The sequence below is a fragment of the Paenibacillus sp. FSL K6-4396 genome, assembly GCF_038002525.1.
Taxonomy (GTDB): domain Bacteria; phylum Bacillota; class Bacilli; order Paenibacillales; family Paenibacillaceae; genus Paenibacillus; species Paenibacillus amylolyticus_B.
On sequence record NZ_JBBOCR010000001.1, the window covers coordinates 5,075,098 to 5,305,783 of the forward strand.

190 protein-coding genes and 1 other annotated feature (2 of these 191 running past the window's edge) are annotated in these 230,686 nt (G+C 46.1%); of the genes, 65 read left to right on the top strand and 125 right to left on the bottom strand.

The window, feature by feature from the left end; all coding sequences use genetic code 11:
* Positions 1 to 405 carry the 5' portion of an RNA polymerase sigma factor gene (locus MHB85_RS22360; RefSeq protein ID WP_017687205.1) on the bottom strand. It extends 144 nt beyond the left edge of the window, so the window shows 405 of its 549 coding nt (coding positions 1–405); it begins with the start codon at positions 403 to 405; its stop codon lies beyond the left edge, outside the window.
* Between the two features lie 351 nt (positions 406 to 756).
* Here MHB85_RS22360 and MHB85_RS22365 point away from each other — a divergent pair, with 351 nt between their 5' ends.
* Complete coding sequence (locus MHB85_RS22365; RefSeq protein WP_062835531.1) at positions 757 to 1,059, top strand: hypothetical protein; 303 nt, start codon at positions 757 to 759, stop codon at positions 1,057 to 1,059.
* A 136-nt stretch (positions 1,060 to 1,195) separates the two neighbouring features.
* On the opposite strand, the gene MHB85_RS22370 is transcribed toward MHB85_RS22365, so the two are convergent.
* The 4 genes from MHB85_RS22370 to MHB85_RS22385 all read right to left on the bottom strand — a co-directional run bounded on the left by MHB85_RS22370 (position 1,196) and on the right by MHB85_RS22385 (position 8,642).
* Entirely contained in the window at positions 1,196 to 3,031 is a 1,836-nt protein-coding gene (locus MHB85_RS22370) for a copper amine oxidase N-terminal domain-containing protein (protein ID WP_341073709.1), read from the bottom strand.
* A gap of 1,440 nt (positions 3,032 to 4,471) precedes the next feature.
* On the bottom strand, positions 4,472 to 7,342 hold the full coding sequence (locus tag MHB85_RS22375) for a ComEC/Rec2 family competence protein (protein ID WP_341073710.1): 2,871 nt from the start codon (positions 7,340 to 7,342) through the stop codon (positions 4,472 to 4,474).
* Positions 7,343 to 7,444: 102 nt separating this feature from the next.
* Positions 7,445 to 7,963, bottom strand: a complete 519-nt coding sequence (locus MHB85_RS22380) for a deoxycytidylate deaminase (protein WP_017687196.1) — start codon at positions 7,961 to 7,963, stop codon at positions 7,445 to 7,447.
* A gap of 40 nt (positions 7,964 to 8,003) precedes the next feature.
* Positions 8,004 to 8,642 (bottom strand): ComEA family DNA-binding protein, encoded by a 639-nt coding sequence (locus MHB85_RS22385; RefSeq protein ID WP_341073711.1) that lies wholly within the window; start codon positions 8,640 to 8,642, stop codon positions 8,004 to 8,006.
* 185 nt (positions 8,643 to 8,827) lie between these two features.
* Between MHB85_RS22385 and comER the strand changes: the two genes are divergently transcribed.
* The gene (gene comER, locus MHB85_RS22390) at positions 8,828 to 9,673 is read left to right on the top strand and encodes a late competence protein ComER (RefSeq protein ID WP_036615122.1); all 846 of its coding nucleotides are present in this window, start codon (positions 8,828 to 8,830) and stop codon (positions 9,671 to 9,673) included.
* Here comER and leuS read toward each other — a convergent pair.
* From leuS to spoVAC, 17 genes are all read right to left on the bottom strand, one after another.
* On the bottom strand, positions 9,654 to 12,098 hold the full coding sequence (leuS, locus tag MHB85_RS22395) for a leucine--tRNA ligase (protein WP_074095915.1): 2,445 nt from the start codon (positions 12,096 to 12,098) through the stop codon (positions 9,654 to 9,656). The genes comER and leuS overlap by 20 nt on opposite strands.
* Before the next feature lie 78 nt (positions 12,099 to 12,176).
* Positions 12,177 to 12,446, bottom strand: a binding site (T-box leader).
* Between the two features lie 111 nt (positions 12,447 to 12,557).
* Entirely contained in the window at positions 12,558 to 13,514 is a 957-nt protein-coding gene (locus MHB85_RS22400) for a phosphotransferase family protein (RefSeq protein WP_105599768.1), read from the bottom strand.
* 226 nt (positions 13,515 to 13,740) lie between these two features.
* Positions 13,741 to 14,511: a class I SAM-dependent DNA methyltransferase gene (locus MHB85_RS22405; RefSeq protein ID WP_091014390.1), complete on the bottom strand. Its 771-nt coding sequence runs from the start codon at positions 14,509 to 14,511 to the stop codon at positions 13,741 to 13,743.
* A gap of 128 nt (positions 14,512 to 14,639) precedes the next feature.
* A complete protein-coding gene (locus MHB85_RS22410) occupies positions 14,640 to 15,545 on the bottom strand; it encodes a CvfB family protein (protein ID WP_341073712.1) in 906 nt (301 codons plus the stop codon).
* Complete coding sequence (rsfS, locus tag MHB85_RS22415; RefSeq protein WP_036615136.1) at positions 15,542 to 15,889, bottom strand: ribosome silencing factor; 348 nt, start codon at positions 15,887 to 15,889, stop codon at positions 15,542 to 15,544. The genes MHB85_RS22410 and rsfS overlap by 4 nt, the downstream gene beginning before the upstream one ends.
* Positions 15,890 to 15,964: 75 nt before the next feature.
* Entirely contained in the window at positions 15,965 to 16,531 is a 567-nt protein-coding gene (gene yqeK / locus MHB85_RS22420) for a bis(5'-nucleosyl)-tetraphosphatase (symmetrical) YqeK (protein WP_091013921.1), read from the bottom strand.
* Complete coding sequence (locus MHB85_RS22425; RefSeq protein ID WP_105599771.1) at positions 16,515 to 17,105, bottom strand: nicotinate-nucleotide adenylyltransferase; 591 nt, start codon at positions 17,103 to 17,105, stop codon at positions 16,515 to 16,517. Before MHB85_RS22425 ends, yqeK begins: the two co-directional genes overlap by 17 nt.
* Positions 17,106 to 17,120: 15 nt before the next feature.
* Positions 17,121 to 17,414, bottom strand: a complete 294-nt coding sequence (gene yhbY / locus MHB85_RS22430; protein WP_017687186.1) for a ribosome assembly RNA-binding protein YhbY — start codon at positions 17,412 to 17,414, stop codon at positions 17,121 to 17,123.
* Between the two features lie 269 nt (positions 17,415 to 17,683).
* Positions 17,684 to 18,553 carry a shikimate dehydrogenase gene (aroE, locus tag MHB85_RS22435; RefSeq protein WP_091013919.1) on the bottom strand — a complete coding sequence of 290 codons (870 nt, stop codon included), beginning with the start codon at positions 18,551 to 18,553 and terminating at the stop codon, positions 17,684 to 17,686.
* A 44-nt stretch (positions 18,554 to 18,597) separates the two neighbouring features.
* A complete protein-coding gene (yqeH, locus tag MHB85_RS22440) occupies positions 18,598 to 19,725 on the bottom strand; it encodes a ribosome biogenesis GTPase YqeH (RefSeq protein ID WP_017687184.1) in 1,128 nt (375 codons plus the stop codon).
* Positions 19,722 to 20,249, bottom strand: a complete 528-nt coding sequence (locus tag MHB85_RS22445) for a YqeG family HAD IIIA-type phosphatase (RefSeq protein ID WP_036615148.1) — start codon at positions 20,247 to 20,249, stop codon at positions 19,722 to 19,724. Before MHB85_RS22445 ends, yqeH begins: the two co-directional genes overlap by 4 nt.
* 110 nt (positions 20,250 to 20,359) lie before the next feature.
* On the bottom strand, positions 20,360 to 22,573 hold the full coding sequence (locus tag MHB85_RS22450) for a DUF4129 domain-containing transglutaminase family protein (protein WP_105599773.1): 2,214 nt from the start codon (positions 22,571 to 22,573) through the stop codon (positions 20,360 to 20,362).
* Entirely contained in the window at positions 22,570 to 23,817 is a 1,248-nt protein-coding gene (locus tag MHB85_RS22455; protein ID WP_179086484.1) for a DUF58 domain-containing protein, read from the bottom strand. Before MHB85_RS22455 ends, MHB85_RS22450 begins: the two co-directional genes overlap by 4 nt.
* A gap of 3 nt (positions 23,818 to 23,820) precedes the next feature.
* Positions 23,821 to 24,777 (bottom strand): AAA family ATPase, encoded by a 957-nt coding sequence (locus MHB85_RS22460; RefSeq protein ID WP_062835567.1) that lies wholly within the window; start codon positions 24,775 to 24,777, stop codon positions 23,821 to 23,823.
* A gap of 208 nt (positions 24,778 to 24,985) precedes the next feature.
* The gene (gene spoVAE / locus MHB85_RS22465; protein ID WP_047843814.1) at positions 24,986 to 25,336 is read right to left on the bottom strand and encodes a stage V sporulation protein AE; all 351 of its coding nucleotides are present in this window, start codon (positions 25,334 to 25,336) and stop codon (positions 24,986 to 24,988) included.
* Between the two features lie 5 nt (positions 25,337 to 25,341).
* Positions 25,342 to 26,358 (bottom strand): stage V sporulation protein AD, encoded by a 1,017-nt coding sequence (spoVAD, locus tag MHB85_RS22470; protein ID WP_105599774.1) that lies wholly within the window; start codon positions 26,356 to 26,358, stop codon positions 25,342 to 25,344.
* On the bottom strand, positions 26,355 to 26,858 hold the full coding sequence (gene spoVAC, locus MHB85_RS22475) for a stage V sporulation protein AC (RefSeq protein ID WP_036615164.1): 504 nt from the start codon (positions 26,856 to 26,858) through the stop codon (positions 26,355 to 26,357). Before spoVAC ends, spoVAD begins: the two co-directional genes overlap by 4 nt.
* 649 nt (positions 26,859 to 27,507) lie before the next feature.
* Between spoVAC and MHB85_RS22480 the strand changes: the two genes are divergently transcribed.
* Together MHB85_RS22480 and MHB85_RS22485 are read left to right on the top strand one after the other, a co-directional pair.
* Complete coding sequence (locus tag MHB85_RS22480) at positions 27,508 to 28,581, top strand: M42 family metallopeptidase (RefSeq protein WP_091013913.1); 1,074 nt, start codon at positions 27,508 to 27,510, stop codon at positions 28,579 to 28,581.
* Positions 28,582 to 28,762: 181 nt separating this feature from the next.
* Positions 28,763 to 29,083: a hypothetical protein gene (locus MHB85_RS22485; RefSeq protein WP_091013910.1), complete on the top strand. Its 321-nt coding sequence runs from the start codon at positions 28,763 to 28,765 to the stop codon at positions 29,081 to 29,083.
* A 219-nt stretch (positions 29,084 to 29,302) separates the two neighbouring features.
* Here the strand turns inward: MHB85_RS22485 and MHB85_RS22490 are convergent, their stop codons facing one another.
* Entirely contained in the window at positions 29,303 to 30,010 is a 708-nt protein-coding gene (locus MHB85_RS22490) for a metal-dependent hydrolase (protein ID WP_036615169.1), read from the bottom strand.
* A 275-nt stretch (positions 30,011 to 30,285) separates the two neighbouring features.
* On the opposite strand from MHB85_RS22490, the gene nirB reads away from it, so the two are divergent.
* The 4 genes from nirB (at position 30,286) to MHB85_RS22510 (ending at position 34,849) form a co-directional block, all read left to right on the top strand.
* Positions 30,286 to 32,715: a nitrite reductase large subunit NirB gene (gene nirB / locus MHB85_RS22495; protein WP_091013907.1), complete on the top strand. Its 2,430-nt coding sequence runs from the start codon at positions 30,286 to 30,288 to the stop codon at positions 32,713 to 32,715.
* Positions 32,716 to 32,773: 58 nt separating this feature from the next.
* Positions 32,774 to 33,100 carry a nitrite reductase small subunit NirD gene (gene nirD, locus MHB85_RS22500; RefSeq protein WP_091013905.1) on the top strand — a complete coding sequence of 109 codons (327 nt, stop codon included), beginning with the start codon at positions 32,774 to 32,776 and terminating at the stop codon, positions 33,098 to 33,100.
* A gap of 49 nt (positions 33,101 to 33,149) precedes the next feature.
* A complete protein-coding gene (locus tag MHB85_RS22505; RefSeq protein ID WP_091013903.1) occupies positions 33,150 to 33,932 on the top strand; it encodes a formate/nitrite transporter family protein in 783 nt (260 codons plus the stop codon).
* A gap of 287 nt (positions 33,933 to 34,219) precedes the next feature.
* Positions 34,220 to 34,849: a YfbR-like 5'-deoxynucleotidase gene (locus tag MHB85_RS22510; RefSeq protein WP_091013902.1), complete on the top strand. Its 630-nt coding sequence runs from the start codon at positions 34,220 to 34,222 to the stop codon at positions 34,847 to 34,849.
* Here the strand turns inward: MHB85_RS22510 and MHB85_RS22515 are convergent, their stop codons facing one another.
* Positions 34,850 to 35,659 carry a response regulator transcription factor gene (locus tag MHB85_RS22515; protein ID WP_091013900.1) on the bottom strand — a complete coding sequence of 270 codons (810 nt, stop codon included), beginning with the start codon at positions 35,657 to 35,659 and terminating at the stop codon, positions 34,850 to 34,852.
* 4 nt (positions 35,660 to 35,663) lie between these two features.
* Positions 35,664 to 37,541, bottom strand: a complete 1,878-nt coding sequence (locus tag MHB85_RS22520; RefSeq protein WP_105599776.1) for a cache domain-containing sensor histidine kinase — start codon at positions 37,539 to 37,541, stop codon at positions 35,664 to 35,666.
* A gap of 180 nt (positions 37,542 to 37,721) precedes the next feature.
* On the opposite strand from MHB85_RS22520, the gene MHB85_RS22525 reads away from it, so the two are divergent.
* The 3 genes from MHB85_RS22525 (at position 37,722) to MHB85_RS22535 (ending at position 40,822) form a co-directional block, all read left to right on the top strand.
* On the top strand, positions 37,722 to 39,023 hold the full coding sequence (locus tag MHB85_RS22525) for an ABC transporter substrate-binding protein (RefSeq protein WP_091013895.1): 1,302 nt from the start codon (positions 37,722 to 37,724) through the stop codon (positions 39,021 to 39,023).
* Between the two features lie 100 nt (positions 39,024 to 39,123).
* Positions 39,124 to 39,996, top strand: coding sequence for a carbohydrate ABC transporter permease (locus MHB85_RS22530; protein WP_105599777.1), 873 nt, complete (start codon positions 39,124 to 39,126; stop codon positions 39,994 to 39,996).
* A gap of 1 nt (position 39,997) precedes the next feature.
* Positions 39,998 to 40,822, top strand: a complete 825-nt coding sequence (locus MHB85_RS22535) for a carbohydrate ABC transporter permease (RefSeq protein ID WP_091013890.1) — start codon at positions 39,998 to 40,000, stop codon at positions 40,820 to 40,822.
* A 159-nt stretch (positions 40,823 to 40,981) separates the two neighbouring features.
* Here the strand turns inward: MHB85_RS22535 and MHB85_RS22540 are convergent, their stop codons facing one another.
* The 16 genes from MHB85_RS22540 to MHB85_RS22615 form a co-directional block, all read right to left on the bottom strand.
* Positions 40,982 to 42,310: an MFS transporter gene (locus MHB85_RS22540; protein WP_076214246.1), complete on the bottom strand. Its 1,329-nt coding sequence runs from the start codon at positions 42,308 to 42,310 to the stop codon at positions 40,982 to 40,984.
* A gap of 20 nt (positions 42,311 to 42,330) precedes the next feature.
* Positions 42,331 to 42,966 carry a TetR/AcrR family transcriptional regulator gene (locus MHB85_RS22545; RefSeq protein ID WP_091013887.1) on the bottom strand — a complete coding sequence of 212 codons (636 nt, stop codon included), beginning with the start codon at positions 42,964 to 42,966 and terminating at the stop codon, positions 42,331 to 42,333.
* Positions 42,967 to 43,026: 60 nt separating this feature from the next.
* Positions 43,027 to 43,794, bottom strand: a complete 768-nt coding sequence (locus tag MHB85_RS22550) for an ABC transporter ATP-binding protein (RefSeq protein ID WP_047843824.1) — start codon at positions 43,792 to 43,794, stop codon at positions 43,027 to 43,029.
* 12 nt (positions 43,795 to 43,806) lie between these two features.
* Complete coding sequence (locus tag MHB85_RS22555; protein ID WP_091013886.1) at positions 43,807 to 46,140, bottom strand: ABC transporter permease; 2,334 nt, start codon at positions 46,138 to 46,140, stop codon at positions 43,807 to 43,809.
* A 35-nt stretch (positions 46,141 to 46,175) separates the two neighbouring features.
* Positions 46,176 to 46,916: a thioesterase II family protein gene (locus tag MHB85_RS22560; protein ID WP_105599779.1), complete on the bottom strand. Its 741-nt coding sequence runs from the start codon at positions 46,914 to 46,916 to the stop codon at positions 46,176 to 46,178.
* A 25-nt stretch (positions 46,917 to 46,941) separates the two neighbouring features.
* Positions 46,942 to 47,826, bottom strand: coding sequence for a hypothetical protein (locus MHB85_RS22565; protein ID WP_179086485.1), 885 nt, complete (start codon positions 47,824 to 47,826; stop codon positions 46,942 to 46,944).
* Positions 47,823 to 48,086, bottom strand: coding sequence for an acyl carrier protein (locus MHB85_RS22570; RefSeq protein ID WP_091013881.1), 264 nt, complete (start codon positions 48,084 to 48,086; stop codon positions 47,823 to 47,825). Before MHB85_RS22570 ends, MHB85_RS22565 begins: the two co-directional genes overlap by 4 nt.
* Positions 48,087 to 48,101: 15 nt before the next feature.
* The gene (locus MHB85_RS22575; RefSeq protein ID WP_374954407.1) at positions 48,102 to 49,181 is read right to left on the bottom strand and encodes an HAD-IIIC family phosphatase; all 1,080 of its coding nucleotides are present in this window, start codon (positions 49,179 to 49,181) and stop codon (positions 48,102 to 48,104) included.
* Entirely contained in the window at positions 49,171 to 50,022 is an 852-nt protein-coding gene (locus MHB85_RS22580; RefSeq protein ID WP_091013879.1) for a 3-hydroxyacyl-CoA dehydrogenase family protein, read from the bottom strand. Before MHB85_RS22580 ends, MHB85_RS22575 begins: the two co-directional genes overlap by 11 nt.
* A gap of 28 nt (positions 50,023 to 50,050) precedes the next feature.
* Positions 50,051 to 51,370 (bottom strand): aspartate aminotransferase family protein, encoded by a 1,320-nt coding sequence (locus MHB85_RS22585; RefSeq protein WP_105599780.1) that lies wholly within the window; start codon positions 51,368 to 51,370, stop codon positions 50,051 to 50,053.
* A complete protein-coding gene (locus MHB85_RS22590) occupies positions 51,367 to 52,347 on the bottom strand; it encodes an ACP S-malonyltransferase (RefSeq protein WP_105599782.1) in 981 nt (326 codons plus the stop codon). Before MHB85_RS22590 ends, MHB85_RS22585 begins: the two co-directional genes overlap by 4 nt.
* The gene (locus MHB85_RS22595) at positions 52,344 to 53,495 is read right to left on the bottom strand and encodes an acyl-CoA dehydrogenase family protein (protein WP_091013872.1); all 1,152 of its coding nucleotides are present in this window, start codon (positions 53,493 to 53,495) and stop codon (positions 52,344 to 52,346) included. The genes MHB85_RS22590 and MHB85_RS22595 overlap by 4 nt, the downstream gene beginning before the upstream one ends.
* On the bottom strand, positions 53,492 to 53,749 hold the full coding sequence (locus tag MHB85_RS22600; protein ID WP_105599784.1) for an acyl carrier protein: 258 nt from the start codon (positions 53,747 to 53,749) through the stop codon (positions 53,492 to 53,494). Before MHB85_RS22600 ends, MHB85_RS22595 begins: the two co-directional genes overlap by 4 nt.
* Positions 53,746 to 57,945, bottom strand: a complete 4,200-nt coding sequence (locus tag MHB85_RS22605; RefSeq protein WP_341073714.1) for a beta-ketoacyl synthase N-terminal-like domain-containing protein — start codon at positions 57,943 to 57,945, stop codon at positions 53,746 to 53,748. The genes MHB85_RS22600 and MHB85_RS22605 overlap by 4 nt, the downstream gene beginning before the upstream one ends.
* Positions 57,935 to 74,713 carry a non-ribosomal peptide synthetase/type I polyketide synthase gene (locus MHB85_RS22610; protein WP_341074266.1) on the bottom strand — a complete coding sequence of 5,593 codons (16,779 nt, stop codon included), beginning with the start codon at positions 74,711 to 74,713 and terminating at the stop codon, positions 57,935 to 57,937. The genes MHB85_RS22605 and MHB85_RS22610 overlap by 11 nt, the downstream gene beginning before the upstream one ends.
* Positions 74,714 to 74,776: 63 nt before the next feature.
* A complete protein-coding gene (locus MHB85_RS22615) occupies positions 74,777 to 75,253 on the bottom strand; it encodes a DUF6790 family protein (protein ID WP_026080959.1) in 477 nt (158 codons plus the stop codon).
* Positions 75,254 to 75,676: 423 nt separating this feature from the next.
* Between MHB85_RS22615 and MHB85_RS22620 the strand changes: the two genes are divergently transcribed.
* Together MHB85_RS22620 and MHB85_RS22625 are read left to right on the top strand one after the other, a co-directional pair.
* The gene (locus MHB85_RS22620; RefSeq protein WP_091013862.1) at positions 75,677 to 76,102 is read left to right on the top strand and encodes an Rrf2 family transcriptional regulator; all 426 of its coding nucleotides are present in this window, start codon (positions 75,677 to 75,679) and stop codon (positions 76,100 to 76,102) included.
* Between the two features lie 110 nt (positions 76,103 to 76,212).
* A complete protein-coding gene (locus MHB85_RS22625; protein WP_341073715.1) occupies positions 76,213 to 77,070 on the top strand; it encodes an SDR family oxidoreductase in 858 nt (285 codons plus the stop codon).
* Between the two features lie 180 nt (positions 77,071 to 77,250).
* Here the strand turns inward: MHB85_RS22625 and MHB85_RS22630 are convergent, their stop codons facing one another.
* The 5 genes from MHB85_RS22630 to rnhA all read right to left on the bottom strand — a co-directional run bounded on the left by MHB85_RS22630 (position 77,251) and on the right by rnhA (position 81,523).
* A complete protein-coding gene (locus tag MHB85_RS22630) occupies positions 77,251 to 77,790 on the bottom strand; it encodes an RNA 2'-phosphotransferase (RefSeq protein ID WP_091014382.1) in 540 nt (179 codons plus the stop codon).
* 31 nt (positions 77,791 to 77,821) lie between these two features.
* Positions 77,822 to 78,277 (bottom strand): Imm48 family immunity protein, encoded by a 456-nt coding sequence (imm48, locus tag MHB85_RS22635; RefSeq protein ID WP_341073716.1) that lies wholly within the window; start codon positions 78,275 to 78,277, stop codon positions 77,822 to 77,824.
* Positions 78,278 to 78,500: 223 nt separating this feature from the next.
* Positions 78,501 to 79,490: a serine/threonine protein kinase gene (locus tag MHB85_RS22640; RefSeq protein ID WP_091013782.1), complete on the bottom strand. Its 990-nt coding sequence runs from the start codon at positions 79,488 to 79,490 to the stop codon at positions 78,501 to 78,503.
* Between the two features lie 299 nt (positions 79,491 to 79,789).
* Complete coding sequence (locus MHB85_RS22645; protein WP_105599791.1) at positions 79,790 to 80,659, bottom strand: alpha/beta fold hydrolase; 870 nt, start codon at positions 80,657 to 80,659, stop codon at positions 79,790 to 79,792.
* 210 nt (positions 80,660 to 80,869) lie between these two features.
* Complete coding sequence (gene rnhA, locus MHB85_RS22650) at positions 80,870 to 81,523, bottom strand: ribonuclease H (RefSeq protein ID WP_105599793.1); 654 nt, start codon at positions 81,521 to 81,523, stop codon at positions 80,870 to 80,872.
* A 154-nt stretch (positions 81,524 to 81,677) separates the two neighbouring features.
* Here rnhA and MHB85_RS22655 point away from each other — a divergent pair, with 154 nt between their 5' ends.
* Positions 81,678 to 82,310, top strand: a complete 633-nt coding sequence (locus tag MHB85_RS22655) for a DUF421 domain-containing protein (protein WP_179198423.1) — start codon at positions 81,678 to 81,680, stop codon at positions 82,308 to 82,310.
* Positions 82,311 to 82,453: 143 nt separating this feature from the next.
* Here the strand turns inward: MHB85_RS22655 and MHB85_RS22660 are convergent, their stop codons facing one another.
* Together MHB85_RS22660 and MHB85_RS22665 are read right to left on the bottom strand one after the other, a co-directional pair.
* Positions 82,454 to 83,221 carry an ABC transporter ATP-binding protein gene (locus MHB85_RS22660; protein WP_105599795.1) on the bottom strand — a complete coding sequence of 256 codons (768 nt, stop codon included), beginning with the start codon at positions 83,219 to 83,221 and terminating at the stop codon, positions 82,454 to 82,456.
* Between the two features lie 2 nt (positions 83,222 to 83,223).
* Positions 83,224 to 84,300: a FecCD family ABC transporter permease gene (locus MHB85_RS22665; RefSeq protein WP_218780896.1), complete on the bottom strand. Its 1,077-nt coding sequence runs from the start codon at positions 84,298 to 84,300 to the stop codon at positions 83,224 to 83,226.
* 166 nt (positions 84,301 to 84,466) lie between these two features.
* On the opposite strand from MHB85_RS22665, the gene MHB85_RS22670 reads away from it, so the two are divergent.
* The 5 genes from MHB85_RS22670 to MHB85_RS22690 all read left to right on the top strand — a co-directional run bounded on the left by MHB85_RS22670 (position 84,467) and on the right by MHB85_RS22690 (position 88,322).
* Positions 84,467 to 84,877 carry a hypothetical protein gene (locus MHB85_RS22670; protein ID WP_341073717.1) on the top strand — a complete coding sequence of 137 codons (411 nt, stop codon included), beginning with the start codon at positions 84,467 to 84,469 and terminating at the stop codon, positions 84,875 to 84,877.
* Positions 84,831 to 85,532, top strand: a complete 702-nt coding sequence (locus tag MHB85_RS22675) for an ABC transporter substrate-binding protein (protein ID WP_341073718.1) — start codon at positions 84,831 to 84,833, stop codon at positions 85,530 to 85,532. Before MHB85_RS22670 ends, MHB85_RS22675 begins: the two co-directional genes overlap by 47 nt.
* A 116-nt stretch (positions 85,533 to 85,648) precedes the next feature.
* A complete protein-coding gene (locus MHB85_RS22680) occupies positions 85,649 to 86,071 on the top strand; it encodes a MarR family transcriptional regulator (RefSeq protein WP_091014373.1) in 423 nt (140 codons plus the stop codon).
* Positions 86,072 to 86,127: 56 nt separating this feature from the next.
* On the top strand, positions 86,128 to 86,991 hold the full coding sequence (locus MHB85_RS22685) for an alpha/beta fold hydrolase (protein WP_341073719.1): 864 nt from the start codon (positions 86,128 to 86,130) through the stop codon (positions 86,989 to 86,991).
* Between the two features lie 125 nt (positions 86,992 to 87,116).
* Positions 87,117 to 88,322 carry an MFS transporter gene (locus tag MHB85_RS22690; protein WP_341073720.1) on the top strand — a complete coding sequence of 402 codons (1,206 nt, stop codon included), beginning with the start codon at positions 87,117 to 87,119 and terminating at the stop codon, positions 88,320 to 88,322.
* Positions 88,323 to 88,434: 112 nt separating this feature from the next.
* On the opposite strand, the gene MHB85_RS22695 is transcribed toward MHB85_RS22690, so the two are convergent.
* Positions 88,435 to 88,887: an Lrp/AsnC family transcriptional regulator gene (locus MHB85_RS22695; protein ID WP_210108969.1), complete on the bottom strand. Its 453-nt coding sequence runs from the start codon at positions 88,885 to 88,887 to the stop codon at positions 88,435 to 88,437.
* Positions 88,888 to 89,056: 169 nt separating this feature from the next.
* Here MHB85_RS22695 and MHB85_RS22700 point away from each other — a divergent pair, with 169 nt between their 5' ends.
* Positions 89,057 to 90,241, top strand: coding sequence for a serine hydrolase domain-containing protein (locus MHB85_RS22700; protein WP_192133573.1), 1,185 nt, complete (start codon positions 89,057 to 89,059; stop codon positions 90,239 to 90,241).
* Between the two features lie 56 nt (positions 90,242 to 90,297).
* On the opposite strand, the gene MHB85_RS22705 is transcribed toward MHB85_RS22700, so the two are convergent.
* The 4 genes from MHB85_RS22705 to MHB85_RS22720 form a co-directional block, all read right to left on the bottom strand.
* A complete protein-coding gene (locus MHB85_RS22705; RefSeq protein ID WP_192133571.1) occupies positions 90,298 to 91,659 on the bottom strand; it encodes an amino acid permease in 1,362 nt (453 codons plus the stop codon).
* A gap of 681 nt (positions 91,660 to 92,340) precedes the next feature.
* Positions 92,341 to 93,039 carry an RNA polymerase sporulation sigma factor SigK gene (sigK, locus tag MHB85_RS22710; RefSeq protein WP_017687130.1) on the bottom strand — a complete coding sequence of 233 codons (699 nt, stop codon included), beginning with the start codon at positions 93,037 to 93,039 and terminating at the stop codon, positions 92,341 to 92,343.
* A gap of 130 nt (positions 93,040 to 93,169) precedes the next feature.
* Positions 93,170 to 93,349 (bottom strand): hypothetical protein, encoded by a 180-nt coding sequence (locus tag MHB85_RS22715; RefSeq protein ID WP_192133570.1) that lies wholly within the window; start codon positions 93,347 to 93,349, stop codon positions 93,170 to 93,172.
* A gap of 219 nt (positions 93,350 to 93,568) precedes the next feature.
* Complete coding sequence (locus MHB85_RS22720; RefSeq protein WP_105599809.1) at positions 93,569 to 94,501, bottom strand: alpha/beta hydrolase; 933 nt, start codon at positions 94,499 to 94,501, stop codon at positions 93,569 to 93,571.
* A gap of 530 nt (positions 94,502 to 95,031) precedes the next feature.
* On the opposite strand from MHB85_RS22720, the gene MHB85_RS22725 reads away from it, so the two are divergent.
* On the top strand, positions 95,032 to 97,437 hold the full coding sequence (locus tag MHB85_RS22725) for a galactose-binding domain-containing protein (RefSeq protein ID WP_341073722.1): 2,406 nt from the start codon (positions 95,032 to 95,034) through the stop codon (positions 97,435 to 97,437).
* A 66-nt stretch (positions 97,438 to 97,503) separates the two neighbouring features.
* On the opposite strand, the gene MHB85_RS22730 is transcribed toward MHB85_RS22725, so the two are convergent.
* Positions 97,504 to 98,763, bottom strand: a complete 1,260-nt coding sequence (locus MHB85_RS22730) for an MFS transporter (RefSeq protein WP_244660996.1) — start codon at positions 98,761 to 98,763, stop codon at positions 97,504 to 97,506.
* 26 nt (positions 98,764 to 98,789) lie between these two features.
* Positions 98,790 to 99,716 carry an ADP-ribosylglycohydrolase family protein gene (locus MHB85_RS22735; protein ID WP_192133566.1) on the bottom strand — a complete coding sequence of 309 codons (927 nt, stop codon included), beginning with the start codon at positions 99,714 to 99,716 and terminating at the stop codon, positions 98,790 to 98,792.
* 501 nt (positions 99,717 to 100,217) lie between these two features.
* Here MHB85_RS22735 and MHB85_RS22740 point away from each other — a divergent pair.
* Positions 100,218 to 100,886 (top strand): HAD family hydrolase, encoded by a 669-nt coding sequence (locus tag MHB85_RS22740; RefSeq protein ID WP_091013734.1) that lies wholly within the window; start codon positions 100,218 to 100,220, stop codon positions 100,884 to 100,886.
* A 45-nt stretch (positions 100,887 to 100,931) separates the two neighbouring features.
* A complete protein-coding gene (locus MHB85_RS22745; protein WP_341073724.1) occupies positions 100,932 to 102,104 on the top strand; it encodes a mannitol-1-phosphate 5-dehydrogenase in 1,173 nt (390 codons plus the stop codon).
* 259 nt (positions 102,105 to 102,363) lie between these two features.
* Here MHB85_RS22745 and MHB85_RS22750 read toward each other — a convergent pair whose 3' ends face one another.
* From MHB85_RS22750 to MHB85_RS22760, 3 genes are all read right to left on the bottom strand, one after another.
* Positions 102,364 to 103,254: a hypothetical protein gene (locus tag MHB85_RS22750; protein WP_341073725.1), complete on the bottom strand. Its 891-nt coding sequence runs from the start codon at positions 103,252 to 103,254 to the stop codon at positions 102,364 to 102,366.
* Between the two features lie 142 nt (positions 103,255 to 103,396).
* Positions 103,397 to 104,050, bottom strand: a complete 654-nt coding sequence (locus MHB85_RS22755) for a YkyA family protein (RefSeq protein WP_341073727.1) — start codon at positions 104,048 to 104,050, stop codon at positions 103,397 to 103,399.
* A 37-nt stretch (positions 104,051 to 104,087) separates the two neighbouring features.
* Entirely contained in the window at positions 104,088 to 104,996 is a 909-nt protein-coding gene (locus tag MHB85_RS22760; protein ID WP_341073729.1) for a polysaccharide deacetylase family protein, read from the bottom strand.
* 222 nt (positions 104,997 to 105,218) lie between these two features.
* Between MHB85_RS22760 and MHB85_RS22765 the strand changes: the two genes are divergently transcribed.
* Positions 105,219 to 106,163: a DMT family transporter gene (locus MHB85_RS22765; RefSeq protein WP_341073730.1), complete on the top strand. Its 945-nt coding sequence runs from the start codon at positions 105,219 to 105,221 to the stop codon at positions 106,161 to 106,163.
* A gap of 63 nt (positions 106,164 to 106,226) precedes the next feature.
* Complete coding sequence (locus MHB85_RS22770; protein ID WP_341073732.1) at positions 106,227 to 107,081, top strand: sulfurtransferase; 855 nt, start codon at positions 106,227 to 106,229, stop codon at positions 107,079 to 107,081.
* A gap of 131 nt (positions 107,082 to 107,212) precedes the next feature.
* On the opposite strand, the gene MHB85_RS22775 is transcribed toward MHB85_RS22770, so the two are convergent.
* A complete protein-coding gene (locus MHB85_RS22775; protein ID WP_341073734.1) occupies positions 107,213 to 108,772 on the bottom strand; it encodes an acetamidase/formamidase family protein in 1,560 nt (519 codons plus the stop codon).
* 142 nt (positions 108,773 to 108,914) lie between these two features.
* On the opposite strand from MHB85_RS22775, the gene MHB85_RS22780 reads away from it, so the two are divergent.
* On the top strand, positions 108,915 to 109,163 hold the full coding sequence (locus MHB85_RS22780; RefSeq protein WP_341074296.1) for a hypothetical protein: 249 nt from the start codon (positions 108,915 to 108,917) through the stop codon (positions 109,161 to 109,163).
* Between the two features lie 21 nt (positions 109,164 to 109,184).
* Here the strand turns inward: MHB85_RS22780 and MHB85_RS22785 are convergent, their stop codons facing one another.
* A complete protein-coding gene (locus MHB85_RS22785) occupies positions 109,185 to 110,087 on the bottom strand; it encodes a CPBP family intramembrane glutamic endopeptidase (RefSeq protein ID WP_341073735.1) in 903 nt (300 codons plus the stop codon).
* Positions 110,088 to 110,234: 147 nt separating this feature from the next.
* Between MHB85_RS22785 and MHB85_RS22790 the strand changes: the two genes are divergently transcribed.
* Positions 110,235 to 110,801 (top strand): TetR/AcrR family transcriptional regulator, encoded by a 567-nt coding sequence (locus MHB85_RS22790; RefSeq protein WP_341073736.1) that lies wholly within the window; start codon positions 110,235 to 110,237, stop codon positions 110,799 to 110,801.
* Between the two features lie 188 nt (positions 110,802 to 110,989).
* On the opposite strand, the gene MHB85_RS22795 is transcribed toward MHB85_RS22790, so the two are convergent.
* Positions 110,990 to 111,577 (bottom strand): imm11 family protein, encoded by a 588-nt coding sequence (locus tag MHB85_RS22795; RefSeq protein WP_341073737.1) that lies wholly within the window; start codon positions 111,575 to 111,577, stop codon positions 110,990 to 110,992.
* A 242-nt stretch (positions 111,578 to 111,819) separates the two neighbouring features.
* On the opposite strand from MHB85_RS22795, the gene MHB85_RS22800 reads away from it, so the two are divergent.
* On the top strand, positions 111,820 to 112,800 hold the full coding sequence (locus MHB85_RS22800) for a phosphotransferase (protein ID WP_341073739.1): 981 nt from the start codon (positions 111,820 to 111,822) through the stop codon (positions 112,798 to 112,800).
* Positions 112,801 to 112,873: 73 nt separating this feature from the next.
* The gene (locus tag MHB85_RS22805; protein WP_192133556.1) at positions 112,874 to 113,668 is read left to right on the top strand and encodes an ankyrin repeat domain-containing protein; all 795 of its coding nucleotides are present in this window, start codon (positions 112,874 to 112,876) and stop codon (positions 113,666 to 113,668) included.
* Between the two features lie 158 nt (positions 113,669 to 113,826).
* Here the strand turns inward: MHB85_RS22805 and MHB85_RS22810 are convergent, their stop codons facing one another.
* Complete coding sequence (locus MHB85_RS22810) at positions 113,827 to 114,864, bottom strand: NAD(P)/FAD-dependent oxidoreductase (RefSeq protein ID WP_105599829.1); 1,038 nt, start codon at positions 114,862 to 114,864, stop codon at positions 113,827 to 113,829.
* 24 nt (positions 114,865 to 114,888) lie between these two features.
* Complete coding sequence (locus MHB85_RS22815; protein WP_105599832.1) at positions 114,889 to 115,272, bottom strand: winged helix-turn-helix transcriptional regulator; 384 nt, start codon at positions 115,270 to 115,272, stop codon at positions 114,889 to 114,891.
* A 140-nt stretch (positions 115,273 to 115,412) separates the two neighbouring features.
* On the opposite strand from MHB85_RS22815, the gene MHB85_RS22820 reads away from it, so the two are divergent.
* Positions 115,413 to 115,766, top strand: a complete 354-nt coding sequence (locus tag MHB85_RS22820) for a DoxX family protein (RefSeq protein WP_105600022.1) — start codon at positions 115,413 to 115,415, stop codon at positions 115,764 to 115,766.
* A 510-nt stretch (positions 115,767 to 116,276) separates the two neighbouring features.
* Here the strand turns inward: MHB85_RS22820 and MHB85_RS22825 are convergent.
* Both MHB85_RS22825 and MHB85_RS22830 read right to left on the bottom strand, forming a co-directional pair.
* Complete coding sequence (locus tag MHB85_RS22825) at positions 116,277 to 117,968, bottom strand: exosporium glycoprotein BclB-related protein (protein WP_341073740.1); 1,692 nt, start codon at positions 117,966 to 117,968, stop codon at positions 116,277 to 116,279.
* Positions 117,969 to 118,002: 34 nt separating this feature from the next.
* On the bottom strand, positions 118,003 to 118,362 hold the full coding sequence (locus MHB85_RS22830; protein ID WP_341073741.1) for a hypothetical protein: 360 nt from the start codon (positions 118,360 to 118,362) through the stop codon (positions 118,003 to 118,005).
* A 900-nt stretch (positions 118,363 to 119,262) separates the two neighbouring features.
* On the opposite strand from MHB85_RS22830, the gene MHB85_RS22835 reads away from it, so the two are divergent.
* Together MHB85_RS22835 and MHB85_RS22840 are read left to right on the top strand one after the other, a co-directional pair.
* Entirely contained in the window at positions 119,263 to 121,191 is a 1,929-nt protein-coding gene (locus tag MHB85_RS22835) for a carbohydrate-binding protein (RefSeq protein WP_105599835.1), read from the top strand.
* 34 nt (positions 121,192 to 121,225) lie between these two features.
* On the top strand, positions 121,226 to 123,289 hold the full coding sequence (locus MHB85_RS22840) for a beta-xylosidase family glycoside hydrolase (protein WP_192133551.1): 2,064 nt from the start codon (positions 121,226 to 121,228) through the stop codon (positions 123,287 to 123,289).
* Between the two features lie 116 nt (positions 123,290 to 123,405).
* Here the strand turns inward: MHB85_RS22840 and MHB85_RS22845 are convergent, their stop codons facing one another.
* A complete protein-coding gene (locus MHB85_RS22845; protein WP_192133672.1) occupies positions 123,406 to 123,942 on the bottom strand; it encodes an NAD(P)H-dependent oxidoreductase in 537 nt (178 codons plus the stop codon).
* 206 nt (positions 123,943 to 124,148) lie between these two features.
* Between MHB85_RS22845 and MHB85_RS22850 the strand changes: the two genes are divergently transcribed.
* From MHB85_RS22850 to MHB85_RS22860, 3 genes are all read left to right on the top strand, one after another.
* A complete protein-coding gene (locus MHB85_RS22850; protein WP_192133549.1) occupies positions 124,149 to 124,511 on the top strand; it encodes a winged helix-turn-helix transcriptional regulator in 363 nt (120 codons plus the stop codon).
* A gap of 260 nt (positions 124,512 to 124,771) precedes the next feature.
* Positions 124,772 to 129,742: a discoidin domain-containing protein gene (locus tag MHB85_RS22855; RefSeq protein WP_341073743.1), complete on the top strand. Its 4,971-nt coding sequence runs from the start codon at positions 124,772 to 124,774 to the stop codon at positions 129,740 to 129,742.
* A 174-nt stretch (positions 129,743 to 129,916) separates the two neighbouring features.
* Complete coding sequence (locus tag MHB85_RS22860; RefSeq protein WP_341073745.1) at positions 129,917 to 130,636, top strand: SDR family NAD(P)-dependent oxidoreductase; 720 nt, start codon at positions 129,917 to 129,919, stop codon at positions 130,634 to 130,636.
* A 79-nt stretch (positions 130,637 to 130,715) separates the two neighbouring features.
* Here the strand turns inward: MHB85_RS22860 and MHB85_RS22865 are convergent, their stop codons facing one another.
* The gene (locus MHB85_RS22865; protein WP_341073747.1) at positions 130,716 to 131,744 is read right to left on the bottom strand and encodes a hypothetical protein; all 1,029 of its coding nucleotides are present in this window, start codon (positions 131,742 to 131,744) and stop codon (positions 130,716 to 130,718) included.
* Positions 131,745 to 132,002: 258 nt separating this feature from the next.
* On the opposite strand from MHB85_RS22865, the gene MHB85_RS22870 reads away from it, so the two are divergent.
* Together MHB85_RS22870 and MHB85_RS22875 are read left to right on the top strand one after the other, a co-directional pair.
* Positions 132,003 to 134,078 (top strand): methyl-accepting chemotaxis protein, encoded by a 2,076-nt coding sequence (locus MHB85_RS22870; RefSeq protein ID WP_179198420.1) that lies wholly within the window; start codon positions 132,003 to 132,005, stop codon positions 134,076 to 134,078.
* Positions 134,079 to 134,172: 94 nt separating this feature from the next.
* Positions 134,173 to 135,345, top strand: coding sequence for an aminotransferase class I/II-fold pyridoxal phosphate-dependent enzyme (locus tag MHB85_RS22875; RefSeq protein WP_105599843.1), 1,173 nt, complete (start codon positions 134,173 to 134,175; stop codon positions 135,343 to 135,345).
* Between the two features lie 285 nt (positions 135,346 to 135,630).
* Here the strand turns inward: MHB85_RS22875 and MHB85_RS22880 are convergent, their stop codons facing one another.
* From MHB85_RS22880 to hcp, 9 genes are all read right to left on the bottom strand, one after another.
* Positions 135,631 to 137,679, bottom strand: coding sequence for an iron ABC transporter permease (locus MHB85_RS22880; protein ID WP_341073748.1), 2,049 nt, complete (start codon positions 137,677 to 137,679; stop codon positions 135,631 to 135,633).
* Positions 137,676 to 138,677: an ABC transporter substrate-binding protein gene (locus MHB85_RS22885; protein WP_091013657.1), complete on the bottom strand. Its 1,002-nt coding sequence runs from the start codon at positions 138,675 to 138,677 to the stop codon at positions 137,676 to 137,678. Before MHB85_RS22885 ends, MHB85_RS22880 begins: the two co-directional genes overlap by 4 nt.
* A gap of 181 nt (positions 138,678 to 138,858) precedes the next feature.
* Positions 138,859 to 139,401, bottom strand: coding sequence for a CueP family metal-binding protein (locus MHB85_RS22890; RefSeq protein ID WP_341073750.1), 543 nt, complete (start codon positions 139,399 to 139,401; stop codon positions 138,859 to 138,861).
* Between the two features lie 313 nt (positions 139,402 to 139,714).
* Positions 139,715 to 140,386, bottom strand: a complete 672-nt coding sequence (locus MHB85_RS22895; RefSeq protein ID WP_341073751.1) for a collagen-like protein — start codon at positions 140,384 to 140,386, stop codon at positions 139,715 to 139,717.
* 351 nt (positions 140,387 to 140,737) lie between these two features.
* Entirely contained in the window at positions 140,738 to 141,757 is a 1,020-nt protein-coding gene (locus MHB85_RS22900; RefSeq protein ID WP_341074267.1) for an NAD(P)/FAD-dependent oxidoreductase, read from the bottom strand.
* 6 nt (positions 141,758 to 141,763) lie between these two features.
* Positions 141,764 to 142,780 (bottom strand): ABC transporter substrate-binding protein, encoded by a 1,017-nt coding sequence (locus MHB85_RS22905; RefSeq protein ID WP_341073753.1) that lies wholly within the window; start codon positions 142,778 to 142,780, stop codon positions 141,764 to 141,766.
* A 102-nt stretch (positions 142,781 to 142,882) separates the two neighbouring features.
* Positions 142,883 to 144,508 (bottom strand): helix-turn-helix domain-containing protein, encoded by a 1,626-nt coding sequence (locus tag MHB85_RS22910; RefSeq protein WP_341073754.1) that lies wholly within the window; start codon positions 144,506 to 144,508, stop codon positions 142,883 to 142,885.
* A gap of 228 nt (positions 144,509 to 144,736) precedes the next feature.
* Complete coding sequence (locus MHB85_RS22915) at positions 144,737 to 146,146, bottom strand: PTS transporter subunit EIIC (RefSeq protein ID WP_341073755.1); 1,410 nt, start codon at positions 146,144 to 146,146, stop codon at positions 144,737 to 144,739.
* 257 nt (positions 146,147 to 146,403) lie between these two features.
* Entirely contained in the window at positions 146,404 to 147,696 is a 1,293-nt protein-coding gene (gene hcp / locus MHB85_RS22920; RefSeq protein ID WP_076328178.1) for a hydroxylamine reductase, read from the bottom strand.
* Between the two features lie 311 nt (positions 147,697 to 148,007).
* On the opposite strand from hcp, the gene MHB85_RS22925 reads away from it, so the two are divergent.
* The gene (locus MHB85_RS22925; RefSeq protein ID WP_341073756.1) at positions 148,008 to 150,659 is read left to right on the top strand and encodes a cation-translocating P-type ATPase; all 2,652 of its coding nucleotides are present in this window, start codon (positions 148,008 to 148,010) and stop codon (positions 150,657 to 150,659) included.
* A 68-nt stretch (positions 150,660 to 150,727) separates the two neighbouring features.
* Here the strand turns inward: MHB85_RS22925 and MHB85_RS22930 are convergent, their stop codons facing one another.
* Positions 150,728 to 151,111 (bottom strand): VOC family protein, encoded by a 384-nt coding sequence (locus tag MHB85_RS22930; protein WP_179198419.1) that lies wholly within the window; start codon positions 151,109 to 151,111, stop codon positions 150,728 to 150,730.
* A gap of 285 nt (positions 151,112 to 151,396) precedes the next feature.
* Between MHB85_RS22930 and MHB85_RS22935 the strand changes: the two genes are divergently transcribed.
* Positions 151,397 to 152,737 (top strand): MFS transporter, encoded by a 1,341-nt coding sequence (locus MHB85_RS22935; RefSeq protein WP_341073757.1) that lies wholly within the window; start codon positions 151,397 to 151,399, stop codon positions 152,735 to 152,737.
* A 155-nt stretch (positions 152,738 to 152,892) separates the two neighbouring features.
* On the opposite strand, the gene MHB85_RS22940 is transcribed toward MHB85_RS22935, so the two are convergent.
* On the bottom strand, positions 152,893 to 153,549 hold the full coding sequence (locus tag MHB85_RS22940) for a DUF2625 family protein (RefSeq protein WP_307533983.1): 657 nt from the start codon (positions 153,547 to 153,549) through the stop codon (positions 152,893 to 152,895).
* Positions 153,550 to 153,834: 285 nt separating this feature from the next.
* Here MHB85_RS22940 and MHB85_RS22945 point away from each other — a divergent pair, with 285 nt between their 5' ends.
* Positions 153,835 to 155,301, top strand: a complete 1,467-nt coding sequence (locus tag MHB85_RS22945; protein ID WP_341073758.1) for a DUF5123 domain-containing protein — start codon at positions 153,835 to 153,837, stop codon at positions 155,299 to 155,301.
* Between the two features lie 128 nt (positions 155,302 to 155,429).
* On the opposite strand, the gene MHB85_RS22950 is transcribed toward MHB85_RS22945, so the two are convergent.
* Entirely contained in the window at positions 155,430 to 156,413 is a 984-nt protein-coding gene (locus MHB85_RS22950; RefSeq protein WP_341073761.1) for a sensor domain-containing diguanylate cyclase, read from the bottom strand.
* Positions 156,414 to 156,438: 25 nt separating this feature from the next.
* A complete protein-coding gene (locus MHB85_RS22955) occupies positions 156,439 to 157,245 on the bottom strand; it encodes an alpha/beta fold hydrolase (RefSeq protein ID WP_105599867.1) in 807 nt (268 codons plus the stop codon).
* A gap of 218 nt (positions 157,246 to 157,463) precedes the next feature.
* On the opposite strand from MHB85_RS22955, the gene MHB85_RS22960 reads away from it, so the two are divergent.
* From MHB85_RS22960 to MHB85_RS22980, 5 genes are read left to right on the top strand one after another with little or no spacing between them, the layout of a single operon-like run.
* Complete coding sequence (locus MHB85_RS22960) at positions 157,464 to 158,678, top strand: MFS transporter (protein ID WP_091013631.1); 1,215 nt, start codon at positions 157,464 to 157,466, stop codon at positions 158,676 to 158,678.
* Entirely contained in the window at positions 158,671 to 159,240 is a 570-nt protein-coding gene (locus MHB85_RS22965; protein WP_341073762.1) for a TetR/AcrR family transcriptional regulator, read from the top strand. Before MHB85_RS22960 ends, MHB85_RS22965 begins: the two co-directional genes overlap by 8 nt.
* Before the next feature lie 46 nt (positions 159,241 to 159,286).
* Positions 159,287 to 159,937, top strand: coding sequence for a hypothetical protein (locus MHB85_RS22970; RefSeq protein ID WP_341073763.1), 651 nt, complete (start codon positions 159,287 to 159,289; stop codon positions 159,935 to 159,937).
* 34 nt (positions 159,938 to 159,971) lie between these two features.
* Complete coding sequence (locus tag MHB85_RS22975; protein ID WP_105599872.1) at positions 159,972 to 160,529, top strand: DUF1697 domain-containing protein; 558 nt, start codon at positions 159,972 to 159,974, stop codon at positions 160,527 to 160,529.
* Positions 160,530 to 160,582: 53 nt separating this feature from the next.
* Positions 160,583 to 161,230 carry an Imm50 family immunity protein gene (locus MHB85_RS22980; protein ID WP_341073764.1) on the top strand — a complete coding sequence of 216 codons (648 nt, stop codon included), beginning with the start codon at positions 160,583 to 160,585 and terminating at the stop codon, positions 161,228 to 161,230.
* Between the two features lie 80 nt (positions 161,231 to 161,310).
* Here the strand turns inward: MHB85_RS22980 and MHB85_RS22985 are convergent, their stop codons facing one another.
* The 3 genes from MHB85_RS22985 to MHB85_RS22995 all read right to left on the bottom strand — a co-directional run bounded on the left by MHB85_RS22985 (position 161,311) and on the right by MHB85_RS22995 (position 164,219).
* Positions 161,311 to 161,754 (bottom strand): Hsp20/alpha crystallin family protein, encoded by a 444-nt coding sequence (locus MHB85_RS22985; RefSeq protein WP_105599880.1) that lies wholly within the window; start codon positions 161,752 to 161,754, stop codon positions 161,311 to 161,313.
* 191 nt (positions 161,755 to 161,945) lie between these two features.
* The gene (locus MHB85_RS22990; protein ID WP_341073765.1) at positions 161,946 to 163,148 is read right to left on the bottom strand and encodes an MFS transporter; all 1,203 of its coding nucleotides are present in this window, start codon (positions 163,146 to 163,148) and stop codon (positions 161,946 to 161,948) included.
* Between the two features lie 111 nt (positions 163,149 to 163,259).
* A complete protein-coding gene (locus MHB85_RS22995) occupies positions 163,260 to 164,219 on the bottom strand; it encodes a helix-turn-helix transcriptional regulator (RefSeq protein WP_341074268.1) in 960 nt (319 codons plus the stop codon).
* A gap of 243 nt (positions 164,220 to 164,462) precedes the next feature.
* Between MHB85_RS22995 and MHB85_RS23000 the strand changes: the two genes are divergently transcribed.
* Positions 164,463 to 166,049, top strand: coding sequence for a choice-of-anchor I domain-containing protein (locus tag MHB85_RS23000; RefSeq protein ID WP_341073766.1), 1,587 nt, complete (start codon positions 164,463 to 164,465; stop codon positions 166,047 to 166,049).
* Between the two features lie 495 nt (positions 166,050 to 166,544).
* Here the strand turns inward: MHB85_RS23000 and MHB85_RS23005 are convergent, their stop codons facing one another.
* Positions 166,545 to 168,788, bottom strand: a complete 2,244-nt coding sequence (locus MHB85_RS23005) for a carboxylesterase/lipase family protein (RefSeq protein ID WP_341073767.1) — start codon at positions 168,786 to 168,788, stop codon at positions 166,545 to 166,547.
* Positions 168,789 to 169,430: 642 nt separating this feature from the next.
* Here MHB85_RS23005 and MHB85_RS23010 point away from each other — a divergent pair.
* Together MHB85_RS23010 and MHB85_RS23015 are read left to right on the top strand one after the other, a co-directional pair.
* Complete coding sequence (locus MHB85_RS23010) at positions 169,431 to 171,083, top strand: alkaline phosphatase (RefSeq protein ID WP_223199747.1); 1,653 nt, start codon at positions 169,431 to 169,433, stop codon at positions 171,081 to 171,083.
* 164 nt (positions 171,084 to 171,247) lie between these two features.
* Positions 171,248 to 171,613 carry a VOC family protein gene (locus MHB85_RS23015; protein ID WP_105599888.1) on the top strand — a complete coding sequence of 122 codons (366 nt, stop codon included), beginning with the start codon at positions 171,248 to 171,250 and terminating at the stop codon, positions 171,611 to 171,613.
* Positions 171,614 to 171,729: 116 nt separating this feature from the next.
* Here MHB85_RS23015 and MHB85_RS23020 read toward each other — a convergent pair whose 3' ends face one another.
* The 4 genes from MHB85_RS23020 to MHB85_RS23035 form a co-directional block, all read right to left on the bottom strand.
* Positions 171,730 to 172,953 carry a GNAT family N-acetyltransferase gene (locus MHB85_RS23020; RefSeq protein ID WP_341073769.1) on the bottom strand — a complete coding sequence of 408 codons (1,224 nt, stop codon included), beginning with the start codon at positions 172,951 to 172,953 and terminating at the stop codon, positions 171,730 to 171,732.
* Positions 172,954 to 173,145: 192 nt separating this feature from the next.
* Complete coding sequence (locus MHB85_RS23025) at positions 173,146 to 174,624, bottom strand: methyl-accepting chemotaxis protein (RefSeq protein WP_091013599.1); 1,479 nt, start codon at positions 174,622 to 174,624, stop codon at positions 173,146 to 173,148.
* 300 nt (positions 174,625 to 174,924) lie between these two features.
* Positions 174,925 to 175,968, bottom strand: a complete 1,044-nt coding sequence (locus MHB85_RS23030; protein WP_091013596.1) for a pectate lyase family protein — start codon at positions 175,966 to 175,968, stop codon at positions 174,925 to 174,927.
* Between the two features lie 289 nt (positions 175,969 to 176,257).
* Complete coding sequence (locus MHB85_RS23035; RefSeq protein ID WP_341073770.1) at positions 176,258 to 177,100, bottom strand: AraC family transcriptional regulator; 843 nt, start codon at positions 177,098 to 177,100, stop codon at positions 176,258 to 176,260.
* 114 nt (positions 177,101 to 177,214) lie between these two features.
* On the opposite strand from MHB85_RS23035, the gene MHB85_RS23040 reads away from it, so the two are divergent.
* Positions 177,215 to 179,200: a beta-galactosidase gene (locus MHB85_RS23040; protein ID WP_341073771.1), complete on the top strand. Its 1,986-nt coding sequence runs from the start codon at positions 177,215 to 177,217 to the stop codon at positions 179,198 to 179,200.
* A gap of 131 nt (positions 179,201 to 179,331) precedes the next feature.
* Here the strand turns inward: MHB85_RS23040 and MHB85_RS23045 are convergent, their stop codons facing one another.
* The 8 genes from MHB85_RS23045 to MHB85_RS23080 form a co-directional block, all read right to left on the bottom strand.
* On the bottom strand, positions 179,332 to 180,474 hold the full coding sequence (locus MHB85_RS23045; protein WP_192133488.1) for a DUF4179 domain-containing protein: 1,143 nt from the start codon (positions 180,472 to 180,474) through the stop codon (positions 179,332 to 179,334).
* Positions 180,464 to 180,688, bottom strand: a complete 225-nt coding sequence (locus MHB85_RS23050) for an RNA polymerase sigma factor (RefSeq protein ID WP_341073772.1) — start codon at positions 180,686 to 180,688, stop codon at positions 180,464 to 180,466. Before MHB85_RS23050 ends, MHB85_RS23045 begins: the two co-directional genes overlap by 11 nt.
* Positions 180,689 to 181,012, bottom strand: coding sequence for a sigma-70 family RNA polymerase sigma factor (locus MHB85_RS23055; protein WP_341073774.1), 324 nt, complete (start codon positions 181,010 to 181,012; stop codon positions 180,689 to 180,691).
* 173 nt (positions 181,013 to 181,185) lie between these two features.
* Positions 181,186 to 181,587, bottom strand: coding sequence for a hypothetical protein (locus MHB85_RS23060; RefSeq protein WP_192133486.1), 402 nt, complete (start codon positions 181,585 to 181,587; stop codon positions 181,186 to 181,188).
* 36 nt (positions 181,588 to 181,623) lie between these two features.
* Entirely contained in the window at positions 181,624 to 181,950 is a 327-nt protein-coding gene (locus MHB85_RS23065) for a hypothetical protein (protein ID WP_192133483.1), read from the bottom strand.
* 13 nt (positions 181,951 to 181,963) lie between these two features.
* Complete coding sequence (locus tag MHB85_RS23070) at positions 181,964 to 182,680, bottom strand: SMI1/KNR4 family protein (protein ID WP_244660991.1); 717 nt, start codon at positions 182,678 to 182,680, stop codon at positions 181,964 to 181,966.
* A complete protein-coding gene (locus MHB85_RS23075) occupies positions 182,640 to 183,320 on the bottom strand; it encodes a hypothetical protein (RefSeq protein ID WP_192133481.1) in 681 nt (226 codons plus the stop codon). Before MHB85_RS23075 ends, MHB85_RS23070 begins: the two co-directional genes overlap by 41 nt.
* A 28-nt stretch (positions 183,321 to 183,348) precedes the next feature.
* Positions 183,349 to 183,798 (bottom strand): DUF6386 family protein, encoded by a 450-nt coding sequence (locus MHB85_RS23080; protein WP_445739041.1) that lies wholly within the window; start codon positions 183,796 to 183,798, stop codon positions 183,349 to 183,351.
* 206 nt (positions 183,799 to 184,004) lie between these two features.
* On the opposite strand from MHB85_RS23080, the gene MHB85_RS23085 reads away from it, so the two are divergent.
* Positions 184,005 to 184,382, top strand: coding sequence for a PilZ domain-containing protein (locus MHB85_RS23085; protein WP_091013573.1), 378 nt, complete (start codon positions 184,005 to 184,007; stop codon positions 184,380 to 184,382).
* Between the two features lie 83 nt (positions 184,383 to 184,465).
* Here the strand turns inward: MHB85_RS23085 and MHB85_RS23090 are convergent, their stop codons facing one another.
* Positions 184,466 to 185,809: a uracil/xanthine transporter gene (locus tag MHB85_RS23090; protein ID WP_223199750.1), complete on the bottom strand. Its 1,344-nt coding sequence runs from the start codon at positions 185,807 to 185,809 to the stop codon at positions 184,466 to 184,468.
* A 50-nt stretch (positions 185,810 to 185,859) separates the two neighbouring features.
* A complete protein-coding gene (locus tag MHB85_RS23095) occupies positions 185,860 to 186,447 on the bottom strand; it encodes an ankyrin repeat domain-containing protein (RefSeq protein ID WP_192133477.1) in 588 nt (195 codons plus the stop codon).
* Between the two features lie 184 nt (positions 186,448 to 186,631).
* Between MHB85_RS23095 and MHB85_RS23100 the strand changes: the two genes are divergently transcribed.
* Positions 186,632 to 187,534: a LysR family transcriptional regulator gene (locus MHB85_RS23100; RefSeq protein WP_341073776.1), complete on the top strand. Its 903-nt coding sequence runs from the start codon at positions 186,632 to 186,634 to the stop codon at positions 187,532 to 187,534.
* A gap of 71 nt (positions 187,535 to 187,605) precedes the next feature.
* On the opposite strand, the gene MHB85_RS23105 is transcribed toward MHB85_RS23100, so the two are convergent.
* From MHB85_RS23105 to MHB85_RS23130, 6 genes are all read right to left on the bottom strand, one after another.
* Positions 187,606 to 189,510, bottom strand: coding sequence for a beta-glucoside-specific PTS transporter subunit IIABC (locus MHB85_RS23105; RefSeq protein ID WP_192133473.1), 1,905 nt, complete (start codon positions 189,508 to 189,510; stop codon positions 187,606 to 187,608).
* 128 nt (positions 189,511 to 189,638) lie between these two features.
* Positions 189,639 to 190,490 carry a BglG family transcription antiterminator LicT gene (gene licT, locus MHB85_RS23110; protein WP_036668684.1) on the bottom strand — a complete coding sequence of 284 codons (852 nt, stop codon included), beginning with the start codon at positions 190,488 to 190,490 and terminating at the stop codon, positions 189,639 to 189,641.
* Positions 190,491 to 190,723: 233 nt separating this feature from the next.
* Positions 190,724 to 192,148, bottom strand: coding sequence for a glycoside hydrolase family 1 protein (locus MHB85_RS23115; RefSeq protein ID WP_091014346.1), 1,425 nt, complete (start codon positions 192,146 to 192,148; stop codon positions 190,724 to 190,726).
* A 21-nt stretch (positions 192,149 to 192,169) separates the two neighbouring features.
* Positions 192,170 to 193,858, bottom strand: a complete 1,689-nt coding sequence (locus MHB85_RS23120; protein ID WP_341073777.1) for an S-layer homology domain-containing protein — start codon at positions 193,856 to 193,858, stop codon at positions 192,170 to 192,172.
* 154 nt (positions 193,859 to 194,012) lie between these two features.
* Positions 194,013 to 195,470: a glycoside hydrolase family 1 protein gene (locus MHB85_RS23125; protein ID WP_091013560.1), complete on the bottom strand. Its 1,458-nt coding sequence runs from the start codon at positions 195,468 to 195,470 to the stop codon at positions 194,013 to 194,015.
* A gap of 290 nt (positions 195,471 to 195,760) precedes the next feature.
* Positions 195,761 to 196,054: an antitoxin Xre/MbcA/ParS toxin-binding domain-containing protein gene (locus MHB85_RS23130; RefSeq protein ID WP_105599910.1), complete on the bottom strand. Its 294-nt coding sequence runs from the start codon at positions 196,052 to 196,054 to the stop codon at positions 195,761 to 195,763.
* A 148-nt stretch (positions 196,055 to 196,202) separates the two neighbouring features.
* On the opposite strand from MHB85_RS23130, the gene MHB85_RS23135 reads away from it, so the two are divergent.
* The 3 genes from MHB85_RS23135 to MHB85_RS23145 all read left to right on the top strand — a co-directional run bounded on the left by MHB85_RS23135 (position 196,203) and on the right by MHB85_RS23145 (position 198,982).
* Positions 196,203 to 197,267, top strand: a complete 1,065-nt coding sequence (locus tag MHB85_RS23135) for a suppressor of fused domain protein (RefSeq protein ID WP_341073778.1) — start codon at positions 196,203 to 196,205, stop codon at positions 197,265 to 197,267.
* A 63-nt stretch (positions 197,268 to 197,330) separates the two neighbouring features.
* Positions 197,331 to 198,092 carry a LuxR C-terminal-related transcriptional regulator gene (locus tag MHB85_RS23140; protein WP_210109011.1) on the top strand — a complete coding sequence of 254 codons (762 nt, stop codon included), beginning with the start codon at positions 197,331 to 197,333 and terminating at the stop codon, positions 198,090 to 198,092.
* Positions 198,093 to 198,202: 110 nt separating this feature from the next.
* Positions 198,203 to 198,982: a hypothetical protein gene (locus tag MHB85_RS23145; protein WP_091013550.1), complete on the top strand. Its 780-nt coding sequence runs from the start codon at positions 198,203 to 198,205 to the stop codon at positions 198,980 to 198,982.
* A gap of 114 nt (positions 198,983 to 199,096) precedes the next feature.
* Here the strand turns inward: MHB85_RS23145 and MHB85_RS23150 are convergent, their stop codons facing one another.
* Positions 199,097 to 200,848: an ABC transporter ATP-binding protein gene (locus tag MHB85_RS23150; RefSeq protein ID WP_105600034.1), complete on the bottom strand. Its 1,752-nt coding sequence runs from the start codon at positions 200,846 to 200,848 to the stop codon at positions 199,097 to 199,099.
* Between the two features lie 143 nt (positions 200,849 to 200,991).
* Between MHB85_RS23150 and MHB85_RS23155 the strand changes: the two genes are divergently transcribed.
* The 3 genes from MHB85_RS23155 (at position 200,992) to MHB85_RS23165 (ending at position 205,876) form a co-directional block, all read left to right on the top strand.
* Positions 200,992 to 202,434 (top strand): ABC transporter permease, encoded by a 1,443-nt coding sequence (locus MHB85_RS23155; RefSeq protein ID WP_341073779.1) that lies wholly within the window; start codon positions 200,992 to 200,994, stop codon positions 202,432 to 202,434.
* A gap of 36 nt (positions 202,435 to 202,470) precedes the next feature.
* The gene (locus MHB85_RS23160) at positions 202,471 to 203,982 is read left to right on the top strand and encodes an ABC transporter permease (RefSeq protein WP_341073780.1); all 1,512 of its coding nucleotides are present in this window, start codon (positions 202,471 to 202,473) and stop codon (positions 203,980 to 203,982) included.
* A gap of 73 nt (positions 203,983 to 204,055) precedes the next feature.
* Positions 204,056 to 205,876, top strand: a complete 1,821-nt coding sequence (locus MHB85_RS23165; RefSeq protein WP_076252809.1) for an ABC transporter substrate-binding protein — start codon at positions 204,056 to 204,058, stop codon at positions 205,874 to 205,876.
* Positions 205,877 to 205,938: 62 nt separating this feature from the next.
* Here the strand turns inward: MHB85_RS23165 and MHB85_RS23170 are convergent, their stop codons facing one another.
* The 3 genes from MHB85_RS23170 to MHB85_RS23180 all read right to left on the bottom strand — a co-directional run bounded on the left by MHB85_RS23170 (position 205,939) and on the right by MHB85_RS23180 (position 208,589).
* Positions 205,939 to 206,577 (bottom strand): sugar O-acetyltransferase, encoded by a 639-nt coding sequence (locus MHB85_RS23170; RefSeq protein WP_341073781.1) that lies wholly within the window; start codon positions 206,575 to 206,577, stop codon positions 205,939 to 205,941.
* A gap of 62 nt (positions 206,578 to 206,639) precedes the next feature.
* On the bottom strand, positions 206,640 to 207,626 hold the full coding sequence (locus MHB85_RS23175; RefSeq protein ID WP_341073783.1) for an ROK family protein: 987 nt from the start codon (positions 207,624 to 207,626) through the stop codon (positions 206,640 to 206,642).
* A 513-nt stretch (positions 207,627 to 208,139) separates the two neighbouring features.
* Positions 208,140 to 208,589, bottom strand: a complete 450-nt coding sequence (locus MHB85_RS23180) for a hypothetical protein (protein ID WP_197997798.1) — start codon at positions 208,587 to 208,589, stop codon at positions 208,140 to 208,142.
* A gap of 211 nt (positions 208,590 to 208,800) precedes the next feature.
* Between MHB85_RS23180 and MHB85_RS23185 the strand changes: the two genes are divergently transcribed.
* Both MHB85_RS23185 and MHB85_RS23190 read left to right on the top strand, forming a co-directional pair.
* Positions 208,801 to 209,001: a hypothetical protein gene (locus tag MHB85_RS23185; protein WP_026080945.1), complete on the top strand. Its 201-nt coding sequence runs from the start codon at positions 208,801 to 208,803 to the stop codon at positions 208,999 to 209,001.
* A gap of 182 nt (positions 209,002 to 209,183) precedes the next feature.
* Complete coding sequence (locus tag MHB85_RS23190) at positions 209,184 to 209,684, top strand: AAA family ATPase (RefSeq protein ID WP_197997797.1); 501 nt, start codon at positions 209,184 to 209,186, stop codon at positions 209,682 to 209,684.
* A gap of 135 nt (positions 209,685 to 209,819) precedes the next feature.
* On the opposite strand, the gene MHB85_RS23195 is transcribed toward MHB85_RS23190, so the two are convergent.
* The 3 genes from MHB85_RS23195 to MHB85_RS23205 form a co-directional block, all read right to left on the bottom strand.
* Entirely contained in the window at positions 209,820 to 210,023 is a 204-nt protein-coding gene (locus tag MHB85_RS23195) for a hypothetical protein (RefSeq protein WP_047843932.1), read from the bottom strand.
* A gap of 73 nt (positions 210,024 to 210,096) precedes the next feature.
* Positions 210,097 to 210,618, bottom strand: a complete 522-nt coding sequence (locus tag MHB85_RS23200) for a hypothetical protein (RefSeq protein WP_143786462.1) — start codon at positions 210,616 to 210,618, stop codon at positions 210,097 to 210,099.
* 191 nt (positions 210,619 to 210,809) lie between these two features.
* Positions 210,810 to 211,547: a cyclase family protein gene (locus tag MHB85_RS23205; RefSeq protein WP_192133451.1), complete on the bottom strand. Its 738-nt coding sequence runs from the start codon at positions 211,545 to 211,547 to the stop codon at positions 210,810 to 210,812.
* A gap of 200 nt (positions 211,548 to 211,747) precedes the next feature.
* Between MHB85_RS23205 and MHB85_RS23210 the strand changes: the two genes are divergently transcribed.
* The gene (locus MHB85_RS23210; RefSeq protein WP_192133449.1) at positions 211,748 to 212,383 is read left to right on the top strand and encodes a type 1 glutamine amidotransferase family protein; all 636 of its coding nucleotides are present in this window, start codon (positions 211,748 to 211,750) and stop codon (positions 212,381 to 212,383) included.
* Here the strand turns inward: MHB85_RS23210 and MHB85_RS23215 are convergent.
* The gene (locus MHB85_RS23215) at positions 212,367 to 213,314 is read right to left on the bottom strand and encodes an NADP-dependent oxidoreductase (protein WP_341073785.1); all 948 of its coding nucleotides are present in this window, start codon (positions 213,312 to 213,314) and stop codon (positions 212,367 to 212,369) included. The genes MHB85_RS23210 and MHB85_RS23215 overlap by 17 nt on opposite strands.
* Before the next feature lie 176 nt (positions 213,315 to 213,490).
* Between MHB85_RS23215 and MHB85_RS23220 the strand changes: the two genes are divergently transcribed.
* The gene (locus MHB85_RS23220; RefSeq protein WP_341073786.1) at positions 213,491 to 213,661 is read left to right on the top strand and encodes a PhzF family phenazine biosynthesis protein; all 171 of its coding nucleotides are present in this window, start codon (positions 213,491 to 213,493) and stop codon (positions 213,659 to 213,661) included.
* A complete protein-coding gene (locus MHB85_RS23225) occupies positions 213,642 to 214,370 on the top strand; it encodes a PhzF family phenazine biosynthesis protein (RefSeq protein ID WP_341073787.1) in 729 nt (242 codons plus the stop codon). The genes MHB85_RS23220 and MHB85_RS23225 overlap by 20 nt, the downstream gene beginning before the upstream one ends.
* A gap of 74 nt (positions 214,371 to 214,444) precedes the next feature.
* Here MHB85_RS23225 and MHB85_RS23230 read toward each other — a convergent pair whose 3' ends face one another.
* From MHB85_RS23230 to MHB85_RS23250, 5 genes are all read right to left on the bottom strand, one after another.
* Positions 214,445 to 215,392, bottom strand: coding sequence for an alpha/beta hydrolase (locus MHB85_RS23230; protein WP_091013519.1), 948 nt, complete (start codon positions 215,390 to 215,392; stop codon positions 214,445 to 214,447).
* A gap of 109 nt (positions 215,393 to 215,501) precedes the next feature.
* Positions 215,502 to 216,218, bottom strand: a complete 717-nt coding sequence (locus MHB85_RS23235; RefSeq protein ID WP_192133445.1) for an expansin EXLX1 family cellulose-binding protein — start codon at positions 216,216 to 216,218, stop codon at positions 215,502 to 215,504.
* Between the two features lie 338 nt (positions 216,219 to 216,556).
* Complete coding sequence (locus tag MHB85_RS23240) at positions 216,557 to 217,762, bottom strand: cation:proton antiporter (protein ID WP_076216431.1); 1,206 nt, start codon at positions 217,760 to 217,762, stop codon at positions 216,557 to 216,559.
* A gap of 3 nt (positions 217,763 to 217,765) precedes the next feature.
* Complete coding sequence (locus MHB85_RS23245) at positions 217,766 to 218,272, bottom strand: cation:proton antiporter regulatory subunit (protein ID WP_036617317.1); 507 nt, start codon at positions 218,270 to 218,272, stop codon at positions 217,766 to 217,768.
* A complete protein-coding gene (locus MHB85_RS23250; RefSeq protein WP_091013515.1) occupies positions 218,262 to 218,735 on the bottom strand; it encodes a GreA/GreB family elongation factor in 474 nt (157 codons plus the stop codon). Before MHB85_RS23250 ends, MHB85_RS23245 begins: the two co-directional genes overlap by 11 nt.
* 387 nt (positions 218,736 to 219,122) lie before the next feature.
* Between MHB85_RS23250 and gdhA the strand changes: the two genes are divergently transcribed.
* Together gdhA and MHB85_RS23260 are read left to right on the top strand one after the other, a co-directional pair.
* Entirely contained in the window at positions 219,123 to 220,508 is a 1,386-nt protein-coding gene (gdhA, locus tag MHB85_RS23255) for an NADP-specific glutamate dehydrogenase (RefSeq protein ID WP_179198416.1), read from the top strand.
* A gap of 155 nt (positions 220,509 to 220,663) precedes the next feature.
* On the top strand, positions 220,664 to 221,518 hold the full coding sequence (locus MHB85_RS23260) for a pentapeptide repeat-containing protein (RefSeq protein ID WP_210109022.1): 855 nt from the start codon (positions 220,664 to 220,666) through the stop codon (positions 221,516 to 221,518).
* 78 nt (positions 221,519 to 221,596) lie between these two features.
* Here MHB85_RS23260 and MHB85_RS23265 read toward each other — a convergent pair whose 3' ends face one another.
* The 6 genes from MHB85_RS23265 to MHB85_RS23290 form a co-directional block, all read right to left on the bottom strand.
* Positions 221,597 to 222,574: a diaminopimelate dehydrogenase gene (locus MHB85_RS23265; RefSeq protein WP_372238418.1), complete on the bottom strand. Its 978-nt coding sequence runs from the start codon at positions 222,572 to 222,574 to the stop codon at positions 221,597 to 221,599.
* 171 nt (positions 222,575 to 222,745) lie between these two features.
* Complete coding sequence (locus tag MHB85_RS23270; RefSeq protein WP_210109023.1) at positions 222,746 to 223,324, bottom strand: hypothetical protein; 579 nt, start codon at positions 223,322 to 223,324, stop codon at positions 222,746 to 222,748.
* A gap of 32 nt (positions 223,325 to 223,356) precedes the next feature.
* A complete protein-coding gene (locus tag MHB85_RS23275) occupies positions 223,357 to 223,503 on the bottom strand; it encodes a hypothetical protein (protein ID WP_165980244.1) in 147 nt (48 codons plus the stop codon).
* Between the two features lie 50 nt (positions 223,504 to 223,553).
* The gene (locus tag MHB85_RS23280; RefSeq protein WP_341073788.1) at positions 223,554 to 224,537 is read right to left on the bottom strand and encodes an alpha/beta hydrolase; all 984 of its coding nucleotides are present in this window, start codon (positions 224,535 to 224,537) and stop codon (positions 223,554 to 223,556) included.
* A 235-nt stretch (positions 224,538 to 224,772) separates the two neighbouring features.
* Complete coding sequence (locus MHB85_RS23285; protein WP_341073790.1) at positions 224,773 to 225,528, bottom strand: exodeoxyribonuclease III; 756 nt, start codon at positions 225,526 to 225,528, stop codon at positions 224,773 to 224,775.
* Between the two features lie 110 nt (positions 225,529 to 225,638).
* The gene (locus MHB85_RS23290; RefSeq protein ID WP_341073791.1) at positions 225,639 to 226,196 is read right to left on the bottom strand and encodes a GNAT family N-acetyltransferase; all 558 of its coding nucleotides are present in this window, start codon (positions 226,194 to 226,196) and stop codon (positions 225,639 to 225,641) included.
* 131 nt (positions 226,197 to 226,327) lie between these two features.
* Here MHB85_RS23290 and solA point away from each other — a divergent pair, with 131 nt between their 5' ends.
* Positions 226,328 to 227,461 carry an N-methyl-L-tryptophan oxidase gene (gene solA / locus MHB85_RS23295; RefSeq protein ID WP_091013501.1) on the top strand — a complete coding sequence of 378 codons (1,134 nt, stop codon included), beginning with the start codon at positions 226,328 to 226,330 and terminating at the stop codon, positions 227,459 to 227,461.
* A 131-nt stretch (positions 227,462 to 227,592) separates the two neighbouring features.
* Here the strand turns inward: solA and MHB85_RS23300 are convergent, their stop codons facing one another.
* Both MHB85_RS23300 and MHB85_RS23305 read right to left on the bottom strand, forming a co-directional pair.
* Entirely contained in the window at positions 227,593 to 229,437 is a 1,845-nt protein-coding gene (locus MHB85_RS23300) for an RICIN domain-containing protein (protein ID WP_341073793.1), read from the bottom strand.
* Positions 229,438 to 229,477: 40 nt separating this feature from the next.
* Positions 229,478 to 230,686, bottom strand: the 3' portion of a protein-coding gene (locus MHB85_RS23305; RefSeq protein ID WP_341073794.1) for a glycoside hydrolase family 43 protein. The gene runs 138 nt beyond the window's last position; only the last 1,209 of its 1,347 coding nucleotides appear in the window; its start codon lies beyond the right edge, outside the window — the gene reads right to left on this strand; the stop codon is at positions 229,478 to 229,480.

Sequence of the window (230,686 nt, forward strand, 5' to 3'; positions counted from 1 at the left end):
TAGAACAATAACGGTACGATGGTGCTCGGGAAGCTTGTTGATCGCATCCTGAATGTCCTGGGCCACATATGTAGACATGACCTCGTACTCCACATCCTGATTATCCTGAAAAACCATGTCATGTTCGTCAATGGAGACGGACGGCTTGGTTCTTCTGAATTTATCAATACAGATGTTCGTGACGATGCGTTGTACCCATGTTTTGAATTGGGCCTTTTCTTCGTATGAATTGATTTTGGTGTAAATTCGGATCAACGCTTCCTGAGCAGCATCCAAAGCGTCCTGTTCATTATTTAAAATGTAATATGCGGTCCGATAGACATGTTGTTCAATCTCCCGCAATAGGGTAATTAGAGCGTCGCGATCGCCCGATTGAGCGGCTCTGATGAGTTCCGGCTCTACCACAAAGGATCCCCCTCTCCCTGCAACCTTACAGACGTGATCATCAATAAAATTGTTGCAAAGTTAAGTATTTTTTTAATTTGCCATAACAAAATAACGGCGTATGTATTAGGGCCGCTGAAATCTTCTCTTAGAATAACAGAAATTGCATAACGAGTCACCAAACGTATCCAAAAACGATTCCATTACTTACACGACTCAATTCAAATGCAATGGCATACATTATAGATAAGCACTTTTTTGGTTCCTAAAATAAAAAAAGTCGAAATTTGTCCAAATTTAAGCTGATTTTAATGCAATTTTCATGAAAATAGTGTATTGTAAATTTACATTCATAAACACGAGGTGATGAGCATGCCAGCTCTTGCGAAAATTCAAGCTTTAAAAGAACAAATGCCCAAAGAATACCAAAGTATTTCCCACTTTGTGGAACATGCATTGGAGTCCATTGATACTCTGGTCGAGGAACATCGGAAGTACGTAGCTGCACAGGCATTATACGGCGATAAAATCGTTGGATCGGAAGAACGCTTGTACAGAGAAACCGTACTTGATGTCAGAGCACAGCTGTTGATGACTCTTGAGAAAACGGTAGAAGATCTGTTGCACAAGGGAGATAAACACTGGAACAAACACTTTAAGGACGGCGTTGAATAGTTCTTATATCTCTTCTACAATTTGAAAAAATGGCCCGTTTTCCGATATTCTCCCTCGTGGAGTGTAACGGAAAGCGGGCTTTTTTTGTGCTGTGCTGTAACCTGCAATCAAATGAAGTGATGAATTGGTATATTCATCAGTAAATCGCCATCAGTTTGCCATTGAGAAACCCTAAAGCTCTTATGCCTGCTGAGCTGCCATACACCCAAACTTCGATTTTGCCTTTTGAACTCGTTTCATACGTAATGTTCGATGGATCTCCCCATGCAAGGCGCACCTGAGTTATGTTCATTCCTAGAGCTACCTCTCCAGCAATGATTTTATTCCAAGTGGACTTGGACCAATTGTATTTCTTATACGGATCAGAAGAGAAGAATTGGTTGGAATCGGCAAGCATCTCCGTCACACTGGAAGGTGTACCTCCTGCGTAAGCGGAAACGGTTTTCCCTTTTGCATTACGGAAGACAATAGAGTAACTTCGATCAGCGTATTTAATCTTCTCAATTTTGATATCTGATACGGTCACTTTACTGAAACGTTGCCCTAAACTCGTATCACTGTTGATCCAGTAAGACTTGCCAATGAAGCGAGCAAGATTCCCCAACTCTTTTTTCTTAATCAGTGCAAGTGTATCCTTCGATTCCACCAGGATAGAAGAATTCCCAACCAGCACCTTGGCCTGCTTTAGCTCAGCATCCCATCGAACCTGAATACCCGCAGCCTGTCTTAACAAGTCCGCAGGAAATACAGTTTGTCCTCCAATGGTTTGTACTTTCCCTTTCAACTTCAGCTCTTTGTTGTTTAATCGCGCAACAGCACTTCCCTTTTGCAAAGTAATACTGTCATCTCCAAATTGAATTTCAAAAGATGAGCCCTTCACATCAATTGTGGCTCCCAATGTTTTGAACACCGACTGTACTGGCAAGTATACATTTCCATCCAGCAATGTGGCGCCTGATAACTTTTGCTCTGAATCAACGTTCAGTTGAAGACTTGAAGCCAAATCTCCTATCTTCAAAGTCACTTTGGTTGTTCCCATGCCCGTAACCTTCAGTTTGGCTCCTGCCTGAATCTGTGCAACTTGGGGCTGCTCCACTATAATTTCTTCAGGCAATGGCGCACGTTTGTTTTTGAATCCATTACTATAATTCTCCTGAACGGTAAGGGTAATCGTATCCCCAATATTAGCGTCCTTGGAAGATGCCGCAAGTGTCACTTGATTTAACGCAGGAGCTGATAGAGGAGCTAACTTTCCATTATCATATGTAGCCCATGATCCATCCTGTAACTGTGCATATAGTTCATCCAGATTAGGCGCATACACCATCCGCGATACGTTACTTAAACCCGGCAGTTGCTCACCCTTATATTTGGCAGTTCGATCGTAGCTCCAGACGGTTCCATCCTGTTTCACCGTGAGCAGTTTATGCGTACTCCCCCACCAAATCAAAGATTGCACATTATTTGCAACCGTGATGTAGTCATCCTCATATAGCATACTTACGATCACTACCGAGCCATCATTTTTTAGCACTGCTGCGTAAACACCATTTGTTGCAATTGCTTTACCATCAGGTACATTTCCAGCTTTACGTATTTTGTTGTATTTGTCATAATATATATCTCCTGATGAAGATAATGCAGTATAAGAAGAATCTCTCCCAGAACTATCCCGATAAGAATCCGCATCGATAATCGATTCCAAAACCTTAGCCTGATCATCAAAATTATAAAGGTTTCCATCCTGAAGCTGAACCCATCCATGGCCATATACCTTAATCACACCATTGAATTGTTTCGTTACTGGTTTATGCGCATTGTCCTTATCCCACCGAATCACTTGGCCATCGGCAGTCCACCCAAAGATGAAATGGTTGTCAGATTTTGAAATACCATGGATTGGATTTTTAGTTATCGGTTTGATCGCAGGACAGTCCTCCGCTTTGGCATCATCTGGATCGGGTAACTCCATCACTTCAGTTCTTGACCGGAATGACTATTTGCTGGACGATGGTACACTTTGGTCTAAAGGGATCATAAGTGGAGTATGGACACAAAATAGAAAACTGATTGGGCTATCGCTTTTCTAATCCATTTCACTCTAAACTTCTGAGTTGCATTACAGTTCCTTTTACTTTGTGTCATTTCTACAAGTTCCATTTTCTTGATCCCCTCATTATTATGTATAGTGCTAGTGCTACGATCACTAAGTATCTCTATCCCTACTCGAAGGTGGGCCTAACTATTATTCGGTAAAAATAACCATAATCCTGCAACAAAAATTACTGAACACTAATAACAAACACAACTAATGCCATATTTTTACATAAATCCAACAAACCAAATACAAATGATTGCATTTAATAATCTAAAATAGAAAATATATTACAAACTAAATAGAGCGTGCAACCGTAACAAAACTATAAATGGATATGCGGGAGATTAAATGAATCTAATCATATTTTTCAAATACTTCTTGGGATTCTTTCTACTCAGTAGTGTGTTATTGATTGCATTTAATATGATAATCTGGCATAAAAGTTGGGATCAAATTGATCATATACTAAACTTATTCAGTGCAACTATAATTAGCTTGCCGATTAGTATCTCAAAAGCAAGAGAGTGAGAGTAGTTCCTCCCTAGTCAACTATACTAACTGACAGCCAAACTATCCTCATAACGCATAAAGATTGAAATGTGTTATTATCATGAAATTCAGAAAGAAGTCGTTCGCAACGGAACGACTTCTTTCTGTTATTGATTAACCAAGTACTACTTTCTCAATATCCCTCACTCATTCTTTCTCAGCCTGTGTATGCTAAAATATAGTAAGTCCCTAAGTCTATCAGTTGTTGAATATAGTTATTCAAGATGGAGGTCAATATACGAATGACAAAAACCCATAGAATCAATAGGCCGCGCGGAAAAATACTTGCAGCTGTACTAACTGCAGTGTTCATTTCACTTGCAATGGGGATATATCACTATGTCCCTATAGATGAAAGATTAGAGAATACTTACTATTATTCATTCGGGTATCAATTTGCGGTTGGATTATTGATTAACCTCGCTATTTTACTTTTCTTACTTACGCCACTTTCTATATTGGTGGATGGATTACGTTTATACAGAAAAAAAGATAATACGTATATGAGATTGCTTGTTGCAATCGTTGCATATGGTCTATTAGGCTTCATAGGTGGGATCATCTACTCGATATTTACACTTAACTTCAATACTTTTTCTGCTCAAACTATCCACATTGTTCTATGTTCTCTTGTCTTTTTAACCTTCCAGTTGGTATTAAATCGGAGTTTTCTTCACTCATCTTCACACCGATAAATAGATCGCGTGCCGTCATAACCGTTTTATAAACACTTCAACCTGGTTATTATGCAGCCTTGTAAAATCGTCACTCAACCCCGACCAACTTGTACCGGATAGCAATCTCCCCATCTTTCACCCTCATCTGAACCTCGCCCATCTGATCTGTCCGATAAATATCTGACCCGGCAGCTTCCAGACGTTCCATCACTCCCGGATTGGGATGCCCATATGTATTGTTAACTCCTGCAGATATCACGGCGGTTCTGGCATTCCAGTATTGGAGCCAGGCTTCGGTTGACGACGTTTTACTCCCATGATGAGCGACCTTTAGAACGTCAATGGATACAGATGCTGAAGCATCATTTAAATTACCTTGCAACGGGCGTGTAAGTACCCTTTGTACAACCCCCTCTGTAACTCCAATATCTGCACCTTTCTGTTCAAACTGGGCAGCCAACGAGCCATCCTGAATCATATAGAGCAGGTCCTGTTCGGCTGCTGCATCCATATCCCCAGTGAACAACATGGAAGTGCCAGCCATGTCCAGCAAAAAAACAACGGAATCATGATTCTGGTGTTCAGACACAGGCAAACTGCCCGATACATTTACATCCATATGTGCCAGATCTGGAGCTATAAAATGTAAACTTGTCTCCTTATCAACCTTATAGGACATGCCCTGCCGAATGGCGTACAGAGGAATCTTCCGTTCCATGGCTGTATTCAGCAGCTTATCAAAGTTATCCTTACCGCTGGTCGTGCCATTAAACATGAAACGTTTAACTGGAATCTGTTCCAGCACAGCCTGTAGTCCTCCGGCATGATCTTGGTCAGCATGCGTGACAATGACAGCATCCAGTTGATGGATGCCTCTTTTTTTCAATAGAGGAACAACCACCTTAGCCCCCACCTCATACGGATCACGTCTTGTTTTCCATGATTGTTCGGTGTTCCCAAAACTAACCGTTCCCCCGCCATCCACCAGAATGTGTTTGCCTTCCGGGGTTGTAATCAATGTGCTGTCTCCTTGTCCAATATCCAAAAACTGCACGATGCCGGTTCCGGCAGGCTTGGGAGTCTGATATGCCCACCACAATCCAGCAATAAAGCTGATTGCGAGCAACCCGCACAACCATTGCTGAGCTTTACTCATTCGTTCACTTGAATAATAACCCGCACCTCGTGCGGTAAATGCACTTGTATATTCCGGCCAGGCAATACTGGCTCCTAATGTCGTTAATGAAGATTCTTTTCCATCTACACGGTTCTTACCTTGATCCTGTGCCACCACCGTAGACACTGAAGAGCGAATGCCCATATTCGTCATTGAAACTGAAGGTTGTCCCCTCACAAGAGGAGCCGTCTCTTCCTCAACAAACGCTGTTTCTTGCTGCTCACCATTGCCACGATGCAACAGGTAGAGTAAGGTATACAACACAGCATAATATGCGGCAATCCATAACAAGGGCGGTGTTGCCCAGATCAACACAAAACCTGGCAGACTGTTCATCCACTCCACGCTTACAAATGTCAGTTGATTCAATTGCATCGCAATCCATGCGAGAGGTTTCGCCAAGGGGACCCATATGAATGACAATAACATGGCGACCGTCCCCAGAGGTAATACAATAGCACTGATCAAAGAAACCAACAGAAAGTTAGCTACAAATGAAAGTAGTGAGAACTGGTTGAAATACAAAATGGTTACTGGGAACGAAATCAGCTGAGCGGTCACGGTAACGGATGCCGTTGCAGCCAGAGACTTCGGCCAGCTGCTGAACAGCCGGTTAATCAATGGCATGTATATCATCAGACCTGCGGTAACGAGAAAGGATAACTGGAAGCTCACACTTAGCAAAAAGTACGGGTCCCACCACATCATCAGCAATGCTGCTGCACTGATCATCTGAAGACCGTCTCTGGCGAGGCCACGGCGTGCCATGTACAACCCAATCATGGACATAATTCCTGCCCGAATCACCGAAGGTGAACCTCCGGATAACAGTACATAAGCTGGCACCAGGATCAGAACAATCGTGAGTGCCGTCTCTCTGGTAAGCCTTAGCCAAGATAGAATGAGAAGCAACGAAGCAACATATACAGCGACATGGGTTCCGGAGATTGCCAGGATATGCGTTAGACCGAGTTGTGAAAACTGACCATAGGTACCTGGATCGATATCAGTAGCCATCCCGATAATCAGGCCCTTCATATATCCAGCATGAGGCTCTGGAAATAACAGCTCAACCGCCGAGCCCAACTTATGCCTAGTCCAATCCGTCCACCGTAGTACGTTATATTGTCCAAGTCCCTCAGGAGCAACTACTGTGACCGAACTGGCTCCCTTCACTTTGAACAACCAGTGGATATGCAGGGTGCGCAAGTAACTGCGATAATCAAACCCGCCAAAGTTCCTGGCTTCACCAGGAAGGACAAAAGAACCATGAAGCGTGATTGCATCGCCCCTCTTCCAACCTGCTGCTACCTGTTGTTCTTCTTCCTCCAACAGTCTGACTTGTACCATCAATTGTTCATCTATGTTGAATGCAGATGCTGCTGCCAGATCTGTATCTGCTGATGAATCCGATAAGGGCAATATTGCAGACATCTGAATCTTAAAGTCAGCCCGATCTCCATCAATGCGTACATCTGACACCAGCTCACCCTGAATTTCAGCTGACCATCCGTCCAACTCATAAGCTGCGATATGCAGGGTCTCCGGCAGACTGCTATGATTGCGTGAGTCATTCCACTCCCAATGTGCAGCGCCTCCAATAAAGGCAGCGAGTAAAAATAAAACAGACCATCCACGCACATCTATAAAACGAAGTAAAAGTGGCAGACATGCCAGAGCTCCAATTAACCCCCAGATTAATGTCCAGCCTGTTAACGCGCATGCTATTACGCTCCCGCACATCCAACAAATCGTAAAACTTAATAACGGTCTGCCTTTCATTTCTACCCCTCCTTCATTTCACCCGTTAAACGCAGAAAAACCCCCGGGAAGCCGATTCAGGCTTACCGGAGGTTCTCCCTCACGTATTCGATCATTTTTACATTAATTGCTCACGGTCATCATCGTTTCCCGCGGGGGCTGGTAATTCTCCAGCCTGCGAAACGTTATTCCCTTCTGTTCCATCATATTTGTAACCTTGCCGGTATCTTTAGGATAAGAACGATGAAACACGATTTCTGTAATCCCACTATTCGCCAACATATTGGCACATGTCCAGCACGGTTCGTCAGTCACATACACAGACGAGCCTTCGCGGTCGATTCGATCTGTGAATAAAAGCAAATTTTGCTCCGCATGAATTGTGCGAATGCATCGTTGTTTTTTCACCATTTCTTCTTGCCCATCGGTCACGACCAACTCATACTCTTCCGATATCATGCAACCTGCTTCAGAACAATCCGGGACGCCGGTGGGTGCACCATTATAGGCTGTTCCCAGCAGTTTCTTTCCCTGAACAAGAACGGCACCCACATGACGACGCGAACAGCGGGAACGGGTGGAAACCATATACGCGATGTCCATAAAATACGTATCCCAGTCCTTGCGTACCTCTGTACTCATGCTGCTTTCCTCCCGCTTAATACAATTTATATTTTATATTTTACCGGATCTGCACATACGGCGCCATCTTCTCCAGCATCTTCATCCCGATTCCTTTGACCTTTGTCAGATCACTGACTTTTACAAAAGGACCATGTGTATTCCGATAGTCCACAATAGCTTGAGCTTTCTTCTCCCCAATTCCGGGAAGCTCAATAAGCTTGGAGACAGGAGCGGTATTCACATCAATCTTGCCATTGTCGCCAGCTTCCTCACGAACTACAGGTGGATTACTGCTTGATGCCGTCTCCGAAGTAACCGAAGGATCAGAATTCGTACCCTGTGTAACTGGTTCAATCGAATTCGAGGTGTCCGGTGGATTATCATTCGTCTGACTTGTAGTTTGAACAACTGAATCACCTTCAACCCCAACGCTCGCAAGCTCTTTAGACTCATCTGCCTTTGCATCATTTCCAGTCTGCAGCCCACTTGCCTCGGTTCCCGAAGAAGATGCTCCTGTATTGCCCTGAACCGAATTAGCCGACAGTACAGCAGGGAGTTCCTGCTCTATCGTCGGCTTCTCGGTGCCGAGCTGCAAGGGTTCCCAGCCACTAGGTGGTTGTTCACTTTTGCCCGACCATAATATTAGTATACTTCCAACCACCGCAGCAGCAATGGTCATCCCTTTGTTCCATCTCATTCTTCCACACCTCTCCCTGAATTCAAAATCATTCATTTCGAACACGGGCGGTGCTTCCGAACCGTTGTACTTTCCTGATGAAACAAGTTGTGCATTTTTCATGTCATGTGAAACAGGTCCTCACGCATAGAATAGAGGGAATGAACTGCGCCAGTACCGTAAAGCATGAAAGGAGGCCTGAAACAATGAAGGTTGGATTTATCGGAACCGGCAGCATGGGCAGCCTGCTAATCTATGCCCTGATCCAATCGGGTGCACTTGAGCCCCGGCAGATCGCCGCCAGCAATCGAACCCCGTCCAAAGTACGTCAGTTATCCCTCCGTTACCCCGGTCTGCATGAATCCCAGAGCAATCGGGAAACGGTGATCCGAAGCAACATCATCTTCCTGTGCGTGAAGCCGCTTGAATTCAAACATGTTATTGACGACATCCTGCCTGTCGTGAATCCCAATCATATAATTGTCTCGATCACCAGTCCCGTGCAGCTGCGACATCTGGAATCTTCACTTCCTTGCAAAGTCTCCAAGGTAATTCCCAGTGTCACACACCAAGTCGGCAGTGGAGCGTCACTCTGCATACACGGCGAACGAATGACCAGTGAAGACCGCGCTGTGTTAGAAAGTCTGCTTAGTCATATAGGCAGGCCGTACCAGGTGGATGAAGCCTGTACACGAATTACATCCGACTTCTCCAGCTGCGGACCTGCATTCATATCGTTCTTTTTGGAACAGTGGATCGAAAGTGCCGTGAAGCTGACAGGCATCAAAAGGGCAGATGCCTGCGCTCTGGCTGGCGAAATGCTCCTGGGAACAGGCAAGCTGCTCACCGAAGGAGGATACACCCCGCAAGAGCTTCAGGCTCGTGTCGCTGTACCTGGCGGTATTACCGCTCAGGCACTTGCACTGCTGAAGGTAAGTCTCGACGGTGTTTTCGACAGCCTGATCCACACGACACATGACAAATATGATGAAGATTTGTTAAAGCTGGATGAACTATTCCGAGCCGGTGAGATTAACCGGCAACAATATTAACGAGTTTGCCTGGAACGGCAATGACCTTGCGAATGGTCTTGCCTTCCAGTGCCTGCTTAACAGGTGCCAGCTCCATCGTGAAGTCCTGCATACCCTGTGCATCCAGATCCTTCGCGATCGTAGCACGAGTTACGATTTTACCGTTTACCTGAACAACGATTTCTACTTCAGCATCCACTGTCATGGACTCATCATATTCAGGCCAAGCCACGTAAGAGATTCCACCTTCATGACCCAAACGGCTCCACAGTTCCTCTGCCATATGCGGTGCCAGTGGTGACAACAGCTGCACAAATTTCTCCATCGCTTCACGAGGCAGTGTGTCCGCTTTGTATGCATCGTTGATGAAAATCATCAGCTGGCTGATGGATGTGTTGAAGCGCAGATGTTCCAGATCTTCCGTAACTTTTTTGATCGTTTTGTGAGCAGTCCGTTTGAACTCATCCGTTCCACCGTCCACTGTAATCTTGTCATTGATGGCTCCTGTGTCTTCGTTAATGAAGAGACGCCATACACGTGACAGGAAGCGGTGCATGCCTTCAACCCCGTTTGCATTCCACGGTTTGGTCGCTTCCAATGGTCCCATGAACATCTCGTACAGACGCAATGTATCTGCACCGAATTCATTCACGATTTCATCCGGGTTAATGACATTACCACGGGATTTACTCATTTTCTCATTATTAGTACCCAGGATCATACCTTGGTTCACCAGTTTGTGGAAAGGTTCTTTGGTCTCCACAACACCCAGATCATACAGCACTTTGTGCCAGAAACGAGCGTACAGCAAGTGAAGTACCGCGTGCTCTGCTCCGCCAATGTACAGGTCAACTGGCAGCCACTGCTGCTGTTTCTCCTTGGAGATCAGTTCCTTGTCATTGTGCGGATCGATAAAGCGCAGGTAATACCAGCAGCTACCCGCCCATTGTGGCATGGTGTTGGTCTCACGACGTGCCTTCATTCCCGTTTCCGGATCTACCGTATTCACCCACTCCGTAACATTCGCCAGTGGTGATTCTCCTGTACCCGAAGGTTTGATCTGATCGATATCAGGCAGCAGCAGTGGAAGTTGATCCTCCGGTACGGTCTTCATCGTTCCGTCTTCCAGATGCAGAATCGGGATTGGCTCACCCCAGTAACGCTGACGGCTGAACAGCCAATCACGCAGACGATAGGTTACTTTCCCTTGTCCTTTACCGTTCTCTTCCAACCAAGCAATCATCTTGGCAACCGCTTCTTCATTATTCAGTCCGTTCAAGAAATCGGAATTCACATGCGCGCCATCACCGGAATAAGCCTCTTGTGTAACATCTCCACCTTGAATAACTTCGATGATATCCAGACCAAACTGCTTCGCAAATTCCCAGTCACGTGCATCATGACCCGGAACAGCCATAACCGCACCTGTACCGTAACCTGCAAGAACGTAATCAGCAATCCAGATCGGCAGTTTTGCACCATTAACGGGATTGATTGCATAAGCGCCAGTGAAAACACCTGTTTTGTCTTTCGCCAAATCTGTACGTTCCAGATCACTTTTACGAGAAGCCTGCTCCTGATAAGCCTGAATCGCTTCACGTTGGTCATCGGTTGTAATTGCTTCTACCAGTTCATGTTCAGGAGCAAGTACTGCAAAGCTCGCACCGAACAATGTGTCCGCACGGGTAGTGAACACCTTGATGACTTCCTCGCGACCCTCAATGGCAAATACAACTTCCGCACCTGTCGATTTACCGATCCAGTTGCGCTGCATATCCTTGATGCTTTCAGACCAATCCAGCTCTTCCAGGTCTTCCAGCAGACGCTCTGCATACTCGGTAATTCTCAGAACCCATTGACGCATCGGTTTGCGTACAACTGGATGTCCACCACGTTCACTCTTGCCATCAATAACTTCTTCATTAGCAAGTACCGTTCCAAGGGCTTCACACCAGTTAACTGCAACTTCATCCACATAAGCCAGGCCTTTATTGTACAGCTGGATAAAGATCCATTGTGTCCATTTATAATATTCAGGGTCCGTTGTGCTGATCTCACGATCCCAGTCATAGGAGAAACCAAGCGATTTGATCTGGCGACGGAAATTGTCAATATTACGGAATGTAATATCTCGTGGATGTTCACCTGTATCCAGTGCATGCTGCTCAGCAGGCAGACCGAAAGCGTCCCAACCCATTGGGTGCAATACATTGTAACCGCGCATACGTTTGTAACGGGAAACGATATCCGTTGCCGTATATCCTTCCGGGTGGCCTACGTGCAGACCTGAACCGGATGGATAAGGGAACATATCCAGTGCATAAAATTTCGGTTTAGCAGGGTCCTCACCCGTTTTAAACGTTTTATTTGCATCCCAGTATTGCTGCCAACTTTTTTCCATAACTTGTGGCTGATAGCCGTGTTTCGGCTGGTTATTCTCACTCATCTATTGTTCCTCCTTCAGGTTATTCGCTTTAGCTTTAATTGCAACAAAAAAACCTCAGCATCCCGTAGCGTTTGCAGCGCTAGGGACGAGAGGTTGAATTCCCGTGGTACCACCCTAGTTAGCGGACGAACGTGCTTCGTCATCCACTCCCTTTGGACCTGTAACGGCGGTTAACCGATGCGGATTTCCATTCCTGAACCCAAGCTTTATACAAGCAGGTTAAACAGAATGGTGTAATCACCGCATTTCTCCAAGGCGAGTTCGCAAATCACTGTCAACCGGCTTGCACCAACCGCCGGCTCTCTGTTATGTACAGGAATTACTACTGATCCTTATCATCGAAATATGTATACAATATCGGGACCATTATATAAAAAAGCAAGCCCAAAGTCAATATTACACGTTATAATCGCCATCTTGAAGTCTACGGTTCGTACCGTTCATAACGCTGGTTGCTGTTCAGGATGACCGAAAACGCTCAATGCCTTCCTCCAGATTATGAATGGTCCAATTCACATGTTCCTGATTATCATATTGACGATAAGCGCACTCAATGCGTAGCACCAGATCAAAGTACAAGTCATAGAGGCTTCTTCTTTTCAGCTCACTTTCAGTCGTAATCGCATGCCCATACCCTTTCACAAAACCAGGCGTATAGTTAAAATGACTGAAATAATGCTCCATCAGAGGATCTGCCCATAGTGAACGTTCAAAATCAATAATCGCTGTGATACGACCTGCGTCTACTAGAACATTGCCATCCCACAGATCCCAACTCACAAGCACAGGTTCTTTGACATCATCCAGCACATTTGATTTTTCTTCAATCAAGCGTCTCAATTCAGGGTAATCGATCGAAAATGTAATTCCGGCTTCTTCACCATCGGTAAGAATGTCATCCATCAAATTCATAAATGCTTCTTTCCATGTGGAATAACGCTGTTTTTGCTCCGAGAAATATCCAAACTTCTCACCCTTGATTTCATTAATTCGACGATTGTACCAACCGAGTTGTTGTTCAATGGTCTCCTGCTCTTCCGCAGAATACTGATCCTTGACCTGATTATAGGGTGTTCCAGACATGTACTCCATGATAAAATAACGCGCTGAAGCCTTGGTTAACGAATCATCATAAGCCAGCACTTGGGGTACGGGAACATCCTGTAGCTCCGTAATGAGGCGTAGTGCCTCAACCTCGGCAATCATGAGATCCTGCTCACAGCGCATCAGATTTGTCGAAGCCGATGGAGCAATCTTGAGTACCACTCGCTGTGCGTCACTCAGTGTAATGAGATATGCATGATTGGCCCAGCCATCCACCATTTCCTTGTAGTCCTGTATACCTGCAGAGAAATGCTGCTCTATTATGGCATTCAACTGTTCTGACGTAAGTCTTGTTTTATATGTACTTTCCATTTTCACACCTCACATTGACAATTGATTTATTTTCTCAGAAAACGCTTTCTATCCGACTATTATCGCCTCCTTTACTTTAACTGGCAATACTTTTTGTCACGTCGTTATGTCTTTTCTTGTACTCCTTTACCCTATTTAAGAATATTGCTATTCACTCTCCATGGAAAATCAAACAAAAAAACTGCCCTTATGCACCATACATAAGGACAGTTGTCATCTTTCGTTCTTACTTCACAGCAACGTAGAACAAGCGCTGAGCGCTGTCTTTGGCCTCTTTCCATTCAAAATCCGCATATACCTTCACGTCTCTAAAACCTGCCTTGGATAACTCCAGCTTCATCCAGTCCGGATTATATGCACGCTGGACATGAACTTCTTCAAACCGTTGATACATATCCTTGCTACCATCATCCACACGCGAAAAAATACTGAGATGATGTTCGATCTCACAGCGATCCTGATCCAGATCACAAGTCCAAATATACGACACGGAGCGCTCATCCAGTACAAAAGGCTGCTCCTCATCATAACGAATAAGGGTATTGGGATGATGGACATCAAACAGGAACGTTCCATCAGGCTTCAGCATCTCATATGTGCGCTGGAATGTACGAATGACATCTTCTTGTTCAAGCAAATAATTGACACAATCACAGAAAGATATCACCGAATCCACAGGTTCCGGAACTCGCCATTCCCGCATATCCTGCTGCACCCACCGGACACTGCCTTCCCGATACAAACGATGACCTTGAGGCGTAGCCTCCATCTTGCTGCGTGCAACCGACAGCATATCTGCTGAGAGATCAATGCCTGTAACTTCGAAACCGGAGTTCACGAGCGGGATCGTAATGGAGCCCGTTCCACAGCCAAGTTCAGCGACACTTTTGGGCATTCCATGCTTTTCCCATGCTGTTCTTGCAAACCTTATCCAGTCCGGATAAGGCATATCTTCCATTAATTCATCATACACATAGGCAAATTTCCGGTAAGACATGTCAGGCACCGCACTTTCAATTTCATTTTCCAATCCTGTTAACAAAAGAAAAGACAGGGCATCCGGTGTTTACCCAGCCTATCCCTGCCTTATCCGAGTTCCATATTACAACTATTTAATCAGGAAGATTATTTGTTTTCACTTTGATCCGCAGGAGCAGATTCGGACAGATACGTCCAGCTTTCCTTTTGGACCACCAGTCCGTCCTTCATCAATTTGCCCAAGGCACGCTTGAAAGCAGATTTACTGATGCCAAAGCGCTGCTTGATGATATCCGGCGGAGTTGCATCCGAGTATGGCATGCCACCCATAGGGCGTTCTTTCATGAAAGCGAGCAGCTTGTCTGCATCTTCGTTACGTCCAACTTGTTTGAGTTGAGTCATGGCCAGATTCACACGTCCGTCTTCACGTACCAGTGTCACTCGACATTTCACTTTTTCACCAAGGCGCAGCATATGACTGCGTTCGGATGAATGAATCATACCAATCGCGCCAAAGCCCAGTACACCGCCCTCTACAAGTACAAAAGTACCCATCTGCAGTGGTTTGTATACCGTCGCTTCAACCCACTCGTTTAACCATGAAGTTGGCGCATGGAAAGCCAATGGTGAAAGTTCACGTTCCCCGGCCAATTTGGCACGCAGACGTCCTTGCTTATCATGTTCCATGATTACAAAGACTTCACCCCCCACTTTAGGACGCAGTTCCTCCAGTTCAGGCAATTCACGAATAGGAAGCAGCAATTGCCGTCCAAGTCCCATTTCCAGGAAACAACCCAGTCTTGGGTGAACATCAGCCACAACCAGTCGTGCCATTTCGCCGAGCATGAGATAAGGCTTTTTCATCGTTACGGCCAGACGATCTTCCGTATCAAAGAATACAAATACTTCAAGCGTCTCGCCAATCTTAATATCCCGCGTTAACTCGGTGTAGTGAAGCAGTACATCTTCCGATCCTGTCGTCAAAAAGAAGCCAAACGGAGACACTTCACGTGAAACCGGCAAAGAGACGACTGTTCCAGCAATCAAACTCATACAGTTTCCACCACTTTGGCATCAGACCATAGACGCTCAATATTGTAGTATTCACGCTCGTCGCGGTGGAAGATATGAACAACAACGTCGCCCATGTCCATCAGTACCCAACGTGCGGAATCCATACCTTCGATACCTTTGATCGTCGCTCCGGCTGCATGAGCCTGTTTGCGAATCTCAGTGGCAATGGCTTGTACCTGTGTATCGGAATTCCCGTGACAAATAACAAAATAATCCGCCACCAGAGAAACATTAATCAGATCCAACGCTACAATGTTGGATGCCTTTTTGTCGTCAGCGGCAGCAACCGCCATATTCATAAGTTCTTTCGATGATACTGTCATGAACCAACCTCCATAATCTATAATTGTGTGTTTAAAAAGATCCTTCGTAATCAAAAGTGGACTTTTTGAACAACTCTATAATTGTGCAATTAAGTCATTCCGCGACAGCATGGTCAAAGGATAAATGACACGTCTTTGCGAGATCAGCAAGCTGATCGTCGAATCGAATCCGGCAATTAAACCTTCCTCCAGACTACGTTCAGCCTGTTCGCGAATGTGATCCACTCCCGGGAAATCTCGTCCCGGTTCAATGTAATCGGCAAGACATACCACTTTGTCCAGCAGGCTCATGCCTACCCGACCCGAGGTATGCCACCGGATGGCATTAATAACTTCGGAATCCTCTACACCGTAATCACGCTCGGCTACAAAAGCACCGACTTCGGAATGCCAGAGCTGTTTGTCATGCTGCAGAAGTTCCTGGTTTAATCCGTTATCACGGATGACCGCTTCCATCTCCGCTACGGGCCAGTACTTCGCCACATCATGCAATATCGCTGCCAGATCTGCTTTCACAGGATCAGCACCGTATTTTTCAGCCAACATCACTGACGATTCCATTACACCCAGTGTATGCTTCCAGCGTTTTTCCGGCATTTGTCCGGATACGGCTTGAATCAGTTCATCACGGCTTAGTGCCATATAAACCGCTCCTTACAATGTATTGGTGCACTTCATCTGGAATCATGAAGCGTACCGAATGTCCTTTGGCCAGACGTCTGCGTACGGCTGTCGATGAAATATCGACCAAGGGCATCTCGGCCAGCAGGACCCGATCCTGTAACTCGTCTGGTAAATCATCCAGATGTAACTGGAAGCCCGGCCGACCAACTCCGATAAAGGTTAAGCGTTCTGCAAGCTCTTCAATCTGCTCCCATTTGGGAAGATAGTTCACCATATCCGCCCCGATAATGAAATAAAATTCATGTTCAGGATGGCGACGCCACAGTTCCTTCATCGTATCGATGGTATAAGACACTCCGCCCAATTCCATCTCGATACCCAGCACCTCATATTGCTGCACACCCTTCACAGCCGCTTCCGTCATATCGAGACGTTGCTGTCCCGAAGCTCCGGCTCCGCGTTTGTGAGGTGGAACATGGGAAGGCATGAACCAGATCTCATCCAGTGCATGTGAGTCCCTTGCCGATTCAGCTGCCAGGAGGTGTCCCATGTGGATCGGATCAAACGTACCACCCATGATACCGATCTTCACCCGCGTCACGCTCCCTTATCTAGGTAGTTCGATTTGTTTATTATCGCGAGATTCTTTGTACAGGATGATTGTGTTACCGATGAGTTGTACAAGCTCACTTCCCGTTTCACGGGCAACTTCTTCTGCCATCTCTTTTCTGTCCTCGTCATTGTTGTTCAACACTTGCACTTTCATCAATTCGCGCTTCTCAATCGCATCTTCAATGTGACGGAACAGGTGCTCGTTTGTTCCACCTTTACCAATCTGAAATACAGGGGTCAGGTGATGTGCCTGTGACCGCAAAAAGCGCTTTTGTTTACCGTTTAACATGAATACTCCATACTCCTTATGTTGAGCAGGCCCTGATCGACAGCGCAAAACTGTCCGGACCTGACCATTCAATTATTATTTTTCATTGGTGAAAATGATCACTGAGTCCACAAGGTGACTCCGATTGCAGTACCATCTTCCGATCGCTGTTATCCCCAGATTTTTCTGATCCCTTTTCAGAAAGGGAAAATCCGGTGATAAATGCGACCACTCCGTTTCCTCAGATTGGTTCTGCACTCGTTGTCTTGCACGTACTCTTAATATCATTTTCACACTTCAAAGCTGTTTAGTACCGCTCGTCTCATCGTCTCCACAGGAGCCGGGATGCCAAGCCAATGTTCAAAGGCCACTGCGCCCTGGTATACAAACATACCCAGACCCCCGTGCACTGTGCATCCACGTAACCGAGACTCTCGAAGCAGACGGGTCTCCAGCGGATTGTAGATCAGATCACTCACCGCTGCTCCTTCACGGATCAGTTCAGGATCAACCGGAACGTCATCAACATGAGGATGCATACCGGCAGCCGTTGTGTTAATCACGATATCAGCCGTAGCCAGTACCGTTGCAGCGTCTTCCATGCCACTGCCCGAGATTTCTCCCAAGCCATGGCCACGTAAATCCGAAGCAAGTGCAACAGCCCTGTCCGCTGTACGATTCAGAATGTGGATCTGCTCAGGCTTCTCCAATGCAAGTGCGTATATAACGCCTCTTGCCGCTCCACCTGCTCCCAATACAGCGATACGTTTGCCCGCAAGCTCAGGCACAGCTTCTTCCTTCAGCGATCGGACATAACCAATACCATCGGTATTGTACCCTGTCAGTGTTCCACCTTCATTAACGATGGTATTCACCGCACCAATCAGGCGAGCACTTTCATCGATCACATCCAGATACTGCATCACCTGCTCTTTGTGCGGGATGGTGACATTAACACCACGATAGCCCAGTGCCACAATTCCCCGAACGGCCGCTTCCAGTTGATCCGGATGAACATGCAGTGGCATATACATTCCATTCACTTCTGCAGCCTGCAGAGCCGCATTGTGCATTGCCGGAGACTTAGAGTGAGCAATAGGATCACCCATAACACCAAGCAACACGGGAAGTGAAGAGTTGAACTTTTTCTGCTCAGACATAGTGTTCCGCCTCCGATCCATCTGATGTACAGCTTCTGAGATTACTAGATCAAGGATGGGCGGATCTGTACACGAATGCCTTTTGGAGCATGAACAGCAACAAGCGCTCCAATATCGCCATTAACCTTAATCCAACCCAGACCCGAGATGAATACATCCGATTGACTGCCGCGTTTGATGCGGAATTCATGTCTGGTCCATTCAGCCATCTCTGCTGCATCCTCACGGGTTGGCGGAGACAACAATTCTCCCAGATGGTCGCGGTACAGGTCATCTGCACGCTCCAGCTTCGTCCGGTGAATATCAAGCGCAGTGCTGATAAAACAAGTGAACGACTGGCGATCACCTTCCACAAAGTCAAATCGAGCCATGCCGCCGAAGAACAGCGTCTGACCGGAATTTAACTGATACACAGCCGGTTTAAGCGGCTTTTCAGGCATGATGGCGGCGAGATCCTTACGTGAAACAATCTCGCTGAAACGCCATGGATACACGATTCCAGGCGTATCAATAATATATTTTCCATCATCCAGCGGAATGTTCACCATATCCAGCGTTGTTCCCGGATAACGGGACGTGGTCAGCTCCTGCTCCAGATCGCTGTAATCACGGATCAGACGGTTAATCAGTGTGGATTTACCCACATTGGTACCGCCAACCACGTAGACGTCACGATCTTCGCGATAGGTTCCAACAAGCTCAAGCAGACGGTCAAAGCCCTGATTTTGCTTCGCACTGCACAAGACGACATCCACGGTACGCAAACCCTGTTCTTTGGCTTGCTTCTGTACCCAGTTGCGAACCTTGTTCCAGTTGGTTACTTTTGGAAGCAAGTCCGTTTTGTTCACAGCAAGCAATACCGGATTGTTGCCTACAAAACGTTGCAGACCGGAGATAATACTGCCATCAAAGTCAAACAAATCAACGATATGGATGACAAGTGCATCCTTATCCCCGATTTTGCTAAGCAGCGCCAGGAATTCGTCCTGATCCACCGTAACGGATGATGACTCATTGTAGTTTTTGATGCGGAAACAGCGCTGGCATATAACCGGTTCACGATCCAATGCCTTCTCAGGGATAAACCCTGGTAATTCCGAATTTTCTGTTTGCAGATGCACGCCGCATCCGCTGCACCTTACGGCAAGATTGCCGTTATGCGGTTCTGTCATTTCTTCTTTTCCTCCTCAAGCCATAAGCCTTTCCTGCGTAAACTCGTTAGAGCAATCCGTTCCACGCGTCGATTGAAGCGGGTCATAAAACCTTCGTCCCCAATGGAGATTGGCAGTACCAGAACGGTATATAACCCCATTCGGTTCCCTCCATAAACGTCCGTAAGCATCTGATCGCCTACTACAATCGTGTTTTCAGGAGATAACTCCATCATTTTCATTGCTCTACGAAACGGTACATTCGATGGTTTGCGTGCACTATGCACAAACTGGATATCCAGCGGGGTCGCAAACAGGGATACACGATTCAAATTGTTATTGGACACAATCATCAGCTTGAAACCGGCCTCTTTCACACGTGCAAACCATTCAATCAGTTCGGGCGTAGCGTCAGGGGCTTTGGCTCCAACGAGTGTGTTATCCAGATCAGTTATAATTCCACGGTAGCCTTGAGCGTACAGCTCTTCCAGATTAATGTCAAAAACCGTGTCTACACGCAGCTTGGGCATTAACATTTTAAACAAAGAAGTCACCTCAGTTTCATACGACACACTATATCACAAATCCGTCTTTCCTGAAAATGCATACAGCGCCTGATGGCATAGGAAAAAAGGAAAAACGGGACGGGCAACAACTATGCCCGTTCCGCTTTCAGTTCCTTCCGCAGCTTCAAGGCGGTCTGATAGACGCCCTTCCAGTCGTCGGCAGTTACGGACGCCGGACTGTAACGAGTCTGTTCAAACTTCGTGAGAAGCTCATACAATGTTGCTTCTGCAGCAGGTTTTGCCTGGCTCCAGCGGGCTACCGATTCACGAAGTGTCTCGTCTCCGCTCCGGGTTAACCCTTTGCGTTTCACATACTGAATCCAACGCTCGGTTTCTGCCACTACCTTCTGTTCAGGGGTGAGCGGTCCACCTGTCCGTAGACGAAGCAGGAAGAATCGCATGGAGAAACGATTACGCCAGAACATGTATGCTACCCACATTACAATAATGGCTCCTGCAGCCCAGATAACAAAAGTCGGGATGGCAGACGATGTCTGCTCAGGTGCAGGTGTCTGCTCCTCCTCTTGTACCGGCTCCTCTTCTGGCTCTTCTTCTGGCTCATCTACAGGCTGTACATCAGGTTGTTCCGTCAGCAACGGCATATCAAAGCCCGGCGTTGCCTCAACAGGAATCCATCCATATTCACCAAAGTAAACCTCTGCCCAGGAGTGTGCATCTGCATTGGTAACGGTGTAGGTCGTCTCAATCTCCGCGCCAGGTTGACGTGGAGCCTGCATGTCCGAATTCAGGGACAATTGTCCAGGCGCATAACCTTTAACCCATCTTGCAGGAATGCCCTCCGAGCGCGCCATCATCACCAGCGCAGTGGAGAAGTAATCACAGTAGCCTTCCATAATATCGAACAGGAAACCTTCCACAAAGTCGCTGCTTACTTTTCGAGATAAATCCGGATTGTTCGTGTATTCAAAATTAGTTTGTAAATAGTTTTGCAGTAATGCCACTTTTTCATACGGAGTATTCGCAGATGCCGTTATCTCGGCTGCCAGATCCGAAACCCGGTCAGGGAAACGGGATGGTAACTGCAAGTACATATCATCTGCCGGATTACTGTTATACAGATCTTCAAATGACTTCGTACGAAGCTCATCTTCCACAATCACAGGGGCTTCCGATACGATAGTATACGTCTTGGGATACTGCGGTTGCTGACGGTCTGTCACCACATGCAGTTCAGCCTGTTCAGCATTCCACAACATCCGTTCCGTTCTGTCCTCACCATTAATGGAGCTCACTTCCGAGATCGAATAAGCACCAAAGAGAATCGGATAGACATTATCATTCAGCATCGTTACGTTCTGAGTTACTTGCTTGGTATTCACATTACCGGATTCTTGGTTCTCCAGAGGCTGTCCGGCTTCAACATTCTCTGTCGCACCCCGTCCACGGTCATCCCAGCCTGTACCTGTATACTCTGCACGTGTCTCACCGCGCCAGTAACTACGCTCATTGGTGGTGACAGACATGACAGGGGTATAGTCGAAGTTGAACCCTCCACCAAGCTGATTGTCTTCCCTGCTGTATCCCGATTCGGTAGCCGCGGGAATATCAAGGTTTCCGTTACCAGCCTGACTTGTGGAAGTTCCTGTATAGTTACGCCACGCCGTATATGGGTCCGTCAAGGTGGGTGGAATCTCCGGCATATTAACGCTGGCTACAATAATTAAAGAAAAGATAATGGCAATATTGGCCAGGACTTTATAAGGATACCGGATGATTCGTTTCCAACCTTGTGGATACTGTAGCTGATAGTTACGGAAATGCTGACATACGAGCCATCCCATCCCCGCAAACATCACCCACGCGATTTCAATCCAGAGTGGAATCTGGGTGAAAGAATCGAGAATCCCCATCGAAATGATGTTAACACCCAGAAAAACAAGAATGCGACGTGTTGTGGTCACGAGTCGAAGCGCAGCTTCAAGCATCACCCATGCACACAGGGAGAACCAGATGTACGGCGTCATGTGTAATATGAATTGCTCCGCTCGGTCCGTTAAAGAGCCATAAGGGATGTACACCGTATAATCAATCAGCGTTTTATGCAAAATGTAACCAACAACGACCGCCTTGATGATCGCCCGATACATCGTTTTGAAGGGCAGAATGACCTCCAGCACACTGACCGCTGCAAGTGTCCATAACACCAGAGAAGTTGTCTCCGTGTACCACGATTCCTGCGTAAATGAAATCCACTGCATGCCAATCAGGAAAATCCAGAGCAATGACGCTGCATGATACCAGGATCGTTTGCCTGCAATACTTTCATTTCCTTTTGTACTCATACAGAACCTCCCCCCATCACCGTTGGAAGCTCCTGCAGGTGAGAAACAGTGAATGACCTTGTGCCTCTTCCACGCAGCATTGCATTCCACTCGGCACTCCGGCGGGATTCACTGGTATCGATCAGAATATGACATGGAGTCATGCCCCTCGTATCGGCCCAGCGCAACAGTTCCATTATTTTTTCATCCTTCTGGGGAGAAATCACGACAAAGTAAGCTCCCTGAGGCAGTTGACGTGCGATTCTTTCCACGCCGGGCAACAGATGGGTATCCTGACCGTTATATTGAATATCCACCAGATGATGCATCATCTTCTGTCGTTCCATCAGACTTTCACTGGGGGCCATGAAGGATGTCTGGTCTGACAACGTCAACAATCCCATCCCCATTCGTTCCCTGACACCATATTCCAGCAGAGAGGCAGCCGTGGAAACGGCAATTTCAAATGCATCCCCATGTTCATAACTTGATGCCAGCGCATCCAGAACCAGAACGGTTTTGGGCACAGACTCATGTTCAAACTCCTTGGACTTCCAGTTCCCTGTCTTTGCCGTTGCATTCCAGTGAATGCGGGAAAGTCGATCTCCGTATACGTAGTCACGTACACCATTGATCTGAGTAGTCTCTCTCCGTGAGCGGGTTAACGCCGTCTGAGGACCGGATAACCGTGATTTGCGGTCGTAGAGCTGCCAATATGGAATAAATACCGTTCTTGGCAGTACGCGAAACTCACCTTTGGCCTTAAACTTTCCTCGATGTTCAATCAGTCCAAATATGTCCTCGCTGGCACATTCCGTTTCTGAAAAAACATACTTCCCCCGCTCAAGTGGCGGTGTCTGAAAAGACAACTCGCCATTACCACGCATATTGGGAATCAAACTTTCCTTGAACGACCACGATTCTCCGTTATGCCGATGCAGCATTTCACGTACAACAACATAGGGAAGCGGAAGGAATCCCGGAATCGTCAGACTCAGCTGTACTTGAACCTGGTCACCCGCATGCAGCAATTCTTCGTGGTCTGGACCAGAAGATAACCTACGAACTCCTTGAGCACGTCTTACCCCGCTAAATCCAGCAATGGCAAGGTACACACAGAGCAGGGTCACCATCGACAGCAACATAAGGGATGTCTTCCCGCCCTGAAACAAAACATAAGCCAGACAGCACATCCACACCATTGCGATGCTCCATACGCGTGGGTGGCGTAACCCTCTATTGACTGTTCTCAAAAGCGGCTTCATGAACTATTGCCCCATGGAGACGGGCACGCGTACTTGCTGGAGTACGGCATTCAAAACGGCCTCGGAACTCATACTGTCCAGTCTCGATTCAGGACGAAGCACAATACGATGAGAGATCACATAAGGGGCCATCGTTTTCACATCATCCGGAAGCACATAATCACGTTCCTGCAAGAAAGCAAAGGCTTTTACGGCCATCATGAACGATATGGCTGCACGTGGGCTGGCACCCAGCAATACAGATGGGTGGGAGCGGGTTTGACGAACAACATCCAGCAGATAGTCCATGACCGGATCACCAATAAAGACTTCTTTGATCTCCTGTTGAATTGCCGAGATCTGATCCATATGGGTCACGGATTCAAGCCGATCTACAGGCTGGCCCAACTGATGTGTCTTGAGCAGTGTTTTCTCAATTTCTTTATCGGGATAACCTAGACTTATTTTCAACATAAACCGGTCGAGTTGTGCTTCCGGCAAAGTATACGTACCTTCAAAATCAATCGGATTCTGAGTTGCACAGAGCATGAATGGATGTGGCAGATCATACGTATCGCCATCAACGGTTACGCTGCGCTCCTCCATAACTTCGAGCAGAGCCGATTGGGTTTTTGTTGTGGCCCGGTTAATCTCATCAGCTAGCAAGATGTTGGTCATCACAGGACCTGGCCGGAAATAAAAACGCTCATCCTTCGGATGGAACACAGATACGCCCGTAATATCACTAGGTAAAATATCAGGATTACATTGAATACGCCGGTACTCACCACGCATGGATTTCGATAATGCCTTGATTAATTGCGTTTTGCCAGTTCCCGGTACGTCTTCAATCAGAACGTGCCCACCTGCAAGCAAAGCTGTAAGTAAAAGTTGAATTTCAAAGGATTTCCCCATAATACAGGATTCCAGATTTGAACGAACTGCGGATATGATTTGGATCGACTCTTTGCGCACAGGCATGTGGTCTAACCTCCTAAAAAAGCATACAGATTTCCTTTTATTGTACATGATCCAGAGTCACGAGTACACTCGAAGGAACTCACAATTTGTTTCCAGCCCGTCAGATTCACCGCAGTTCTCGCATGAATACGACAAAAAAGCCCCGGATAGAAGTCATCCGGAGCCTCTGCTGAATCGCAATATGTTCAAGGAGATTTCTCATTCTATGTTAGCCTTTTGGTCTAACGACCAATGCCGCGAGAAAAGAAAAGATGATCGCTGACGAAATCCCCGCCGCAGTCAGATCGAAAATCCCTGTAATCACACCCAGCCATCCCTCTTTTTCCAGCTCCGTCAATGCCCCGTGCACCAAGGAATTACCGAAACTTGTGATGGGGATGGTAGCACCCGCACCTGCAAATTTAACCAAGGGGTCATACACGCCAAATGCATCCGCAAGCGCACCTGTCACAACAAGTGTACTCATGGTATGAGCTGGCGTCAGTTTAACCCCATCCATTAGAAGCTGTCCAACAACACAGATTAAACCGCCAACGATAAATGCCCACAAGAACTGCATTACCTTTATCCCTCCTTTTCAATAGCTACGGCATGTGCAATACAAGGAATACTTTCACCCTGCTGGTACGAAATCGGAGATAACAACGCACCCGTAGCAACGACGAGCACCCGTTTAAGATCACCCTTCTGCATCCGGTTCAAAATGTGACCATAGGTGACGGTGGCAGAACATCCGCAGCCACTTCCCCCGGCAACAACATAAGGCTGCTTCTCCCGATCATAGATCATCAGGCCGCAGTCATTAAAAACCGTCTGTTCCATGGGAATGCCTTCTTTTTGCAAAAGCTCTTTCGTAATTGGCAGACCGACGGAGGCCAGATCCCCAGTCACAATGAGATCATAATAGCCGGGTTCCAATCCGGTATCCCTGAAATGAGAGATTATAGTGTCGGCTGCTGCTGGCGCCATGGCTGAACCCATATTAAAAGGATCTTTGATGCCCAAATCCATAATGCGTCCAATAGTGGCTTTGGTAACTACAGGACCATCACCGGTACGTGAGACCACGCCACACCCTGCACCTGTTACGGTATATTGCGCATAAGGCGGCTTCTGGGAGCCATATTCGGTCGGATATCGAAATTGTTTCTCAACCGTGCAGTTATGGCTAACCGTTCCTGCAAGGACATAATCGCCAGCTCCGGAGTCAACAATCATGGACGCTAACGCTAAGGTTTCCATTGATGTGGAACAGGCACCAAAGACGCCCAGGTAAGGCACACCCAGTTTTCGCGCTGAAAAGGAACTGCTGATAATCTGATTCATCAAGTCTCCACCCACAAAAAATTGAAGCTCTTCCTTGGTGATATTTGAATTAACCAAAGCCAGTTGGGAGGCCTGTTCGAGCAGTTTTCGTTCTCCCTTTTCCCACGTCTTTTCGCCGATCTCGAGGTTGTCATAAACATAATCGAAATCAGATGACAATGGACCCTCGCCTTCTTCTGGTCCTACAACTGTAGCTTTACCGATAATTCGCGGACGATTTTCAAACTGCCACGTTTGACGACCCAATCGCTTCATAGGTGCCCACCTCCAAATCCCAAAAAGGCGTAAACGATCCCTACGACAAATGCTGCCACGACACCAAACACAATAACGGAACCAGCAAGTTTAAACATGTTGGCTCCTACACCGAGCACCAGTCCTTCAGCACGATGTTCCAGTGCAGCAGAACACATGGAATTGGCAAATCCGGTAACCGGTACAGCCGTTCCCGCTCCTGCCCATTGAGCCATTTTATCGTAAACACCGAGACACGTTAGAATAACCGATATGAGAATCATGACCGCCACCGTAGGACTGGAAGCTTCCTTCGATGTCATGTCGAAACCGGCCATAAAAGCTTCTTGAATAGCCTGTCCAATCAAACAGACGGTACCCCCAACCAGAAATGCTTTGAGGCAATTTTTCAGGATTGGACGAGGCGGTTCATGTTTTTTTGCGACCTTTTTGTACTCCTTTTCATCCATGGACAGGGACGACGATTTTTTTTCGCTTCCGGATGCAGATTGAGCTGGCAAGATACAAGACCTCCTCTATGTGAAAATGGTTCAAAGCTACGGCTGAATGCCAATGTGTGTAATCCTATATTCATTGTTTGTTAATCATCGGAAGGTTATGTATCCGGCGACAGACAGCATATGTTTCCAACAAGATCATGTTGTGAAAGCAAGATGGGAATACGCCGGATCTGAGCACTTTTAGATACGCTCTATAAATAAAGAAGAACAATCACGAGCAAGATAAAAAGAACGATAAACAGTACTTTTTCCGTGCCCTCTTCTGGAGGCTTCATTGTATATTTAGCTCCTTCCTGTAAACAGACAAACAAATATTGAATAAAAAGAACATCGAAAATGATGACATCTCCTCCATATATTCATATTCATTGAAGTGGCATCAGGACTACGACTATAGCGGATAGAGTCATGAAACTTGGACACGGTAAGCGCCCAAAATATGCCTTAAATACGTGACATAAACATGGACAATCACTTGCGCAAGGTTCATACTGTAATGTGACCAGTGGTTAAATAACAAGTCCTCAGCATATTAGTATGCATGTTCAAAAAGATAAAAGACTTTTTGAACTACATCTTAAAAGGACAACAGGCGGGTAGCCGTTCTACTGTGACCTGAAATACATACCAACAGAGGAGTTGTTGACACATGAATGAAAAAACGATGGATATGTTTCGTACGTTGACGGAATTTCCTTCCGCATCCGGTTTTGAACGTGAGCTTCGCGGCTGGATGAAAGATAAGCTTTCCGCTTATACCGATGAGTTCGTCCAGGATCGCCTGGGGAGTCTATTTGGTGTATTACGCGGGGAGGAATCCGGTCCTAAAGTTATGGTAGCCGGACACTTTGACGAAGTTGGTTTCATGACTACAGGCATTACGGAAACGGGTATGGTCAAATTCCGTCCACTGGGTGGATGGTGGAGTCAGGCTGTACTGTCTCAGCGACTGGAAATCATCACACCTGATCGTCGGATTACCGGAGTTGTAGGTTCTACTCCTACACACTTGCTGGACGAGTCCCAGCGGAGCAAGCCTGTTGACCTGAACACCATGTATCTCGATATTGGAGCAGACGACCGTGCGGAAGCAGAATCTTGGGGCATCCACCCAGGTATGCAGATCGTACCGATCTGTGAATTCACGCCGATGGCGAACCCGAAGAAAATTATGGCTAAAGCGTGGGATAATCGTTACGGCGTTGGACTTGCACTTGAACTGGTTGAAGCGCTGCACAAGGAAAAACTGCCTAACACGCTTTACGCTGGTGCAACGGTTCAGGAAGAACTGGGGCTTCGCGGTGCACGTACGGCGGCCAATCTGATCCAGCCTGATATCTTCTTTGCACTTGACTGTAGCGCGGCGAATGATATGACAGGTGATAAACAGTCATTTGGACATATCGGAGAAGGCGCATTGCTTCGTATTTTTGACCCGGGTATGTTCACCCATCGCGGAATGGTGGAATATGTTCAAGATACGGCTTCATCCAATCAGATCAATATGCAGTATTTCATCTCACCAGGTGGTACCGATGCAGGTCAAGTACACCTGAGTGGAATTGGTGTACCATCAACAGTTATTGGTATCTGCGCACGTTATATCCACACCTCTTCTTCCATCATTCATACGGATGACTACGATGCGGCCAAAGAACTGATCGTGAAGCTGGTCAAAGGTCTGGATCGGACAACGATGAATACCATAATTAATAACGCGTAGTTTGGTTAAACGGAACGTCCTTAAATATGATGTACCTGAAAGAGATGTCCCGTCAGACCGGGATGTCTCTTTTTTGGGTTTAATCAACTAGATTAATAGGTCGAACATTATGGAGAATGCCACATAAGATATACGATAATGGAAGATCAATAACCAAACACCAACCAGTGGGGGACCTGTTATGGCAGTGAGAAGGAATGGAAAATCGAATAAAGGTTCCAAAAAAACAAATGCCGCAAACACCCTTCTCAATGGCAACCTTAAAGGAAGAAATCTGGAACTAATTGTAGCGGCGTTATTGGTGAGCGGAAAGTTGAGAGTGGATGCAGTCACGTTGTTTCGTGAGGCTACATTGGTTGTAGAATTGGTTGGTCAATATAAAACACTTCAAAAGGTCACACCCTCCAATTCAGACAAACTGGTACAATTCCTGGATGAAACTGGCGGGGATATGACGCTTAATGATGTTATACAGGCATTTCAGCAGAGAATCAATTCTTAATAAAGAAATGAGGTGGGCAACATGTCCGAGTTTGACGGAACCGGGTTCGCCGAACTGTTAATTGTGCTTATTCTTGTTGTTTTATTTGTATTTGGCTCCTCCGATATTGAAAGTCTATCCAGCACTCCAACAGCAACTTGATCCCATTACCCTCTCATGGCTTACAGGTAAATAACAAAAAAGAAATACCAGCCCTTATGCAGGACTGGTATTTGGTCATTACAGAAATAGCGGTGAGAATGCAATCCAGGCCAAAATAAGAGTAAGCACAATGCAGACATTCTCTACAACGGCCCCACGTTTGGTCCCTGTACTCATCAGATTCACCCGTATGCGCCACTTGAGCGGTGGTAACGGACGAATCCCCCGATTGGTTAGTGAATCGGCCAACAAGTGCATGGCATATGCTGTACCTCCTGCTACCCAGATCTCCGGTCCCTGCTGCTGGGTCGTGCTGTAAAGCAAGCCGGCCCAAATGGCTGTTCCATATAGGGTATGCGTTAGTCCCCTGTGAGTTAGCGTTGTACACAGCATAAGTAGGCTGCCTGCAATCAAGTTCCACGGTGCAAACGCATGACCATAGAAGACAAGCCCTAGTCCAATCGCAAACATCAACACTTTGCGAAGCGAACGCGAAGGCAGGAATGACACAAGCGCAATGAGGATCGCAAGCAACAGGTTCCATGGTTTGGCATGAACATAGAAGTACACAAATACAGCTGTGGGCAACAGAATCGTCTGTAACAACCTGATCAGACTGTTAGGCAGGGCTCTGGATACCAGCAGCGAATTTGGCTCATCAATGTCAGGCAATAACGAACCAATCAGAGCAACCGTAACTGCCGGCGCAGTCACCGGCATGCCGGCCAACTGCAGAACAGAAAGCGACACACCTGTCCCGATAATAAGGTGGGATCTTCCCATCATGATGCAAAAACGTCCTTTCGAAGAAATCGGGAACAATACGGCCCAATTCCGATTTTACAACGAAAACAAAATAAGAACAATAGTTCGCATTTCTTATTTGTATGAAAATTAATATAACTTTCTGTGATGGGGCTCACATTATTATATTTATGACTCTTTTATCTTTATTAGTGAATTAAATCACATAAATTGTCGTCAACTACTTGTATAATTTCAAATATAAACCACTAAAATTTTGAGTAATGTACAGCGTCTATTCAAGGAGGCATACACACATGAACGGAAAAAAAGAGAACCTCATTATCATTGGTAACGGTATGGCAGGAATCAGTACCGTTGAGCAAATTTTGAAATTAACTACGCGATTTGATATTACTGTTTTTGGCACAGAGCCCTATCCTAACTACAACCGCATTATGTTGTCTTATGTACTGGAAGGAAGCAAAACACTGGACGATATCGTGCTGAACGACCTTCACTGGTATGAAGATTACGGCATTACGCTGCACACAGGCACAACGGTTACACGAATCGATGCCGAGACACACGAAGTTGTGACTGAAGATGGAACTCGCGTTCCTTATGACAAAATTATCATTGCAACAGGCTCCAACTCCTTCATTCTCCCCGTACCGGGACATGACAAAGAAGGTGTTGTCGGTTTCCGCGATATCGCCGATTGCAATGTCATGCTGGAAGCTGCTAAGCAGTATAAACGAGCGGCCGTTATCGGGGGCGGACTGCTAGGCCTTGAAGCTGCCAAAGGGTTGGTACAACTTGGCATGGAAGTTACCGTAGTGCATCTGATGGAAGATCTGATGGAGCGTCAGCTTGATCCACAAGCTTCAGCCATGTTGAAGGCAGAACTCGAACGTCAGGGTATCCGGTTCAAGATGGGTGCGCAGACTTCCGAACTGCTGGGCGGCGAACGCGTTGAAGGGATACGTTTTGCAGATGATACGGTTCTGAATGTTGATTTTGTGGTCATGGCTGTAGGCATTAAACCCAATACGACTGTAGCCCGCGAAAGCGGTATGGAAGTGAACCGGGGTATTGTCGTGAATGACTATATGCAGACTTCACTTGAGAATGTGTATTCGGTCGGGGAATGTACAGAGCACCGCGGGGTATGTTACGGCCTCGTTGCCCCCTTGTTCGAACAAGGCATGATTCTCGCGAAACATATCTGCGGTGTAGAGACCGCTCCATATGAAGGTTCTGTAGTATCTACGAAATTGAAAATTTCGGGTGTAGACGTGTTTTCAACGGGTGAATTCATCGACAGCCCAGAGCACACGGTCATTTCGCACAAAGATGACTGGAAACGAACCTACAAAAAAATTCTGCTTCGTGATAATAAAATGGTCGGCGCTGTTCTCTTCGGTGACATTACGGATTCTGCCGAATTGCAGAAACTGATTAAAAATCAAACCGAAATGACCGAGGAATTGTACGGTTCACTCATGGGTACAGGCTGCGGTGGTCATAAGAAAGCAACCTCTGTTGAAACGATGCCCGAGGACGAGATCGTCTGTGGATGTAACGGGGTAACTAAAGGCACGATTGTCGATGTAATTACAAACCAGGGCCTTACCACTGTAGATGAAATCAAAGCCTGTACCGGTGCAACACGCTCATGCGGTGGATGTAAACCGGTTGTGGAACAGATTCTGCAATATGTGCTGGGAGACGGCTTCAGCAGTGGAGCCAAACAGGGAATATGCGGATGTACTTCCATGGGACGGGATGAGATTGTAGCTGAGATTCGTGCAAAAGGATTACAAACGACCAAAGAGGTCATGAATGTACTGGGTTGGAGTCAGCCTGAGGGTTGTTCGAAATGTCGCCCTGCAATCAACTATTACCTTGGCATGATTGCACCAGACACACACGAAGATGAGAAGGAATCCCGTTTTGTTAACGAACGCATGAATGCAAATATTCAAAAAGATGGAACGTATACGGTCGTACCTCGGATGTATGGCGGAGTGACTACACCAGCGGATCTCAAACGCATCGCTGATGTTTCAGTCAAATATGATGTGAAAGCAGTCAAAGTTACCGGCGGTCAGCGCCTCGACTTGATTGGTGTCAAAAAAGAAGATCTGACTAAAGTCTGGGCTGAACTGGATATGCCTTCAGGTTATGCATACGCCAAATCGCTGCGCACGGTCAAAACATGTGTCGGCTCCCAATTCTGCCGATTCGGTACACAGGATTCCATGGCTATGGGTGCTCGGATTGAACGGAAATTCGAACGTCTGGATCTGCCTGCCAAGTTCAAATACGCTGTCAATGGCTGTCCACGGAACTGTGCAGAGGCATGTACAAAAGATATCGGTATCGTTGGTAACGACGGCGGCTGGGAAATCTTTATCGGTGGTAACGGCGGTATTAAAGCAAGACTTGCTGATTCCCTATGCAAAGTGAAAACAGATGAAGAGTTGATTGAATTGTGCGGAGCCATCATGCAATATTACCGCGAGACAGGTAACTATCTGGAGCGGACTTCCGAGTGGGTGGAACGTATGGGTCTGGAGCATATTCGTTCGGTTGTCGTGGATAATCTTGAGGAACGCAAAGCGTTGATGCAACGGATTGAATTCGCACTTGAGCATGTGGAAGAACCTTGGCAAAAAGCGATTCGTAATGAGGAAGGCCAAAGCAAAATGTTCCACGGCATCGAAGTATCGGCTCGTCCATAAGTAAGCTCGCAAGATTAATACTACCGGAATGTTAAATATAGATAAGGAGTGGTTTTAGATGACGACAAAACAATCAGGCACCTACTTCCCTGCCGGAGTAGTTGAAGAATTCCTGCCACGAATCGGAAGAGTAGTTGAGATTAAGGACCATCAGCTTGCTGTCTTTCGTGCATCGGATGGCACCATCTTCGCTGCGGATAATCACAACCCCCACCCCAAGGGTGGGCCGCTGGCAGAAGGCATCGTGTCCGGACATTATCTGTACGATCCACTGTATGATTGGAAAATCGATCTGACGACCGGTCTTGTGCAAGCACCGGATAATGGTCAAGTCCAGATGTATCCAGTCAAGGTAGAGAACGGCCAGGTCTGGATTGCTGTATAGCTCCATTGAAACGTTCAAAGATTGATGCAAAATAATGGGGGAAACCGTGATGTATACACCAAGTGTTGAGGGAATTATTGAAGCTGCAGTTAAAAAACGGGATCAGATGAACTCCAATCTTTCACGCTACATGGTTGCCGCCTTAATGGCGGGTGCCTATGTAGGACTTGGCATCGTGCTGATCTTCAGTATCGGTGCTCCGCTCCTTGCGGCACAGTCACCACTGCAAACCATGTTGATGGGCATGTCCTTCGGACTCGCGCTCACGCTGGTCATCTTTGCCGGATCGGAACTGTTCACAGGTAACAATATGTTCTTTACCATGAGTACACTGGCAGGCCGGACCACAGTTAAAGATACACTGAAAAACTGGGGGCTCGTCTTCCTCGGCAACTTGTTAGGTGCGATCCTGCTCAGCCTGCTTATTGTAGGCAGTGGCCTGTTCAAAACGGCTGCGCCTGAACATCTGTTATTCGTCGCTTCAGCCAAAAAGATGGCTGCTCCCGTATCGGAGTTGTTCTTCCGCGGCATTCTCTGTAACTGGCTCGTCTGTCTGGCGATCTGGATGGCTGCTCGCACAAAAGAGGATATCGCCAAAATTGCTCTTATCTGGTGGTGTCTGTACGCCTTTATTGCAAGTGGGTATGAGCACAGTGTTGCCAATATGACTTTGCTGTCCTTGTCCTGGCTGTTGCCTAACCACCCGGATACCATTACTCTGGCAGGCTGGTTTCATAACATGATCCCGGTGACACTTGGTAATATCATCGGCGGTGCCCTATTTGTCGGAATGGCTTACTGGTATACTTCACCGGTACGTAAAAGATCATAATTCTTTATTCAACAGCAATTATGTAGCGCCAGGTAACACAACATCTACACACTGAAGCCACGATGGATGCCGAACTTACGTTCAGTCACACATCGTGGCTTTTTATGGTTTGTCGATAAGCATCGTACTCTCTCGCATGGTTCCCCTTTCATCCTCTCGTCCTTCTATAAAGAATTAAAATTCATTTTACCTTCGTCGCTATCCGCCTTAATCCACAGTTGACATAACTGGTGTATAGTCGATGGATACTCACATTTATACTCAATCAGCAAAGGATGATCGCTTATATGGGAATCCATACATACTTCAGGTCACTGAATGATCTTGAACGTATTATTCGTACACCTGGCAAATTCAAATTCGAAGAACACAGCGTCTCCGCTCATTCCTGGAAAGTGGTACAGTACGCCAAAACACTCGCAGATATTGAGGAACAGCATGGAGTCATCGTGGATTGGAAGAAGTTATACGAAATTACGAGCAGTCATGATTATGGTGAAATCTTCATTGGTGATATCAAAACACCAGTCAAACATTATTCACTGGAGCTGCGTTCGATGCTGCAGAAGGTGGAAGAAGGCATGGTTGAACATTTTATTAATGAAAATATTCCTGAAGAGTTCCAGCCTATATTCCGCAGACAGCTGCGTGAGGGCAAAGACCAATCGGTTGAAGGACTGATTCTCGAAGTCGCAGACAAGATGGATCAGGTATATGAAGCCTTTGCTGAGCTCCAACGTGGCAATACGGAGAAAGAGTTTATCGTTATGTACCGTTATGCCTTGGTCAAAATCAAAAATATCGACCTCCACTGTGTGCAGTATTTCCTGGAACAGATTCTACCCGACATGATTGAAGAAGGTATTCGCTCCCCGTTTGATATTCGCAAAATAACCGAAGAAGCTCTGGCCCAGTAATCAGCTCAGGTCAACATGGTTCTCCTCATCCATGGACAGGGCTTTTTTTCGTTCCTGCAATTGCAGTCGGTATTCGCTAGGGTACAAGCCCGTTTTGTTTTTGAAGATCCGGCTGAAATAGTGGGAATCACTATACCCTACCGCTCCACCAATCGTCTTGATATCCATATTCTCATGGGTGACAAGCATACGTTTTGCTTCATTGATCCGCAGACCTGTCATATATTTCAGCGGAGTCTCCCCCGTTACTTTCTTAAAACACTTTCCTAGATAGTCCACAGTAAAATGCATCTGTCCCGCCATGTCCTGGAGTGTAATCTCATGCATGTAATTCTGCTTCAAATACAACTTAATGGCCTCTGCGATATCCTCCGGCTTCACCTGCTCGTCCAGCACGGCACTGACGTGGGCAAGTGAATCCACAGCGCTCCCAAGCTTCAATTCCATCGCATCCAGCAGTGTCCGAAGCTGTTCTTCCGATAATGGTTTGAGCAGATAATCCTCCACCTTGTAACTGATTGCCTGCCGTGCATATTCGAATTCATGGTAACCACTCAGAATGACAATCTTTACATGCGGATAGGCAAAATACAGATGTTTGGCGAGCTCCAATCCATTCATTACCGGCATCTGTATATCAGTTACAACCAGATCAGGTACGGAATGTTCGATCAGCTGTAACGCTTCCTGACCGTTCCGCGCTTCACCGATCACCTCGAACCGGGTGTCCAGCTCTCTGAATTTGCGCGAGACATTCCGGCGAATCAGGGCTTCATCTTCCACAATAATCGTTCTGTATTTGATTGTCATGGGTTCAGTCATGCTCCTTTCGAATGGAACCGCCTATGGTAATCTGGACACCGCCGGAAGGCTTGTTCGTGATCTGCATGTGGGCTGCCGTGCCATACCATAATTTCAATCGGACCCATATATTTTTGAGTCCCATGCCGTTAATTTCGAGATCAGGCATACGCTCCCACTCCTGTGATTGTTCGATGTAATGCATGATCTTGGCAAGTGCCTCCGGTTCCATGCCAGGCCCGTTGTCTTCCACGTGGATCTGCCAGGTCTGCTGTACCGCATCCATATCTCCAGTAATATTCAGTCTCCATGGAGGGGAATCACCCAGTCCATATTTCATGGCATTTTCGAGTAGTGGTTGTACCATCAGCATCGGAACCTGGATATACTTCATCTCTTCTGGAATATGAAACTCATAGTGTAGATCATCCTCGAACCTAATCTTCATACACTCCAGATATCGCTCACAATAATCCAGTTCTTGGGACAGGGGAACCCCATTCTTTCCCGGAGTAGAAATATAACGCAGCATAGACGCAATATTGGTGCAGAACGCGACAATCTGCTCATTCATGCCTTCTTCCGCCATGATGCTAATATTTGTGATGTTGTTATAGAGAAAATGCGGGTTCATCTGGGATTGCAGCGCCAGTAATCTCGCTTCTGTCTCCTGAGATTTCATCGCCAGCCTGTCCTGAAACGATTGCAAAAGCTGTTGATTCAGCCGGATAAACGTATCATTCAGCTCATCCATCTCCCGGATGGAACCGGGATGCTCCAGCTTGAACAATTGACCAGAATCCTGACCGGATAGCAGATCATTCTCACCCGTTTTTTGAATAATGCGCTGCAAACGATGCAGCGGCAAAGTAACCCGTTTGGAGATGAGATACGAGAGAACCAGAATCAGCATGAGAGTAGCTAACGTGGCACCGATAAACATCACAGCCATCCGGTTGAGACTCGCGAAAAGGGAGTGTTTGGACTGCATGACAATAACGGTCCATCTCGTCTCCTGTGACGTCATGTACGTCATCATTTGCTTGGACTGACTTAAAGGATCGGTGATCTCCTGCATCGTATCAGGAGGAAATGAAAGATTTTGAATCAAGTCCACATCATCGAAATATCCTGCTTGAGAAGCATCGGCATCCGAAGAAAGTGGGTACAACCGTGTATTTTGTTCATCCACTACATAGATCCGGAGATCGTTGTTATTCGCCTGCAATTCATTCAAATGCTGAAACAGGGTTCCCGCATCCTGCAAAATCTCAACGACGCCTTGGCTGACATAATTTCCATCTTTGTATACACGGGTAAGCGAAATGTAAGGTTGATCTGATTTTCCCTCGCCGGTCGGAATGGGCAAGGCTCCGCCCTCTAACAATTGGATCACTCGCCAGCCACTCCGCTCCCAGGTTTCCTTGTACCACGGTCGCTGAGTCAGGTCTACCGACAATTGACCGTTGAATGCACCCGCTCCCAACATCTTGCCGTTCACGTCATAGATATTGGCCTGCTTGGCTGTATTGGAGCTGCTGATGATCGCGAGAATGACGTCAATTAGTGTGGTTGTATCCTTATACAATGCTGGATCACTCGTCATTGTCTGCTCACTGCCTTCTGCTGGTGCCAAGTAGTGACTGAAGTGTTCTTTGACCAGATTGGAGTACACAATATTCATGGAGAAGTTGTTCATTTTCACCACTTCCTGATCCAGATTACTGACGATTGATACCCCCAGTTGTCTCTGTTGTTCTTCACTTCGCTGACGAATGTCACTTGCGAGAAAAACATACAGAAGCCCCGCCACAATCAGCGAAAAGATAATAAATACCGCAGAGTAATAGGCAAACAGACTTTGCTGAAGCGTTCCAAATCGATATCGCAATCCCCTCACACCTCGTCCTATGATGATCTCTGTCACACCATTCGAAAATGTCCACCCAACAGAACGCTTTTGTCTATTGAGCACATCCCTTGTTCACAGTAAAGTTATCCACATAAGAATACGCTTACATTAAGCGTTTCGGCAAGTGACAATTTTCTTTATATTTCGGGAGGTTCAATGATGAGAAAACGATTTCTATTTTCACTTGCAAGTGTGCTCCTGCTCTCCACCCTGCTGCTTGCCGGGTGCAACTCAGGTAAAAGTACGGAAGGTTCGGGTAAGGTGACACTCACGTTTGGAACAAGCCAATCCGGTATTCCGCGTACAGGCATCATGCAGACGATGGCCAAGGAATATGAGCAGGAGACCGGTATCAAAATTGACTTCCAAGTTGTCCCTGACGCACAGTGGCGTGACCTGATCAAGGTGAAGCTGGCCTCTGGTGAAGCACCTGACATTTTCAATGTCGATGTGGACCCACTGAGCATGCCGGCTAACGTAAGACCGGAGGAAAATGCCATTGACCTGACCAATGAGGAATTCACAGGTCGGATGTCTGAAGAGATTTTGCCAACCGTCAGTCACAATGACAAGGTGTACGGGGTTTCTTTTGCGCCAACGAAAATCTGGTATGTGTACTATAACAAACGTATCTTCCAGGAGCTCGGCATAGAGCCTCCTACATCCTATGCCGAATTCAAGGCAATCAGCCAGAAAATTAAGGATAAAGACATTATTCCGTTCTATCAAGCACCTGCCAGCGGGTGGTATCAGGTTCTGCCTTTGTTCGAAACGGGACCTAACTATGAGCAAACAACAGCGGGAACGTACGAGAAACTGAATAATAATGAGATGAAAGTCGCAGATATGACGCAACTCAAGACGGTCATTGAACAGTTGAAAGAATTTGCGGATCTAGGTTATTTTGGAAAAGACTTCTTGTCCAATACGGTAGAAGCGGGAATTGAAGCGTTTGGTCAGGAGAAAGCAGCGATGTTGCTGCGGGTTCCAGGGACCGAAAAGGAAGTCTCCGAAGCGTATCCGGCAATGAAAGATAATATGGGGTTCTTCGTCATGCCGTGGGGAGATAATCAGACGATTGGTGTGAATCCGGGCGGTTCAGCTGCGATGTTTGGTAACAAAAACAGTAAACATCCCGAAGAAGTGCTGAAATTCTTCCGCTGGATTACCGAGCATGATCATCTGCAACGTGTGTTTGATGAAGGTGAAGGTAACTTGACCATTTGCTGGCCGGAAATCGAACCAAAGCTGACACAGGATTATATTGATTATGAGAAAAATCATGAAAAAGGAACGGTCATGCAGGCCGCTGTGAAATATATTGATCCACAATGGATGGATATTGGCAAAGACTTGTCGGGCATGTTCGCCGGAGCCATGACACCGGATCAGATTCTGCAAAACATTGATAAACGCCGTGCTGAACAAGCCAAAGTGCTGAAAGATGAGAAGTGGCAGTAATAGCGCATATTGCAGATAAACATAAACGCTGAACAACGTTACATGCAGCGGGCGTTTGCCCGCTCATGTATTTTGGCAGGAAGGAAAGGTGTTACCGGTTATGAATGCAAACAAAATCTATCCCTGGTATTTCTCATCTGGAGCGATTGTATTATATCTGCTATTTATCGTCGCTCCCGCCCTGCTGGGCATCTATTATTCCTTCACCGACTGGAACAGCTATAGTTCGGAGAAGAACTTCATCGGTCTGGAGCATTTCCGCACCATTCTGGCGGGTGATCCGACTTATCTGCTTTTTATCAAAAACACAGTCCTGTTTACCCTCGTTACGTCCATCGCCAAGACTGTTCTGGGATTGTTCCTGGCTCTGCTCCTGGTCAGCGGTGTAAAGGCCGCAAATGTGCATCGGATGATCATTTTCTCCCCGCAGGTGCTGTCGTTTCTCATTGTTGGGCTTGTGTTCAAAAGTCTGCTTGATCCCAACAACGGGTTCGTGAATGTGACCCTGCGTTCCATGGGACTGGACGTTCTGACCCAGAACTGGCTGGGCTCCTTGACCTGGGCCATGCCATCCATCATGGCAGTGGATACGTGGAAAGGCATGGGGTACATCATGGTGCTCTTCATCGCCGGACTGCTCGCCATTCCACGGGATTACTACGAAGCAGCATCCATTGATGGCGCCGGCTTCGGGCAGAAGTTGTTCCGGATCACCATTCCGATGCTTATGCCTACCATTACAATCGCAACGGTACTTAATATTACGTATGGGTTACGGGTATTCGATGCCGTATACGTGCTAACCAACGGTGGCCCCGGTAACGCAACAGATGTCATTAATACGGCGGTCTATTCCTCTTTTGCCAAAGGGTATTGGGGGCTCGGAAGTGCGCTATCTACCATTCTGTTTGTCATCATGGCGATCATCTCCTTTTTCATCATTCGTTTGATGAACCGAAAGGTGGAATACTAACATGCGATTGAGAAAAAGATTGGCTTCCATCGGGTTAAATGCACTCGCCTGGCTGCTCAGCCTGGTGGTCCTGATTCCTTTTGTCGTCATTGTACTGAATTCATTCAAGTCGGACGCCGAGGCCAAAGTGCTGAAGCTGACGCTGCCCGAGAAGTTTATCTTCGAAAATTACAAAATTGTCTATGAACAGGGACATTTGGGCGGTTCCTTTTTCAACAGTCTGCTGCATTCCGGAGCCTCTTCCCTGCTGCTGGTGTTTGTTGTAGCCTTCTCGGCCTTCACGTTATCCCGCAATTATTCGAGGCTCAGCAAGTTCCTGTATTTCTTCCTGATTCTTGGTATCACACTTCCGCTCAACTACATTCCGCTGATGGAAGTCATGAAGTCGATGAGCATGATCAATTCACATCTCGGCATGATTCTGCTCTACACCGCCATGGGGATTCCAATCTCGCTGTTCATTACGTATGCGTTTGTGTCTAACATCCCGAAGGAGCTGGATGAAGCTGCGATCATGGACGGATGTAACGGTATCAAGCTGTTCCTGAGAATTATTGTACCTCTGCTCACGTCCGTTTTGGTGACGGTATTTGTTCTTAATTTTCTGAGTGTCTGGAACGAGTTCACCGCCCCACTCTATATGCTGAATACGGTCGAGATGTGGCCGATGACGCTTGCTGTATATAACTTCTTCGGACAATTCAGTGCCCAGTGGAATCTGGTCAGTGCCGATATCGTGCTCACGTCATTGCCTGTGTTGATTGTGTTCCTCATTGGGCAAAAGTATATTGTAGGAGGACTAACTTCAGGGGCAGTTAAAGGGTAAACTCCACCGACAATCCAAATACACAAACACTCTTGTCTGAGTACATCTTCTGACTCCCCGGCACAAAAAAGCCCTTGTCTGCTCATCGTGTGATACTTCTTCGTACAGAAGATGTATCACACGATGCTGCGGACAAGGACTTACGCTGTTGGATTCGAATTAATCGTGCGCCAACCCGCCAACATCGGATGGAGCTGTTATATCTGGGCTCTGCTCCAGAGATTTGATCATTTTCAAACGGGATGTGATTATTGCGATCAGAATAACAAACAGACCCGCGATGATAAACAGAAAGGCAATACCTCTGCCTGGCCCAGTTCCAATAATTTGACCAACAGACGAAGCCAGTGCTCCCCCTTCCATCAACAGCGGATTAAACACATGGTCGGCCAGAAATCCAGCCAAACTGTATGCAATAATAAACCCGAGTTGTGACAGAATACCAATGATTCCCCATACCCTGCCCTGCTTTTCGTTGGCGATATTGTTTCGCACCAGCACATCTGCGCTCATATTGACAAACGGCAGCGATGACAAGAACAGAAAACCTGCGAAGATAATAAAATAAATATTGGTAGATATCCCCAGAAGCGAAAAGGACAAACCGCACAAAATCAGACCCATCACAAGCACACTAGCGTATCTCTTTGTTATTGTAAATATGCCGATGCACAAGCTGCTAATGAGCATGCCGATGGCACTTACAGACTGAAACGTTCCAAGTGTCTTTGCATCCGTGAATGACAGAAGCATCGGACCAATGAGTGTCTCCAGGAATCCCAGATAAAAGGTGACAAGTGAAATAATCACCACCAGCAACAGTACTCCCTTGTTGGTTACAACTTCTCTCCAGCCCTCTTGAATATCGGTGATCCAGTTTTTTCCTTCTCGATCCTCTCGCTCCACTTTCATGCTCTTCCGAATAACCAGCACAGCCAGAATGGCAACCAGGAATGTCAGAATATTAATGACCAGAATGACTTCAATGGTTGTTATACTAAGCAGAATGCCCGCAATGATGGGTGAAAACAGAAACTTCGAGGATTCAGCCAGTTGTACAAGACCGCTTCCTTTTGAGAATTGATCCTTATCCAGCAGGTCCGTAGCAGAGGCCTTGTATGCCGGGCTCTGCAACGCGGAAAACACCGAACTAAAGGCCACTCCCACATAGATATGCCATAATTGGATATCACCTGTGAGCATAATGGACAGAATGAAAATCAAACCGGCTGCCGACCCCAGGTCGCCGATAATCATCATCGTTCGACGGTCGAATCGGTCTGCCAATACCCCTCCAATAGGTCGAAGCAGGATATTCGGCAGAAACGTGAATAAGGTAATCAATGCAACACTTGTTGCCGTATTCGTTTTTTCGAAAGCATACACCCCCAGGGAGAAGGCTGTAAGTCCAATCCCAATCATGGAGATGAGCTGACCGAACCATACTACCAGAAACTTTTTAAATGATTTTTGAACGGTATGTTCCATGGATGATACTCCTTTCTCGGCTAACCTTGATTCGGAAAATAGAGACGAGTGACGTAGGCGAAGCTTCCTTTTTCTGCTCCCAGCACACGTTCCATAATCTGTGTGAATGCTTCAACCTTTTTTTCGAGTTCTTCCTCCTCCCATTGAAAGATGCCTCGATCCAGCAAAAATTGTGACGATACGAGCAGGAATTCGATGGATTCCTTTGGGTTAGGTGTATGAAATACCCCCTCCTGAATGCCCTGCTCTACCACCTCGGCCAAGATGGGACTTAATCGAATTACCGTCTCTACAAGACTCTTTTGGTGCATCTCCACATTATGAACACTGTGCAATTGCTCGATGAGATCATGTTTTCTGCCGTCAGGCTGATTCTGCGCCATCATGATGCGAAAAATTTTGTCATGGGCATTCAGTTTGGGGTCGGACACCACGTGCCTGGCCGATGCCTCCCCGCTCAGAATAAAACGCATGACGATGGCGTTCATGACCTCTTCCTTGGACTGAAAATAATAATAAAATGTACCCTTGGCAATGTTGCACGCCTGAAGGATATCCATGACCGTAGCTTTGGTGTACCCCTTTGTTATGAACAGAATCTCGGCGGCATCCAAAATCTCGTTCCTTCGTTCTTCCGGATTTTTTATCAATCTCATATCCTGGCCTCCGATACGTTCGACCGACTGTCGGTCTATTGTAGTCATGGAGTTCTTTTTTTAGAACCCCATTTCAGTCAACCATTGCGCCAAATGGCTTTCCCTTGTTTTTAGATCCTGACGCTCTCTTGCATATTTTCCAATATTTCTGTCTGCAACAAGCTTACCGTCCATCATAAACAGTACACGTTCCGATCTGGCAGCGACTTTCACATCATGGGTCACCAGCAGAATGGTTGTACCTGTTGCATTAATATCGCCCAGAATATCCATGATTTCATACGTTGATTTGGAATTCAGCGCCCCCGTTGGTTCATCGCCGAATAAAATATCTGGATTATTGATCAGCGCACGGCAGATGGCAATCCGTTGAAGCTGTCCACCTGAGGCTTGGGTGATGTTATGCCCAGCAAGCTCATCAATCCCCATTTTTTTCATTAATGACATTGCCCGTGTATTAATCGTTTCTCTGCTGCTATTCTTGGCCAGATACGCGGAAAGTACGATATTGTCTAATAGATTCAGATTCTTGAGCAGATGAATATTTTGAAAGATGAATCCCATCTTGGTCAAACGTAGACTTGCCAGATCCCTCTCCTCAAATGCCGATATTTTTTTGCCATTAAAATAGACACTTCCAGCACTAATCTGATCCATACCACTTATGTTGTACAGTAAGGTAGACTTGCCTGAGCCAGATGGCCCCATGATGGAAACAAATTCTCCCTTTTTTAATTGAAGGTTGATATCTTTCAAGATGTTATGTTCTTCATTCTCGCCGATCGCTACGGATTTATTCACGTCTTTAGCCTCAAGTATAGTTGTCATCGTTGATCCTCCCTATTCGACAATCATTTTGGAGATGCTCGTTTCTTTGATCGATTGGATGCTTATCCATGCTGTTAGTACAATCGTGCCTGCAAGTAACAATGGACACAAAACATATGCCTGTAACGGGTTAACAACAAAAACAATATTGGAAGCACCAAACGTCGACATAATGGCACTAACCAACAACGGACCCAACGTATTGGACAATATCGTTCCAGTAACAACCCCTAAGATTAATATGACAAGTGACATCACGACATACTTGAACTTGATTTTAGACAAGGCAAACCCAAGACTTCTTAGTACAGCAATGTCGTTGTTGTCCTTGGCTACTAACATCTGAAGGAACAGTGCTGTAATTAAAATAGATATGAAGACACCGATGACCAAGGCCAGCATCGTCACCAATTTCAATTGTTGGATGGTTCCGCCTAACGTCTGATCCAGATAACCTTGAAGATCGGTTACTTTGGCCGGCGAGAAAGCCGCCTCATATTCAGCAATTTTGGTAGCCATGTCCCCGCGATTATTCAGATCCAAACTGACCACATACCACAACACACTATCCTTGTTGTAGGGCAATAAGGCCTTCGCCGTTTTCCCACCATTCGTAACGTCCTGGTATATCCCGCTGACTGTCATCATCTGGTCCTTGCCATTAACCAGCAAGGTAAGTTGCTCACCAGTCTTCAGGCGCAGCTCGCTACTGTTGGCATCAGATAACGCAATTTCATTCTCAGTTGTTGGCGCATTACCGCTAACATAAGACAATGGGAAAATACTGAAATCCCCAGTTTCTACACTCAGATTGTCGTAACTTCCTTCCGCATTTTTAATCTTGAACTGGCTTGTTACCAATGGGGAATATGTTTTGATGTCTTTATCATTTTGGATCTGGGCAACCAGATTGTCATAACGCTGCTCCACATCATCTGTGTGCCTCAAGTCAATGCGAATATCACTTTGTCCAACACCCATATAAGAAATAAAACTTGGCGCCTGCAAAGTGTTCAGGAAGTTGACCGGCACAATCATGATAAATGAACTGACTACAAAGACGAATAACAATAATCGGAACATCTTGATTCGCTGTATGACTTCCTTCAGACCAAGAAAGACAGGTACAGAAGACCAGCGATTGCGGGACAAACTAAGCCGGTTTCGAATGATCTGTGTATCTCCCAGGCTCCCGGTACGGAGAGCATCCACTGCGGAGATGGAACGAAAACGTCGCAGTACCGTTCGACAGAACAGAACAACCATGGCAAATATGATTCCAGCGGCTAATAACGGAATCGCGAAATGCAACAGGGTTGCAGGTGCTTTTCCCATATACAACATGATGTTGGAAACAAATAATCTGTTAACGCCAAGTGATGCAATGTAACCAAGTACGGATGCAAATCCGGCCATAAATACATACTTCATCAGATACAGTCTCTTAATATCCTTCTCTGCGATCCCAATCGCTTTCATGACACTAATCTCACGATAATCCTCTTCGATGGTCGCAAGCATCGTGAATCGGATGCAAAGCATCGCGATCAGAATCAGCACAAGACTGACCAAAATAATAACGGCTGCAATAACTCCGTCGGTCATGGCATTCAATACCTGGAACAGCCCATAGGTTACGACTGGACCCGCATTGGGAAGCCCTGCATTTTGGTAAGCCTGGGTAAATTCACTCGTCAGTCCGGGATCCGTCAACCGGAATTCAATGAGATACTCCATCTCTCCGATGCTCTGCTTCAGTTCCTGCAAATTCCCTGCACTCACGATAAAACGTTTGGAGTGCACAACCGATGGATTCATCTGAGCATCACGGACAAAATCAACGATGGTATAAGAACGCTCAAATTGACCATTATCGATCCGAACCTGGTCGCCCACGCTCAATTTTTTTTGCTGCATGTAATATACCGGAACCGCGATCTCGCCATCGTTAACCTGAATAATCTCACTGTCCAGATTCAACAAATAGTCGAAACCCTGATTCTGTGTAACAAAGTCAATGTCCATAACGCTGTTCTTTTCGGACTCTGCTCCGAGAAACAGATTAGAGCCGTCAATGTTGACCATTTCCACAATCTGATGCTGCTGGACCATGGCATTTTCTTCAGCCCATGTGTTCACTTTGGCCTGATCGAGTTCTCCGGCATGCATTTGCACAAAGTGTGGTGTTTTGGATTCAGAAAATAGATATTGGATGGAACTCGTCAGTTCCATAATCATTCGTGACCCCGAAGATACCAGCAAGGCGGCCAGCAGTACAAAAATAAATAACGCAGCCGTAATCCCTTTTTTTCTCGTTATATCGTTTCTCAGCATTCGTAGCAGCATAAACGAACATGGCTCCTCTCATCTACAAGTTGTTCCTATTTATCTGGAGTCATAAAGCTTGTCAGACAATGCGCCACCATTGAAGGTTGATGCATCATGAACATGTGAGCACCCTCTTTGATGGTTTGAAGCTTCATGGATGTGCGAAAATATCGGCCCCATCTCAACGCTGATTGAAGGGTAACCGTACGATCCAGTTCTCCCCACAGATACAATACCGGCAATGAGAGCGGCTCATATTCAAGCGTTGCTGCAGATTCCAGCATCCTGAAATCCGCACGGATGACGGGCAGAAAATAATTCAATAATTCTTTTTCATGTATCAGTTCTTGCGGAAGAGCTTCATAGGAAAACAGATGATCAATCAGATTTTCGTCTGACATCCGATCATAATTCTGCATCCCGCATTCGTCAGGCGTGTTGCAGGCAGATAACACAAGCCGTAGCGTTTTAGCTACATCTGGACGTTCCTGACATAAGCGCTGCGCAACGAAGTAGGCTGTAATCCCTCCCAGACTATGTCCAAATAACAGACTGCCAGGTTGTATAACATCCAGCAACTTGCTGGTATACAGTTCTACGAGTTGCTGCATATGCTCCAGGGGTGTTTCGGTGTTCAGACCATGACCCGGGGGCGTAAACGCCCAAATTTCCGTGTCAGGAAGGTACGGCACTAGGGGCTGAAAACTGTTGGAGTTGCCACCGAGATAAGGAAAACAGACCATTTGTCTGTCTCCCTTCCCCTTTTGTAGCTGCTCCAAATAGATCGGTTCCATCACTTATCCACCACCATAACCAGGCTTACTTTCTTTCCAGAACATATGCAGGGAATGTCTGAAGTGAAGTATCCACATTTTTACGCTTGAAGATGACATGAATGACAATAGCCGATATTGCAAAAAAGAAAAATTGCATAATTTGAACTTGCGGATTAAAGTAGTACAAATCAATTTGACTTCCTGTGGCTACAAGCCAGAATGCAAGCAGATAAAACAGAAGTGTACCTTTGGTTGCATTGAAGATATAACTTTGGAACACGATAAATGCCATAAGCTGAACAACGTAGTATATGTAAGTGGTTGAGGTGCCAAAAGAGGAAATCAAGTATCCCGGAAGCACCCATAATCCGAACAACAGGCCGGTAATCAGACCACTTGTTATATTATTTTTTAACTTCCCTTGCAAGAATGGAAGCAAAAATCCGATCCAGCCAAACAGCCCACCAATCAGCCCCGTCTCCTTGATCAGATTCACAATCCCCAACCAGATCATTTCAGGTACACTATATGTCAACTCAGGAACCGGTATGCCGAATAACAAGGAACCAAAGTGCATTGTTGATGCAAAGATGATGGAAATTCCGATAATTAGCGGTATCCAGAACAGGTCCTGTCTGCGCGGAACCAGCTTCATAAACATTCCTTTTAATGCTTCCGTTCCGCCCATCACATAACATGTAATTAATCCGGCAATGGAAGGTGAATACAGAGCAACGATCGCAAGTGGATGCATCAAGGTTAACTCACCTGTTATGGGTACAATAAAATCCGCAAAGAACATGAACAAACTTGCGATTCCATAACATGTGCCAAAGGAAATTCCCAAAAACAAATACATATATTTGTTGGACGGGCTGGTTGCCGGACTTGTGACTGGACGAATGGATGCCTGATTAGCTGTAATCATAGTGCCGCCTCCTTCTCAGTCAACTTTCTCTCAATAAGATCATGCAAACGGTTAATCGTGCAGAAATTAGCCAAATCCAGATCTTCATTTGCGATCTCAATCTGGAATTTACGCTCTACAAAGTCCACCAAACGCATCGCAAAGAGCGAATTGACGAACCGCTGCTCAAAATAATTGTCATTATCATTAATTTGAGTGTCCTCATGATCCATGGTGAGGTTGTTCCCGATAAACTCCCGAATTTCCTGACGATAATCCACTGCCCTTCCCCCTTGTTATTGATGTTGCCCCTCGGGCACTAAAACCTCAATGTAATCTGGAAACTCTACAGCCTGCTGCAAATCATGATAAAACAGTACTCTTCCTTCCTGATCTGCAGATTGCTGCTTGAAACCGGCAAAGCGATAGCTGATATTCATCATTCGGTTCCTTCCGGTATCCCTAAAGTCCGCAAGCATCTGTTTGCCCTGCTTCTGAGCTTCACGCATGATATACGTTAGCAGCACACTCCCTGCTCCCCTGGACATTACTCTGCAAGACATCAGAAGCATGTTTAGCCGCCATACTTTCTGCTGCATGTGAATTAGTGCAAGTCCAATTTTGCCATACGTTCCGTATTTGTCTTCGAGTTCACACACCAATAACATATGGTCCTGCGAGGTCATCAGTTGATGCAGCTCCTCGTAACTGTAGGTAATTCCCGTTGCATTTAGCTGATTGGTACGGACAGTAAGTTCCTCTGCACGTTGAAGATCATCCTCAGTAGCCTCGTAGATGGAAAATTTCATGCCGAGCGTAGCCAGAAATTGTTCTGAAGGTCCTTCATACTGTTCCTCAGCCTGTTTACGGAGCGTATCCGCCTGATACATCTGCCTTCTGCACGCAGAGTCGGCTGTAATGAATCGGGGCATCAGCCTTGGGTCATCAAGCATGGCTTCATATTGATCCGCATGAAGTACCTGGATATCAGCATGTACACTTTGCACTTCTTCCAGTTCAAAAGGTTGATCATCCACAAACAGAATGGCATCCATGCCGATATTAATGTTCTGCTGAATCCGCTGAACAGAGACGGACTTCGCATCCCAATGGATTTCGGGATACAGAAAATATTCGGCGATGCCCAGTTCGTTTAGTTTCGCCCAAGCCAGCTCTGCATCATTTTTACTGGCAACAGAATGCAAAATACCTCGCTGGTCCAGTTTTTCAATCACCTCCTTTAAGCCCGGCTTCAGTTGCACATCTGCAGATTCAAGCAAAACTCCATCCCATATGGTGTGGTCCAGATCCCAAACGATGCATTTGATATCCTTGAGCTTTTCCATGGTCATGCCACCCTTCATCTTAGTAGGCATAGAATCCTTGACCCGTCTTACGCCCCCACTGTCCTGCATCAACCATTTTCTGCAACATCGGACAGCATCGGAATTTAGGGTCCTGATAGCTGTCGTACAATACTTTCAATGAATGCACGACCGTATCCAGACCAATCAGATCCGCCGTCTCCAGCGGCCCCATCTGATAATTGAAGCCCTTCTTCATAATGGCGTCTACCTGCTCGGGTGTAGCGATCCCATCCTGCACAATGTACGCCGCTTCATTCATTAACAAGTGCGAGAGGCGATTAGAGACAAACCCAGGCAAATCCTCTATGACAACTGGACTTTTATCAAGAGTTTCCAAAAACGCTACCATCTCATGTTCCGTACCCTGCGTTGTATGATGTCCTTTGATCACCTCCACCATGGATTTAACAGGAACCGGATTCATCAGATGCACCCCAATGACTCGACCTGGGTCAGGCAAAAATGAAGCGAGCTTTGTCACGGAAATACAACTTGTATTTAGCGCAAATAAAGCATCCGGACGAGCCGTGTGGTATAGTCGTGCGTAAACTTCCTTTTTCAACTCCAGATTCTCAGTTACATTTTCAATAATGATACTTGCCTCTTCCACACCTTCATCTTGTGTCTGGAACGAAATTCGTTCCATGATCTGATCCAAGGGCACCTGACCGTACCCTTGCTTCAGGAAGCAAGCTGAACGATATTCACGACGTATAACATCAGGAGCGTGTTCGATGACCGATGCCGAAATATCCTGCAAAATCACACGATAACCAGCCCTCGCGACATCCAGTGCTGTGGCGCATCCCATCACCCCTGCGCCAATGATTGCAATGAGTCGATTATGCATACCTAATCACCTCCTTATTGAGCTACCATCAGATCAGCTCGTCGTAGAGCTCTTTCATTTCTGCAAGTGCTGCTGGGACACGCTCACTAAACCAGGCAACATCCTGCATATCAAGCAGGATATTCGGATACATTCGCGAGAGCGTAGATACCAGAACACCGTGCTCAGCAAGCTTGCTATTTAACAAAATATCAAAAGACATCAATTCAAACGTATAATCAGCCGTATCCGTAAGCGGCTCCGTGCAACAGTGATAAGAAGCACAGCCAGACGGACCCTGAACAATTAAAGGCAGACCTACCTTCACTGCTTCCTGGCAGAGTATGTCATGCATCATCTCAGCGTGGCGGTTCATGCTGTTCATCGCCTGTCCTCCATTGCGGCCCAACATTTCCAGCGTAGTTTTTACAGCAGCTGTACCTAATGGATAGCCATTAAACGTACCCGCATGAATTACTTTTTTGTCTACAAGCAACTTCATGATATCCGCTCGGCCAACCAGGGCTGACACCGGAACTCCGCCACCGGCGATTGCCTTCCCAAGTGTAGTCAGATCGGGTGTTACACCGAATAACTGTTGGGCACCACCGAGTCCCATACGGAATCCTGTTATAATCTCATCAAAAATGAGCACGACCTGGTACTGGTCACATAACTGTCTGACTTTTTGCAGATAACCCGGAGCAGGCATGACTCCGCCTCCATTTACACAAACCGGCTCCATGATTACTGCTGCAATGTCGTCTCCATGCTCGCGAAATAGTTCCTCCAGACGGACTGCGTCATTCCATGGCAGGAGGTAGGATTGAGATTCCATGGCATCCCTTGCCCTCCCCTTTGTTCCTTTCATGTCACCAGGATAGTCTGAAGGTACAGGCAAACCTGTACGTGCAGTCTTGCCACCCATAATATTGTCCGCATTGCCATGATAATGGCCTTCAAAACGTACAAAGCGATTTTTACCTGTCCACGCCCGGGCAAGACGAAGTGCATTCTGGACAATCTCCGTGCCTGATAACCCAAAACGAATCATCTCTGCTGAAGGTACATATTGATGGATCAGTTCCAGAGCCTCTGCATCCAGATCGCAATGACTTACGGAAAGAACACGGTCAATGGTATCCTTCAGACACTCGTTATACTCCTCGTTGCCGTGGCCAACAATGAGGGCACCAAAGCGGGCATATAGATCCAAATACTCGTTGCCGTTCATGTCCGTCACTCTGCTTCGGGAAGCATGCTTGAAATGGAGCGGCGTCTCTTCCCAAGGAAGGTGAAAATTATAGTGGACACCGCCAGGCAGCCATTGTTTCACCCGCTGATTGTACTGCATCATCTCCGTGATCATCCCTTATCGCCTCCCCCACTTGTCTGGTTTACTGCTTCATATCGCTCCAATAACCTGAACCGATCTTGCGGATCATCCAGCGAATAGGCTGCAGGCAAAGTCTTATTCTCAGCCATCATATTTCTTACGCTCTGGCCTGGACCGATATCGATCCATACCGTCGCTCCCAGATTTTGAACGCGTGCCAATGCCTGATTCCAGCGAATAGGTTGCAAAAGCTGGCTGCTCAGCAGCTGAGGAATGTCCTCGGCTCCACTAATGAACTCACCATGTACTGTAGAGCATATGGGAAACACCGGTGCAGAGAAGGAAACCCCTGCAAGCATCTCTTCAAGCTCAGGCTGAATGAACTGCATCAACTCGCTATGATAAGGTGCATCTGCCTTCATTGGCATCATACGAAAAGGAATGAATTCCCCACCGAAGCCATCCACCTGATCATCCAGCAGTTGAAGACCCTTCACAGTACCTGCGACGACAAACTGTCCCGGTGAATTATAACCGGAGATCGTCACATACTCGTTCTGACGAATATTCTCGACTAATTCTTCAAGCGCTTCTTGGGTTACATCAACAACAATACCCGCTCTTCCTTTTTGCTCCTGAATGGAGCGATGCATCAACGCACCACGCTGAGCTGTAAAACGGATTCCATCAGCAAATCGCAATGCACCCGCCGCTACTAAAGCCGAAATCTCCCCCAAACTGTGACCTACTGCATAATCTGGAGTCATTCCAGTCCGGCGAACAAATGAGTCAAATAGAACGTAGCTTGCCGTCAGTACAGCAGGCTGAGCATATTCAGAGACCGTCAATTGATCCAGGGTCCCTTCCATAACCAGTGCCTTCAAATCAAATCCAATCACCTCGCTTGCTTCCGCAAAGATCTGATTCGCCTCCGGCTCACTGTCCAACAACTCGCTGCACATTCCGATATACTGGCTTCCCTGGCCAGGAAATAGCGCACAAAACGTCATACGCCACCGCCACGCTTGTAATAGGCTTTTAATCCGTAATGCGAGATCATCTCCTGCTGCATCTGAGAAGAACCTTCAATAATCTCCAGAATTTTGGCTTCCTTATACAGCCTGGCAACAGGATATTGGTTACTAATTCCGTTCGCACCATGCACCTGTAACGCATCGCTTGCAACTTCAACAGCAACTTTGGACGTAAAATATTTGGCGATTGTTGTCTCCATGGCAGCCTGCGGGTCCCTGGCTTCTCTCAGCTCGGCTGCCCGTAAACATAATGCTCGTGCTGCATGGACTTTTGTCACCGCATCTCCAATCATGCCGCGAATCAGCTGAAAATGACTCAGCTTCTGATCAAATTGCTTCCGCTTCCTTGAGTAAGTCACCATGGCATCCAGCGCTTCCTGCGCAATCGCCAGCCCTGCCCAGGCTATGCTATATCTGCCCTGATCCAGCGCCCCGGTTACGATGTACTCAAAACCTTCATTTAGACGTCCAATAATGTAATTCTTTGGTACACGCACCTCATGGAGATCAATCTCAGCTATACCTGTCTCTCCCGCAACCATGACACCTTCAATAGGTTTGGTCTGTACACCCTCAAACTGGCGTTCTACCCAAAAAGCAGTGCTTCGTCCCTGATTCGAGGCAATAATGATAAATACATCTGCCAAATGTCCAAACGTGATCCACTTCTTTTTTCCATTCAAAACATAACAGTCCGATTCTTCTCTCCACTCGGTCTTTACACTTTTGGCATCCGAACCAACTTCCGGTTCAGTCAGGCCAAAGGCAGCAATCCATTCTCCCTTCACCAACTTGGGCAGCCAGGACGATTTTTGCTCAGGCGTTCCGAAACGTACCAAAGTTTCACTTACAAGTGAAGTATGTACCGTTAACAAGCTGCGAACGGCTGGAAGAGCCTTGCCAAATACTTCAGTCAACAGCCCGTACGCCCTGGGGCCGAGACCCATGCCGCCATATTCAGCGGGGATCGAGGCAGCCAAGTAACCTTTTTCAGCCATGGCACGGATCAATGTTCTGGGAATGGCTTGCTGCTCTTGAATCTGTTGAGCATACGGACGAATTTCACGGGCAGCAAACAATTCAGCTTCATGAATGATCTCTTGCTCTATATCCGCTTCAATCATTCGACAACCCCCTCTTGAAGAAGAGATTCATTGAGATAAGCGGCGAACTCGGCAATTGTTTTGTATTCAAACAACGCAACCGGACTGATGTCAACTTGAAGATGCTTGCGCGCACGGTTAATGATCTTGAGCGCCTGCACAGATGAGACACCAATTTTCAAAAAATTCATCTCTTCATCAATGTCCTCTGGCTCCTGATTCAACGCTGCTGCAATCTCGCTTTTGATAAAAAGCTCAATTTCTTCTTTTGTCATATCATGACCTCCGTTCCCTGATTCACATCTATCCAATGTACATACGGCTCGAATGGATGTGCTGGCAGATGTACAATCTGGCCAGAGCCATTCGGATGTAACTGTTCCCAATCCAGCGCAGCACCACGTACATAAAGCTGTCCCAGTAATAAAGCAAGCTGATCCTCCATGGTAAGCGTCGACTTGGCAGACAGGCGAATGAAGCTCTCCTTGCCACTGTATTCAAGCTGCTGCACTGTCTGATCTGCAGCAATCATAATTACAATGTCGGCGCTTGCCATCTTGCCAGGTGTGTCTTGCAGACTGTCTAACGTCACTCTGTTGTTCACTGGAATGGATTGGCTTGCATGAGCGCTGTGATGTTCCTCGCCATCCAGATGTAAACTGGATACAAGCTCCTCTCCTGCAGCTATTCCTCGAATCTCCTGAATGGAAGGGACCAGACGTACAAGTGTCTCAAGCAAGGTCACCCAGTAGTTCAAGGTGGATACCGTATCTTCATTAGAATCGTCTGGCCTGATTACCTTACGAGCTTGAGCCTCATCTTCTCCGCAAATCTCATGCCCCCCAACCACAATATTGACACGAGCAGCTCGGTTTCTAGGCTTGAAGCCAAATTCCATCTCTTCGATGCTCCACTCTCCGGTTGAGCTGACAGTTACTGCTGCACGATGCCGATAATGTTTTCTATATCTGTTTCGGGTAAAACAAAGATCCTCTGGTGCCAGGTCCACATGTTTCTTCACATACTGCTCCGTGTTATCAATCAGCTTTTTTAAAGCATGCTCTGATTTGGCAGAGAACGTTAACAACTGGCCTCGTGCCGGGGCAACTGCACGGACAGGGGCTTTCCATTCCTCCAGCACAATGTGGGCATTCGTACCTCCCAGTCCAAATGAACTGATGCCTGCCTTCCGTGTTTTTCCTTCAGGTACATCCCACGTTTTATGCTCGCTAACAATATGGAACGGCGATTGGTCCAGTCGTAGGGCCGGATTCGGATTATCCATATGCAGACTTGGTGCCAGTTCACCATGCTGCATACTGAGCAGAACCTTGGCAAGACTGGCTCCACTGGAGGCTGCAAATAAATGACCAATATTGGTTTTGACTGAACCTAATCCAATCGAATTGTCGCTTGTGCATCCCTTTTCCCGGAACAGTCGGAGCAAGGCATTCACCTCAATTGGATCTCCAATCCTTGTCCCCGATCCATGTGCTTCAATATAAGAAATCTCGCTCGGATTTAGGTTGGCATCGCGATAAGCGGCACGGAGCACCTCATATTGTCCCTGAGGGTTGGGTGCCATAATGCCCAGGGAATATCCGTCGTTATTCACCGCTGTCCCGCGAATCACACCATAAACATGCTTATTGTTGCGAACTGCCTCTGTTAGCGGCTCCAGATATACAACAACAGCACCTTCTCCCAAGACTGAACCATCTGCTTCCCGGTCAAATACCTTCGTATGTTGAGTGGAAGAACAGATTCCAGCATTGCGTGATAGTTGATGAACATGCGGTGTAGCCAAAATGTTCGCTCCACCTACAACTGCTCCAGAGATACGCTTGTCCTGAATGGCCGCCACAGCTTGTGTCAGTGCTACCAGAAAAGAAGAACATGCTGTATCTATCGACAGTGCCGGCCCTGTAAAATTGTACATGTGTGAAATGGAGGCCGCTGCAATATTGGACATATTGCCTACCATAGCGTGAGAATGAACAGCCTTTCCAAGACTCCGGTTCATATAATCAACAACCAGATCGAAGTATGTGCTTGGGTTAATCCCTACATACACACCCACATCACGCTTCTCCTCATGATCCACGAGCATACCTGCATCCTCCAGCGCCTCATGAGCAACTTCCAGCAACTTCCGATGTTGCGGATCCATAAATGCAGCTTGTTCAGACGGGATTTCAAAGAAGTCGTGATCAAACGTATCCGGTTGCTTCAGTTCCCCAATCCAGTCATCCCAACCGGGTTGCTTGGAACGTGTTGCACGCTCTAAGCTAACCCGGTCAACACTATCTAACCCGTTAACCAGATTGCTCCAGAACTGCTCTTGGGTGTCGGCATCAGGCAGACGCAGAGACAGCCCGGTAATAGCAATAGCACGATGTACATTCAGGTGATTATCTGTTGTTTCAGCTTGTTCAAAGTCCTTCTTTTCTGCTGGAAGTTCCTGCAGATATTCCACCATCTCACGTACTGTACTGCAAAAAACAAGTAGTTCTTGTCCTAATTCACGCCCCATATGTGCAGACAGCTTGTCAAGTAATTGATAGGAGAGAATGGAATTGCCTCCAAGTGCGAGAAAAGAAGTATCCATCTCAATCTTTCCTGCGGGTAATTGAAGAATTTCGGCCCAGGCTTTACGTACGGTATATTCCAAAGACGATGTGGAAACCGTCTCGTGTTGTTGCTGTTGTGTGTTTTGGCGAATCAGCTCTTCAATGGCCTCGATGTCCTTGGTAAATACTCCACGCTCATATTCGTTTCTCAGCATGAAGCGCTGGACCTTGCCACTCGTCGTTTTGGGAATAACCTTGATTGGGAGAACATGGGTGATCTCAATACCCAATCCAGCCCTCATACGTTGGATCAGATCCTGGCGTACATCCAGAAACTGTGGAGTGCCCGATTTGTATTTAACAAATACAAGCAGCTCTTCTACTTGTTTGAGGCTGTTAAAGTGCCCGACTACCGTCAGATTCCCTCTAGGAATGCTGCTATTCTGGTACAAAATTTCTTCAAGATCATGCGCATAATGGTTCTGTCCCCGAATAAACACAATGTCCTTGATTCGTCCGCTTACAACCAGGGAGCCATCAGCCATATAACCCAAGTCTCCAGTGCGAAGCCACCCATCCATATACATTTCACGATTGATCTCCGGGAGACTGTAATATCCGGAGGTTACCGATTCCCCACGGATCTGGATTTCGCCAACAACCCGCTCATCCAGCACTTCACCCTGTTCATCCGCAATCCGGATTTGAATCCCTGTCATGGGATATCCTTCATGAACAAATTCGATCACATCCGAAGTATGCCTATCACTGCTAGGCAGCTGGACTGGCACAGCCAGTCCATCCTGCACCAGCCGCGAACGTGAAATACGTTCAATTCGCGGCTCTTCCCCCAGTCTGGAGGTACATACACCTACTGTCGCTTCGGCCATGCCATACGCAGGAAACATCATATTGGGACGATAGCCACAAGAGCTGAATTTTTTGACAAATCGCTCAATAACAGACGTTGATATAGGCTCTGCACCATTCAAGGTCATACGCAGTGAAGACAGATCAAGCGTTGAGAGCTTGGAATCCGGGATCTTCTGAACCATCCATTCGAAACCGAAATTGGTACAGCAAAACCATTTTCCCTGATGCTCCGTAATCTTGCGCAAGAACAGATAAGGCGACCGTACGAAGGTATAAGGTGACATCACCATGATGTTGGCTCCACTCAGGACGGGTGTCAGATGCTGTCCAAATATCCCCATATCATGCGTATGCGGCAACCAGGTAAACACATTATCTCCTTCTTCAGATCCAAGAAATGTCTTGCATGCAATACTGTTAGCGATAATATTGTGATTTGTTAACTGCACACCTTTGGGAATTCCCGTGCTTCCTGATGAGAATTGCAGGAACACAATGTCATCAGGAGAGGTTGGGCATAGATCAGCCATCTGCTGGCCTGCTTGAAGCTGATTCACGCTAATCAACATAAGATCTTTGAATACCGAACTTTCCGCAAGCTGCTTATACTTGGGCATGTAGGCTTCCTCGACGATCACAACCGGACGCCCGAGTACCTCCCACACTTTCGTGAATTTCTCCAGACCAGCTGAGCCTGGTTCCCAGGCGGCTGGAGGACTAACAGGGGCGACAATAATGCCCCCCAGCATACAAGCCCAAAATGTACGGTAAAATTCCTGTGACTGGTCAATTTCCAAAATAACGACCTGTCCTTGTTGAATGCCTTGCTCCTGAAGAGACTGCAGGTACTTGCGCGCCTGCATCAGTAATTCAGGATATGATTCAAACTGTTCGTCACCTGAAGAGCTGATATAGGTCATTCCCTTTTCCGGATGAGTATCTGCAATGTAGATTAACATCTCAGCCACTGTTGAATAATGCTCTGGCACAATCAGCTCGGGTCCTCGCTGTATGGATTTACTGGACATGTTGCACCTCCATTGCCTCATTGTGAACTACCACTTTCACATCGCTACCAAGCTTGTCATCAATCAGCTGTTTCATACGTTTGATGTCCAGACCAGCCTGACAGGCCAGATGTACGTACAGACACTCTTCGTCGTAGCGAATTACCCATTCGAATTGGGAGAGTCCCGAATTCGAATCTTGGTCATCCGACGACTGAGACGACATTGGGATCGCTTCGCTGCTGGAGATGAAGCCTTGATAATTAAACAGAATCATCTGACGCGGCTCCTGTTCTGCTTGCCTGTAGGCAGTTCCCAATTGTTCCCGTATGCCATCATATTGTGCCGAGAGGGAAGAATCATGTGTAAGTGCCATAAAGTTAATGCTGTGTCGTTTCGTAAATTCCAGACGTTCCAACAGATCTTCCTGTGTGAATTCACTGTCTACCAGCACTGGAATCAGATCAAGGAATTCTCCCACATAATCGTAGTAGGATTCTTCGCCATACTCCCTTCCGTAATACACCAGGGCTATTGGCAATTGGCTTATGTTCAGATAAGCCGCAATGATGTTGGCAAAAGTTTCAAAGCATGTCCACCAAACATCTGCAGGCTCTTTCCCTGCAAGGGACAACTCGACAGTCATCGCTGAAGACGACAATGTTTCTGTTTCCTTCAACTTGTTCATGACGATGGTGTTACATCTATGCCATGCCTGAAGCGAAAATTGTTTCTTCATTTCATCTTCTGATACCCCTATGGGGCCTTGAGACAGAAAATTTACATAATCCTCATAATTTCGATCACTCTCGAGCTCTACACCTTGCGGTCTATATAATGCCTTCGACTCAAGTTGTTGTTTGATGATTTGGGCACTCATACCATCAAACGCAAGGTGATCAAAACTCCAAATCAGCTTATGCTCTGTGGCTCCTGTACGCAAAATACATAGACGCCATGGTAGTTCCTTCAACGTATACGTTTTGTGTAACAGAGACTGAACCAGTCTGTACTCCAGCTGCTCCATTGTAGCCGAAGCATAATGACGAATATCAAGATACGGGATAAGCTGTTGCAGCATGTCCGCCGCTAATGACATATCACATGGATGCCAATACAATTGTTCTTCCTCATATATTATGCTGTGCAGTAACTGATGCCGGGATATAACCCCAAGTATCAGGTGTTTTACAGCTTGTTCATTCAATTCGCCTTCCAGCGTTGTTGTAAATCCGCTTGCTCGTGAAGTCGTAGAAGCATGTGCTTGTTGAATTGGAGATAGTGGGAATTGACCCATAGGGGTCATGCCAGCCATAAAAGATGAAACCTGATTGCAGCTGTTTAAGACATGCAGGACCAGGCTGTCCAGTTGTTTCTCATGAAGTGTTATGTCCTGTGGTATGACTATCGGGGACTGAATATGCAGGCTATCTTCGGACCAAACTGACGCCGGAGGATTAATATCTACCAATTTGGCAAGTCCTCTAACTGTCGGATATTGGAATAATTCGTTCACATTGATGGCAATTCCTTCTTTTGCCAAAATTTGAGTGACTGCAATCGCTTTAAGCGAATGCCCCCCATTTTGAAAGAAGTGATCTTCCACACCAATACCTGGATTACCCAGGATCTGTTGCATAGCGGCAAGAATGACACGCTCTGTTTTTGTCTGAGGTGAACTCACTTCCATAGACCTCTGCTGCTCTTCAACCAAATGCTCGGACAATGCTCTTCGGTCCACTTTGCCATTGGCATTAATCGGAAGATGATCCATTCGAATAATTCGTGCAGGCACCATGTACTCTGGCAGTTGCTGGTGAAGTTCTCTTCGAATATACTCAACATCTGCCCCAGTGTCGCTTGTATAAAAAGCGGCAATGTAAAGACTTCCTGATGGTTCTGTAACTGTCATGACAAAGGCATCACGAACTCCCGAAAGACGCTCCATGCAATTGCCTATCTCCGATAACTCAATGCGAAAACCTCTAATTTTGACCTGGAAATCCGAACGTTCAATAAAAATCAGACTGCCGTCAGCCAGACGTTTGACGATGTCACCTGTCCGATACATTCGTTCTCCCTTGCGGAAGGGATCATCAAGAAAGTGTTTTCGGGTAAGATCCTCACGGTTAAGATATCCAATACCCACCGCATCCCCACTGATATACAGTTCACCTGGAACGTTGGGTGGCACAGGCTTCAGCTCATCATCCAGAACATACAAAGCTGTGTTAGACAGAGGGTAACCAATGGGCAGTGAGCCAGTATAAGGCTCTGTTTGCTGTAATAAGTGGTAGGAGGCAAAAAAGGTTGCTTCCGTTGGCCCATATCCATTTAACAGTCTGCCAGGTCCCACACATGCAAGAGCTTTGTTGGCATGGCTCATCGATGCAGCTTCACCACCAAACATCACTCTACGCACATTCTTCAAGCATTCAGCATCCCAATCCACCAGCATATTAAACAAGGATGTCGGAATATAAAATACTGAAATCCGTTGCTGTCGGATGACATCCGCCAAACGAGCCATATCCAAAGTGGTCTCTTTTGAGATTAATACAAGAGTAGCGCCATTTATTAATGAAGCAAAAATATCGAAAATGGAACCGTCAAACGCATAGTTAGAAATTTGCAGGATACGATCCTCTGGCACGACGGTGACAAAATTGCTATTTTTCATGACTTTGGTGACATTGCGATGACTCATCACAGTCCCTTTCGGGGTTCCTGTAGACCCTGATGTATAAATGATATAAGCCGGGTCAAGAGCGGTCGTGTTCATATCTTCAACGGGCTCCTGCATGTCTCCTGAATCAAATGCTACCAGTTCATCTGCCGGCACGATACAAGGAACTACAGATTGCCATGTGGAGGCATAAGCCGTTTCAGTCAATAACACAGCCGCATCGCAATCTTGCACAATAAATTCAATTCTCGATGGCGGCGAAGCGGGGTCGATCGGAACATAACTGCAACCGAGTTTGAGTGTAGCAAGAATACTGATCATCTGGATCGGTCCACGGTCCAAAATGAGAGCAATACTGGAGCCTGATTTTATCCCTTGTCCAAGCAACCTGAACGCCAGCCACTGAACACGTTCATTCAGATCCGCATAGCTCCATTCACCGTCTTCCCAGACCAATGCTGTCTTCTGTGCATGCACATGAACTTGTTCCTCGAATAATTGGGAAATGGTCGCATCTCGCGGATACTGAGCGGCATTATCGTTGACTCCGTACAGCAGCCATTCCTCTTCCTCCGGTGTAGTGAGCTTAATCTGACCAATTCGTTCATTATGCCCTGTTGTGATCTGAGACAGGATATACCGGAATTTATCCAGCATCAGTTCCATGGACTCCGCTTTAAACAAATCCGAGCGATAGTCAAGTTCAACCGTGTACCATTGCTTGTGCTCGACCAGTGTCCAAGTCAGATCAAATTTGGCATCCACCTTACCTTCAACCCATGGTTCAAGCATTAGTTCCCCGGCTTCAGGATCATCGGTTCCCATATTAATGTAATTTAACACCACATCAAATAGGGGGTTGCGGCTTAAATCACCGAATAGACCAAGTTGTTCCACCAGTGCTTCATAAGGATAATGTTGATGCTCATAACAGGATAACAGCTTGCCACGCATCTCATTCAAATACGTCTCTGTGGACCATTCTCTGTCCATGCTGGTGCGAATGGCAAGCATGTTCACGAACATACCCATAACGTTGTTGAGTTCTGGCTTCTCACGCCCCGCAACCGCTGTACCAACGACCAAGTCGTCTTGACCCGTATACTTCCAGATTAATAGATTCAAAGTTGCCATAAACAACATATAAGGTGTAAGCCCTTGTTGAGTACAGAAGTCATTGACCTGTGTGCTTAACGACTCACCAAGTTCAATGGAACGTCTGTCTCCGCTGTAAGATGACGCGCCATGTCTTGGGAAGTCTGTAAGCAATTCAACCGGTGCAGGCTTGTCCTCAAATTCCCGTATCCAAAACTTGGCGTCTTCAACAGATTGTGCGTGTGACGCAGCTTCATCACGCCATTCCGCATAATCCTTATACTGAATGTCAAGAGATTGTAATGTTTCTCCTCTGTACATGCGAGCAAAATCCTGCATCAGGATCGCAATGGAACTCTGATCCGAAATGATATGATGCATGTCGATGAATAAGATGTGTTCCTCTTGAGAAAGGCGAATGAGCTTAACACGAACCAATGGTGCGCTGGTCAGATCAAAAGGCTTTATCCATTCCATGACCTGTTCTAACCCTGCTGTTTCTAATTCCAGCAACTCCACCACGCTTGGAACCTGCTCCTCGACAATTTGGAAAAGCTCACCGTTAATCATTTCAAACCTGGTACGGAATGCTTCATGTCTCTCTACCAGTGCATCCATTATTACTCTGAATTGGGCAGGGTCAAGTTTTCCTCTTACCATATAAGAGCTGGCGAGATTGTACGCCGTACTCTCACCTTTCATCCACTCATGTACCACATACATTCTTCGCTGTGCAGAAGTGGTCTTGTATTTCTCTTTCTTAGTAACTGGCAAGATTGGGTCCACTGAATTGGAGTCACTTGTGGCCTGGTGTTCAGCAATCCATTGAACCATGTGTTCAAACACAGAATGATCAAAAACCTCTTCCAGCCCCAAATTTAGTCCAAACGTTTCTTTAATCCTCGACGCCAAGGAAATCGCTTTTAATGAATGACCCCCGAGCTCAAAGAAATCATCTTCAAGGCCGACTTCTCCATTACCAAGCAACTCCTGCCACAATTGCGACAATACATGCCTTATCTCATCATCAGTCCGTTGAACCGTGACTTTCCCAGATGGAGATTGGTCTAATGCTGCGATAGAACCCGCTGCAACCTGCGACATACCTGCAAGCTGATACAACGCAACATCATGTTGATGAACAATGGGATCAAAGGAATACGTCGGCAGGGAGATTTTTTGCCTACGCCCCGTTCCGTTTAACTGTTCCCAATCCAACTCCATGCCAGAGCACCAGCAAAAAGCAAGTACTTTCATTAAATACACGTCTGCCTCAAGCAAGCTCTGACGATCTCCAGTAAGAGCAATGATGTTTGGCTCTGATAATGAATCCGGGGCTATTTGTTCTGTATCCTGCAGCTGATTCGAAACGATCCACAGCGTATGCCCAGCAGATTCAGAAAGCGTCTTGCGATTTAGCAGCGTGAACAGGAAATTTGGAGATAACAGTGGTGCAATACTCGACGCAAGGTCTGTTACATTTGCATCTGTCATCCTTCCTGTCAAAGCATCTGACAATGCTCCTTCTTGTAGTGACCAATGCTCCAGATTGTATAGAAGCCCAACGGCATGTACTGGATCAAGTGCATCACTAATAACCAATCCCACCAGTTCGCCAACGTCTTGTCCACAGACAGCATCCGGCTTGATACCAAGCTGCATCACGGTTTTATAAAGAGCATATTGCACAACAAAGCACTGCATGCGCTCAAGCCTTGAATCGGCTAACGATCGCCCTATACCCTGGCGAATGGCATACTGTTCCTTGGACTCAAAGAGATTCAGTATCTCTTCAAAGTGCTGCTTGAATATCTCTGAGACCTGGCTGCGATACACAGAAGCATATAGTTCCCGAATCTTGCGCGCTTCCCAACTTGCATTTCCGCTGAGATAAAACATGACTTTAGGCTTTCCATTCATCACACTTGCCTGTGTCTCAAACTCTACAGACTGCTCGCTTGGCGGAATATAACCGTCTACAACGATTAGTGCTTTACGATGAATGAATCTGCTTCTTCCCTTCTGTAGCGTCCATGCAGCATTGGGCAACTGCTCCGGCAATGCATGGATCGCCTGTAGAACCGAATCGTACGTGCGTTCCAGCGCAGATTCACTTTTGGCCGAGAAGGGCAGCAGAAGCAATGATTCATAATTGGCTTGGCTCTCTTGGACGGGCGGTTGCTCCAGAATGACGTGAGCATTAGTACCCCCGATCCCAAACGAACTGACACCTGCTCGCAGGACATGCTTCGCGTCTTCTAATGACTGTGGCTCCTTGTTGATATAGAAGGGACTATGCTCCAGTTCCAACATCGGATTCGTCCGATTCATATGAATCTGTGGCGGAACCACCCGGTGATAAAGCGTCAGTACGGTTTTAATAAAACCGGCGACACCTGCTGCCGCATCAAGATGCCCAATATTGGCTTTCACAGAACCTAGAGCACAATAATTTCTACGATCTGTTCCCCATGACTGCCTGAGTGCTTCGATTTCAATCGGGTCCCCCAGTTTGGTTCCTGTTCCATGCGCCTCCAGATAGGATATCTCTTTTGGAGACACTCCCGAACGATGAAGGGCTGATTGAATAACCTTGACCTGCCCGGCCACACTCGGTGCCGTATATCCAATCTTGTCCATGCCATCATTATTAATCGCTGAACCTTTAATGACTGCATAGATATGATCTCCATCTCTCTGCGCGTCGCGGAGTGACTTGAGCACAACCATTCCACATCCATTACCAGACACAGTACCAGATGCCTGCTCATCAAACGGTCTGCAATGACCATCCTTTGAATAAATCATGCCTTCATGCCAGCGATAACCTTCTTTGAGCGGATAGGAGATAGAGACACCTCCCGCAAGTGCCACATCACACTCCCCACGAATCAGCGATTCAGCAGCTTGGTGGATAGCAACCAAAGAAGTTGAACATGCGGTCTGTACGGCCATACTCGGCCCTCTCAGATTTAATTTGTGAGATACTCGGGTTGTAATATAGTCCTTTTCATTTAAAGTCATGGCTTCAAAAGCCTGTAGCAAATTACCGGAACGACCTAGAAATTGCACCATCCATGGTAAGCTCAGTCCACTTCCGGCAAACAATCCTATAGATCCATCATAACTGTAAGGATCACACCCGGCATGCTCAAGCGCCTCCCATGAGCACTGATGCAGCAGCCGTATTTGCGGATCCATCATGTTGGATTCCTGATGCGGATATTCGAAAAATCCGGAGTCAAAATACTCAGTATCTTGCAGTACACCTTTGGCCCGTACATAATCAGGATGTTTGAAGTCTTGCGGTCGTACACCCGCAGCGTTTAGATCCTCCTCATTCAGACGGGTGATACCGTCCTTACCTGCCATTAGATTATCCCAGAACTCCTCAATATTTCTTGAGCCGGGAAAATGCCCTGCCATGCCAATGACTGCGATATCCGACGACGAAGAATCTCTGCTACTGTGGTCTGAAGCAAACGAGATACTCTGTTTTGGTCTGCTCTGTGCCAGTCTGCTCTGCTCCACTTTGCTGTGTTCAACTGTGCTCATCACATCATCTTTGGGAGCTGTTGTCGGGTCTGGGTTCGTAACAGGATATCCAGCCGTAGCGATATGCCCGCTCTCCTCTCGCACCTGTTGTGTAACTGTCGGCAGCATCTGCTCAGCCACCAGATGATTGACCAGTGATGCAATAGAGGAATGCTCAAACAATTGCACCAGCGGAACGCTTTGATCCAGATAGGCATTCAGCCGATTATTAATCAGAATAAGCCCCAGCGAGTTGCCTCCGATGTCAAAAAAGTGATCATGGATATTAACCGTATCCAGATTCAATATTTCCTTCCACGCTGCAATAAGCATCTGCTCCAGATCAACTTTTGCCTGCTCCATTCCTTGAATCGATGAGCCATAAACCAGAGCCGGATTAGCCTTCTCTCCCGTTTCAAAATCAGCCAGACGAAGGGCATTGCGATTCAGTTTGCCATTAGGCAGCACAGGCAGATTTTCCAGACAAATCAAGCGAGAAGGCATCATGTACTGTGGAAGCCGCTGCTTTAACCAGGTCCGAAGCTGTACGTCTTCATCTTCCATAACGGAAGGCCCAATCCCAGGCTTAAGACTGTAGAAAAGGATTAATTGTAATGAATGTTGCTCGGCCCCTTCTACCTTAACGACAGCTTCTCTTACACGTTCATAATTCATCGCTGCCTGCTCAATCTCGTTCAGTTCAATCCGGTAGCCACGAATCTTCACCTGCTGATCCAACCGTCCCATTAACTCAACATCCCCATCCGGCAGTATACGGGCCAGATCGCCAGTTCGGTACAAACGGCCTCCCAACACATTGGGGTTTGCAATGAATCGGGCATCGGTCTCAGCTGCATTGTGCATATAACCGCGGGATAATCCTTTTCCTGCAATGCACAGCTCTCCATAACTTCCAGGTGGCAGTATTTCACCTTCATCATTCAGAATATAAATCTCTGTATTGGTAATGGGCTTGCCAATGGTAATCGCGGCTGTGTCATTCAATTCTTTGGTCGTTGACCAGATCGTAGTTTCCGTTGGTCCATACATGTTAAAGACTCGAGCGGGCGTAAGCCGCTTCAGATCGGTGAGGAGTCCCACAGGGACATTTTCCCCTCCGGTAAGAACACACCGCAGATTGCCCAGCGCCTGAGCGAATTCCGGATTTTCGACAAATGCCTTAATGCGTGAGACCGTGCTAAGAATGTGCGTAACACCATGTTCACGTATTCGACGTGAAGCAAGAGCCGGGTCAAGCTGTTCCTGCTCATTGGCCAGATACAGCGAATATCCGGTGCATAATGGTGCCCACACTTCAAATCCGAAAATATCAAAAGATATGGTCGTTACACTGATGATGCGATCTGTCTCATGTGCAAAAATATGTCGGTGCCTGATGTCCTCAACAAAATTGACCATCGCCTCATGAGTAATCATGACCCCTTTGGGACGACCCGTCGATCCTGAGGTGAAAATCACACAGGACAGGTCCGAAGACAGGAAGTTTACGTCCGGGTTAACGGATGAGCGCACATCCTGGGCAGTTGGATCATACACGAATCGCTCTCCGCTAAAAGTCACTGTGCCTTCTTCATCAGGCGTACACAGTAATACGTTCATTCTGCTATCTTCGATCATATTCAGGATACGCTGCGGCGGAAAAGCAGGGTCCAGAGGCACATAAGCCGCCCCAGCTTTCAGCACTGCCAATAGCATAATGATCAACGATTCATCACGTCTGGATAATATGCCCACAGGTTCATCCCGGCGTACACCTTGATCAATAAGCTTCCAAGCCAGCGTATTAGCTTTTTCATTAAGCTCCCTGTAGGTAAAAGCGGCTCCGGATGATACAAGGAGAGCTTTCTTGTCTGGTGTGTGTTCTGCCTGCAGCTCGAACAGCCGATGCAGACCCACCGAAGGAGTGTAATCCAGACGTGGACCAGCAAGCAGATGGACTGGGTGCTCATGAGAACCAATGTTTCTCTCAAGCAGTTCGCTCAGAGACAGATTGGGCTGTTGTACAACCTCTTGGCAGAGTCCGATAAACTCCTGCATCATACCTTCAACTGTGTCCCGGCGGAACAGATCCATCGAGTATTCGATATATCCTTCAATCACCTGCTTCTCCCTGTTTTCTTGACAGGTCATTAACAGATCATAAGTGGACGTACCCGTCTCCACCGGAAAAGAACTGAATTGCAAACCATGAAGTTCAAGTCCATGCAAATCCATGTTCTGATAATCGAAACAAACATCAAATACCGGATTTCGATTCAACTCACGTGTCACGCCCAGTTGTGCCACAAGCTCATTAAACGGATACTCCTGATACGCAAAAGCATCCAGTGTATGTTGTTTAAGTTCGCGTAAAAAATCAGTGTACGTACGATCAAACGTTGGAAAATTCCGCATCGCAATCATATTGACAAACATGCCTACCGTCTCTTTCCACTCCTCTTGTATCCTTCCTGCAACAGGCGTTCCTACCACAATGTCCTGCTGACCTGAGCGGTGTGCAAGAAGAAGATTCCACACACTTAGCATTACCATATACATGGATGCTTCCGATGAGGAAGCCAGCTCGTGCAAGTTTTGTGTTAACGAACGATTCAACGTGAAATGGAGACGTCCCCCTTGCATGGATCGCTGTGATGGACGCTCATGGTCAAGTGGAAGCTCCAGCACAGGTAAAGAAGGGCCAAGATGGTCCAGCCAGTATGTTTGATGTGAATTGTATTCATTTGAAGCGAGACGCTGCTGCTGCCATACCGCGTAATCTTTGTACTGTAATCGGACTGCATGCTCTTTGCCAAAATATAAATCATTGAAGTCACGAGTAATGATTTCGACAGATGTACCATCCGCGATAATATGGTGAATATCAAAGAATAGCAGGTGCTTGCGCTCGCCTATCTTAATCAGTTCAACCCGCATAAGCGGAGCACTCCCCAGATCAAAAGGACGAATCAATGTCTCGATCATCGCAGGCAACTCTTGGTCATCTGCCACATGCTGCTCTGCATAGCCCATACTTAAGCGAACCGAAGGTTGGATGATCTGAACGATCTCAACGCCCCGTATCTCAAACGATGTTCTGAGCGCCTCATGATGCTGCATCAACTTCTGCAAAGCAGCCTCAACTCTTATACGGTCCAATTCACCTTCAATAATGGTTGCAGACGGTAGGTTGTATGCCGTATTACCTGGATCAAGCATCGCTTGTGTGAACATACGCATCTGTGCAGAAGAGATTGGATACGCATCCATAGTGGGTGCAGATTGAATTGTCTGTTGGTCCACTTTTGGTTTCGCAATGTCATAGAGATGCTCCGCCAGTTGAATAGGCGTTGAATGATTGAAAATATCTGCTACCTCAGGCTGAATTCCTAAATGAGACCGGATCCATGCAGACAAGCTGACTGCTTTGAGAGAATCTCCTCCAACCGCAAAGAAATTAACCTCTTCATCTAGATCATCGATGCCAAAAATCGTTCGATATGCGTCCAGGACAATCTGTTTCAGTTGGTCTGAACCACCAGTATAAACTGTCCCTTTTACTAGAGAAGAGCCACTTCCCTTACCCTGGTCTGCATGCTGCCTATCATCCCCGGTACCCATTCCTTCCGCTGCTGATGAGCCAGAAAGAGAAACACTGACAGGATAGGATTGTTTGTTGAAAACATAAGTAGGCAGAGAGCATTTGCGTCGTACCGTCTGCCCTTTGAGCACCTTCCAGTCCGGTTCAATGCCTTCGCACCATAACTCCGCAAGTCTGCGGTTCACATAGATACTATCCTGCTCTGTTTCCCTTACGTGACGTAGCATATTTAGTACCGTCTGGGAATCTCTTGATTGACTGTGCTGTCTGGCAAAGGAGCTTAGCGTTCGTCCTGCACCGACTTCAATTAATACAGCCCGCTCATCCTTCAACACTTCAGCCAGGTTTGATTCAAACAACACCGGCTGTAAAATATGACGGGACCAATAGTCAGGTTGTGTGATTTCATTTCCAAGCGCCCATGTTCCACTGGTGTTGGACAGTAATGGGATCTGTGGCGTATGAAGTGAATGCTCTGCTAGATAACGTCTAAATTCCTCGGCAGCCTGATTCATCATTGGCGTATGGAATGCATGGGAAGTCTTCACACGAATGCACTTCCAGCCCAGTCCTTCAGCCTTGGCTTCCATCCGTGAAATGGCTTCAGCTGTCCCACCAATCACACTGGAACCTGTAGTATTCACCAGGGCAAGCCACATGTCTTCCTCCAGTTGTGACTTCACCTGCTGTGCATCCGCCATAATGGCAAGCATGACCCCGGGTTGTTGTTGCTGCATCAGACGTCCGCGAAGCCGAACTAACTTGACAGCATCTCCGAGTTCGAACACACCCGCTACCGCAGCGGCAGCCAATTCACCAATGCTGTGTCCGATCATGCCATCTGGCTTGATGCCCAGATCCAGCAGCGACTTGGCCAGCGCATAACTGGTCATGAACAGTGCGAATTGGCTGTACTCCGTCTGGTTTATTCGCTCAGGCTGCTGATCCCCGTATACAACGGACAGCATATCTTCTCGTTCTTCCGCAGGCAGAAGGTCCAATATTTCCTGAATATAACTTCTGAAGATTGGAGCCAGGCCTGCTTGCTCTGTAGATCTGTATAGTTCTGCACCCATTCCCTGATACTGACTGCCCTGTCCGGGGAACATAAAGTATACGGGACGGGTGTCTTGAGCTGAATGGTATACGCGTGCTTTCCCCAGCTGCTGTATCAGCTTGTCCGGATTATCCTTCCATGTCTTATCCAGAATGAGTGCCTTACGATACGCAAAAACAGATCTACCTGACTGCAAGGTCCACGCTGCGTTGGACACAGATTGATCTGGATGTTGAGTCAGCTGTTCCATAATCCGTTCAGCGGTGCGGTTCAGCGAGTACTCTGTTTTGGCGGAAAAAAGCAATATATTTACGTCATCATCCGGACTGCACTTCTCCATCTCGGGAGCCTCCTCCAATACCATGTGAGCATTCGTGCCCCCCACACCAAATGAATTGATTCCTGCGCGCATGACTCCAACATTGCCCTGTTTCCAGTCCACCCCTTGTGCATTAACTTTAAAAGGCGTATTCAAAAAATCAATCTTGGGATTAGGCTGCTCATAATTCGCTGTTCCAGGGATATAACCTTGTCCAAGACTGAGCGCTACCTTGATTAAACCAACCACACCTGCGGCTGTATCCATATGTCCCACATTGCCCTTGACCGAACCCAGATAACAAAATTGCTTTTGGTCGGAAGCAAAGGCCCGAGTTAACGAGTTTACTTCAATTGGATCACCAAGCAACGTTCCCGTACCATGTGCTTCGATATAACTCACCGTTTCCGGGTCTACTCCGGCGACCTTATAAGCATCCTGAATGACTTCAGCCTGTCCGTTTACGCTTGGAGCAAGAAAACTAAGTTTCTCTTGTCCGTCATTGTTAATTGCTGAGCCTTTGATGACCCCGTAGATATGATCTCCGTCCCGCAGAGCATCGGTTACCCGCTTCAGCACCACAATTCCCATACCATTGGAGAAGACGGTTCCACTGGCTGCCGCATCAAATGGACGACAGTGTCCATCTGTGGAGAACATCATGCCATCCTCAAATATGTAACCCCCTTCATTGGGCAACTCCACGGTGATCCCACCAGCCACGGCCACATCACATTCTCCAACGATCAAAGATTGACATGCCAGATGAGGTGTAACCAATGAAGTAGAACATCCCGTCAGAGCGGTATAGGCCGGCCCTTTTAAGTTAAGCTTATAAGCCATTCGGGTAGCGAGAAAATGATTGGTGCTGAGGGTAAATGCTTCGTATTTACTGCTATAGTTAGCATCGTTAAAAAGCACTTGACGGTACCATTCGAAGTCATCGGACCCGCCAAGGAACACACCCACCTTACCCGCCTCATCCGGTCTGCAGCCTGCATCCTCCAGCGCTTCCCATATTCCCTGATACAAAAGTCTGAATTGGGGAGACATCATTTTGGCTTCACCGGGAGTATAGGCAAAGAACCCTGCGTCAAACTCATCGATGCCGTTGGCACGTCCTTTTGCCTTGACGTAACGAGGTGAACGCAGCAGCGCTTCCTCCACACCAAGCTCCCTCAATTCATCATCACTATAAAAGTGAATGCTTTCCCGCCGTTCAACCAGGTTACTCCAGAACTCCCTTATATCCTCAGCGCCCGGCACATTCACCGCCATGCCCACAATTGCAATGTCCTCACGCATAATGCCGTCTTTTCGTTGAAACAATTGTTCCCTTTCAGTCGGTACCCGAACTGCCTCATCCTTCGGACCCAGCGCGGCAAATTGACGCAATGTCGGGCATTCAAAAAAACGAGGAACAGGGAACTCCACATCGGTATAATGTTTTAGTTTATTGTGAGCCTGAATGACAGAAAATGAATTTCCGCCTAATTCAAAGAAATGGTCATCGCGCCCTACTCTCTCAACACCGAGCACTTCGGCCCACACTTCGGCTATAACCTTCTCAAGTTCGGAAGACGGGGCGGTATAGAACGTACTGGAAGTGTGAGCATGCGTAATATCTGCCATGAGTGCCTTCCGGTCAATCTTCCCACTGCTATTCAATGGAAATTCGGATTTATGTACAAAAACGGATGGTATCATGTATGCCGGTAACGAACGAGACAGGTGCTCTCTCAATCCGACAGAAGGCAGCTCCTGCTCTGACAGATAGTAGGCATACAGCAAGCCGGACCTACCTTCAAATGATTTCATGACTACCACGGTCTGGATGACACCCGGATAGGATGACAGCGTATTCTCAATTTCGCCTGTCTCCAGTCTGGCTCCCTGAATTTTAACTTGGAAATCAATGCGTCCCAGATATTCGATCGTACCGCTTGGGAGTGAACGTACCAGATCCCCTGTGCGGTACATGTACCTGAAATGCGCTGCGTCCTGTCCTTCTTGAAAGAAAGGATTAGGGACAAATTTTTCTCGGGTCATCTGTTCCAGATTCAGATATCCACGTGCAAGCCCAACACCGCTAAGACAAAGCTCCCCTGGAATACCTAACGGCTGAAGCTCATCATGATTTCCGACGACATACCATCTGGACTCATTGAGCGGGTAGCCAATCGGTACATTGCCCAAGCCTTCGTAATGGCTTAACGGATAATGAGAAACCCATATGGTGCATTCGGTTGGACCATATACATTTTCAAGACTTGCTCTAATGCCTAACCTGTTAAACTTCTCAATGATGTCAGGCGTAACTGCCTCTCCGCCAACAAACATCCATTTCAGCGTTTCCAATGCTGACAGATCGGAGCGGAGTTCCATCGTTTCCAGAAAAAGACGGAATAACGTTGGAACAAAGTTGATGTGGGTCACCTTATGTGATGCCACCGTAGACAAAATACGAGAAGGGTCTTTTTCTGCTCCAGGCTCAAGAATACTTAGTGCGCCTTCACCCATGAACCAGCCGAAAAGTTCCGTGGCCGACACATCAAAGGTATATGCTGTTTTCAGCAAGTAAACATCCTGCGCCTGCATTGGAAAACGACGCTCCAGATCAAGCAGTGTATTGACTACGCTATGATTTTCAACCATGACTCCTTTTGGCTTGCCTGTTGATCCGGATGTGTACATGATATAGGCAAGGCTATGCGGATTCAGCGCCTCTTCGAGATTTGAGGCATCTCCTGTATAGGCCTGATCTCCCTCAACGTAGATGTACTGGACATCCAGAGTCTCGTCATCTTTTTCGGGCTGCATAGCCAGCACTATGGATATGTCTGCATCCGATATAATATAGGCCTTTCTGGACAAAGGATAGGAAGGGTCTACAGGCACAAAAGCACATCCAGCTTTTAATACAGCCAATAGGGCTATGACCATATCCGAGGAACGCGGCATCTGCACGCCAACTGCCGCGTTATCACTTTTTTTACTCGCAACGATCTGCCTAGCCAATTGATTCGCTTTTGCGTTGACCTGCGCGTAGGTCTGATGCTGCTTCCCTTCCATTAGAGCTACCCGCTCCGGGAAACGTGCTACTTTATCGTGAAAAATATCCATAATATGTTGTGGAGTGTAGGGAAAATAAGAAGTTTGATTGAATCGGTACAGTAAGTCTTCTTTCTCATCCTGCGTTAGGAGGCTAAACTCACTGATTTTTTGATCAGAATTGGTTACTAGTTGATTCAGCAAGTATAGAAATCGTTGGCCCATTCGCTCCATTGAATCTTCACGGAACAAGCTCGGTTTGTATTGCAGCTTCAATTGAGCACCTTGCGGTAAACGGCTCAACACCACCATTAGATCTCCTGGAAACGTAACCTTATCCTGATCCAGAATACGAGTTCCGAGCATATCTTCCTCATAGGAATCATAAACAAAGGAGATATCAAACAACGATGGTGATCCGGGTTGAGCCTGTAACATGCTGTCTCTGACAATGAGGTTATTGGGATATCCGATGTTCCTGTACGTATCCATCCAGGTTGTGGCTACTTGTTGCAGCAGAGGTTTTAGAGTTGATTCGAGGTCAATATGGAATCGCATGGGCAACATATGGACAAAACATCCAATCGTTTCTTCCAAGTCCATACCGGGACGATGAGAATATGGGGAGGCAAAGGTGATATCGTCTGTACCGACATATTTACTCATAAGAATGCCAAAGGCACCCATAAAGAACATAAAAACGGTTACTTCATTATCTTTGGACATCTGTGTAATATCAGCCATTAACGATTCCGAAATATCAAATCGCAGTTCATGACCAATTCCTTCTTGTAAAGAACCTGCTGGAAAGTCGTGCTTTAGAGAAAGAGGTTCCGCTCCCTTCATTTTGTTTAACCAGTATTCCCGCTCTTTGGAGTACTTGTTTTCGTGCAGTTTCTTGTTCTCTGCCTCAACATAAGAGATGAATCCTTCATCCAGCTTGACATCCACAGGCTGATCTTCAAGAAGACACGTATATGACTGAATAAGTTTGTTTTTCATCAGTTCAAGCGACATGCCATCACATATTAAATGATGAATACATAAGGTCAGAATATATCGGCTTTTATCCATCTGAACAATCATTATACGGAACAGAGGACCTTTCTCCAGATCAAAAGGTGTCCCGATGCATTCATCCACCAGTGCTTCTAACTGTTGTTCCTTTGGATTCTCCTGATTCTCGCTACTTAGGTCCCACAAGGTAAGTGAATAATCCATATCTTCAAGAACGGATAACACGGGTACATCATTTTGAATCTCAATCCGAGTACGTAGCACCACTTGCTCATACATAAGCAATTCGATGGCCCGGCGAAATATCTCCATTTGAAGATGATCAAATTGAATTGAAGCTGAGATGTTATACGAAGTGGGATCATTCACCTGACAATCAAAATAGATTCCCTTTTGTGTTTCGGAAAGTTCAACGTTTTTTTGTACCATCACGACCACACCTCATCGTTTAATTGAGATTCAAGCTGTGTAAGGCAAAAAATCAATTACAGCTTAGTGCATTACCCAGATTCCACCAGCCAATACGGAGAGAACCGTGATAAACGTTTGATACACCACATCCATAATGAGATTCCCGATACTGTCTCCATCTGCCTTGCGATTTTTAATCATGACATAAGTATGTGACCAAAGACCACTTAATCCGTATATGTACATCGTTACCAATACACCAACCCAAAAGTTCCCCTGGAACCATATGGCCATAATCCCCATAACTCCAAGCCCTACCTGGGAAAAACCGTATTTAACCTGAAATGGTCCACCAGGCCATCCTAACATTTTGGCTGTCTGATCCGCTCTGGCAATGTTGACAACATAACCAATCACTCCAACCAATCCAAACGTAACCACAAACTGATGAAGCAGCAATACTCTGCTAATCTCGCTCATTTCCCCGGGAAAACCTAACACATATAAGTGTACTCCCCCTGAAATTAGACCTAACAACCATAGAACCAAAAACCACATGCCTGTCCCACTCCCGCCGTTTGTTATTTGGAATCATTTGTAACTAAATGTACAATCTTGTAGATACACACATTATATAATCGCTTTTACATTTGTCAATTAATACATAATTTTCTATTTTGTCGAAGCTTTTGTCATTTTTCTTCCACTGTACGCAAACAAGAAAACCATATAGTTCCATTTAACTTGAAAATAATAGGAATTTAGCCCTATTATTACATTGAAAGGTTTGAAACCTGCTTCTTTTTTAACGCTTCAAAAGAACCACAACTCATTTATTTGACATAGGTGATAATTCAATTATCATCTGTTTAGTCAGATACGATTACAGGATAACAGCAACTATCAATTAACATATAATATAAAAGAATTGACAACCAATCACTTTGTAACTATTATAGTTACAACGGTGGTGATTATCCCATGAGACAAATCAGCAGTCGCTTTTCCATTGCGGTTCATACCCTGTCCCTGATCGCTGTTATGCCCAATGAATGCACCGGAGATATGATCGCGCAGAGTGTGAATACCAATCCCGTGATTATTCGGCGGATTATGTCCAAGCTGAAACAGGCTGGTCTAATTGACGTCAGACCCGGTGTGGGCGGTGCTTCCTTGTTGAAAGATCCGGCCGACATTACCCTTCTCGATGTATATCGAGCGCTAGAGGTCGTGGAGGATGGGGAATTGTTTAACTTTCATAAACATCCTAATCCGAAATGTCCGGTCGGCAACATGATTGAACACACCTTGCGTGCCGAACTCATTGAGGCTCAGACAGCCATGGAACAGCGCTTGAATCGTGTAACCATACAGCAGATGATGGATCAGATTCATGTCTCTGAATAAAAAAGCTCATAATGAGCTTTTTTTAACCCTTTCGTTGTAATCACACCTGTTATAACATTTTTGATTACAACCATATGCAAACAAAACACATATCCTAGGAGGAAAAGAAGATGAAAATTTTGGTCACTGGCGCAACAGGTCAATTGGGTTCACTGGTTGTAGAGGCATTGTTAAAAACGGATTCTGCCAAAGATGTGGCAGTAAGTGTACGTAATCCGGAGAAAGCGGAAGCACTCCGCACTCAAGGCGTTGACGTGCGTCACGGTGATTTCGATCAACCGGAGACGTTGGAGAAAGCTTTTGCCGGTGTAGACCGTCTGTTGCTCATCTCGACTGATGGTGACAATGAAACGCGTATTCGCCAACATCAGGCTGCCATTGACGCTGCCAAGAACGCAGGCGTTGGTTTCATCGCTTATACAAGCGTTGTGAATGCAGAGAAAAACACCCTTTCCCTGGCGGAAGTTCACCGCGCTACAGAAAAAGCGGTTCGTGAATCCGGCATTCCTTATTCCTTCCTGCGCAACAACTGGTACCTGGAAAATGAAGCAGGCAGTGTGCAAGCAGCTACCCAAGGTGCACCTTGGGTTCATGCCACCAACAACAGCCAAGTAGGCTGGGCTACCCGCAGTGACTACGCCCATGCTGCAGCAGCTGTACTCGCAGGAGAAGGACATGAGAATACCGTGTATGAATTGTCTGGCAAACTACGCACGCAAGCTGAACTGGCTGCCATTGTTGGTGAAGTTCTTGGGCAGGAAATCAACGTGCAAAACGTGGACGATGCCGCTTACGCTGACATCATGAAAGGCGCAGGTCTACCGGACTTTGTCGTATCGATGCTTGTTGATATGCAAAGTGCTATTCGTGAAGGTGCATTGGCTGTCGAGAGTGATACATTAGAGAAATTGCTTGGCCGTCCGGCTCAGCCACTTAGCGAAGGTATTAAAGCAATTGTAGGCAAGTAAGTTTTGGATATGAGAAAGGGACACACCAACCAATGTTGGATGTGTCCCTTTTTGGTGTAGCTATCGATCCATACAAAGATATCCCCGTTGAACGGATGACTGTACACTCACCCGTTGATTGCGACTGCTGCAATTCGAGATAGATACTTATGATTTCCACAACAGTTCATCACTCATTGGTCACTGCTCAAGAATATAACGTGCGGGAATGTGATCGGCCAGCCAGATATTTTCGTTTCCATGATAAAAGAGAATTCCATCTGTGGCCGCTTGAGCAGCATTGATTTTCAAAATGACAGGCAGATCATCCCGTCTTCGTCCCACCTGATTGGCCGTATCGATATCTGCGGACAGATGTACATATTGCCTTTGCCGCGGCTGTAAGCCATGTTCCATAATAGAATGCACTGCGCGTGCCGGCGTCCCATGGTACAGGGTTTCCGGTGGCTTAGCAGGTATCTTCGATATCTTATGAGGTGTCGAATGTCCATACAATGCCCGGATGCGGCCAGAACGGATTTCATGTCTTTTTTTCTCCGAGGCTTGAATCATCTGCTCCAGATCGGCTTGCGTGACTTCCTTCCACTGCGGACTTTCATGTAAAGCCACCAGCAATTGTGAGATTTCCACCCAACCCTCTTCGTCCAGTTCCAGCTCATACTCCCATGGTGCATGTCGCAGAGCGTATGAGAGTTCCTTGCTTAATTTCATCAGATCCAATGCAATCATCTCCCACATCTTATAAAACCGTCTAATTTTGCGATTGAACTGCGGTTAAAATCTCCTGAATGTTACGTTCCAATCCTTCGTCGTCTTCCTGATTGAATTGGCGGTGTCCATCAATCCCACGTTGGATAATCGTATTCATCACCGGATGAACCTCACGATCAGAAGCCACCCGAATCAGATCATCGGCAAAATCAACCGCCTGCTGCTCACTGTAATTAAACGGTTTAATCAGCATCCGAATGCTCAAGGCATGGGCCTGCGGCTCCGCCAGCTGATCCCGATGAGTGATGCCATACACCGCGCCAAAACCAAAAGCAGCCATTACCTGACGCTCCAGTTCTGTCGTCTGTTCCAATGGCGTACCAATCAGCTCACACATTTTGTCCACCATCTGCTCCAGCTCGTTTGCTGCCGCACCCAGAATTACGTCATTAATATCGTCAGCGTTGATAAATTCAGTCATATTGGTTTTCTCCATTTCTGCACCGTATTTGATCCATTCTCTCAGACTCTATGAGAACATTGTATCGGAGGTGGGGTATTTATTTCAAATTATCCTTAGATCCTTAGGAAGAGGTACAATTCCGTATAACATAATAAAAAATAAAAAAACCAATCTCCTCTTTTACAAGTCGGCTTGGTTTAATTTATTGTACGAATATGCTTATCTAACATACATTCTACAAAAGAGGTGTTATAATTCAAGCCATCTCATGTTGCTTTTTCGGCTCCACTTCATAGACCTGTGTATGTTCATTCTCGGCTAAAGACCATTCCACTGTACCTGGCTTGCGCACTTTCCATACCCAGGCTTGAACTCGCAGCGAGCTTCTGACCCAAACTAAGGAAGCACAGCGTTTCTCAGAACGAACCGTCAACCCCCAATGAATAACACGAGCGAGCCAAGGATTCACATACTCATTATGTGAGCGAACAGATGGCAATTCATCCTGGAACAACCGCTGTTTCACGTCCATAGGGGGTTGCCCGCATGTCCAATAATGGAGCAGAGCAGCCAAACTATAGATGTCCGACATCGGTCCCTGACTGGATTTCTCTGAATAGAACTCCAGCGGAGAATAACCTGTCGATGTAAATATCACCTGTTTCTCTCCGGATTGCATAGGCCAACGTGTAGCTGAGCCAAAGTCCAGAAGTTTGGGTGTACCATCTTCCATAACCATAATGTTGGAAGGTTTCACATCCCTGTGAAGAATGCCTTGCTTATGTATGTAATCCAATGTATCCACCAGTGGAAGCAGCGTCTCCGTTATGAAGGCAGCATCAAGAGCATGATTATGTTCATTCAGATACTCGGTCAATGTGATTCCCGTGCAGTATTCCATAACGAGATACCCCGTATCATTCGCTTCAAAATGATCCAAATACGAAACAATATGAGGATGATCCAGTTTCGATAACAATTCACCTTCGAGCAGAAATGCTGCCAGTAACTCCTGATATTGTCCACCATATCCTCGCGAAGAACAGAACACTCTCCGTTTGTCTACCTGACGTTCAGCCAGTCTCTGTGGGAAGAATTCCTTAATGGCTACCTTGGCACCCGTGTTACGATCTCGCCCTGCATATACAATAGCCAACTCACTGCTGGCTAATACCTGTCTTACCTGATATGTATCATTTATAATTACATTGCGCTGCAATGCCATTTTGCAATTGTCTTTTCTCATAACAGACCTCTTTTCAACCTTGTCGATCGGAAGACTTTCCGCGTAAATGCATCATTTGGTTCAACCAATCAGCAATTCATCGCCAACTATACATATAAACCAAATGATGCAATTCGAAACACCTTAACGCGAAATATTTAAATATTAATGAGTTCAAGCCTTCTACGATCTACTGCTAATCCCTATCCACACTATTCTATAGAAGAAAAGCATTCTCCTATATAGAGTATCGACAGATGGATGTAATTACTTTATTAAACTGGAGAAAAACATTTTCAATCCTTCATTTGCAGCTTTTATTAATAATTATTCTGTAAAAAACGTCCTATTTCCTCGTTCATCTGAACCAATACGTCCTGTGAAGGAAAATGCCCTGTATCATACTTGATGGCTTGAACATTTTGAATAATCTTTTGAGCCCGTTCAATACACTTATCCGCAGGGAAAAAGACATCCTTCTCCCCTACCAATAACAAGGTTGGTGACGTATAATTCACCAGTTCTTCTCGCTCCGTTAGCTTGGGCAAATCCTGATCTATGCTGACGTATTTAAAAAGTTTGCCGATAATGTTTTTATCCATTTCTTTCATGCAGTTGCACGACATGTTGTCCGTAATTTTTTGCAAAGAAGATGGTGAAGACGTCATCCGATACTTGACGAGCGGCAGCGTGATATCCTGAGCTGTTTTAATTTTGGAATTGACCGCAAGACCCGCAGGAGCAACCAATACGGCACACGAGATACGTTCCGGAATATAGGTAGCCAGTCTGAGGATAATGCCTCCTCCAAACGATGGACCGATAAATGCACTTTTCTCAATATCATAGTGATCTAACAGATCGGATACCCATAATGCCAAACTATCAAACCGTGTGGAGATACTCGCTTCCTCACTATAACCAGGATGACCAATCGTATCAGGAGCAATAATCCGGTATTCTTTAAATAAAGAAGAGAACCATGATAATGTCATCGGATTCACACAATTACCGCCCTGGAGAATAAATAACGGCTTGCCATCTAGAGGACCTGTCAGTAAAACATGCGTCTTGCCAAAACGCGTCTCTACATACTCCCGAGTAAATTTCTCACCCAACTCGTTCAAATAAATCTCATACTCTTCAAGTATGCTGCTCTTGCCTTCTTCACTTCTATAAATGGAACTCATGTCTGCCTCCTGCAATATATACTCAAATACCCCATTCTATTGAATGGACTTGCTAATCAATGGACCAAAAAGATAAAGAGGGCCCGCAGATGACAGGCTCCTCCATATGTTTAACTAATCATATTCAGATGATTATAGAGCGGAAACTGGAAATTGTAAATAACGATTCTAATAGACCAGAAATAAAGGGCTCATCTTATAGAGAAATACTTATTTCCGGCCGTAATCTGCCTTGATTTCGCCCCACTGTTTGGTCTGCCATTTGAGCACTTTATTGCTGTACGTATTCGTCTGGAGCCACTGCTCCGCACGGTCAATCATCAACCAGATCTCTTCCGTGGAGTTGTCTCTTGGCAAGGTCGTGGCTACTTTTTTCTGCTTTAGCCATTTCATGGCATTGACCGAGTCCGTATACACCGTTTTGCTGCTGCCTTCTTTTTTCAGATGTGCGAGGGCATGTACAATGGCCAAAAATTCGCCCAGATTGTTCGTGCCTTTGGAGATCGGTCCAACGGAGAAAATAATCTCACCGGTGCGGGTGTCTACCCCTTTGTATTCTACAGGTCCGGGGTTACCACGTGTGCCCACATCAACAGAGATGCTGTCGTAATCCACTTCCTCTGACGTTTCCATGCCAGCACTTCTTCCGCTACCAGCCGACTTTGTCTTCGACGCTCCGCCTGCACTTGAACCCCAGTTCCCTTTCCATCCAGCACGATACGCTTCTTCTGCGGCTGCTTTGGACTCATAGGATTTATATTTTGCTCCAGTATAATGATCCGTCTGCGCTTTGCAATCTGCCCATGTGTTATACACACCAGGCTTCTTGCCTTCCCAGACAACATAGTATTTCTGTTTTGCCACTGTGACCCGCTCCTTTGTTCACTTCATCAATACCCTATTGTATACGATCCGGTGGGCGGAATGAAAGCTATCGATTTAGCCATCTGCATAATTCCTCCAACTCCAGAACAGCCTAAGAAGCAAAGCGAATACTGGAATAGAAAGGAATATACGTATGGACTGGATATGGAAATCTGTTTTACTTGTACTTATCGGCATGATTCTCCTGCGAATTGCAGGACGTAAGTCGATCTCACAGATGAGTGTTGCCACAACGGTCATCATGATCTCCATCGGAACAACGATTGTACAGCCCATCGCGAATCATGAGCTTGGCAAAGCGATTGGATCAGCATCGGTATTCATTTTGACGTTACTTGTGGTGGAACAACTGCAATTGAAATTTAATATTTTTGAACGGTTAATGAGTGGCAGTTCCAAAATTGTGGTAGAGGACGGGAAGGTCATTATACCCAATCTGAAACGTATGCGTTATACGATGGATCAGCTTGAGATGCATATGCGGCAGAACGGAATTACAAGTGTAGATGATCTGGAGACGGCAACCGTGGAACCCAATGGTCAACTTGGTTATGTCCTGAAACGACATGCTCGTCCCGTGACGATTGGAGATCTGGAAGAGATCCTACGAAGTTATGCGATTACAGGTAGTAATCCAGCAACGGGAGAACACCCCCAACAAGACAACAGCAGCAAGCCTTCAACGCATAGCGATAACTCCACAGATATTTTCCAAGAAGTTAGCAAAGGTGCTCATGCTCATCCCGTTGATCCTAAGCTTCAATAGTTGATCCCGACCCCCACCTCAAAACAAAAGACCGGCCCTGTGAGCACTTAACAACATTGCTCCATCAGGTACGGTCTATGTTCACTTCAATTGATTATTTCGAAAGATTGCTCCACGTCATCCAAACGAAGATATAGTCCCAATCACCGTGTACTCAGGTAAGCAATACCCAGGCCACCCGTAACCGGATTCTTATAGATTTCACAGTCTACATCGAACACCTCACCAATCATCTCGCGAGTCAGAATATCAGCGGGTTTGCCATGGACCACAATCTGGCCCTTTTTCACCACATAGAGATAATCGCAATATTCTGCGGCGAGTTCAAGATCATGCAACGCTGCCAATATGCCAATGCCGAGTCCACGGACAATATTCAGAATTTGAAGTTGGTATTTGATGTCCAGATGGTTCGTCGGCTCGTCCAGGATCAGGAATTGAGGTTGCTGTGCCAGGACACGCGCCAATACGACACGCTGTTTCTCTCCACCCGACAGAGACACGTAATTGCGGTCTGCATGTCCAGTCAGATGTACTTTTTCCAAAGCCTGTTCCACAATTTCGTGGTCCCGTTCATTATCCGTCTCCAGCATTTTTTTGTGCGGGGTACGCCCCATCATGACCATCTCGCGCACCGTAAAATCAAAACTCAATTCATTAAACTGGCCAACAACGCCCATATGTCTGGATACAACCTTTGGGCTGGATTTGAGAATATCGGTATGGTCCAGAAAAACCTTGCCTTGCTGAGGTTTGATCACTTTATAGATGCTCTTGAGTAGCGTTGACTTCCCACAACCATTCGGTCCGATCAGTCCAACGAACTGTTTGCCGTCCACCTGTAAAGATATGTCCTTGATGATGTCCGTGTTCAGCACAGAGATGGATACATTTTCTACGTTCAGCTTCATGTTTAATTTCCTCCAAAACCGTAGCCTTTTTTGACCAGCATATACATAAACATGGGTGCACCAATCATGGCTGTAATAATACCGATTGGCAACTCCACGCTGGATATCAGGGATCTTGCGATCACATCCGTCCAAATCAGGAAAATGGCTCCAAACAGCACGGATACAGGCATCACTTTACGATGGTCGGAACCCACCAGACCTCTGACGATATGCGGAATAATGAGTCCCACAAAACCAATCATGCCACAGCTCGCCACCATGACACCTGTCACCAAAGCGGTTAACAGCATGTACACCCTGCGGTACACACTCAGATTAATGCCCAGTGTGACAGCTGCTTCATCCCCCAATAACATCGTATTGAGAACTCTGGACTGTAAAAGGAAGAATAGAATCGCCACCAGCACGACGATACCTACGAGTGGAAGCTTGTTCCATCCAGAAGACGCCAGACTGCCCATGGTCCAGAATGTCACCGTTTTGATGCCTTCAGCATTGTTGGCAAAATAAATAATAAAGTTCGAAAATGCGCTGCACAGCGCGTTAATCACCATTCCGGCAAGCACCAGCTTGACCGATGTCATTTTCCCCCGAATCCCTGCCAAAGTCAGGACCAGTAAGGATGCACCCATCGCTCCGGCAAAGGCCCAGAAAGCAACCCCGGTCTGACCAAGCCACCCAATTGCACCGAATCCAATGAGAATCGCAAAGGTTGCTCCAAGTGAAGCACCTGAGGATATACCCAGTATGTATGGATCAGCCAGTGGATTCTGCACAGCAGCCTGCATAACAGCACCGCACAAGGCCAAGCCTGCACCGATAAACATCGCCATCAGCACACGCGGGAAACGAATCTGCCAGATGATATCGGTAAAGGAACCTGCCTCAATGGGTGTTGTTCCCCACTGGAATCCCGTTAATTTGTACAAAAGAATACGATATGATTCCGCCAGCGGAATACGAACCTGTCCAATGGAAACCGCGATTCCTACAGAAATAAGCGTAATCATGATTAAAGCTGCAATCAGTAAAGCAAAACCGGATTTACTATGAATCAGAGACTCTCTTTTCCCCATACGCTGCGTCTGAACCTGAACCGTCTGTGCCATCTCTTCCCCCATCAATTCATGTAAAATGTAGAACATATTCAATTTAGCTATTTACAAAGCATTTTCTCGGATTATAATTGAGAATGATTATCTTTGTCAATTTAAAACACATCGAAAAGGGGTTCACCATTTCATGAAATTTACAACCAGAACCATTAGCTTCGCTGCTCTAAGTCTCCTGTTACTGCTGCTTGCAGCCTGTTCGAATGCTTCAACTTCTTCCCCTGCCGAAGGAACAACTTCAACAACTAACACGACAGAAAACTCAACTCTTGCTGAGAATATAAATAAAACGACGTACCCACTCACCATTGAGAATTTCACAATCTCGGGTGAGGGCGGCGAATGGAAACCGAAAGTGCAAGTATTCGATAAAGCGCCTGAACGTGTGGTTGCGAATACCCAATCTGCGGCAGAGATGCTCATCAAGTTGGGTCTGACCGATAAAATGGTCGGTGTTGCTGCTCTATACGGTTCCGTTACACCTGATGTGGCTGATGATTTCGCCAAAATTCCGGTATTGTCCAAGGATTACGATAGGTAAAGAGCTGGTTGTAGGTGCAAGCCCGGATCTGGTACTCGGACGGGGTGACCTGTTCGCTGATGCAGACTGGGGTGTGGGTACCGTCGATGGATTGAATGACATGAATATCCGCACATTCCTGCAAACGACGAATCACAAAGGCACACTCGATAGCCTGTATAGCGATATCGCACAACTTGGTCAGATCTTCGACGTTCAAGAAAATGCTGCAACATTCACAGAAAGTCTGAAGACTCGTGTTGTAGCCATTAAGGCAAGTGTAGCCGATCAGCCTGAGCATTCTTTTGCCTACATCGTACCTGCTACGGAAGACACTATTACGGTAAGCAGCATGCAGAACGATACGTATCAGCTTGATGCACTGGGACTGTTGAAGCTGAAAAATACGTTTGATGGTGTGCAAGGTGAGGTAAGTGTTGAACAACTGATCACAGCGAACCCGGACTATCTGCTCTTGTCTGCGTACGCCGGTTCACCGGATATCGACAAGCTGATTCAAAATCTGTATGCCAATCCCGCCCTGCAAAGTATGAACGCAATCAAGAACAAACAGATCTATGTCACAGATTTCAGCCAGTTCTGGGGTTATGGATATCAAATTCTGGATGGTATTGAGAAAATGGGACAGGAAATGAAAGCTAATCCAATCAAGTAATAACTGGAGCAAAGGAGCAGGAGAAGAAATTCTTACTGCTCTTTTACTATACTGCGCATGTAATAGATTATGGATCAAAGCTTGACATTAGTTTGATAACAAACTATATTACACTTATGAAAACAAGAGACGCTATTTCACTCATATCCAAAATTAAAGAGAAGGTCAACCGCTTCATCCTGGCCGAGATGGCTGAGCAAGGAATTCAGGATCTCGCCACGTCCCATGGAGATATTATCTATGCCCTGTATAACAATCACAGGATGACCATGGCTGAAATCGCCAAAAAAATTGGCAAGGATAAATCCACGGTGACTGCACTTGTGGACAAATTGGTGCGGACAGGATACGTCGTCAAAGAGCGTGATGCAGCAGATTCACGCGTTGTTCATGTCGCTTTGACTGCAAAAGGCGAAGAATTAAAGCCGGTCTTTGAAGAGATATCGCAGCGCATGCTGGACGCGTTCTATGCGGACGTTACGGAAGCGGAGAAAAAGGAACTGCTTCGAATTTTAATGAAAATTCATGGTAACTTCTAATTTTTTTTGGAGAAATAGTTTGATATCAAACCAATATCTTGGAGGAGGTTTTTAGTATGACAGATTACACAAAATTATTACCGATTCATGAGGTCAAGAAGATCGGAGAACATGATTTGCACTTGGAGATTTTCGAAGGAACCCTGCCTCATGATGCCGAAACAGTGACCAAGAAGCCCCCACTGCTATTCCTTCACGGTGCCTATACAGGCAGCTGGATGTGGAGCAAATACATCCCCCACTTTGTCCAGCAGGGTTGGACCTGTTATGTCATGAACTTGAGAAGTCATTACATGAGTCGGGTCATGGACATGACAAAGATTACGTTTGACGATTATTTGGAAGATATTCGTGAAGTGTTAGCCGGGATCAACGAACCTCCCGTTCTTATTGGCTTCAGCATGGGTGGGATTCTCAGTCAAAAGATTGCCGAAACCGTTACTCTCGCAGGCCTGGTTGTCATTGATGCCAGTATAAGCAAAGAGGTCCACGACGCCGTGCCTTATCCTGAAAAAGATCGTGAAACCGTATCGGACATCATCATGCCTGCACCTGTTCGGCAGGAACTTGCAAGCATCGATGAGACGCCGGAAGACATTGCTTTTCAGCGTAAGTATCTGCAAACGGAGTCTGCGAAGGCATTTGCTACCTTTTCAGTCCTGCGAGGAGCCGATGGCGTATCTATTAATGGCGATCTGATCCATTGTCCCAGCTTGGTGATCAAAGCTGTTTCCTGTGAAGACGAAGATCAGAGAGGCCAATTAACTGCCAAGCAACTGGGCGCTGCATATGCCGGACTTTGGGATACAACCCATACGGGTTTACTGGTAGGCCAACGGTACTTGGAACCTGTCAAACTCATTCTTGAATGGTTGAACAGACAGCACCCTTTTGAATTAACGGAAAAACTCACAAAATAAAATAAATACCATGTTAAGACCTCCTTCTTACCTTTAATCCTGTATGCAAAAGTTTGTTTTTTTTAGATAAGCTTATATGCATAGTTCTGGATAGGATTAAACAATAAGAAAAGAGGTTTTAGTTCATGGCCATTAACACATCCCTCCCCAAGCAAAGGGAGCTGCCTTCCATATCTTCAGAACGCCTTCCGTGGGCGGGACTACTTGCTTTAGCCATGGCTGGCTTCATTTGCATCCTCACTGAAAGCCTGCCTGCGGGACTGCTGCCGCAAATTGCAAAAGACTTGGGGGTCACCGAATCCCTCACTGGACAGTTGGTGACTCTTTATGCCATTGGATCACTTGTTGCTGCCATTCCCTTGACTGCTGCTACACGTGGATGGAGACGCCGACCTCTTCTGCTGGTATGCATCGGTGGCTTTCTTGTCTTTAACACCGTTACCGCAATATCCTCAGATTATATCCTGACACTTGCTGCTCGTTTCATGGCCGGTGTCTCTGCCGGTGTGTTATGGGGAATGACAGCAGGTTATGCTCGTCGGATGGTCCCGGATTCGTTAAAAGGCAAGGCCATGGCCGTGGCTATGGTCGGCACACCGGTGGCGTTAGCCCTGGGTGTCCCAATTGGCAGTTTTCTCAGTTCTTATATCGGCTGGCGCCTCATCTTCGGGATTGTATCTCTTCTGACCGCAGCTTTAATCGTATGGGTTCTCTGGAAAATGCCGGATTTTGCAGGAGAACCGGCTGGGGAACGTCTTCCACTGCATAAGGTGTTTTTAATTCCCGGAGTTAGGCCCATTCTGTTTGTTGTTCTGGCCTGGATGCTTGCCCATAATATCCTTTACACCTATATTTCTCCCTACCTTGCCCAGACCGTATTTGCTAACAGAGTAGACTTGATTTTGCTCATTTTCGGTATCACTTCCATTGTGGGAATTTGGTTAACCGGAATGCTCATTGACCGATTTTTGAGGAGATTAGTAATCATCAGTCTGGCAGCATTCGCTCTCGCGTCTGTCGTGATGGGAATCGGTACTCATCAACCTGTGATGATTATCTTTGGCATCATGATCTGGGGAATTACGTTTGGCGGGGCCGCGACACTGTTACAGACTGCCATCGCTCAAGCCGGAGGCAAAAGCACAGATGTCGCCCAATCGATGCTGGTTACAGCATGGAATCTGGCGATTGGCGGAGGAGGCATCATCGGGGGCATCCTTCTTGAAGTGTTTGGAGCAGGATACCTTTCTGGGGCGCTGTTTATCTTGCTCATTCCTGCGTTGCTTGTAGTTATGCGTGCTTATAAATATGGATTCCCCAAAGCAAATTAACAGGAAGGCATTTTGCATCAGACACCATGAGTGACACAAAGGACAAAAGAGGAGTTCACTTGATGTGAACTCCTCTTTTGCATTTCATTTTAAAGTTATATAGACTGCGGTCTTATTCTGCCTGTGCCAGCAAATTCGGTCCTTGCATCAGATTTTTATGTGCAATCGGAGAAGACATCGTAATCAAGGTCATGTAAGTCCCGTAGGGGTCACACTTGTTCTGGAACTCTTCAAGTCCCTGGATCGTGTCTGTGAGGATTTTCAGCAAGTAGTTATACTCCCCGCTAATCCGATAACATTCCACGACTTCAGGTGACGCACGGCAGAAATCCAGGAAGGGATAACAATCCCGTGTACGAAAGAGAACATATGCTGTGCTCTGCTTGCCCAATTTGGATGGTGAGATTACGGTTCGATATTCCTCGATAACCCCCTTTTCTTCCATTCGTTTGACTCGCTCAGTAACAGCTGGTTGAGATAATCCGACTAATTTTCCTAACTCGGTCATGGATAATCTCGCCTGATTCTCCAAGTGAAACAGAATATGCTGATCTATTTCGTCCATGTAATGCACCCCTTTGAACTATAAGATATGATTAAATATTACCTTAAATATATTCGCTAATTAACCATAATACCTTTAACACCTTATGTGATACAAGATAAATCATTTATATAATATACACAGTCACAATCATTAATCAAGCATATCACCTGAAGAGAGGAAGATTGGAATGGAAAAAGAAAATAAGACAACATTGCATACTTATGTGGATGAAGCCATGGACCGCGCGATAAGCGAAAAAAGAATCGTAGGAACGGTTGTACAGGTTGCATTAGGAGGGGAACTGATATACAGCCGGGCAGCTGGTTTCGCAGACAGGGAGCAAAAACGTACCATGGCAGAAAACGCTCTGTTTCGACTGGCTTCCGTAACTAAACCCATTGTGTCCACAGCAGCTCTGGCTTTGGTCTCACAAGGAAAGCTGAATCTGCATGATCCGGTGACTCGCTGGCTACCTGCATTCCGGCCCAAGCTTGCCAATGGTCAGGACACCCAAATAACAATTCAGCAATTGATGACACACACCGCTGGCTTGACCTATCGGTTTTTCCAAGAAGAGCAAGGAACCTATGAACGTGCAGGTATCTCGGATGGAATGGATTTATCTGAATTAAGTCTGGAGGAGAATCTCCAAAGGCTTGCTTCTGTTCCTCTTATATATGAGCCAGGAGACATGTGGAGGTATTCCATCGCGACAGATGTACTCGGAGCCGTTATTGAAAAGGTAACCGGAATGTCGTTAAGAGAAGCTGTTCAACTGCTGGTTACTCGTCCACTTCACATGACAGACACTGACTTTGTTGCAGTCGATTCGGATCGATTGACCGCTGCATATGCTGATGGATCTGAAGAACCGCGTCTTCTCCATAATCAATTGGAGCAGGTTCCTTTTATTGAAGGGACTGCCGGTTTCCGGCTTGCCCCCAATCGTGCGAATCAACCTTCGGCTTATCCATCAGGCGGAGCCGGTATGGTTGGAAGTACCGGAGATTTTCTTACTTTACTTGAAGCATTGCGACAAGGGGGACAGCCTATCCTTACAGAAGCCGTTGCGGCTGAGATGTCTACCAATCAAATCGGTGATCTCGTGATGCCATACTGGCCAGGCAGAGGGTTTGGCCTTGGTTTTACCGTACTTAAAGATCCTGCGGCAGCTGGTACACCGGAATCAGCGGGTACGTGGCGAATGGGTGGAACTTACGGCCATTCCTGGTTTGTTGATCCAAAAGAAGAACTTAGTGTTGCCGCATTCACCAACACGGCACTTGAAGGGATGTCGGGCCAGTATACCACCGCTATTTGTGATGCCATCTACGCAGGCATTCGTGAAAGCAAAGGGGCTGCAAGAATTTAAATACGAATAACCGCCCAATATCATTGGGCGGCTTTATTTGGCGACAATGGTAACACCTACTGTCTGTTACTACTCAAATTTTTCTTTTTAAAAAGGTAAATCCCCGCAACAAGAATAAACCACACCGGCGTGACAAACAGTGCCACACGCGTATCCTCGGCCAATGCCAGTACCACCAGTACAAATGCCAAAAACGCTAGGATCAAGTAGTTCGAGAACGGATAAAGTGGCAGTTTGAAGCGGCTGCGACTCGCCAGTTCCGGCTGAGTACGACGATACCGGAGATGACAGATCACCATGATGCCCCAGACAAAGATAAAACACACGGTTGACACGCTCGTGATCAGCGTAAACACGCCCTCTGGCATGATATAGTTCAGCACAATCGCGATCAGAATAACAATCGTGGAGAAAAACAGCGCATTGGAAGGGACTTTCCTCTTGTTCAGTCTTGCAAATGATTCAGGCGCGTTGTGATCCTTTGCCATGGAGAACACCATACGGCTTGTACTGAAAATGGCACTGTTACACGCTGACGCTGCGGAAGTCAGTACCACAAAATTTACAATGCCGGCTGCGGCTGCAATACCCACAGCGGCAAACACTTGTACAAACGGACTTTCAGTAGCCACAATGGCGTTCCACGGGTAAATACTCATAATAATCAGCAGTGCGCCAACATAGAAGAGCAGTACCCGGATCGGAATCTGGTTAATGGCTCTCGGAATAACCTTCTCCGGGTTCTCCGTTTCCCCCGCTGTGAGTCCCACCAGTTCCATGCCTACAAAGGCGAACACCACCATCTGAAAAGATATGATGAACCCATGCAGTCCATTCGGGAACCATCCCCCATGACTCCACAGATTGGTGAAGCTTGCTGGACCCTGATCCGTGGTAAAACCTTTGAATATCATATATAAACCAACAATAATGAGTGCCAGAATAGCCACGACTTTAATCAGGGCAAACCAGAATTCCATCTCCCCAAACAACTTGACCGTTGCCAAGTTCATGATTAGCAAAAGGACTAACGCAATTAGCCCTGGCATCCACTGAGGTACATTTGGAAACCAGAACTGCGTATACAATCCAACTGCCGTAATATCAGCCATGGCAATGGAGATCCAGCAGAACCAGTAGGTCCAGCCTGTAATAAATGCCGCCATATTTCCCAGGTAATCACGCACAAAATCGACAAAGGAATGATACTGCAAGTTGCTTAACAGCAGCTCCCCCAATGCACGCATGATCAGGAACAACACAACACCCGTAATAATGTAGGCCAGCAAGATGGATGGCCCTGTTAGCTGGATCGTTTTGCCTGCTCCGAGAAACAGACCTGTACCGATCGCACCTCCGATCGCCATCAACTGCACGTGCCTGTTCTTTAATCCCCTTGTTAACGTTTCTTGCTGCATGATCAACCACCACTCTCTTTCTGCACATGCTCTCTACGATGAAAAATAATATTAATCATCATATAATAATCTGCCCAGAATACATATCCCTCTTTATATATTTTTTTTTGCACAGCAAAGAGGCCACCTTTGTAAGAGATGACCACTTCATATGCTCCTATTTCATACCCTTGGCTTTTATAATCTTAAGTTGCATCCGATCCATACTATCATCAGCCTATATGTACATTCTTTTGTTATTCTCATGCCACGTTATGCTGATAATACATATCTATAGAAGTATTTTAAAATATAAGCCAAGCATATAGCGGCAACGACTAAAAAGGTAATCGCTAACGAACGTTCGGTTTTCCAAATTCGAATAGCATTAGCAACACTAATCATGATTAACGCAATATAGTTAAGAACACTTGAATACGATTGGAACATGTTATAAACGATCATAATCATCCCCATGATACAGATTAACAAATACCACAGTGGAATCTTCTGAAAAAGCTGCTTCATTATGATTTACTCCTTATATATTAAATTGGTATGTGTATAAGATATTCTTCAACAGGAATGAAAATTCCTTTATTTAGGTTATGCTCCAAATAATTAATACTATTTATATCCAATTTAAGTATCTTCACAGTAAAAAGGGCTCCCGATAAAGGCGCCCTCTGGTCTGTTCAGCAACTATTTTTGCTTATAAAACTCATGATACAGCTTCATTAACGCCCGCTTCTCAATCCGTGATACATAAGAACGTGAGATGCCCAGTTCCTTCGCAATTTCGCGTTGAGTTCGTTCTTCCCCGCCCGCTTCCAGGCCAAATCGACCGATTACAACTTCCTTCTCCCTATCATCCAGGATGTCGAGATTGCGATAAATTTTGCTTTTTTCAATCTTGAGCTGTACCCGATCTACAACATCATCAGCTTCTGTGCCAAGGATATCGATTAATGTAATTTCATTGCCTTCTTTGTCCGTACCAATGGGGTCGTGCAGGGATACATCTTTGCGTGTTTTCTTCAGGGAACGCAGATGCATAAGTATCTCGTTTTCAATACATCTCGCCGCAAATGTGGCAAGCTTCGTACCTTTGCCTTGTTGAAAACTTTCGATGGCTTTGATCAAACCAATGGTTCCGATGGAAATCAGGTCTTCCTGATCTTCACCCGTATTGTCGAACTTCTTGACGATATGCGCGACGAGGCGCAGATTGTGTTCAATGAGCAAATTGCGAGAGTGGGCATTGCCTTCAGCCATTAGGCGTAAATGTTTGGCTTCATCACCCTCAGCCAGTGGCTGGGGGAACGCATTATTTTTGACATACGAGACGAGTAACGTTAACTCTTTAATGAATAGAGCAATTGCGGTAAACAATCCGGGCACAGATGACACCTCCTGCAGTTTTACAACGATCTGGCCTGAGCACATGTGGGAACAGGGTCGATCTATTGTATGTAGGCAGAGGCCCAGAAGTGCACGTACACTTGAAAAAGGTGAAGCTTCTGTAGTTATTTCACACGCTCACAGAGACAATAGAGCCTACCCGCTGAAGCAGAAGAAATTCTTTCTCCACACTTTGGATAAAATATGTTTTCTCCCCAAATATAACGACATCGTTCTCCGTTAACGGGACATCGCTTTTGAAATAAATCACATTGTCCGTTTCCCGGAATGCACCTTTGTAATAGAACATCCTATTTCGCTCCTTCATGTATCTACCTATGTAATTAACTACCCGCTTCATGTGGATCTGCTTCCTTCATGCTAACATATTCTCTCTCATTCATCATGTCATATTCGCACACTAACCAACATAAAGCCCCAGCCCTGTGCAGAACAGAACTGAGGCTGCATATCGATATGAATTCCTGTTTCTCCTGTCGATTGCTTCAAGAAACTAATTCAAATTAAATCATTTGAAGATTCGTTGAGAGAACTGATACAGTCCACTGTTCCAGACAGATGGTTCGTGTCCACCTACATCCAGATAAAACGTATGCGGAATATTCATGCTACTCAAGCCGTTTTTGAAGTTCTGGCTGACCCATAACAGACCATCACTTGATCCGCAGGAGATCCACAACAATTTGAGTTGGCTAGCGACTTGTCCCGGGTTGGAAACCAGCTGTGATACAGATTGCGTATTCGGTGCAGCCGAGAAGGCTCCTACCCAAGCGAAGGTATTCAGATTTTTCAACCCGAAGTTAAGCGACTGCCCACCACCCATGGACAGACCGGCCAACGCACGACTATTGCGGTCCTTGTACACCGGATAATTGGCTTCGATATGAGGAATCAGATCCTTGAGCAGATCTTGCTCAAACCGTTCAAACGCAGCCACTTTGTCCGGAGCAAAAATGTCACCGACTGGACGGTCGTCCTTCATGGCACGGCCATTCGGCATGACAACGATCATCTGAGACAACTTACCTTCCGAATACAGGTTGTCCAGAATGTTCTTGGGTTTCATTGCGTTAACCCACTCATACTCATCTCCGCCGATGCCATGCAGAAGATACAGGACGTTATACTTTTTATTCGGAGAATATCCTGGCGGTGTATACACGGTCGCTTTGCGTGTATTGCCCACCGTTGTGGAATAATAGGATATCAGATTGGTATTTCCATGCGGAATATTGTTTCGATAGCCATCAAAACCCGATGGTGCCGGCACCACCGGAGTGTTAGCCAGAGCATTGTTTGCGTCATTGCTGGATACATTCATAGATTCATACGCTGTGTTCTGAGCACCAACCTCGCTGGAATCCGTAGCAAAAGCCATTGTTGGGGCAATCATGGCAACGACTATCGAAAGACTTAAAAGGATTGAAATACGTTTTTTCATCTCAATTTCTCCTCTCAATTTTGTCAAACTTAAGTATGCGTTTCTCGAAGTTTCACTGGAGTACGCTTGATGCTGAAGTTCAACTTTTTATAAAGCGGTGAAGCAAGCTTCCTCTCAACCCAAAATTGAAAGCCCTTACAATAAACAGGTTAGATCACCTCCCTTCCCTTCAGAAAAACACTAAAACATGTAGATTTCACTCTGTTTTCCCGACATAGAATTACTTATATAGTATATTTAAACTTATTTATCCATTTTTTGCAACAATATTTTCATTTCTATGGATTCAATTCAATGAATCTTAGAGCATCAGAGTTTTTCTTCTTTATCCTCGAATCATAATTAAAAATGTAAAATACTGTTGTTAAATTGAATATTTTACCTTATTATAGCTTCCATAGGGGGGTGTCTATGAACAATTTCAATTGATTCATAATATTTTTCTTCTGAGATATGCTTACGCAAAAGTTTCAACGTTTCGGCCGCCAATATCTTTTGCAACTACTTTATTTTCTGGGAGGAAAATGATGATGTTCAATGTACGCTTGTCGATCAAAAAAGCGTGGGCTTCATTCCTGGTTATTACATTATTGCTGCCTTTACTTGTGGGGTTATGGCCATCCAATGTCTATGCTGCATCTAACAATGAAGGAAAAATATCCATAACCGCAGATGATGAGTTCACACTTTTTATAAACGGAAGACAGACGGGAAAAGGCACCGACTGGGCCAAAGCCTATACGTTCCCTGTGCCGATTCAATCTGGCATCAATGTGATTGCGGTTCAAGCGAAGGATATAGGCCTCTATGCGGGACTGCTGGCAGACCTTAGCTACGGAGATGAGAATCTGGTTACGGATTTCAACTGGAAAGTATCTGAACGATATGTCGAAGGGTGGGAGCAACCCAAATTCGATGATTCGTCATGGTCACGTGCTACTGACTTCGGTCGGTATGGCAGTGATCCTTGGAAACAGATTAGCGGCATGCCTGAGGAGACCAGTGCACGCTGGATCTGGGCAGGCAAGACCAATGTGGATGCTCCAGTTTCAGAAGCATATTTTCGAATCTCGTTTAACGTATCCGAAGACGGACTGGCTATTAGCAATCCCATTTCTTCTTCTGGTCAATTCGAGCAAGTCGATTATCAGTTAAAACCGACCCAACCCATGCCTGCTTCCATGGTGAAGAGACTTCCCGTGGTAAATGCCGTCTTTGAAACGGTGGAAGAGAAAGGTTCTATAGAACTTAGCACCCAAGAAGCTGCCCAAATCGGTAATAACCTAGCTCCTGGTCAGATCTTTCTCGATCAGTCCTCTGCCCGGGCTATCAAAGTTACAAGCGTCAATAGAAGCTCTGGTGGTATGCGGGTAGATTACACCACTCCGGGTGTGGAGGAATTGTTCGATTACTATGATATTCCCGAGCAGGAGGTCTCGTTCGAAGAGCGTAACATCGTCATGCCTGATCCTGAGATGGTATTGGATAGCAAGGAATGGCTTGTTCAGGAAACCCCATCCTTGTTAGAGACCGATATAACTGACGATGCTGAAATGCGACAGTTCAACATCGACAACACGATTCAAAATGATTTAGATGCAAATATGGATATGCTTGCGGATGCAGAAACAATGGATATCGCTTCCACGGATATCGCACCCATGGATCTGAATGATGTGAATTCTATGGACATGAATGATACAAACGATATGGATCTGAATGAAATAAACTCCACGGAATTAACTGATATTAATTCAACGGATCTGAATGATGTGATTCGTGCTGCTGGAGCAGGTGATTTTGCCAATTGCAAAAAATCCGGCAATGAGTTTGTCTGTGATTTCAAGAAGGTACTTGTAAATCAACAAAATGCAAACGGTAACAAAGTGTTCGTTGAAGCAGGTGGCAAGCTCACCTTGATTGCACCCAAAGTTACGGGGAAATACGGATTTTGGGGGAAATATGATCTGAAATTTACTGCTGGTGAGAAAGCCAACATCTATATCAAAGGTGATGCCAAGTTCAAAAAAGAAGTTAAAGTTCCAATCATGGGCTTAAACATTGGTGCTGGCAACCTCGGAGCCGTATCTGTCGGCGTTTTTCTGGTCATTGGTATTGACGGCAACGTCACCTTTGAATTTCAGGTCGATCAGGGATACACGGTTACCGCGGGAGTCAAAGGGAAAACACGTGTCTTTATTCCCGTGAAGATCCAGCCTTACAGCAGTGTGAACAGATATCTTACGGTAACCCATAAAATTGAAGGACAGATCACTGCTTGGGCAGGAGCCAAAGCGGAAGTCGGTCTGAAAATTGCCGGCAAAAAAATACTTGAGGTAAGTGTTTTTGCCGGCATTGAAGGCACAGGGAAATGGACAAGCAGCAATAATGTGCCCAGTACCATGTCTCTAAAGATTGATGCTCTCGTCAAAGGAGAAGGAGCTGTATTTAATAAGTCCTTCAAACTCTTCGAGCTGCGCTGGAATTTGGTGAATCTGGTGAAAACCCCTACCAATCCGGGAACCGGACAGAACCTGGCACGAAATGCTGCCATAACGGTAACTTCCACCTATCCCGGGTATTCAGCAGCCCGAATTAATGACGGGGATCGTAACACGGCCTTGGGGGAAAATTATAGCTGGGCCAATAACCGTAATTCCTCACTTCCCCAATATGTCGTCATTGATTTGCCGGCATCGAGTTCAATCCAGCGAATGGATCTGTATACCACCCAGGGATACCCGCTTGCCAATTATGATCTGCAATACTGGAATGGCTCAAATTGGGTGAATCTTGTACAGATTACAGGCAATCAAGAGTTAATGCGTTCACACACATTTTCAGCAGTCAGTACCTCCAAGATCCGTGTCGTAGCGAGTAAAGGTCCTTCCCATCAGTCAACCTATGTGCGAATCAATGAGCTTGAAATCTATTAAAACAACATACCCAAAAAGCCTCAGCTCCTGGTTACACAGGATGGCTGAGGCTTTCTTGACATCTGTTTAGTGTACGGATACTGGATTGACTGCCTCTGCACCCTCGGGTGAAGCCAGTCTGTCTTTCATCAACAGACTGATGAACAAGCCCAGCAAACCCAGTGCAGCAATTACTGCGGCATACAAAGGCACTGAGATAAGTCCCGTATGCGTAATTGCATACCCACCCATATAGGCACCGGCGGCATTTCCCAGGTTAAATGCCGAATGACTTGAGGTTGTCGCAAGCAGCGGTGCTTCACGAGTCATATTCATAATCCGAATCTGAAGTCCCGGCATAATACCAAAAGCAGCTACACCCCAGAAGAATATGGTGATTACCGCGAGATAAGGATTCTCTAGTGTAATCGTAAGTGCAGCCAAAAGAACCGCCAGTATCCCAAAGTTGACGATCAACGAAGGCATCAGCTTCCAGTCTGCCAGACGGCCGCCAACCAAATTGCCCAAGGTTACACCGAAGCCAAACAACACCAGAATCCAAGTCACACTTTGCTCCGCAAAACCACTAATATCCACAAGCATCGGCGTAATATAGGTGAAGACTGTAAACAAACTTCCGCACCCCAACGCCCCAATAAGCAGAACCAGCAACACTTGTGGACGTACCAGATTTCGGAATTGCTGACCGAGGTTTGCAGGCGGTCCTTGCGCAATAACCGGAATAAAACGAATAATTCCCATTAATGAGATAATGCCAAGAATTGTAATGGCTCCGAAGGATGATCTCCACCCAAGCTGTTGCCCGATAAATGTACCAAACGGAACGCCAATGATGTTGGCAATCGTTAGCCCCGCGAGAACAACCGATACCGCTCCCGCCCTTCTCTCTGGCGCAACAAGCCGTGTTGCCATGATTGAACCTACACCAAGGAACGTACCATGGGCAAATGCCGTTAAGATCCGTGCCGAGATTAACAACCCATAGGTGGGAGCAATAACGGACAATGCGTTCCCGATAATGAAAATGCACATGAGCAGCACCAGTAGTTTTTTCTGTGGAATCTTGTGCGTAAACACGGTTAAAATCGGCGCACCTACCGCTACACCAAGCGCATATCCCGTAATGAGTTGTCCTGCCTGCGGAATGCTTACATTCAAGTCTGTTGCCACATTGGGCAGCAGGCCCATAATGATAAATTCAGTCATACCAATCGCAAAAGCGCCAATCGTCAGGCATAACAGGGACAATGGAAACGCCCCACGTTTACCCGGCTGCGAAGCCTCTAGTTCTGTTTTGTATCCTGTATTGTGTCCAGTCGTGCTCATAGATGTTCTCTTCTCCAGTCTCTTAATCAACGATTTTCTGTCGCCTTCAACCACAAGGCTTCTGTTAGTTGTTCGAACGTTTCACGCATAGCCAGCTTGTCCCGCCAGTGTGCCGGAATACCACTCAGTCCATAATAAGCACCTGCAATCTGCCCATACACCGCACCCGTGGTATCCGCATCATCACCCAGATTAACAGCTAGCAACGCACCTTCTTCAAAGTTCGCCGATTTATGGAACGCCCAAAGTGCTGCCTCAAGTGAACGAACCACGTAACCACTGCCCTTAATTTCCGGCGGTTCTTTGCTCTGATAGGAACCCATAACAACCTCTTCAATAGCGGGCGAAAAGGCAGGTTCTTCCCTCCACTGTCTGCATGTCTCCGGCATCAGCATGACGCTCTTGTCCGCTCCGCGCAGACCGGCAACAATTATGGCGGCTAGCACTTCACAGGCTTCCACACTTTCCGCTGCGGCATGTGTTGTACGAGAACTCAACCCGGCATAGCGGACCATTTCGTTTGGTTGATTGGCATAAGCCATCGCGACAGGAGCAAGCCTCATGATAGAGCCATTGCCTGCCGTCATCGGGTCAGTTGATCCGCTGTAAGCTTCCCCGGTTATCTCAAATCTCTCCAAGGCACTTCGCGTTGCCCCGCCGATATCAAAGCAATCGCCTGTGCTGCTCATATACCCGACCCTGTACCAATTGGTATATCTGCGCATCTGATCCGCAGGATCAAAGTTTGCCTTGCGTACCAGACTTTCTGCCAAACATAGAGCCATGGATGTATCATCTGTCCACTGTCCAGGTTCCAACCCGAATACGCCGCCTCCCACGATATCCGTTACAGGTTCAAACGTACCCGGACTGCTGAATTCCACGGTAGTTCCGAGCGCATCACCCACTGCAAGCCCGATGAAGCAGCCATTGAAACGGTCTCTTAGCAGCATGCTTGTCTTCCTCCCTTACTCCATATACTTTCAGAATCTTTCTTCTATTTTCCCACAGTGTTTAATCTGGCGTAAAGCTAATATTCCTGATAACAGGAACACGATTTCTTCTATTATAAAAGTGTCGAAAGCTGTTGAACGATCAGAAAAACCAATTTTCATAAAAATTCTTTTATTTTATTATGCTGAAAAAACAGTTTATTCAGTACACCGCTTACATGTAAAGGGCTTAACGGTTTGCAAGGTTCATTACTTTCTGAAAACACGTCATACATACGAAAACTTTCAATGTAAACATTCATAACACACTTGACCCCCAAGTTTGTCCTATGTTACGGTTTTATTAGCTTTTAACGCATATTTTTTCCCAAATTAATATTCATTAACGATAAACTGCGTCAGATAACATTCCGCGGGTTAATGAATATACGGAAATGAATTTGCAGAAAATTTTCATTTTATTTTATCCCAAACTAATTCTGAAACAGGAGGAACAAATTTATGATTAAGGCACTGGTATTTGATTTCGACGGAACGATTATTGATACAGAGACAGCATGGTATATTGCTTTTCGTGATGCTTACAAGGAACATGGCGTAGATCTAACCCTGGAGATGTACTCACAATGCATCGGGACCAGTCTGAAAACATTTAATCCGTATGAGTACCTCATCACAGATTTGAATCTTCCGATCGATCGGGAAGCGTTCAGGGAGTCCGTTCAGTTGCAGCACGCTGCATTGATGAACAAAGAGAAGGTGCGTCCTGGTATTCAGGAATATCTCGAACAAGCACGTGAAGCCGGATTGAAACTCGCTGTAGCCTCCAGCTCCAAACGGGAGTGGGTTGAACAGCATCTGGAACAACTGAAACTGAAAGATTATTTTGAAGTCATTCGTACGGCAGATGATGTAGCGAATGTAAAGCCTGACCCGGAACTCTACACTCAAGCGCTTGAAGCCCTTGGAGTAACTGCAGACGAAGCCGTAGCGATTGAGGATTCACCTAACGGCGCGCGTGCAGCTGCTGCGGCTGGTATGCACTGCGTAGTCATCTCGAATACCATCACAGGAACACTGGAATTCGATATGCCTCACCAACGGCTGTCTTGCTTGACTGACCTTGCATTTAACGATTTGATTTCGAAGCCACTCGTCACTACCGTCTAAGGTTTGCACGAATTTCGCGATTTAATCCTTAAAGGGGGAGTTCACATGAAAGCTGTACATTTTGGTGCGGGCAATATAGGCCGCGGTTTTATCGGTCATATGTTGTCCGCTTCCGACTACGAAGTCTGCTTTGTCGCACGTAACCCGAAGAAAATCTCCATGCTTCAAGAGAGACAGGAATATCCGATTACACTTGCCAATAACGATCAGGACACTACGATTGTCAACAACGTGACGGCGATCAATGTGAGTGAGCAGAATCTGGTTGCGGAAGAGATCGCTTCAGCCGATCTGATCACAACCGCGGTGGGGGTATCTGCACTCGGAGATATCGCCGAACCGATCGCCAAAGGCATTCAACTTCGCATGAAAAACAATAATCAGGCTCCACTGCATATTATCGCTTGCGAGAATGCCATCGGTGGTAGCACCAGGCTGAAGAAACGCATCTATCCATTTCTGGATGAACAAACTCGCAAAAAAGCCGAACGTTATATTTCTTTCCCCAATGCAGCTGTGGACCGGATTGTTCCGGCTCAAAACCACAAAGACCCGCTGCAGGTCACTGTTGAACCTTTTTACGAATGGGTCGTTCATCGTCCAGCACTTCTGGATGGATTCAAGAAAATAAACGGCGTCCACTATGTGGATTCGCTTGAACCTTATATCGAGCGTAAAATGTTTACGGTCAATACAGGCCACTGTGTCGCTGCATACTTCGGCTATCTCGAAGGATTCAAGACGATCCGCCAGGTGATGAGTAACTCCACCCTTCGGGCCAAGGTACGCCATGTTATGGAAGAGACGGGTCAGATGCTTATCCAGAAGCATGGATTCAACGCACAGAAGCATAACAAATATATCGACACCATACTGGAACGCTTCGCCAATCCCAACCTGACGGATCAGGTCACCCGGGTCGGACGTTCCCCCCTTCGCAAGCTTTCGCCTCATGATCGGCTTGTTCGCCCAGCGCTGCAGGCCATTGAATTCGGAATTGACATTCCTCATTTAACTTCTGCTATGGCGGCCGCAATGTTGTTTAATGACAAGCGCGACGAGGAAGCCATGAAGCTACAACACATGATTCGCGAAGATGGCGTCTCCGCCTTCATCCGTGAACGCATGGGAATTCCCGACGAACATCCCGTTCATCAGAATGTAATCGCCCGTTATCAAGAACTTAGAGGGCGCAAGGAATCGACTATACTAACCTGAGTAACGGATCAGGGCATGGGTTCGATCCTGCAAACTGAATAGAAACACGGCCAAGAAGCCGGGAGGAACCTTTGCAGCAGCATCGCTCCTTCCGGCTCTTTGTCTATGCACGGCGTGGCATGGCACGGTACATTCTATCTACATTGTAGTAACGTTAATAAAACAGCGCACCTCCTCTCTCAAGGAAATACGCTGTTTAGGGAATCTTTTTTTTAAATTTACTACATCGTTTGGCTCAGCCTTGGGCCTCAACCCTTTTCTACTCATTCATGATGGAATTAAGGGATGCATATGCCATGGGCAGGAAACCTTCCGAAGGTTCACCAATAGGTGCTTGGATGTGGAAAATGTAACCATTCCCGTTCAGTTCTTTGACAATAAAGTACTCTGTTTTCTTATCATTCTGGGACATCATGTACAATTTTGCATCCTTCATCGGGCCGTTGCTGAGTTGTTCAGCCGTTAACTGCTTCACTTCTCCGGTCTCGGACAACTCTTCCTTGGCATCCATCTTCAGCGCATCCAGATTGTAATTCACCGGCAACTTCTCAATCTCTACCTCATAATCGGGATCAATCTTCATTGTTAATTCATGGTCTTCGGCGTCAAAAGCCATCGGTTCAAACACATAAAGTGAATAACCTTTCGCTTGTGCCAGTGTGACTGGACGTTTCTCGGTCATTCCTTCTACCGTCACTTCCAACTCTGATGTCTTCGGACGATCGGAAGTTACTGTACCGCCTGTATTGGAACCGTTATTGTCATCACTCGATTCAATCTTTGCAATCTCTGTAAGTACCAACTGTTTTGTTGTTGCATCAATCGTTTTCTCTACATATTTGAAACGAACGGAATCTTCGTCATCGATATCATCCAGAGACTTCTGCAGATCTTCGCTCACCTGGAATGACATCGGCTTCTCATTCACTCGAATCTCAACGGTATGCGGATCAGCCCACCCAGTCAGAATACCTTCTGCTTCTATTACAGCACTTTCATTCGGTTGTTGCTCCGGTGCTGGTGACTGTTCTTCCGTATTATTCACTGGCGGCTGTGCAGCAGGATTACTGTTCCCACAGGCCACAAGCGAGAATCCCATAAGTAAAACCAGGAGTGATGCACTGACTTTCATTGTATTTCCTTTTCGCATATGAACACCTCCGTTAGCTTATACGCAATGATGCTTGTCCATGTTGCTTCTCATCCATTGGCTTGGCTGTATACTAGTACTTACACGGGAGACAGGCAGCTCAATCATGCAAAATGTCTGAACGATTTTTGTAGTCCTCTACCTAACTGGCCTGATCCATCTGTACCAGTTTGGCATTGGCTACGTTAAATGCTTTGGTCTGGAGGTTAAATTGCTTGCGGAATTCAGCAAGCTTCGCATATTCGCTATTTCGTAACCGAATGGCTCGCTTGATCTTAACCAGATTAGGTTCTGCACTTTCTCTCATCAGATCATACAACTGCTCATCGCCACTCAGACTCAGCTGATACGAGGCAATAAAATTTTCCAATGCACGCGCTCTTGCTTCATATTGATCCAGCACCTTCTCAGCCTGTGCCAACGTTTCTTTGTTTTCAAATGATAGTTCTTTCAATGAACTGCGCAGGTCTACCGCCTTCTCGTTGGTCTGTTTCATGGCCTCTTCCGCCTCTTTCAACAACGTGCTTCGTTCATCAATATGATCTGCTGCCTGATCCAGAAGTGCTTCGAGATCACTGTTTTTGTTCTTGCTTTTGTCTAAAATGGACTTGTATAACTTCATATCTTCCTGCTCATGACTGGTCAGATTGTTCAAACTCTGATCAATCTTCTGACCACTGAGCACCAATTGGTTTACCTGATTTGCCGCAGGCTCCTGCGGATCTCCACAACCACTCGCCAGCAAAACTAGCAATACACTAACTGCTGCAAGCGCCACTTTTTTACTCGTTAGCACCAAAGTCCTTCCTCTCTTGCATCATCTTGTTGTTATATTACAAGCGTGTATCTCCGCTAAAATTGGCTACCCAGTGTGCATCCGGATCGTATACTTCGAACTCGTAACCCCGATCTTCGAGTAACTTCAGAATACGTGGTAAAGCCTGAACCGTCTGCTCGCGCTCATGCATCAGAATCACTTCCTTATCCCGATGTACACTTTTGCTCACCCGGGCCACAATCTTGTCTGGCTGACCGGGAAGATTCCAATCGAGTGAATCTGTCGTCCAGTCCCACATTTTGAACCCGGCCGCAGCAATATCACCTCTGAACGTCTCACCGATCTGTGGACTGCTGCCATAAGGTGCACGAATCAGATGAGGTGTAAAACCAATCAGGTCTTGCACCATCTTCTGCTCTTTTTTGAACTCTTTCACAAAGTTTGCAGAACTGCCGCTCTTATACAGCTTTTTGTAGTTATGCGTCATGCTATGAAGTCCAGGATAACTGCCTTCCTTCAACAGCCGTTTCACTGCATCTGGATGCTGATTCAGCTGTCGTCCGATCATGAAAAAGGTAGCCTTCGCTTCGTGTTGCTTCAAAATATCCAGCAATTGTTCCGTATACTCCGTTGGGCCATCATCAAACGTTATGTATGCCAATTTGCGAACCTGGCCCTGGAACCGTGCCGGCTCCTCCTTCGCATCCGGAGTAACTTGTATCATGCCGAGCTTGGCCGGCTGTTCGATTACAGTCATCGGAGGCGGCGCCACAACGCTTTTGATCCAATGCGTCATGCCAAGGAATATATAGGTTACACCGGTAACGAACAATACCAGAAGCATTAGAGCTATGCTAATCCTTCCATACCGGATTTTTCTTCGTTTATGTGTTTTCTTGCGACTTGTGCTAGGCGGAATACTTCCACGTTCTCCCGCTCTCTCTTGCTGGACTCTCACTGCCATGCCACTTCCTTACTTTCATTTATTCCCGATTATTGGTATATTATCTCGTTTCATGTCTCTATATAGAAGATTAATAGAAAAATGGATCGGGAGAATGACAGAATAGTTACAAGCCCGGTTACAATCTACTTATCTCTTCGCTCTATATATCTTTCCTGCGGTTACCTTCTCCTGTATAATGAAGTGATTTACGCCATCAGACTTCAAGAAGGAGCTACACCCATGACAAGTTTGAACCGTGCCGGCAGATCCATCTATCTGTTATTCTTTGTCGGCATTATCGCGATTTCTTTCTCTTCGATCTTTGTACGCTGGTCTACCGCAGATGTTGCGGTCATTGCCATGTACCGTCTATTTCTGACCAATCTGTTGATGCTCCCTTTTGTCTGGAAATATAGACACGAGATGATGCGTCTGAATGCACGACAGTGGGGATTGCTGCTTGCATCCGGTGTGATGTTGGCCCTTCATTTCCTGCTCTGGATGGGTTCGCTTCGGCTCACCAGTGTTGCCAGTTCCACCGTTATTCTTGCGCTGGAGCCTATACTGATTCTTGCAGGTTCGGTATGGCTGTTCAAAGCCAAAATTAACCGGATGATGATCATCGGCATGGGCATCGCCCTGCTTGGCTCGATTGTCATTGGTGCAGGAGATTTCCAGTTGGCAGGTACTGCCCTGCAAGGGGATATCCTGTCTTTACTTGGCACAATTGCCGTCGCTGTCCATATGCTGCTGGGTCAATTTTTACGAGCGGGACTTAGTGCATTTACGTATAACTTCTGGGTATTTCTTGTCGCTGCTTGTACGTTGGCGGTATATAATCTGATTATGGGCCACCCATTCGGGGGTTACGCTGCGTCAGAGTGGGGAATCTTCCTGCTGCTTGCCATTGTACCAACGATCTTCGGACATTATCTCTTCAACTGGTTGCTTCAATATATGAATGCCACGACGGTATCCATGGGTGTACTTGGGGAACCCGTATTCTCTTCATTACTGGCTTGGATGCTGCTCGGCGAATCGCTCAGTGCAATACAGATGTCTGCCGGGGGCGTCATTATATTCGGGGTATGGATCTTCATTCGATATGGCAAAACCAAACCTCAGATTGCTTCAACAGAAGCCTCTGTTGCGGGAAAAGGGTCTATTGAACCTACAACGGTATAACGTATTTTTTCGTAAATCATAGTTATAAAAGACTCTACCACTCTCATAAGGCGGTGTATTTTGATGAAAAATATTGTATCCATGCGCTGGCTGCTGGCCAGAATGTATGAACCGGATGTCGTCATAGCAGATTGCCGATTCTTGCTCGGTCAGCCGGAGGCTGGAAGACAAGCCTATGAAGCTGGACATATTCCAGGGGCTGTCTATCTCGATTTGGAAAAAGATCTGTCTTCTCCTGTATCTGCGCACGGAGGACGTCACCCTCTTCCTGATCCGGCTGTTCTCGCAAGTCGACTCTCCAAAGCTGGCATCGGCTCCAATAGTCGTATTGTTGCTTATGACGATCAAGGCGGGATGAATGCATCTCGGCTATGGTGGCTGCTTCGCTATATCGGTCATGAGCAGGTGTATATCATGGACGAAGGTTTCTCCGCTTGGCAAAATGCCAAGTTCCCGGTGACTCAGGATGTGCCCGTTCAGATCCCGTCTTCCTTTGAGGTGAACCTACAGCCGCAGATGCTGGCGAGTATACAGGATGTACAACAAGTCTCGGTAACTGGCAGCGCTGTGTTGATCGATTCTCGCGATGCCCGCCGGTATGCGGGGCTGGAGGAACCGATTGATGCCAAGGCCGGACATATTCCGGGTGCAGTGAATTATTTTTGGAAAGATGTGTTGGATTGGGATGGACGTTGGACAGATACTGGGGTGTTAGAAGAGCGCTTTAGTAAGCTGGACAAGGATGGTGCGATTATCGTGTATTGCGGCTCTGGTGTCTCTGCCTGCCCGAATGTGATTGCGCTGGAAGAAGCAGGGTTCTCGAATGTAAGATTGTATTCCGGAAGCTGGAGCGACTGGATCAGTTATGAGGAGAATCCGGTGGCTATAGGTGATACGGAAGCGGATAAAGACGTATAGCAGTGTATCGATGTTGAATACATCGCCAGGTGGCTTATCTTCCCCGGCGATGTATTTTTCTTTGTTTGGATTCATGATAATAGAAAAACCGTGATGGATATCTGTCCACCACGGTTGAATCATGAAATCTATTATTGCTTTTTACTTAAAGATACATTTGCTGTTAACGTCTTGTCGATCGTCGTCCAGTTGACATAAGCACCGAGTATTTCATTAATAACAGAAACTGGAATGACAGTTTCACCATTTAAAAGCTTTGGTACGTTACTATTGAATACTAGTTTATCGTTAATTGAATACACATCTGAACCAATTTGAGCACTTATATTTTTCGTACCTAATTTGATTTGCGTGGTACGCGTCTTATGATCCCATTTTACTGTGCTGCCCAATAGCTCCGAAATGGTTCGAATCGGTACGTAGAACTCATCATTATGAACAACCGGTTTGATTGTCGTACCACCTACATTCATAGCAACATCAACATATTCAAGGAAATCAGTCTTTCGAATGAGTCCATGAACCCCTTTGGTTCGGTCTACAACCTGAGATACTTCATAATCCGTTGCGGCCGATAGGTACGCATAAGCTACACTTCTATCCATATCAAGCTTATCGGATAAGAATTGAATCGATTCACGTACTGATTCTTTCATAGCTTCATCCAAATCAGGGTCCAGTCCAATCGGAATCCAATAATCCTCTGTTTCAGCAAAGGGTTGCGTGAATTCTCCACTGTGTGGCAGTGATGGATCACCTTTCTTTAACACCGTCAACCGAACTGTCCCCCTTAAGGAAGCTTCCAATGCAGTTAACGCCACTTCTCCATCTCCTTGAGCAAAGTGTGGATCTCCAGTATAGAATAGACCGCCTTTAACTTGAATCGGATAATAAATAGTTGCACCAACACCCAACTCATTAATATCCATATTCCCTCCTGTTTCAATAGGTGGAATCGAACTCACAACTTCACTGGTATTTGGTGCAACCCCCATAACACCTAGAAACGGGTTAATGGGGAAACGTACATTTTTGCCAGCTTTTGTTGGTAATACCCCATACCAGTTGCCGTTGATTTCTTCAATAGGCGTAAATATAGATACATTATTATATAATTCCGGTTTTGTTGCGCTAGCTCCCTCTTGTGGGCCTGTATTTTCTGGAAATTCGTTAGGAAGGGCACCTTTACCATGGCGGTTAGAAATGACACCATATGGAACTCGCGTTTGCAATGAAAGGACTTCTACTTTAAGAACATCACCCGGCTCTGCCCCCTCAACCGCTACTGGCCCAGTGATAATATGAGGTCCGTCTTTTACAAAATCATGCTTAATCTCAGAAGCTGCAATTGCCTTCGCATCATCCAACACGCCATCGGATGAGATACCAAATTTGCCGAAGTACTCGCCTGGATTTCTCCCTTGATCCTCCATCAGTCCCTCATGCGATACCGTGTCAAATGTTACAGCACTTCCTGATGGTACAGTAAGAATCGGAGAGCTGTCTCGATTAGGCAGTGATCCCCAGCGAATGTTCTCAATCGCAGACGTTACATAATAATCACCTTCAACCTTTGCAAGGGTTGTTGGTTGCAGTGGCATACTAAAGCCCACTGAAGGTAGAGCAAATGTAAACATACTTATAATCCCTACTGAAACCCCAAATTTCCTAATCGTTCGGTTAATAAACATAACGCTCCCCCTCTGTACTATGTAATATTACCTAACACAAATAAACACTAACATATAAATACATTTACAACAATATTTTTTTGTTAAAAAACATAACATTAGGTGGCTACTATTTAAGAATGAACTTATAAAAATAAATGATATGTCATTATACTTACCATATGAAAGACAACTCACGAATGTGGAGTTGTATTCCGGAAGGTGGATTGACTGGATTAGTTATGAAGAAAATCCGGTGGCTACCGGCGAAGAGATAGATACGGAGCACAAGTCTACAGGATCTCACAGCAAATACACCGCCATGCAGGCTGATGCCTGGGGCGGTGTATTTGCCGGGCCTCAGCGTCACCCGGGAATACGGGAGAGAGGCATCGTTGCACGGGAAGACTGATCCAACCAGATCCTTTCCCGCTTAATGAAACAAAATCTGTAAAAGAAAATGAGGAGAAGCATTCATGAGTCCATGAATCAGAATAATCACCCATATTTTACGATAACGGGCCCACATATAACCAAGAAACAGACCCGCAACCCCATGATTTGCAATCACTGTTGCCACATCTATATCCCACTGACCATTTCCTTGAATGGCGATATGCCAAATGGACCATAGTATTGAAACTAGTAGTATGGCTGGCCATCTTCCAAGCAACGCCTCCAATCGGGTTTGCATCCATACTCGATAAAAAACTTCCTCCAATACGCTATTGATCACAAAACCAATCAACACCAAGAGAAGTAATTCAGTCGTATCGGTTCCTACAATTGCTCCTTCTGGTTGTGCAATTGGGGAATAGAACTTTAGATAACACCACACCACAATAACGATTAGTGGTGCGATGACGTGTCTGTGGGTGCGAGGCTTTGCAGAGATATTATCTTGCTGCCCACCAGTCATTTTTCGATAAATCAGCAATAAAATCAATGGGATGAACAATAATGTCGTCAACTTGAACGTCAAATAATATAGCTGGAAATGTAATCCTTGCGGGTCTATCGTTATCAGAGAAACCGTAAATAAAATGCCTGACAGCAATAATACAATGGATTGAACGACCAAGTGCTTTTTCTCCATTTGCTTGAAATAAAAGAGATCTTGACTTTTATAAGGAATCATACGGATTAGAACAATGCCAAGGAATGCCGGCAACATACTATGCCATATTGGAATCACTTCCTCACGATCAGCCGTGTACCTTATATTCAAGTTTCCTGTCCACACTAACCACAATACAGCAGCAAATATCATGATCATGCATAATAAGCCGATTGCCTTTCCCCATGCTGGAAACATTACTTTGAATTGCTGATTCATTCCAATTCCCCTCCTTGAGTGCTATGTCGCCTTTGCTTCTTTTTTTAATTCAATTGAGTTAAATAAACTCTAGCACATCTCATCTTCATCGTCTATTTATTTCAGTTGAGTTAAATAATATGATATTCTGTGTGTATGCCAAAAATCGTGGACCATGAGAAGATGAAGAATATTATTGCTGAAGCAACTTGGAAAATCATTAGTGAGCAAGGCATTCATCATGCAACGTCAAGAACAATTGCGAAGGAAGCCGGATTATCACAAGGAGCCTTAAGACATTATTTTTCCAAACAAGAGAGCCTGCTAGCATTTGCAATGGAGTTAGTTAAAGAAAAGGTACTTACTCGTCTAAGGAATCTGAATGCAAAAGGACTGGCGCCTCAAGAAAGAATTGTTGAATACTTGCTCGAGCTAGTTCCTACGGATGAACAAACATTATTGGAAATGGAGGTTTGGTTTGCATTTGTAACCTATGGAAAGACGCAAAAAGGGTTCGATGCCAATTATGAGGACCTGCAGAGTGCAATCAGGAACTGCATTATGTACTTAAAAAATGAAGGTCTTCTGCGCACTACCGATGAAGAGAAGGAACACGAAAAGCTGTATGCCTTTATGAATGGGATGGCTCTCAATTTGTATCTAGAGCCGCATAAGATAAATCGAACACGAAGCAAAGAAATGATACAAGACTATATCCATTGGATTATACGTTGAAGGAAAGCATGACACACAGATCGGGGAGTTAAGTTAGCGTGCCAAAGCGTAGCAGAATCCCATCTGCAGCAGGAGCGACTGAATAAGTTATGAGGAAAATCCGGTGGTTATCGGGGAAAAATAAAGATTAAGAACCCGCGTCTGACGCGGGCTTCTTTGTGCTTTCTATACATCCATATCCATGCATTTCAGGAGCTTACCTCTCCGACTTCTGTAACGTTTAGATTCAGCTTATGTTTTTCGCATACTTCGTAAAAATCTTTCGAAACAATGGGTTTGAAGATATTGATATAATCCAGCATAAAAAATTCATGCTCGCCAATTCGCTCTTTATGAAGGCAGATTCGAGATACAACTTTGACGTTCTTACGTGGAGGCTGTTCTACAGATGCAGCAATGACTGCTTTGCGCCCATATTCGGAACGTTCATAATCAAAAACATCCAAACGATCAAGGTGATGTGCAATCCAATAGGTTTGATCAACCGAACGACCGTCATGGTAACATACCGTTGTCGGAATAAACTGTGTGTTTGTCTTCGTTTCCTCCAGCAGCTTTTTAAAACGATCTGATACGTGTCTTGTGCCTGTGATCGTCTCAAAATAATCTACATTCAGGTTGCGCACCGAGGACAGTAACTCAACCTCTGCGGTTGTCCCCTCTGGCAACCGATTCTCTACCGCCAGATAATTCACCTCTAATTGGGGAGTGAAAATCGTTCCACCACTAATAAACCCTCTACGTGGATATTGAGATTCCAGAAAATAATAGTCCAAAGAATGATGTCTCCTTTCCAATTGAAGTGCTTTTCATCCATTTTACATCTTTGCATGCAAAATAGGGGCCGGGTTACTCATGAACATGAGTGCCCTGCCCCTTGCTTTAATATACATATGAATATACAGACCTTAAGCAACACTATAACAGATCGAAAAGAAACAGTCTATATTTTTGGGGAAATGTTCTATATATTTAGGTTGCTGGCCGGCAAAATACAGATGAAACGGAGCATAAATCAATGAATTCCAACAACCATCTTACTCGTGAAGAATTACAGGATTATCTGTACAATGTATTTGGTGCCGGTTACCACATAACGCAGAGCGCAAGAATTCATGGAGGCGCACAAAAAGTCATTTACAAAATTGATTGCACGAATGGTTTCACTTGTATGTTTTACGTTTGGGATATTTCCAGCAACTATTTTCAGGAAGAGATCTTGAATGACTCCACTTTCCACAGTTCCTATGGCAGCGAACTTTTCTCTTTGAATACTCGCTTTCTCGCTCAACATGGAATTCGAACACCAATCTTGTATGATCTAAATAACGATAGAGACCGACACTCTTATGATTTTGCTCTTGTTGAGTATGTGGATGGACAAAAAGCCGAAGCCTATTTCCAGCATAAAAACCACAAAGATCGGGATGTGTTGTTTCAACGGATCAGGGATATGTTGTCTAATATGCATAACATCCAAAGAAACGTTTATGGAAACGCCAACAATAACAACAAAAAGGCTGGGCCTTGCTACCAAGTTCAGCGCTTAGATGCCGAAGCAGCCTTATCCTATGCATCCAAGCACATGACAGATATAAGGAATAATGACGAAAGGCTGCTTGAGAAACTTTACGAATTGGAAGCAGCCATTCAACCCAGAGATCTCTATAGTTTCATTCATGGAGAGTTAGGTCCGGATCATATATGGATAGATCATGCTATGCAACCATGCCTTATTGATATTGAGGGCGCAGGATTTTTCGATCTCGAACATGAGCATAGCTTTCTGGAGTTTCGATTTGGAGACTTTTATCACTACTTAAAAAATAATGATCTCGACCCGGAGCGGATGACATTTTATCGATTTTGCCATCATTTGTCCTTGATATCAGGAGGATTGAAACTGCTTCACAGACAATTCCCCGATCAGCAATTCGCAAGAGGCCTCGCGGAGTATCATGCCAGATGTGCAATTCAGATGCTTAGCCAAAAAGTTTAATTATCCCGCTTAATCAAACTGTGATAACACTATAAACATGAATATGGATATAAGCCTGAAAGGAGGTTTGAACATGGAATTTATTTACGAAGATGAAAAACTTGCAGTGAGCTTTATTCAAGCCATTCACACTGGAGATATTCCATCGTTACAGCAACTGCTGGCAGAGAATCCCGGGTTGGCAAAGATAAGAATATTGGAAAGAAAGCCTGACAACGTAGATTCAGATTCCAGAATCTCTCGAACGCTGCTGCACGTGGTAACGGATTGGCCGGGGCACTTCCCTAATGGAGCGGATACCGTGCGAGTGTTGACCAAGTTCGGTGCGGAAGTGAACGCTCCTTTTGTCGGTCCAAACATCGAGACACCTTTGCATTGGGCTGCAAGCTCCAATGATGTTCAAGTGCTCGATGCCCTTCTTGATGCTGGCGCAGATATTGAAGCCCCTGGCGCAGTCATCGCCGGAGGCACACCGCTGGACGATGCTATTGCTTTCGCACAATGGAATGCAGCACGGCGCTTGGTTGAGCGCGGCGCGATCTTTGCCCTTTGGCATGCGGCCGCCCTAGGAGATATTCACGCCATACAAGAACACTTTAAAGGAGCTAAACTCCCAGAACGTTATCCTTGGGGAACAAGCACCTCCCCTTCTCCTCCCGATGCAGTAACCGTTGCTTTCTGGTGTGCTTGCCATGGAGGACAAAGAGAATCAGCCGAGTACCTACTTGACCAAGGTGCCGAATTGAATTGGATAGCCAGCTGGGATGGATTGACTCCACTGGACACAGCAAAACGTAATTTTTCAGCTGAACTGATCCCGTGGCTTGAAAGTCAAGGTGCCAAATCCGCTAGCGAGATTCACAGGTAGATGAATGGCTAGCATAGAATTGCCAATTGCCAGTGGCTGCGAATACAGTTATAAAGAGAATCCAGTGGCTACTGGGGATGTGTAGAAGACTCCAACAAATATACACAACGAAAAGTACATCACCACTTGAGCGATGTACTTTTCGTTGTGTGGTGATTCTAAAAACGTGAGAGGCGACAAGGGTCTAATTCATTTCTTGATTTTCCATCAATAATTTCACTTGCAGCCAGATTCGCAATCAGCGGCGCCAGCGTAATTGCAGAATGCATTACCGTCAGATAAAGTCCATTCATGTGATCATGGAAGCCCACAATCGGATAACCGTCTTCAGGCATAGGTCTCCATCCAACCTTTATGCTCTCCAGTTCCAGTTGATTTCCGTGCTTGAGACTGCGACGCAATGTGTCGTAAGCTCGCTTACCGACCGCCTGTGGTCCGTTTTCCTCCGACTCGTCGATATAGTCTTCCGCAGCCAGCAGCGTATAATCTGTCAGTTGACGCGCTTCAAATTGCGCATTGGAGATTAATGTGTGTATCCGTTTATTAGCAGTTTTTATCCGAATCAGAATCGAAGGTGACAAAGTTACTGGCACGTGACAACCTAACGGGTTACAAAGTTCGGGTGTACCTGTTCCTGCGGCCAATACCACAATATCTGACTCCACAAAACCCCTGGATGTATGAACACCAACCAGACGGGAACCCTCTTGCTTCAGTTGTGTAACATTGGTGTCGAACTGAATCTTTGCTCCGTACTCTTGCGCTTTGCTCAACAACAGCTCCGTTACCACTATAGGGTCCACCGCACCTTCTTTGCTGACAAACATGGCTTCATCCGGATATTCCTTCAGATTGGGCTCCAATGCCTCAAGCTGCTCCCGGTTTAATTTTTGAAATTGTTGCTCCCTTAGAGGCGGAATGTCCCAAGTTAGCGCGCCATGCCAATGAATTTTCAGTTCGGACAACTCTTGCTGAAGTGTGTGATATTCTTCCACAGCTGCATCGTACAAATGCCAGTATTCAGGAGCCACTCTATGCGTCGTATGTATCCAGGCAAATGATTTTTCTGTGACTTCACGCGCCGCGGCTGAGTGCCGTTCAATAACAGTTACATCTTGATTTCGTTTGGCTAGATGATAGGCCATACACGCCCCAACAATCCCTGCACCAATAATCACAATTTTTTGTTTATTCAAAACTAACTCTCCCTTGTCACCCTATCACCCCAAGGGATCGATTTTCCGAGGTTCGGATGGGTGTGCTCCTTTTTCGTCTTCTTCGCCGTACAGCTTCTCCATATGCTGCACATGGCCGGCTCCCCAGTCGCTCATTGTCTGGAGCACAGGTTTCATGAGCTGTCCGTACTCCGTAATCGAGTATTCGACCTTAGGCGGAATTTGGGCATATACTTCTCGATGCACAATATCGTGATACTCCAGTTCTTTTAACTGCTGGGTCAGCATCTTTTTTGAAATATCCGGAATGGCTTTTTGTAATTCGCTGAACCGCATTGTACCGTTGCTCAGCAGTCGTAGAAGGATCAAAGATTTCCATTTACCCGTGAGGATATCCAAGGCCGTTCCGAATTTGCAATATACCGTCATTCTTATTCCTCACTTTCTGACCATATCCGGGTATACTTTTGGTTACCTCGTTAGGTTTAAGTGCCTACTTCCAGATTGGGCCTTCTCACTTTAGTATAGAGGCAGATATTAAAATCGAGCAAGTGAAGGGATACGAAAAGATGAATGTAACGTTATGGATCGTACAAATCATATTGGCGCTAGGTTTTGTATATTCAGGATGGATGAAAACCATTCGTATCGAGTCGTCAAAAAAGACCTGGGCCTGGGTCAATAATGTGCCAAAAAGTCTAGTTATTTTGATCGGAATCGCGGAGCTACTAGGAGCGCTTGGCCTTGTTTTTCCTTGGGCGCTGAACATCACTCCGGTGCTTACGCCCATCGCCGCAATCGCTTTGGCTACGGTCACCCTGTTCGGGATGCTGTTTCATGTTTGGCGTAAAGAGTACCGGGAGCTAGGCGTGAATATCTTTTTTATAGTTCTTGCGTTGATCGTGGCTTTTAAAAGACTATAAGGAAACGGTGAAGTACAAATCCAAAAAAAACTCAAAAGTGGATGGACAGGTGATGAGAGTGAGGATTCCGTTTTTGAAGGTCTTATCTGGGATAACCTCCCTGCTGTCCAGAATAATCACGTTTATCGTGAGGAAAGCCGTGGCTTCGTGTTTAGTGACCTGATTTCGTTGCAAGCCCAACTTAAATTTGTCGTAGACAGCCTAACCCAAACAGAGTGAAATGGAGTAGACCACGGTATGTACGAGGCAAGGAGCAATCCTCGTCTTTTTATGTTTTTGCATAGTCCTTATCTTTCATTAAAAGAGAGTTTGAAAACAAAAACGCGACTTATATATAACATTGCCACATTTGAAAAAGCCTGGACAGAATACACACCTATTTACCGACGAAGCCTGCGATCTGTTCCAATAGTGTTATGCTATCGTAGTTGTGCACACAAATAAACAGGGACCTCTCACCATGTTGGCAAGGGTCCCTGTCTTTAAACTTGTTATATAGCCCATTTTCCGTTACGTGATGGTAAGCCCACCGCTTGCATAACCGGCCACGGTTGTAGCCACATCAATTCCGGCTGTTACGGATGCTGAGAAGACCATCAGCAGGCGGTCACCTGCCGATACCGGAATACTCAGTCCCGTAGTTAACCCGCTGGATATTGTCCCCAGTGCCAAAACCCCGGTAAGTGCAGGAGCCAAAGTTACCAATGCACCCGGTACAGCTGTAAAGGAGTTATTAGGTGTAGTGGAACGGAATAATTGTGCAGTTATCGTTACTGTAGATCCAACCAAACTAAGTCCGGCAGTCGTACTGAAATAAGCGGCTAGTGAAGTAATCGTTCCTGAACGTGATGCCGAGAAAGCAAAGTTAAGCAAGGTACCCGCAGCGCCAGTGAGATCAATAATTCCTCCGGTAACACTTACTCCTGTAGCATTGTTACCAAAACCAACTAAACTGGAAGTATTCAAAAGTCCACCCAATACCGTAGTCAACGCAACCGGAAGTCCTGATGCATACGGAATAATTGCTCCAGAACCTGTCGCACCCGTAGCCCCGGTTGTACCTGCTGTACCTGTGGCTCCCGTTGCTCCTGTTACACCTGCTGTGCCCGTTGCTCCCGTTGCTCCGGTTGTACCTGCTGTGCCTGTCGCTCCGGTTACTCCGGTTGCCCCGGTTGTACCCGCTGTGCCTGTGGCTCCAGTTGCCCCTGTCACACCTGCTGTACCCGTTACTCCGGTTGTACCGGTTGTACCTGCTGCGCCTGTCGCTCCAGTTGCCCCTGTCACACCTGCTGTGCCCGTTGCTCCCGTTACTCCTGTTGTACCTGCTGCGCCTGTCGCTCCCGTTACTCCGGTTGTACCCGCTGTGCCTGTGGCTCCAGTTACTCCGGTTGCCCCGGTTGTACCCGCTGCGCCTGTGGCTCCAGTTACTCCGGTTGTACCTGCTGTGCCTGTCGCTCCCGTTACTCCGGTTGTACCTGCTGCTCCTGTAGCTCCGGTTACACCTGCCGTGCCTGTCGCTCCAGTTGCCCCGCTGCCTGTCGCTCCCATTGCTCCGGTTGCCCCCGTTGTGCCTGCTGCTCCTGTAGCTCCGGTTACACCTGCCGTGCCTGTCGCTCCAGTTGCCCCGCTGCCTGTCGCTCCCGTTGCTCCGGTTGCCCCGCTGCCTGTCGCTCCCGTTGCTCCGGTTGCCCCCGTTGTGCCTGCTGCTCCTGTAGCTCCGGTTACACCTGCCGTGCCTGTCGCTCCAGTTGCCCCACTGCCTGTCGCTCCCGTTGCTCCGGTTGCCCCCGTTGTGCCTGCTGCTCCTGTAGCTCCGGTTGCACCTGTGGCTCCCGTGATACCTGGGATTTCACCCAGCAATTCGGAAGAAACCAAACGATGGGCTGTTACCAATGAGCCTGTACTGCTCTTACCCCATACAGATACTTGAATAGGATCATTAACCATGGTTGTTGTTGTAAAAGTAAACTCGAAGGCGTCCAGATTCGCAAAATAATTGTTGGTTATTACTTGATTCGGTGCGATGTCAAAAGACTCACTGACATACAAAACCCTCAAGCCACCGCTCATATAATACCCTTGTATCTGTACGGTTGATACTGTCACATCACTACGATTAGCTATTCTTACTGTAACTGTTTGAGTCGGTCTTACACCACCAACCGCATTATTTTCTATCGGCCCTGTTGATAAAAAGCTCATCGCTACATCTCCTCTTTTGGGGATTTCTGATCTCCTAGATGTCATTAACTGTTTTTTCGTGCTCCACCACCCGGTGTGCATCTACCAATTGCCCGGACGATTGCTTGCCCCACACTGAAATTCCCACTTCGTCCACACTTTCTGGTGCTGTTACAAAAACAAACTCGAAAGCATCTAAATTCGCAAAATAATTTCGGGTCACTGCTTCATTAGGGGCAATACTGATCACTTCACTCACATATAGCGTTCTTGTTGTGCTGAGCACATAACCCTGAATGGACACGGTTACCGAGTCCACCTCAGCCCGACTTACCAATCTAATCGTTACCTGTTGGGTCGGTCTAACCCCGGAAACCGGATTGTTTTCAATCGGCCCAGTTGACAAAATAGCCATTTTCCCATCCCACCTTTATGAACCTCTGACTCTAGCAGTATTTGGCATAAGCTCACTCGATAGTAATATTCAAACACTCAATCAACGGTGTGGACAAAACACAGGGGGCAATCCACCATTGTCACTTAACAACCTATTACGCACAGGGCTTTAGCTATATAAAAACTGGGATATGTACAGCAAAGAGAAAAATATGCAATATCAAAGTTGGTCAGCAAGTAAGAGTAGATTTTGTTATGTAACCAGGATCGATTCCAGAAAAAAACGAAATGACCGTTCCCCCGGTAGATTCCAGGGAAACGGTCGCAGCTTAAGACGTCTTTTTCTCGTATCTAATTGTTGGCCGGGTAAAACTATGCTTGAAAGTGCAGTTTTATAGAATACGAGAGAGTATTTTACCATTAAGCCCAATGTTAAACACATAGAATAATAATGGTCTCTTCATCCTTTACTAAAAATAGAAAAAGATTGTATTATCTTAAAATTGTGATATGATATCGTCAAGTTAATAAACATTTAAAAGAAAATATGAAAAATAATTACATTTAAATGTGACCAAACCTCTTTCTTCGCCAAATTTCAGTGTTCTAACTCATTTTATTGAAAGCGATTACAAAAAGAAACCTGACAGATTATAGCTTTTCTAAACGCACCCACAGATGCAGGCTTACTACGGGTTATAGCCACTCCCCTTGCTGCCGTTACTACGTACCCGGTACACAGGTTGTCTGGCTTAAACCATATATGACAACATGAAGACTTATCCTAACAGCCAATCTAACCATTATTTCAAGAAGGGGGTGACATGAGGAAAATCTTTTCGTTTTTTCGGCATTTCATCATCTCAGCTATCCTGAATTTTAGCTCACCAACTAATCCAATCTCATGGAGGCGAAACGTATGATTCGTAAACCGCTAGTTTTGTTGTTGTCGTGTCTGTTAATCTTTGTCACCCTGCCCGTGGAATCAAGCCATGCAGCCAATGCAGCCGTTGCCAAACTTCCTGGAAACTCTAATCCCCTCATCGATCATAAACTGGGAGCCGATCCTTATGTGCTCGTCCATAACAATCGGGTCTATGTCTACATGACAGGTGATGCCTATCTGTACAACAGTGACGGCTCTGTCCGAGAGAACCAGTACAGCACGATCGGGAAAATTAACGTCATCTCCTCAGCTGACATGGTGAACTGGACAGACCATGGTTCCATCCCGGTAGCGGGTGCGAATAATGCCAATAATGGACAAGGAATTGCCAAATGGGCTACTCAGTCCTGGGCTCCTGCCATGGCGAAGAAAACCATTGCTGGCAAAGAAAAGTTTTTCCTGTATTTTGCCAACTCGGGCGGAGGTATCGGGGTACTCACGGCTGATTCTCCCATTGGACCGTGGTCAGACCCAATCGGACGTGCCCTCCTGACTCACGGTACACCGGGTATGTCCGGAGTAACCTGGCTCTTTGATCCGGCTGTACTTGTCGATGATGATGGCTCTGCTTACTTGTATGCTGGAGGCGGCATTCCGAACGATACCAACGCTGCTTCCATTGCCAATCCCAAAACAGCTCGAGTCATTCGTCTCGGTGCCGACATGACCAGCGTGGTGGGCAGCGCGGTTACTATTGATTCTCCTTATATGTTCGAAGATTCTGGCATCCACAAGTATAACGGCAAATATTACTACTCCTACTGCATCAACTTCGCGGGAACACATCCCACGGCATATCCGAAAGGTGAGATCGGATACATGGTTAGCGACAGCCCAATGGGGCCTTTCACGTATAAAGGACACTTTCTGAAAAATCCCGGCACGTTCTTCGGGGTAGGCGGCAATAACCACCATGCCGTGTTCCAGTTCAACAACGAATGGTATGTGGCGTACCATGCACAAACGGTAAGTAAAGCATTCCTTGGGGATGGCAAAGGGTACCGTTCCACCCACATTAACAAGCTGACCCACAACGCGGATGGCTCCATCCAGGAAGTGCAGGGTAACATGACTGGTGTATCCCAAACGACCAACCTCAACCCGTATGTCCGGGTGGAAGCGGAAACCATTGGCTGGCAAGCAGGCATTAACACCGAGCCGAGTCAAGCGAGCGGTGGACCTGTAGCCAATCAGAATGTTACTAATATTCATAATGGAGATTGGATCGCGGTCGGCAATGTTGATTTTGGCTCAGCTGGAGCCTCCAAGTTCAAGGCTAATGTCGCTTCTACCGGAAATGGCAACATCGAGGTACGACTGGACAGTCCGACAGGTCCTCTGGCTGGAACACTTAATGTAAGCTCAACCGGCGGTTCGCAAACGTGGCGCGAGATGGAGACCAATGTAACCAACGCTACGGGCGTACATCGTTTGTATCTGGTGTTTACAGGCTCAGGTAATGGAAACCTGTTCAAACTGGATTACTGGCAGTTTACATCCGGTTCGGGCGGCAACCCCAACCCCAATCCTAACCCATCCGTTACTCGCATCGAAACGGAAAGCATGACACTTGGCGGTCAATATGCCGGTGTGATCAGCTCCCCTTTTAATGGAGTAGCGCTCTACGCCAACAATGATTATGCAGCATACAATCAATATTATGCTTTCCCAACCCATCATTTCTCTGTCCGCGGTGCTTCCAACAACAATGAGACGGCCCGTGTCGATCTTGTCATCGGGGGTGTAACGGCGGGTTCATTCTACTTTACCGGTACACAACCGACCGTACAGACCCTGTCGAACATCACACATGCTACAGGCAATCAGGAAGTCAAGCTGGTCGTAACAACGGATAATGGTACGTGGGATGCTTATATTGATTATCTTGAACACTCGCAATAACACAAAGGTCAAGATAGACTTGGGAGGACAAGTTATGTGGAAAAAAATCTGTACGCTTCTGCTCTCAATTCCGTTACTCCTGGCATCGCTGTCAACGACAAGTCCTACCGCTTCCGCATCAACGTTCAGCAATCCTGTCATTTATGCGGATGTTCCTGACAGTGATGTCATCCGGGTGGGCAATGCCTTCTATATGACCAGCACAACGATGCATATGAATCCGGGTGTACCTGTGATGAAGTCTTATGATCTGGTCAACTGGAGCATCGTAAACTATGTGTATGATACGCTTGGAAACGGGGATATACAAAATCTGAACAACGGACAAAACGAGTATGGGCGTGGTTCATGGGCGAGCAGCTTGCGGTACAACAACGGTATATATTATGTGGCCTTTGGCTCGCTTTCCACGGGCAAGACATATATTTACCAAACCAGCAATATTGAAACAGGGCCATGGACACCTTACACATTGAACAGTTATTATCATGACCCCTCCCTTATGTTTGACGGGAATCGAACCTTTCTTGTTCATGGCAGTGATAACATCAGTATCGTTGAGCTGACACCTGATGCCAAGGCCGTCAAGTCCGGCGGGCTGAGTCAGGTTCTGATTCCAAACGCAAGCAGCATAGCTGGCTCTAACATGATCGTAAAGGCAGAAGGAGCACACATTCAGAAGATCAATGGCATGTACTATGTATTCCTGATTGCCTGGCCTTCAGGTGATGGCCGCATTCAGCTTGCCTATCGTGCAAACACTTTGACAGGGCCATACACAGGTAAAGTTGTACTACGAGACTCGGGCATTGCCCAAGGAGGTATCGTGGATACCGCATCCGGTGCATGGTACGGCTTGCTGTTCAGAGATAGCGGGGCTGTTGGACGCATTCCCTATCTCGTGCCGGTGACATGGTCCGATAACTGGCCTGTGTTTGGGGTGAACGGCAAGGTTCCCCTGAACATGAATATGCCCGTTGAAGGTCAGCCTGCTGCCAAAATCTACGGGTCCGATGAGTTCAACTCAACCACATCAGGCACACCCTCAGTAACGCAACTGTTAGTGAACGGCGGCTTTGAGGAGAGCAGCATTCAGCCCTGGACCAGCAACAATACGGCGAACATCACCGTAACAAATGCCGAAGCTTTTGGCGGTTCCAAAAGCCTGCTCGTCAGCGGCAGACAGCAGACAGCAGGCGGTGCCAAACAGATGATTACAGGCAAGCTGGTACCGGGAGAAACGTACTCTTTTTCGGCTAAGATCAAATACACGACTGGTCCTGCAACCAAAACGTTCAATCTTAGCATCCAGAATGGTGCAAGTTATACCGGAATTACCATTATGGGCAGTGCGACGCTTACCCGCGGACAGTGGGGTACCATTCAAGGTACGTATACCGTTCCGTCGAATGCAGACCTATCCCAAAGCTTTATTTTTGTGGAAACACCGTATAACTCGAATCCGGACCCTACCAATGATCTGATGGCGTTTTATGTGGATGACGTCTCACTGACGAGCAATTCATCTACCGGCACATCCAGTCTGGCTCCATACTGGCAGTGGAATCATAACCCTGATACTGCCAACTGGTCCCTGCTCCAGCGGCCCGGTTTTATGCGGTTAACTGCAGGCAAAATCAGCAAAAACCTGTTAGAAGCCCGCAACACGCTGACACAACGAACCTTTGGTCCAAAAAGTACGGGGATGACCGCTTTGGATACAGCAGGCATGAAGGATGGTGATTATGCTGGACTCGCTGCTTTTCAGGCCAAATATGGTTTTGTCGGCGTAAAAATGACGGGCAGCACCAAATCCATCGTTATGGCTAATGCCAGTTCCGGCACCATGACTGAAGTAGCAACTGTGCCATTAAACCAGAACAGAATCTATCTCCGCGTCATCTGTGATTTTACGAACCAAACCGACAAAGCCTACTTTGCTTATAGCCTGAATGGCAGCAACTGGACAACCATTGGCAATACACTTCAAATGTCTTACACCCTGCCACACTTTATGGGATACCGGTTTGCACTATTCAATTATGCAACGAAGTCTACCGGAGGATATGCAGATTTTGATTATTTTCGCGTAGAATAAATGTGGTTTTATTGGGTTATTAATTTTTCGGTTATTAATCAGGACCTGGACTTCACCATGTGTGGAGCCAGGTCCTTTTCAGTACATTTCTTATGAAGAGTTTCAGCTTTTAACTTTTAAAAATCCCGGAACTGTTTTATATAACGCATGTATTCTTCAGCACTTCGGTTAATCTCTTCATCCGTAGCCTGGAACGAGGCACCGTAGACTGCATAATGAGGCAGCGCCTGAACCCCTATATGATTCATGCTTGCTACGAAAGGTGCAACAAGTTCCTCTACGCTGTAACCGATAGAACCATCTTTCGCATAGTTCTCCTGCTTATCCCCTATGGACATCGCCAGTCCCATCCGCTTTCCCTTCAATCGATTTCCTTTCGATCCGTACGCCCATCCATGAGTGAACACGTCATCAAACCATTTTTTCAACAGCGGTGGATAACTGTACCAATATAACGGGAACTGCAACATGATATGATCATGCGTCTCCAGCAACTCTTGTTCTCGGGAGACATCAATCTTCCAATCGGGGTAGGTCGTATATAATTCGTGAAGAGCAATATTATCTGTATACTGCAGCAACTCCTCCTTCCAGCGACGATTGACTCTCGAACTTTCCATATCGGGATGTGCCAGAATAACAAGTGTTTTCATCATAAGTTCCTTTCTTCCCATCCAGGGTGTTGGTTTCTATATTTGGATATGGACCATTATCGATCACATCCAGTCAAAAGAAAATACACACAATGAAGTAAGATGCTTACCTCAAAGTGTGTATGGACTTTCGTGTCAGAACCATGAGAAAATAAATAGTTACACCCTATATAACACGTAAAATTTAACTTGAGGTGAATCAGGATATGAAACAATACAATCTGGGCATTGAAGCGACGCTCGAAATTATAGGTGGCAAGTGGAAAGCCTTGATCATCTGTTTATTGATGTCCGGAGTCAAGAGAACAGGCGAATTAGAGCGCAGCATCCCGGGTATTTCGCAAAAAGTGTTAATTCAACAATTACGCGAGCTGGAACGGGACGGCCTTGTCACCAGACATGTCTACCAGCAGATGCCTCCCAAAGTGGAATACGGACTTACAGAGTATGGCGTTACCGCCAATACCATCATTGATGTCATGTGTACTTGGGGAAGGGACAATATTGCTCTCAGACAGCAGCGGGGCGAAGATGTTGTATTGTTGGAGAACAACCAGCCCGAGTCTTGATTTCACAGTTGCACATCCTCCATACATTAAGTAGGACATATGTCTCTTTTTCCACGAAAACGTTTAAAAAACCTTTATATTCCAGACCAAATGATCGATATACAAAATGGGACACCTGAATATCCCGTGTTGAGCATTGGATTCACATCTCACAAATGCAACATGGGAGAACAGAATGATACATACGGTAGCGAGTAAGGGAAAAAGATAAGCTCTATCTGGTGAGATGGAAAGGGCAAACAAAGGAGAAGGAGAGTCATATGAAGGTACGAACGAGTCAAAGAGGAAAAACACGCAACATCTACATGAACTTGCTGTTATCAGTTCTGTTGTTGATTAGCAGCATCCCGCTGTGGCCGGTCTCAAAAGTGAACGCCGCAGATGAGGAACATCATCTGTTATCCCTGAACCGGCCTGTGTACAGCTCCTCATCTCTGGGGGGCAATACGGCAGACCATGTGGTTGACGGCAACAAAAACACCCGCTGGGAAAGTATATGGCAGCAAGATCCGCAGTGGATCTATGTTGACTTAGGCGCGGTGGCCTCCATCTCGGGCATCTCCATCCAGTGGGAAAATGCGTATGCTTCCAGCTTTGAACTGGAAGTATCCAACGACGAGGTCAACTGGCAGTCTGTTTACTCGACAATGAAGGGGCAAGGCGGCCTGAGCGAAATTGAGGTCACAGCGGAGGCACGATATGTGCGCTTGTTCAGTCATCAAAGAGCACAGCCAGCCTATGGCATCTCTGTATACGAATTCAATGTATACGGGACGGGCGGAGCAAATCCACCTCCCAAACCAGCAGCCATGAACCTTGCACTCGGACAACCGGTTACCGCGTCTTCGGAAGAAATTGATGAGCCCAGCCGTTCAGCCGAGGATAAAGCCAAAATGGAAAAAGGGAATTACGAAGCCCGGAATGTAACGGATGGCAATCCGGATACACGCTGGTCTTCCATCTACAAGGATCAGGAATGGATTGTTGTAGACCTTGGACTGATCCGGGAAATCGGGAACGTATCCTTGCAATGGGAAAACGCTTTCGGACGTGCATATGATATTCAAGTATCCAATGATGCACAGCAATGGACTACATTGTACCGGGAACTGCACAGCAACGGTGGACGGGATGAAATTCCGGTATACGCTGAAGCACGGTATGTGAAATTGGCCGGACTTGGCAGAGGAACAACCAACGGATACTCCCTGTACGCCTTAGATGTCTACGAGTATATCGAAGGTGATGCCAAACCTGCGCATACCATTCCGAATATCCCTGAACCGTCCTCGGTACAGGTGGGTTCCGGCAGTTACGCTGTAAATGACATCACGATGCTGCAGCCGAAAAATCCGAAAAATCGTACGACTGATATTACGGCGCCTCTCCCTTCCAATGACTGGTGGCAGTCTATTCTTGTATCCGATCTGGGGGATGGCAACAGTCTGGTCACACTCCCGCTCAAAAGCAGATATACCAAACAAGGACTTCAATTTCTGAATCCCGGAGCTGGTTACGTTTCGGCTGATGGCGGTTCTATGGACGCTGACGGGGAACCGGATCTGATCATGACCACCAGCAATATGAATCCGGCGGAGGTCAATACCAAGGTGGCGGGATACGGGGATTATTCTGCAACGATCATCATGAGCGATGATGACACGGCCAAAATGAACACCACGTTTGTGAAGGGTTCCCCTTTCCTGTACAACACCTTCGATAACCCGGATACCATTATTGTTCGTTCGCCCAACATCACACGTCTCTTCGATGATCAGAACCGTGAAATTGTTCTGAAGGATGGAGAATCGCTGACGGCCGATCATATCGGCGTTGAAATAACCAATCAGGACAGAGCGCCCAAGCCTCAGACCTTTACAAGAAATTACGGGATCTTTGCACCTGAAGGAACCGTATTTATGAAACTTGGCAATACGCTCAAGATCAAGCTGGGCCAGAGCGAAAACTATCTGTCACTGGCTACCCTGCCGTCCGCGGCAGAGCTGCCTTATTATTACCAGCATGCCTACGCCTTTGTTACCGATACACAAGTGGACTACAATTATAACGAGAGCACTTCACTGGTAACGACTACCTTCAATTCGGTAACCCAGACGAAGCGGGCAGGCTTTTCCTCCGAGACACTCATGGCCTTGTTCCCGCACCAATGGAAACTGGCGACTACTCCGATAACGGAGCTTGTTTACCCTTCCATTCGCGGCATGATGAAATTAAGTGAAGGCAATACGTTTACGACACAGGATCGATTCTATGGCATTATCCCGCAATTTGTGGAGCCGGATGATCCAACCTATTCGCGTGCACAATTAATCAGCTATCTGGATCAGCTTGACGCGGATACGGCAGGCAATCTGATGAGCGAGGATCCTTACTGGCAAGGGAAAAAACTTCATCCGCTTGCGCTGGGTGTACTCATCAGCGACCAGATCGGAGATACGGTACGACGAGACCACTATCTGTCCCTGCTTCGAAACATTTTGACAGATTGGTATACCTATTCGCCGGATGAACCTTTGCACTCGTATTATTTTTATTATTCGGATGAATGGGGAAGCATTTTCCCTTACGGTAGTGGATTTGGTGTTAATACCGGATTGACAGATCATCATTTTACCTACGGCTATTATGTTTTTGCATCGGCTGTGCTGGCCACATATGACCAGACATTCTTGCAAGATTACGGCGACATGGTTGACCTTCTGATTCGGGACTACGCCAATCCTTCACGGACAGATGATCAGTTTCCAAGGCTTCGCAATTTTGATGCGTACGCAGGCCACTCCTGGGCAGGTGGTTACGCCGATAATCGCAGCGGGAATAACCAGGAGGCCGCAGGTGAAGCCCTCTTTAGTTGGGTCGGCCAATATATGTGGGGTGAGGTGACAGGCAACAAAGCCTATCGCGACACCGGGATCTGGGGCTTCGTGACCGAAGAGAAGGCTGCCGAGCAATACTGGTTTAACTATGACGGGGATAACTGGCTGGAGGATTACCCACATGCTACGGTAGGTCATGTCTACGGCAGCGCCTACCTGTATGGAACGTACTTCTCGAATGAGGCCGAGCACATTTACGGTATTCACTGGCTGCCACCAGCGGAATGGATGACCTATTATGGACGTGATCCGCAGAATACTAAGGCTCTCTACAATGGTCTCATCAAGGATCTGGGCGGTCAGCAGGAACGCACATGGCAGCATATTATTTGGCCGTTCCAGTCCATTGGAGACCCGCAAGGTGCTCTAGCCAAATGGAATACGAGCGAGATGCAGCAAAATGAAGTCTTTAACGCGTACTGGTTCATGCACAGCATGGCTTCTACGGGAACACGCACGATGGATATATGGGCAGATGATCCGGCAGCAACCGTGTATGAAAAAGACGGCGTCTATACAGCGCAAATCTGGAATCCGTCCGACACTGTCAAAACAGTGCATTTCTACAATGCCAATGGCGCTTTGGGTTCGGCTACCGTTTATGCCAAAGCGCAAGTAAAGGTTAACCCGCTGGAACATTCCGTTGTTCAACAGCCGGATGCCTCTCAGGGTGTAGTCTATCTCGATCGGAGCCAATGGACCATTACGGCGTCCTCCAGTTCGGAGCCGGTAGAGCGCATGGTCGACGGTGATCTGACTACACGCTGGTCATCCGGACAGCTTCAGAAGCCCGGCGATTGGCTGCATATTGATCTGGGAAGCGAACAGTCTATGGATACGGTATTCATGAACTCCGGCAACAACGGCGGTGATTATGCTCACGGGTACGAAATCTACGTATCCAAAGATAACGAGAACTGGGGCCAGCCTATCGCAGAGAGCGCTGGAACATCTCCAAGTTTGTCCGTGGAATTAGGCATGCAAACCGCCCGTTATGTCAAGATTGTATTGACTTCCTCTGCGGACAGCTGGTGGTCGATCTCTGAACTCAAGCTTGCCCGTTTTGGCAAACTTGAAGCAACACCGGAGTTCCCACAGCCCATACCGCTTCCAGATCGCTCTTCATGGATCGTAACCGCCTCCTCTACTCAAGGAGCCGATGTGACAGCCAATATGCTGGATGGAAGTTCAGATACCCTATGGACAAATGGGAGGAAACAAATCGAAGGACAATGGATTACCATTGACCTCGGCCAAAAGAGTTCTTTCGATGCCATAGAATTGGACCCGGGTCATGCGAAAGAAGACTATCCGAGACAGTATCGGATTTATGTCTCGGATGACGGTGAACACTGGGGCACGTCCATTGCAGGCGGCGAAGGCACGCCTGGACGCACGTCCATCACCTTCCCTGAACAGCAGGCACGTTATGTTAAGGTAGTGCAGACCGGGGATTCCGATCAATGGTGGTCGATCTCCGAGTTGTTTATTCATCATAATGGAACGGGCAAACAAAAACTTTTGCTGCCAGACGGCTGGTCCGTGATCACTTCCACTGGAGACGATGCATCGGCTATAGTCGACGGCTCGGACCAAACACGCTGGACCTCCGGTCAGACTCAAACAGGCGGCGAATGGATTCAACTTGATCTGGGAACCTCGCAGTCAGTGAATCGGATTGTGCTGGACAGCGCGCACAGCCGGGAAGACTTTGCTCGCGGTTATGAAGTATATACCTCCCTGGATGGAGAGCATTGGGGAGATGCCCTGGCTTCGGGTGAAGGATCAGATTCGATGGTTTCTATCCCCTTTGCAACGCAAGAGGCACGTTATATTAAGGTCGTACAGACGGGTACTGCTTCTCATTGGTGGTCCGTGGCTGAATTCGAGGTCTATACCGCTGATCAGACACCATGGATATCCGGGGAACAGGATCATCTGCTACCTGCTGAACTGGATCGAACATCATGGACAGCGACTGCCTCCACCTCTGAAGATGTTGCGGCGATGCTAGACGACGATCTGAACTCACGCTGGACCTCTTCATCTGGTCAACATGCCGATCAATGGGTTCAGATTGATCTGGGAAGCAAGCAGAGCTTCAGTCGCTTGACCATGGATTCGGGCAGCAGCAGTAACGATTATGCTCGCAGTTTCCAGTTCTTCACTTCTGATGATGGCGAGCACTGGAATGGGGTTACGGAAGTCCTGGGAACAGGACCCGCCATTTCACATACGTTCTCCAAACAAACGGCGCGATACATCAAAATGGTTTTGACCGCGGACACTCCCGAGTGGTGGTGGTCCATTGCCGAGTTAAAACTTTACCATTAATGTCATCATGATCTGTTCAACCACCTCTCTCCCGTTCTTGCGGGACAGAGGTGGTTTTTCTATGCCAAGGATGAAGCATATCTCATTCAAACTTCATGTTCCATACATAACCTCTGTAGTAAGATATAGATTAATGTATATTCACTACATTCTAATCGATAAGGAGGACTTCATTTGAAAAATATAATTGTCTTCGGGGCGAGCAAAGGATTGGGTGACGCGTTCGTTAGAGGCGTGCCACAGTCCGGTGATAAAGTCTGGGTGGTCTCCCGCAGCAAGCCGGAAAGTCTGAACGTGGAGGATGGCGTTCAGCGAATATGGATTCAAGCAGATCTTTCCGAACTTCAAGCCGCGGACCATATTGCCAACCAGCTTCAAGGCGAGACGTTGGATGTGCTTATTTATAACGTGGGGATCTGGGAGAAGGAAGGATTTGAAGAGCACTATACGTTTGATCGGGATGAACCCGCAGATATCAGTCAGCTAATTCATGTGAATGTGACCTCAACGATTGTATGTATACAGGCTTTACTGCCTCATCTTCGCCAGTCAGAGGCAGGCAAGATCATCCTGATCGGTTCAACAGCCGGTTTGAGCAATGCAGGCAACAGCCAGGTTTCATTTGTCGCCTCCAAATTTGCCATACGGGGTGTTACGGAAGCTTTAAGAGAGCATACGAGAGAGGACCGCATCGCGGTGACATGTATTAACCCGGGAGAACTGGCGGCAGAGATTCCTTATGAAGACGGAATGGAACGTGCACTCGCCGAGTATGATGGGACCCGCATTCCCCTCCAGGATATGGTCTCCATCGTTCGATGTATCATCAGCTTGTCCAAAGCGGCCTGCGTGAAAGAGATCAACATACCCGCATTAACGGATACGAACACCTAGATAGCAATGACATCTACACGCCTCAATCGGTCGGTTCACCGGAGTGCGCTCTGTATACACACGATGGACAGACGCCCGTTTACATTAATACATGCGATAAGTGCGCAATACCTATAGAATTCAGGCGTTCATGCTCAGGGATATTTTCATATAACAAATTCGACTTTCCTGCCTTGGCCAGGTGATCACGCATAGCGGCAATCCGTCCTTTGTTCACATCAATATAACGAAAATCGATTTGGCGCAAATGCTCCAGCCCGGTCAGTCCAGCAAATGAATCCGCCTTGAGCGCCGTATTCATCTCTTTTAGTTCAATAGATTCCAAAGTGCCGGCTGTCCATAGATGTTCGGTATCCCGCAACGATTTCATATAGTCCAGTTCGAGCTGTCTGAGGCAGGTCATCTGGGAAAAGTCGCATAACTGCTCCAACTTGGGCAAGGACAGATGCAGATATTCCAGCCCGCGCATCTGTTCGAGTCCCTGAATGCTTGTCAGTTTGCGAACAGAGCTGAGCTTCAACATCGAGATGGTCGACTGTGTCAATACATCCAATCTCCCTTTTAACTCACAGTGATCCAGGGATAGATACTGAAGCATGGGCAGTTCCGCTAACACATCAGCACTTTCGACCGTGCAGTTCAGAATGAGCGTATGCAATTGGAGGCATGCCGCAATGGAAGCAAATCCGTTGAATTTGCCACGCAGTTCAAGAAAGGTCAATCGTTTGTAGTGTTTAATAAAATCGAGCCCAGTCGCCTTTGCAGGTGAATTCAATCTTAGAAACTGCAGTTGCTCCATCGCACCCAGTATCGTCAAATCCTGTGCCTGCGAAAGATCAAGCTGCAAGGCAGACACATGTTTCAACTGTGCCAGTCGCCCCAAAAATCCGGATGAATATACCCCTTTAGGGTCCGTATGTGATATATGTAGGATCAGATCCGGCCGGGCAAAGAATACTTTGGCATCGAGCTCGGCAAGGTCCTCGTATGTATCCGCGTCAACGCGAAAATGAACCGTTGCTCTGCGACGCAACAGATGTACCGCCTGGTGCATCTTTTCGGCATTCCATGGAACCCCCTGTATTGATGCATGCCATAACTCACTCACAGATAATCCCCCTTTTCCACCCATAGTTCCAATTCATTCCATTATAAACAAGATCGCCTGGATGAACCACCACCGATCCCCGTTTTTTCATTCCTTTCCTCTTTTTTCGTTTCTTCCCTTTCATCCTTCTCATACTCATGCCTTTTCTTTAAGTTGCTTTCAGGATTATTCGACAGAAATCTACATAAAACTATAGATCATACCGACATATAACTTAGGCGTTTTGAGCTTTTTAATAATCATCTGGGGAGATGGAATATGTCGAACATGTTAAACAAGTGGGGGAAAACGGGAGCACGGACATCCAGTATGGCAAATACGTTGTCCATTGTGCTGCTCGTCATTATCGTAGTTGTCTTTGCCGTGCTGGGAACATTTATGTTTGCAAGTACAAGAAACATTCTGGTGAAACAGCAGGAATCCATGCTCCAGACCAAGACACAAGCCATTGTTAGTGAATTTGATGCACTATTCAAGGAAAAGGGCGCACTGGTCAAGCAAATGTCCACCAACACATTATTTCAGCAATACATAGAAACAACAGCATCTGCTGCGGATGCGAAAAGTTCAACCTACGCTGCGGAGACACAGGCAACACTCGCCGCTATCGTTAAGGCAGAGCCATCGTTTGCCGATGCCTGGGTCGCCGGTCTGGATGGAAAAGGATTTTGGATTCAAAATGATGGTGTCGTATCTGCACCGGACTTCGATATCCAGTCGCGTCCATACTACAAGCCGGTTACCACCGCAGACGGACTTTATTTCTCCGATCCGTACATTGATATTGCAGCAGGCAATGTACTTATGGGTATCTTTTATCCGATCAAAGACGACAACAACAACACGATCGGCTTTGCCGCAGCGGATATTGCATTTAAGGATATTCCGGCGATTATGGAGAGTTATTCCCTTGGAAGCACGGGCTATTCCATGTTGCTGTCCAAGAGCGGGGAAATTCTGTACCATCCGGATCAAGAGAAGGTTTTGAAGGAGAACATCCTGGACAGTACGGGGGACATGGGGGACATTGGCAAGAAAATGCTTGCAGGTGAAAACGGCGTACAGCTTATGAACGACAATGGGGAGCGTCGTTATATCGGCTACGCTACCAGCAAGGATACGGGATGGTCCGTTGGTCTGACCATATCCGAAGAAGAAGTTCTCGCGGAATTAAAAACGTTCACGTGGATTACGCTTGGCGGTTTTGCTGCAGCTACCCTTCTACTTGTGATTATCTGTTACATTACCCTTCGCCGTCTGTTACGCTCCATACCACAGCTGCTGGCTAAGATTAAACAGATTGAACAAGGTGATCTGACTGTCCAACTGGATATCAAATCTAATAATGAAATTGGACAAATCGCTACAGGCTTGAATTCCATGGTACAGAAAATTCAGGTCATGCTGCAAATGGTCGGCAGCTCGGCGCAAATCCTGAACCAGTCGTCGAATGATCTGCAAGCCATCTCCTCTCGAACAGCTGTGACCATGAATGACACATCAACAGCCATCAACGAGATTGCTAATGCAACGAATTATCAGTCCATCGAAACGGAAAATATTTTACGAAAAACAGGCTCTTTATCCAGCCAAATCGATGAAATTGCTACCGATGCGCAGGCTATGGGATCGGTCGTGCAGACATCTGCTGATCAGAGCAGCCAAGGACTTGCGGTCGTGGAACAATTATCGAAATGGTCCGAGGAAAACCATCAGTCCACCCAAGCAATGTCCTCTATTATCCAGGAGATTGACCTGAGTCGGAATGAAATATCCAGTTTTGTGGATACAGTCAAACAGATTGCCTCTCAGACGAACCTGCTCGCTCTGAATGCCTCCATTGAGGCTGCACGTGCTGGCGAACATGGAAGAGGATTTGCCGTCGTTGCCGAGGAGGTCCGCAAACTTGCAGAACAGACGGCTCAGGCAACAGAGGAAATCAACAAAAAGGTGAATGTTATTGAAGAGAAAACAACCCTTTCGGTTGAACATACCATGCGCGGTATGAAGATTGCGGAGGAGAATGCCAAATCCGTAGAAGATACCAAACATGTATTCTTTAGTATTAACAAAGACCTGAAAGATCTGCAGCAACGTATGATGCAGATTACCACTAATACCGCCAATGTACACAAACACAAAGATGAGATATTCCAGGCACTGGAGATTATCTCCTCCACCACAGAGGAGAATTCGGCATCAACGGAAGAAGTAAGCGCCAGCACGCAAGATCAGCTGGATAGTATCGAACAGGTAGCTGATCTGTCGAAACAGTTGAACCAGCTATCTGGCAAACTGCAAGACGAACTAAGCCAGTTTAAAGTAAAGTCATGATCTGCAAGCTTTCACCTGCTCTTCTCTTTTAGTCGCTGTCCATTTATTATTAATGAATATGCGTACGAAGAGGATTGGAGGCTGAATCATCATCATGAACTTTGCTAAACGAATGGATCATTTCAATGAAGGAATTTTCACCCGGTTGCTGGAGATCAAACGCCGCAGACTGGAGAACGGGCAGCCCGTTATTGATCTCAGTGTGGGTACGCCGAATATCCCACCTGCGCAGCATATTATAACTGCACTATGCGAGGCCGCTGCAGATCCGGCTAATTATATATATGCTGTGAATGATCAGAGTGAGTTGCTGCAAGCTACAAGCGATTGGTACAAGCAGCGTTATCAGGTCGAGTTAGACCCGGCAACACAGATCTGTTCCTTGCTCGGTTCACAGGAAGGACTGGCACATATATCCCTCTCCATTGTCGATGAAGGTGATCTGGTGCTCGTCCCTGACCCCTGCTATCCCGTCTTTGCGGATGGACCGTTACTGGCAGGTGCAGAACTGTATTATATGCCGCAAAAAGAAGAAAACGGGTATGTTATTCAGCTTCAGGATATACCGGAAGATATCGCTCAACGAGCAAAATTCATGCTGGTCTCCTATCCCAACAATCCGACAACCGCGATGGCACCGGATCAGTTCTATCTTGACCTGATTGCCTTTGCGAAGAAGTATGATATTATCGTGCTCCACGATAACGCGTACAGCGAACTCGTATTTGACGGAAAGTCATGTGGAAGCTTCCTTGCGTTCCCTGGCGCCATGGACGTCGGTGTGGAATTCAATTCCCTGTCCAAAACGTACGGACTGGCAGGAGCTCGAATCGGCTTCTGTGTGGGCAATACAACCATGGTCTCCATGCTGAAAAAGCTAAAATCCAATATGGATTACGGGATGTTCCTACCGATCCAAAAAGCAGCAATTGCCGCCATTACCGGTGATCAATCGGAGGTTGAACGGGTCAGAGCTATATATGAACAGCGTAGAGACATCCTCTGTGAGGGCTTCAGCCAACTCGGTTGGCCTATTGCCAAACCGGAAGCTACCATGTTTGTCTGGAGTCGCATTCCGGCTCACTACGACAGCTCAGAGCAATTTGCCATGGATCTGGTCACACATGCGGGTGTCATTGCAACCCCAGGTAGTGCCTTTGGTCCTTCAGGCGAAGGTTACGTTCGATTCGCGCTTGTTCAGGATGTTGAAGTACTGCAGCAAGCTGTGGAATCTGTCAATCACAGCGGGATACTGAAAACCAGCTAACAGGAACATCGTTAGCATGCGCTCAACCATCAATCCCCTCAAGGTCTACAGGGAGTATGAGCTTCACGTTTGATAACGTGATCTCTGCTTCTTGTAAACCTGAGGGGATTTTGTCATTTGGTGCAGGACCAGACATTCAATGGATAATGCTACTTGTGTTGTGCCTTCTAGGGTCCGACAAACCATCGATGAGGACCGGTTAAACGGATTTTTAAGCTGGTAGCTAAATGTTGAAAAGGCATAGCAAAAAGCCTGCTCGGGGAGCAGGCTTCCGGTTTCAACCATTTATACAGACTTTCGCCAGTTAGAACGATACATGAGATACAGGAAGTACGGTGTTCCAATGATCGCAATGAGTATGCCTGATGGAATCTCTGTCGGTGCCATGACGGTTCTGCCGATGGTATCAGCGAGCACCAGCATGACTGCACCCGCTAATGCGGATAGGAACATGGATCGTCTTAACTTATTCCCCGTCAGTAGCCGTACCATATGTGGTGCAATCAGGCCGATAAAACCAACGGTTCCTACGCAAGCAACAGCACCTGCTGCAAGTAATACACCAACTGTCATGGCTAATAATCGTGTACGACGTACTCCGAGACCAAGCCCGGATGCACTATTGTCGTCAAATACCAGCAATTCGAATCTGCGTGCCAGCCACCAAGCCACCGGTACCAGAATAACTAAAAATAATCCGATAACCCTCACCTGTTCCCAGGTACGAGCATAGGTGCTTCCTGTCAGCCAGATATATCCGCTGCTACCGTATACTGCACCACGGACAATCAGAATCTGAATACCTGCTCCAGCAATGGCAGACATCGCGATCCCCAGTAACACAACCGCCGAAGGGTTCAGTCCTTTCTTCCAGGCGAGGGAGAACACCACCACTGCAGCAATGGCTGCACCGATGATTGCCGCAATTGGCAGCAAGTATATCGGAAGACCCGGCCATAAGATGATGACCATCATCGCTCCAAGCCCTGCACCTGAGGACACACCAACAATTGAAGCATCTGCCAGCGGGTTACGTACCGCCATCTGAATAAGCACACCACTAATTGCCAGTGCAGCTCCTGCACCTGCGGCAACAAGTGTACGCGGAATCCGAAGCTGAATTAGCGCGGAGAACAGTCCATCCGATTGGAACAGACTTGGTAACCAATCGGCCAGCGGAATTCGCATACCGCCAAACATCGTACTGAGCAAGATAAGCATCACCGTTATGACTGAGAATAATACAGCCATCGGGCCAAATGCAAAGCGACGCGCAGCTCCTCCTGTGCTCATTGAAGTAGACATGCCTGATCCGTTCGCAGCCTTCATGCGTGTAAGAACAAGCCAGATGAGCCACGGTGCACCAATAATCGCCATAACGGCACCCGTTGGCAGTTCCATGCTGGAGTTATGCACCATCTTGGCTAGGACATCTGCTCCAACCAGGAGCGCTGCGCCCCATATGAACACACCAGGTAAAAGTAATCGGTTAGAACGTACACCACTCAATCGAACCAGATGAGGTGCAACCAGTCCCACGAACCCAATCGGTCCGATTACACTGACAATCACGGCAGCCAGCAATACAGCAAGAATTAACCCTACTGCACGAGCCAATGTAACCTTTTGTCCCAAGGAAGAAGCCGTTGATTCATCCAGCTCCAGCATATCCCACTGTCTGGACAGGATTAACGTGAGAAGGGTAATCCCAACCACCCAAGGCAAAGCATAAAACACACCACTCCAGTCATTCTGGACAAGTGTTCCGGAGCCCCAAAGGAACAATCCTTGTGTCTCCATGGAGAAAAAAATATGTAATGCACTTGTAAATGAACCAAGCACCATTGATACAATCATACCGGACAACGCAAGTCGGACCGGGCTTGATGTTCGTCCGCCGCCCATGAAATAAGCCGCAAATGCTGCCAGCAAACCACCTAGTGCTGCGAAAAGAAAAGGCGACTGACTTAATAGACCTGGAAAAGCGATAGCTCCCAGTACCACCACAAAGTACGCTCCTGCATTAATGCCCAGTGTATCCGAAGCAGCCAATGGATTACGCGTAATCGTCTGAAGCAAAGCGCCCGCAACAGCCAATGCACCGCCTGCAAGAATACCAATCACCGTACGCGGCATCCGCAAATCCCAGACCATATTATGCTCTAATGAATCCTGTCTGCCTGTGAGCGAGTCCCAAACGACATGCAAAGGAATGGATGCCTCTCCATAAATTAGACTTACAAAAAAAAGCACGATGAGAGCGGTCAAACCGCCCCCATATATGCTTATTGTGCGCCAATTCATCGTTGGCTTGGATCTTTGAACCGAACTCATTTGGTAATCGCCTCAACAACACCGTCAACCAATACTTTGGAGGAGATCGGTCCACCAAAAGTCCATGTGGTGCTGGCCAGTTGATAGGTGCGTTTGTCCTTCACGAAGTTCAGTCCGTTCCAAACTGAGTTATCTTTCATGGCTGTGCCAAAAACGTCATCGTCTGGTTGAGTGATATAAATGAAGTTACTGTCCTTAACAGCGGTCAACGACTCAATTCCTACTGTCGAGAAGCCGTAGTTTTCCAGTTTGTCCGGCTTCCAATCGTTCACCAGACCAATTTTGTCCAATGTACCGATAACGACCGAATTATCCGTAAACATACGCAGGCTGACTGCATTTTGATACGTGAATGCTTGAGTCAGTGCAAAGTTGAAATTTTCTTTACCTGCAGCAGCCAGTTTTTCTTTGGCTTCCACATAGTGCTGATCGAGATCACTAAGAACTTGCTTAGCCTTGTCTTCTTTACCAAGAGCTGTTGCAATGGTATTAAAGATCTCTGTCATTTTGTCATAATTATAGCCATCGCCATCATACGGATCGAATTCAATGGTTGGTGCGATAGCATTAAGCTGATCGTAGACCGCATTATTATTATCTGCGTTAGCAATGATCAGATCCGGCTTCAATGCAGCAATAGCTTCCAGATTCGGCTCACCGCGTGTTCCGATATCCGTTACACTATCATCCAGTGCTGCTTCGGATGTTACCCACACTTTATAGTTAGCATTATCTGCATTACCTACTGGCTGAACCCCCAGGGCAACAACATCTTCCGTATATGTCCATTCAAGCGTAACAACACGTTCTGCTGGCTTGTCCAGCTTAAGTTCTCCACGTTTATGCTTCACGGTAACAGGACCTGCTGTCTCCTCAGCTGGAGCACTGCCCGAATTAGTACCTTGACTTGTGTCTGTTGTAGTCGTGGTTTTACCACAACCCGCCAAAACCAGCACAAATGCCAGCATGATCAACAGTCCGTTTAACCCTTTTTTCATATCTTTATCTCCCCTGTTTATATGTATTTATATGATAACAATTATCATTATCACTATTGGATTATGCCGTAGGAATGGATTTTTGTCAATGAAAAGTACCTTATTCCAACTCTTTTATGAAATAAAAAAGGAAAAGGATAGCTCAACGGCCATCCTTCCCTTCGATTGCTGTCTGTTTACATTAACTCAACTGCATCGTAGTGATGCATGTATTATCATTTTCGTATGTAGACAATTGCGTTTCTGCAACCTTTCCATCTCGAACAATACGAATCAGATAGGTTCTGTCTCTTGGAACCCAAAAATCCATAAATCCGTTTGCACCAGACTTCATCACTTCATCTTTCATAAACGTGTTGCCTTGAGAATCGTGAATGGTAACACTGAATTCCTTATTGCTCATTTCCCCCTGACAACCGGTCAAGCTATGAATTGCACAGGGATGGGTCTGGTCCACATAGGGTGCAATGGAAAGGAAAAATTCGTTCTCAGGCAAATCATATGTAATGGTTTTTTCATCTTGATCGGTGACGATTAACTGTTTGGCATTAATGGAGGCAGATTCCGGTTTCTCTTTTCCTGTGCTGATATCTTCCACCAATTTTCGGATGTTGGGCGCATTGGCTGTACCCGCCTCTTCCTTGCCCGTATTGCTTGCAAACAAATAGGTTCCGATTACAATCACAACTGCAACACTTGCAATGATCCACATTTGTTTTTTCATTTGGAGTCCATCTCCTCGTCCGTTTTCATTAAGTATAATGGAGAACGAAGCAATATGGACTTATACAACAAACAATTCACCAGATTATCACATTATTGGTACGAATCTTTTCGCATCATAGTTGATTGGTTCGAATGGTAGGCTGGGCTCTGGAAACGCAGAGAGCAGCGGTGAAGTCTATGCGCTTCATCGTCCCGCCACTCTCCAGTGCCTACTAGTTCAGACTATCTTGCTGGATAAATAGACTTATTGACTGGATAAAAGACATAAACTTTTATTTTTATGCTGACATAGACTATATTGAGAATCGGAATTAAGGAGTCAGTTTTAGAATGGTCATAGTGGTATTTAGATTGTTATGCAACTGTGCAGGAGTTGCATTCGCATTTACCAGCTGGATCGTCGTCGGAACCGTTGTTACTGTAATAATTACTTCAGCAGAGATAGGTCCACCTCCATTACCTGTGAAAGGCACAGGAGTTATGGGCGTTCCGTTTACCGTGAGGTTGAAAGCTGCATCGCCCTGATTATGAATGCTAAAAGAGATCAAGTAACTTCCTGTTTCATTGATTGTTATCGTGGAGGACGGCGGCACGAAAGTGAATGCACCTCCAACATTAGCCAAAACCCCGGTTAAAGTTATTGGTGAGTTGCCAGGTACTGTGTCTGTGCCTGTGCCAGGATCTGCTCGGAAAACACTTAGGAAATCGGATATTCCAGCCCCAACTGGACCGGCCGGACCTGTTGCTCCTGTTGCTCCTGCTGGACCTACTGGACCCACTGCTCCGAGCGCCCCTGCTGGCCCGACTGGCCCTACTGGACCCACTGCTCCGAGCGCGCCTGCTGGCCCGACTGGCCCTTGTATACCCGGAATCCCTTGCAGTCCTTGTGGTCCCGGTATCCCTTGAGCGCCAGTTGCCCCTTTTGGACCTATCGGTCCTATTGGTCCAGAAATTCCTTGAGCGCCTTGCGGTGCATTAACCACAACCTTAGGTCTAACCTTTACCACCTTAACCTTAACGCGACAATGCATGCTTTGTTTAAATTTACGTCTACAAATGCGTTTTCCATGACGATTTAACAATCAACTCACCTCCGTGATATTTCTCCACATACTATGTGTATCCATCACGAGGGGCATAGACTATTAACTATAAATTAGAAAATTATAGTGCCTATAATGAGTAAATTGGTCTATGAATCCAGTCTATAACATAAATGCATAGACCAATTTTCAATATAATATGCAGATAAAAAAGCCAGTCGAACACGAGATAATCTCGATGTTAGACTGGCTTTTGCTATGCTTATCCCTTTCACACAGGTTCTTCTTATTTTACAATAGTGCTTTGTTCTTCTCATAGAACCGGGCGTTGTGGGAAGAGACACCCGCCATATCAGACGCGTCAGGTTCCAGATACGTCTTGGCACTGTTGACTGCGAGCACCGCATCGTTAAAAGCACCAGCGATCAGCCTGACTTTGCTTCCATAGGTGATGAAATCACCTGCTCCGAATATGCCTGGAATGTTGGTACGCATGCGCTGATCAACGGATACGCCGTAATCTTCACGCGCTAGCCCCCATTGCACGAGGTTACCAAAATCACGATCATACCCATGGCTTACAACAACTTCATCCACTTCAACATGTGTGATCTCACCGGTTTCTACATGGGCTAGCTCGACACGATCGATTTTGTCACCTGTACCGTGTAAGCGTGAGATGCTAAATGGCGTCATGACGCTCGCTTGAGCTTTCATCTGAGCAACTGGCGACTCGTGTCCGGTAAACTCATGACGTCTGTGTGCTACCGTAACTTCACTTGCGATCTTGCCCATTTCATTCGCCCAGTCGACTGCGGAATCGCCGCCACCCGAGATCAGAACACGCTTCCCTGCAAATCGAGATAGATCAGTTACGGTATAGTGCAGATTCGTCAGCTCATACCGATTGGCACCCTCGACATCCAGCTTCTGCACCTGAGTCATACCTCTGCCCGCACATAACAGGATGGTACGTGTGTAATGACGCTCGCCTGTTTTGGAAATGAGTACAAATACACCATCCTCACGTCGTTCCAGCTCGGCAATTTCCTGACCAAACACAATCGTTGGATCGAACGTTCTCGCTTGTCTCTCCAGCGATTCAATCAGCTTCTCGCAGCGAATCGGATCAATCCCGCCCACATCCCAGATCAACTTCTCGGGGTACGTACGCATGAATCCACCCAGTTCCTGCTTGGCTTCGATGATCTTGGTGCGCATGGCTCTCATACCACTATAAAATGAGGCATACATGCCAGCTGGCCCACCACCAATGATCGTAATATCGTAGATATCCAATTGTGTCTCCATCTTCATCTATGGCACCAACTTTTCAACAACATAGTCCATCAATTTTACAGAGCCAATCGGACCCACACCTGATACGAATTGACTTGTTTTCAATGGAAAGACATGATCATTCTTCACAGCCTCCAGATTCGACCACACCTGGCTTGCTTTCAGATCTTCCATAGATTTCTTCGTGTCATAACCTACGAGGGTTCTGTCTTCTAGGAAAATATAATCCGGATTCATCTCAGGCAAGAATTCCAGTGAGAACTGGCTAAACCAATCTGTAGAATCTTTAATAGCTTCAGGACTATTCAGACCCAGGATATCATAGAAGAAAACACTGCTGCTTCCACCTTTGGGACCCATGAAACGGTAACGATTGTGCTCAACCCGGAGAACCAATACGGTCTTGTCTCCAAGGGCTGCTGCAATTTTCTCTTTCGCTTGTGAGGCTTTCTCGTCGAATTCAGCCAGTATTTTGGCAGATTCTTCGGTTTTATCGAATATGGCAGCCAACTTCGGCATGGCACGTTTCATTTCACTGTTGGCATCCAGTGCAACTGTAGGAGCGATTTTGGATAACTCGTCATATACGCCCTGTTCCATACCTTCCCCCGCTGTAAGGATCATATCCGGTGACAGCGCCAGCAACTGCTCATAGTTATATTGGTATTGCTCCACTTCGATGACCTGAACGCCATGTTCTTTCAAATAAGCAGGACGGTATTCCGCTTCAACTTCGGGAGTTAACAAAACCATTTGGGGTGTAACCCCCATCTCAATCAGATACTCGGCATAGATCGAATCAAACACAATTAAATTTTGAGGATGGGCAGGAATCGTTACTTCCCCAAACTGATCCTTCACCACCTTAGTCCCACTTTCAGTCGCTGTTTCTTCCGCAGTACTCGCTGCTCCTTCAGTTGGAGTACCTGCTGTTCCAGCTGTAGCGTTCTCTTCAGTAGTTCCACCGGAACATGCCGCCAGCATCATACTGATCACCAACAGCATGATGCCCAACCCTTTAAATCTTCGTAACATGATATACTTCGCCCCTTATGTATATTGATAATGATAATTATTATCAAATAGTATCAAATAAGAAGTGTTGCTTCCATAGCATATCGTGCGTATTCCGTTGGATTATTGTGCTCTCTCATGAAGAGGTTCCGTAAGATGGCGAATGATCTGATTGAGAATCAGAGTGTGTCCCGTAATTCCGTGGCCGTCTACCCACAGGTGAGTATCTACGTAAAATACCCGATTATTTTTCACAGCCTTCAGGTCATTCCATTGTGGACTCTCCCATAGTTTCCTCAAATTCTCTTCAGCACTAAAGTGCTGCATGATCCGCTTCTCCACAAACAAATAATCGGGATTGGCTTGTGTGAGCAGGGCCAGCGAACAAGGATTAAACCAAGCTGCACCTGAATTAAGTGCTTGCGGCAGTGTTAATCCAAGCTGTTCATATAACAAGTGTGATACCCCGTGTGAATGCCCACCCAGATATCGATAACCAAACGCTTCTACCCTTAGCAACATGACAGTGGACGCGGATTGGATGATGGGTTGCAACTGTCGCTTAGCTACGCTGACTTCGTGTTTCATCTGCTGATGCAGTTTAAAAGCCTCATCTTCTTTATAAAACCAGGCTGCCAATTGATCGAGCATTGGTTCTACATCTTGATGAAGTCCGGTTAGAATCGGTGCAATTGTGCGCAGCCCCCTTTTGACCTCTTCCGTCAATACGTTTCCTATCAATATCTCCGGTTGAACTTGTCGAACAAGTTCTATCTCCACCTCATACTGTGTTACCTCCAGCATCTCTACTCCATACGATGTAAATTGTTCATGGTGATGTGGCGACAACAGGATCGGGGTGACCACTACGGCATGGGGGATGACACCCAGATGAATCATAATTTCTGCACAGATTGGAGAAAGTGATACGATCTTGCGCTGCGTCATCGTCTGCCTATATATCTTAGGTGATACGCCAGTCAGTTGTTTGAAGCGTCGGCTAAAATAATGAGCATCTTCAAAACCAGATTTTTTGGCAATATCCTGTGAGGTTGCAGCTGTTAATATCAATTCTTCCTGCGCACGGTAGATCCGGTAGTGTGCCAGATAATCCAGAGGTGGCTTACCATATCGCTCGCTAAATTTGCGGGAGTAATGCCATGGACTGATTCCGGCAATCTGAGCTAACTGTGTTCGTGTAATGACCTGATCATAATGTTGCTGCATGTAGTCAATGGAGCGAAGTATAGCGTGTTCTGGCTTTAACTCGTCATCTGGCTGTTTCCGATAAAGATTACTTAACAACTCATATAACAAATGCTGATGGCCAACCCTTCCTGCACTCTGGTCCTGTGAATGCACTTCACTCCAATGCTGAATGATACTTGCCAAACCTCCACCGGGCAGTTGAACTTTCTGATACGCCTCTCCTGACGGTAACTGCCATTCGAACTTCTCAGCTTCCCGTCTATCATGCAGCACCGAATATGTATCGAACTGAACATGCCAGCCTGCCAGATCCAGGTTGCCACCTTCAATGACCTCCATTACGGAGTTCTCTTCAAGCGCAATTAATTCTCCATAGGAGACGTGAACTCGGTTTCCATTTATATTCCAGATCGCTTTTCCATCAATAATAAATATCAAGGTGTGACTGAAAAAGTGATGCAGCTCGCCTTTCGTTATCCATGCGTTGCTTAGTGCATTCGTTGACTTCCATTGAGCAATCCATTCCATGTTGTCAGACATAGGTTATCCTTTCAAAGGGATTAGTAATCCAGATTTATAGGTTTCACTATATCAAAATACATGACAACTCCATAACCAACAAGCTATGGCTTGAATAAAATGGTGGACAGCTACTGGGCATTTCATACTAGTATTATTCAGATACAAAAACAACAAAAGGCCCGTGCTATCAGGCACAGGCTCTTTATTACAACTTAAATGCTACTTCTCAATGCTACGTTTTACGTATTACTCAATGCTGGATTTTGGTGACCCCTGTCCCCGTTTCTGTCCTTTTCCTGCCATCCAATACGTCAGTCCACCTGCCACACCGAAAGCAATGACTACACCGATGCAAGTGTGTAACAGATTCAGGCTGCCCTCTTCGCTGAAGAGCGGGAGGCTGACCAAGCTCGGATTCCCAACGATAGCGAATGCCTTGACAGATAACAACCCAAAATACAGTCCACCCGCAGCTCCACCCAGTAATGCCGCATAGAAGAAGGATCTCTTTCTCATGTTGACTGCATACAATGCAGGCTCTACCACTCCAAGGAGGGCTGTTCCCGTTGCCCAGAAAGCAACTCTTTTGGAAGCTGACTCTTTCGAACGCAAAGCGGTTGCGAGCGCGGCCCCCGCTTGTCCTACAATCGCCACTAATATAGCAGGAATCACCATGGAAGAACCATTCATGAGCATATCATTCATGATGATGGCAATCAGCCAGTAGTGTAATCCCATAATTAACATCAGCGAGAAGACCGCTCCCAGTAACATCACCGACAACACTGGAGCATTAGCTACTAGTGAATCCAATGCCTGTGGCAGATATTCATCAATCCAGGTACCGACTGGACCAAGTATCATCAATACTAGCGGAACAACAATCAGTAACGTCAGGAATGGAGCAAACATCCCTTTGGAGAATTTTGGACTCCATCGTTCAACGACTCTTTCCAAGAAGGCGGCTGCACAGATCGTGAGAATGACCCAGATGGGCGTAGAGTAAAAAGCAGGCTGGGACACAAGTGGCACACCCAGGAAATGCACCTCTTTTTCCCCTGACATCAGCATCGTCATCTCCGGATAAAACATGAGTCCGCCAATAGATGCTGCAACATAGATATTGCTCTTCAACCGATAAGCTGTGCTGATTGCTACCAATACAGGCAGTACATAAAATACACTGTCTCCAATGATCCTGAATATCGTAAAGGTCTGGCTGTCCATCAATGCGGAAGAATCCGCAGAACTGTACGTATCCATTAACGCTATAATGGCGACTACAATTTTAATAACAGCGGCTCCGAGAATCGCAGGCATCAAGGGCCTGAATACATCGGAAACAAAATGTAAGATCGAGAATCTGTTCTTCTTCACGTGTCCCGCTTCCTGCAACGCTGTCCCTGTCGAATCCCAGGCGTCCATACCCAGTAACGCATTGTAGATCAGGGAAGATTCATCTCTTATTGTCAGATGACACTGCTCACCTGTTACCTGAATATCTGCTACAACATATGTGGAGGCAAGAACCGACATGTTCAATTGTGTATTGTCCTTCAGTACCAGTGTCGTTGTCCCCTTATCATGTTCTACGAGCTTGATGTTCTCCTTGCCACCTGCGAGTTTCAACCAATCTTCAATCAGTGTGTTATGCATTATGTACAATCTCCTCATGTTACGGTAAACCCGTGTTTTGTGATGTGTTATGATCTAATCTGCCTCTATCTATATACACATTTCCATGAAAAAACTTCAATAGGATAAAAAAACTAATTTCCCTGACATTGCATGTTCATTTATACAAGGTATATGGACCTATGAAGGTCGAAAAAGCAAAAAAGCCTACTCTTATGTAGGCTCTTATCCATCTTTACTTATGAGTCATACTCTACGTGTAAATATACATCCTCATCCTATGACAGTGCCAACATCGCGTTCATATCTTCTTCTGCTGTTGTAATTAACTTCAGACCAAACATATCCACGAGTACATCCAAGACACCTTCCGATATGAACTCAGGCGGTTTTGGTCCAATGCGAATGTCCTGAATACCGAGGCTGAACAGGCCAAGCAGGATCGCAACAGCTTTTTGCTCAAACCAGGACAGCACAATGCTGACAGGTAACTCATTTACAGTACAGCCAAAAGCATCCGCTAAAGCCATTGCAATTTTCACCGTAGAACCGGAATTATTGCATTGACCCAGATCAATATAACGCGGTATACCCGTGTCTCCAACCGTACCATAATCCACATCGTTGAAGCGGAACTTACCACAGGATGTCGTAAGGATTACAGTATCATTCGGCAAGGATGTCGCGAGTTCACGATAGTAGTTGCCACCTTTGCCTGGCGCATCACAACCGGCAATAACGAAGAATCGACGGATATGACCGTCTTTCACCGCTTGAATAATCTCGGGCGCAAGCCCAATCACCGTCTCATGATGGTATCCTGTCGTTAAGACTTGCTCCGATTGTACATTAGCCGCAGGCAGTGACAATGCACGTTCAATCAGCGGTGAGAAGTCATCATCCATAATCTTGGCAACCCCCTCCAGACCCGCCACTTCGTATGAGAAAAAGCGGTCTGCATAGGTGCCTTTAATCGGCATAACACAGTTGGTTGTTGCAAGAATAGCACCCGGGAATTGTTCAAACAGTCTGCGCTGATCGTACCATGCTTTACCGATATTACCCTTGAGATGGGCATATTTCTTCAGCGCCGGATAACCGTGCGCAGGCAACATTTCCGAGTGGGTATAGATGTTGATTCCTTTCCCTTCGGTTTGACGTAACAACTCCTCCAATGCATACAGATTATGCCCTGTCACCACGATGCACTGTCCTTCGATCTGGTTCTGGCTAACCGTAATCGGTTGCGGTACACCAAAGCGGTCCGTATGCGCACGATCCAGCACATCCATAATGCGGATGGCTGCATTACCTACCTTCATCGCCATCTCCAGATGTTCCTGTACATTAAAATTCGAGTTCGTTAATGTCATATATAATGCCTCATGTGTAATCCGATCCACCTCAGGATCATGATATCCCAACTGGCGTGCATGTGTCGCATAAGCAGCGATACCTTTTAACGCAAAAATCATCGTATCCTGCAAACTTGCGATTGTTTCGTTTTTGCCGCATACCCCTACCACGGTACACCCGCCACTCGGCGTCTGTTCGCACTGATAACAAAACATATGATTCCCCTCCAAACTTAGATTAAAACGCAGTTCGTTATGTAATAGCGTAACAGACCCTGATATGAGCTAGTGTGATGGTGCACACAGTATTTAATCTAAATCTATATTGGTTTTCTAAACCATCATGCAAACTGGAAATAATAATATTCGAAAAAAGGCATATCTCGGATCATTATGAAAAATACTGTGTACAGCTAAAAATCATATATAATCCATAATCTTAAAAAAATACGGAAATGAAACGATTCTAGATTTTGCCCGTAAGGGTAATACACAGAGAGAAATCTACTATTCAAGGAGCTGGTCAATTGCAACATTATAGACACAGTGCGGAGGAAACCCTTCAGGATGTACAGAGTTCCTCCAAGGGACTCACAACCTCCGAAGCTGCCAAGAGACTTGAAACGGAAGGATATAACGAGTTAAAAGGGAAAGGTGCAACACCTGTCTGGAAATTGTTCCTCGAAAATTTCAAAGATCCGATGGTCATCGTGCTGCTGATTGCAGCCGCGGTACAGGTTGTACTTGGACACCTGATTGAATCGTTGATCATATTCCTGGTTATATTGCTCAACGCGGTAATCAGCGTAGTTCAGACCAAAAAAGCCGAGAGTTCGCTTGACGCGCTGAAACAAATGTCTGCACCCGAAGCCAAAGTCATTCGTGACGGGCAGAAAAAAACCATGCCGGCGAGGGAACTCGTTCCCGGTGATATTGTTATGCTGGATGCAGGTGATTATGTCCCGGCAGACGGGCGTATCCTGGAATCAGGAAGTCTGAAAATCAACGAAGGCATGCTGACCGGAGAATCCGAAGCTGCGGAAAAACACGCCGATACCATCCCGGATGAAGCTCCAATCGGAGATCGTCGCAATATGGCCTTCAGTGGCTCACTGGTCGTATATGGACGAGGCATGCTTGTTATTACAGGTACGGCTCTCAAGACGGAAATTGGTAAAATTGCCGAACTGATCGAAAATGCCGAAGCCAAGAACACACCGTTACAGCGCAAGTTGGAATCATTCAGCAAAAAACTGGGCTTTTTCATCCTGGGGTTGTCGATTCTCATCTTTGGTATTGAAGCCGGTCGTGTATGGTTGACCGAAGGTACGGAGAATATCGGGCCATCCATCGTAAATGCACTGATGTTTGCCGTAGCTGTTGCGGTTGCTGCCATTCCTGAGGCACTTTCCTCCATTGTGACGATCGTATTGTCACTCGGAACGAATAAGATGGCCAAACAACATGCGATTATTCGCAGACTGCCTGCCGTTGAGGCGCTCGGTTCTGCCAGTATCATCTGTACGGATAAAACAGGAACACTAACTCAGAATAAGATGACTGTCGTTGATTATTACATTCCCCATGGTACCAAGGACGAATTCCCCGATGATCCCGATCAGTGGTCGGAAGAGGAACGACGTCTGTTACATATTGCAGTGCTCTGCAATGATTCGAATATTAACCAGGAAGGCAAGGAACTGGGTGATCCAACCGAAGTGGCTCTCATTGCCTTCAGCAACCGGGTGAACAAGGATTACAATGAAATCCGTGACCAGTTCCCGCGTGAAGCTGAGCTTCCTTTTGACTCGGATCGAAAACTCATGAGTACGGTGCATACCTTCGAGGGACAGACGGCTTTGCTGACCAAAGGTGGACCGGATGTGCTGTTCAGTCGCTGTAGTCATGTATTTATCAACGGTGAGGTTCAGCCCCTCACACCCGAGATTCGCACACAGTTTGAAGAAAAAAATGAGGCCTTCTCCAAACGTGCCTTCCGCGTACTGGCCTATGCGTACAAAAAATTTGATGACAAAAACCAGGTCACTATTGATGACGAACATGATCTGACACTTGTTGGTCTGACAGCGATGATTGATCCACCGCGTGAAGCGGTATACGGGTCGATTGAAGAGTCCAAAAAAGCGGGCATTCGCACCATCATGATCACCGGAGATCACAAAACGACGGCTCAGGCGATCGGTGTGGATATCGGCCTTGCCGAACCGGATGATCTCGCCATTACCGGCGCCGAACTGGACAAAATGTCTGATGAAGAGCTGGATCAACAACTCGAACACATCTCGGTATACGCCAGAGTATCACCTGAGAATAAAATCCGGATCGTGCGTGCATGGCAACGCAAAGGCAAGGTTGCAGCGATGACCGGAGACGGAGTTAATGACGCACCAGCGCTAAAACAGGCTGACATCGGCGTAGCGATGGGTAGCGGAACGGATGTCGCCAAGGATGCGGCTGCCATGATTCTGACGGATGATAACTTTGTCTCCATTGTAAATGCGGTCAGTGTTGGGCGGATGGTATTTGATAACATCAAAAAAGCCATCGCTTACCTGTTCGCCGGTAACCTCGGCGCCATTATCGCCATTTTGTTTGCCTTGATCGTCGGCTGGGTTAATCCGTTTACGGCCCTTCAGCTGCTGTTCATCAATCTGGTGAACGACTCCCTGCCTGCCATTGCTTTGGGTACAGAGAAACCAGAGCCAGATGTCATGCGGCGTAAACCACGTGATATTAACGAGGGTATCTTCGCAGGTGGAACCCTGCAGGCTGTGATTACACGTGGTGTCCTGATTGGTGCAGCTGTTATTGTGTCTCAATATATTGGACTTGGTATTTCGGAGGAAATCAGTGTAGCTATGGCCTTCACAACCCTGATTCTGGCACGCAGTCTGCAAACATTTGCAGCACGTTCCAACACACAGACGATCTTCCAGGTGGGTTTTATGACCAATAAATTCGTGCTTGGCTCCATCCTGGTATGTCTCTGTCTCTATGCAATTACACTGATTCCAGGTGTTCGCGGCGTCTTCGCCATCCCGGATACATTCGGCTGGAATGAGTTCCTGATTGCAGGCGGACTTGCTCTTGTCGCTGTCATACTGATGGATGTCATCAAGTGGATTCGCAATCGTGGCAAACAAGTTACTGCGGCATAAGATCTGCAGATATCGTACGTATGCACAAACAGGCGCCCGTTATCGGAGCGCCTGTTTCAGTATCTAAATCACCCCTGTTTTATGCCAAAAGCGATCCATCTTCCATCGATATCCTCGATCACAAACTCCTTGTTATTATAGTCTGTATGATTCAAGACACGTACGATTTTCACATCTGCGTTGATCAATTCCTGTTGAAGCTCTTCCTGGTTCTGGGTAATAAAATATGCGTCATATCCATAACCATATAATTCTCTGTTGGGAATGACCTTCTGTCCATTGCTTTGGGTCAAAATAATCTCGGTAAGATCACGATAAAGACATACATGAGGTTCCTCGGCATCAAGATATTCGACGACTCGAAAGCCCATCTTTTCTTCATAAAACTGCGCGGTGCGCTTCATATCCAGCGTCGGAAATACGCTATGGGACATTAATAATGCATGAGTCATGGGTATAATCTCCTTCATTTTCAACATGCTAATAACTTACATATCTAATTACCTAACCGCTGATCCATCCGCTTATGTATGTTCAATGATCATTTTAGTTAAATTCAGGAAATCCGTCTATTGTTTATTATTAATATCTCTCTATGCTCATCACATCCGAACGAATCAGTATGACATTATTGCCATATAATGAAATGGAGTGTAAAATGGTATATTGCTTTTATACAAAATTTCCTTTGAGGTTTTATCCGAATTCATATTCATACCCAGGACAGGAATGGTACCGTGAAAGATAAAATTGTCATGCCACTCTGGACATGCTGTCTGTTCATCGTTGTGATGAATACCACCATGTTCAATGTTTCTTTGCCAGTCATTATTCAAGATCTACAGATTACCTCGGACCTGGGGTCTTGGGTCATCTCAAGTTATTCGATTGGTTACGCCCTGTCGACGGTGATCTACAGTCGATTGTCAGACCGTATCCCGGTACATAAACTGTTAACGGTCGGGCTTCTGATCCTGGGGTTATCTTCGTTGCTCGGATTATTCGCGCATAACTTCGCGATCCTGTTACTGACACGTATTCTGCAATCTGCAGGTGCAGGGGTGATGGCCGGGCTGGGTCTCGTCATTGCAAGTCGTTACATCCCGGTGGAACGACGCGGAGCTGCCATCGCACTGATCTCATCAGGTAGCGCCATGGCTTTTGGACTTGGCCCTATTGTCGGCGGACTCATTAGCGAGTACTGGGGCTGGAACGGACTTTTTGCCATAACCGTGCTTGTCCTGCTCGCCCTGCCTGTATTGCTTTATTTTCTCCCCCGTGAATCCGTCAAAACAGATCAGCCGTTCGATGTTATTGGTGCCATATTAACCGTCATTAACGCCACTACACTTCTGGTAGCGATCACCCAGCAGTCCTGGTTGTGGTTTGCCATTGGCATTATTTCACTTGTTGCACATCTCCTGTATATTCGGAAAGCGAGTCTTCCGTTTGTGAATCCACAAGTATTCCGAACGCCAGGATACACCCGGTTGATTCTTATCGGATTCTGCGTGCTGGTGGTGAATCTGGGCAATCTGTTTTTGATGCCACTTGTGCTTGCTGATCTATATGAGCGCTCTTCGCTCGCCATTGGTTTGCTAATTGCTCCTGGAGCTATTGTTGCAGCATTCTGCACCAGTTTCGTTGGACGCTGGATCGACCGTTATGGCAATATGCGATTTATGATCATCGGACACACCCTGCTCGCAGCGGTACTTGCTTTATTCATGCTCGAACTGGATCAATCCGCCCTGATCATTACCAGTGGTTATCTCTTTTTCTCACCGGCACTCTCAGCCTCCATGGCTTCACTGAATAATGAAGCGTCACGAGTGCTGCCCAAAGCCCAGATAGGTTCCGGTATGGGCATGTTACAATTGATTCAGTTCTTCGGTGGTTCGGTGTCTGTAGCTGTGTGTGGGCTGCTGCTACACAGCATTCCGGGAGTCTCGGTCGAGGAAGCTTATCATGTGGTGTATGCTTGTCTGTTGTTCGTCTGCGTTGTTTCACTCGGGCTGACCGTCTGGCATAGCAGAGCTTCACGCTCAGGCATTAAATCGGTTACATTGGACAATTGATAATTGATGTTTAAAGTTCAGAACAAAAAGGCTTGCGCCAAGCGCGAGCCTTTTTTAGTTTGGAACAGAAATGCCGTTTTTTAAAAAAGTGGATCACTCAATGAACTTGAACTTACCGGTTACTTTCCTGATTTCATCCTACAGCAGCATGCCAACTATTTACCGTCCAGTGCGAACTTCCAGGCCTCCATTATGCTAATTGGGGCTTTACTGCTGCTCTCGCCGCCACCTTCCTGCGTCCAAAGTGGCGGGTAATACGCGAATACTTGACCTGTCTGTAGCTGAGACATATTCTCTTGCCAGCCTTTCCAGCGAAAGGTCTGATAGAACTGCCCCAGATCCCCATTTGCCAGCCAGTTGATGAAACCTGAATATGCCAGTTCTGTCGATTCCCATTCGAGTGTATCCGGTGCAAAATAATATATGTGTCCCGTGCGGCCATACTTGCCTGTATCCAGTCCGAAAAAACCGCCTGCCGCATCATATGCAACGACCATCATACCCTCCAGCACATCTACCCAAGGTTGCTCACTCACCCCATTCCAACTGGTGAGACTCCCAGATGTACTGTCACCACCCGCACCAAGTAGCGTGATCCAGCCATGGTCCAGTACGATACCTTCTGTCTCATAAGCAACAGCCCCCAAATAGGATTTGGTGCTTATTTGCAGACGATAGAGGGTATCCTCACCAGCCTCTTGTTTTGCTGGAACATACACATATGTATTTTGCCCACTATCCAGGAGTTCCTTGAGTTCTTCCCACGCGTGATTCTCCCGATCTACTAATTCAGCTATCGTTAATGTATTCATGAGCAGTCTCCTCGCTGATTTTATAAGAGCATATCATGGGTTATTAACCCGTTCAAATCTGCTATAATCTAGGGCGTGTCTAAAAACTCCGAAGGAAGCAGATTTTGCCGAATTTTCGTTCCAAGCAAGGAAGTTTTCCGCAGGCGTGCCGGGGCACGTCAAGGGAAAGTGACGCAGCAGGGGGCGAAAAGGCGGTAAAAGATGCACTTCAGCGAGTTTTGAGACACGACCTAGCTTCAAAGCTAAATTCAAGGGGGAAACGATTTGATTCGCGTAGTTATACTTATGATTCCGATTCTGATGGTGCTTGTATCCGGTTGTCAGAATCATACATCTGCCATGAAGGAACCCGTTTCTGTTCATAAGTCTGATCCCCAGGTCATCCATTACATATCACCCCAAGGAAACGACTCGAATAAAGGCACCATTCAATCTCCTTGGAAAACGTTGCAGCACGCAGCAGACCATGCTTCGCCAGGAAGCATCATATATTTGCGTGAAGGTGTCTATCATCAGAAAGTCAAAATCACCCGGAGCGGTAATTCTTCCGCTAATCCAACGCTATTTTCAAGTTATCCTCAGGAGCAGGTTATCATTGATGGTAAAGGTTTATCTGTTCGGGGCATTGAAGGGTTAATTGAAATTGAAAATGCCAGTTATATCACGATTCAGAATCTCGAAATTCGTAATTTTACAACCACACTTGGGGGCCAGGTTCCAACCGGGATCTATGTCCACGGAGCAGGTGAGCATATTCAGCTGTTAGGCAACACCATACACGCGATCTCTAGTTACGCACCTCCTGAAGGTCCCGATTTGCGGGGCAGGGATGCCCACGGTATTGCCATATATGGCACAGAGCACCCGCAAGCATTACGCGATATCATCATCAAGGATAATGAATTGTATGATCTTACACTTGGTTCCAGCGAATCACTTGCAGTCAACGGTAATGTCGATACCTTTGCCATACAGGACAATATTATCCATGATTCCGACAATATTGGTATTGATCTGATCGGGTACGAGGGTACGTCCGAGGACGACACGTACGATCAGGCTCGGAACGGCATTGTACGAGGCAACGAAGTATACGATATTACGTCCAATAACAATCCCTCCTACGGTACAGACCTGCCCAATGATACCAACTCGGCGGGCGGCATCTATGTAGATGGCGGGAAAGATCATATCATCGACCAGAACCGGGTATATCGGAGCGATATCGGAATTGAGATTGCCTCGGAACATGCCGGACGTTCGACCAGCAACATTACCGTGCGTGATAACCTGATTTATTCCAACAGATTGACGGGTATTGCCATGGGAGGTTATGACGAGGAACGAGGAGCTACCGAGGATAGCAAGATTATGTACAATACACTTATGGGGAATGATACCCTGAATGCAGGCAATGGACAGTTATTCATGCAGTCACGGACAAAGAACAATACGTTCATGCGTAACATTCTCGTATCGGGCAGCTCGGAAGTACTAATATACAACGAATATACTAGCAATACCGGCAATGTGTTTGACCATAATGTCTATTATTCACCAGGAGAGCAGGAAGACGCCCTGTGGGTTTGGAAAAATAAAGCCTACTCCGGCATCGCCGCCTACATCAAGGGATCTGGCAATGATGCACACTCCATATATGTGAACCCGGCATTTATGGATGAACCGAGCGAAGATTTTCGTCCTCAGGCGAATTCTCCGGCTAAGGCGTATGGTTACCTTGCTCCGCGATAAATCAACCCTGAGTCTGCCATCTCAACTTAGTCAATCTGTTTCACGCAAATAAAAGGAGCCTGTGCATGTGGGATCACTTCCCCCATGTGCACAGGCTCCTTTTCGTTTCTTTTGATGCAATCCAATCCTTAACTTCTTACCATCTGAGCTGCATGTGTCACCCGGTTTCGTCCTCCGGTTTTGGAGGCATACAGGGCGTTGTCCGCTCTTTGGAACAAGGACTTTTCTGTATCTTCCTCTACTATAGTGGCCGCACCGATACTCACCGTAATGTTATATTCACCCCAGTCCGCTGAAGCAACCTGTGAACGATATCGTTCTGCGATACCGATCGCCTGCTCCTCTTCACAACCTGGAAGAATGATAACAAATTCCTCCCCGCCGTAACGTGCAACCACATCCGTACTTCGCGACAACGATTGCAGCAGCCCTGCCAGATTGCCTAGCACCAGATCCCCGATCGGATGTCCGTACGTATCATTAATGCTTTTGAAATGATCAATGTCCACAACGAGAAGGGAGAAATAACGTTGTTTCTCCTGAAACATCATTAAACTTTCAAACATTTTTTCCTGGAAAAACCTGCGGTTCTTCAATCCTGTCAACAAGTCGGTGGAGGCCAGTGTCTCCAACTGATCATTCACTTTAATTAACGCCTGCTCTTTAATTTTATATTCCTCATGCAGTCGTTCAAGTTCTTTGTTCGCTTCTTGCGTCGCTTGATACAGCTCCTGTAGTTTGGTTTTGGTATGCAAAATATCCTTCTCATGTTCGATTCGCTTACGCATGACTACAACGACACAATCTACCACGCTCTCCCCGTTACGAGTCTGACGAACACCGTTAAGCAGAACGGGAACAGCCTGCTGATCACGGGTACGAAACGTGAAATACATCTCGTCCACATGTCCATATAACTGGATGTAAGGATAGAAATACGTATGGAAAAATACCTTATTGCTCACCGACATGGTGGATTCAATATGTTGCCCTATGAGCTCATCGCGTTCATATCCAAGCATCGTAAGCAAAGTTTGATTAACCGACTGTACGACGCCCAAATCAGAGATAGAGAAGTATCCACAGGGAGCCAGATCTAATTGTATATCCATGGAATAACTGCCTTTCTTCCGCGTTTTATGCGCTCGTTAAATAATCCTTAATCATTCGGATGGTTTCTTCCGGTTGACTTAGATGCGGATAATGTCCCTTGGCCGTCATCTGTTGCAACCTGCTATTCTTCAGATGAGCGTGTAAATAATCCCCTACTTCTACCGGGGCAATGCTGTCATCCGAGCACTGAAGAATCAATGTTGGCACAGTTGCCTGCTCCAGATCAATACGACAGTCAGATAAAAACGTCACTTCGGCAAATTGTCTTGCAATATGCGGATCTCTGGAGCAGAAGCTTTTCTCCAATTCTTCCGTCAGCTCTTTCCGTTCTGGATTGTTCATCACAATGGGTGCCAAATAACTCGCCCACCCAATAAAATTCATCTGCATCATCTCAAGTAATTCATCGATATCATTCCGATCAAAACCTCCATAATAATTCGGCAGATCATTCACGTAACGTGGGGAGGGCCCTAACATTATAATTTTTTTGAAATATTTGGGGTTCTGAATGGATGCCAGCATACCAATCATACTGCTGACGGAATGCCCGACAAATATGGTGTCCTTTAGCTCAAGCGCTTCCATAATTTCCAGCACATCCTGAGCGTATCCTTGAAGGTTGCTATATTTGACAGCATCATAATAGTTAATTTGAGATTCGCCAGATCCAACATAATCAAACAACACCACACGGTAGTTCTCCATAAAACCTGGAATAATGTAACGCCACATATCCTGATCACATCCAAAACCATGAGCAAATACAATCGTTTGGCTACCCGAGCCAAGTACCTTAACATTATTTCTTACAAGTATATTAACCGTCATTGCATATCACCTCTCCGAGGTAGTATTCACTTGAATCATTTTATCTGGTTATTATACCGGAAAATGTTGGGATATGAATTAAAAATTATTAATACTTCTCTCACCCACCAAAAAATAATGAACCCCTGCTCTGAATGTGCGCTTTACAATCTGACTACCGTCAGGTAAAATCAGTTCAACATGTCGCGCGACAGAGATCAACATTACGGAGGAAAACCATGAGTACTTCAACATTCAGTCCTACACCTCAGCAACTCTGGGGAAGATCATTTATTTTCATCATGTTAGCCAACGCATTATTGTTTATGGCATTTGAAATGTTGCTTCCCACCTTGCCTTTGTTTGTCTCAAGTCTTGGTGGCGAAGCCTCCCAAATTGGGCTTGTTACCGGCGTATTTATGTTCTCTGCCATCTTGATTCGACCCTTCACTTCTGTTTTGGCATCTCGAATAGATAAAAAATATCTGTTAATTATCGGCATCACTATCTGTGCATTAATGACAGGTGCATACTACCTATCGTCAGGTATTTGGATGATTCTTATATTTCGAGTGATCCACGGATTCGGATTTGGTTTGGCAACGACATATTTTGCAACGATTGCCACTGAAAACATACCAAGAGATCGCCGGGGAGAAGGTATGGGGTATTTCGGCGTAGGGGAGACGGTCGCCATATCCATCGGTCCTTTGATTGGAACAAGCCTGTTGTTTAGGTACGACTACCAGAGCCTGTTTATGGGAGGTATGTGCATTTTGCTGTTAGCTCTCCTGATGACAGTGTTTGTCTCCAGAAAGCCGAAAACAGGAGGTAGTAGCGAGTCCATGCAAACTCATGTACCTTCGGTGAAACTGATTGAAAAGAAGGTACTCTTCCCTTCCCTCCTCATTATGCTTGTTGGTATTGCAGCGGGTTCAATCATGTCCTTTGTGGCTTTATTTGCTGCCGAAAGAGGATTCGAGAATATAGCCTGGTTTTTCTTCATCGTTGCCATCGCCAGCTTCGCCGTTCGACTGTTCTCGGGGAAAATGTTTGATCGATGGGGACCAGGTTCCGTGTTGTTACCTTCTGCCGTGTTTGCAATCGCGGGACTACTGGTTCTGATTATCGCCCAGAGTAATGTGCAATTCCTGATCGCCGGCGCGTTATACGGCTTTGGTTTTGGTGCCATATTCCCGGCGATTCAGACCTGGTGTGTGAATCTTGTAGATGAACATGAGCACGAAAGTGCGATGGCTTCCTTCTTTAACTTCTTTGACCTCGGAATTGGCGGTGGTTCGTTGATCCTGGGCGTGGTGGCTTCTGCATTTTCCTATACGGTGGTGTATGCTATCTCTATAGGTATTTTTGTGGTATATATCTTGTTATATTTGGTATACTCCCAAAAACAGCAGAGGTATACCGCTCGCCAACTGGAGGTAGACATTGAGTAAAAAACGAATCAAGGAAATTGCCATTCAACATTTTAATCGTCTGGGTTACGAGGGGACCAAGATGGCGCAGATTGCCGAAGAGGCAGGCATTCGCAAGCAATCCCTGGCTTATCACTATTCATCCAAAAAAGCATTATTGCTGGAGTTATATGAGGAAGTTGTGCAGGAGGAACAACAGTTTGTACGCCAATTTTTCAGCGACTCTGTTACCCAAACCCATGCTCTGGATCAGCAGCTATATGCCTTTTTGCATGAACACAAAAATCGTTTTCTGACTCATCCAAACGTCGCTTTTATGTATATCCTGTCCTTTATCACACCACTGGAGGTGCATGATTTTGTACTGGCCAAGTATCGAACGTACCTCGGGACACTGAAGAAAGAGCTGGCAGCCGTATTTACCAGACATCCTGATATACGCCTGAGTCCGGAAGAAGCCACCGTAGCTTTTGTCACCGTGATGGATGGATTGGATGTACAGCTCGTGTATGAGACACGGCAATCCTATGAACAAGCTTTGGCAATCACCTGGAATGTCTTCTGGTCAGGCATCCAGCGTTAACGGATCAATTACGATCAGACTACACAAGTAGGAGGAATCAGACAGAATGCAACAACTGGATGCGGCCCTAAGCCGTTTTGTGGAACAGCAGGATTTATATAATGAAGCTTATGGACTTTTCAAAAATCATGATCTGCGTCCCCGCGAACAACATCACCAGCCGGAAGTGGATACACGAATACCTCTTTCTCCAGAACTTCAGTATCTGTACAGTCATTATGAAATGATGGATGCGGATGCGGAAGGTACACTCAAAATGAAAAATGCCGCCGTCGAAATCGGTGATGCAGCGCTGATCTCCTTTGTCGCACCTGAACATCTGCTTCGTCAGCAACTGGGGTTCCGCTGGATTGGCATGAATGAACCTTATGAGGAGTCCTCCACTTGGCCAAAAAATTACGTCGTCATCGCAAACTTTAACGATGATCCGTTAATTGTAGATGTGGAAGCACCAAACTCTCCCGTATATGCCGCTTTTACAGGTGGAGAACCAAACCGTGTTGCTGATTCGCTGTCAGACTTTTTCAGTGCACTAGCCATCCTGATTGAAGCGGCGCGCACCTATGCCGGAGAAGTAAAAGATGAAGAAACCTATGAAACCAAGCCCGAGTATCTGGAGCAAGTGGAACCTTTATTGCAAGATTTGTTGGGAGAAGAGTATACTGCTCATCTTTTCGAATATCTGTCCTTTTGTTAAAACGGTGAATTGAAGGAATTGGAGGGGTGCCCATATGATCTATGTGGCTTTGCTACGAGGCATTAATGTAGGCGGGAACAATAAAATCAATATGAAGCAGCTGAAAGAAACGTTTGAACAAGCAGGCATGCTGGATGTTGTTACCTACATCAACTCTGGCAATATTATTTTTGCCGATCATCAGGAACGTGCCAATGCGAATGTGGAGATATCCCATGTGTTAGAACAGGCCATCGCTGCCGATTTTGGCTTACAGATCAGGGTTATGGTGCGGAATATGGATGAAATCCATAGCGTTATTCAGGCGCTGCCAGAAGAATGGGTTAATGATGACACCGCCAAAAGTGATGTGATGTTCCTTTGGGATGAGATCAATGAGCCCTCTGTGCTGGACCAACTGCCCATCAAACCGGAAATCGGCACACTGATCTATGTTCCCGGAGCGATTTTATACTCAGTCAGCAGAGAAGATGCATCCAAAAGTGGCATGAACAAGCTTGTGGGTTCCAAAGTCTATGCTTATATGACGGTTAGAAATGTGAATACCACACGTAAGATATATGCCCTGATGCAAGCAGCAGCAGAGAAATAATACAGACAGGTGGAGATGATGCCACGCAGCTTGTGGCAATTGGAGGTAGTCTAATGAACAGAGCATGGACATTAAATGTCAGCGTCCGATCCGTAGAGCGGGAACCTTTCTGGTATGCACCCCAGACTCCCTGGCAGATACAAGTACAAGGTTTTCGAGTAAAATTCCATACCAATAGGGCAATCGACTTGCTTGCTCAAGATCGACTGCTTGTTACCGTTGGTGAGGAAGGTACCGCGAACTGGGCTGCTTTTATCGGAACAGTCGTGGAATGCGAACCAGACTCTCTCCTGCTCTATACAAGTCCTCAGTACGAGGCACAGTTAATGGATATTCGGAGGTTGGAACGCGAATTTTCTCCTTTGGCTTCCATTCTCGGAGCGCAGCATGTAATCGAAACTCTGGGCTATTTCCCTCCCTTCCATTATGACGAAATTACGGATGTGCAGCTGGAAACAGTCCAAAATATACAATCCCTCTCTCTTGTGCTAACGCATAATGCTGATCAGGAATGGGAACAGCAGGTGCACTTCCATTTTGAACATATTCAGCAAGAGATGTTCTCCCCTGTGGAGGCATCTAACGTTTGTTTACAGCTAAGTTTCACTTATGCAGCCGATCAGATTCGTGTTAACTTGGATGCCGTATCCGGCTTCTCCGCTACATTCCTATGCAGCACAATTCATATTCAATTCCATTAACCCGGTTATGTAAAAAATCCCTTCATGGGACAACATGAAGGGATAGCTCAACTTCTTCAGCTACACATGTTGCATCTGGTTTAGTCAATCTGAATGCGTCTGCGAGATTGATCATCACCAGGACGTTTCGGAATCTCGAGCTTCAGCACACCATCTTCCAATCTGGCCTTAATGTGCTCCTCATCAATATGATCTACATAGAAACGCCGGATAAATTCGCCGGATCGGCGTTCCTGCCGAATGATCCGATTGGAGTCATCCTTCTGCTCCACTATATCATTGCGTTTGGCACGAATAATCAATTCATTACCTTGAACCTGAATGTCTATATCCTCTTTGGCAATGCCCGGAAGCTCGGCTTCTACCGAATATTTGTCTTCTTCCTCACGAATGTCGGTCCGGAATGGCTGGGAGCCAGTTCCAAAAGGGGAGAGGAATGAGTTCTCAACCATGTCATTGAAGGATTTCAACATGTGTCCGAACGGGTCTTCATTTCGTTTACGAAACGGAATCAGATCAAACATGAAAATCAGCTCCTTTTGTGTGGTTGGTTTATTGGTGTTGCTTACATTGATTATTATAATACCCGTGCAAATCAGGCTCAAAGTCCGTAAAAGACGAAAAAAACCGATTTTCTTTCACCATGGTTCACTATTTTAAAATAGATCCTTTTTTCTTTTATTTTGACCTTATTTGATCTTCTGACTTTATCTGACTATAACGAATGAATGGGGTCCGTTACAGTATTGGATTCATTCTTCCGCATTCCCATCATCATGATTGCCAGCAAGACAACCAGAACAGCTACGAGCATAAATGGAACATGTTTGTCCACCTGATAAAGTGTCGTTGTAAGTAAAGGCGTAATGACGGCGGATATCCCCTGTATCGCTGCTACCAATCCCGCTGCACCTCCCTGCTGTTCTTTGCTAACTGCCAGCGAAGCACCTGCCATGAACCCGGGCATCATCAGACCTGAACCCATGCCAAACAGGAAAAACGAGAAATAATACATGGATAACATATTGAAGACCAAAAAAAGGATCATACTTGCGATCAGGAAAAGGGAACCGAGCAAAATCATTGGGCGTGGCTGCCATTTCAACCATTTCATCTGAATGACCTGCATGATCAACATCGCTGCTCCAGAGAACATAAGTCCAAACGAAACCATTCGGGCAGTCGCCGCTGAGGATAGAGCCAGTTGATCCTGAAAATAAAATCCCCCGACAACCTGTAGTGTCATGATACCCATCATCGTGACTAAGCCGGCAGCAAGGTACATTCGTAATCCACGTTGGAACGGGTTTACTTTAGGCGGTTTTGCCTGAATGACCGGTTTGGCTGACGGGATTAACAGCAAGGCAATAATAAACGCAGCGATCGCTATCAAAATGCCAAAATAAAGCGGCCAGAGCAGACCGATAAGTGTAAAAGCTCCTGCAATCGCTGGTCCAAATACAAGGCCAAGTCCATTCGCAGCACTGATAATCGCCATCCCGCTTCCCCGCTCTTCACCTTCTGTCACATCACCCATATAGGCTTGGGCAGAAGACAGCACCGCCGGAATGAACATGCCGATCAGACTGCGCGTCACAATCAGAAGGGTTAACAATACTCCCCCTCCGATCCATACATTTAATCCCCCGTACAATGCCAGTGCAAATAATGCACAGCTCACAGACATACCTATAAATCCAATCAATATGACTGGTTTTCTTCCTCTTATATCACTCCATCTGCCCCACACCGGAGCCATAACAGCCATCATAATGGAACCAAGTGAGATAATAAGACCGGAATGGCTTTCTTTCATGCCCAACTCGCGAATAAGCGGCGGCATAATGGGTGCAATCAGCATCAGACCCAACATGGCTGCAAATACGCTAAAAAAAATACTTCCTCTGATTCGGTTCATGCTCATACACTCCTCTATATTTCAGTACAGTATCCACTGTACCTGGAGTATACAAGGCGGAAAGAATCCCCACTGCCTCCATACGGAACAATTCACGCCAAGACGGATTTATTAATAAATCTTTTTCATCTCTGAGGGCTTCACGCCGAATTTGCGATAAAATTGCTGCGAAAAGGCACTGACATTGCTGTAACCGACCGCAATCGCGGCCTCGGTGACGTTGTTATTCTGATTGCGCAGCAGCTTCATGGCGTTGTCGAGACGAACCTGACGCAAATATTCGAAGACTGTGCTTCCGAAAAGTGCCTTGAATCCTTTTTTTAATTTAAAATCGTTAAGACCTACTTGTCTGGACAATGCTAGCAAAGATGGAGGATCTACCATACAGGCCTCCATAATCTCCCGTGCCGTATGTAACTTCCGGATGTCCTCTCTCGAGAATCCCGCAGGGATTGGCGCCAGATCAAACAGTTGGATCATAAATCGATTCAAGATCTCCAAGGCTGTCGCTTCCATCATTAAGGATGATCGATAACTGTTGTTTAATTCCACAATCAAACTGTCGATCATCGTTCGTATCCGGTTATCCAATTGAAATACAATCGGCCTGAACACTTTTCGTCCCAACACCTGATTAAACGCAATCGACTTGAAACCACCCAGTTGTGCCGCAGCATAATTGAACAGAGAAACCGGAATCCCCAGCGAAAAGGACGTATACAGCTCCCTTGCCGGAGGATGAAACCACGCTTCGAAATCATGCATAAAAATAAGGGCCCCTTGCCCAAGCGATAATGAATAATCCTGACCGGATATATCCACATGTCGCTCTCCCGATAAGGCAAATTGCAATTCCACAATGGGTGTCTCGGACGCAAAATACGTAGGATAAGGCTGAAGATATTCAACCTGGGAATATAAAATCTCAATGCCACTGTATGTTGTCACTCTTTTGACCTTACCGCTACCCGCCTTGGGAGAGAGCAGATACGTGTGTTCATCTTGCTGACTGTAAGGTTCCTGGATCAGGTAATGCTGATATACTACGCCTAATGCATCATCCATGCGCATGGTATTCACCTCGCCTATATCTTGATCAGACTCATCAGTAAAGAAAGTCCGAATTAATTGATAATGATTCTCAATTAATTCTAGCGTATTTTCTCCCGTTCGACCAGTCCTATATATATGAAGGTCACGTATAACCTTTTACACAAATCGCAGACTTCTCTTACCTCTCCTTAACATTAGCTCCCTATACTAGAACAATTGTACAACTCATTACACAAGAAACGATAAAGGGGATCTGGAACATTGAAAAAGAGAAATCAATGGCTTGCCGTTCTGTCGATGACTGCCATTCTTACCGCAGGAACAACCAGCTACACATCCATGATTCATGCTGCTGACGTAACTAAAACTACCAATAATCATGTCGTACTGCGTACAGCCATCCAAAATATGCAGGGTACGGTCACATGGAACGGAAGCAGTCGCAGTGTTGATATCCAGATCGCAGATACTAAAGTACAACTTCCAATAGGAACGTCTTCAGCCACCATCAACGGTGTGAAAACTCCTTTGGACAGTAAAAGTTACATCACCAAAGGTACAACGTATGTATCTTCCCAAACGCTAAAATTAATTAAGGATCAACTGATCCTGAAACAGAATAAAACCGGTTTTGAACAGACCGCATCGTTTCAGATGCCCGGTGGCAAAGCAGAAATATCAGCCTCAACGCCAGATGGACAGCGCCTGCTCGTAACCGAAGCAGACAATGGCAGCATTTCCATACTGGATATTGCTGATCTGAAAAACATTAACGTCCTGAAGACAGTCAGCTTCCATGACCTCTCCGCCAAAGCTGAAGTCACAAGCGTAACGGTGTCCAAAGATGGTAAATACGGTCTTGCTATTATTCGTACAGGGGATACAGATAGTGAAGCAAACAAAGGGTTGCTTGCCATTGTGGATCTGACAACCTACAAAACCGTCAAAACGTATGAACTCGGCATTGGTCCCGACTCCATTGCACTGTCACCTGACGGTCTGCATGCGGTTATCGCGATAGAGGATGAAGAGCTGAATAAAGCTGCGGATGAAATTGACTATGCCAACACCAAACGTCCGGGTAGCATTATGGTTGTATCTTTTGCTGGCGGGAACGTATTGGAGGGTGAAATCACCAACTTGCCGGTCTCTTTGGACAAGGTAGAAGGCGCCATCTATCCGCATGATCCACAACCGGAGTATGTTGCCATTAGTCCAGATAGTAAAACAGCAGCCATTACGTTACAGGAAAACAATGTCGTTGCCATTGTAGATCTGGAGACAAAAAAAATTAGCTCAATCTTCGCTCTGGGTACCACTTCACATCAAGCAGATCTGAAAGATGATGGTATCGTTCAGTTTAAAGAGACGTTGACAGCTCGTTATGAACCGGATGGAATTGCTTTCTCGGCAGATGGTAAATACCTGCTGACAGCTAATGAAGGGGACTTGGGCAAGAATGAATTTGAGGATGGTGTAAAAGCGGGCGGACGCAATATTGCTGTCTGGGATCTGCAAGGCCAGCGGATGTACGATAGCCAGAACCTCATTGACGAGGCAACCGCCATGGTTGGTTTGTACCCGGACGATCGCAGTCCCAATAAAGGCAGTGAAGTGGAGAATCTGACCGTTGCTACTGTAGACGGCACAACATATGCCACGGTAGCTTCCGAACGGGCAGATGCCATTTTGTTCTTCGATCTTGCTGATCCGGTCAATCCGGACTACCTGGGTCTAATCCCTACAGCCGGAGAATCACCGGAAGGAATCCATCGTGTTAACGGACGCAGCCTGTTTGTAAGTGCAGATGAAAGCACCGGAACGCTTAGTTTTTTTGCCAAGAAATAGTTCGAGTGCACTCGGTATGTAAAGACTGAAATGAACATTTTCACTTTGTATTGAGTAGGAAGGGGCGATGAAGCCCCTATCCTCTCATACTATTGAACGCACTATTCCATGTACCCACATATAATGCTGCAAAGGTTATCGACGCTTTATATTTTCCAATTCCCGCCTGTTCCGCTCGACTTCCTCTTGTAATACTCGTACTTCCATCCTTAATGCGGATACTTCCTCTTTGACGCCAGACCTCTTCATCACAAGATAGAAGATCAGATATAATACGAGGCCCATCATAATAAAGAAAATCAATAGAGTTATAATCCCAGCAATAACAAAATTACTAGCTCCATCCATAATGTACGTTTTCCCCTTTCCCATATCTTATTAATTTATATTTACAACAATACCATATTTAAGCATAACGAACAGTATAAAAAAGCCAAGAGAGCATGCTCTCTTGGCTTTCAATTTATCTATATATACCTTCCTATCCGGTGATTCTTATTCCCAGAAAAAACGACCTGCGAACACTTTTTCCGTCAACAGTTTATACGTTTCTTCAGGCAATTCTTTTTTCATCTTTGCCATAACGGCGTCTTTGCCTTGATTATATTGTGTGGACATGCCAATCTCTGCGGTTGTATTACTTGCATCCAGACGCATGATTGGGGCTTGGGCATCTTTCATCCAAGGTGTCCATGCCGCTAGATCAGGTGATCCACCCGTACCTGGATTGCCTGTGTACAGGAACTGCTTCAGATATGCTGCCATCGCGGCGGACAACTGATCACGTCCCGGTTTGTTTGTATCGCTAAAGTACCCATCAGGGAAATAGGCAGCAATTCCGTCTGCGTGTCCTGTATAGAAGTCCATATCCGCACCATGTGGTGCGCCCAGTAACGTGAGCAAACGCTCAGAGATGACCCCAGGTTGTGTACCCCATGCAAAACGATACGCATATACCGGTGGCTGACCTGCTTCATTTGTCAATTGCTCCGCTACACGCTCTGCATTAAAGCCTGCATAAGCTTCGCTTCCGTATTTCAACGCAGCAGCATATTGTTCCGCCTTGGTTTTATCAGTAAACAGAGTTTCATCCGTGATGGATGGAGAGAAGTTTGGATCACCGAAGGCAAATCCGGAGAACTCCGTTTCCAGGCTGCCGAGCAATACTGGAACTTTCTTATAATTGCCATTATTGATGGCGTCAAATCCTTCTTTTGGAATCACTGTGCCATCACGGAACAGATGCGGGAATGGGTCCATACGGATTGCCGTTGCACCAAACGCTGTGACCAACTTGTCCGCAGGCAGTGCACGCAGGTAACTCTCCAGCTGTGCCTGAGATTGTTTACCAATCCATGCTTTTGCTTCTTCTGCGTTAGCCGCTTTTCCCTCTTGCACGAGTAGCTTCACAAGTACATCCTCGGATTTTTGTTCGCCTTCTTCCGGTGATGCTGTCGTCAATCCTCCGCTGAAAGCAACTGCTTTTTGATACAGTCCTTTGCTAAGTGGCGAGATCAGAGTTGCCAGCACATCACGTGCACCAGCAGATTGTCCGGCTAATGTAACATTGCCTGTGTCTCCGCCAAACCCTTTGATATTATCCTGCACCCACTCCAATGCACGGAATGCGTCAAGCAGACCATAGTTACCTGAGTCATCCAGGGCATTGCCTGTTTTCAGCGCTTCATTCTCGAAGAATCCAAGGGCTCCCAAACGGTAATTCACGGAAATGATAATGCTGTTGGTACTCCGTGCAAGCTGTTCACCTTGAAAATCTTTACCTGATCCGGTCATATTCCCGCCGCCGTGCAGGAACACCATAACCGGAAGTTTCGAACTGGTTGTGTCGGGACGCCAGATATTGAGATACAACGAATCTTCGCTTCCCGCTGTCGTCTTGCCGGAGATCTGCAAGCTGTTCGCTGCAAATTCCTTAGCCGATCTGGTTCCTGTCCATGATGCCGGTTCTTGCGGGGCTTTCCAGCGCAGTTCACCTACTGGCGGTTTCGCGTAAGGAACACCAAGCCAGCCGAGCGTGCCATATTGCTTATAGGTTTTGCCATCAATCGCGCCATACTTGGTCTGTTGCACCGTTTGAGGTTGGAACGCCCCAGCTTCTTTATGTTTCAACCAGTTCTGCTCCAAAGTTCCACTGCCATTCTTGAGCTGTATCTGCAATGCCTGTGCGGTTGCCTCTGCCATCAGACGGTTGGTAAGTTGACTCGCTCCCTTTCCCTGAAGTGCCTTGATTCCCTTACCAGCCGCGTAGGTGGAAGCCGTTCCCTGCTCATAATCCGTACCTGCTTCATATCCAAGCACCTTCAGCAGCATTTCGGCATAACCTTCCGCTGTAAGGGGTGCATTAGGTTCAAACTTCTCCGTTCCTGTTACGATCTCAGCCACATACGGATGCTGCTTTAAGTAACCAACGACCGGTTGCAATACTTTGCCCGCCTGAGCCGCATCGTCATACGTTTCCGATCCCTGATAGGCGAGTGCTTCTTTCTCCAATCCGGACAAACGCAAGTAAAGTACTGCGGCCTGAATACGTGTTGCCTTTTTGTTCAGATAAGCTACATTAACACCTTGACCGCTGCCACGAATAAGTTCGGATTGGATCAGCTTGTCCATCGCTGCTGAAGAAGAGGATGCTGTATTGCCTGCTGCATAAGCTGGTAGAGCGGATACACATAACCCCAGAATGGTTGCTACAGCAATCGAACGTTTAATGGTTTTCATGTCATAAATCTCCTCGCTGTCGAATAGTGTGTGATGGGATAAGTTCATTGGAAATGTTCAGTTGAAATGCGTATCTAAAAATCAGTATTCCAATGTCTGGATGAGTCTATATCTCTATTTATGGAAAATTAAATCTGCTGCGCTCCTTTCTGTTCGAAATATCTGCTACGGCGCTTGCGGTCATGCCATCAGGCATTTTTTTATATAAAAAAACCTGAACCGAAGGCAAACAGACATCGCTTTAGCGTGATCTGCTGCCCTCAATTCAGGTTTTGCCTGCAATCAGTAACAACCCTGAGGAATGAGGTTCATTCCATATGAAAATGTAAACGCAATCAATCGTTTGATGAACAAACAACCAACGAATGAACTGACACAGGTATTGCCCTAAACACGGTTACAATCCTGTTGTTATGGTGATGTTAGCACATAATGTAAGCGTTCGCAACACCCTTTTTCTAAATCGTCATCATACGATCTCTAAAAGGGGTAACAGTAAAAACAGTTCACCTGAATTCCAGCCTCCTTCACTAATCGTAAATTTTACATATAGTTAACCCATTTCATACGTTAGTTTAGCAATTGTTGTATACACTTGGTTTGAGATACCAAACTATACATATATTCTAGGAGGATGCATTCATGTTAAACCGGTTTAATGTCCGTGCAGCCAAAATGATGCTCGCGGTGACAACAATTGTTACGGCTACACTCGGAGGAAGCAGTGCAGCGTGGGCTGTGGAAGACACCACCTCAACAACATCTGCATCACCGATTAAAAATGTAATTATTCTGATTCCTGACGGTATGGCTAACGATGCTACCGCTCTGGCTCGTTGGTATAAGGGCTCGTCTCTGACACTGGACTCCATGGCAAGCGGCATGGTTCGGACTCACTCCGCCGATGCGCCGATTGCAGACTCAGCTCCTGCCGGAACTGCTTTTGCAACAGGTTATAAATCTCATACCGGATTTGTTGGTGTACTGCCGGACAAGGCTACCATGCCTGGACAAAAGGCTATTGCGACTGGAGACGAAAGAAAACCGGTTGCTTCCGTGCTGGAAGCATCCAAACTGGCGGGTAAAGCAACCGGCATTATCGCCACATCCGAGATTATGCACGCCACACCAGCGGACTTCTCCTCTCACTATCCAGACCGTAAAAACTACGATGCACTCAGCAAACAACAAGTCTTCAATGGCATGGATGTTGTGTTGGGCGGAGGTAGCAAATATCTTGAGCCAGCCGGACGTAAAGACGGCGATAATCTGATTTCGTCCATCAAGGCACTGGGTTACGATTACGTCACTACACCAGCTGCAATGAAAGCATCCGATTCGAACAAGCTTTGGGGTATGTTTGCACCCGCAGGCATGGCTTATCATATGGACCGTGATCCTGCGAAGCAGCCAAGTCTTGCCGAGATGACATCCAAAGCCATTGAAGTTCTGTCCAAAGACAAAGACGGCTTTTTCCTGATGGTCGAAGGCAGTAAAGTGGACTGGGCAGCTCACGCCAATGATCCTATTGGTATTATCAGTGATGTGCTGGCTTTTGACGATGCCGTAAAGGTAGCCATGGATTTTGCCAAAGCCGATGGAGAGACTGCCGTTGTGGCTGTTACGGACCACGGCAATGGTGGACTCACCATTGGTAACAACGCAACTTCCGGCACTTATGACAAAGAGCCATTGTCTACATTTATCGGACCTTTGAAAAAGGCTAAGCTAACAGGCGAGGGCGTTGAAGCGAAGTTGAATGCGAAGCGGACAAACATCAAAGCAGTGATGAAACAGTACTACGGTATTACCGATCTGACTTCCGAAGAGATTGCCACAATTAAAGCGGCCGAGCCAGGCAGTCTTAACTATGCAATCGGTCCAATGATCAGCAAACGTGCAGGGATTGGCTGGACAACCGGTGGTCATACAGGTGGAGATGTCGTGTTGTACACGTATGCTCCGAACAATGACCGTCCATTCGGTGTGATTGATAACACGGATGTCGCCAAATATATGGCACGAGTACTGGATCTGGATCTCGACAGCGTGAGCAAACAATTGTTTGTACCTGCCAAACAGGCATTTACGACCAAAGGCGCGACGTACAAACTGGACCTGACAGACGCCAAAAATCCGAAGATCCTCGTTACCAAAGGCAATACCAAGCTGGAACTGCAAATCTACAAAAACATTGCACTGGTAAACGGCAAAAAGACAACTTTGGAGGGTGTCATTGTTTATAACGGTGTAGATGCATTTGTACCACAGACGGCCGTTGATCTGATTCAATAATTCGCTAGAACTGCTGGAACTATAGGAGATTACACCATTTGGCTGCCGAATATTTCGGCAGCTATTTTATTGTTTACTGATAAGGAGTAGGCTCCTGCTAGCGCCTATCGTATAATGAACATAACAAAAATACATATCATGCAAGAAAAAGGAGAGATTCACCCATGTTGATCAAATTAAACTGGATCACGCTGAGGGTCAGTAATTTGGAAGCTTCACTCGGGTTCTACCACGACATACTTGGACTTCCGATTCAGCGCAGATTCGAAAGCCGCGGACGGCAGATTGCCATGCTGGGCATGGAGAACGAAGCCAAGCTGGAACTAATTGAGGGCAGTGAATCCATTCTTAAACCAGAGGCCGGCGTGTCGATCGGTTATGAGGTGAACTCGCTGGATGAAGCCATGGAACGACTAGCAGAGCTGAATATTCCAATTGTACGCGGCCCCATCCAGCCCAATCCGCACCTGCGTTTTATATACATTACAGATCCAGACGGCTTCGAGGTACAACTCGCAGAGCATGTTTAATTAGGCGATTGTGAAATGAGTGTGCGTATCACGATAACCAGTTGTTTGTGCATGTGTGCAGTCAAACCTGTATGCACACCCCCTCCTAGGGCAGCGTAAAACGTTATTATGTCTGTTTACAGCTTCATGCGGCGCATCAGCGGAACACCTATGCGATTCAGCAACCGATCAAGCAGCAGCCAGCACCAGCGTCTGCCCCATGGAAGCTGGCGCTCATACACAGCGGAATATTCAAAATCCGCCACAGCACCGCGATTGCGCTTGAACTGTGCAGCCCCGGCGCTCTCATGTAACAGATGGCCGTTCTCTCGAGCCTGTCCGATCAGGCATGCCGATAACATGCGGTATAGTCCTACAGACTGGGGCACCGCCGTATCGTAACCAAACAGCGGCGTTGTCATGATTCCATTTCGGCAGAAATAACCCATCACCGCGTCCAGGCGCCCCTCCTTTCGCAGTCCATAGAGTCTGAGTGTTCCTGATGCCATCGCAGCAGCAATGAAACGCTCGGTAAATTGCGGATTGTGATAGGAGTATTTTTCAAGGTACAACAGCTTGTACAATTCCACAATTCGCGGAATATCTGCATCCGTCATATCTGACTCGGAAACGAATTCGTAGTCGTGCTTGGCCAATAATTCGTAATCCCGCTTCAACAGCCAGCGCGATTTCGAGTTTCCAAAATTCGGATCATGCGCATGGTACAGGTAGATTTGTCGGCTCGGAATTAGTCGACACCCCACTTCCGTTAGCCTCGCCGTCAGATCGGGATGAAGTCCCGGAGACAAGGAGCGAAACACAATGACATGCTCAGGGTATCGCTCTTGTACCGCTGTAAGCAAACATTCTGCCTGTTCACCGGACATGGCTGGATACAGATTGGTGGACAACAACCAGTTGTTCACATGCACAACTTTGTTGATCTGCGATTGCTTCATTCCCCAACCTATTAGACTGAGCAGCACAGAAAGACCTTTTTCCAACACAGGCTTCTGCAACATGCTCAGTTCCTCCTTGGCGTAACTCACATAATGCGTATATGGCGAACAAACGTAAGCATTATCATACTCTGTATCATTCACCGTCAGCGGAATAACGAGATCATCAATCCGGGCGAGCAACAATGTCGTTTCCACGTTGGACATAAAGCTTTGGGTCCCGTCCAGCATCATAGGCTCCAGATAAGCTCTGGCATATCTGCCGTCCTCTGTATCGGACCAGTCCATGCCTTCGAACGAATGCTGATCATAAAGACGCACGCGTTCAGCGTGATTATCATTCCTAACTTCATATGTACGGTCATCATAGGCCAAGCTGTCTTTCATTCCTTTATTCTTCAACCTTTTACTCCCCCATGAGGTAACATCTTCTTTTAACTACCATTTACATGGTTAGTTCTACTCTCTTCATACTCTACACAACACACTGTATAGGAAAAAAATGTCGGCATCAAGCTGTTTTGCAGATAAAAAAGGCCCGTCCAGTACGCTAAATACGCACCGACAGGCTCTCAACTATTAATATTAGTAATATTAAAGTTTGTTCACAACGGAAGAAGCTTGATGATCCGAGACCAATTCATTCAGGTCTACAATCAGTTGCTCCAGTTCTCCAAAGCTCTCTACCATCTTCTGTGTCAGGTTGCGTTGTTCTTCCATGCTTGCCAGAATCTCTTCTGTCGCTGCACTGGATTGCTCAGTCACACTCGAAATCTCGGAAACCTCATTCACAACTCTGGTGGAAGATTCCTTCATGGTCGCCGAACTAGTCTCGATATCTGTCGCTTGATTCAATACATGCTGAGAGTTGCTGTTGATGGTACGAAATACTTCCTCTGCCGTATGCACGCTATCTCTCCCTTGTTGTAACGAAAGACGAATGCGTTCGAATCGATCCGTCAGTGCCTGCGTCTGCCCTTTTAATCGAGACAGGATGGTTGCGATATCACTTGCGGACTGACCCGAGTTCTCTGCCAACTTGCGAACTTCCTCTGATACAACAGCAAACCCGCGTCCATGCTCACCTGCACGAGCGGCTTCAATGGCTGCATTGAGTGCGAGCAGGTTGGTCTGACTCGCAATATCCGCTATGCTGTTCAGCATAAGTGTCATGGATTCACTTTCCTCGTTGAACTTTCGCATGTCATTTGCAGTTGTATTGATCGTTTCATATAGATCTTGCATTTGGATGTTCAGCTGGTCCATCTGTGTGCTTCCTGTTTGCGTGCTCGTTGCCATACTTGCGGACAACTCTTTCATCTGTTGGGAATACGACGCAACGTCCTTGATATGCTGATCCGACACAGATAAGGATTCCGAGATCTCGGCTACACTGGTCGCCTGAAACTCAACACCTTTTGCAACCTCACTGAACCCAAGTGTCACCTCATTGGTGATAGAACCGGTCGCATTCACTTTTTCCTTCAATTGATCCGTATAACGTGATAAACCTTCGACCGATTCCTTCACACGCTCCAGCATGGTTTCCACTCTTTGCTTAGAATGCTCCACCTCATTCTGGCGTACTTCACTTTCATGGAAGAGCCTTTGATTCAGCTGGGAGACCAGCATGAGAATGGCTCCCGTGAGAGCGAATAGTCCCACATTAACGATATTACCTATTAGCTCAACAGAGTCAACGGTATTCATAACAAATAACTGAAGAACACTGTTGACTAGTAATACCGAAAATCCAACCACAAAAAATTTCTTGTTAGGAAATAACAAAAGAACTGCGGTTATGACCAAACTTAACGCAAAATTGACCGTTCCCCAACCGACATAGACTCCACATATTGTCAGTAATACGGTAATCAGCCATGGAATGAGATGAATATGTTTCTTTTTCGCATTAGCGTATGTAATCCAAACTACAAAGATCAGAGCTACTCCATTGGACACAAGTAACTTCGGCATCGTAAAGGCCAGACCCATACCAATGGCAATAATAATCCACAAAATGATACCGATTAATTTGTTCCTTTTCCAAATAATTTCGTCCATACGATCCATGCATACCCCGTCCTTTTAAGTAGGTTAAATGTGAGTTGTAGGGCCTTTCTGTACTAGATCTAGTAGTCTTTGGTCCTGCTTATGTGCAAATCGCAAATACGCATCGCCTTAACATAGTACATATTAACTTCACAAGTATGAAATCAGCGCTACTTTATGTATATCGGTATTGTTAATTAAAAATTAATATGAATTGTAAAATGATATGTAAGCATATCATTTTACAAAAAAAAGGTCTGTCTTATGCGTTATGGCGCACAAGACAGGCCTTTTGGGTCGTGAAAGGATGTGCAGCAACTCTTACTTGCCAAATACAAGTGTCGTATTGGAGGAACCTGCATACTTGGTGACGAACTCACGTGCGTAGCTGGCACTCTCTACCTGATAACTGTAATTGGAGCTTGGTCTCCAGTTCGTTTTAGGAGAAGTCGGGCTATTCAGGGCCGGTGTACTGCCCGAATCCGTAAACTCACCTTTTCCTTTGTCATCCAAGATGCCGCCCTTTTCAGCACCTGCACCAAAGTAGTTGTTTTCGGAATAAATCCGTGCTTTTTCACCAATTGTGATGGCCTGATTAAAGTTGTTTGCATAGTTGTTTTTGAGATGGAAGTAACCATATCTTAAAAGCCCAGGACCACGTACATATAAATTTTCGAAGTAATTATTGGACATCGTCACATGAGGTACTCCATTGTAACTGCTGTTACCATCATTCGGATGACCGAGGATGACGCCATACTTATGGTTCGCAAATTTGGAATTGCTAATCGTAATATAGTCGGCGCGATCGCCAATATACAGAAGCTTGTCCAGATCACTACCGCCAGAGCTGTAGCTGTGACCAGCAAACGTCACATGATCAATCCAGTAATTGGAGCCTGAAGTGATATACATCTGGATATCATCATTGGCATTAATATTGGAAGCGTGTTCAAAAGTCAGATTCTGAAATATCACATTGCTTGAACTGCTTGTGGATCTGAAATGAATATTCGTTAATGTATGTTTGCCAAAGGAACCTACCAGGGTCTTGTTCGCTCCGAATTCAACTTTTTGCAACGTAGAAGAGGAAATATTCTGTTCAACGACGACGATTTTGGCCGTTGAGCCCGCCATGTGTGTTCTCAAATCATTGAGATTACTAACGTAAACCACCTGACCGTTCTTGCCACCTGTCGTAGCTGACTTGGATACACCATTCTCATTCTTGGCACTGCCTGCAAAACCAGTCAACCCGTTCGTACCTGTGTTTGGATAACTAGCCGCACCATATGTAGACGGGGCGGTGGAGACAGTTAACAACAATAGAGTTACAGCAAGTAAAAGCATCGAAAATTTCTTCAAAATTTCACCATCCTTTATAATATTATCCTCAAATACAACTCGATTATATCGTGTAACTTTGGCTGTGACAATACGAAAATTGCAAAAAGACAATAATTATCATTTTTATGCAACAGCAGATCAGATATAGTGAAAAAACGTAAAACCAGGCCATTCGTTCACACAAAATAGAGCCGCTAATTAGCGGCTCTATTAACGAGTACTATGTGATCCAACTTGGAACTGATCTGCACTCGGATCAGTTCCTAAAACCTCTGACAAAAAAACATCGCTTGCGGATAATAATATGTTACGACTTCTGATAGCTGCGGCGGAAGGAGCCAGGTGTAATTCGTTCCAGCTTCTTGAAGATGGCTCCATAATAGCTGGTCGATTCGAAACCGACTTGACGAGCAATATCCTCCATCCCGCGCTGCACATTATCAAGCAGCAATTCCTTGCTCTTGTTGACTCTTACCTGATTAACATAGCTGATGGGACGAATACCTGTCGTTTTCTTAAACAAATGACAGAAATATTCTGGTGTGACACAGATCAATCCAGCCAGCGTTGGCAAAGTAATCTCTTCAGCATAATGTTGTTCAATATAGTCCAGAACCGGTTTTAATCGCTCATACTGCTGCCCGACCGTATCGCTGCCCTCAACAGATACGCGTTGAATAATCTCTGTCAATAAGGTATAGAGAATGGCGGAACAGGCGTAATTGCTTAATGTCTGCTCTTGTGGTGTTAAAGCAGCTTGCAGCAGCTCCCGCATTCGGGATAGAAGGTATTCAGGTTGTGCAAGCGTGTATACGCATGTGTCGACAATGCCCACGGTTTCAAATAAGTTTGCTGACCCGTTGCCATCGAAAATGATCCAGTCGACTTCCCAACTGTCGGATAGCGCATAGTATTCGTGCTTCTGTCCAGGGAATAACAGCATGCCCATACCTGGCTTGACGATATATTCCGTTTCACTGAGCTTGAGCTTACCCACACCGCTGCGGCATTGTATCCACTGATGATCCTCAATGCCTTGGTCTCGGCGGATATGCTCCTGTTCATGATGCAGGCCGATGCCAAGCAAATAAAAAGGGAGAAGCTTGTCTCGGGCAGATAATACCGGAAAACTACGATTGGGATGAGGCATACGACTAACTCTCCTGATCTTAATATTGTTATATCATATTAATTTTTTAAGATATTCACTCGAATTAATATATCATATAATCGCAATATATTGATAAATAAAGGAGATCACAGGATGACAATTAAGATCGGAATTGATTATTATCCAGAGCAATGGACCCCGGAGTTATGGGAAAAAGATGCCCTACTTATGCAACAGACGGGGGTTGCTGTTGTGCGAATGGCAGAGTTCGCCTGGAGTCGAATGGAACCAACCGAGGGTAATTATCAGTTTGAATGGCTGGATGCGGCTATAGAAGTATTCGCTTCGCGCGGCATGGAGATTGTGTTATGCACCCCAACCAATACCCCGCCAAACTGGATGACAACCCGTTATCCGGATGTACTGCCTATGGATGAACAACGCCACATCATTCGGCCAGGCGTGCGTGGACATCGCTGCAACAACAGCCCTTCCTTGAAAATGCTGGGCTCCAAATTTGTGGAAGCGATATCACAGCGCTATGGTAAGCATCCCGCCGTTATTGGCTGGCAAATCGATAACGAGATGCACTACCAGGAGTGCCATTGTGATACATGTAATCATGCATTTGTCGCTTGGCTGCAAAAGCGTTATTCCAATCTGGAGGAGTTGAACCAGGAATGGGGTACGGTCGTCTGGAGTGGTGAGTACAGCAGCTGGGCTGAGGTAACAACACCACTCGGTGCCAGCAAACCGATGAATCCTTCCTATCTTCTGGAGTACAAGCGATTTTGTTCTGACAGCGTAGGCTATCTGCTGGGATGGCAGCTTGAGATTTTACGCCGTAACTGTCCAGACCAATTCGTGACGCATAACATGTGGCAGTATCCGAATAGCCTGGACTATTATGATATGCACAACGAATTGGACTTCGTCTCTGTTGATTATTATCCGAATGAGCTGTATCGCGATTATGGCGATCGGTTTCCGAGGAACGGAGCGCTTACGCTGGACTTGGTTCGCGGCATCAAACGCCGGAATTTCTGGGTAATGGAACAGCTCAGCGGAGCACAGGGAGCCTGGATGCCGATCCAGCGCACCCCGTATCCTGGACTGATCCGAGCTCGCTCCTGGCAGACAATCGCCCGCGGTGCGGATATGGTCGTCCATTTCCGCTGGCGGAGTGCAACCGTCGGAGCCGAACAATTCTGGCATGGGCTGATCGACCACAGCAATGTTCCTGGACGCAGGTTCAGAGAGTTTGCCGAGCTTACTCGCGAGGTGAACCAGTTAGGAGAACTGCTGGCCGACTCAACCATTGTTACCCAGGTTGCAATTCTGCATTCGCATGATCAGCATACGGCACTTTCCCTTCAGCCGCAGGCGGAAGGAGGAATGCACTATATAGACAACTTGTCCTCTATGCATAATGCATTTCTGAGAATGGGTGTTGGTACAGACGTTATCAACTGGACCGAGGAGCTCGACGGGTACAAGCTGGTCATTGTCCCTTCTCTCTTCCTGTTAAGTGAAGAAATAGCACAGCGACTGGAGCGATTCGCAGCTAAAGGGGGGACGGTTGTCCTCACCAATCGGACTGGTGTGAAGAACATGAGGAATGTATGTGAGATGCTGCCTCTGCCGGGGCTACTGGCAGAAGCAGCAGGTGTTGTCGTAAGTGAATATGATGCCATCGGCAACAGTGAGCATCGGATACGAAACGCGGAGGGCAAGACATTCGCTGTAAAGCAATGGTGTGATCTACTGGAACTGCGAGGTGCAGAGCCGATCGCCTGGTATGACAACGACTTTTACGAGGGTGTACCAGCGGTTACTGTCAATAAGCTTGGTGAAGGTGAAGTGTATTATGTCGGCACTTGGCCGGAGCCATCGTATTTCTATCAGTTGTTTGAAGGCATATTGAAGGAAAAGGAATTGGCGCCCAAAATCCAGCTGCCGGAAGGTGTCGAGATGTCGATTCGAACGAAGGGGGAGCAAAACTTCCTGTTTCTGATCAATTTGACGAATGAGCAACGAGAGGTTACACTGAACGTTCCTTATCGCAGTTTGTTGACCAACGAGAGATTGGATCAGAAGTTGACTCTTCCAGCTCTGGGAGTAGATATTCTAACTGTGTAAGATCAGCAGCTTTTCATATTTAAGAAGGGATGTCTCACAAGGCTTACGACCTTGAGGGACATCCCTTCTCTGCTTTCACTAACGTACACCTAATCCGAATAAAAGTACTGCCAGTTAGTTAGTTAGTTTGTTTATTTGATTTTTATTGCCAGCTCATCATTCTTGGCTTCCTGCAAATCATCATAGACCTTACCTGGTTTGCCACTAAGTTTTAATACCAATGACTCCGGATTGTCCAACAGATTGCTGCTGAAAGAATACATCATTCCATCTTCAGTTCCGCTTCCACCTACCATGGATAACTTGGTCTGCTTCCCATTACTGGAGGTCGAAATGATCTCACTAGGTCTAACGACCTCGGTGATCGATAACTTCGGTTTGTAATCATTTTCTTGATCAGGTGCATATTCAAATCTGACCCGAGTTACCAGCGGAGACACCTCCACCTCTGACAATAAGACCTCATAGCCTCCAAGAGCAAAAGTCCGATTAACGTTGATGATTTCCGTTTTGGGGATAGAGAATTTGGGATCCAGCGCAAAAGAAATATTCATTTTTTTGGAGAATTGATATTTCCGTTCCTTTTCCCCTTTTTCTGAATTTTCCACCACATCTGGAACAACGGAAGAAAGCTGAAACTGAAGATTCACTTGCTCAGGCAGCGGTTTATTTCGACTTCGCTCAATTGTATTCCGGCCATAAATGGTATGTTTATCATTCGAGAAATGCCCCCCTCCTATATTTCCGTTATCAAGGACATAACCTGTTCTTGCATCCGTCATCTTGGTATTGACTATCGAATAAATCTCTTGCGAAGCATCCGTTCTGGCGGTATACAATACGGTTATCCTGTTCTCATCTGCCATAACTGCATTCACGGTAAACTGATATATTCCAGATGTAACCGTCCGATCCACGAGTTGCACATAACCATTATTGAGCGTTGAAGTAATCGTGGCACGGTCCATATCCGAAGTTAGCAGGCCACGAAAGGGCTCTAGTACTCCCCAATCGGTTACAGGCTCAGTATATGTTGCCGGTTGTTGCCCATAGTTTCCAAGTGGGCCTATAAGAAACCAACCTGCAGCCAAGACCGTGACCAGCACTGCCGTGATCCATTTGACACGAAAGGTCCTACCTGATCGTTTTGTTCTAGCCTTTGCGAGACCACGTTGAATTGCCGCAGTCGTGTCCGCCGGATTCCAGTGCTGGTTCTCTCTTTTCACCTGATATGCGTCTGCAAGAAGTGCTTTCTCCTCCGGGTTAGTGGTCATGCCAATCCCTCCTGTTCTTCATCAACTTGCGCAACTGTTGGAGTCCTTTGTGCTGCCAGGTCTTAATCGTCCCTTCCGGTTTGCCGAGGATCGAGGCAATATCCGTCAGTGTCATGTCGTTATAATATTTCAGCAATAACACATGGCGATATTTTGGTTTCACCTTTTGCAAAAGAGATTCAATAGCTATTCGATTATCATCAACGCTAATCATCTAAGACGCCGGAATGCTGTCCTCCAGATCCTCCTTCGCCAGAGGTGTTGCCCGCTTGCGGCGCCTCTGTTCATCGATGCAGACATAGATCAGAATCCGAATGATCCACGACTTGAACGCCTTCTCATTGTTCAGCGTACGACGTTTAATCCAAGCCCGGCATGTCATCTCCTGCACAGCTTCCAGCGCATCTTGCCGGTTACGCAGGTAGCTATAGGCAATAGAAATGAGCGTATCTTGATGTTCCTTAATAGATTGCACAAATGCCGTCTCGTCTTCGGTCTGCACATAGATCCTCTGGTTCATCTCTGCTTTTGTTTCCACCCCGCATCCCTCCTTCTCTCTCTTTCTGTGGTATAAGACGGGTGAGTGAAGCAAACGGTTTTTATTCATCAAAAAAAGCTCCGCCATCATCATGAGGGAGCTTGATTACATAGCACTTCGGCCGCCGGTATACTGAATTACGCACAAGCATGAACAATTCAAGATCAACTAACTTACAGGTTACCGGTGACTTCGATCCCGTCGGCCAATTGCAGATGGTTTCTCACCCAAGCTGTGAACTGATTCAAAAAATTCCGTAATTCAGGCTCTGCAACCAGCTGTTGATCCAGCTCTGATAAAATCCCCACCCACACTTCCTTCGTAATCGGATTCTCCCAGCAGGGATCAAGAGCCTTCATCTCTTCTCCAGTTCGAGGATCAGTTAAGGGAAATGCGCGATCCAATGCAGGACGAATATAGTCAAAGTCTTCATTATATATGAACAGCATGTCTTCCATCTCTACTTCAACCGATTCTTCTATGTATAAAGGGGATAAAACAAAACCCACATTCCGCTGCGGACCCTGATACTGATACATGAGCGCAGGAATTGTCCTCTTTGATTTTTTAGCCATATATGCTCCTCCTGTTTCAGGCAAATCTCTTACCGATCAGAGTTCAAACCAGATTAAATCACCATCAACCTGGCTGGTTTCTCGCTCCATCTGTTGCATCCAACTCCGCGCCTCTTCACCCCAGATATGAAACAAACAGTAGATATACGACTCCCCATCCACAATCTCTTCCAACCCGGAAGCCTCTTCTATCCACACTTCAAGGGCTCTCGGCCAGGAAGGATCTTCACGTTTCAGTACAAAACCGTTGGCTTGGCGTTCTAAGCTGTACATGTTGGTAAACGTTAATGCACTTGCCAGACGCTTCACAACTTCAGGTAAAATCGCAGGCTCCGTTGCTCTAATCCCATATTCCCAGCCCAATGTACAACCTCCTTTAGACTTCGTTCGCTCCAGATTGTTGCTTTTGTTCATGCATTTGATGGATCGAACGATCCAACCACAACTCATACCAGTCCAGAAAATGTAGTCGATTCGAATTGCCCCAATACTGATCAGGATAAATTCCATTACGGTTAGCCCGGTCATCAACCCAGACCTCTCCGTAGGAGGCTCCCTTAACAATCAGATTCATGGATATGCCACAGCCAAAATCACTGATGCGCAACATGCCTGCTGACCACTTTGGATCAAAATATTCATGTTCCAGCGCTTCCCATTCCTCTTCTTCCTTGCTGTCATCGAACCAGTCATAGTTCCAGTTCCATGCTTCCGTGAATTGGAAAGGGTCCGAGACCGCGTTCAGCTCATCTTCATAACCAAGCACAGCGTATACGCCATCATCCGGATTTTCCAGACCATAATAAGGTCCTGCACCACCTGTTCCCATATGAAGAAGCCATATCTTATAATCCTCCGGCAACTCAATTCGCCATTTCTGTTCAAATTGCGCAATATCCTTCTGCGTCCACACAGACGCCATTTCATATTCATGGTTCTCTGCGCCAAACAGGTCCAGATCCGGGTCCAGGCTTCGTAGAGTGATCAACTTTTCACGCATACGCTCCAATTGCATCTTGTACATGGCTTCCCCATCTCCCTTAGCTACTCTATTACGTTTGTTCCACGGCGTACCCGCGTTGCTGTAACTCATCCAGTACTACTGCCACATCTCGCTCAGGACACAACTGCTTAATCAGGCTGGCGGTCACCGGTTTTTCTTCATATACTTCAGCTACGGCTTCCAACGGCAGATCCGGCAAGTCATAGTACCCTTTGGCCCAATCAACGTAATCTACCGGGTTCTTCTCCAAATATCCCAGCAAAAATTCTGCACCACCTCTGGCGTCCGCTTCACCTTCCTCGGCCATCGCCATCTGAATCCAGTTACCAACCTTCCATGACAAGTCGTTCCCTTCCTGCCATAGGCAAAAGGTCACATCCTCCAGATCCAATGTTTCCTCCTGATCTCTCAGAACAGCCATCAACGTCTCCGGCACTTCATCGTACATTCCTGGGTAGATCTCTCCATCCTCACGAGCATGCGGACTTAAAGGTGACTCATGATCAAATCCTTTGATCAACGTGCCTGAGTTCGTAAACAAGACATGCAGATGATCACCTGCGCCGTTATTGATGCTTCCCCATGCCACACCTGGCTGAAGTTCAGCTTCATAATGATGAACGCGTAGCCATTCTTCCTCCGAAAAGATAATATCCAAAGCAGCGAGTATTCTCATTTGTTTACGCAGGGCATCTGCATTCATCATCGTTATCTCGTTCCATTCCTGCATATGAATCCCTCCTGTTTGTATCTGTACACTATATCCGGATTAATTCATCCAGCGTGTTATTTCCCTGAATACTTGGTATCATGACAATGGTGATCCGACTAGCTTCTCTGGAGACGATACATGCATAATTTCCAGGTTTTAACTGAAACAGAACCCCTTCACATGTCTCATCCGGCTCTAATTCACCGCCAGTGACATCATCCGCCGCCCCCAGATAGACGTGCCCAGACGGAACTTGCAGATGATACACCTTTTCCCGTTCCGCTCCGCGATCTGGATCTGAATCCTCCTCTACATCCTCCAGGCTCCATTCCACCTCATACACTCCATCTGCACCCAGATTCAGGAACAGACAATGACCTGCATTCACCTCAGCCAGCTCATCCACTGGAATGGACCACCAGTCCGAAGTATCCTCAGCACGATGTTTTAACGCTGCTAGATCATACAGGCACAATGTTGCCGTATCTGTAACCATTTGAAATGTTCCTCTCATATTCACCCGTCCCTTCTGTCTGATCCAGGTCTGACCTCAGAAATATATTCCATCATTATATCAAGCCTGATACACGTGTAAAAGGAACCCATGGACCATCTCTGCTTGCGCAACTCTTCATTTCTTGCTCCAAATGGTCGATATAAGCATAACTGACTTTTTTTGAACCTGATGGAGGAAGCCAAGCCATGTCAATGAACAATAGAAAAGAACCCTTTCGCTACACATTGAAGGAACCAATCCACTTTGAGATCTATATTCTCAGCATCAACGGGGTTAACGCACCAGCCAAACCCATTCAGGCCGAACTCTGCGATATCAGTCGATCCGGCTGTCAGCTGTCATTTCCGCTGTCCCTTCCTGTAGAGAATAACGATATTCGGATTGGAATGAATATGCTGCTCTTTGAAGACCCTCTATATATGGAAGGCACTCTCCGCTGGGGTCAAGAAAAAAACACCTCATGGCATTATGGTGTTCAACTCGAAATGCAGGATGGGAACCAGGACCGTCTCTCTAGAGAGATGCGAATGCTTGCAGGACAAGGCAAAATTATTGTGAAATAGTTAGATGCCATATAGACTGATAACAAAAAAACAAAACAAAAAAAACAGCCCAATCAAATTGGACTGTCGCAAGATGAAACTCTTTATGCCGCTTTACTTACTGTCGCTGGTTGTTCCATTTTGGACCAGTTCACGGTTTTTTCAAGAACCAGTGAGACCAATACCCCAATGACGAGACCATTACTTATGATCGGGATGAGGTACATGGGCAAGGTTTGAAAGGCCTCAGCAGGAATATTCATGACTGCAACTCCCGTGAGGACCGGCAACGCTACACGATAGATCGTTTTAGAATTAAACGTTGTACCTTCAAGCGTTCTTAGTGCCGTGCCGAACATCTGAAGATAAGCCACGAACAAAACCGCACTGCCGACGCTTGGTGGTATTTGTGCAAAAAATGCTGTCACTGAAGGTGTAAGACCTATCATACATAACATCCCCGCTCCAATTATCAAGGCAGCACGACGCAGAATGCGAGTACTCTCCAAGAATCCGATCGATGATGCAAATAAACCAAAGGGCAGCACACCTACACAGGCTGACAACATCGTGAACAGACCCGTTAGCGCATAGGAATGCCTATACTGACGGCTTGTTGTTTCTGTCCGGTATAGTTTCTCAACTGTGCTTAATGTGGTGATCGAATTCGTCATGTTCACCAACCCCACGAAAAATGCAGTAATGACAATACCCGGTTCCCATCTGGGTGCTCCCCACGGAAACAGTTCGAGACCTGCCGGGGCCTGATTCGGCTGTCCGCTATGCTGTCCAGGAAACAATAGACTATAAGCGATCCAGCCTGCCACAATCCCAATCAGGATCGCGTAGTTCCCCAGTTTCCCCCTACCCTTTAATTGAATCCATGCCACCAAAAACGCAATGACAACGGACAATGCGGCAACAGGCAGATCGAAACGACCAAACTCCGTATATCCAATCATACCTTTGAAAAAATTCATGGTTAATTGAATCGTCATTAGAAACAACATGGCACTCTTCACCATAGGTGTGAACAGCTTTTGCAGCACTTGCGCTGCTCCCAGCCAACCCAGAATCACCATCGTTAGTCCCGCTAACAGAAAACCTGCAGCCAGTCCACCGCCAATACGCTCCAGACTCATACCTGCCGATGAAGCAGATACCGTCAAACTTAGCGTCAATCCCCACCATAACCCTGACGGACCATCCATAATCGCATATCGATGACCAAATACGGCTTGAAGAATACACACTGCTCCGGTAAGGATAAATGCGTGCTGCATGGAGGCAGCGATGGCATCCGGAGACAGATGAAAATTATGTCCAATGGATAGCGGAACAACAACGGTATTGGTAAACAGGAAGAAAAACCACTGTATACCTGCCAAAATCAGTGAAGATACGTCCTTCATATTCTTTTGTAAAAAATGCTCTTGATGTCTGTTCATTCGTTCGGAATATCCTTTCACTGTTCTGTATTATAAATGTATAAGTCTCTTCAGACTTGGGTTAATAGTCGTTCCATCTCGGCATACCGATGCCGGCTCGCATGTGCAAGCGGTGTAATCCCGTCCCGATCCGCAATCTTTGGATCTGCACCATATTGCAAAAGCAAGGCAACGATCTGCTGGTGACGCGGCCCGCCATCTCCCAAAATGACCGCTTCCAGTAAGGCTGTCCACCCCAGGTTGTTGATATGGTTCACATCCACATCACTGCGTGTCAGCAGAAGCTCCACAATGTCCACATGGCCCCGATCTGCTGCTGGGATAAGAGCTGTACCGCCAAAACGATTCGTTAACCTCGTATCTGCACCTGCTGTAATCGCCAATTCGACCATGCCATACATACCTTCAGCACTCGCATATAACAGCAGGTTGTCCAATCGTGCATCCCGAAGATTAATGTCGGCTCCGGCATCCACTAACATCCTTGCCGTGTCTATCTTGTTACCGTGCACCGCAGCCAGCAGAGGTGTTCGCCCCAATGCATCCCGTTCATTCAACCGGCTTCCCTGTTGTGTGATAAATCGAATGACCTCATCGGTATGTCCCGCTTGCGCAGCATCATGTATTGTTCTAACCACGTTGTTTTATCCTCCAATTCAAGGTCTTTCTCATGCAATAATATTCATATAGAAACCAAACTCTGTTAGTCAGGTATGCAAATCTAATGTATGGTAACATAAGATCGTAGTATATTAAAAATACATGTTTTGTTGGCTTTCCATACGAATTACATATACATTGCAGGCGAAGGAGAACAACCACTTGGATATCAAACAATGTCGCTATTTCATTGCCATTGCTGAGGAGAAACAGATTACAGCAGCTGCCCGAAGACTTCACATGGCTCAGCCACCCTTAAGCCAGCAGCTTAAGTTAATGGAAGAAGAGCTTGGTGTGATTCTATTTGAACGCAAAGGACGTATGATGGAGCTAACGCAGGCGGGTCGCAGCTTCTATGATTATGCGGTTACCTTGACCAAATATATGGAGGAAGCTGTAATGGAGATGCAAAGTTTCCGTCACGGCATACGGGGCAAACTCACCATCGGCATCAATACCATATCGGATCGCCTGATCCCGCAAGCACTGCAACAGTTTCGCACCACCCATCCACAGGTTACCTATAAAATTCAGCAAAATGAGTCTGCACAATTATGTCGCCTGCTGGAAGATGGCAAAGTTGAACTCGCCTGTGTACGCATGCCCGTCCAGACAGAACGCTATGAGGTGCTGCACCTGCCACAGGAGCGACTCTTCTATATTTCTTCAACACCGCTGGATAGTCCGACAGAGATGGGACCAGGAGCGGAGATGGGGACTTATTTTGAGCAGCTTACAGGTATCCCTCTACTGCTTCCAAGCACAGAAGGACTCGGTATGTTCGAGCTAATTTTGGACAAGTTCCGGGAGCATCAGGTTATCCCCTCTATCATGGGTGAGTGCTCAGACATTAATATGTTGCTGGAACTGGTCCGACTCGGCTTCGCCAGTTCCATCGTGCCTCACACGGTACTACAGCTATATCATGAGCACCCATTCCACGTATATCGCATCCATGATCAGCATTCCACGGTTGGCTCGGCGCTGGTCTGGTTGCAGAACCGTTATTTGTCCAAGCCTGCACAGCACTTTGTACAACTGGTGCAGGGTATGCTTCCCATGTAAAAGGCTATAAGCAAAAAAACAGCAGCTTTACCGGATTACATTCCGGTGAAGCTGCTGTTTCATTTCTATGGTTAAGCTTTAGCTGTGAACAACAAGTCTTTTTCTTTGATCGTAGTGCGACCAGCAGACTCAATCGACTCATACTGGTGCATGTTTGTAATAATAACTGGTGTAATCGTTGTATAACCGGCTTTTTCGATCTGTTCCCGGTCGAACTCCATCAGTACATCACCTACGGCAACCTTCACACCTGCTTGAACTTTAGGCGAGAAGAATTGACCTTTCAACTTCACGGTATCAATCCCGATATGAATCAACATCTCTGCGCCTGTATCACTTACCAGACCAATGGCATGTCCGCTCTTCGATAACGAGAACACAGTACCGTTAATTGGAGAAACCACACGTCCTTCAGATGGTTGAATCGCAAATCCTTTACCCATAATCTCTTCAGAGAACGCAGGGTCTGGCACTTCGCTCAGCGGTTTAACTTCACCTGTGATTGGGCTGAAGATTTGCTCATCTTGTGCTTTTGCTTCTTCAGTTACAACAGCAGAAGTTGTTGCTGCTGGTGTTGCCGGCTCACCTGCTGGTGCTGGCTCTGTTGCATTTTCTTCTTGGAATCCAAGAATGTACGTCAGTACTGCTGCAGCTACGATGGCAATCAAACCACCAGCCAGAGCATAGAGCAGTGTGCTAATTGCTGGACTGATAAATGCTGCCACACTCGGCAGACCTGCAAGTCCTGTAATAACGTACGATTTAACATTGAAGATACCCATGAATCCACCGGCAATCGCTCCCCCGATAAGGGCTGCAATAAACGGTTTTTTGAACTTCATGTTGATACCATACATCGCTGGTTCCGTAATCCCCATGATAGCCGTGAGACCTGTGGAATATGCAAGGGATTTGGTTTTGCCATTTCTCGATCTGAGACCTACACCAAATGCTGCACCACCTTGTGCCAAGTTAGCTGCAAACATCAGTGGAATAATAAAGTCGTAACCCAGTGTTGTCATCGAACCAACTACGATTGGCAGCAACGCATAGTGCATACCTGTAATGATTAGCAGTGACATCGTACCACCAATCAGAATACTTGCGAAGATGGACATGTTATCGAACAACCATGAAATACCACCGGACAAACCATTACCAAGAACCGTACCCAATGGACCTACTGTCATCAATGTCAGTGGAACCATAATCAACAAGGTAACTGTTGGAACAACCAAGAGTTTAAGTGAGGCATGTGTTACACGATCAACGGCTTTCTCTACATATGAAGCAATCCAAACTGCTAGAACAATCGGAATAACTGTAGAAGAATACGTTGCCGCTATGACTGTAATCCCCATAAATGATGAGTTGTGACCATCCGCCAGTAGTGCTGTAATGGTCGGATGCATAATCCCTGCTGCGAGCGCTGCGGCAATATACATATTGCTACCCAGTTTACGGGCAGCACTGATTGCCAGAATGATCGGCAGGAAGTAGAATGCACCGTCACCAATCGCCGACAAAATGATATAGGTTGAACTAGTGTCGGACAACCACCCAAGTGCGACAAAGATGGCCACGATCCCTTTGATCATACCAGCACCCGTAATTGCAGGCAGGATTGGTGTAAACATACCTGAAATGAAGTCGAACAGCGCACTTATTGGATTTCTCTTTTTCTTCTCCCCAGTTGAAGCGCTTGAGGTTGCATTATCTGCGGTCGGTGATTTGGACATGTTGCCAACGAGTGCGTTATACACGATAGGTACATCGTTACCGATGATAACCTGGAACTGTCCACCGTTTTCCATCACGCCCATCACGCCTGGTGTATTTTTTAGCGTCGCTTTGTCCGCTTTTTGGTTGTCATTCAGGTTAAATCTGAGTCTTGTCATACAGTGTGTGACTTGATCGATATTCTCTTCGCCACCAACAAGCTTCAAAATATCCTTGGACAATTGTTGTTTATCCATTGTGTTTTGCTCCTTTTATGTGTAATGAAGGTTAAAAAAAAACCTAAACACTGAACAATGACAAAGCAGAAAAGCTTATCATTATTCAACGTTTAGGTTTTGCCTTTTTAGCAGTAACAATCCCAATTTTATTCAATTGTTTGTTCATTTCTGACAACTCGTTCAATATGAATGGTCAGATACAGTATTTCTTCCTTGGACAACACCCGATTATAGATCTTACGCGTATAGTCACTGATCCTTACTGCACATGCATGTGCTTCCGGATACTGCTTGCTCACCAAGTCATGAAGCGGGTTATCTTCTTCTTTATCTTCAATCGCTGTTCCTTGCAACACACGTTGGGCAAAGAACTTCAGATGAGTTAAAAACCGATAATAACTCAATGAATCTTCATCAAGTTCAATCACAAAGCTACGTCTTACGATGTTAAGTATGTCCTTAACAATGTTCGTAATACTGATCGTTTCCCTCATCTCACCGTTCATCTGGGCATTAACCAGATGCATTGCAATGAATGCGCATTCGTCTTCGGGTAACAGGACACCTAACGTTTCCTCAATAATCTGTAGCGCCTTGAGTCCAATGGCATATTCCTTCCGGTACATGCGCTTGATCTCCCAGAACAATGCGTTACGGATCTGCAATCCTTGACGATGTCGATCAATGGCAAAATGAATATGATCCGTCAGTGAAATGTAGATGCTTTCATGCAGCTTCTCACCTAACACCGTCTCGGCATAACGGATAATCTCATCCGAGCACTCGACATATTCAACCGGGATATCAGACAGAAGTGTTTTAAGTTTCTGTGATACTTCCTTACTTTCAAGCGAGAATATTTTTTCGACGAGACTCTCGTCAATCGATTCACCAGTATGCTTTTTGAAGGCAATTCCACGTCCCATAACGACCAGTTCGTTTCCTCCCGGATCAATTACGGTAACTACGTTGTTGTTCAGCACCTTCTCAATTTTCATTTCTTCACATCACCTTGCACCGTCAAAGTAGTAAAAGGCAAAACCAAAGCAGGTCACGAAATATGCCCCGCTTCTGGTTTTGCCTGATTGAACAGTAACAATCCAGTATTCATTAGCCTTAGGCCCATCTTACCATATAATTATCCATATGACAATGTTTTTGTGAAAGCGGTTAATGTGCGTTAATGTGACATAAAAAGGTGCTAGTACAACTATGCTTATAGAACTAGCATTTACTCGTTACTGTTCTTAAGACTTGCGCCATTTGTACTAATAACTTCCTTGTACCAATGGAATGATTTTTTCTTGTAACGATCCAATGTTCCTGAACCATCATTGTTGCGGTCTACATAGATGAAACCATAACGCTTCTTCATCTCTGCTGTTGAAGCACTTACCAGGTCAATACAGCCCCATGACGTATAACCCATCACTTCTACGCCATCCTCAAGAGCTTCGCCAACCTGTACCAGATGGTCATTCAAGTATTGAATACGGTAATCATCGTTCACGGTTTTATTGCCATCTTCGTCCGTGATCAGCTCATCGACTGCACCCAGGCCATTTTCGACAATAAACAATGGTTTTTGATAACGGTCCCAGTATTTGTTCAAGGTTACGCGCAGTCCTTGCGGATCGATCTGCCAGCCCCACTCACTCGCTTTCAGATAAGGGTTTTGCACACCTGCGAACAGGTTTCCTTTTCCTTCGATACGTTTCTCGGGATCACCAGTCTCACAGATACTTACATAATAACTGAACGAGATAAAGTCTACGGTATGCTTCAGAATTTCAGCATCGCCATCTTCAAACTTAATATTGATATTATTCGCTTTGAAATAACGATTAATGTATTTTGGATAATAACCACGTGCATGGATATCAGCAAAGATATCATTGCGCTGTTCAGCATGCATCGCTGCAACCACATCATCCGGGTTCGGAGTCAGCGGATACGTAGGCATGCTCAGTACCATACAGCCAATTTTGGCTTCAGGCATAATTTCATGTCCCAGTTTTACTGCTAACGCACTGGCCACCAATTCATGATGGATTGCTTGATACAGATCCTGTTTGGACAGTTCTGCTTTTGGCGTATAGATTCCGCCGCTCATGAATGGCTCTTCCAGAATGGAGTTGATTTCGTTGAACGTCAGCCAGTATTTAACTTTGCCTTTGAAACGGTTGAAAAGAACTGTTACATAACGCTCGTAGAAATCGATCATTTTACGGTTAACCCAGCCATCATATGTTTTGGACAAATGCAGCGGTGTCTCATAGTGAGAGATCGTTACGAGTGGTTCAATCCCGTATTTGTGGCACTCATCGAACAGGTCATCATAGAATTGCAGACCTTTCTCGTTTGGTTCCAATTCATCACCTTTAGGGAAGATACGGGACCAAGCGATAGATGTACGGAACACTTTGAAGCCCATTTCAGCAAACAGTTTAACATCCTCTTTGTAACGGTTGTAGAAATCGATACCGATCAGTTTCAGGTTATCTTCTGTAGGTGCTTCCGTTCTAGGCGTTGTAATCCCGTGTGGCATTACATCTTGAACAGACAGACCTTTGCCATCTGTATTATAAGCTCCTTCAAGTTGGTTGGCTGCTACAGCGCCGCCCCATAGGAAGTCTTTCGGAAATGGTGTAGTCATATCAATCATTCCTCTCATTATTTAGTCTTCTAAGTGTCGATTCGCCTTTGTCAGATACAAGCGGCCCATAATATCATGAAATTCTTCTCCATCAACCACATCATTAGGTGCAAAAAGTTGTGCCTCTTTGCCGCCCATAATATCGTATTGTGAGCTGTTTCGTATTGCTTCATATGCCCAATGAGTCGGAGGTACATCATCAAACATAGCCGCCTCTGATTGATCAGGTTCTATACCCAAGTTTTTCTTCATTTTGTCCAAAATAACCGCTAATTGAGCTCGTGTTATATCACCTAATGGGGAAAATTTATTATTCCCCGTTCCTTGCATTACACCTGCTTCTGTAACCTGCGAAATAGCCTTTTGAGACCATCGCTCAAACGTATCGCTATAACTCTCTTCATATTGAGGATTTGGGAGTTTCAAAAAATCAGCAATCCATACGGCAAGCTGAGTCCGATCCACAATTTCATACGCTTTAATTCTCCGGTCCATCCGGGTATATATATCGGCATCAGATATTCCTTTGTCTTGATTAAACAAAAAGTCAGGTGTCTGATAACTTGCCAAAGCAGGAACCCACGACCAATGTTTCAATCCACCATAGAGATTATTTCCTTCCATGAAATCATCATCGTATACGAAAATGTCCGGATCACTCCCTAGTTCCAACAACGCTTCATACGCAAGTATACTCGTACGACTATCTGTTGTAGGATCACCCTTAGCATGGTGAAGCCAAATAGGAACATTCACTATATCTTTAAGTGCATCTTTAAATCCATCCACAGACCCTGTATAATCTGCAACTGTATCCTTGGCCGCAATGACAACAGCTCCTGCAAACAGATCCGGATATTGCATCATAAACCGAAGGGCTCCGCCACCCCCACTAGATACACCAGCCAGATAAATCCGATCCGGATCAACCTCCCCTTCAGCTACAAGCTTCTGGATCAGCTCATACTGTGCAACAAAATAGGCTTGCATTTTAGCCAGTTGTTCAGTGTTATCGTAAATTTTGAAACTGTAATTCTCGGGATACTGTACAGCAAGCACGGAAGTATCATACCCCGATTCTGTCCAGACTACTGCTCCACGATTAGCCGTAAGATGACTTCTACCATCCGTACCTACTTCTCCCCCGCCATGAAGCCATACGACAAGCGGTTGTGCGTTGGTGGAAGGACTACGCTTCAGACGGTAAGACAACGTTTCACCGTTGCTGCCCGTGTACGTACCTTTTTCAAAATCATCGACGGTTCGGGTAACAACCTTATCCACATTGGTCTCATCAAAAGATAGCTCTGGATACGTTTTGTTCGTTACCTTAAATTTTGAAATCATACCTCCAGGATATTTAAACGGCTCGACCTCCATATGGATGGTATGATCCTGAATCGTCAATTTTATCCCGTCGTCTGCATAGTTAGTTTGTACAATTTCTTCTGCTTCATTTAATGGATAACCATCATAATTGCCTGTAATTTCGAAGTCAGAAGCTTTTAGATTCTGATATTTCACGGGATTGGCAATGGTAATATCAAAGGATTCGACCATTTCTCCCGGATCACCTACATAGGTATTTGCCTGAATCCGACTGACCTCAACACTTTCCGCACTCGCTGCTGCAGGCCAAATTGTGGTTAGGCACAGGGTTAATGCTAGCATCCATCTCGCACTCTGTGTGCTCATGTTCCATCTTTTCAAACGACAATCCCTCCAATGTAATGTTGGGCAACACATGGAAAAGCGGACAAGCACTAACCAAAAGGGCCCTCAAAACCATGAGTTCATTGAGATAGCTACTTTCGTGTTAAGTTTTGCCCGCTTTTATGCGGTAAAAATCCTGAAAACGTGAGAACTACAGTTGCTCACCATTACTGGAGATTACGTTTTTGTACCAGTCGAATGAATCCTTTTTGGAACGTTTGAGTGTTCCGTTACCTTCGTCATCCAGATCCACGTAGATGAAACCATAACGTTTGGACATTTCGGAAGTGGACATGCTCACAAGGTCAATCGGGCCCCATGCTGTAAATCCAATCAGATCGACGCCATCTTTGATGGCTTCTTTCATTTGTTCGATGTGTTTTTTCAGGTAATCCACACGATAGGAGTCATGGATCGAACCATCTTCTTCAACTTTATCATAGGCACCCAAACCATTTTCCACGATGAACAATGGTTTCTGGTAACGATCCCAGAAGTTGTTCAGGGTTACGCGCAGACCGATCGGATCGATCTCCCAGCCCCAGTCGGACGCTTCCAGATAAGGGTTTTTCACACCGCCAGTCAGGTTGCCGGATGTCTCTGCTTCGTTGGCAGAAGCGGATTTGGTCACGGACATGTAGTAACTGAAGGAGATGAAATCAACGGTATTGTTCAGCAAGATCTCGTCATCGCCTGCTTCTTTTTGGATCACGATGTCGTTTTCTTCAAAATAACGAGCCATGTAGTTCGGGTATTTACCACGAGCATGCATGTCCGTGAAGAAGAGGTTGATCTGATTCTCGTGCTGAGCCAGACGAACATCTACCGGATTACATGTTGCTGCATAAGTTTCCATACGAGCAAGCATACAGCCGACTTGGGAACCTGGGATAATTTCGTGTGCAAGCTTCGTAACCATGGCACTTGCTACAAATTGATGATGAAGCGCTTGATACGTCGTCTGCAGTTTGTTGTCCACTTTATCGATCAGAATGCCGCCGCCAGTGTACGGGCTGAACAGCATAACGTTAATTTCATTAAACGTCAGCCAGTATTTCACTTTATTTTTATAACGGTTGAACACCGTTTCTGCATATCGAACATAGTGCTGAATTACTTCACGGCCAGCCCAGCCATTGTATTTTTGCGTCAAGCCAAGCGGAGTCTCGTAGTGAGACAATGTAACGAGTGGCTCAATACCGTATTTCAACAATTCGTCGAATACTTCATCGTAGAATTTCAGACCTGCTTCATTCGGCTCTTGATCATAACCGTTCGGGAAAATACGTGCCCAGTGAATGGACAAACGGAATACTTTGAAGCCCATTTCGGCGAACAATGCAATATCTTCTCTAAAGTGATGGTAGAAGTCGATACCAAAACGTTTTGGAAAACGTTCTTCAATTTTGCCAGAGAGAATCTCTTCAATTCGGGAAGAGGAAATTTCCATGGCATGTCCGCCTGTACGCTTCTCTTTCGGAACATGAGCAATCATGTCCGCTGTGGAAAGACCTTTGCCGTCCTTATCGAATGCACCCTCCAATTGATTGGCAGCTGTAGCGCCACCCCACAGGAAGTTTTCGGGGAATCCTTTTTTTGCCGTGGTCATAAACAACAACCTCTTTTCGAAATTTATTTTGGTTTTTCCAGGTGAAAATGGTGTGATTTAGAGCAGAAAACAAGAAAAACCTAAACTCAAGGTAAAATAGCACCAAAAAAAGGGGCCTTCATTTCACCATCAGTTTAGGTTTTGCCTGTCTTCACAGTTACAATCCATCAAAAGATGTTATTGCGTATTCTGTTGTGTTTGCTCTTGTAATGTAAGCGTAACATATCTATTTTGCAAAATCAACTTCACTGGATCATAGGATCGTTCGCACATATACTCCATAAGAAAAATTAACGTGGCATACGCAAAATGGCTGCCCTTAAAGCCTGCGCCCCCTCCTCGGTTTCCAGGTACGTAGCGGGACTTTGGTCCCCTAAAGCCGGGATATCTTTCATGATCCATTCAAAAGTGTACTCCCCCATTTCACACAATAGTACCCGACTTATATCCGCCGGAATCCCTTGTCGTTGTGCACGTTCTGCCCACGCGGGGTCCAGCTTCTGTTCAAGTTCTTCAAACAGTTCGGAAAATGAGTCCCAGCTTGCCTGATTAAACTCTCTGAAATACATATCTTTCATACTCATGTAAATTCACTCCCTGGATTGCAATTAATAACACCGAAGTCCTATCTGACACAATTCATCCTTAAGCCGCTTGAATCCGTTTCTGTAACAGGTAGACTTAATTTTAAATGTTTTTCGGGGGAAAGACTAGTACAGGAGGATTCAACAAATGACTTATGAAGAAAACACTTCCGGTTGGGATGCAATTGATAAAGCCATCGGTGAGCTATACGGTGAACAGGAGTCGCACCATTATGGAACATCCATTCCTTACATTCTCGGAGGTCCGGACCCTCTCGATGGCATCAGTGTTTATGCAGTGAATACACCCATGCCCCACTGGCATTTTGTCACATATGGTTTCTCTGAATTATATGAAAAAGAGATGCAGGATGCATCCAAAAGCGGGTATGGTTTTGAACTCACATTTCGTCTTACACGCAGTGAAGGAGAGACTGATCCGCCAGCCTGGGCGCTGAATCTGCTTCAAAATGTAGGACGTTACGTGTTCACTAGCGGAAATATCTTTCAGCCAGGAGATTACATGGACGCCAATGGACCCATCTGTCTGGAGTCCGATACTTTGTTGACTGCTCTCTCGTTTATTGAAGACCCGGATCTAACGGCGATCTCTACACCTAATGGTTCCGTGCAGTTTATTCAGATGGTTGGGATTACAGGTCGGGAGCTGGAAATGATTCAAACGTGGAATGCGCGCGGCTTCCTCTCGGCCTGCTCCAATTTCATGCCCAAATACGTGACCGATCTGATGAGAAATTCGTACGCAGATATTCCTTCTGTTGTACAAGCGGTTGAGCATGGAATGGAACAGGACGGATCGAGCACAGCGTTTTTATTCGTACAACAACTGGGCTGGGAGTCCCCGCGTAAAAAAATGCTGATAAAGACCGTTCCGGGCAAACTCCAGCTTGGAGCCAAACAGGCTGTATTAGTCGGAACCATCCTTCGTAGCCGAATTTCGAAAGGTACCTCTCTATCCTTGATCGGACCTGATACTACTATTCTGTTCGAAGCCGGAGAACATCCTGCAGTATTGGAATCCGACAGACAAGTTACCCTGACGGTGAACGAAAAAATTGTTGAGGATCTGGCAGAAAACCTTCGCCCGGTTGAAGGAACATTCGAGATAACTTCAATGGATCATATGCTCGTTCAGATTGTTAAAACAGAAATTAAAAACCAGGAAGGGCAAGTCATCAAAACGATTGGATGACGAACCTCAGATTCAATCAGATCCTACGCTTACTAGCGACTGTGCAGGAAGGAGGAATCAAACATGCCTGCCATTACACTTGCCTCACGGCACAAGGAGTCCGCCATGTGCCAGCATGTAACAGAAACGGCTCCGTTCGATTATTTACCAAAATCTCAACTGGACAGGCTTCGCAAAATCAATCATTTCCTGATTCATGCATTTCAGAACAGCCTCTCGGATATTAAAGAGAATTTAACGGGCACTTATCTTTTTCTACTCACAGATATGGACGGTGTGCTTCTCTCCATGGATTATAGTCCAGATCTGGAAACTGTCGTGGAAGGTTCACCCATTCGTCCGGGCATGTTCTTCACTGCAAAGAGCTGTGGAGTTAACGCCATATCAGAAACGATGGATAACAATAAGCCTGTACTGCTGCTACCCGAGCAGCATGAAAGTCCTTATTTTCAAAGCTGGCATTGTTACGCCGCACCTTTGTTCATGGGATCGCAACATGTCGGTTATCTGGATGTGTCCACCATTAACGCGGATATGCAGGGCGAGCTTATTGCTATTGCCAAGCTGATTCCTGCATATATGCAGAACAGTTACCAGAATAAGCAGACTACTGAACCTTGTGACAAACCTGCAGTGGAGTTCACCGAGCGTCAGTTAACCATTCTGGAAATGATAGCCGGAGGCCTCACGGTAAAAGCCATTGCTTTGAAATTAAAGATCAAGGAATGCACCGTGAATCATCACAAAAAAGTGATTTTTAACAAATTAGGTGTGCAATCCAGCACAGAAGCTGTTTCAATTGCCAGCCGAATGTCTTATGTATAGAAGACCCCTATAGATTCCTATAGGTAGTATATGAGAACGTTTGTGCTACAATTTAGGAAGCAGGCAACATGTAGAGAGAGAAACAAACACACACATTTCAGGAGGGTAATATGACAATTCCAAAAAAAGCTTCTTTATTCGCCATGCTCATTATGATTATGCTGGTTGCAGCCGCTTGCGGTGACAAAGCAGATAACACAGCCGCAACAGAAGAGCCTACCCCGACAGAAACAACGACGGGTACTGATTCTAATACAGCCAATACAGAAGAAACAGAGAACACAGAACCAGCAAGCGAAGAGTCCAAGGAAACTGATAATTCCCAAGACGTTGAGCTGGGGACCACTGAAAAAGGTTCTTACACCAATGACTATTTCGGCGTATCTCTGAAATTCCCGGAAGCATGGGAGTTCCAGGATGCTGCAGGCATGAATGAGCTGACAAGTGCTTCATCCGAAGCGATTGCTGGTGATGATGAAACAAAGAAAAAACAAATTGAACTGTCTCAGACCAAAACATTGAATCTGCTTATGGCTTCAAAATACCCATTGGACGGAGGTCAAGTTGGCCCTTCCGCTATGGCCATTGCTGAGAAAGTGAGTTTGTTGCAAGGCATTCGTACAGGTAAAGACTACCTGGAAGCAACCAAAAAATTCATGGTGGATAGCCAGTTCCCTTACGATTATAAGGAAATGACAACGGAAACCATCGGTGGTAAAGAGATGGATCTGATGCAAATCACGATGGATCCAGGTGACGGTTCAACCATTACTCAAGATTACTATAGTACAATTATTGAAGGATATGCTTTCAACTTCATCTTCACTTACATGGATGATAAGACCAAAGCCGAGATTGATACCATCAAGAAATCGGTTCAATTCAAATAATTGCTTTTGATTACTGCCATTATATGAAGAACATATAACTTAACCCCGATAACGATCTGTGGAGATCATCGTCGGGGTTCTTTTGTCGTTGAAAAAGACTATATATTGCACTGTCTAGCTAGATATGGCTACCCAGTGCCCTTCCGTGACTTCTACCCACTTGGAATGCTCGAGATTATAACGGTCCTCTACTTCAACATTTTCTCTAGGTGTTTCTCTGCCAACATGTCTCTTTTTCTTCGCTTCTACCGCTGGATCAGGCACAGGAATCGCAGACAGCAATGCCTTGGTGTAGGCATGTTGTGGGTTGGAATATAGTTCCTCACTCTCGGCCAGCTCTACAATTTTCCCGTTATACATCACAGCCACTCGGTCACTGATATGTTTAACCATGGACAAGTCATGTGCGATGAAGAGATACGTCAATCCGAGTCGCTGCTGCAACTCTTCAAGCAATTGTACGATCTGAGCCTGTATCGACACATCCAGTGCAGACAGTGGTTCGTCACATACGATGAATTCCGGCTCCACAGCCAGAGCTCGCGCTATACCGATCCGCTGTCTTTGTCCTCCCGAGAATTCATGTGGATAACGCTGCGCATGGGTAGGATCAAGTCCCACCATCTCCAGCAATTCCTCCACACGCTTCTCCCGCTGAGATGCTGTACCTGCAAGTTGATGAATATCAAGGGCTTCTCCAATGATATCCATAATCCTCATTTTGGGATTCAGCGATGCATAAGGGTCCTGGAAAATAATCTGCATATGTCTGCGCATCGTTTTCATCTCCGAAGCTGATAAGCGATTGAGCGGGACTCCTTTAAACAGTACATCTCCACCTGTTGGCTCATGCAACCGCAGAATCGCACGCCCCGTGGTTGATTTTCCGCTGCCGGATTCCCCTACAACGCCGAGCGTCTCTCCTTGACGAATATGGAAACTGATATCATTTACGGCCTTTAAGGTATTGCCTTTCCCCAGATTAAAATGTTGTTTGAGCGACTTCACCTCAAGCAATGGCTGATCATCCTCGAGATCTCTTGGGACCAACGATACCGGTTTTGGCTTTTTCTTCTGATCCAGACGTGGTAATGCATTCAGAAGCCTGATCGTATACGGGTGTTTGGGATTAGCAAAAATCTCTGTTGTAGTCCCGGTTTCCACAATCTGTCCTTCTTTCATCACAACAACCCGATCACACATGCCTGCTACTACGCCCAAATCATGGGTGATCAGAATAATAGATGTCCCAAGTTGCTCTTGCATATCTTTCATCAAATTCAGAATCTGTGCCTGAATTGTAACGTCCAGTGCGGTTGTCGGCTCATCGGCAATGAGCAATTCAGGACGACAAGCAAGTGCAATACCGATCATGACTCGCTGGCGCATGCCTCCAGAGAATTCGTGCGGATACTGGTTGTAGCGGATTTCACTGCGAGTTATCCCCACCCGCTCCATCATCGCGGTCGCCTGCTTCTTGGCTTCCCTTTTGGACACCTTCTGGTGTTTGATCAGACTCTCGGAGATCTGTTTCCCCACTTTAATGGTCGGATTAAGGGAACTCATCGGGTCCTGAAAGATCATGCCAATATCACGTCCACGGATACTCTCCATCTCTTTCTGCGTTTTATTGGCTAGGTCGACACCTTTAAATAGAATCTCTCCCTTTTTCATCTGTGAAGGCGGCGATGCAAGCAGCCTCATAATGGAACGTGCGGTTACACTTTTTCCACTTCCCGATTCTCCTACAATACCTAGCGTCTCACCTTTTCGTACTTCAAAACTTACTTCTCGCACTGCCTGAAACTCACTCTCTCCAGAATGAAAAGAGACCGATAGATCATTCACTTTCAGTAAAGGTTCCATGCCATCACCAGCTCTCATCCGTTTTTTCACATACCCATATGTATACAATTATTACCTTGACAATTGTTTAGACCCTAAATAATATATACTATATCAATCGGAATAATGCAATTTAAACCTGAATGAAAGGAGGTGCGCTTGGTTTGAATCTTGCAGAAAGCAGCAGACTCTCGCGGTTGGTACATAATTTAAGCTTTATTTATGGCAAAATGCTGCTTCATCCTTCCTACCGATATGTTTTGTTCATTCTTGGATTACCGATCAATCTGGTCGTGTTTCTAATATGGCGTTCAAATCGAAAAAATGACGGCTGGGTAGCTGCCAGACAGGCGGCTGAGCGAGAACTGCTCGCTTCTTCCTACCGGAACAGGCTGAAGTTGGAAGTGGAAGAACAACTGCGTCGCAAACATCGTTTTTTCCAGCAGCAGGTCAGTGAGGGAGAATTCACACGTCAGACCGAGGAATGGTTGGAAGAAAGTGTTCAGAAAGAGTTGAAGGAGCGGACGTCTCGAATACTTCAGGAACAGGGAAGTCACCGTCTTACGATGGCTGATACATTCCACTCACTGATCGACAAACCATGGTTTTTCACGATATCCCTTATTCCCGGCTTTCTGATGTATGGCATCCTCTTTTTGTATGGAAATCCTTATCTAAAGTACATATTTGAAAGAATACTGATGACGGTATTTGTCATTCTGGGCGTAGCCACACTCGTATTTACGATTTTGTATCTGTCTCCGTTTAACCCGGCAGCTAACATTCTGGGAGAGACAGCAACGCAGGAACAGATTGCCGCATTCAATCAGGTGTATGGCTTGGATCAGCCTTATCTTACACAGCTCTGGAACAATATCAAGGGCGTCGCCTTCTTCGATCTTGGCAAGTCTTTTGCAGGAAATGAAGACGTAACAGCTACGATTGCAAGGAAGTTTCCCATTACCTTGACACTTGCGGTCATTTCCCTGCTGTTAGCACTTGTCATTGCATTACCCATTGGCATTATCTCAGCAATTAAGCCTAATTCGTGGTTCGACTACACCTTCATGTTCATTGCTCTGATTGGATTATCGATCCCGAATTTCTGGCAAGGACTTATTTTCATTCTGAATTTTTCAATCAAAATGCAGTGGCTTCCCGCTACCTTCAACCCGCAGAACTGGCTGTCGATCATTATGCCAACCATTGTACTGGGTACGGGACTCACAGCTGCGGTGGCCCGGATGACCCGGTCTTCTACACTGGAAGTCATTCATGAGGATTATGTGATGACTGCCCGCGCCAAGGGGTTAAGCGAACGTCAAGTCATGCTGAAACACGCAGTACGTAATGCATTGATCCCCATCGTAACGGTGGTTGGACTTCAATTCGGAGCCATGTTGGGTGGAGCAGCAGTGACGGAGAAAGTGTTTAATATCAGCGGTCTCGGCAGCTATATTGTGGATAAACAATTTATCCCCGATATTCCGAGTATCATGGGCGGAGTAATCTACACAGCAATTACGATCTCCATTATCAATGTAGCGGTTGATCTGCTGTACGCTTTTATTGATCCAAGAGTGCGCTCCAAGATGAAACAATATTAAAGTGTGTGTTGAACTACCTCTTAAAGCAGGTGTACTATGACAAACTCGTCTTTAACACAAGAAATACGTTTCCGGCTAAAGTCTTCTCGAGAGTACAGTCAGGCAAGCTTCGCCTGGATCACGTCCCTTCTCTTGACTGCATTATTGCTGTTCAACAGTTATGACTGGAGCGAGCAGGCGTTCAAACCATTTCTGCTAACGATACTTGGGATCTATGTATTCTTCACTCTGGTCCAAAGTGTCATCACCCTTCGGATTCGAAGAGACTTGATCCGTACGGGTACGATCTCTACTCTGACCCGCAGGATGGCCTGGGTTCAACTGCTTGCCATCATTTCAGGCAATATATTTATCGTAACGGCAGCCTTTCATCTGATTCGAAAAGCCAGGAATGTGGAGTATACCTTTGCAGTGTATATGCTGTTAACCCAGTTGTTCGTGATCGTTGTATCCGCGTTAAATGTTTTCAAACCCTATGTGGCTGACAACTTTCTGCCAGCCATGGCGGTGCTCATATTTATTCTGGTCATTGATCTGGTCGTACTGATTATCGTATCCCGATATAACGCGACCTCTATCATCCCTCGCTGGATGATAGGTGTCAGTGTAGTACTGATTCTGACCTCGATCACAGGCAATGTATTTGCACTATTACTCGGCATTTCCATTATTGGACGAATTCGCAGACAGGGGAAACAAAAATCAAACTTCTGGAATGATCTGTGGGAGCGACTTGCTCCAAATATGACTGCGATGTCCGGTTTGTTTTTTATCATTTTTCTGTTCTCGATATCGATCTGCAGCTTCTTTACCTTTGATTACAGCATGGCTGTGGAAAATAACTACTCCGCTCTGCTTCAATCCCCTTCCCTGACGTATCCCTTGGGAACGGACGACTTCGGACGATGTTTATTTTCCCGGATTGTATTCGGTGCACGGATCTCCTTAATCGTAGGTTGCATGTCGACCATCATTCCTGTGTTGATCGGTGGAGTCCTTGGAGCATTCTCCGGCTTCTACGGAAGGCATACGGATAACATCATCATGCGGCTGCTCGATATTCTCTATGCCATTCCGGGAATTCTGCTCGCCATTGCGATTATTGCGGCGTTTGGAGCCAATACGGTCAATCTTATTCTGGCGCTAAGTTTGGGATCAATTCCAACTTATGCCCGTACCATGAGAGCCAGTGTACTCTATGTATCTACTTTTGAATTCGTGGAAGCTGCACGTGCACTGGGGTACAACAATCGGACTATTATTTTCAAACACATTATTCCCAACTCACTTGCGCCCATGATTATCAAATCCACACTCACGATCGGTGGAGCGGTTATCGCTACCAGCAGTTTGAGTTATCTCGGACTCGGTGTAGAGCCGCATATTCCGGAATGGGGTAACATTCTGAAGCTCGGCAGTACATACCTGGAGACCCACTCTTATCTGGCGATTTATCCAGGCTTGGCTATTATTCTACTGGTTCTTTCTTTTAACTTTCTCGGTGACGGCCTGCGTGATGCGCTTGATCCCAAGCTGGAAAAGGCCTAATTGATTGGTTGAAATGAATGATATAGAAAAAAGAAATCACACATCACACATTCAAGATATGGAGGGTCATCCCATGAAAAAACGTACACTGATCTCATTGTTATTAATTCTCGTCATTGTGATTTCCGGCTGCAGTGTAAAAACGAAAACTGAATCCCAGGCGGAGACCGCACCAGCGGACACAACTGAAACTGCACAAAAACCGGCTGACATTGAACTGCTCGCCATGAGTTCTTCCGAAAATGATGTAAACATTGTCCGCGACCAGCTGACCAAAAACGGCTTCAATGTGAAACTGAACCTGCAGCCGGATTACGGCAGCTTCAAATCCCAACAGGATGCAGGGAATTATGACATTGCCTTGTCCAGCTGGACTACGGTAACGGGAAATCCCGATTATGCAGTGCGTTCCCTTTTCAAAACAGGTGGAGATTACAGTATCCTTGCAGATGGGGAACTTGATAAGCTCATCGATCAGGCAGCTACTCAAACTCCAGATGAGTACAAAGACACGTACAAACAATTGGAAGATCGCTTGGTAACGGACCAGGCGTATATCGCGCCTTTGTACATTTCCCTGAAAAGTCAGGCTGTGAACCAAGACATTCTGAATGTCGACACGGTTCGTCTCTCCAAATCCCGCGCCATGGCTTGGGAACCGATTGAGTTCAAGGACAGCTCCAAAAATGCCAAAGATCCGTTGATTCTGACGCAAAGCGCATCCGTACTGACTTCCCTTGATCCAATCAAAGGAAACGACGGTTCCATCAACCAGTTGAATACCAATATGTATGTACGTCTCGTTAACTTGACGGATGACGATCAGTTGACAGCAGATGGATCACTGTCCCATAACTTCAGTATTGCTGAAGGTAATTCGGACTACTACTTCATTCTCAGAGACGATATCAACTTTGCGAAGATTGATAACAAAAAAGCTGTAGATACAGGAGAACGTGTCGGTGCAGATGATGTGATCTTCTCCCTGGATCGTGCTAAAAATAAAGATTCCGTTCCGGATCACCGGACGTACAGTCTGCATGAACACATCAAAGAAGCTGAGGTTGTAACGGATCTGAGTGCATTACAATCCATCAAACAATCCAGCGGTAACGGCACAATCCTCGAAGCATTGGAACAAGGATTGGGTAGCAAAATTACAGAACTCGTGACGGACAAAACCAAAGCAGATAATAGCGCAGGTAAATATCAGGTCGTTAAACTGACCACAACTGAACCTTTCCCGCAAGTACTGAACTATCTGGCTCACCAATCTGCGGGTATCGTGTCCAAAAAACAGGTGGAGAGCATCAACACATATGATGTAGCTTCCTTTGACGTCAACAAAGATATTCCTTACGGTGACCAGAACACGGTGACTGAAGGCGCAGCATACAATAACACCCTTTATACTAGCGGACCTTATATTTTGTCTTATAAAAATGACTATGAAGGTGTATTCTTAAAAAATCCGGCCTACCGTAAAGGCACGGAAGATGAGCCAAAAATTGCTCAGGTTAACGTCCGATTCATCGCGGATGCAGACAGCGCACTCTCTGCTCTTCGCAGCAGTGAAATTCACTTATACTACGGTGTACCTGAAACCAAGTATGACATCATCGAAAATGACAGCAAACTGAAACTGCAAAGTCTTCCAAGTAACGCTGTCTCGTATCTTTTGTTCAATACGGCCAATCGTGAAGTTGCCAAGAGCAGTGACTTGAGAAAAGCCGTGCTGTACTCCATTAATCAGGATGAGATCTTGAGTTTCTACAAGAACAACAAACTCAAAGCATACTCCACAGTAAGCCCGCTCGTTCAGACCGGGAATGAATTGAAAGCTGATCCTGCAAAAGTAAAAGAATTCTTGAGCAACTACAACGCCTCCAAATAAGTGTACAACAACAAAAAGCTGTCACCAGATCATCTGCAGATCCTGGTGACAGCCTTTTTTTATTATTCCAGCACATGGCAATCTGCCAGAACATCGGGGTAATTTCGCATGCTGTCCGCTTCAGTAATTTTGCGAATAACTCTGCACGGTACGCCTGCTGCAAAAGAATGCGGTGGAATATCACGAGTCACTACACTACCTGCTCCGATGACACATCCATCTCCAATCGTTACGCCCCCGCACACTGTAACGTTTGCCGAGATCCATACATCGTTTCCAATCGTGACAGGTTTGGCATAACACAGCGACTTCACATCACCATTCTGGTCCATCATCTGTCTCCGCTCGCTGGCAATGAGGGGGTGGACGGGAGTAACAATGGTGACATTGGGTCCAAAACTGGTATAGTCCCCGATCGTCACTTGAGCGTCATCTTGTATCGTCAAATTGTAATTACCGAAGAAGTGATCGCCTATCCGGGTATGCACACCATAATGAAAAAAGATAGGGCCTTGCAGGAATCCACCTTTACCGATCTGCCCCAGTAACTGTTGCAATATCTGATCCCTTTCCTCAGTCTGTTCCTCAAAGGTCTGACTGTAACGCTGACTGAGATTATGGGCCCGCCTTTTGATGGTCTTTAATTCCTGATCACTTGGACTAAACAATATGCCCTTCATGATTCTCTCTTCTTCACGCATGATGAATCCTCCTCAACACAAGTTAGCTTATCAAAAAAAAGCCACAGACATGGCCTGTGAGGTTATAAAGCTTCTGATAGAATGCTTGATTTCAACGCCTGAAGAACCATTCCCCTTAACCCAGCATCAAAATCATGTTGAAACGAGTCCAAATGTACGATCTCGGGCAATGACGGCATGGGATGCTGCTCCATGTACTGTTTCCACGCCAAGTCCAGTTCTTCTCTCTCCACACGTTCCTGATAAATGACAATCTGGTGCGGGGCAACGACGGCATTAATCGTTTGCAGTATGTGACATACGTTCACTACAAAATCATCTTTGCTCATGTCACGTTTCCAATCTGGTGAATAAGGAAGATACTTAACCTCACCAAACATCCCGTTTTTCCCGCGGATCATATGTCCGTTCAACATCATGCCCATACCCGGCGGATATCGGTTCGGAAAATAAATTCCTGCTACACTCTGTTCCTTCATATCTGCATGCTGTGCACAGTATCCGCTAATCGCTGCATTCACATCATTCTCCACGAGAACGTTCAGTTGGAACTCGCTCTCGATCTCACGTATCAGATGTGAATGGATAAGCTCTTCATGACTGCTCACCGTGATGTCCCCATCCACGGCTTGCCCCGGAATACCGATGCCGATCATATCAATGGAGGGATACTCCGCAACGAAACGTGCAATAAGTTGCAGCACATGTTGTTTATCGAAAGCAGGCAAGATGCTCTCTTCCTTCAACACAACCTTATTCTCCAGATTCATGACGGTTGCCGAAATCAACTCCTGACCTTTCATCTCCTTGATGTAAAGAACCAAAGCAAGCTTAAAGTTATAATTATATCGATATGCCTGAGCAGGACGACCGCCATTAGAGGGAACCACTTTATCCTGGAACAACTCTCCGCCATCACATAATTCCTGAATCAGCGCATTAATGGTAACAACACTAAGATTGGTGAGTAAAGCTAATTGCGGTTTGGTGGCCGTCTCGATCTGCTGCATGACTTCACGCACATTATTCAAATTGATGTATTTCATCATTGTAGCGTTGGCTTTTTTCATAACCCTCTCGTTTCTACTCTGGTTCAATGGAGCCAAAGCAATGGTATGGATGTCATTCACACCATATCATAACATAATGCCTTACTCGAACACATGAGTTCCATCGTGCTGGCGATGGATCGAAATCGGCAAAGCTACTTGGTTCACTCAAACAAATCATCCATTGACTTCACAGGCTTCACTTCAATTGGTTGCTTGGACAAGACCATACTGGCATAGGTACCTGCCCAGATTATAACTGCCATAATAACGTAGACCATCCATACTTACCTCCCTGTTTCATGCGGATTATAATTTTGCGATCCTTCCCCACATGTGACTATTCCTTTAGTTAATAAATAAACTTTATAAAGTGTATTTCGTAAGTATGCAAGGATAATAGTTCTTTGTCAACTACAACAACACGTATCAACTCGATGCCCATAAAAAATAACTGCCGAAAGAATCATTCAACGATTCTTTCGGCAGCCGTTTGTTCAATATACAAGTAGTTTATTTCGAATAAATTCGCTGTAACCCGGGCAATAAGGTCACAACTTGAATACCCACTCCCCATGCAAAATAGACCAAGTGAATGATAGAGACATCCTGAATCCAGTACACCTGCACCATAATCCAGATGATGAGAGCAAACCCCGAATACAAGGAAAAAGTCCAAGCCCAATAGCGGTCAGGATAGAGATTCAGTCTCTCAGCCGGCCCCCAATGAACGTAGCGGATGAGCGAAATAGCAATCGTCGTAGGCATCACGCCAAGAACCAGCAATAGGATGATCCCCGGGAACAAAAAACTGGCAAACGGAGAATTCTCCAAAGATGCGGGCAAATTCACCATACTTCCGGATGGGTCTATGATTAAAATGACGCCTCCAACGATCGCCCCAATTCCCAACATTCCATGCATCAAAATGAGTAACCACGATCTGCCTATACGCTGCTTCATCATGAATTGCTCCTTCCGTCCTCTCGTTTCTCAACTTCATATATGGAGGATTATGCTCAAACCCTCTAGTACCATTCTCACACATGCCACGTATTGTTCCTGTGTTTCTTTTCACTATATTGAATCTCGAAAATCATTCGTAATGGAAAAACTTGATAAAAGAACGTACGTTCGGTATAATGGGGATATCCTGAATAAGCGAGAGGCAGATATGGACGACAAATTTATTAAGGAATTACGCGAGATTAGTCGGGATGACAGACGAAGATCGGAATTTATGATTCAAGGTTTGAAGGAAACACTGCAAGAACGCAAAGAAGAAGGCATACTCAAGCGCTGGATACGGCGTAAGAAAACTGAAAAAAAAATCTCTCAAAGATTTAATCAAGATCCTCACTCGGATCAAAAGTAACAACATAAAAAGGAGGCATAATACGCCTCCCTTGCTATTTACATATTTGAATCATTTAGATTAGTTAGTTGTGACTTAACCCATAAGTTTGCCAAAATTCACATTATGCTTCTAATAAATCAAACCCTGGCTTGGTTCTTGATAACTTTCTTATCTGACTTTCTTATACAGGGAGTGAAAATATGACAAATACTTCGGGCTCAATATCAAAAAAGAAGGCGATAATTCTGGTGACAGGAATGTCGGGAACAGGTAAATCAACGGTTCTGGGCGAACTTGCTCATAGAGGGCATAGCGTTATCGACACCGATTATGATGGTTGGAGCGAGAATGTGGATGGTTCTGGGTGGTTATGGCACGAGAATCGAATTGATGAGCTGCTCACTGAACATAACGAAGGTACTTTATTCATTTCGGGTTGTGTATCAAATCAGGGGAAGTTTTACCCGATGTTTGATGCAGTAGTGTTGTTAAGTGCCCCCCTCGAAGTAATCCTTGAACGTATAGCTTCCCGTAAGACGAACGATTATGGAAAAACTGTCGAACAACGTGAAGAAATTATACAAAACGTCGCTAGTGTTGAGCCTCTCTTACGTGCTGGAGCTACTGTTGAGATCGACACCAGGAAGCCACTTGATGAAGTTTTAACAGAGCTTGAGCTCATTGCCAACTCCACTAACTGATCACTTCTTCGCACTGTACAAAACCTCCCAGTTCGACCAATCTAAGTACCTTGTTAAACTAAGCAACCAATCACAATGATCGGCTGCTTTCTTTGTTTTATTGAGTTAACGTTTCCCGCTAGCTTAAGAGTAATTTCACTTTTTTAATTGAGTCATCTTTTTAAGGAGTACCGCGGTGCAGACAGATATAACACTGGCTAAGTATAAAAGAGCATATGCTATGGCAGCATAATATGTAAGTTCAGCTTCAATATCAGAGCTTGTAAGAAGAAGAATAATGGAAAAGCCAACAACAAAAACTACAGTACCTAACAGAACATTTTTAATTCCTTCTTTCACATATTCACCTCCCAGGGATTTTTGACAGTTCCCGACCTGCTATTTTAGCGTTTATAATCTTTCCTCCCTTAGACTATTCTTGATTGTGATCTAGCCCTTTCCCAAAACAAGTCTTTAGGTTGTATGATTCGAAAAATTCGGAACGAATATCCAGTGTTTTAATAGTGAGTAGATACCCATTTATCGTATTAGTAATCATTTCAATTTCAGATACATTGTATGAAGTTATATCCATTTTCGAAATGATCACTTGCTTACTAAGCACTTTTGATAAAGAAGAGGTAATTTGTTTCTTTACATCGTCATTTAAACTTTCAAACTGGAGTACAAGGCTTTCAAGATCATCCTTGCTACCTTTAATCAAACTGTGGGATTGGATAGCACTATGCTTTGGAGATGAAGACTTGATAGCATAAATCTCAATGATATCATTCATTTTAAATTTAAAGTTTTTACCTTCTTCTGTTTCAACAAATAGGTAGTCTTCCTTTAATTCTTTAGCAACACCACGGAAAAATTCATCTCGATTATTAACTTTAAATACTACAGAATGTTGTTCTTTAACTGTCATCTCAATAAATTGTCTCTTATTCATCATACTGTGCAATGTATCCCCCTCCCCTTTAAAGATAAAGTATTCTATATGAGGTATGTTATTCCCTTTTCATTAAACTAACCTGCCCGTTAGCTTAACTGAAAGACAGCCGACTATTTAGCCGGCTGTCTACTTGAGTATTCTGAGTTCTGTGCCTTATTTAACTATTTCAGCTTTTGATCTACCCCGTTTCACGGCAGAATGGCAAAGGATCGAACTGGAAAACCAGATGCTTTTTCCGCCTTCGGTACGATGTTGAAGATCACCGCACCTTTAGCCGGCACCTGATCCAGGTTTGTTAACAGCTCAACTTGATATGTATCCTGGGCGAGTACATAATATTCTGCCAGGAGTGCTCCATTCTTCTGATAATCCACGGCCGAATCCGTGTCAAAGGTTTCATGCCCAATGGCTTGTACCTTTCTTTCCTCAAATAAAAACATGAGCGCACCAACCGACCATCCGGGTGCATGACTGTTGCCCTTATCATCCTTGTTATCAAATGTTTCATGGTTAGGCCAGCGTTTGCTCCAATCGGTACGTAAGGCTACAAAGCTCCCAGCTTCAATCACGCCATGCTGTCTTTCAAATTCAAGAATATGCTCCACATCCAGTGTGAAATCCGGATTGTTCTGCACTTCAGCGGACTGGTCAATGACCACAAGTGGCAATACAAGCTCCTTCAAGCCCAACTCATCCAGATACCGGGTATCCCGAACGAAGTGGATCGGCGCATCAAGATGTGTCCCGTATTGACCTGGGAACTTGAAGCTCTGGGCAAAGAAACCTTGATCGTGATCAAACAGCGTATCGAATTGTGCTGCCTCAAAAGCTGAAAAATGTGGAGAGTCCGGTCCAAAAGTATGGGTCAGATCCACCCATTTCTTTTCTTTTAACAATTGAATGGCTTGAATGAGTTCGTTGGACATCCTAATCACCTCATGCACAAAATGGAATAAATTTCTCCTATTATATCTTATTCCACTGCAATTGGGGAGCATTCCCTATATTGGTTCTTAGGGCTATAAATTTCAAATTCGAAAACTTCACTGACCGTAGTTGTCAGTGAAGTTTATTTATAATAGGAGAGTAATCCATTCAATCATGAATAACAAAAGGAGTGTGTATGATGCAAACGAGGAACGTATATCTTTATGTATTCGATACGATGTCAGACTGGGAGGTAGGTTATTTAACTGCTGAACTTAACTCGGGAAGGTATTTCAGGAAAGAGATCGAGCCTTTGCAGGTCGTAACGGTAGGTGTAGATAAACATCCGGTAACTACAATGGGCGGATTAAACATCCTCCCCCATATTTCTATTGATGAATGTACATTGAGAGGTGATGACGTCATCATTCTTCCAGGAGGAAACACCTGGATGGACACCATCCATGATCCTCTATTGAAAAAAGTTGCTGCCTCTATAAAAGAGGGTACGGTTATTGCGGCGATTTGCGGTGCGACAGTTGCACTTGCAAAAATAGGGATGCTGGATTCCAGACAGCATACAAGCAATGATTTAGAATACCTGAAGATGATATGCCCAGATTATACTGGAGAAACATATTATGTAACGGAGCCTGCAGTAACCGATGGAAATCTAGTTACTGCATCTGGAATAGCTCCGTTAGAATTTACGATGCATGTGTTGAAGCTGTTGAATGTCTATGCACCAGAAACATTACAGGCCTGGTACAATCTGTATCAGACTCAAGAGTCAACATACTTCTACGAGTTAATGAACTCTATTGCACCTGAATAACGAGTTTACCGCGTGTATGATGGGATTCACTTTTCTCGTGTGCTTCCCTTACTCCCTGCTCAGTTAACGGGTAGGTTTCATCAATAATCGATTTGAGCTTGCCTTCCGCAGCCAGTTCAGCCAGCTGATCCAGTTGATCCCCTTTGGGCTCCATCATGAAGACGTTGGCCGTTACTCCGGCTTCCTTGGCAAGCTTCTCATCCGGTTGTTCCACCAAGGATACCAGATGCCCGCCAGACTTTAACACCTTGAAGCTATCGCGCTGAATATCACCGCCCATGGTGTCCAGCACAACATCATAACCGGAGAGAATCTCCGAGAAATCTTCTTTTTTATAGTTGATAAAATGATCTACACCCAACGAGCGAAGCAACGCTTCGTTTGATTCACTTGCCGTGGAAGCCACTTCAGCGCCGAGGGACTTGGCAATCTGTATTGCATACGTTCCCACACCACCTGCACCAGCATGAATGAGTACCTTCTGCCCTTTGCCTAAACGTCCATGATCCACAAGGGCTTGCCAAGCCGTCATCGCAGCCAGCGGGATCGCTGCCGCTTCCTCGAAGCTCAAATTCTCCGGTATACGGGCAATAATGTCTGCATCAACAGCAACATATTCTGCATAAGTTCCGAATTGACGCGGACGCGCAAATACCCGATCACCTTCTCTGAACCGCGTGACATTTGAACCTGCTTCAGCCACAATACCCGCAACATCGCCGCCCAGAATCAACGGAAAACTCTCCGCTGCTTCTTTCATATAACCTTGTCTGATTTTGAAGTCCACCGGGTTCACCGACGTGGCATGTGTTCGAATTAACACCTGATTCACTCCACATGCTGGCTTGGCTACTTCCTTTTCCTTCAATTGTTCCGCTCCACCAAATTCTTCAATCACAATTGCTTTCATTAGAAATCCCAGCCTTTCCATTGATTATCGTTATACTCTCTCTCTCCCTTCATTACCCTTTCCCGGCGATCACTTGACCTATTCATTCAAAATTCACAGCAATCTGGGATTCACAAGCCCGTTCAACAATCGTGATATAATGTCCATTATCATTACGTTAAATCTTAACCCAATAACTGAACAAGCGAGGTAACACGATGGAAGTAGAAGTAAGTACATTACATGCATTTTCGGACAAGGTTTATGGTGGAAACCCCGCAGGTGTTGTTTTACAAGCAGCGCATTTGTCTGAAACCCAGATGCAGGAGATTGCCAGACAAGTCGGTTTTTTCAGAGACTGCATTTGTTATGCCCTCGGATCAGGCTGATTTCAAAGTGCGTTATTTCACCCCAAGTGATGAAGTCGATCTATGTGGACATGCCACAATTGCTTTATTTTATCTAATGAAGACACAACAGCTCGTTAATGTTGGTACATATACACTGGAGACACTAGCCGGAATTCTTAAAGTTGATCTCGCAGTCAATGGAGAAGTCTATCTGTCTCAGACGTTGCCAGAGTTTGGGGAGATCGTGGATCGACAGCAGATTGCCGATTCGTTACGTATTTCTATGGAGGATTTGCATTCCGAACTACCTGTACAGATTGTGTCTACCGGGCTACCCGATATCATGATAGCCGTTAAAGATGTTGATGTTCTGACCAAAATCGATCCTGACTTCCAGCGTATCAGTGAAATATGCAAGGCTCATCACGCCATAGGTTATCACGTGTTTACACTCAAATCAGATGCTGAGGACGTTCTGGCAGAATGCCGTAATTTTGCACCACTTTATGATATACCGGAAGAGAGCGCAACGGGCACATCCAATGGTGCCATGCTCTGTTATTTATCCCAGTACAACCAGCTTACAGATCCTCATCATCACACGTACACGATCAGACAAGGGTACACCATGAACCGCCCCTCTGAGATCCGAGCCAGATTAACTTTGGACAGCTCTAATGAAATCACACAGATTCAGGTTGGCGGTCGTGCAATTCATATCAAAAACATTCAAATACACCTCCCTTAGTGGGAGGTGTTTTACGTACTTAGGATATGTAAACTATCTTATGCGAAGCAGTGTAATAGCCTGGCCTGTGGTCATCATTGAATTTGTTGTAAAAATCGTAGTACCGCTACCTCCAACTGGTTCAGTCCTGGCTGCTCTATAGGAAAATGGCCTGCCCCTTCCAAGATCACACATTCCTTGTCTACCACCAGACGATCAAAAAAAGATTGGCTGAACCTGATCGGTGTCATGGGGTCCAGATCAGGGTGAACCAACAGGACCGGACACTGATTGAACTGTTCCGGGCTTACCTCAGGTTTTTTATTAAGGAATGTTCTTAATAATTCCAACGGAATACGTGTAGCTGCCGCTTGTGGATCATTCATAATAAGCCGGGTTAAGTCCTTGTTATTAGTAATCAGTTGCATACGGGATACCTGTTTGACCGAAATACGTACATGATCCAGCAGAGCAGGAAACATATCCATCATCCGTTTTCCCGCCCGGCTTACCAGACGATTCGGTGCAAGCTGATCTCGCATTTCCTGATTACTCGTGTCTACAAATGTAGTTGCGATCAAACCCTTAACATGCTTGCTGCGTGCACTGGTGTGATAGGCAAGCATACCTCCGATGCTACTTCCCAATACAACGATTGGCTTGCCATCTTTTTTGTGTTCCCGTTCGATGAGTGACACAAGCAGCTCTATCCAAAGTTCGTAGTTAATACGTGTACCAGACATTGCGTAACTTAAACCATATGGCGGAAGATCTGGCGATACCACCTCGTATCCATGTCGCTGCAACATGCGGGCATATGGAGCGAGCAACCTGCCGTTACCCCCCGCACCATGAATGAACAGAATTTTGAGTGAAGACTCCGGCGCAGGCAAGCGATCGATATGCATATTAACCCCATTTGACTCCCACCATTCTTCCTCAGGAACTGTATGCTCCCCTAACCTCACTTCTTCCGGGAAAAAGCCCTGATACTGTTTCCAATAGGGATGTGTTGTCTGATATGAAGGCAAACTTTTTTTCATACGGTACATTCTCCTCTTTTCGTATACAAAAAAAGCCGTACAGTGTACGACTTTTCGTTAAGAATACGTCTATGACCATACTTCTTTTTATAACACCTTCGTATATCTGTCAATCGGGAAACTGTACATTGCCCGGTACGATATATGCACCACCTGACCCATCATTAGGTAGAGCCGGGATCGTGTCATTTAATACCTGACCGCGAATATCGGTAATACGAACGTTTAGTTTTTCTTTGCCCAGTCCAATTCCGAGGAAATGATTATAGTCTTGCTTTTCAAGATTGAGCCACGTACCATCCTTCTGTTTCACTTCGAACTTCAGCACCGGATATTTGTGATTACGAACCTGAATGGCTGCCCACCACTGACTGCTGCCTTCCTTGATCCGATAGGAGACATTGCCTTGAATTGGAGCTTTGACCACTTTCCAACTGATATTGATTTTGCCTGCCTTTGGGTCACCGATCAGGTTAAAGGCATTCGGTGAGAGATCCAGCGCTCCGCTGGCACCCTCTGGATAGAGGTCTGTTACATAGACGGTTGTTTTGCCTTTAGGACCCTGCACCTCGAGATAGGCTCCCGCTAAAGCGGCTTTGACACCGTTATAATTGAGTTGGAACGGATTAAGTGCAGTAATCTTCATGTCCGCCGGGATGGGATCAAGCAACACTGCACCTCCCGAGTAACCTGAGCCTGTATACGTCGCGTAACCCTGATATGTATCATTCCATGCAGCAGATGCAGGCAGAGCAAATAATACGAGACTGAGCAACATCCCTGTACCGGCCCATTTTAACCGTTGAAATCTACTTTTCTTGTTCATGAGCTATTCCTCCTCGTCTGTTCTCGTGTAAATGATCCTTTCAACTGCTAGATTTGAATATAACATTATTTTACATAATGACTGTTTATTTTCAATCCCTATCTACCAAATCACATCCAAAGTCCTGCCTCTGGACTTGAACATTCATGACCACGCACAAGATATGGATACATACCATAATTTGGTTGAATGAGCATAACTACAAGCCGACATTAGGACGATTCCCAGTAATAAAAAAACGCCACACCCCGGAGTAATTTCTCTCTCCAAATGGTGTGACGCCTATTAAACACTCCGGTCAGAATACCCGGTCTGTCCAAGGACAGCCAGCGTTTGACTCAACCCGTTTCCCTTCGTTTCATCCGCTTCCTTAGTCGCTCATACGATGCGTAAATCCGCGGAGATTCTTTTGTCAGGATAGGCCCCAGCACAGCCAGAATTAACACATACAACACGGCAAACGATTGGATGGATGCCATCAGCCCTCCGGCCTTGCCGATGTTCGCCATGATAATGGAGAATTCGCCCCGCGAGACCAGGGTAAAGCCCACATTCAACGAGGCCTTAGGGCTCATTCCAGCCAGTCTGCCAGCGATCATACCTGCACCATAGTTACTGGCAATCGTCAGAATAACGGCAATAATCGTCATCCCAACAGCTCCGCCAAGTGAAGCCGGCTCGATGGTCAGACCAAAACTGAAGAAGAAAATGGCACCAAAAAAATCTTTGAAAGGCATGATCTGATGCTCAATCCGACTCACATGTCTTGATTCGCCCAACACAAGCCCCATCATCAATGCTCCAATGGCTTCTGCTACATGCAGTGTCTCCGAGAAACCAGCCACCAGGAAGAGCAGTGTCATGACGGTAAGCAGAAACAACTCTGATGACTTGATATTCAGTGCCTTATCAATATATTTGATGCTTTTCCTGCCAATAATCAGGAACAGCACAATAAACAGCAGGGCAGACAGCGATACCAGCAGAACACTTAAGAATGAAGTTGCCCCGCTGAGCACAAGCCCAGTCAGGATGGAGATATGAATCGCGATGAACAAGTCATCAAACATGATCATGCCCATAATAATCTCTGTTTCAGGGTTTGCCGTGCGTTTCAAATCAACGAGCACTTTAGCTACAATGGCTGTAGAAGAGCTGGTCATGATCCCGCAGACAACAAGTGTCTCCTGAAGGGGCAGATCCATGAACCACCCCAACAGCAATCCAGAGACAAAATTCAGACCAACATAGAACATGCCCCCGGTCAGAATGGCTTTACCAGACTTTAATAACCGGGAGACCGAGAACTCCAAACCCAGATAAAATAACAAAAACAAAATGCCAAGCCTGCCCATAAATTCAATAAAGGTCGAACTTTCGATAAAACGTAAATCCACTATGCCGATCTGTGGTGCATGTGGTCCAACAGCCATACCAATCAGGATATAGAAAGGAATGACCGAAAATCGTAATCGTGAAGATATCAGCCCAGTAAGTGTAATCAGCGCAACGGCAATTCCCACTTCGAATATGAGCATATCCATAGGCTAAGTCCGTCCATCAGTCAACAATTGTTTGAGATGTTTGATCTGATTCCGTTCACCGGCAACTACAATTGTAGCTCCAGCGGTAAAAGCATAATCCGGGCCTGGATTAAAATGCTTCTCCTTATCCTTGGTCACAACAGCGAGAATTACGGCGCCCGTGGCCTGACGGATATCCAGTTCACCAATCGTCATGCCTACGCTTGCGGCGTGAGGCTCAATCCGTAGCCATTCGATTAACAGCCCTTCAAGCATTACTTCACGTTCATCCTGAAACTTCGGTTTATAGGTCATACCACCAACAATAGCGGCTACCGCCCGGGCTTCATCATCGTCCAGGGTGACAAGAGATACCATATCACCCACCTCTTCAGGTGTATCCCCTGACTCCATATGGAACAGGTCACGTCGCTCATCGTTATGAATCACAATGACCAAATGCTCACCACTACGGGTATGCAACCAGTATTTACGTCCAATCCCTGGTAAGTCCGTCTCTTTAAAGTGCATGATCTGCACCCCCTAGCGCCGGCTCGTTCAAGGTTTCGCTCCTCAGCTCAATCCCCGTAATGCGTATCCTCATGGAACCTGATGGTGTATGAACAGACCTAATTTCCCCTACACTGCCAAGCAGTAATTGACTCCCCACTGGAGAGAGGAAGGAAATACGCCCCTCATCAGGATTGGTATCCTCTGGCATGACAATCATGAACGAATCCGATGTATGAAAATCGATATATTCAAAATCAATATGACTACCGATCAATACCGCCGAGTCCAGATCTTCATCCGGGCCCAGGAGCAGTTTTTCCACATACTCCTTATATGCCGATAATTGTTTTTCCAATTGTATCCGCTCTGGATCGCGCACGTCGAAATAGGCGTCGAGAAATGTTCTTTTCTCTTCACCGAATGTAAATAGCTGGCTCACCAGCTTCTCTCTGCAATTATGGCGGGAAGTCCTATGGTTCATAATAGATTTCACCCCCTATACAAGCCTTGTTCTCCATGTTGATTGGCATGTTTCTCTTCATCATCTTGTTTTCCTCCTTTTATTTTAAAAAGCCCCCGGGATACGAGACCTTCTTACCATCTTACCAAAACTAATATTTTAATCCAGTATATTCGTCTAACTTGCTTTTTTATTATCATTTGTGGTCATATCTTCCATTTAATAACTTAATTCTTCACATCATATGGTAGATCCATAGAACATTTTAATTACTGCATAAAAAACATTTTATGAATTTATATCTCGTATTTTTATTTGCTTTCCTGTATATTTAACTACAAACTTTTATTCAATTTATGCAAATAGGTATTTACAGACTTTAACACGATAAAGGAGTGCATCGAAAAAGTGTCCACGATAACAAAAGAAACTACAGAGTCCGTTCAAGTTACTGCCGCAGATTATGTTCATTCCGTTTATGAGTCGGTTGTCGCCAGAAATCCGCACGAAGATGAGTTCCATCAGGCTGTCAAAGAAATTCTGGATTCCCTTATTCCTGTTATTGAAGCACACCCCAAGTATAGGAACCATAGTCTGCTGGAACAGCTTGTTGAACCCGAACGCGTAATCACATTCCGTGTCCCATGGGTAGATGATCAGGGCAAAGTTCAGGTTAACCGTGGATTCCGGGTGCAATTCAACAGTGCCATTGGCCCTTACAAAGGCGGACTTCGCTTCCATCCTTCTGTATACTCGGGCATCATCAAGTTCCTTGGCTTCGAACAGATCTTCAAAAATGCTTTGACTGGTCTGCCCATTGGCGGTGGTAAAGGCGGTTCTGACTTCGATCCCAAAGGAAAATCGGATCTGGAAGTCATGCGTTTCACGCAAAGCTTCATGACAGAGCTGTACAAATATATCGGTTCCGATACGGATGTACCGGCAGGTGACATTGGTGTAGGCGCAAGGGAAATTGGTTACATGTTCGGGCAATACAAACGTATTCATGGCGGGCATGAGGCAGGCGTATTGACAGGTAAAGGTCTGCTGTACGGAGGAAGCTTGGCACGTAAGGAAGCGACTGGCTTCGGCTGTGTGTACTTCGTGAAGGAGATGCTGCAATCCAAGGGGCTCAGCTTCCAAGACAGCACAGTCGTTGTCTCCGGCTCTGGTAATGTGTCCATCTATGCCATTCAGAAGGCACAGGAGCTTGGAGCTACAGTCGTGGCGTGTAGTGACTCAGGTGGCTACATACATGATCCACAAGGCATCAACCTGGATACCGTGAAACGTCTGAAAGAGGTTGATCGTCTTCGCATCAGCGAATACATCAAAGAACACCCGCATGCTACATATACCGAAGGCTGTGAAGGCATCTGGTCTATCCCTTGTGATATTGCTCTTCCATGTGCAACGCAAAACGAGATTGATGAAGAAGCTGCGGCCCTGCTGGTTAAAGGTGGCGTGAAGGCCATTGGCGAAGGCGCGAATATGCCTTCCACCCTGGATGCCATTGACGTCTTCCACGGTGCAGGCGTGCTGTTTGGTCCAGCCAAAGCGGCTAATGCCGGCGGTGTAGCCGTGTCTGCTCTTGAAATGTCACAGAACAGCATGCGGTTGTCCTGGTCATTTGAAGAAGTAGACGCGAAGCTACATGACATCATGAAGAACATCTACACCAGCTGTGTAGAAGCTGCTGAAGAGTATGGCTGTGAAGGTAACCTCGTAGCCGGAGCGAATATCGCCGGTTTCCTCAAGGTAGCCGATTCCATGATTGCTCAAGGTGTAGTTTAATTTAAATACGTGATTCTCCACGATCAAAGGGCGTTCCCATCAATTTGGGTAACTGCCCTTTTTTCCTTGTCTTCAATTGCTCTAATCGCAAGGCAATGGTAAAGTGGTACTGACGTAATTCCATCTATTTGTACTTTTATAAGGAAGTGTTCACATTGTCTAACCAACCATTTTCCAGCACTGCGAATCCTCATCTTAGCGCAGACTGTGAGCAATGTTTTGGCCTGTGCTGTGTTGCCTTGCCCTATGGCAAGTCATCTGACTTTGCTTTTGATAAAGCCAGCGGCACACCCTGTTCCAATCTGCGCACGGACAATCGCTGCGGTATCCATACCCAGCTTCGGCAGAAAGGGTTCAAAGGTTGCACGGTATACGACTGTTTCGGAGCTGGACAGAAGCTGTCCCAAGTGACCTACGCGGGCAAAGATTGGCGTGATCATCCAGAGTCTGCAAACGAGATGTTTGATTGTCTGCCTGCCTTGCGACAACTTCACGAGTTGCTCAGTTATATGAAGGAAATGATGATGAGACCGGAGACGTCATCCCTTCACTCGGCATTTGGTGAGTTATATGAGGAGGTTGAGCGCTTGAGCAATCTGGAGCCTGCGGCCCTTCTCCGTCTGGACATCGCCAATTATCGGTCCAGTGTGAATCAACTCTTGGTCCAGGCAAGTGAGATGGTACGCGCGAATGTGCCACCCACCGCTCATGGACAAGGGAAGTCGAAGAAGAGTAAAAAACGTACCGGAAGTGACTTTTTTGGTGCCAATTTAAAAGGGGCTGACCTGCGGGGCGCAAGCTTCCGAGGGGCCTTAATGATCGCAGCCGATCTCCGAAATGCAGATACACGAAATGCGGATTGGATTGGCGCAGACTTGCGGGATACGGATCTGGGCGATGCAGACCTGAGAGGTGGCATCTTCCTGACGCAATCCCAGATTAATGCAGCCAAAGGTAATGTGAATACCAAGTTGCCGGATCATCTTAATATTCCCTCACACTGGGTATAGCAACAGCAAAAAAAACAGCTCGTCCTATATATCCAAGGACGAGCTGTTTGTTATACAAATCACTGGAACGAATCAGAATTATAACAAGTCACGGCGAAGATCTTCAGCCGATTTCGGAGACAAGTGACCGAGCGGAATATCAAATACCGTTTTCGCTCCCTTATGTCCTTCCACGCTCAAGCGTTGTGCGGCTCTTGCATACGCCACAAGTACGCTTGCTGTAAATTCAGGATTGCTGTCGAGTTTCAGACCAAATTCAATAATTTGCTTTTGACCAGCACCTGTAACCCCACTGCGAATAACAAATCCACCATGAGGCATACCTTCATGCTCGGATTTCAATTCTTCTTCGCTAATAAATGTTACAGTTGTATCGTAATCTGCAAAATAGTTAGGCATCGACACAATCGTCTCACGGATCTCATCCTGATTAGCACCATCTTCTGCTACCACATAACATTGACGCAGATGTTTCTCGCGTGTAGACAGCTCTGGTGTCTCCCCTGCACGAATGCGGTTGATCACCTCTTCAACAGGTACAGTATACTGTACACCCGCCTTAACGCCTGGAACACGACGAATAGCATCCGAGTGGCCTTGGCTCACACCTTTGCCCCAGAACGTGTACTCTTTTCCTTCTGGCAGGATGGACTGTGCAAGCAGACGGTTCATGGAGAACAAGCCTGGGTCCCAACCTGTGGAAATGACACTTACGTGACCGCCTTGCTCTGCCGCAGCATTAACTTCTTTGTAGAATTCAGGAATCTTCGCATGTGTATCGAAGCTATCTACCGTATTGAACAACTTGGCGATGGCTGGTGTCTGCTCTGGAAGATCGGTTGCAGAACCACCACAGAGGATCATAACATCAATCTTGCCTATGTATTGCTCCGCTGCAGAGATATGCTCAAAACGTACTTCTGTGCTTTCAGCGACCATCTGCTCCGGATTACGACGTGTAAACACAGCAATCAGTTCCAGATCCTCGTTCTGGGAAATGGCTTTCTCTACACCTTTACCCAAGTTACCGTAACCAACAATACCCACTCTAATCATGTTCAATCCTCTCCTGTCTTCTTCTATAGTTGTCTATTACTCTGTTTATAATGATATAACATACCATGTAACCTGTCAGGTTTCCAGTTCGAAATAAAAATACCTTGCAGCGGTGCAGCAATAATGCGGCTCCGTATGCAAGATATTTTGGCGTTCATTCGTTATATTTGCTTATGATTCTGTCCAGGTCAATGTCAGTTCAATAACGCCTTCCTGTGACGCCAATGCCCCTCCAATTAAAGACCAGACATCCTGCGTTTCCGGGTCAGTTCCCTGAATAATAATATTTTTGTCATCAATCGTCTGACCTGCATCCGTCAACTTTTTGGCATCGAAGTAATCTTTATACAGCTTGGATATGGTCTTCATATCTTGTTCCGTGGTGAAAATCACCATGGCCGATTGCTTGCCTTCATCCTCACCGGAATTGGCCAAACGAATGGTTGCATCTTCCGGCAGGGGGAAGTCACTTGGCAAATTCTCTGGCAACTCATTGGTTCCAGCAGCGGTCTCTTCACCGCTATCTGAATCCGATTCGGCTGGCTCAGTTGTCCCCTCCATCTCGGTCACTCCACTTGTTGTTGCTTCGCTCACTCCTTCATTAGTCGCTTGTTCACCAGTTCCAGAGGAAACTTCAGTGTCCACCTTCTCCGTATCACTCGGTTCGTCTGCCGCGCTGCTGCAAGCACTCAAGGCCACCATCATCGCCAGTGCCGCACAGGCCATTACATATTTCCTTCTCTTCACCATCTGTTACCACTCCTTCTACTTCATTTAATGTGCTAATCACGTTCAAACGACTGGATCACAGGCACCGCATGAACGTTATTCTTAACCCATATCACGGATACAGATAATACACTTAAAGACAATAGACAACTGGCTACAAGAATGGACAGGAAGCGGGTGATCACTCTAAACTTTTTCATCCATCCCTCCTCCTCATCCTGTTCATCATGTGTTTGTGGAATCATATTACTCATAGGTCACTGGACGGTGTCACTAATTTCATGATCTCGGCGGCGACAATATCCGGTTGACTGTTGTGGATACTGTGTGTCACTTGTGGAACCGTCAGCTGTGTTCCATGTCTTGACCATGAAGCAAAATTCGCTTGGTCGGCCTGCCATGCATGACTGTCCTCATCCAACTCCTCCGAATCGGCTGTGAGGATCGTCAGGGGAAAGCCAAACTTCGTTTTGTTCTCAAGCACACACGCTGCATTTGTTCTGGAATTCCGAACCTCTTCCATGACATTGTCATTGTACGCATGTCTCAGCGTGGATATCGTGACAGCTTTTTTCATCGGTTCCGTTACCAGATTTGGGTCAATGACCAGAGATGCCAGCATGCGATCCGATTGCAGCAATGTTCGTGCAATGCCTGTTTTCACCAGAAAACGGGACCAATCCATCATCCATTCCGGTGTATTCAGGTCCGTACGACTGTAATACTCCGGGCTTCCGCCATCGATCATGACCATGCCAGCCACCTCATCAGGATACCTTTGCGCAAACCGCAGTGTCTCCAGCGCACCCAGGGAGTGACCAACCATGATGTAAGGTGGACGTTGACCGGATGTTCGCAGCAATTGGTGGATCTCTTCCGAGATGGTATCAACATCACGAGGGTCATCCGTATAGTCGCTGTATCCGTACCCGAACCGGTCATATACCGCAATTTTCACCTGTGATTTCAACTTGTCATATAGCGGACTGAAATCCACATACGGATTAGGTGTACCCCAGCTTGAGGCGAACACCACGGTTACCTCTCCTTTGCCAGCGGTGTATAGGTGCATGTTGCGACCACTCACTTCATAATACTTGCCTGGTGGGGGATAGGACTTCATATCCTGCGTGGATTGATACGCTTCATACGCTGTACCTGCCAGCAGCAAAAGTCCTGTGGCAAGCATGATGCCTCCCAGCACTTTTAAGCCTCTCCGTAACCCCTTCTTCATCTTCTCTACCCCTTATCCCAAAGGTTCATCTATATATATGTATGCTTCAATCGTACCCAAGAAATAGCGGGATTGAAACAATCCCGAGTCCAGTTCTTTCCCCAACCAAAGTCCAGTGTCCCTCCCCTACCTGTGACGCAAAAAAAACTGCAAATCTCCCATTCAGGAAACTTGCAGTTCATCTATACTTGTATTCTAAAACTCCTACCTCAATCTATCTCACGATGATCCTTACCTATAGTTGCAAAGTAAGACCCACCGGGCAATGATCACTGCCCATCACATGGCAGTCGATATGCGCATCTGCCACCTTGGGTGCCAATTGATTGGATACTAGAAAATAATCAATGCGCCAGCCGACGTTCCGTTCTCTAACCTTCGGCATATAAGACCACCAGCTGTATACATCCGTACGATCCGGGTACAGATGGCGGAAGCTGTCCACATAACCGGAAGCAAGCAGATCGGTCATCTTGCCACGCTCTTCAAGGGTAAATCCGGAATTGCCCAGATTGGGCTTCGGATTCTTCAGGTCAATCTCCTGATGAGCCACATTCAGGTCACCACAGACGATAACCGGCTTGGTCTGCTCCAATTGCAGAATGTACCCCCGGAATCGATCCTCCCATTCCAGACGGTAAGGCAGTCGGGTCAGATCCCGCTTCGCGTTAGGGGTATAGACGTTCACCAGATAAAACTCATCATACTCCAATGTAATCATCCGTCCTTCCGGCTCACTGTCCTCCTCCATCCCGTAACGAACGAATAAAGGTTTAATTCGGCTAAATACAGCCGTACCGGAATATCCTTTTTTGATTGCATAATTCCAATATTGATAAACATCTTCCCCCAGGTCCATCTCAATCTGTCCGGCTTGTAATTTGGTCTCCTGAAGGCAGAAAATGTCCGCCTGACTCTCCTGATAATAATCCATGAATCCTTTGGTCACACATGCCCTTAAGCCATTCACATTCCAGGACACCAGCTTCATATCCTCATCTCCTCACATCTCTCCAATATAGCATGGGCTCATTCAGAGGGACAAGCCTTACGGATCTGGAATGAGATGGAGTCATTGGAATCCTTATGGGGCTAGCTTGCCTATATTTCGCCTCGTAACTTAGAGAACACCGCAAGGTCAATATATCTGCCTTTCTCAAACTCATGCTGCCGCAGTACACCTTCCTGTTGAAAACCAAGCTTGTGTAACAGGCGAATTGACGCCTCGTTCTCCGGTTCAACCTTTGCTTCGATCTTGTTGAGCTGCATGCTTGTGAATCCAAAATGTAACACAGCACAGGCCACTTCAGTCATAACACCGCGGCCCCAGAAAGAGGAACGCAAGTCGTATCCAATCTCTGCACGATGATGTACATCTTCATAGTTCAGGAACCCACAGGTTCCGATCACTTTACGAGTTTCACGGTCTTCAATCATCCAGCGTAAACCCGTATGTTCCTTGAAAATCTTCGTATACCAGTTCATCTCACCCTGTGCATCCTCCACGGATTCAAAGGGAGTGAATGGCATATATTGAACCACAGCTTCATCGAAATATAACGCGAGCAGATCATGGCTGTCTCCAGCCTCTGCTGACCGGAGGATGAATCGTTCTGTCTGAATTAACGGAAATAGATCAAACCTAAATTGTTCACTCATGCGAGGTCTCCTTTGCAACATTCATTGTAGAAGACCATTTTACTACACTTGCCTTCATCAAGCTTTTACTATTAATATGTTCTATTAAGGCATTACTGTAGAAAAGGATACATAGGAGAGGACGTGCTATTATTACACAATCATATGACGTTATTATCGTAGGAGCCGGCTCCATGGGCATGAGTGCAGGTTATTATCTATCGCGCAGTGGATGCAAAGTTTTACTAATGGATGCCTTCGACCCTCCGCATACAGAAGGTAGCCATCATGGGGATACCAGACTGATGCGCCATGTGTACAGTGGTGGGCCTGACTATATGGCCATGGCACTGCTTGCGCAGAAGTTATGGCATGAACTGGAGGAAACGACCGGAGACCAACTGTTTGTTCCTTCCGGTGTAATAAATGTGGTTGATCCGGAGATTCATTCCTTCCACAACCGATTGAGCCATGCAGATGATGCAGGCATTCGTTATGAAACTTTGCACGCAGCCGAGGTGATGAAACGCTGGCCAGGGATTACAATACCTGAACATTACGAGGGCATGTATGAGCCTGATGCGGGTTATCTGTATAGTGAACCCTGTATTCGTGCCTTTCGCAGGGCAGCCGAAGCTCATGGTGCTACCTTGTTAACGCACACTCTTGTGGAGCATATCGAATACGGACCACATTCCGTGGCAGTTCAGACTTCAGGTGGCGAGACATACCACGCGAATCAAATCATCCTGAGCGCTGGCGCCTGGTTTCAGACATTGAAACCTTTCGTGGATCTCCCCATTCAGGCCGTACGTAAAACAGTTGGATGGTTTGATGTACCAGAGGCTTTGTATGGTGAGACACATTTCCCCGGATTCACATTGGCAGGAAAAGAAGGTACATATTATGGATTCCCGAGCATTGGCGGATCAGGACTGAAGATGGGGCGTCATGATACAGGTCAGGTGTGGACACCTGGAAGTACAATGGCTGCTTTTGGTACGGAAGAGTCCGATGAGGGTGATCTTCGAAGATTGCTTGAGCTTCATATGCCGCAAGCAGCTGGAGAGTTGAAGCGTGGCAGTGTGTGCAAGTATGAATTCACTTCGGATGAAGATTTTATTATCGACCGACACCCTGCCCATGAACGTGTGTGGCTCGCAGGCGGTTTCTCCGGTCATGGCTTCAAGTTCGCAAGTGCTATTGGGCAGATTCTATCCGACCTGGTGCAAACGGGGCACACGGATCAAGATATTAGCAGGTTCGCCCTATCCCGTTTTCGTTAAGTACCTGCCGGGTGGATGAATATATGTATTGTCTAAAATAGCTACTTTCCTTGAGGGTGCAGTGTTGCTTAGAGCACTGCACCTCCAAGAAAGAAGGACACGTAATAACGTTTAATTCATGCGTACTCACACTAATTAACTTTGACTAGGCTCCATTGCTGATTGGCCCCGCCATTGTCGGCCCACTGAATCGTGGAGGCACCCGCGGTCAGAGAACCTTGATTGATGTCAATCGTCAGGCCACTGTTTCGATTCGCAAGTACCACATATCCTCCCACATCAATTGGCAGCCATTGCTGATTGTTGCCCCCGTTATCTTGCCACTGAATCAGAGCGGCTCCGCCTTGTGTAGAACCCGAATTCACATCCAGCAAAAGCCCACTGCCCACATTGCGGATGTTGTAATATCCGTTCCCTGCGGACTCCAGTTTCCACTGCTGGTTGGCTGCTCCATTATCATTCCACTGAATGATTGTTGCCCCACCCGTAGAAGAAGCACCGTTAACATCGAGTGCAAGTCCACTGTTGCGGTTGATTAATTTGTAGATGGCCCCGGATTCATATCCTGTACCGCCATTGTAAGTTGCACCGGAAATGACGTAGGTTGTGACCGAATTGGCCTTGGCCGTAGCGGTAAAGGTTTTGTTTTGCACCGAAATATTGGTCAGTTGCTGCAACTTCTCTGTTGAAGAGGTCCGATATACTTGAGCAGACGTGCCTGTGTTCGTAAAACGACTGAGATCATAGGTTACCGTTGTATCCGTCGAATCCGAATTGGTTGTTACCAGCACAACTTTGCCGGAAGCCGCATCATAGGCTGCAAGGGTATTGGCATCACTCATGCCGATAATCTTGTACCCAGGACGAATAAATTTGCTGTAATTACCCATGACATAGTATTTTTGGTTCACGGTGTAACTGGTCGTTTGGGTATTGTTCAACACGTTTTTGAAGAATCCCCATCCGTCGGCACTATCCACGGCTTGCCAATACACCCATCCACTTGCGCCCATATTGCGAATATCCTTGAGGATGGTCCGTGACATCGTAAGTCCGCTTGCATCCCCATCGCCATATTCCGAGGTCCACAGATGTTTGCCCGCAGACGTCGCTGTGTTGCGCAAAGCCGTACGATTGCTTCCACCATACGTATGGGTATTGATCTGAGTAATCGCTGATTTAACCGCATTGCTGTAGCTGTTGAACGACACATTGGTATCATCGATACTGTATTCTTCCGGTGCGCTCAGCTTCGTGGACAGACCCTTCGCATTCAACGAAGCTTGTAGCTGACTCAGAATTGTGTTCTGATCCGCCCGGTCAAAGTGCATGCCCTCCTGGTCATTGCTCTGCTTCCACCATGTCGAGATCGGTTCATTCAGCGGAGTTACACTATCAAATGTGATCCCCCAGTTATCCCGAAAATGCTTCACAACCTCGGTTAAGTAATCGGCAAAATCATCGTAGTAATCGGGCTTGAGGTTGTTACCTCCATTGGCCGAACCGGACACATTACCACTGATGGTCATCCAGTAAGGTGCGGAATTCGCAAAAGCTTCGATGACATTCACGCCTTGCGCTTTGGCAGCTTGCAGCATATATCGTTGGTTTGCATCTGCATTCCAGTCATACACGCCCGGAGAAGGCTGGTAACCAGGAACGGCTTTGCGATATTCAAGGATATTGGACGATGGATTATCCCCGCCTCCAATGTTGTACCGCAGGATGTTCAGCCCCAGTCCGGTATTCGCGTTGAACATTTTCTCCACATACTCATCCCGATTGGAGTATTCTCCAACCACCTTGCCCCACCACGCGAGGGATGTTCCCCATCCTTCCATCGTCTGATATTGCTTCGATGGATCGGCAACAGCCGTGTAGGCTCCCGCAGCAGATACCTCTGTGCCCAGACCCAAACTACTTGTTAGCAGACTTCCTGCCAGCAGCAGCGAGCTCATTCGTTTTAACCACTTCATCCGCTTCACTCCTTGTGATTTTTTAGAAAACGAACACCCATTATTGTGCAACCTCTCGGAAGGTCGCGTCTGACTTATCAAGTGCGGTAACGACAGCTTCCAATTTCAGCACATTGTTGTAATGTCTAAGATACAGGTTCGGATTACTAAACGAGGTATACGATGTCCAACTGGTGTTAGCAAGTCCATTTACCCGTTTGAACGTGGCGTCATTTCGGAATGTAGTGCTGCCGTCATTTTTCACGAGTGTGATGCTGCCATTATTATTGCGCAGGAAATAACCCGGATAATTCATGGACTCAAACGAAATGCCTGTTGCATTCGACAGCCCGGGAACGATACGGAATTGTGCATCTTCCGCTGGACTGACATTGGCATCAATCCGTGCCTGATAGTTGTAGTGACGAATGAAACTGCCAGGCACATTGAATGACTCCAGCTTGCGGATATCACCCGGTTGTCCGGATTCTTTCAATACGGTCATATGCCGGACGAGTCCGGTAAGACCTGCAATCTCTTGTTTGGCACCCCAAGTCTGGAAGTTGTCAGCAGAGTCGCTGTAATAATATTTTTGTGTTGCATAGCCGTCAAAGTAGATTCGCCAGGAACCATTATCCAGCTGAACAAGCGCCGGACCTTCCACCCAAGAACCCCAACCTGCCCAATCCCCTGTACCTTTAAAGGTATAAGGACCCGCTAGCGAGGTGGCTGTCGCATATTCGATGTATTTAGTGGTCTCGTTTTTGGTAAAAGCATGATAGGTTGAGCCTGTCTTCACGATAAAAGTGTCGATATAATTGGGAGCAATGCCTGCCAGTTCAGTAGGTGCAGACCATGAGGTAGACGCTAGATTGCTGCCTGAAGCTGTGAGGACATAAGGTTTGAAATTCTCATAGTTGCCTGGGGAGAGGGACACGATAATATTCAGACTGCCGTTGCTGTCTTTGAACCATTCCGGTGCCCAGGTGTGTGCGATTGTGGCAGGTGTGGATAATGTAATGTTACGAACAAATGTCCAGTTTACCTTATCCGTGCTGGAGGCGATGCCGATGGTGTTACCCGACCAGTTCGTGGTGTAGACGACGTAATATAGACCATCTGTGTGCTTCATGATGCTAGGATCGCGGATCAGATTGGCCGGAGGTGTATAGGCTGGCCCTTTTAGCAAACCATAGTGTGTCGCATTATAGGATTCATAGATATACATATTGGACTCACTTGTGTTCGTGAAGGCGGATATCGTATAGAC

What these genes read in the sequence shown, in the direction of transcription:
- MHB85_RS23140 (WP_210109011.1), top strand. Translation starts at nt 197,331, where the DNA reads ATGCCTGCCATTACACTTGCCTCACGGCACAAGGAGTCCGCCATGTGC.
- MHB85_RS22785 (WP_341073735.1), bottom strand. Translation starts at nt 110,087, where the DNA reads ATGAATCAGCAATTCAAAGTAATGTTTCCAGCATGGGGAAAGGCAATC.
- MHB85_RS22400 (WP_105599768.1), bottom strand. Translation starts at nt 13,514, where the DNA reads ATGGAAAGTACATATAAAACAAGACTTACGTCAGAACAGTTGAATGCC.
- nirB (WP_091013907.1), top strand. Translation starts at nt 30,286, where the DNA reads ATGAACGGAAAAAAAGAGAACCTCATTATCATTGGTAACGGTATGGCA.
- MHB85_RS23205 (WP_192133451.1), bottom strand. Translation starts at nt 211,547, where the DNA reads ATGTCCAACGAACTCATTCAAGCCATTCAATTGTTAAAAGAAAAGAAA.
- MHB85_RS22880 (WP_341073748.1), bottom strand. Translation starts at nt 137,679, where the DNA reads ATGAGTTCGGTTCAAAGATCCAAGCCAACGATGAATTGGCGCACAATA.
- MHB85_RS22620 (WP_091013862.1), top strand. Translation starts at nt 75,677, where the DNA reads ATGAGACAAATCAGCAGTCGCTTTTCCATTGCGGTTCATACCCTGTCC.
- MHB85_RS23270 (WP_210109023.1), bottom strand. Translation starts at nt 223,324, where the DNA reads ATGGTGAAGAGAAGGAAATATGTAATGGCCTGTGCGGCACTGGCGATG.
- MHB85_RS23220 (WP_341073786.1), top strand. Translation starts at nt 213,491, where the DNA reads ATGGAAGTAGAAGTAAGTACATTACATGCATTTTCGGACAAGGTTTAT.
- MHB85_RS22385 (WP_341073711.1), bottom strand. Translation starts at nt 8,642, where the DNA reads ATGAGATGGAACAAAGGGATGACCATTGCTGCTGCGGTGGTTGGAAGT.
- MHB85_RS23025 (WP_091013599.1), bottom strand. Translation starts at nt 174,624, where the DNA reads ATGGATCGTATGGACGAAATTATTTGGAAAAGGAACAAATTAATCGGT.
- MHB85_RS22380 (WP_017687196.1), bottom strand. Translation starts at nt 7,963, where the DNA reads ATGAGTACAGAGGTACGCAAGGACTGGGATACGTATTTTATGGACATC.
- MHB85_RS22675 (WP_341073718.1), top strand. Translation starts at nt 84,831, where the DNA reads ATGATTTCGCCAAAATTCCGGTATTGTCCAAGGATTACGATAGGTAAA.
- MHB85_RS23210 (WP_192133449.1), top strand. Translation starts at nt 211,748, where the DNA reads ATGCAAACGAGGAACGTATATCTTTATGTATTCGATACGATGTCAGAC.
- MHB85_RS23075 (WP_192133481.1), bottom strand. Translation starts at nt 183,320, where the DNA reads ATGCAGGAATGGAACGAGATAACGATGATGAATGCAGATGCCCTGCGT.
- MHB85_RS22595 (WP_091013872.1), bottom strand. Translation starts at nt 53,495, where the DNA reads ATGATTGAAGCGGATATAGAGCAAGAGATCATTCATGAAGCTGAATTG.
- MHB85_RS22775 (WP_341073734.1), bottom strand. Translation starts at nt 108,772, where the DNA reads ATGTTTATTAACCGAACGATTAGGAAATTTGGGGTTTCAGTAGGGATT.
- MHB85_RS22760 (WP_341073729.1), bottom strand. Translation starts at nt 104,996, where the DNA reads ATGGCAGTGAGAGTCCAGCAAGAGAGAGCGGGAGAACGTGGAAGTATT.
- MHB85_RS22805 (WP_192133556.1), top strand. Translation starts at nt 112,874, where the DNA reads ATGGAATTTATTTACGAAGATGAAAAACTTGCAGTGAGCTTTATTCAA.
- MHB85_RS22655 (WP_179198423.1), top strand. Translation starts at nt 81,678, where the DNA reads ATGGACTGGATATGGAAATCTGTTTTACTTGTACTTATCGGCATGATT.
- MHB85_RS23180 (WP_197997798.1), bottom strand. Translation starts at nt 208,589, where the DNA reads ATGAAGCAGCGTATAGGCAGATCGTGGTTACTCATTTTGATGCATGGA.
- MHB85_RS22485 (WP_091013910.1), top strand. Translation starts at nt 28,763, where the DNA reads ATGGCAGTGAGAAGGAATGGAAAATCGAATAAAGGTTCCAAAAAAACA.
- MHB85_RS22535 (WP_091013890.1), top strand. Translation starts at nt 39,998, where the DNA reads ATGCGATTGAGAAAAAGATTGGCTTCCATCGGGTTAAATGCACTCGCC.
- MHB85_RS22575 (WP_374954407.1), bottom strand. Translation starts at nt 49,181, where the DNA reads ATGCCTACTAAGATGAAGGGTGGCATGACCATGGAAAAGCTCAAGGAT.
- MHB85_RS22540 (WP_076214246.1), bottom strand. Translation starts at nt 42,310, where the DNA reads ATGGAACATACCGTTCAAAAATCATTTAAAAAGTTTCTGGTAGTATGG.
- MHB85_RS22585 (WP_105599780.1), bottom strand. Translation starts at nt 51,370, where the DNA reads ATGATCACGGAGATGATGCAGTACAATCAGCGGGTGAAACAATGGCTG.
- MHB85_RS23185 (WP_026080945.1), top strand. Translation starts at nt 208,801, where the DNA reads ATGGACGACAAATTTATTAAGGAATTACGCGAGATTAGTCGGGATGAC.
- MHB85_RS22780 (WP_341074296.1), top strand. Translation starts at nt 108,915, where the DNA reads ATGTCATTATACTTACCATATGAAAGACAACTCACGAATGTGGAGTTG.
- MHB85_RS23265 (WP_372238418.1), bottom strand. Translation starts at nt 222,574, where the DNA reads ATGATTAGAGTGGGTATTGTTGGTTACGGTAACTTGGGTAAAGGTGTA.
- MHB85_RS22645 (WP_105599791.1), bottom strand. Translation starts at nt 80,659, where the DNA reads ATGAGTTCCATTTATAGAAGTGAAGAAGGCAAGAGCAGCATACTTGAA.
- MHB85_RS23200 (WP_143786462.1), bottom strand. Translation starts at nt 210,618, where the DNA reads ATGAATAAGAGACAATTTATTGAGATGACAGTTAAAGAACAACATTCT.
- MHB85_RS23230 (WP_091013519.1), bottom strand. Translation starts at nt 215,392, where the DNA reads ATGAAAAAAAGTTTGCCTTCATATCAGACAACACATCCCTATTGGAAA.
- MHB85_RS22660 (WP_105599795.1), bottom strand. Translation starts at nt 83,221, where the DNA reads ATGAAGCTGAACGTAGAAAATGTATCCATCTCTGTGCTGAACACGGAC.
- spoVAD (WP_105599774.1), bottom strand. Translation starts at nt 26,358, where the DNA reads ATGAAGCGATTGGGTCGTCAAACGTGGCAGTTTGAAAATCGTCCGCGA.
- MHB85_RS22550 (WP_047843824.1), bottom strand. Translation starts at nt 43,794, where the DNA reads ATGACAACTATACTTGAGGCTAAAGACGTGAATAAATCCGTAGCGATC.
- MHB85_RS22365 (WP_062835531.1), top strand. Translation starts at nt 757, where the DNA reads ATGCCAGCTCTTGCGAAAATTCAAGCTTTAAAAGAACAAATGCCCAAA.
- MHB85_RS22825 (WP_341073740.1), bottom strand. Translation starts at nt 117,968, where the DNA reads ATGAGCTTTTTATCAACAGGGCCGATAGAAAATAATGCGGTTGGTGGT.
- MHB85_RS22940 (WP_307533983.1), bottom strand. Translation starts at nt 153,549, where the DNA reads ATGAATACATTAACGATAGCTGAATTAGTAGATCGGGAGAATCACGCG.
- spoVAE (WP_047843814.1), bottom strand. Translation starts at nt 25,336, where the DNA reads ATGCAGTTCTTGTGGGCATTTATCGTTGGCGGTTTAATCTGTGTTGTT.
- MHB85_RS23165 (WP_076252809.1), top strand. Translation starts at nt 204,056, where the DNA reads ATGAAAAAACGTACACTGATCTCATTGTTATTAATTCTCGTCATTGTG.
- MHB85_RS22980 (WP_341073764.1), top strand. Translation starts at nt 160,583, where the DNA reads ATGAACAGAGCATGGACATTAAATGTCAGCGTCCGATCCGTAGAGCGG.
- MHB85_RS22830 (WP_341073741.1), bottom strand. Translation starts at nt 118,362, where the DNA reads ATGGCTATTTTGTCAACTGGGCCGATTGAAAACAATCCGGTTTCCGGG.
- MHB85_RS23175 (WP_341073783.1), bottom strand. Translation starts at nt 207,626, where the DNA reads ATGATGAAATACATCAATTTGAATAATGTGCGTGAAGTCATGCAGCAG.
- nirD (WP_091013905.1), top strand. Translation starts at nt 32,774, where the DNA reads ATGACGACAAAACAATCAGGCACCTACTTCCCTGCCGGAGTAGTTGAA.
- MHB85_RS23090 (WP_223199750.1), bottom strand. Translation starts at nt 185,809, where the DNA reads ATGAACAGACATCAAGAGCATTTTTTACAAAAGAATATGAAGGACGTA.
- MHB85_RS22705 (WP_192133571.1), bottom strand. Translation starts at nt 91,659, where the DNA reads ATGCAGCAAGAAACGTTAACAAGGGGATTAAAGAACAGGCACGTGCAG.
- MHB85_RS23040 (WP_341073771.1), top strand. Translation starts at nt 177,215, where the DNA reads ATGACAATTAAGATCGGAATTGATTATTATCCAGAGCAATGGACCCCG.
- MHB85_RS23045 (WP_192133488.1), bottom strand. Translation starts at nt 180,474, where the DNA reads ATGACCACTAACCCGGAGGAGAAAGCACTTCTTGCAGACGCATATCAG.
- MHB85_RS23145 (WP_091013550.1), top strand. Translation starts at nt 198,203, where the DNA reads ATGACAATTCCAAAAAAAGCTTCTTTATTCGCCATGCTCATTATGATT.
- MHB85_RS22605 (WP_341073714.1), bottom strand. Translation starts at nt 57,945, where the DNA reads ATGTCCAGTAAATCCATACAGCGAGGACCCGAGCTGATTGTGCCAGAG.
- MHB85_RS22915 (WP_341073755.1), bottom strand. Translation starts at nt 146,146, where the DNA reads ATGCATAACACACTGATTGAAGATTGGTTGAAACTCGCAGGTGGCAAG.
- MHB85_RS22960 (WP_091013631.1), top strand. Translation starts at nt 157,464, where the DNA reads ATGAGTACTTCAACATTCAGTCCTACACCTCAGCAACTCTGGGGAAGA.
- MHB85_RS22720 (WP_105599809.1), bottom strand. Translation starts at nt 94,501, where the DNA reads ATGAAAAAACGTATTTCAATCCTTTTAAGTCTTTCGATAGTCGTTGCC.
- MHB85_RS22840 (WP_192133551.1), top strand. Translation starts at nt 121,226, where the DNA reads ATGTGGAAAAAAATCTGTACGCTTCTGCTCTCAATTCCGTTACTCCTG.
- MHB85_RS22450 (WP_105599773.1), bottom strand. Translation starts at nt 22,573, where the DNA reads ATGAGTACAAAAGGAAATGAAAGTATTGCAGGCAAACGATCCTGGTAT.
- MHB85_RS22985 (WP_105599880.1), bottom strand. Translation starts at nt 161,754, where the DNA reads ATGTTTGATCTGATTCCGTTTCGTAAACGAAATGAAGACCCGTTCGGA.
- MHB85_RS22770 (WP_341073732.1), top strand. Translation starts at nt 106,227, where the DNA reads ATGAAAAATATTGTATCCATGCGCTGGCTGCTGGCCAGAATGTATGAA.
- MHB85_RS23150 (WP_105600034.1), bottom strand. Translation starts at nt 200,848, where the DNA reads ATGGAACCTTTACTGAAAGTGAATGATCTATCGGTCTCTTTTCATTCT.
- MHB85_RS22640 (WP_091013782.1), bottom strand. Translation starts at nt 79,490, where the DNA reads ATGAGAAAAGACAATTGCAAAATGGCATTGCAGCGCAATGTAATTATA.
- MHB85_RS22525 (WP_091013895.1), top strand. Translation starts at nt 37,722, where the DNA reads ATGAGAAAACGATTTCTATTTTCACTTGCAAGTGTGCTCCTGCTCTCC.
- MHB85_RS23105 (WP_192133473.1), bottom strand. Translation starts at nt 189,510, where the DNA reads ATGGATAAACAACAATTGTCCAAGGATATTTTGAAGCTTGTTGGTGGC.
- MHB85_RS22975 (WP_105599872.1), top strand. Translation starts at nt 159,972, where the DNA reads ATGATCTATGTGGCTTTGCTACGAGGCATTAATGTAGGCGGGAACAAT.
- MHB85_RS23285 (WP_341073790.1), bottom strand. Translation starts at nt 225,528, where the DNA reads ATGAAGCTGGTGTCCTGGAATGTGAATGGCTTAAGGGCATGTGTGACC.
- MHB85_RS23225 (WP_341073787.1), top strand. Translation starts at nt 213,642, where the DNA reads ATGCCCTCGGATCAGGCTGATTTCAAAGTGCGTTATTTCACCCCAAGT.
- MHB85_RS22910 (WP_341073754.1), bottom strand. Translation starts at nt 144,508, where the DNA reads ATGTCTGACAACATGGAATGGATTGCTCAATGGAAGTCAACGAATGCA.
- MHB85_RS22375 (WP_341073710.1), bottom strand. Translation starts at nt 7,342, where the DNA reads ATGAAAGGCAGACCGTTATTAAGTTTTACGATTTGTTGGATGTGCGGG.
- licT (WP_036668684.1), bottom strand. Translation starts at nt 190,490, where the DNA reads ATGAAAATTGAGAAGGTGCTGAACAACAACGTAGTTACCGTAATTGAT.
- MHB85_RS22615 (WP_026080959.1), bottom strand. Translation starts at nt 75,253, where the DNA reads ATGTGGTTTTTGGTTCTATGGTTGTTAGGTCTAATTTCAGGGGGAGTA.
- MHB85_RS22555 (WP_091013886.1), bottom strand. Translation starts at nt 46,140, where the DNA reads ATGCTGCTACGAATGCTGAGAAACGATATAACGAGAAAAAAAGGGATT.
- MHB85_RS23130 (WP_105599910.1), bottom strand. Translation starts at nt 196,054, where the DNA reads ATGAGTATGAAAGATATGTATTTCAGAGAGTTTAATCAGGCAAGCTGG.
- MHB85_RS23190 (WP_197997797.1), top strand. Translation starts at nt 209,184, where the DNA reads ATGACAAATACTTCGGGCTCAATATCAAAAAAGAAGGCGATAATTCTG.
- MHB85_RS22680 (WP_091014373.1), top strand. Translation starts at nt 85,649, where the DNA reads ATGAAAACAAGAGACGCTATTTCACTCATATCCAAAATTAAAGAGAAG.
- MHB85_RS22625 (WP_341073715.1), top strand. Translation starts at nt 76,213, where the DNA reads ATGAAAATTTTGGTCACTGGCGCAACAGGTCAATTGGGTTCACTGGTT.
- MHB85_RS22410 (WP_341073712.1), bottom strand. Translation starts at nt 15,545, where the DNA reads ATGAGTTTGATTGCTGGAACAGTCGTCTCTTTGCCGGTTTCACGTGAA.
- MHB85_RS23280 (WP_341073788.1), bottom strand. Translation starts at nt 224,537, where the DNA reads ATGAAGAAGGGGTTACGGAGAGGCTTAAAAGTGCTGGGAGGCATCATG.
- MHB85_RS22460 (WP_062835567.1), bottom strand. Translation starts at nt 24,777, where the DNA reads ATGCCTGTGCGCAAAGAGTCGATCCAAATCATATCCGCAGTTCGTTCA.
- MHB85_RS22850 (WP_192133549.1), top strand. Translation starts at nt 124,149, where the DNA reads ATGAAACAATACAATCTGGGCATTGAAGCGACGCTCGAAATTATAGGT.
- MHB85_RS23080 (WP_445739041.1), bottom strand. Translation starts at nt 183,798, where the DNA reads ATGGTTACAGATACGGCAACATTGTGCCTGTATGATCTAGCAGCGTTA.
- MHB85_RS22740 (WP_091013734.1), top strand. Translation starts at nt 100,218, where the DNA reads ATGATTAAGGCACTGGTATTTGATTTCGACGGAACGATTATTGATACA.
- MHB85_RS23005 (WP_341073767.1), bottom strand. Translation starts at nt 168,788, where the DNA reads ATGAAAACCATTAAACGTTCGATTGCTGTAGCAACCATTCTGGGGTTA.
- MHB85_RS22505 (WP_091013903.1), top strand. Translation starts at nt 33,150, where the DNA reads ATGTATACACCAAGTGTTGAGGGAATTATTGAAGCTGCAGTTAAAAAA.
- MHB85_RS22685 (WP_341073719.1), top strand. Translation starts at nt 86,128, where the DNA reads ATGACAGATTACACAAAATTATTACCGATTCATGAGGTCAAGAAGATC.
- aroE (WP_091013919.1), bottom strand. Translation starts at nt 18,553, where the DNA reads ATGTCTGAGCAGAAAAAGTTCAACTCTTCACTTCCCGTGTTGCTTGGT.
- MHB85_RS22835 (WP_105599835.1), top strand. Translation starts at nt 119,263, where the DNA reads ATGATTCGTAAACCGCTAGTTTTGTTGTTGTCGTGTCTGTTAATCTTT.
- MHB85_RS22695 (WP_210108969.1), bottom strand. Translation starts at nt 88,887, where the DNA reads ATGGACGAAATAGATCAGCATATTCTGTTTCACTTGGAGAATCAGGCG.
- MHB85_RS23015 (WP_105599888.1), top strand. Translation starts at nt 171,248, where the DNA reads ATGTTGATCAAATTAAACTGGATCACGCTGAGGGTCAGTAATTTGGAA.
- MHB85_RS22610 (WP_341074266.1), bottom strand. Translation starts at nt 74,713, where the DNA reads ATGGTACAAAAAAACGTTGAACTTTCCGAAACACAAAAGGGAATCTAT.
- MHB85_RS22995 (WP_341074268.1), bottom strand. Translation starts at nt 164,219, where the DNA reads ATGCGCATGGATGATGCATTAGGCGTAGTATATCAGCATTACCTGATC.
- MHB85_RS22800 (WP_341073739.1), top strand. Translation starts at nt 111,820, where the DNA reads ATGAATTCCAACAACCATCTTACTCGTGAAGAATTACAGGATTATCTG.
- MHB85_RS23290 (WP_341073791.1), bottom strand. Translation starts at nt 226,196, where the DNA reads ATGAGTGAACAATTTAGGTTTGATCTATTTCCGTTAATTCAGACAGAA.
- MHB85_RS22480 (WP_091013913.1), top strand. Translation starts at nt 27,508, where the DNA reads ATGAATGAAAAAACGATGGATATGTTTCGTACGTTGACGGAATTTCCT.
- leuS (WP_074095915.1), bottom strand. Translation starts at nt 12,098, where the DNA reads ATGAGTGAGAATAACCAGCCGAAACACGGCTATCAGCCACAAGTTATG.
- MHB85_RS22905 (WP_341073753.1), bottom strand. Translation starts at nt 142,780, where the DNA reads ATGTTACGAAGATTTAAAGGGTTGGGCATCATGCTGTTGGTGATCAGT.
- MHB85_RS23085 (WP_091013573.1), top strand. Translation starts at nt 184,005, where the DNA reads ATGTCAATGAACAATAGAAAAGAACCCTTTCGCTACACATTGAAGGAA.
- MHB85_RS22405 (WP_091014390.1), bottom strand. Translation starts at nt 14,511, where the DNA reads ATGTCTTACCGGAAATTTGCCTATGTGTATGATGAATTAATGGAAGAT.
- MHB85_RS23010 (WP_223199747.1), top strand. Translation starts at nt 169,431, where the DNA reads ATGTTAAACCGGTTTAATGTCCGTGCAGCCAAAATGATGCTCGCGGTG.
- MHB85_RS22950 (WP_341073761.1), bottom strand. Translation starts at nt 156,413, where the DNA reads ATGGATATACAATTAGATCTGGCTCCCTGTGGATACTTCTCTATCTCT.
- yqeK (WP_091013921.1), bottom strand. Translation starts at nt 16,531, where the DNA reads ATGGCACTAAGCCGTGATGAACTGATTCAAGCCGTATCCGGACAAATG.
- MHB85_RS23245 (WP_036617317.1), bottom strand. Translation starts at nt 218,272, where the DNA reads ATGCACTTTAAAGAGACGGACTTACCAGGGATTGGACGTAAATACTGG.
- MHB85_RS22670 (WP_341073717.1), top strand. Translation starts at nt 84,467, where the DNA reads ATGAAATTTACAACCAGAACCATTAGCTTCGCTGCTCTAAGTCTCCTG.
- MHB85_RS22870 (WP_179198420.1), top strand. Translation starts at nt 132,003, where the DNA reads ATGTCGAACATGTTAAACAAGTGGGGGAAAACGGGAGCACGGACATCC.
- MHB85_RS22590 (WP_105599782.1), bottom strand. Translation starts at nt 52,347, where the DNA reads ATGACGTTTTGTGCGCTATTTCCTGGCCAGGGAAGCCAGTATATCGGA.
- MHB85_RS22665 (WP_218780896.1), bottom strand. Translation starts at nt 84,300, where the DNA reads ATGGGGAAAAGAGAGTCTCTGATTCATAGTAAATCCGGTTTTGCTTTA.
- MHB85_RS23235 (WP_192133445.1), bottom strand. Translation starts at nt 216,218, where the DNA reads ATGAACAAGAAAAGTAGATTTCAACGGTTAAAATGGGCCGGTACAGGG.
- MHB85_RS22845 (WP_192133672.1), bottom strand. Translation starts at nt 123,942, where the DNA reads ATGAAAACACTTGTTATTCTGGCACATCCCGATATGGAAAGTTCGAGA.
- MHB85_RS22750 (WP_341073725.1), bottom strand. Translation starts at nt 103,254, where the DNA reads ATGCGAAAAGGAAATACAATGAAAGTCAGTGCATCACTCCTGGTTTTA.
- MHB85_RS22890 (WP_341073750.1), bottom strand. Translation starts at nt 139,401, where the DNA reads ATGAAAAAACAAATGTGGATCATTGCAAGTGTTGCAGTTGTGATTGTA.
- MHB85_RS22455 (WP_179086484.1), bottom strand. Translation starts at nt 23,817, where the DNA reads ATGAAGCCGCTTTTGAGAACAGTCAATAGAGGGTTACGCCACCCACGC.
- MHB85_RS22715 (WP_192133570.1), bottom strand. Translation starts at nt 93,349, where the DNA reads ATGTTCTATTACAAAGGTGCATTCCGGGAAACGGACAATGTGATTTAT.
- MHB85_RS22930 (WP_179198419.1), bottom strand. Translation starts at nt 151,111, where the DNA reads ATGACTCATGCATTATTAATGTCCCATAGCGTATTTCCGACGCTGGAT.
- MHB85_RS22885 (WP_091013657.1), bottom strand. Translation starts at nt 138,677, where the DNA reads ATGAAAAAAGGGTTAAACGGACTGTTGATCATGCTGGCATTTGTGCTG.
- MHB85_RS22510 (WP_091013902.1), top strand. Translation starts at nt 34,220, where the DNA reads ATGGGAATCCATACATACTTCAGGTCACTGAATGATCTTGAACGTATT.
- MHB85_RS22875 (WP_105599843.1), top strand. Translation starts at nt 134,173, where the DNA reads ATGAACTTTGCTAAACGAATGGATCATTTCAATGAAGGAATTTTCACC.
- MHB85_RS22565 (WP_179086485.1), bottom strand. Translation starts at nt 47,826, where the DNA reads ATGATTACAGCTAATCAGGCATCCATTCGTCCAGTCACAAGTCCGGCA.
- MHB85_RS22490 (WP_036615169.1), bottom strand. Translation starts at nt 30,010, where the DNA reads ATGATGGGAAGATCCCACCTTATTATCGGGACAGGTGTGTCGCTTTCT.
- MHB85_RS22545 (WP_091013887.1), bottom strand. Translation starts at nt 42,966, where the DNA reads ATGAGATTGATAAAAAATCCGGAAGAACGAAGGAACGAGATTTTGGAT.
- comER (WP_036615122.1), top strand. Translation starts at nt 8,828, where the DNA reads ATGAAGGTTGGATTTATCGGAACCGGCAGCATGGGCAGCCTGCTAATC.
- yqeH (WP_017687184.1), bottom strand. Translation starts at nt 19,725, where the DNA reads ATGACAGAACCGCATAACGGCAATCTTGCCGTAAGGTGCAGCGGATGC.
- MHB85_RS23060 (WP_192133486.1), bottom strand. Translation starts at nt 181,587, where the DNA reads ATGGCTAAAAAATCAAAGAGGACAATTCCTGCGCTCATGTATCAGTAT.
- yhbY (WP_017687186.1), bottom strand. Translation starts at nt 17,414, where the DNA reads ATGTTAAACGGTAAACAAAAGCGCTTTTTGCGGTCACAGGCACATCAC.
- MHB85_RS22955 (WP_105599867.1), bottom strand. Translation starts at nt 157,245, where the DNA reads ATGACGGTTAATATACTTGTAAGAAATAATGTTAAGGTACTTGGCTCG.
- MHB85_RS23050 (WP_341073772.1), bottom strand. Translation starts at nt 180,688, where the DNA reads ATGATTAGCGTTGATGATAATCGAATAGCTATTGAATCTCTTTTGCAA.
- MHB85_RS22945 (WP_341073758.1), top strand. Translation starts at nt 153,835, where the DNA reads ATGATTCCGATTCTGATGGTGCTTGTATCCGGTTGTCAGAATCATACA.
- MHB85_RS22990 (WP_341073765.1), bottom strand. Translation starts at nt 163,148, where the DNA reads ATGAACCGAATCAGAGGAAGTATTTTTTTTAGCGTATTTGCAGCCATG.
- imm48 (WP_341073716.1), bottom strand. Translation starts at nt 78,277, where the DNA reads ATGGAGAAAACCAATATGACTGAATTTATCAACGCTGACGATATTAAT.
- MHB85_RS22970 (WP_341073763.1), top strand. Translation starts at nt 159,287, where the DNA reads ATGCAACAACTGGATGCGGCCCTAAGCCGTTTTGTGGAACAGCAGGAT.
- MHB85_RS22515 (WP_091013900.1), bottom strand. Translation starts at nt 35,659, where the DNA reads ATGACAATCAAATACAGAACGATTATTGTGGAAGATGAAGCCCTGATT.
- MHB85_RS22855 (WP_341073743.1), top strand. Translation starts at nt 124,772, where the DNA reads ATGAAGGTACGAACGAGTCAAAGAGGAAAAACACGCAACATCTACATG.
- MHB85_RS23135 (WP_341073778.1), top strand. Translation starts at nt 196,203, where the DNA reads ATGACTTATGAAGAAAACACTTCCGGTTGGGATGCAATTGATAAAGCC.
- MHB85_RS22530 (WP_105599777.1), top strand. Translation starts at nt 39,124, where the DNA reads ATGAATGCAAACAAAATCTATCCCTGGTATTTCTCATCTGGAGCGATT.
- MHB85_RS23115 (WP_091014346.1), bottom strand. Translation starts at nt 192,148, where the DNA reads ATGACTACACCATTTCCGAAAGACTTCCTATGGGGCGGCGCTGTAGCA.
- MHB85_RS22735 (WP_192133566.1), bottom strand. Translation starts at nt 99,716, where the DNA reads ATGCTGCTAAGAGACCGTTTCAATGGCTGCTTCATCGGGCTTGCAGTG.
- MHB85_RS23240 (WP_076216431.1), bottom strand. Translation starts at nt 217,762, where the DNA reads ATGGATATGCTCATATTCGAAGTGGGAATTGCCGTTGCGCTGATTACA.
- MHB85_RS22730 (WP_244660996.1), bottom strand. Translation starts at nt 98,763, where the DNA reads ATGAGCACGACTGGACACAATACAGGATACAAAACAGAACTAGAGGCT.
- MHB85_RS22580 (WP_091013879.1), bottom strand. Translation starts at nt 50,022, where the DNA reads ATGCATAATCGACTCATTGCAATCATTGGCGCAGGGGTGATGGGATGC.
- MHB85_RS23215 (WP_341073785.1), bottom strand. Translation starts at nt 213,314, where the DNA reads ATGGAAAGGCTGGGATTTCTAATGAAAGCAATTGTGATTGAAGAATTT.
- MHB85_RS23125 (WP_091013560.1), bottom strand. Translation starts at nt 195,470, where the DNA reads ATGACCACGGCAAAAAAAGGATTCCCCGAAAACTTCCTGTGGGGTGGC.
- MHB85_RS23250 (WP_091013515.1), bottom strand. Translation starts at nt 218,735, where the DNA reads ATGAACCATAGGACTTCCCGCCATAATTGCAGAGAGAAGCTGGTGAGC.
- hcp (WP_076328178.1), bottom strand. Translation starts at nt 147,696, where the DNA reads ATGTTTTGTTATCAGTGCGAACAGACGCCGAGTGGCGGGTGTACCGTG.
- MHB85_RS23160 (WP_341073780.1), top strand. Translation starts at nt 202,471, where the DNA reads ATGACAAACTCGTCTTTAACACAAGAAATACGTTTCCGGCTAAAGTCT.
- MHB85_RS22600 (WP_105599784.1), bottom strand. Translation starts at nt 53,749, where the DNA reads ATGACAAAAGAAGAAATTGAGCTTTTTATCAAAAGCGAGATTGCAGCA.
- MHB85_RS22900 (WP_341074267.1), bottom strand. Translation starts at nt 141,757, where the DNA reads ATGGAGACACAATTGGATATCTACGATATTACGATCATTGGTGGTGGG.
- rsfS (WP_036615136.1), bottom strand. Translation starts at nt 15,889, where the DNA reads ATGACAGTATCATCGAAAGAACTTATGAATATGGCGGTTGCTGCCGCT.
- MHB85_RS22700 (WP_192133573.1), top strand. Translation starts at nt 89,057, where the DNA reads ATGGAAAAAGAAAATAAGACAACATTGCATACTTATGTGGATGAAGCC.
- MHB85_RS22725 (WP_341073722.1), top strand. Translation starts at nt 95,032, where the DNA reads ATGTTCAATGTACGCTTGTCGATCAAAAAAGCGTGGGCTTCATTCCTG.
- MHB85_RS22765 (WP_341073730.1), top strand. Translation starts at nt 105,219, where the DNA reads ATGACAAGTTTGAACCGTGCCGGCAGATCCATCTATCTGTTATTCTTT.
- MHB85_RS22820 (WP_105600022.1), top strand. Translation starts at nt 115,413, where the DNA reads ATGAATGTAACGTTATGGATCGTACAAATCATATTGGCGCTAGGTTTT.
- MHB85_RS22815 (WP_105599832.1), bottom strand. Translation starts at nt 115,272, where the DNA reads ATGACGGTATATTGCAAATTCGGAACGGCCTTGGATATCCTCACGGGT.
- MHB85_RS22560 (WP_105599779.1), bottom strand. Translation starts at nt 46,916, where the DNA reads ATGGAACCGATCTATTTGGAGCAGCTACAAAAGGGGAAGGGAGACAGA.
- MHB85_RS23070 (WP_244660991.1), bottom strand. Translation starts at nt 182,680, where the DNA reads ATGAGTTACAGCAACGCGGGTACGCCGTGGAACAAACGTAATAGAGTA.
- MHB85_RS22745 (WP_341073724.1), top strand. Translation starts at nt 100,932, where the DNA reads ATGAAAGCTGTACATTTTGGTGCGGGCAATATAGGCCGCGGTTTTATC.
- MHB85_RS23035 (WP_341073770.1), bottom strand. Translation starts at nt 177,100, where the DNA reads ATGCCTCATCCCAATCGTAGTTTTCCGGTATTATCTGCCCGAGACAAG.
- MHB85_RS23300 (WP_341073793.1), bottom strand. Translation starts at nt 229,437, where the DNA reads ATGAAGTGGTTAAAACGAATGAGCTCGCTGCTGCTGGCAGGAAGTCTG.
- MHB85_RS22690 (WP_341073720.1), top strand. Translation starts at nt 87,117, where the DNA reads ATGGCCATTAACACATCCCTCCCCAAGCAAAGGGAGCTGCCTTCCATA.
- MHB85_RS22370 (WP_341073709.1), bottom strand. Translation starts at nt 3,031, where the DNA reads ATGGAGTTACCCGATCCAGATGATGCCAAAGCGGAGGACTGTCCTGCG.
- MHB85_RS23170 (WP_341073781.1), bottom strand. Translation starts at nt 206,577, where the DNA reads ATGCGTGAAGAAGAGAGAATCATGAAGGGCATATTGTTTAGTCCAAGT.
- MHB85_RS23275 (WP_165980244.1), bottom strand. Translation starts at nt 223,503, where the DNA reads ATGAAAAAGTTTAGAGTGATCACCCGCTTCCTGTCCATTCTTGTAGCC.